Origin of the sequence: Nocardioides szechwanensis, assembly GCF_900103935.1 — a bacterium.
In the GTDB taxonomy this organism is placed as follows: Bacteria; Actinomycetota; Actinomycetes; order Propionibacteriales; family Nocardioidaceae; genus Nocardioides; species Nocardioides szechwanensis.
On the sequence record NZ_FNIC01000005.1, the window covers coordinates 113,013 to 318,272 of the forward strand.

The window sequence follows — 205,260 nt, forward strand, 5'->3', positions numbered from 1 at the left end:
GCGCCGGCATCGCGGCCATCGTCGCGACCGTGCTCGTGGTCGGTCTCTGCTTCTCGCTCCTGCTCGGGCTGGTCGGCACCTCCCCGGGCAAGGCGCTGGTCGGCCTGCGGGTCGTCGAGGTGTCCTCCGGCTCGGCCATCGGCGTCGGCCGGGCACTGCTGCGCACGCTGGTCCTGGGGGTGGCCGCGCTGCCGACCTTCGGCCTCGGCGTGGCCACGCTGGCCTGGACCGCGGTGATGGACCGCGGCAAGCAGCGCCGCGGCTGGCACGACTACGTGAGCCACGCGGTCGTGGTCGACGTACGCCCGGCGCCGGTGGTCGACGAGGTCGTCGCGGAGCGCCCGCGCCAGATCGTCAACCTCACCGCGATGCGGCTGGTGCCGGCTCCGGTGGCGGCGCCGCCGTCCACCCCACCGCGCGCCCCTCGCCCGAGCAGCCCGCCGCAGCCCCGGACCGCGCCGGCTCCGTCCGCCCCCGCGCCGGCGCCCGCCGCGCCGCTGCCCCCGCGTCCGACGACGCCGCCCCCCGCGACACCGCCTCCCGTGACGCCGCCTCCCGTGTCCGTGCCGTCCGCCCCTCCGGCGGCGCCGGAGCCCACCCGGGTGCCCAAGCTCGGCCACCCGCTGGTCGCCGCACCCCCACCCGGACCGCGCTGGCGGGTCACGTTCGACACCGGGGAGACGTTCGTGGTCAACGGCCTCGCGCTCGTCGGACGCCGCCCCGAGGCGCGCCCCGGCGAGAGCGTGAGCCACCTGGTCCCGCTGCGGTCGAGCGACATGTCGCTGTCCAAGACCCATGCGCAGTTCCAGGTCACGCCGGCCGGTGCGCTCGTGGTCATGGACCGCGGCTCCACCAACGGGTCGGTCGTGATCCGGCAGGGTGTGTCCAAGGCACTCACCGCGGGCCGTCCGGCCACGCTGCTCGCCGGCGACAAGGTGCGCTTCGGTGACCGACAGATGACAGTGGAGCAGGCATGACCTTCGACTACAGCCGTACCGTCACGACCACCGCACCGCCCGCCGCGGTGTGGGCGCTGTGGTCCGACACCACCACCTGGCCCGACTGGGACCCCGCGGTCCAGCAGGTGAGGCTGGACGGTCCGTTCGCGGAGGGCACCACCGGGACGATGGTGCTCACCGGCCCGATCGAGGTGCCGGTGAGCCTCGAGGTCGTGATCCCCGGCAGCCGCTATCTCGACCAGCTCACCATGGGCGAGCTGGTCATCCGGATCGACCACGTCGTACGCCCCACCGACGACGGCGGCTCCGAGGTCACCGTCAGTACGACGATCGAGGGCCCGGGCGCCGACGACATCGGTCCGATGGTCACCGCCGACGCGCCGGTCGCCATGGAGGCCCTGATCGTCGCCGCCGAGGCGTCCTAACGCTCAGTCCGCGTCGGGCACGTTGTCGAAGACATCGGGCGTCCCGATGAGCTCGGCGCGGCCGAGCGGCCAGACCAGCGCGAACACCTTGCCGACCACGAGGTCGATCGGCACGAACGCGTCGTTGGGGTCGCAGTTGGGGCCGGCGTTGACGCACAGCCGCGCCGAGGAGTCGGCCGACTGGTTGCGGTTGTCGCCCATGACGAAGAGCGAGTCCTCGGGCACCGACTCGACGGTCCAGTCACACGCCGGACCGGGCATCGGCCCGTCGCACTTGGGTTGGGGCTTGATGAAGTCGTCCTCGTCGAGGGCCACGCCGTTGACCGAGATCCGGCCCTCCGCGTCGCAGCACACGATCTCGTCGCCGGGCAGGCCGATCACCCGCTTCACCAGGTGGCCACCGCTCGGGTAGAGCCCGATCTTGGTGAGCACCTTCACCAGCGGGCTCGCGGGCTCGGGGGCGAGCCCGGTGAGCCAGCCGCCCGGGTCCTCGAAGACCACGACGTCACCCCGGTCGGGGGAGCCGCCGAACCAGTAGGACACCTTCTGCACGAGGATCCGGTCGTTCTCGACCAGGCCCGGCTTCATCGACGCCGACGGGATGTAGAACGCCTGCACGAAGAGGGTCTTGATCACCAACGCCAGCAGGATCGCGATGGTCAGCAGCATCACCGTCTCGAGCCACAGGGGGAGCTTGCGCTTCGTGGGCTCCTCGGGAGCGTCTGCGTCGGGCACGGGTGGACACTACGCCGCTCCACGTGGCCCGCGGGGCCAACCCCGCGGCAACGTGAGGCGTCGTACGGTGCGGGGCATGGATGCCGCCGCCACCGGAGAGCTCGAGCCTGCCCTGCTCGAGGAGACCATCGGAGCCAACTTCGCGCGTACGGCGGCCGAGCACGCCGACCGGGAGGCGCTCGTCGAGGTCGCCTCAGGGCGCCGCTGGACGTGGGCGGAGCTCGACCGCGACGTCGACGACCTGGCGCAGGCCCTCATCGCGGCCGGGCTGGAGCCGGGCGACCGGGTCGGCATCTGGGCGCCGAACTGTGCCGAGTGGACGCTGACCCAGTACGCCACCGCGAAGGCCGGCGTGGTGCTGGTCAACATCAACCCGAGCTACCGCACCCACGAGCTCGCCTACGCGGTCAACCAGTCGGGGCTGCGACTGCTGGTCGCTGCCTCCCGCTTCAAGACCAGTGACTACCGCGCCATGGTCGAGGAGACCCGGGACCAGTGCCCGACGCTGGAGACGGTGGTCTACCTCGAGACCGACGACCTGCCCGGCTTCGTCGAGGCCGGCCGGGGTCTCCCGGCCGACGCGCTGCCGCGGCGCATGGCCGGGTTGAGCCCGGACGACCCGATCAACATCCAGTACACCTCCGGCACCACCGGCTTCCCCAAGGGCGCCACCCTGAGTCACCGCAACATCCTCAACAACGGCTACCTCGTGACCGAGCTGATCAACCTCACTCCCGAGGACCGGCTGTGCATCCCGGTGCCCTTCTACCACTGCTTCGGCATGGTCATGGCCAACCTCGGCTGCACGACGCACGGCGCGACCATGGTGATCCCGGCGCCCGGCTTCGACCCCGAGATCACGCTGCGCACGATCGCGGAGGAGCGCTGCACCGGCGTCTACGGCGTCCCGACGATGTTCATCGCCATGCAGAACCACCCGACCTTCGCCGACCACGACCTCTCGTCGCTGCGCACCGGGATCATGGCCGGGTCGATCTGCCCGGTCGAGGTGATGCGGCGCTGCATCGACGACATGCACATGGCCGAGGTCGCCATCGCCTACGGCATGACCGAGACCTCGCCGGTCTCCTGCCAGACCTGCGCCGACGACGACCTGGACCGACGTACGGCGACGATCGGGCGGGTCCACCCGCACGTCGAGATCAAGATCGTGGACCCGGTCACCGGCGAGACCGTCCAGCGCGGGCAGCCGGGGGAGTTCTGTACCCGCGGCTACTCGGTGATGCTCGGCTACTGGCAGGACCCGGAGAAGACCGCCGAGGCGGTCGACGCCGACGGCTGGATGCACACCGGCGACCTCGCCGAGATGCGCGAGGACGGCTACTGCAACATCGTCGGGCGGATCAAGGACATGGTGATCCGCGGCGGCGAGAACATCTACCCGCGCGAGATCGAGGAGTTCCTCTACACCCACCCCGACATCGAGGACGTCCAGGTGATCGGCGTCCCCGACGAGAAGTACGGCGAGGAGCTCTGCGCGTGGATCAAGATGCGCGCCGGCGCCGCGCCGCTGGACGCCGACTCGGTGCGGGCGTTCGCCACCGGCAAGCTCGCGCACTACAAGGTCCCGCGCTACGTGCGGGTCGTCGACGAGTTCCCGATGACGGTGACCGGCAAGATCCGCAAGGTCCAGATGCGTGAGGAGACTGCGCGGGAGCTCGGCCTGGCCTGATCAGCGGACAATGACCGGGACCGTGGTGACGGTGCCCGTGGCGCCGCGCCAGGTCACGAAACCGTCGTCGGGTCGCCGGGAATGCCCGAGCACGCGCACCGTGTAGTTGCCGCTCTCGCCGGGCGCCAGGCGCAGTGCGGCCGGGGTCACGACGACCTGGTGGTGGGCGAACCCGCGGGCCACGGAGGAGAAGTAGAAGCCGCGGCGGCCGACGTTGGTGACCGTGCGGGTCACCTCGCGCACGCCACGGCGTACGACGACGGAGGAGATGTTGAGCTCCTCGAGCCGTCCCTCCCACCACGCGCGGTAGTCGGCGGGGTCGAGCCGGTGCAGGAGCCCCGGTCGGAGGGCCTTCTCGGTCTGCACGAGGCCGGCGCCGGCCCGGGCGACCGACGTGCCGCGCAGGCGGTCGGCGGTGGTGGCCAGGGCGGAGCGGGCGTCGGCCGCCGACCAGTCCCGGCTGCCGAGGAGCACGGCGGCGGCCCCGCTGGTGAAGGCCGTGGCCGCGGACGTCCCGGTCACGAAGTCCCAACGGACGTCGCTCGAGCGCGGCGGCACCGCGCCGAGCACGCCGACGGCCGGCGCGACCAGGTCGGGCTTGACCAGGCGGGCGCTGCCGGCGCCGGACCAGGCCGCCACCGAGCGTCCGTGGGTGGTCATGCCGCCGGGCCGCAGGGAGATCCGGCCGGCCGGGTGGCGGGCCAGCCAGCGCTTGACCGCGACGCCGCCCGCGCGGTCGACGTGGACGGTGGGGACGCGGTGGAAGTCGGCGTCGGTGGAGCCGGGACGCACGTTGGTGAGCACCATGCCGACGCCGTCGGCGAGCGCGACCGCCTCGGACTTGTCGACCCGGCCGACGCCGCCCCGGTCGCAGACCACCACGCGGCCGTCGACCGCCGCCGCGTCGAGGCTGCCGGGCGTGCAGACGCGGGCCGCACGGACGGTCGCGCCGGGCGCCTTGGCGCGCGCCGCGAGCACCATCCGGGCCGGGCCGACGCCGCGCTCGGAGACCATCGCACCCGGCACGTCCGGAGCACCCGGGAGTACGACGGCGCCACGGCGTTGGGCGCCGAGCGCACCGCCGACGGTGGTCACCCAGGGACTCGGGTGGGCCGAGGCCGCCCCGCCGTTGCCGGCCGCGGCCACCACGGCGATGTCGGCCTCGGCGGCGCCGAGCAGCGCCAGCTCGACGGTGTCGATCCGGGGCGGTCCGCCGACGGCGAGGCTGAGCACGTCGACGCCGTCGCGGGTCGCGGCGTCGACCGCGGTGACGAGGTCGGCGGTCGCGCAGCCGTCGTCGGCGGGGTCGGGGGCGCCCCAGCAGGCCTTGTAGACGGCCAGCCGCGCCTGCGGGGCGACGCCCGAGAAGCGCCCCAGCCGCTGGTCGTGCACGCGCACGTCGACCCCGGCGTTGCCCGCCGCGATCGAGGCCATCTGGGTGCCGTGACCGTCGTCGTCACGAGCCGACAGGCTGCTGGCGGCGCTCACGTCGTCGGCGCCGAACCCCTCGACGTACCAGCGGGCGGCGACCAGCTTGTCGTTGCAGACGGGGGCGTCGTCGCCCCGCTCGCAGCTCCCTGCGAAGCCGGGGGTCCGGCGTCCGAAGTCCGGCGTCCGGGCGAACAGCGGGCCCTCCGGCGAGATCCCCGAGTCGACGATCCCGATCACGACACCGGCACCGCCTCGGTGCTGCCCGGCGGCGCCCGGGCCGGGCGTCCCCGCCGCCCCCGAGGCCAGTGGGCGGACGCTGTTGCGCTCGACGAGCGCCACGGCGGGGTCGTCGGCGAGCTCGGCGGCCTGGTCGGGGGTCAGCAGCACGGCGTAGCCGTTGAGTGCCGTCGTCCAGCGGTAGACCGGTTCGGCCGCCCCGACCCGCGCGAGCGTCCGGTCCTGCGCGGCCCACAGCTGCGTCGGCCCGAGGAGGCTGGGACCGCGGTCCGAGGCGGCCAGGCCGGGACCGCGCAGGGTCACCAGGTGGAGCGCGGCACTGACCGGCGTCCCTTCCGGCGAGGCATCCGGGCCGGCACCCACGGCGCTGCCGGGGGCGGCCAGCACGGCACATGCGAGCGCGACGACACCGGCCAGGCGCGTCGCGCGCTGACCCTGCCGGCGTACTGCTGTGTGCACGGCGTCGTCGTCCTTCCCCCAGTGAGCCGTCCATTCTGTCTCACGAACCCCAGAAGTGTCAGTTGTCGACCGCGTCCTACGCTGGCGGGGTGCCCTCATCCCCGCTCGTCGTCGGCTTCGACCTCGACATGACCCTCATCGACACCGTCCCCGGCTTCGGGGCGGTGCTGGAGGTCCTGGGCGACGAGCTCGGGGTCACCTTCCCGGTGCTGGAGATGACCGCGCAGCTCGGCCCGCCGCTCGAGACGATGCTGTCCGGCCACCTGGACGAGGACGCGATCGGGCCGGCCGGCGACCGGTTCCGCGAGCTCTACCCCGCCCATGCCATCTCCTCGGTGCCGGTCCTCGAGGGGGCGCACGAGGCGATCGCCGCCGTACGACGTCACGGCGGCCGGGTCCTCGTCGTCACCGGCAAGTACCCCCGCAACGCCGAGCTCCACGTCGAGCACCTCGGCCTCGACATCGACCTGCTCGAGGGCTGGGTGTGGGGAGTCGGCAAGGCCGACGTGCTCCGCCGGGAGGGCGCCGCGATCTACGTCGGCGACCACGTCCACGACGTGGAGGGCGCGCTCGCGGCCGGCGTCCTCAGCGTCTCGGTGCTGACCGGCGGCTGCACCCGTGCGGAGCTCGAGGCGGCCGGCACCCACGTGGTGCTCGACGGCCTGGCGGATTTCCCGTCGTGGCTCGACGCCCACATGGCCTAGTGTTCAACGTCGCGCTCGGAACGGCCGGGCGGTCTAGAGAGGTCTGACCGTGCCCACAGGCAAGGTGAAGTGGTTCGACGCCGGCAAGGGGTTCGGCTTCCTGTCCCAGGAGAGCGGCCCCGACGTCTACGTGCACACCGACGCGTTGCCCGAGGGCACCACCACCCTCAAGCCCGGCACCCGAGTCGAGTTCGGCATCGCTCAGGGCCGACGCGGCGACCAGGCCCTCCAGGTGCGGATCCTCGAGGCCCCGGCCTCGGTCTCGCGCAACCAGCAGCACGCCAAGCGGCGCGCGCCCGAGGAGATGGCCCCGATCGTCGAGGACCTGATCGGGCTGCTCGACGGCGTCGGTGAGGCCTACCGTCACGGCCGCCACCCCGACGCCCGCACCGCCAAGCCCGCCGCCAAGCTCCTCCGCGCCCTGGCCGACGAGCTCGAGCTCTGACCCTCGGCTCCAGGAAAGTACGGAACGTTTTCAACCTCGGATAGCCCGTGAGAGGTCGAAAACGTTCCGTACTTTCCCCTCAGAGTGGGGTAGGGTCGGCGATCGGACGGCCACGGCGGGGACGGCTGGCCAGCACGAAGAACGTCCAGGCGGCCAGCACGGCGGCGGCCACGCCGAGTCCGAGGCGGGGGTAGAGCGGCAGGGCGATGCCCACGAAGCCGCCGATCACCCAGGCCAGCTGGAGCGTGGTGTCGCTGCGCGCGAACGCGCTGGCCTGGACCCGCGGCCGGACGCCGGCCTGGATCGTGGCGTCGAGCGACACCTTGGCCAGCGACTGCGCCAGCCCCGCGGTGAGTCCGATCATGGCGAGCGCGATCACGCCGTAGAAGACGCCGGCAAGCAGTACGACGACCGCGTCGGCGAGCAGGGCGGCGACCACCATGATCGCGGGGTTGATCTTCTTCAGCAGCGACGCGCACAGGATGCCGATGGTGTTGCCGAGCCCGGCCCCGCCGATCACGATGCCCAGCAGCAGCTCGGGCGCGTAGTCGCCGATCGGGTTGTCGCGGAACAGGAACGCCATGAACATGGTGAGGAACCCCGAGAGCCAGCGGGGCCCGCAGTTGGCGCGCAGCGCGAAGGAGACGGCCGGGGGGATGCGCGTGCCACGCCGGCCATCGCTGTCGGTGCGCAGGACCATCGACTGCTCACCCGCACTGGAGTCGACCTGCTCGGGCAGCCGGATCGCGGCGACCGTGCCGAGCACGAAGATCAGGAACGCGAACCGCAGCGACCACTCCGCCCCGAAGGTGGCGGCGAGCCCCGCGAACGGCGCCGCGACACCGGCACCCACGACGCCGGACAGCGAGACCCGCCCGTTGGCCTTCACCAGCGTGAGGTCGTCGGGCAGCAGACGGGGTACGGCGGCGGCGCGGGTCACGCCGTACGCCTTGGACGAGACGAGCACCCCGAGCGTGGCGGGGAACAGCCAGACCGAGTCGTTGGCCACGGCGTCGGCGAGCACCCAGCACAGGAAGCCGCGCAGCGCGAAGGTGCCACCCATCGCCCAGCGCCGGCCGTGGCTGAACCGGTCGAGGAACGGGCCGATCAGCGGCGCCACGATCGCGAACGGCAGCATCGTGAGCCCGAGGAACAGGGCGACCTGACCGCGCGCGTCGCTGGTCGCGCCGGCGAAGAAGAGAGTGCCGGCAAGTGAGATGACGACCGCCGCGTCGGCGGCGGCGTTGCATGCGTGCAGCTCGATGAGCCGCGACAGTCCGGACTTGTCGGCACCCTGCGCGTCGGCCGCCCGGCGCGCCTGTCGCACCGTGAAGGACCCGGCACGTCCGGTGACGCGCGCCGCGCCGCGCACCCCGCGGGCGGTCACCTTCGCGCCGGTGCCGAGGCCACGGCCCACCGCACGCGCCCGGTCGCCGGAGCCCGGGCTCGGGGGAGGCTCGGGGGGTGGCGACGTCATGGGCACATCCTGCCCGCTCGCCGGGTGTCCCGGGCCGGACACCCCGGCCCGACCTGACAGCCGCACACCCGATGAGTCATGCTTTGGCCGTGGCCATCATCGTGCGCAGCAAACCCGACCCTGTGGCCGCGGCAGCGGTCGACGAGGCACGCTCCGCGTTGCTCGAGGACGTGGACGCCGCCGACGTCGGCGAGCACCTCGGCTCCCAGGCCGAGGGCGAGCGCGTGGTCACCCATCTGTTCGCGTGCACCCGCAAGGGCTACGTCGGCTGGCGCTGGTCCGTCACCGTGGCCCGCGCGTCGCGCCAGAAGTCGGTGACCGTCGACGAGGTCGTGCTGATCCCGGGCGACGAGGCGATCGTCGCTCCCGAGTGGGTGCCCTACCGCGAGCGGCTCCAGCCGGGCGACCTGTCGCCGGGCGACCTGCTGCCCGTCGCCGACGACGACCCGCGACTGGTGCCGACGTACTCCTTCGGCGACGACCCGCTCGACGCCGACGAGAAGGCCCAGATCCGCGAGGTGGCCAAGGACCTCGGCCTCGGCCGCGTCCGCACGCTCTCGCCCGAGGGCCGCGACGTCGCTGCCGAGCGTTGGTACGACAGCGACGCCGGCCCCGGCTCACCCCTGGCCCAGGCGGCGCCCGACACCTGCTTCACCTGCGGTTTCCTGGTGCGCATCGCCGGTCCGCTGGGGGGCACGTTCGGCGTGTGCGCCAACGGCGACGCCAACGACGACGGCCGCGCGGTCTCGTTCGACCACGGCTGTGGTGCGCACTCCGAGGTCCGCCTCGCGAAGAAGCACGAGCGCGAGCCGATGCCGGAGCACGCGTTCGACACGCTCTCCAGCGACGGCTACGAGCTCATCTGAGCCCTACCGCTGACTCACTCAGCAGCGGCGGCCGCGGCCTCCTGCTCGGTGCCGGCGCCCTCGGTCGACAGGTGGCCGCCCTTGTCCTCGAGGTGCGCCCGGACGAACCAGTGGAACAGCTCGATCTGCTCGGTCTGCCCGATGAACATGTCCTCGGTGACCGGGTCGAGCTCGCCGAGCTCCTTGATCCCGTCGCGGTAGCTCGTGATCACGCCCTGGTAGACGAGGTCGAGCGCGCCGAGGTGCTCCTGGGTGGTGGCCCGGCCGATGGAGTACTCGTCCCAAGTGCGGGCCGCGACCAGCGCGCCCGGCGTACCGACGGGGGAGCCACCGAGGGTCGCGATCCGCTCGGCGAGGTCGTCGGCGAAGCCGCGGACGGCCTCGACCTGGGGGTCGAGCATCTCGTGCACGGCGATGAAGTGCGGGCCGACGACGTTCCAGTGCACGTGCTTGAGGGTGAGGTGCAGGTCGTTGCAGGCGTTGAGCCGGTCCTGGAGGAGCTCCACGACGCGCTTCGCGTCGGACTGGGTCATGCCGGGGACGGTGTAGTGCAGCTTGGTGGTCATGCCCGTGCGGTTACCCGTGCAGGGCATGCCCAAACGGCCTGTCGCCCAGATCGCCGTCATCTCGCGGGGAGGAGTCAGTCGACGGTGGAGGTGTCGGGCGTCTCGGGTGTCTCGGCCTGGAGCTCGGCGCGGAAGGCGCGTCGGCGGCGGCAGTACTCCAGGCCGAACAGGCCGAGCCCGACCCCCGCCAGGCACATCCACAGCCACCAGGTGTTGTCGTCGTCAGCGAGCCGGCCGTAGAACGGCAGCAGCGCGACGAAGCCGAGGAAGAAAACGGCGGTGCCGACCTGCACGGTGCGTACGCCGTCGACGTCGAGCGGCTCCACGTCGGCCAGGAGGTAGGTGCGGTTCCTGAACTCGTGCGCCATCGGCTGGTTGTCGCGGAGCTCCACGCCTCCAGGCTAGTCCCTCCACCGGGGCCGCGGTGCCGCGCCGATCACCCTGATGGGCAAAACCTGGAATACTTAGCATAGGTAATGACTTATGCTAACGATATGCCCACCGTGGAGAAGGTCGCCCGCACCGACGCCGGACTCGCCTCAGTGCTCCGGCTGTCCGTCATGCGCCTACGCCGGCGCCTCGCCAGCGAGCGCCACCCCGACAACGTCCTGAGCATGAACGCGATGGCGGTGCTCGGCGCGCTCTACCGCAACGGCGAGCTCACCGTCGGCGACCTCGCCAAGATCGAGATGGTGCAGCCGCCGAGCATGACCCGCTCCGTCAACTGCCTGGTCGACGGAGGGTTCGCGAGCCGCCGCCCGCACGACACCGACGGCCGCCAGGTCCTGGTGGAGCTGACCGAACGAGGACGCACCACCCTGCTGGCCGACCGCGCCCGGCGCGACGAGTGGCTGACGCAGCGGCTGCGTGACCTCACCCCCGACGAACGTGCCGTGCTCCGCCGCGCGGCCCCGATCCTCGAAAGGCTGGCGTCTGGTTGAGCCCCACCTTCCGCTCCCTGCACAACCCCAACTACCGGCTGTACGCCGTCGGGAACCTGGTGTCCAACGTGGGCACCTGGATGCAGCGCGTCGCGCAGGACTGGCTGGTGCTGCTGCTGACCGCCAACAGCGCGGCGGCGATCGGCATCACCACGGGGCTGCAGTTCCTCCCCTTCCTGCTGCTCTCGCCGGTGGCCGGGCTGGTCGCCGACCGGATCCCCAAGCGCCGGCTCCTGCAGATGACCAACATCGGCATGGCGGTCCCGGCCCTGGTGCTCGGCCTGCTCGCGGTGACCGGCACGGTCCAGATCTGGCACGTCTACGTGCTGGCGCTCGTGCTCGGCGTCGCCTCGGCCTTCGACGCCCCCGCGCGCCAGTCCTTCGTCTCGGAGATCGTCGACCCCGAGGACCTCACCAACGCGGTCGGCCTCAACTCGGCCGGCTTCAACTCCGCGCGCATCCTCGGCCCGGCCATCGCCGGCCTGTCGATCGCGGCGCTCGGCTCCGGCGTGGTCGCGACCGGCTGGGTCATCCTGATCAACAGCCTCACCTACGCCGGCCCGATCCTCGCGCTCGCCCGGCTCGACGGCGCCGCCCTCCACGTCGCCGACCTCGTCAAGCGCGAGGCCGGCCAGATCCGGGCCGGTGTCTCCTACGTCCGGATGCGCCCCGACCTGATGCTGATCCTCGGGATCGTGTTCTTCACCGGCACCTTCGGGCTCAACTTCCAGATGACCTCGGCCCTGATGGCCACACAGGTCTTCGACAAGGGCTCGGCCGAGTACGGCCTGCTCGGCACGTTCATGGCGGTCGGCTCCCTGGCGGGCTCGCTGCTCGCGGCGAGCCGCGAACGGGTGCGGCACCGGCTCGTGGTCGGCGCAGCCGTGATCTTCGGCCTGCTCGAGATCGTCTCCGGCCTCGCGCCGTCGTACCTCGTCTTCGCGCTGCTGTGCCCCCTGCTCGGCATCACGGCGCTCACCATGATCACGAGCGCCAACGCGTTCATGCAGCTCAACACCGACGCGGGGATGCGCGGGCGGGTGATGGCGCTCTACATGATGATCTTCATCGGCGGTACGCCGCTGGGCGCGCCTCTGATCGGGTGGGTCGGCGAGGCTTTCGGGGCGCGCTGGACGCTGATCGCGGGGGGTGCGCTGACGGTCCTTGGCGTGCTGTTCTCGAGCGCGGTCTACCTGTGGTCGAAGGCCCGGGCCGAGGCGGCGGTCTCCGGCGAGCTGGTCCGCGTCTGAGCGTCGCTCGGCCGGCGGTGGCCGCGTTTTGACCCTCACTCGGGCGGCCGGTAATCTCGTTCCTCGTGTCTGGTACGACCAGACCGTTGCGCGTGCCCAAATCCGGGCGCACTCACCACAGGCACACAGATCCAACGTATTTCGCCGTGCTCGGCAAGGCGCCGAGCACTGATAGTCACCAGAAAGGGAACCGCCAGGTGCCCACGATCAACCAGCTGGTCCGCAAGGGCCGCCAGGACAAGGTGTCGAAGAACAAGACGCCTGCCCTGAAGGGTTCGCCCCAGCGCCGCGGTGTCTGCACCCGCGTCTACACGACCACCCCGAAGAAGCCGAACTCCGCTCTGCGCAAGGTCGCCCGCGTGCGCCTGTCCAGTGGCGTCGAGGTCACCGCCTACATCCCGGGTGTCGGTCACAACCTCCAGGAGCACTCCATCGTGCTCGTCCGCGGCGGCCGGGTGAAGGACCTCCCCGGTGTCCGCTACAAGATCATCCGCGGCACGCTCGACACCCAGGGTGTCAAGAACCGCAAGCAGGCGCGCAGCCGTTACGGCGCCAAGAAGGAGAAGAGCTAATGCCCCGCAAGGGTCCCGCCCCCAAGCGGCCGATCGACATCGACCCCGTCTACGGGTCGCAGCTCGTCTCCCAGCTCGTCTCCAAGGTGCTGCAGGACGGCAAGAAGCAGGTTGCTCAGCGCATCGTCTACACCGCGCTCGAGGGCTGCCGCGAGAAGAACGGCACCGACCCCGTCGTCACGCTCAAGCGTGCGATGGACAACGTGAAGCCGTCCATCGAGGTCAAGTCCCGCCGCGTCGGTGGCGCCACCTACCAGGTCCCGATCGAGGTCAAGGGCACGCGTGGCACCACGTTGGCGCTGCGCTGGCTCGTCGGCTACGCCGCCGAGCGTCGTGAGAAGACCATGGCCGAGCGCCTCATGAACGAGATCCTCGACGCCTCCAACGGCCTCGGTGCCGCTGTGAAGAAGCGCGAGGACACGCACAAGATGGCCGAGTCCAACAAGGCCTTCGCTCACTACCGCTGGTGACCAATGCGTGAGGGGTACGCCGTACCCCTCACGCCACCCGCACCCCAACAACTTCCGAGGGACTGAGACTTTCAGTGGCTGTCGACATCACCACCGACCTCAACAAGGTCCGCAACATCGGCATCATGGCGCACATCGATGCCGGCAAGACCACCACCACCGAGCGCATCCTCTTCTACACCGGCATCACCTACAAGATCGGTGAGGTCCACGAGGGCGCGGCCACGATGGACTGGATGGAGCAGGAGCAGGAGCGCGGCATCACGATCACGTCGGCCGCGACGACCTGCTGGTGGAAGGACCACCAGATCAACATCATCGATACCCCGGGCCACGTGGACTTCACGGCCGAGGTCGAGCGCTCGCTGCGTGTCCTCGACGGTGCCGTGGCGGTCTTCGACGGCGTCGCCGGTGTCGAGCCCCAGACCATGACGGTGTGGCGCCAGGCCAACAAGTACTCCGTGCCGCGCATGTGCTTCGTCAACAAGCTCGACCGCACGGGCGCCGACTTCTTCCGCTGCGTCGACATGATGATCGAGCGCCTCAACTCCACGCCGCTCGTGCTGCAGCTGCCGATCGGCGCCGAGGGCGACTTCATCGGTGTCGTCGACCTCGTCGGCATGCGTGCCCTCGTGTGGCGCGGCGAGACCACGATCGGCGAGGACTACGCCGTCGAGGAGATCCCGGCCGAGCTGGCCGAGCAGGCCGCCGAATACCGCGAGAAGCTGCTCGAGACGCTGTCGGACGCCGACGACGTCATCATGGAGAAGTTCCTCGACGAGGGTGAGTTCTCCGTCGAGGAGATCGACGCCGCGATCCGTCGCGCCACCCTGGCCGACAAGATCAACCCGGTGCTGTGCGGCACGGCGTTCAAGAACAAGGGCGTCCAGCCCCTGCTCGACGCCGTCGTCAAGTACCTCCCCTCGCCCCTGGACATCGACTCGATCGTCGGTCACTCCGTCAAGGACGAGACCGTCGAGGTCATCCGGCACCCGTCCGACGACGAGCCGTTCTCCGGCCTGGCCTACAAGATCGCCACCGACCCGCACCTCGGCAAGCTGATCTACGTGCGCGTCTACTCCGGCAAGCTCGCCGCCGGCGCGACCGTGGTCAACTCGGTCAACGGTCGCAAGGAGCGGATCGGCAAGGTCTACCAGATGCACGCCAACAAGCGTGAGGAGATCGCGTCGGTCGGCGCCGGCCAGATCGTGGCCGTCATGGGCCTCAAGGACACCAAGACCGGGCACACCCTGTCCGACCCCCAGAACCAGGTGATCCTCGAGTCGATGACGTTCCCGGCCCCGGTGATCGAGGTCGCGATCGAGCCCAAGACCAAGAGCGACCAGGAGAAGCTGGGCACCGCGATCCAGCGCCTCTCCGACGAGGACCCGACCTTCACGGTCAAGGCCGACGAAGAGACCGGCCAGACCATCATCGCCGGCATGGGCGAGCTCCACCTGGAGATCCTCGTCGACCGGATGAAGCGCGAGTTCCGCGTCGAGGCGACCGTCGGCAAGCCGCAGGTGGCCTACCGCGAGACGCTCCGCAAGGAGGTCGTCAAGCACAGCTACACCCACAAGAAGCAGACCGGTGGGTCCGGCCAGTTCGCGAAGGTCGTCGTCTCGCTCGGCCCCAACATCGACCCCGAGACGGGCGTCGGTGCGGGCTACGAGTTCGTCAACAATGTCAGCGGCGGCCGCGTGCCGAAGGAGTACATCCCTTCGGTCGACGCTGGTGGCCAGGACGCCCTCGAGTTCGGCGTGCTCGCCGGCTACCCGATGGTGGACGTCAAGTTCACCCTCGAGGACGGCGCCTACCACGACGTGGACTCCTCGGAGCTCGCGTTCAAGATCGCCGGCAACCAGGCCTTCAAGGAGGCCGCTCGCATGGCGAAGCCGGTCCTGCTGGAGCCGATGTTCGCGGTCGAGGTGATCACGCCGGAGAGCTTCCTCGGCACGGTCATCGGCGACATCAACAGCCGGCGCGGGCAGATCCGTGCCCAGGAGGAGCGTCACGGCGACATCGTCGTCAACGCCCTCGTGCCGCTCTCCGAGATGTTCGGGTACGTTGGCGACCTGAGGTCCAAGACCTCCGGCCAGGCTTCGTACTCGATGGAGTTCGACTCGTACGCCGAGGTTCCCACGAACATCGCCGACGAGATCATCAAGAAGGTGCGTGGGGAGTAGTCCCACCGGGCCACCGCCACGCAGCACGCACCACAACGTCAAGTACGAGTCAGGTAACAACCACACCAGGAGGAGCCCACAGTGGCTAAGGCGAAGTTCGAGCGGACCAAGCCGCACGTCAACATCGGAACCATCGGTCACATCGACCACGGGAAGACGACGTTGACCGCAGCAATCACGAAGGTGCTGCACGACAAGTACCCGACTCTCAACGCCGCCTCGGCGTTCGACGAGATCGACAAGGCTCCCGAGGAGCGTCAGCGCGGCATCACGATCTCGATCGCGCACGTCGAGTACCAGACCGAGGCGCGCCACTACGCGCACGTCGACTGCCCTGGTCACGCTGACTACATCAAGAACATGATCACCGGCGCGGCCCAGATGGACGGCGCGATCCTCGTGGTCGCCGCCACCGACGGCCCCATGCCGCAGACGCGTGAGCACGTGCTGCTCGCCCGCCAGGTCGGCGTGCCGGCCCTGGTCGTGGCGCTCAACAAGTGCGACATGGTCGACGACGAGGAGCTCATCGAGCTCGTCGAGATGGAGGTGCGCGAGCTCCTCTCCGAGTACGAGTTCGACGGTGACGAGATCCCCGTCGTGCGCGTTGCTGCCTTCCCGGCGCTCCAGGGCGACGAGAAGTGGGGCGAGTCGATCATCGAGCTGATGAACGCTGTCGACGAGTCGATCCCGACCCCCGACCGCGAGACGGACAAGCCGTTCCTCATGCCCGTCGAGGACGTGTTCACGATCACCGGTCGCGGCACGGTCATCACCGGCCGCATCGAGCGGGGCATCGTGAAGGTCAACGAGGAGGTCGAGATCGTCGGCATCCGCGAGGGCGCGATCAAGTCCACCGTCACCGGTGTCGAGATGTTCCGCAAGCTGCTCGACGAGGGCCAGGCCGGTGAGAACGTCGGTCTGCTGCTTCGTGGCACCAAGCGCGAGGACGTCGAGCGCGGCATGGTCGTCATCAAGCCGGGCACCACGACCCCGCACACCAACTTCGAGGCGAACGTCTACATCCTCTCGAAGGAGGAGGGTGGCCGTCACACGCCGTTCTTCAACAACTACCGTCCGCAGTTCTACTTCCGCACCACGGACGTCACCGGCGTCGTCACGCTGCCCGAGGGCACCGAGATGGTCATGCCCGGCGACAACACCGAGATGTCGGTCGAGCTGATCCAGCCGATCGCCATGGACGAGGGCCTGCGCTTCGCCATCCGCGAGGGTGGCCGCACCGTTGGTGCCGGCCGCGTCACCAAGATCACCAAGTGATCTAGCTGAACCTGCTTCACCGTTGACCCGCCCGAAACTTTCGGGCGGGTCAACGTCAATTTGTGTCACTTTCGGGCGGGTCAACGGGGTCGGGGAGGATCGGGGCATGAACGACAGGGCACTGCCGGCGCGACCGCACCTGAAGCTGACCGAGGACGGCCAGCGGATGCGGGAGGTGCTGAGCTACTCGCGCCGGGGGAGCCGGTTCACGCCGAGCCAGCAGGAGGCGTGGGACGCCCACCACGAGGCGTGGGTGATCCCCGACGAGGCGGTCGACGACCCGGGCTTCACGTGGTCGGACTGGTTCGGGCGCGAGGCGCCGCTGGTGGTCGAGATCGGCCCCGGCGTCGGTGAGGCGACCGGCGTGCTCGCGGCGGCGCGACCCGACTGCAACATCGTGGCGTTCGAGGTGTGGCGACCCGGGGTGGCCGCCGGCCTGGCCGAGGTCGCGGCGGCGGGGGCCGACAACGTGCGGTTCTGCGCGGTCGACGCGGCGTGGTCGGTCGAGCACCTGTTCGCGGAGGGGTCGGTCCGCGAGCTGTGGACCTTCTTCCCCGACCCGTGGCCCAAGCAGCGCCACCACAAGCGGCGGCTGGTCACCCCCGAGTTCGCGCGCCTGGTGACGTCGCGTCTCGAGCCGGGCGGCACCTGGCGGCTGGCGACCGACTGGGCGGAGTACGCCGTGCAGATGCGCGCCGTGCTCGACGCCGAGACCGGCCTGGAGGGCGGCCCGGTGGAACGCTGGTCGGAGCGCCCGGTCACCAAGTTCGAGCGCAAGGGCCGGGCGGTCGGTCGCGACATCGTCGACCTCGCCTACCGGCGACCGGTCACTTCCTAGGGGCCTTTTCCAGCAGGGCGATCTCCTCGTCGACGTAGGGATCGACCTCACCGATCGCCACCAGCTCCGCCTTGAGCATCCGCTGGATGGCCAGCGCCTCGACCGTGTGGCCGAGGTTGCGCATCGCCCAGGCCACCATCCAGCGCGCGACCCGGGTCCGGGCCGCGTCGCCCTGCCGCTCCCGTGAGCTGAGGGCGATCTCGAACGACGCGAGGGCGTCGCGCCACTCGCCGGCGTCGGCGTGCGCCATCCCGATGTTGTTGAGCAACGAGGCGTCCCAGTCGCGGGCCCGCGGCTCCCGCGAGCTGCGTGCGATGCGCAGCGCCTCCTCGTGCAGGGCGCCCTGCTCCTCCGGCTCGGCGACCAGCGCCAGCATGTGCAGGGCGTCGATGTGCAGGGCGTCGCTGCCCACCGAGTCGCGTACGGCGGCCTCGAACTCGGGGCGCGCCTTCCCGGGCGACCCGGACGACCGGAGGATCCGGCCGCGCTCGAGGTGCACCCACGCGCCGATCTCGGGGTCGGGGGCCTGGGTGACGTCCAGCAGCGCCAGCCCGTCGTCGTACCGCCCCTGGAGCCCGACGGCACGGGCGAGCTGCGTCATCAGCAGCTGCTGGTCGCGCCGGCCGGCGCCCGGGATCGCGTTGCGGAAGCGGGACTCGGACTTCTTGGGGTCGTCGAAGTCCCACATCTCTGACACATCGAGCATGTGCCCATCTTGCCGCGCTTACCCTGGCGCGGTGACAACGCCCGTCGACAACGCGGCCGGACGACGCGTCATCCACCGTGCCTGGCTGGTCGCGGCGATCACCATGGGAGCCCTGATCGCGGCCGCCGGCTTCCGTTCCTCGACCGGCGCGCTGCTGGAGCCGATCGAGCAGGACTTCGGCTGGTCCCGCGCCACCACCAGTGGCGCGGTCAGCCTCAACCTGGTCATCTACGGCCTCACTGCGCCGTTCGCGGCCGCGCTCATGGAGCGTTTCGGCGTACGCCGAGTCGTCGCCGCGTCGCTCACCCTGGTGTCGGCGGGCAGCGGCCTGACGCTGGTGATGACCGAGTCGTGGCAGCTGTGGCTGCTCTGGGGGTTCGCCGTCGGCGTGGGGACGGGCTCGCTGGCCCTGGTCTTCGGGGCGATCGTGGCCAACCGCTGGTTCGTGCGACACCGCGGTGTGGTGATCGGGGTGTTCTCGGCCGCCAGCTCTACCGGGCAGCTGGTCTTCCTCCCGGCGATCGCCCACCTGGCCGACGGGCCGGGGTGGCGCTGGGCCGCCGGACTGGTCGCGGTGTTCGCGCTCGTGCTGGTGCCGCTGGTGCTCCTGCTGATGCGCGACCACCCCGCAGATGTCGGCACGACCGCCTACGGCGCGGTGCCGGTCGTCGAGCCCGACCCGGCCGCGCTGCCCCCGGCCGCCACCGGACGACCCGAGCCGGCGGCCCGGCTGGCCGTGCGCACCCTGAGGGAGAGCTCGCGCTCGCGGACGTTCTGGATCCTGTTCGTGACGTTCTGGATCTGCGGGTGGTCGACCAACGGGCTGATCGGCACCCACTTCATCCCGGCCGCTCACGACCACGGCATGCCGCAGACGACCAGCGCCTCGCTGCTGGCCCTGATCGGGATCTTCGACATCGTCGGGACCATCGCCAGTGGGTGGCTGACCGACCGCGTCGACAGCCGCTACCTGCTCTTCGCCTACTACCTGCTGCGCGGCCTGTCGCTGCTGACCGTCCCGTGGCTGCTCGCCGCGACGGTCCACCCCAGCCTGTTCGTGTTCATCGTCTTCTACGGCCTCGACTGGGTGGCGACGGTGCCACCCACGGTGGCCCTGTGCCGGGAGCACTTCGGCGTCGAGCGGGCGGGTGTCGTCTTCGGCTGGGTGTTCGCCGCGCACATGGTGGGCGCCGGGGTGGCTGCGAGCTTCGCGGGCTGGGTCCGGCAGGTCGAGGGCGACTACCAGGCGGCCTGGCTGACGGCGGGCGGGCTGTGCCTGGGAGCGGCCGTGCTGTGCCTGATGATCCCGCGACTGGCTCGAGCGCCGCTCAACGCCGGTTCGTCAGCCGCTGCCTGAGCTCGGACTCCCGACGCAGTCGCGCCTGGTCGCGCTCGCGACGTGAGGCGACGACCGCGGCCAGGAAGTCCTCGGCGCTCGTGCCCGGCGGTGGCGCGGGGGCGACGTAGCGGCGTACCTCGTCGGCCAGCCGGCCGCCGATGGTCGTGCGGGACTGCGGGTCGAAGGTGTGGAAGCGCCCCAGGAACTGGCGGACCGCCAGCGCGAGCCCGGTCGGCAGGCTGGTGATGTCGGCCCCACGCGCCCAGGCCGCCAGGTGGGGCGGCATCTGTGAGGGGACGGTGAGCTGGAGCTTGACCCGGTCGCGTACGACGTACGTGCCGGCGGCGTAGTCGCCGAGCCGTTTGCCGCGGCTGCTGACCAGCGCCGAGAAGAAGGCCGGGACGCCGCTGAACGCGTAGATCTCGACGACGCCGATCAGCGACCGCACGAAGGCGTGCTGGAACGTGATCGGGCCGGCGTCGTCGCGCACCGTGCGCAGGCCGAGCGCGAGCTTGCCGAGCGACCGGCCGCGGGTCAGCGTCTCCATCGTGGTCGGGAAGACGAGGAAGACCGTGATCAGCGACCCGACGAGGGCGACGTGGGCCAGGGCCGCGTCGGTCTGGAGCGCGGCGACGAGGTAGAGCATCACCACCGCCATCAGCGCCATCACGGTCACGACCAGGTCGATCAGGCCGGACGCGATGCGGGCGCCCAGGCTGGCCGGCGGCAGGTCGAGCGCGACCGCCTCGCCGGTGACCAGGTCATCGGTGGTGAGGGTCGCGAACTCGTGGGCCATCGCGTCTCATCCTAGGTGGGGGCGCAGGGTCCTCAGGATGTCCGGCCTGTGCGCCAGGAGGGTGGCCAGGTGGGTGGTGGCCGGCCGCACCGTGACGGTCGCCCCCGGGATCCGGGCGCCCAGGGCCCGGCCCTCGGCCGGAGGGGAGGCCTCGTCGAGCTCACCGAACCAGAGGTACGTCGGAGCGCCGACCTCCTCCGGGTCGTGGTCCCAGGGCCGGAAGACGAGCGCCGCGTCGCGCAGGTAGCCCTCGTGGTTGCTCAGCGCCTCCCGGGCCGACGCCGCGAGCTCGTGGTCACTCACCGCCGCCAGGAGGGCCGCGTCGGGGGCGGGCAGGCTCTCGCGCCACCTGGTGGCCAGGGCACGGTCGTCGGGGTCGTCGGGCGCCATGCCCGCGACCCAGCGCTCGAACACGGGACGCGCCGCCTCGATCGCCTCCGCGACCGTCCCCTGGCCGGTGCCGATGCGCCACTGCGTCGCCACCAGCCCCAGCACCGCGACCCGGTCGGGGGTGCCGGGCGGCGCAGGTGACGGCGTAGGAGCCGCCGACGGACATGCCGAGCAGCCCGAACCGCTCCACGCCGAGCAGGTCGGTCACGGCGACCAGGTCGTCGGCGACGCTGCTCTGGCTGGTCTCGTCGGGGTCGGAGCGGCCGTAGCCGGGGCGGTTGACGGCGAGCAGTCTCACGCCGGCCTCGACCGCCGCCTGGTGGCCGGTCATCGCGGCGTGCCGTGTGTCAGGACAGCCATGGGCGAAGACCACGAGCGGGCCCCGCGCGGCGCCGCCCAGCCACACCTGGGCGCGGCGCCCGTCGGGCAGCTCCACCAGCTCGTCCACGGCGCCGACCTCCACAGGCCCAACCTAGAGTGTGCGCGTGGACCTCGACGCCTACGTGCTCGCGCACGCCCACGAGTGGCAGCGCCTGGACCAGCTGGTCCGCAGCCGCCGGCTCAGCGGGGCGGAGAGCGACGAGCTGGTCGAGCGGTACCAGCAGGTTGCCACCCACCTGTCCGTCGTACGCACCTCGGCGCCGGACGCCTCGCTCGTCGCCCACCTCTCGTCGCTGCTCGCGCGCTCCCGCAACCGAGCGGTCGGCACCCGGGTGGGGTCGTGGCGCGGCGTGCAGTCGTTCTTCGTGGAGCGGTTCCCGGCCGCGCTCTACCGGCTTCGCTGGTGGTGGCTGGGCTGCTTCGCCGCCAACGTCGTGGTGACCGCTGTGATGATGTGGTGGCTGCTGGACAACCCGCAGGTGGAGCAGTCACTGCTCTCGCCCTCCGAGGTCGACCAGCTGGTCAACGAGGACTTCGAGGGCTACTACAGCGAGTACGCCGCCAGCCACTTCGCCGCCCAGGTGTGGGTCAACAACGCCTGGGTGGCCGCCCTCTGCATCGCGCTGGGGATCCTGGGGTTCCCGGTGGTGACCCTGCTGTTCCAGAACATCCTCAACCTGGCGGTCATCGGCTCGGTCATGATGCGGCACGACCGGGGGGAGCTGTTCTGGGGGCTGATCCTCCCGCACGGCCTGCTCGAGCTCACGGCCGTGTTCGTGGCCGGCGGCGTCGGGCTGCGGCTCTTCTGGTCGTGGATCGAGCCGCGCGGCCTCACCCGCACCCAGTCGATCGCCCGTGAGGGCCGCACCGCGGCCACGGTCTCGCTCGGCCTGGTCGTCGTGCTGGCCGTCAGCGGCGTGATCGAGGCCTTCGTGACCCCGTCGGGCCTGCCCACCGCTGCCCGCGTCGGCATCGGGATCCTGGCCGAGCTCACGTTCTTCGCCTACGTCTTCGTGCTCGGCCGCAACGCCGTCCACCGAGGATTCACCGGTGACCTCGACGCCACACTGCTGGAGGACCGGGTCGCCACCCAGGCGTGACGCCTCCCGCCCGGGCTCAGCCGGTGGCCGCCATGACGGCAGCTGCGACCGAGAGCACGGCGGCACCCGCGCGCACCCGGTCGACGACCAGCAGCCGGCGGAGAAGACGTGGGTCGGGGCGCCGGAGGCGTCCGTGGATCGGTGCGGCGCCGAGCGCCGTGACGAGCACGCAGGCCGCGGCCGGCGCCACCGCGGCCAGAGCGGCGGGGGCGCGGTCGACGGCGAGCAGCCACGTGCCGGCCCCGACGAGGCCGCCGTAGGACAGCAGGACCAGCGGGACGACCAGGCGGCTGTGCCGCGCGTGGGCGTCGTCCCACGCCGCGGTCGGTGCGCTGACCAGCACGGGGTAGACGAGGAGCGTGACCGTGAGCTGGAAGCCCGCGTGGAGCGCGGCCGCCACCACCATCGCCAACGCCGGGCCGGAGGTCACGCGCCCGAGCCTGTGAGGAGCCGCGAGCGAAGGACGGCCCGGGCGGCGCGACCGCCGCTGACCAGCGCCCCCTGGATGGACGCCGTGTCGCGGTGGTCGCCGCACAGCACGACGCCACTCTCGACCACGATGCGCCGTCTCTCCGTGAACGGCTGCAGCTGGACCGGGAGCGCGTCGGGGACCTCGTAGCGAGCGAGCGAGCGCCAGCGGTGGGGCGAGGCGCCGAAGAGCTCGCCGGCGTGGCGCGACAGCTCGCGCTCGGTGGGCACCGGGCGACCGGGTCCGAGCAGTGCCGAGACCTGGACCAGGTGCTGGCCGCCCGGCGCGTACGACGGCGCAGCGGCGGACACCACCGCGGTGTTGAGCACCGGCCCGGTGGCCCGCCTGCGCCCGTCCACGTGGAGGAGTGCCCGGCCGCTGGGAGCCTCGTCTGCGGCGAACCACTGGGTCACGACACCCTTGAGCTCTCTGCCGGGACCGCCGGTGAGTCGGGCAGCCTCCCGCGCGCCGGTCGCGACCACGAGACGGCGGCAGGTCACCCGCCGACCCGCGACCCACAGCACGTGCCGGCCGTCCTCCCCGCCGATGGTCTCGACCGGACTGAGCAGGCTCACCCGGCCGTGGAGCGACTCGGCGAGCTGCTCCGGGAGGGCCTGCATGCCGGCGGCCGGCAACCCCGGCGTGCCGGCGGCGAACGCGCGAACGAGGAGCAGCGCGTAGGCCGCCGACGTCGACTGGTCGTCCTCCAGCAGCACGCCGGCGAGGAAGCGCCGCACCACCGTCCCGATCGTGCCGTCGACACCGGCGCGGTCCAGCGCCTCGCCTAGGGTCCCGTCGACCCGGTCGGGCAGCCGTGTCGCCAGGCGTCCGCGGCCCACCGACGCCTGCGCCAGCGGCAGCAGCCAGCGGACCACGGCCGCGACCTCGCGCGGACGCGTGGCGGCCGCGCGCAGCGTCGTGGGGGCCAACCGGGGGGCGTGCAGAGGGTGAGCCATCACCTGCAGTCCGTCGTCGAGACGGGCGGCGACCCCAGCCTCGAACGGCTGCAGACCCAAGGCTTCGACGTCCACCAGGCGGCGTACGGCGGGATAGCCGGGGTTGAGCAGCTGGAAGCCGCGGTCGACGAGGAAGTCGTCGACCACGTCGGTGCGGATCCGGCCACCGACGGCGTCGGAGGCCTCGAGCACGCGTACGTCGAGGCCCGCGGCGGCGAGGGTCCGAGCACAGTGGAGCCCGGCCAGGCCGGCTCCCACGACCACCACGTCGTGGTCGGTCACGTCAACGACCGCCGAAGCGGTCGACGTAGGCAACGACGCGGTTGAACATCGACGTCACCGAGGCCAGGTCGGTGACGCCGTCGTTCGGGTCGTCGGCGAGGTCGTAGAGGACCGGGCCCGCCTCGGCAAGACCTGCGTCGGCGGCGATCTGCGCGCAGATACGCGACGCGTCGCGAACCGCGGCAGGGTCGACGGTCCACAGCGACTCGAAGAGCCGGTCCTGGTCGCGCACACCCGACTGGCCGGGGAGCTCCCACGCGGTCAGCGCGACGGGCAGGTCGTTGGCGTCGCACACGACCGCCCACTCCCGACACATCGGGGCGTCCGGTGCCAGCGGCACCAGGATCGGGCCCGGCCCGGTCGAGACGGTGTCGAAGTCCGCGAGCACGAACGCCGACCGCGCGACGCGGTCGAGCTCCGTCCAGCGGTCGCGGGCCGGGGCGTAGCGAGACTCGGTCTGGAAGCTGCCGAACAGGTGGGGCCGGTCGGCCTTGGCACAGAACTCGTCCTCGATCGCCCACGACAGGGCCAGGAGCGTCGACTTGCTCAGCCGGTAGCTGTCGAGGCCGGGGTGCCGCCGTCGCAGCTCGGCATAGACGGACGCCGGGCGCGGGCGGGTGTGCTCGGCCCGTGCGGTGGCCTCGAGGATGGCGACGTCCAGGCGCACGCCGGCGTCGCGACGGCGTACGACGTCGCGCACGGTCTCGACGTCGGCCTCGGTGTAGCGGCGGTGGCCGCTGTCGAGCCGGGTGGGGGTGGGGAAGCCGTGTCGCTGCTCCCACACCCGCAGGGTCGCCGTGCTGACCCCGGTGGCCTCGGCGAGGCCCCCGATGGTGAGGGTGGGACGAGCAGGGCTTGACAAGGTGTTCATGATGTAACTGTAAACCTCAACAAGGTGTTGAGGAAGGGATGAACACAAGGAGATTGTCATGGCACTCAGCACCGGGCAGGACGAGGTGGTCGACTGGACCGACCTCGGGCAACGCATGTGGAGCTTCCTCACGGGACGTGAGGCAGCCATCCACTACAGCTTCGAGGACATGGCGGTTGAGGTGCCGCGCGACACGGGCAGCGACTCGCCCCGGGCGACCTGGAAACTCAACGGCACGTTGACCGTGACGACCACCGAGCACGTTGCCGCGACCGCCCCCCAGGAGGGATGACGTCGTGGCCGTGGTCCACGCCGCGCTCGACCTCGACCTCGAGCGCCCGGGGAGACCGACGGTGCGCACGCGGTTGCGGGGCGCCGGCAACCGCCTGACCCTGGAAGTCGACGACCCCAGTGCGTTCGCCGGTGCCGGCGACGCGGCAGGGGTCCGACGGTTCGCGGAGGCGCTGTCGAGCCAGGGGATCGCGATCCGCGTCGAGCACGGCGGCAGGCACCTCGTCACGCTCGGCGACGTCACCGCCCCGTGGTGGCAGCGGCGCGTGACAGGCACGCGCCGGATCCGCCTCGGCAGCCTGCGCCGGGCCTGGGCGGCCCGGGCCCGGGCGGGCGGCACGACGCCGGTGCTTCCCGACGCCCGCCTGCTCCCGCCGCGGACACTGCTCCCGTTGGTGCCCACCATGCGTCGCGGCCCGCGGCGTCCCGTCACCACGACGCACGACCCCGCGCGCGGAGGCAACCCGAGGCTCGTGCTCGTGCAGGAGCGTCTGGGCCCCGACGACGAGCACCTCGTCCACCGGCTCCACGACGGCATGACCATCGGCTCTCACCCCGGGTGCTCGATCGTGCTCCCGGGCCTGGCGCCGGTGCAGGCCAGGCTGCGCCACGACGAGCGCGACGAGTGGATGGTCGACGCGGTGTCCGGTGTCACCCGCGTGCACGGTGCGGCGGTCGTGTCGCAGATGCTGCGTACCGGGGCCCGCGTCGACGTGGGCGGCCACAGCCTCGTCTTCGCTCGCGACGAACATGCCGACCACGGCCGGCCCTTCGGTGGCCGCATCGGCGGGGAAGCCGGACACCAGATCCCGCAGCCCCCGCGCGACGCCATCGCCTGAGAACGGACCCTAGAGCAGCCCGCTCGCCTTGAGCTGCAGGTAGTGGTCGGCGAGCGCTGGGGGGAGGCGGTCGGCGTCGGCGTCGATGACGTCGACCCCGAGGGTGCGCAGGAGGTCCGCCGTACGACGGCGGCGGGCGAGGACCTGCTCGGCAGCGGCGGCGTCGTAGACCTGGTCGATCGTGGCGCGCTCGGCCGCCAGCCGGTCGAGCGCGGGATCGCGCACCGAGGCCAGGACCACGCGATGGTGACGGGTGAGGGCGGGGAGGACGGTCAGCAGGCCCTCCTCGATGGCGGAGGGCTCCAGCGGCGTGAGCAGCACGACCAGCGCACGCTGGCGTCCCATGCCCTGCACGGCGCCGACCAGCGCGTCCCAGTCGGCCTCGGCGATGACCGGTTCGAGGTCGGCCATCGTGTCCTGGAGCCGGGCGGCGACGTCGCGGGAGCCGGCGGAGCGCACCCGCGCGCGGACCCGCCGGTCGCCGGCCACGAAGTCGATCCGGTCGCCGGCGCGCGCGGCGAGCGCCGCGAGCAGCAGGGCGGCGTCCATCGCCGAGTCGAGCCGGGGCACGTCCTCGACCCGGCCGGCCGACGTGCGTGAGGTGTCGAGGACCAGCACCACACGCCGGTCGCGCTCGGGCTGCCAGGTGCGGACCACGACGTTGCGGTTGCGGGCCGAGGCCCGCCAGTCGATCGACCGTACGTCGTCACCCTGGACGTACTCGCGCAGCGAGTCGAACTCCGTGCCCTGGCCGCGCACGCGCACCGCCGACCGGCCGTCGAGGTCGCGCAGCCGCGCCAGCCGGGAGGGCAGGTGCTTGCGGGACTCGAACGGCGGCAGCGAGCGGACCGACCCATCGATGACGACAGTGCGCTGGCGCGCACCCAGGCCGAGCGGGCCGGGCAGTCGCAGGGTGACTCCGGTGGCCCGGAGGTCGCCGCGGCGGACCGGGAGCAGGGGAGTGCGCAGCGCGGTGCGGTCACCGGGACCGAGGCTGACGCGGTGCCGGTTGTCACTGGCGCCCGCGGTCGGCTGCCACGCGTCGCGGACCAGCGCCCGCACCCGGCGACGCACCAGGTTGGTGGCGACGAGCACCGTCTCGGCCGGGTAGCCCAGGCGCACGGCAGGGGTCGGCCTCCGGGCCAGCCCCAGCGACTCGGGCCGCGGTGCGAGCGCCCAGTCGGCCACCGTGAGGACGGCGACCGCGAGCAGCCACAGGAAGACGGTGCCGAGGCTCGGTCGGAGCACGAGCGGCACGAAGCCCAGCAGCAGGAGCAGGGGCACCCGCCCCGAGATCGCCATCAGCCCGCCGTGACCCGGCTCATCGCGGGACCGGCACCGAGCCGAGCGCGGAGGCCAGCACCTGCCCGACCTCGACCCCCTCGAGCTCGGCCTCGGGTCGCAGCCCGAGCCGGTGCACGAGGGTGGCGTGGGCCAGCGACTTCACGTCGTCGGGGGTCACGAAGTCGCGGCCGACCAGCCAGGCCCACGCCCGCGCGGAGCGGAGGAGCGCGGTGGCACCACGCGGGCTCACGCCGAGGCTTAGCGAGGGCGACTCGCGGGTGGCGCGGGCGATGTCGACGATGTAGCCGACCACCTCGGGCGCGACCTGCACCCGCTTCACGGCGGCCTGGCCGGCCGCGATGTCGGCGGCCCCGGCCACCGCCGTGACGCCCGCACCGGCGACGTCACGGGGGTCGAAGCCGTCGGCGTGGCGGCGCAGGATCTCCAGCTCGGCCTCGCGGGGCGGGATCGGCAGCACCACCTTGATCAGGAACCGGTCCAGCTGCGCCTCCGGGAGCGGGTAGGTGCCTTCGTACTCCACCGGGTTCTGGGTTGCCGCCACCAGGAACGGCCGCGGCAGGGCGCGCGAGACGCCGTCGACCGACACCTGCCCCTCCTCCATGGCCTCGAGCAGCGCCGACTGGGTCTTGGGCGGCGTCCGGTTGATCTCGTCGGCGAGCAGCAGGTTCGTGAAGACCGGCCCCTCGCGGAAGCTCAGCTCGCCCTGGTGGCTGTCGATCACCATCGAGCCGGTGATGTCACCGGGCATCAGGTCGGGAGTGAACTGCACCCGCCGCGTGTCCACCGACAGCGCGGCCGCGAGGGTCCGCACGAGCAGCGTCTTGGCGGTCCCGGGCACACCCTCCATCAGGACGTGGCCGCCGCACAGCAGGGCGACCAGCAGGCCCGAGACCGCGGCATCCTGGCCGACGACGGCCTTCGCCACCTCGGCGCGTACGGCGGCCAGCCGCTCCCTCGCTGCCTGGTCTCCGCTGCTCGTGTCGGGACTGGTCTCGGTCATGTGCGGCGTACCTCTCGGTCGAGCTCGGCCAGGTCGGTGGCCAGAGCGATCAGGGCTGCGTCGGTCGCAGGGGGTGGGGCGTGGGGGCCGATTAGGGCGTCGACGTCGGACTCGGGCCGGCCGACGTGGCGGGCCACGTCGCGGACCAGCGCGGGGTCGTCGGCGGTGCTGCCGAGGCCCAGCCGGTCGGCGGCGCCGGCCCGGGCGGCCCGGCGGAGGGCGTCCGCGGCGTGCGCCCGGTCGCCGGCCTTGCGGTAGAGCCGGCCTCGGCTCTGGGTGGTCTCGATCGCCTTCACGACGACCGGCAGCGGCTCGGAGGAGAGCCGCCCGAGCCGGCGGCCCCGCCACAGCGCCACGCCGACGACGCTGATGCCGAGCAGCCAGACGCCGGGCTCGACGAAGTCCGGCAGCAGCGAGCCGAGGCTGACCCCGTCGTCGCCCACGAGGTCGTCGACCTGCGCGACGTACCAGACGAGGCGCTGGTCCTGCCCGAGCAGCCGCAGCACCACGGCGGCGTTGTCGCCGCGCAGCACCTGGTCGTTGGTCAGGGCGTCACCCGCGCCGAAGACGACGACGCCGTCGCGCTCGACGAGCACGGACTCCCCGAGCTCGTTGGTGAAGCAGCCGGACCCGCCGGGGTAGGACAGGGCGTCGTCCACCTCCAGCTCCAGCCCGTCGTACGTCGGGTCGTCACAGGCCGCGTCGCGCCCGCCGCCCAGCGGGTCGCTCGAGGGGAAGCCGTCGAGCCCGACCTCCGTGGTGACGGCCTGCGGCGGCTCGATGAGCACGAGGCGCGCGTCGCCGGCCTGCTCGAGCAGCCGCGCGACCGTGCTGGCGCCGAGGGACCCGGTGGAGGTCACCACGACCGTCGTACCCGCGCCGATGTCGGCCCGGTCGAGCTCGTCGGCGCCACGGGCGACGATGAGGTCGACCCCCTCGTCGTCCAGGACCCGGGCGACCGCCTGGGCGCCGTCGGCGTCGGGGTTGGCCGGGTCGAGGGGCTCGTAGGTGCGCGGTCCGCCCGCCGACCACACGACCACGGCGACGGCGGCGAGCAGGCCGAGCACGATGACGAGCGTGCTGCGGTGGCGCCGGAGCCCGCCCCCGCGGGCGGCCGCGGTCGGCTCGGCGGCCGGCCATGCCTCGCTCAGCGTGGTCATCGCAGGGCCGCCAGCTCGTCGTCGAGCGCCAGCACGGCGGCGGCCTGCTCGCGGGTGGCCGGCCGGTCGCCGTAGAGGACGGCGTCGAAGAGCCGGGCGCCGTCGTCGACGCGCGACCGCTGGTGGGGGTACTCCGCCGCGAGGACCGCGGCGACCTCGTGGGCGGTGGCCCCCGGGGTGTCGTCGAGCCGGCCGCGCTCGACCTGGCGCACGGCGAGGGCCCGGAACGCGTCGACGAGCGCGTCCTCGTGGCGCCCCTCGGCGAGCGCGGCCAGGGCACGTGCCCGCAGCTGGTCGGCGGTGATCTCCTCGGCGGTCAGGACGCTGCGCCGCTCCTGCGCCGCGCGGGCGGTGCGACGGGCGCGCGTGACCACGAAGACCAGGCCGGCGACGAGCAGCAGCACCACGAGCATCGTGGCGAACGTCTGGAGGGCCGGGGCGTCGCTGGCGCTGCTGACACCCCCGTCGATCCGGCGCTCGAGCCAGTTGCGCAGCCGCTCGAGCAGGTTCTGCTCGTGGTACTCGGGCGACAGCAGCTCGCGCCGCAGCAGCGAGCGGGCCTCGTCACCCGAGGGGTCGAGCGGCGGGTCCAGCCTCACGAGCCGATGATCCCGGCCCGCGTCATCAGCTCGACGTCGTAGGCCTCCTTGCGCATGCGCTGGTCGACGTACTGAAGAGAGGCGACCGCCGAGGTGAACGGCGCGACGAACGCCGCCGAGACGACGGTCGAGAGTGCCTGCGTGAGGACCAGCACCAGGGGCCCGTACTGCGCGTCGACGACCAGCGACAGGACCCCGCCGATGATGCCGAACGGGAAGGCGAGCATCTGCCCGGCGATGCCCGTGACCACCAACGTCAGCAGGGCGATCCCGAGGGTGCGCCAGAAGGCCCGTGACGTGAGCCGGTAGCTGCGGCGGATGGCACCGAAGACCCCCACGGACTCCAGCATCAGCGCGGGCGCGGGGAGGTAGAGCAGCCGGATCCAGACCCACAGCATCAGGGCGACGAACGCGGGGACCGAGACGACCCCGAACAGGACCGCCGCCAGGACGCTGTCGGTCACGACGACGACCAGCACCCAGGCCAGGACGTAGCCCACCGTCGCGACCACGACGACCACCAGCACGAGCACGGCCAGTCCGACCAGGCGCCACCGCCGGCCGCGGGTGGCGGCCCACGCCTCACCGAGCGTCGTACGACGCCCGACCGCGGCCTCCGAGACCACGTGGGCCACGAACGCCGTCACGAACACCAGCGAGACCTGGAGCAGCACCACGCTGGTCAGGGTGCTCCACGAGCCGACCTGGCTGCCCAGGGCGCTGTCGGTCTCGTCGAGGGTCAGGCCGACGGTGAGCGTGAGCAGCGCGGTGACGAGCACCGGGACCGCCATCGTGACCGCGGCGACGAGCACGGCGGCACCGACGGTGGCCTTGGGGTTGAAGCGGATCGTCCGGAACGCCGCGTCGTAGATGTCACCCAGGCCGAGCGGCCGCAGCGGGACGGCGCCGGGCTTGTGCGCGGCGCCGAGCATGCCGGGCGGTGGGTTCCACCCCGGAGATGCCGAGCGCGGTGCCGACGACGGGGGCGGCGGCGGGCCCCACCCGGGCGCCCACTGCGGGGGAGGCGGGGTCGCCGGACCGTCGGCCGGCGCTCCCGGCGGCGGATAGGACTCGTACCCCGACATGACTCCCCTTCGTCATGCTCATCCTGTCAGGTGGGGCGTGGTCCCAAACCTCGGCTCAGCGGCCGCCGACGTGCGACGGCAGCACGCACTCCGCGTCGAGGCCGAGTACCCGGTTGAGCCGCCCGAAGGCGATCCACGAGCCCAGGCACATGGAGAGCTCCACGATCTCGGTGTCGGAGTAGTGCACCTTCATCCGGGTCCAGAAGGAGTCGTCGAGCCCGTGGTGGTCGACGGCGTAGCGCTCGGCGTACTCCGCGGCCAGGCGGGTCCGGTCGTCGAAGTCGGCGGTGGTGCGCCAGCCGGTCACGGCGTCGGGGAAGCTGTCCTCGACCTTGATGCCGTCCTTCTCGGTGCGCCAGTCCTGGCAGAAGAGGCAGCCGTTGATCTGGGCGATGCGCAGCCGCGCCGCCTCGAACTCACGTAGCCCCAACGTCCCGTCCTCGTAGATGCTCATGGCGAACTTCGACGCGGCCGGGCCGATACCGGGCACCATCTCGCCCCACACGTAGAGGATCGGGTCCTTGCCCTCAGGGATGTCGATGATCATGCGAGTGCCTTTCCTGCGGTGCTGGTGGAGGTCCGCCCGAGGCGGCCCGTGGCGGGGGAGAGAGGTACGTCGAGGCCGTCGTAGAGGCCGGGGGAGGCGGCGCGCAGCCAGGGGATCGCGTTGACCAGCCGGTTGGCCGCGGTGGCGTTGCCGCCGGCGGCACGGTTGCCGCCCTCGTCGGTGGCCTCGAGGTTGACCTCGATCCGCGGGCGGCCCTCGATCACCACGCGGTGCGCACCGTCGCCGCCGTCGGCCGGCAGCGGCCAGTCGGGCGCCACGTCGCGGGTGATCCGGGTGACGTGCTCGACCACGATCAGCGGCTCGCCGTCCACGACGCCCTGCACCTCGAAGCGCAGCGCTCCCTGGGTGCCCGCGGCGAAGAGCCCCATCCCGTTGGTGACGTCGACGTCGAGAGGACGGCGCTCGAGGGTCTCGCGGATCTCGTCGAGCTCCACCCCGAGGGCGCGTGCGACCAGGCGCACCTGCCCGCCCCAGACCATCGTCGGGACGCCCGGGGCGACCATCGGCGGCTCGTAGTCCATGGGCTCGCCCATGCCGACCAGGAAGCGCACCGAGTCAGGCGCGTCGTACGTCGAGTAGTCGAAGATCTCCTGGCAGCGGACCTGGTCGACGGTGCCGGCCAGCGAGCTGACCAGCACCGGCAGCAGGTCGTTGCCCCAGCCCGGGTCGATGCCGCTGACGAACAGCGCCGAGCCCCCTTCCTTCGCGGCCGCGAGCAGCGGGTCGCGCAGCTCGGCGGGAGCGCTGCGCGGGTCGTAGAGGGCGTAGATCGCGGGCGTGACGACCGCCGCCCCCGCCCGCAGCGCCCGGGCGACGTCGTCCGCGGCGGCGTCCGGCCGGATGTCTCCCGAGGCCATGTAGGCCACCGCGTCCGCTCCGGCGAGGGCGGTGTCCACGTCATCGGTCGCGAGTACGCCGAGTGGTCGCCCGAGGTCGGCCAGCTCGCCGGCGTCGCGTCCCACCTTGCCGGGGTTGGCCACCACGACCCCGGCGAGCGTCAGCCGGGGGTGTGCGTCGACCGCGCGGATGCTGGCGCGGCCCATGTTGCCGGTCCCCCAGACGACTACTCGGAGCGCCGCGCCCGCCGTAAAGTAGAACGTGTTCTCGTCGCTCATGCGGCGAGGTTAGTCCGATTTGGCGTGCTGCGGGAGATCTGCCAAGATAGTCCGGTTGCTCCGGCGGGTTGCCGGGGTGCGGCATATCTTGACTACTGAATCGCGTCTCCCCGCACAGCGTGCGGTGTTTTGCCTCGGAGTCAGGCCTCTGGCCGCACCGAACCAGGAGACCCGATCAGCCTGACGAACCGTCAGGCGCCACAACAACCAGGATCCACCCGGTCTTGTGTTGCGAGGAAATCTCGCGACACGCCCGACCGCGGGGGTGGGCGGTGCGGGTGGTGAGCAGCAGGGCGGGACCGACTCAAACCCGAGGACGTTCCGGACAGGTAGTGGACCAGAAGAAGCGAGAGAGACCTATGGCGGGACAGAAGATCCGCATCAGGCTCAAGGCCTATGACCACGAGGTGATCGACACCTCGGCGCGCAAGATCGTGGACACCGTCACCCGTACGGGTGCGAAGGTCGCCGGCCCCGTGCCGCTGCCGACCGAGAAGAACGTCTACTGCGTCATCCGCTCGCCGCACAAGTACAAGGACTCGCGCGAGCACTTCGAGATGCGCACCCACAAACGACTGATCGACATCATCGACCCCACGCCGAAGACCGTCGACTCCCTGATGCGTCTCGACCTGCCGGCCGGTGTCGACATCGAGATCAAGCTCTGAGGTCGAGGAATCAAGCCATGACTGTTGAGAAGAACGTGAAGGGCCTGCTGGGCACCAAGCTCGGCATGACCCAGCTCTGGGACGAGAACAACCGCATCGTCCCCGTCACCGTGATCGCGGCGGCCACCAACGTGGTCACCCAGGTCCGCCACCCCGAGACCGATGGCTACAACGCCATCCAGGTCGGGTTCGGCGAGATCGAGGGCCGCAAGATCACCAAGCCGCAGGCGGGTCACTTCGCCAAGGCCGGCACCACCCCGCGCCGCCACGTGGTCGAGATCCGCACCTCCGACGCCGCGTCCTACGCCGTCGGCCAGGAGCTGCCGGTCGACACGTTCGAGGCCGGTGAGGTCATCGACGTGACCGGCACCAGCAAGGGCAAGGGCTTCGCCGGTGTCATGAAGCGTCACGGCTTCCACGGCGTCGGCGCCTCCCACGGTGCCCACAAGAACCACCGCAAGCCCGGGTCGATCGGCGCCTGCGCCACGCCGGGCCGCGTTTTCCAGGGCACGCGCATGGCCGGCCGGATGGGTAGCGACACCGTCACCACCCAGAACGTCACCGTGCACGCCGTCGACGCCGAGAAGGGCCTGATCCTCGTCAAGGGTGCCGTTCCCGGCCCCAAGGGCGGGCTCATCGTCCTGCGCTCGGCTGCGAAGAAGAGCCAGGAGGTCTGACCAGATGGCTACCGAGACCGACACCAAGGCTGCCAAGAAGGCTCCGGCCAAGAAGTCTGCCGCCAAGAAGGCTCCGGCCAAGAAGGCTGCCGGCTCCAAGGCGAAGACCCTCAAGGTCGACCTTCCCGCCGACATCTTCGACGTTGCGGTCAACATCCCGTTGATCCACCAGGTCGTCGTCGCGCAGCAGGCCGCTGCTCGTCAGGGCACCCACTCCACCAAGCGCCGCGGTGAAGTCCGCGGTGGTGGACGCAAGCCCTACAAGCAGAAGGGCACCGGCCGCGCCCGCCAGGGCTCGACCCGCGCACCGCAGTTCGCCGGCGGTGGCGTTGTCCACGGCCCCAAGCCGCGTGACTACGACCAGCGCACGCCCAAGAAGATGAAGGCCGCCGCCCTGCGCGGAGCCCTCAGCGACCGGGCCCGCAACGACCGCATCCACGTGGTCGACGCACTGGTCACCGGCGAGGCACCCTCGACCAGGGCCGCTCTCGCGGCACTGCTCGAGCTCTCGCCCCGCAACCACTTCCTGGTCGTGCTCGAGCGCAGTGACTCCGTCACCTGGCTCTCGCTGCGCAACGCCAAGCAGGTGCACATCGTGGCTGTCGACCAGCTCAACACCTACGACGTGCTGGCCTCCGACGACGTCGTCTTCACCAAGGGCGCCTACGACGTCCTGGTGAACGGCGCCAGCGCGAGTGCCGAGACCGCCGAGGAGGGCGACAAGTGAGCACGCTCCACAAGGACTACCGCGACGTTCTGATCGCGCCCGTGGTGTCGGAGAAGAGCTACGGCCTCCTCGACGCCAACAAGTACACGTTCCTGGTGCGCACCGACTCCAACAAGACCGAGATCAAGATCGCGGTCGAGAAGGTCTTCGGCGTCAAGGTCACGTCCGTCAACACGATCAACCGTGTCGGCAAGACGCGCCGTACCCGCAACGGTCTTGGCAAGCGCAAGGACACCAAGCGCGCCATCGTCAGCCTCGCCGAGGGCCACCGCATCGACATCTTCGGGGGACCGGTCTCCTGACCGGCTCCCTGACTAGGAACTGATATGGCTATCCGCAAGTACAAGCCGACCACGCCGGGCCGTCGCGGCTCGTCCGTCGCCGACTTCGCCGAGGTCACTCGGACCACGCCCGAGAAGTCGCTGACCCGTCCGCTTCCCAAGAAGGGCGGCCGCAACAACCAGGGCCGGATCACCACCCGGCACCAGGGTGGCGGTCACAAGCGCGCCTACCGGATCATCGACTTCCGTCGCTACGACAAGGACGGCGTGCCGGCCAAGGTCGCTCACATCGAGTACGACCCCAACCGCACCGCCCGGATCGCGCTGCTGCACTACGCCGACGGCGAGAAGCGCTACATCATCGCGCCGAAGGACCTGACGCAGGGCACCCTCGTGGAGTCCGGTGTCGCGGCCGACATCAAGCCCGGCAACAACCTGCCGCTGCGCAACATCCCCGTCGGTACGACGATCCACTGTGTGGAGCTTCGTCCCGGTGGCGGTGCCAAGATCGCCCGCTCCGCGGGCAACAGCGCCCAGCTCGTCGCCCGTGAGGGAAGCCGCGCCACGCTCCGTATGCCTTCGGGCGAGATGCGGTTCGTCGACGTGCGCTGCCGCGCCACGGTCGGTGAGGTCGGCAACGCCGAGCAGTCCAACATCAACTGGGGCAAGGCCGGCCGCATGCGCTGGAAGGGCAAGCGCCCGACCGTCCGAGGTGTCGTCATGAACCCGGTCGACCACCCGCACGGTGGTGGCGAGGGCAAGACCTCGGGTGGACGTCACCCGGTGTCCCCCTGGGGCAAGCCCGAGGGCCGTACGCGCAAGCGCAAGGCCAGCGACTCCCAGATCATTCGTCGCCGCAAGTCCGGCAAGGGTAGGAAGTAACTGACATGCCTCGTAGCCTGAAGAAGGGCCCCTTCGTCGACGACCACCTTCAGAAGAAGGTGGACGCCGAGAACGCCAAGGGCAGCCACAACGTCATCAAGACCTGGTCTCGCCGGTCGATGATCGTTCCCGACATGATCGGCCACACGATCGCCGTGCACGACGGGCGCAAGCACGTCCCGGTGTTCGTGACTGACGCGATGGTCGGCCACAAGCTGGGCGAGTTCGCGCCCACCCGCACCTACCGCGGACACGTGAAGGAAGACCGGAAGGGACGCCGCCGATGAGCACCACCGAACGCCATCGCACCAGTGCGCGTCGTGAGTCGCTGCTCGGCGACCAGCCGGGCGCCTTCGCGAGCGCCCGCTTCGTGCGAATCACCCCGATGAAGGCCCGACGGGTCGTCGACATGGTCCGCGGCATGCCCGTCGGCGACGCGCTGTCGCTGCTGCAGTTCGCACCGCAGGCTGCCTCCGAGACGGTCTACAAGGTGCTCGAGAGCGCCGTCGCCAACGCCGAGACCACCGAAGGCCTCGACACCCACGACCTGGTCGTGTCTGTCGCGCACGTCGACGAAGGTCCGACGATGAAGCGCTGGCGCCCCCGTGCCCAGGGCCGCGCGACGCGCATCCTCAAGCGCACCAGCCACATCACCTTGGCGGTCCAGCCCGCCGACGTGGTCGCGGCCGCCAAGAAGAAGCGGACCCAGAAGAACGGAAAGAGTGCCTGATGGGCCAGAAAATCAACCCGAACGGCTTCCGCCTCGGCATCTCCACGGACCACAAGTCCCGCTGGTACGCCGACAAGCTGTACAAGGCGTACGTCGGCGAGGACGTCGCGATCCGCAGGCTCCTGTCCAAGGGCATGGAGCGGGCCGGCATCTCCAAGGTCGAGATCGAGCGCACCCGTGACCGCGTCCGCGTGGACATCCACACGGCGCGCCCGGGCATCGTCATCGGTCGCCGTGGCGCCGAGGCCGACCGCATCCGTGGCGAGCTCGAGAAGCTCACCGGCAAGCAGGTCCAGCTGAACATCCTCGAGGTCAAGAACCCCGAGGTCGACGCTCAGCTGGTCGCCCAGGGTGTCGCCGAGCAGCTCTCCGGCCGCGTCCAGTTCCGCCGGGCCATGAAGAAGGCCATGCAGACCTCGATGCGCTCGGGTGCCAAGGGCATCCGGATCCAGTGCTCCGGCCGCCTCAACGGCGCCGAGATGTCGCGCACCGAGTTCTACCGCGAGGGTCGCGTCCCGCTGCACACGCTGCGTGCCGACATCGACTACGGCTTCTACGAGGCCAAGACCACCTTCGGTCGCATCGGCGTCAAGGTCTGGATCTACAAGGGCGAGGTCGCCGGCACCCGTGCCGAGCGTCAGGCCCAGGCCGCTGCCCGCGCCGGTGTCCCCGGTCGTGGCGGCAGTGGCGCCGGCGGTCGGCCCACCCGTGGCGCCGAGCGTCCCAGCCGTGGCACCCGTCCGACCCGCGCGGACCGCGACGCTCCCGCGTCGACCGAGGCTCCGGCCCCGGCCGAGGCAGCTGCTCCGGCCGCTCCCGTCGAGAGCACCACTCCCGGAACGGAGGCCTGAGCCATGTTGATGCCCCGTCGCGTCAAGCACCGCAAGCAGCACCACCCCAACCGAAGGGGTGCGGCCAAGGGCGGCACCAAGCTCGCGTTCGGCGAGTTCGGGATCCAGGCGATCGAGGGTCACTACGTGACCAACCGACAGATCGAGTCGGCCCGTATCGCCATGACCCGCCACATCAAGCGAGGCGGCAAGGTGTGGATCAACATCTACCCCGACCGCCCGCTGACCAAGAAGCCCGCCGAGACCCGCATGGGTTCCGGTAAGGGCTCCCCGGAGTGGTGGATCGCCAACGTGAAGCCCGGCCGTGTCATGTTCGAACTTTCCGGCGTCGACGAGACGACTGCCCGCGAGGCCATGCGCCGCGCGATGCACAAGCTCCCGATGAAGTGCCGGTTCATCTCGCGAGAGGCGGGTGAATTCTGATGGCTTCTGGCATCAAGGCCCACGAGCTCGACGAGCTCAACAAGGTTGACCTCGAGGCGAAGCTCCGTGAGTGCAAGGAGGAGCTGTTCAACCTCCGCTTCCAGGCGGCCACCGGCCAGCTGGAGAGCCACGGACGGCTCAACACGGTCAAGAAGGACATCGCCCGGATCTACACCGTGGTGCGTGAGCGCGAGCTCGGCATCCGGACCACCCCGGGCACCGAGAAGGAAGAGGCGAGCGCATGAGCGAGCAGCCCACCAGCGAGACGGCTGAGCGCAACGCCCGCAAGGTGCGTGAAGGCCTGGTCGTCAGCGACAAGATGGACAAGACCGTGGTCGTGTCCGTCGAGGACCGCGTCAAGCACGCGCTCTACGGCAAGGTTCTGCGCCGCACGAGCAAGCTGAAGGCGCACGACGAGGCCAACGAGTGCGGCATCGGCGACCGCGTGCTCCTCATGGAGACGCGACCGCTGTCCGCCACCAAGCGCTGGCGCGTCGTCCAGATCCTCGAGAAGGCCAAGTAACCCCCGGGCTCCGGCCCGCCCTTACAAACGTTCGGCAAGGCTCGTCGCCCCGGCGGCGGCGAGAACCAGCTCGACAAGGAGAGACTGATGATCCAGCAGGAGTCGCGACTCAAGGTCGCCGACAACACCGGTGCGAAGGAGATCCTTTGCATCCGTGTTCTCGGAGGCTCGGGTCGACGCTACGCCGGTATCGGCGACGTCATCGTCGCCACCGTGAAGGACGCGATCCCCGGTGGCAACGTGAAGAAGGGTGATGTCGTCAAGGCAGTCATCGTTCGCACCGTCAAGGAGCGTCGGCGTGCCGATGGTTCCTACATCCGCTTCGACGAGAACGCCGCCGTGATCCTCAAGAGCGACGGCGAGCCGCGAGGCACCCGCATCTTCGGCCCCGTGGGCCGCGAGCTGCGCGAGAAGAAGTTCATGAAGATCATCTCGCTGGCGCCGGAGGTGCTCTGATGACTAAGGGCAAGAACACCGTGAACATCAAGAAGGGCGACACCGTCAAGGTCATCGCCGGCAAGGACAAGGGCGCCGAGGGCAAGGTCATCAAGGTGCTCCGCGAGGAGCAGCGCGTGATCGTCGAGGGCGTCAACCGGATCAAGAAGCACACGAAGGTCGTCAACCAGGGCGGTCGTGCGGGCACCACCGGCGGCATCATCACCACCGAGGCCCCGATCCACGTCTCCAACGTCATGCTCGTCGAGGGCGACGGCGTGACCCGGATCGGTTTCCGCCGCGACGAGGTCACCAAGCGCCGTCCCGACGGCTCGACGTACCCCTCGACGCGCAGCGTCCGCATCTCGCGCAAGACCGGCAAGGAAATCTGATGAGCACCGACACCACCGAAGCCACTGAGGCCACCGAGGCCGCAGCACCCGCCGAGAAGGTCATGCCCCGGCTCAAGACCCGCTACCGCGAGGAGATCCTCCCCGCCCTGCAGTCCGAGTTCGAGATCACCAACGTCATGAAGGTGCCCGGCCTGACCAAGATCGTGGTCAACATGGGCGTCGGCGAGGCTGCTCGTGACTCCAAGCTGATCGAGGGTGCGGTCAAGGACCTCACCGCGATCACCGGCCAGAAGCCGCTGGTGACCAAGGCCCGCAAGTCCATCGCGCAGTTCAAGCTTCGCGAGGGCATGCCGATCGGCGCGCACACCACGCTGCGCGGTGACCGGATGTGGGAGTTCCTCGACCGCCTCCTGTCGCTGGCCCTGCCCCGCATCCGCGACTTCCGCGGCCTGTCGCCCAAGCAGTTCGACGGCAACGGCAACTACACCTTCGGCCTGACCGAGCAGGTCATGTTCCACGAGATCGACCAGGACAAGGTCGACCGCACGCGGGGCATGGACATCACGATCGTCACCACCGCCACCAACGACGAGGAAGGCCGCGCGCTGCTCAAGCAGCTCGGCTTCCCCTTCAAGGAGAACTGACATGGCAAAGACCGCGCTCAAGGTCAAGGCCGCTCGCAAGCCCAAGTTCGCGGTGCGCGGCTACACCCGCTGCCAGCGCTGCGGCCGCCCCAAGGCCGTCTACCGCAAGTTCGGCCTGTGCCGGATCTGCCTGCGCGAGATGGCTCACCGCGGCGAGCTGCCCGGCGTCACCAAGTCTTCCTGGTAACACCCCACCACAACCGCTGAAGGTCGCGTCCCCGTGAGGGGCGCGAAACCACAGAAAGAAAGGGCCAGCCGGCCATGACCATGACCGACCCGATCGCAGACATGCTCACTCGTCTGCGCAACGCCAACCAGGCGTACCACGACGCGGTGACCATGCCGTACAGCAAGCTCAAGCAGGGCGTCGCCGAGATCCTCAAGCAGGAGGGCTACATCACGTCGTTCGACGTGAAGGAGCCCGCCGAGGGCGAGGTGGGCCGCACGCTCACCATCACGCTCAAGTACGGCCGCAACCGCGAGCGCTCCATCGCCGGTGTGCGCCGCATCAGCAAGCCCGGTCTCCGGGTCTACGCCAAGCACACGGGTCTCCCGAAGGTGCTCGGCGGACTGGGCGTCGCGATCATCTCGACGAGCCAGGGCCTGCTGACCGACCGCCAGGCAAACCAGAAGGGCGTGGGTGGGGAAGTCCTCGCCTACGTCTGGTAACGACGAGACCGAGAAGGAGAACAACAGCATGTCGCGCATTGGCAAGCTCCCCATCCCGGTTCCGTCCGGCGTGGACGTCGCCATCAACGACTCCCTGGTGACCGTCAAGGGCCCCAAGGGCACCCTGTCGCACACCGTCGCCGCTCCGATCACGGTCGAGCGCAACGAGGGCGTCCTGGACGTCAAGCGGCCCAACGACGAGCGTGAGAGCCGGTCACTCCACGGCCTCACCCGCACCCTGATCAGCAACATGGTCCAGGGCGTCACGGAGGGCTACGAGAAGAAGCTCGAGATCGTGGGCGTGGGTTACCGCGTCCTGTCGAAGGGCCCGACGCAGCTCGAGTTCCAGCTCGGCTACTCGCATGTGATCGTGTTCGACGCCCCTGAGGGCATCACGTTCAACGTCGAGAGCCAGACCAAGCTGGGCGTCTCGGGTATCGACAAGCAGCTCGTCGGAGAGGTTGCGGCCAACATTCGCAAGCTCCGCAAGCCCGAGCCCTACAAGGGCAAGGGTGTTCGATACGCCGGCGAGCAGATCCGCCGCAAGGTCGGAAAGGCCGGTAAGTGACATGGCGATCTCGCTGAAGCAGAACAAGCACACCGCTGCACGCACCAAGTCGCGGCTGCGCCGACAGGTCCGGGGACGCAAGCGCATCTCCGGCACTGCCGACCGCCCGCGCCTGGTCGTCACGCGGTCGTCCAAGCACATCACTGTTCAGGTCGTGGACGACCTGGTCGGCAAGACGCTGGCCTATGCCTCCACGATGGAGGGCGACCTGCGCGGCTTCGACGGTGACAAGACCGCCAAGGCCAAGAAGGTAGGCGAGCTCGTTGCCGAGCGCGCCAAGGCTGCCGGTGTCGACGGCGTGGTCTTCGACCGCGCCGGCAACAAGTACCACGGTCGCATCGCGGCCCTCGCCGACGGTGCTCGCGCGGGGGGTCTGACCTTCTGATGGCCAGCTACAAGCAAGAGAAGAGGAAAGACTCATGAGCGGAGCCCAGCGCGGACAGCGCAGTGGCGAGCGCCAGTCTGGTGGCCGTGGAGGACGCGACGGAGGTCGCGGCCAGGGCGCCGACAAGACCGCCTACATCGAGCGCGTCGTCGCGATCAACCGTGTCGCCAAGGTCGTCAAGGGTGGTCGTCGCTTCAGCTTCACCGCCCTCGTGATCGTCGGTGACGGTGACGGCATGGTCGGCGTCGGCTACGGCAAGGCCAAGGAAGTTCCGGCCGCGATCGCCAAGGGTGTCGAGGAGGCGAAGAAGGCTTTCTTCCGCGTCCCCCGCATCCAGGGCACGATCCCGCACCCGGTCCAGGGCGAGAAGGCCGCTGGCGTGGTCTTCCTTCGTCCGGCCGCGCCCGGTACCGGCGTCATCGCCGGTGGTCCGGTGCGTGCGGTGCTCGAGTGCGCCGGCATCCACGACGTCCTCAGCAAGTCGCTGGGCTCGTCCAACCAGATCAACATCGTGCACGCAACGGTCGAGGCCCTGCGGATGCTCGAGGAGCCCCAGGCTGTGGCCGCGCGCCGTGGTCTGCGCGTCGAGGACGTCGCCCCGGCGGCGCTCCTCCGCGCCCAGGCCGAAGGCATCGCGGCAGTCGCTGACGCGGCGGCGGTGAGGTCCTGATGGCACAGCTCAAGGTCCAGCAGAAGAAGTCCACGATCGGCTGCCAGGCGAACCAGCGCGAGACCCTTCGCACGCTGGGTCTCAAGCGCATCGGCGACGTGGTCGTCAAGGAGGACCGCCCTGAGATCCGGGGCATGGTCCACACCGTCCGTCACCTCGTGACGGTCGAGCGAATCGACGGAGGCGAGTGAAGCCATGACGCTCAAGCTTCATCACCTGCGCCCGGCGCCCGGAGCCAAGAAGGCCAAGACCCGCGTGGGTCGCGGCGAGGCCTCCAAGGGCAAGACCGCCGGCCGCGGCACCAAGGGCACCAAGGCCCGCTACCAGGTTCCGGCTGCCTTCGAGGGCGGCCAGATGCCGATCCACATGCGGCTCCCCAAGCTGAAGGGGTTCAAGAACCCCTTCAAGGTGGAGTTCCAGGTCGTCAACCTCGACCGGATCACCGAGCTGTTCCCCGACGGTGGCGCTGTCACGGTCGACCAGCTCGTGGCCCGCGGCGCTGTCCGCAAGGGTCAGCCGGTCAAGGTCCTCGGTCAGGGCGAGATCTCGGTCAAGGTCGAGGTGAGCGCCAACGCGTTCTCCTCCTCGGCCAAGGACAAGATCGAGGCCGCCGGCGGCACCGCGACGCTGGTCTGACCTGCACCACACGCACGCGTAAGGGGCGCTGACCTCCACTCCTCCGGGAGTCGGGTGAGCGCCCCTCGTGCGCATCATGGCGGCCACGTAGCGCCTGTTAGGCTTCCACGGGTCCTCGAACAGGGCCCGTCACCTGCTTGGAGAAAGAGGATCTAGTGCTCAGCGCGTTCGTGAACGCCTTCCGGACTCCGGACCTGCGGCGCAAGCTGCTGTTCGTCCTGCTGGTCATCGTGATCTTCAGGGCCGGTTCGCAGATCCCCGCCCCCGGCGTCGACGTCGCCAACGTCCAGGACTGCCTCGGCAACGCCGAGAACAGCGAGGGCGTCTACAACCTGATCAACCTGTTCTCCGGCGGCGCGCTCCTCCAGCTGACGATCTTCGCGCTGGGGATCATGCCCTACATCACCGCCAGCATCATCCTGCAGCTGCTCGTCGTGGTCATCCCACGGCTCGAAGCGCTGAAGAAGGAAGGCCAGGCGGGGCAGACCAAGATCACCCAGTACACCCGCTACCTGACGCTCGGCCTCGCGCTGCTCCAGGCGACCGGCATCGTGGCGCTGGCCCGTTCCGGCCGACTCCTCCAGAACTGCACCGAGCCTCTGCTGCACAGCCAGAGCACCTCGACGTTCCTCGTCCTCGTGATCACGATGACCGCAGGCACCGCCGTGATCATGTGGCTCGGTGAGCTGATCACCGACCGCGGCGTCGGCAACGGCATGTCCATCCTGATCTTCTGCCAGGTCGTGGCGACCTTCCCGAGCGCCCTCTGGGCGGTCCAGAAGGGCCAGGGCTGGTGGATCTTCGCGATCGTCATCGCGGTCGGGCTCGTCGTGGTCGCGGCCGTCATCTTCATCGAGCAGGCGCAGCGGCGGATCCCCGTCCAGTACGCCCGCCGGATGGTGGGGCGCAAGATGTTCGGCGGGAGCTCGACGTACATCCCGCTCAAGGTCAACCAGGCCGGCATCATCCCCGTCATCTTCGCCTCCTCGCTGCTCTACCTGCCGGCCATGGCCGTCCAGTTCAACCAGGACAGCGGCTCGCCGTGGGTCGAGTTCATCTCCGACTACCTCGTCAGCGGTGGCCACCCGGTCTACATGGCGACGTTCTTCGCCCTCATCGTCTTCTTCACCTACTTCTACGTGTCGATCACCTTCAACCCCACCGAGGTTGCCGACAACATGAAGAAGTACGGCGGCTTCATCCCCGGAATCCGGGCGGGCAAGCCGACCGAGGACTACCTGTCCTACGTCCTGTCGAGGATCACCCTGCCGGGTGCGCTCTACCTCGGCCTGATCTCGCTGATCCCCTTGATCGCTCTGGTCCTCATCGACGCGAACCAGAACTTCCCGTTCGGCGGCACCTCGATCCTGATCATGGTGGGTGTTGCCCTGGACACGGTGAAGCAGATCGAGAGCCAGCTCCAGCAGCGCAACTACGAGGGCTTCCTCCGATAAGCGCCCGCTCGAGCATCGATGACTGAACGACACCAGAGCCGGCGGCACGCATGGCGTGTAGTGGGCCAGGACAAGGAGACACGCTCGCTATGCGGCTGATCATCATGGGCCCCCCCGGAGCCGGCAAGGGAACGCAGGCGAAGTTCGTCGCCGAGCACTTCAAGATCCCGGCCATCTCCACCGGCGACATCTTCCGCGCCAACGTCACCCGTGGCACCGAGCTCGGTCTCAAGGCGAAGCAGTACATGGACGCGGGTGACTACGTCCCCGACGAGGTCACCAACCTGATGGTGCGCAACCGCATCGACGAGCCCGACGCCGAGTCCGGGTTCCTGCTCGACGGTTACCCCCGCACGCTCTCGCAGGTCGAGGAGCTGGACGGGATGATCAAGTTCACCGGCCACGAGCTCGACGCCGTGTTGGTGCTCACGGTCGACCAGGACGAGATCGTGCAGCGCCTGCTCCAGCGTGCCGAGCTCGAGGGCCGCGCCGACGACACCGAGGACGTCATCCGGCGCCGCCAGGAGCTCTACACCGAGCAGACCGAACCGCTGATCGAGGTCTACCGCGGTCGCGGCATCCTCGTCGAGCTCGACGGCATGGGCGAGGTCGACGACGTCACCCAGCGGATCTTCGACGCGCTGGACGTCGTACCCCAGAGCTGACCGGCCGCCGATCATGGGCCTCCTCGACCGTGGGATCGAGATCAAGACCCCCGAGCAGGTCGACGCCATGCGTTGCGCCGGGCTCGTCGTAGGGCGCACGCTCGAGCTGATGCGCTCCAGCGCGCGGGCCGGGATCTCCACGGGCGAGCTCGACGCCATCGCGGAGGACCACATCCGCGCCTCGGGGGCGACCCCGTCGTTCAAGGGCTACCACGGCTTCCCCGGCTCGATCTGCGCCTCGGTCAACGACGAGGTGGTCCACGGGATCCCCGGGCCGCGGGTCCTCGCCGACGGCGACCTGGTCTCGATCGACTGTGGGGCGATCGTCGACGGCTGGCACGGCGACGCGGCGATCACGGTCGCCGTGGGGGAGGTGTCCGACGAGCTGCACCACCTGATGCGGGTCACCGAGGAGGCCATGTGGCGCGGCATCGCCGCGGCCCGGCCCGGCGGCCGGGTCTCCGACATCTCGCACGCAGTCGAGCAGCACGTCCGCTCCAGTGGGAACTTCGGGATCCTCGAGGACTACACCGGCCACGGCATCGGCACCCAGATGCACCAGCCGCCCGACGTCCCCAACTACGGCAAGGCGGGACGCGGCCCCAAGCTGGTCCGGGGCCTGGCCCTCGCCGTCGAGCCGATGATCACGCTCGGCACCAAGGAGTCCGAGGTGCTCGAGGACGACTGGACCGTCGTCACCGCCGACGGCTCCTGGGCGGCCCACTTCGAGCACACCTTCACCCTCACCCCGCAGGGCGCCTGGGTGCTCACCGCGCTCGACGGCGGCGAGGAGATGCTCGGCCGGCTCGGCGTTCCATTCGGCGGCCGTTGAGGCCTTCGGCCTCAATTGGGAGTACTCGCTTCGCTCGTACTCCCGGCAGGGCTCGTGATTGCCCACGTCCGCCGCCGTTTTCCGTGGGGCGCGGCGGGCGTGGAATGATGGGTCACGTAGGAGGGGAGTATTCCTTTCGCTGCGGTGTCGTCAGCACGACCAGCGTCTCGGCGCGGTCCGGGGCCGTGGGTCGCTTGCGAGCGGCGGAAGAGACCTCTGGAGATCAGACGTCCCCTCACCTCTGGAGTCCCCTGTGGAAGTTTCGACCCTTGAATGGGCCATCACGATCGGCGTCACGGTTGCCGTGCTGCTCTTCGACGTGGTCGTCATCGCCCGCGACCCGCACGAGCCGACCATGCGTGAGTGCGCCGTCGCCCTCACCGTCTACATCGGGGCTGCGATCGCCTTCGGTGTGTGGGTGCTGCTCTTTCACGGCCACGACTACGGGGTGGAGTTCTTCGCCGGCTGGCTGACGGAGTACAGCCTGTCGATGGACAACCTGTTCGTCTTCATCATCTTGATGGCGGCGCTCAAGGTCCCCCGCGAGCTCCAGCAGGAAGCCCTGATGGTGGGCATCATCCTGGCGCTGATCTTCCGCGCGATCTTCATCGCCCTCGGCTACCAGCTGATCGAGAACTTCTCGTTCGTCTTCTACGTCTTCGGCGCGTTCCTCGTCTACACGGCCTACAGCCTGGTCAAGAGCTACCGGACGCACGACGACGAGCACCCCGAGGACAACCCGGTGGTCAAGTTCGCGCAGAACCACATGAACGTCGGCGAGGAGTTCCGCGGCCTCAAGCTCTGGTACAAGGAGAACGGCGCTCGCGTGGTCTCCCCGATGCTGATCGTGATCATCGCGCTCGGCAGCACCGACATCCTCTTCGCACTGGACTCGATCCCGGCGATCTTCGGCATCACCCAGGAGCCCTACCTGGTCTTCGCCGCCAACGTCTTCGCGCTGATGGGCCTGCGCCAGCTCTACTTCCTGCTCGGCGGTCTGCTCAAGCGCCTGGTCTACCTGTCGCTGGGGCTGTCCTTCATCCTCGCGTTCATCGGCGTCAAGCTGGTGCTGCACGCCCTGCACGAGAACGAGCTGCCGTTCATCAACGGCGGCGAGCACGTGAAGGTCCCGGAGATCAGCTCGTTGATGAGCCTCGGCGTGATCATCGTGACTCTCGTGCTCACCGCGGTGCTGAGCCTGCGCAAGGACAAGGCGATCCAAGAGGCCGAGGCCGCGCGCTAGGCGCAGGCCCCGGGGTTCGCCTAGGGGTCGACGCCGAGCGCCGAGGAGATCTGCGCCGACTCGGCATGCGATCTGCGCCGGCTCGGCGGAATGAACAGTCGCAGGGGCAGGTTGGGAAGGGTGATGTCTTCCTCCATGCCTGCCCTGTCCGTGCTCGACCTGGTCCCGGTGCGCAGCGACCAGACGACCGGTGACGCGATCGCGGCCACCCTGGCGCTGGCCCGGGTCGCCGACGACCTCGGGTTCCGCCGCTACTGGCTCGCGGAGCACCACAACATGCCGGCGGTGGCGGCGACCAACCCGCCGGTGCTGATCTCGATGGTCGCCGGTGCGACGTCTCGGATCCGGGTCGGCTCCGGCGGCGTGATGCTGCCCAACCACGCGCCCCTCGTGGTGGCCGAGCAGTTCGCGCTGCTGGAGGCCGCCTACCCCGGCCGCGTCGACCTCGGCATCGGTCGCGCGCCGGGCACCGACCCGGTGACCAGCTGGGCGCTGCGCCACGGCGCCGGCGGTGTCACCGACGAGGCGGTCTCGCTCTTCCCGGAGTACGTCGACAACGTGCTGGCGATGATGGAGCCCGAGGGTGTCGGGCTGGCCGTCCAGGGTCGACGCCACGTCCTACGCGCCACCCCGGCCGCGACGTCGGTGCCGCAGATCTGGCTCCTCGGCTCGTCGGACTACTCCGCGCGGCTGGCCGCCGAGAAGGGCATGCCCTACGTCTTCGCCCACCACTTCTCCGGGGAGGGCACCGCGGAGGCGCTCGAGCTCTACCGGTCGCGGTTCGTGCCGTCGCCCGAGCTCGCCGAGCCGCGCACCTTCCTCACCGTCAACGCCTGCGTCGCCGACACGGCCGAGGAGGCGCAGCGGCTCGCGCTGCCCCAGCTGCTCCAGATGGTGGCGCTGCGGACCGGCCAGCCGCTGACCCCCCAGCGCACGGTCGAGGACGCCGAGCGCGAGGGCGTCCCCGACGCCCACCGCGGCCTCGTGCAGGCAATGGCGGCGCGCTGGGTGATCGGCGGTCCCGAGCAGGCCCGGGCTCGGGTGGCGGAGCTCGCCGCGACGTACGGCGTCGACGAGGTCATGGTCCACCCGGTCGCCGGCGCCCTGGCCGGCACCGACCCCGCCTCCGGCCCCGCGCGCGAGGAGACGCTGCGCCTCCTGGCGAAGTAGCCCGGCCGGATTCGTGTTTCACCCGGGTTATCTCGTAAACTGGCGTGTCGGCCCAACGTGGGTCTGCTCTGCGGTGCCTCGCGGCTGCCCGGAGCGCGTCCGTCACTCTCGCAAGAGTGGGTCGAACGTGCGCCCGGACTGAGGTGTCGGGGAGCGATCCTACGAGGTCCACCGGTCACCTGGCCGGAGGTTCCCGGGCCGTCGGTAGCAACGACGCGACATCCAGACAACAGATTGTGGAGGACATGCCGAAGAAAGAAGGCGTGATCGAGCTCGAGGGAACCATCACGGAGGCCCTCCCCAACGCCATGTTCCGCGTAGAGCTGAGCAATGGCCACAAGGTGCTCGCCCACATCAGCGGCAAGATGCGCCAGCACTACATCCGGATCCTCCCTGAGGACCGTGTGGTGGTGGAGCTCTCGCCGTATGACCTCACCCGGGGTCGCATCGTCTACCGCTACAAGTAAGCAGCCGACCCGAGTAAGAAAGGGCTGACATGAAGGTCAACCCGAGCGTCAAGAAGATCTGTGACAAGTGCAAGACGATCCGTCGTCACGGCGTTGTCATGGTGATCTGCGAGAACCCGCGTCACAAGCAGCGCCAGGGCTGAGCATCGCTCCCGGCACTGGACAACTGAACAACCCATCAACGTGAACGCTTAGCCCACAGCACCATCGTGGGCGAACCACCTCCGGAGCAGAAGGCCGGAGCTCCGTCCGACGGACGGGGGCGCGTCACGATCGAAACCTCTGTGAACCACCGAAGGACACACGTCCTTCAAGAAAGGGCCATCACATGGCACGCCTTGTTGGTGTCGACCTCCCGCGCGACAAGCGCATCGAGATCGCACTCACCTACATCTACGGCATCGGCCGTACCCGTTCCCAGCAGCTGCTCGCACTCACCGGGGTCGACCCGAACATGCGCGTGCACCAGATGGGCGACGAAGAGCTGGTCAAGCTCCGCGACGCGATCGAGGGCAACTTCAAGATCGAGGGCGACCTCCGTCGAGAGGTCCAGGCAGACATCCGTCGCAAGATCGAGATCGGCAGCTACCAGGGTCGCCGCCACCGTCAGGGCCTCCCGGTCCGCGGTCAGCGCACCAAGACCAACGCCCGCACCCGCAAGGGTCCGAAGCGCACGGTTGCCGGCAAGAAGAAGGCCAAGTGACCCCACGCGTTCGCGCGTGTCACTGCCTTCCTAACTCACAGACCAGCTAACACAGGAGAACTGCATGCCTCCCAAGGCTCGTGCGGCCGGCGCCAAGAAGGTCCGCCGCAAGGAGAAGAAGAACATCGCTCAGGGCGAAGCCCACATCAAGAGCACGTTCAACAACACCATCGTCACGATCACCGACCCCACGGGTGCGGTCATCTCGTGGGCCTCTGCCGGCACCGTCGGCTTCAAGGGCTCGCGCAAGTCCACGCCGTACGCCGCCCAGATGGCCGCCGAGGCCGCTGGCCGTCGTGCCATGGACCACGGCATGAAGAAGATCGACGTCTTCGTCAAGGGCCCGGGTTCGGGCCGCGAGACCGCGATCCGGTCGCTGGGTGCCATCGGCCTCGAGGTCGGCACCATCCAGGACGTCACGCCCACCCCCCACAACGGTTGCCGCCCGCCCAAGCGCCGGCGCGTCTGACCCGAGACTGAGAAAGAGAGACTGACATGGCCCGTTACACCGGACCCTTGACCAGGAAGTCGCGCCGTCTCGGTGTCGACCTCGTTGGTGGAGACGCAGCGTTCGAGAAGCGTCCGTACCCTCCCGGCCAGCACGGCCGCGCGCGCATCAAGGAGGGCGAGTACCGCTCTCAGCTGCACGAGAAGCAGAAGGCTCGCTTCACCTACGGCGTGATGGAGAAGCAGTTCCACAACTACTACAAGGAGGCCTCGCGTCGTACCGGCAAGACCGGTGACAACCTCCTGCAGCTGCTCGAGTGCCGCCTCGACAACGTGGTCTACCGCGGTGGGTTCGCCCGCACGCGCCGCCACGCCCGCCAGCTGGTCAACCACGGCCACTTCCTGGTCAACGGCAAGAAGGTCGACATCCCGTCGTTCCAGGTCTCGGCCTACGACATCATCGACGTGCGCGAGAAGTCGCTCGAGATGACGCCGTTCATCGTGGCGCGCGAGACCTTCGGCGAGCGGATCGTCCCGGCCTGGCTCGAGTCCCTGCCCAACCGGATGCGGATCCTGGTCCACCAGGTCCCCGTCCGGGCGCAGATCGACATGCCGATCCAGGAGCAGCTGATCGTCGAGTTCTACTCCAAGAAGTGAAAGCGTCGGTGGCCGGGCCCAGCCCGGCCACCGCTCGCACGTACGTCTCAGCAGTCACCACGCCATCATCAGCGCAGTTCGGATCCGTCAAATAGCGGGTGGGTCCGGAAAGGAAGAATAAGTGCTCATCGCACAGCGTCCCTCACTGTCGGAAGAGTCCGTCGACGAGTTCCGTTCGCGGTTCGTCATCGAGCCGCTCGAGCCTGGCTTCGGCTACACGCTCGGCAACTCCCTCCGTCGTACCCTCCTGTCGTCGATCCCCGGTGCCTCGGTCACGAGCATCAAGGTCGACACCGTCCTCCACGAGTTCTCGACCATCGAGGGCGTCAAGGAAGACGTCACCGAGATCATCTTGAACCTGAAGGGTCTGGTCGTCTCCTCGGAGCACGACGAGCCCGTCACCATGTACCTCCGCAAGTCGGGCGCCGGTGCTGTCACCGCCGCTGACATCGCGCCCCCGGCCGGTGTCGAGGTGCACAATCCCGAGCTCGTCATCGCCACGCTGTCCGACAAGGGCAAGCTGGAGATGGAGCTCGTCGTCGAGCGTGGCCGCGGCTACGTCTCCGCGGTCCAGAACAAGGGTGCGGACAACGAGATCGGCCGGATGCCGGTCGACTCGATCTACAGCCCCGTCCTCAAGGTGACCTACAAGGTCGAGGCCACCCGTGTCGAGCAGCGCACCGACTTCGACAAGCTGGTCATCGACGTCGAGACCAAGCCGTCGATCCTGCCCCGCGACGCCATCGCATCGGCCGGCAAGACGCTGGTCGAGCTGTTCGGTCTGGCCCGTGAGCTCAACGTCGAGGCCGAGGGCATCGACATCGGCCCGTCGCCCGTCGACGAGCAGCTGGCTGCCGACCTCGCCCTCCCGGTCGAGGACCTGCAGCTGACCGTCCGTTCCTACAACTGCCTCAAGCGCGAGGGCATCCACACCGTGGGTGAGCTCATCAGCCGCTCGGAGCAGGATCTGCTCGACATCCGCAACTTCGGTGCGAAGTCGATCGACGAGGTCAAGGCCAAGCTGGTCGAGATGGGCCTGTCCCTCAAGGACAGCGCGCCCGGCTTCGACCCGCACGCTGCCCTGGCGGCGTACGGCGACGACGACGACGACGCGTTCGTCGAGGACGAGCAGTACTGATCCACCGCTGACCCGTCGCAAACTTTGCGACGGGTCAGCGTTCAGCACCACCAGCCATCTATCCCGGTACCTGACACGGCCGGGGAGAAACGAGAAGAGAAATGCCCAAGCCCACCAAGGGTCCCCGCCTCGGCGGTAGCCCGGCCCACCAGCGCCTGATCCTGGCCAACCTGGCGACCCAGCTGTTCGAGCACGGTCGGATCACGACCACCGAGGCCAAGGCGCGCGCGCTGCGTCCCCACGCCGAGAAGCTGATCACCAAGGCCAAGAAGGGCGACCTGCACAACCGTCGCATGGTCCTCAAGACCATCCGTGACAAGGGCGTCGTGCACACCCTCTTCACTGAGATCGGGCCCAGCTTCTCGGAGCGTCCCGGCGGCTACACCCGGATCACCAAGATCGGTCCCCGCAAGGGCGACAACGCGCCCATGGCCGTGATCGAGCTCGTGACCGAGGCCTACGCGCCGTCGGCTCCCAAGACCAAGAAGGCGGCCCCGGCCCCCAAGGCTGCTCCGGTCGAGGAGACCCCGGTCGAGGAGACCCCGGTCGAGGAGACCGTGGTCGACGAGACCGCCGCCGAGGAGGCTCCCGCCGAGGAGACCGCCACGGACGAGGCGCCCACCGAGCTCGCCGAAGAGGCGTCGCCCGAGGAGAGCGTCGTCGCCGAGGCCGAGCCCACCGAGGACGAGGCCGACAAGGCCTGATCCCACCGCTTCATGGTTGACCCGCCCGAAACTTTCGGGCGGGTCAACGTCATTTGGGGAGCAGCGTGGCCGCGTCGAGGCTCCGAGGGGCACCGCCCGAGCGGACCAGGTCGTGGGTGGCGCGCTGGACCGCCTCGTTGACGGGGGCGGGGATGCCGTGGAGCCGAGCCAGCAACACGATCTCGCCCGCGAGGTAGTCGATCTCGACGCCACTGCCGCCCCGGGTGACGCTCTGCCAGGTGGAGCCACCCGCCTCGACGGACAGGTGCCCGCGTCGGCGCAGGTGGTCGCCCCGGCGCTCGGCGTCCTGCTCGGCGGTCACGACCGGGACGCCCGCCCGGCGCAGCACCTGCTCGCCCTCCTCCTGCGCGAGCCGGACGAGCTCGTCGGCCGCGGGCCCGGGTGCGCAGGTGGCGTCGACGCCGTTACCGAGGTTCATCAGGAGCTTGTGGTGCTTCCAGGCCATGATGTCGGGCCGCGCGAGCGACTCGAAGCCGCCACGGCGCAGGTCCGCCGCGATCGCCTCGGCCCGCTCGTCCGTGCCGGCTGGCACAGCCCCGATGTCGAGGATCCCCGGCGTGGGGTGGCACTTCTGCACGACCAGGCCGGGCTCGAGGTGGGTAGCCGGCAGCATCACGCAGACGGCGTACGTCGCGGCGAGCTGCCGCAGCACCGCGCGCTCGTTGGCCACGCCGTTCTGGGCGCACACGACCGCTACGTCGGCGGGCGCGTGCGCCACCAGGTCGTCGAGGGCGGTCTGGGTCTGGTGGCCCTTCACGCAGAGCAGGACGACCGTGTCGTCGGTCCACTCGACCCCGGCCGCGGTGTCGGTCGCGGGCGCGTCGATGCGGTGCCGCCCGTCCTCCCGGTCCAGCGTCAGCCCGTCGGCCCGGATCCGGGCGAGGTGCTCGCCGCGCGCGACCAGCGTGACCGGGACACCGGCGAGGTGCAGGTTGCCCCCGATGACACCGCCGACGGCACCCGTCCCGTAGACCACGTAGCGCACGTCGGCTAGGCCGAGGTCCAGGCGTCGCCGAGGAGCCGCTGCGTCTGGGCGAGCGTCAGCCCCGCACGGCGAGCGCTCGCGGCGAGGTCGGCCGCGACCGCCTCGACGTCCGCGGGAGCGTCCGGCGCCGCCACGAAGGTGCCCCGACGGCCCTCGGTGACCACGACGCCGTCCGCCTCGAGCTCCTTGTAGGCCCGGGCCACGGTATTGACCGCGATGCCGAGCTGGGTCGCGAGCGCGCGCACGGTCGGGAGCTTGGTGCCGGCCGGCAGGTCACCGGAGGCCGCGCGGCGCGCGACCTGGCTGCGTACCTGCTCGAACGGGGGCTCCGGGAGCGAGGGGTCGAGCACGATGTCCACCACCCGGGGAAGGTATCGCAGCCGGGGTGGTAGGGATGGTCCGTGGATCCCTACGTGCTGGTCGTCGGTGAGTCGCTGGTCGACGTCGTCCTCGAGCCCGACGGCAGCCGGACCGAGTGGCCGGGGGGGAGTGCCGCCAACGTGGCCGTCGCCCTGGCGCGGCTCGGCCGGCCCGTCCGGTTCGCCACGGCGTACGCCGACGACGCGCGGGGGCGCGCGATCGCCGAGCACCTGGGGCGCGACGACGTGGTGCTGGCCACCGATCCCTACGCCGTCGAGCGCACCTCCTCGGCCGAGGCGACGATCGCGGCGGACGGGTCGGCGTCGTACGTGTTCGACCTGGACTGGCGGCTCAACCCGCTCGGCGACGAGAGCCCGCGCTTCGTCCACGTCTGCTCGATCGGAGCGGTGCTGAAGCCGGGCGCCGACGACGTCCTGGCGATCGTGGAGCGGCTCACCGGGGCCACCGTCACCTACGACATCAACGCCCGGCCGGCGATCACCGGCACCGGCGCCGGCCTCGTCGCCCGGGTCGAGCGGGTCGTCGCGGCCTCGCACCTGGTCAAGGCCAGCGACGAGGACCTGGCGGCGCTCTACCCCGGCCGCTCCCTCATCGACGCGGCGGCGCACCTCCTCGGGCTCGGGCCCCGCGCGGTCGCCGTCACCCGGGGCGCCGGCGGCGCGACCTGGCTGGACGCGGGCGGCGTCGTCGAGGTCGAGGCACCCAGTGTCACCGTCGCCGACACGATCGGGGCCGGCGACACGTTCAGCGCGGCGATCGTCGACGCGCTGTGGGACGACCCCGGCCGCGACCCGGCCGAGGTCCTGGCCCACGCCGTACGGGCCGCGGCGGTGACCGTGTCGCGACCCGGTGCCGACCCGCCGTACCGTCACGAACTGGGATAGGGCCCGGAAAGTACGGAACGCAATCGACCCTGCAGCGGCCGCATCGGGTCGATCTCGTTCCGTACTTTCCCGGACTTGTCCACAGACGAGGGTCAGCCGGGCGCCAGGTAGGCGTGCACGAGAGGTACGACGGACGCGCCCTCGCCGGTGGCCGCCGCGACCCGCTTCATGGAGTTGGCGCGGATGTCGCCGACCGCGAAGACCCCGTTGACGGTGGTGGCGAGGTTGGCCGGAGGGAGCTCGCCGGCCCAGCGCTCGGTGGGGATGTCGCGGCCGGTGAGCACGAAGCCGCGCCGGTCGCGCGCGACCTCAGGCGGGAGCCAGTCGCAGTTGGGCTCGGCGCCGAGCAGCAGGAACAGCCCGTCGGCCCCGCGACGGGTGACCGCGCCGGTCGTCGTGTCGCGGATGTCGAGCCACTCGAGGCGGCCGTCGCCACCACCGTCGGCGATCTCGGAGCAGGGCTGCACCGTGATCCGCGCGTTGTACTCGATCTCGCCGATCAGGTACTGCGACATCGTCTCGGCGAGCGCGGGCCGGCGGACCAGGATCGTGACCGACGCGGCGAAGCGGGCCAGGTGGATCGCGGCCTGACCGGCCGAGTTGCCGCCGCCGACCACGACGACGTCGGCGCCCTCCATCTCGCGGGCGGCCGACATGGCACTGCCGTAGTAGACCCCGAAGCCGACGAGGTCCTCGATCGTGTGGATGCCGAGCTTGCGGTAGGCGACCCCGGTAGCGACGACGACGGTGCTGGCCTGCACGCTGCCGCCCCCGGTGGACAGAACGTGCGCCCCGTCGGGCCGGGTCTCCAGCGACGCGACGTCCCAGCCGGTGTAGAACTGCGTGCCGAACCGCAGCGCCTGGTTGCGCGCCCGCTGGGCCAGCCGCATCCCGGAGATGCCGCGCGGGAAGCCGAGGTAGTTGCGGATCATCGAGCTGGTGCCGGCCTGGCCGCCGATCGCCTCGGCCTCTAGCACCACGGTGGTCAGGCCCTCGGAGGCGCCGTAGACCGCGGCGGCGAGGCCCGCCGGGCCGGCCCCCACGATCGCCAGGTCGACGACCCCCTCGACCCTCACGTCGCCCGGGGCGCCGTACAGCGAGATCGCGACGTCGCGCACCGAGGTGGCGACGAACGGCGGCCGGCCGGGCGTCGTCACGATCGGGTACGTCGGTCCGCCCGGCGTCGCGCACTCGGCGACCGCCTCGCGGCCGATCTCGGTGTCGGGGGTGTGGAAGCCGGACGGCATGCCCATGCGGTCGGCGTAGTCGCGATCGCGCTCGTCAGGGCGTCCGGGGCCGGCGCCACGATCCGCACGCTCTCGACCTCGGGCTTGGCGACCGTCGAGCCCCAGTCGGACAGCAGCTCGACGACGGCGCCGTGGAACTCCTCGTCGCGCACGCCGCGCGGCATCAGCAGGTAGGCGTCGTACTTGCCCTTCGCCATGCCGGGCCGCAGCGCCGGTGCGCGGTCGAGGAAGTAGGTCCAGTGGGCGGCGATGATGCGACGCGCCGTGGGGATGACGGTGCGCCACTTGTGGAAGGCCTCGAGGACGTGGGCGTCGGGGAGCTCGGTGTCGGAGACGAAGAGCGCCACCTGCCCGCCGGCGTCGAGGACGCGCCTGGCCACCTCGTTGGCCTCGGCGCAGGAGCCAGCGGTGTAGAGGTCGTAGTCGCGGGCATAGCGCCCGAACTCGTCGAGGAGGAAGGCGGCGTGCTCTGCTGAGACCAGGATGATGGCGGGCTGCACACAGACCATTATCCCGACCTGCGAAACTGGGCGGGTGCGGCTGAGGATCGAGTGTGCCTATGACGGCACCGACTTCCACGGCTGGGCGACCCAGCCGGGGCTGCGCACGGTGCAGGACGTGCTCAACCACGCGCTGATGACGGTCCTGCGGCGCGAGTCGGTCGCGACGGTCTGCGCGGGGCGCACCGACGCAGGGGTGCACGCCCGCGGGCAGGTCGTCCACGTCGACGTGGACCGCGACCAGGTCCCGCCCCACCTGCTGCGCCGGCTCAACGGGGTGCTGCCGGCCGACGTGCGGGTGCGTGACGTCGGCGAGGCGCCGCCCGGTTTCGACGCCCGGTTCTCGGCCCTGTGGCGGCGCTACGCCTACCGGATCGCCGACGACCCCGCGTTGGTCGACCCGCTGACCCGGCACCACGTCCTGGTCTGGTCACGCCCGCTCGACATCGATGCCATGAACGAGGCGTCGGCGCTGCTGGTCGGCCACCACGACTTCGCGTCCTTCTGCCGCCGTCGCGAGGGCGCCACCACGATCCGCACGCTGCTCGACCTGTCGTGGTCGCGCTCGCCCGCGGGGCTCGCCGAGGCCACGGTGCGCGCGGACGCGTTCTGCCACAGCATGGTGCGCGCGCTGGTCGGCTGCCTGCTGGCCGTCGGCGACGGCCGCGAGTCGCCAGAGTGGGCGGGCCGGATCCTCCACGCGGGGCGGCGCGACCCGTCGGTGACGGTGGCCCACCCGCACGGGCTCACGCTCGAGGAGGTCGCCTACCCAGCCGACGCCGAGATGGCCTCGCGGGCCACGACGACGAGGGCCCGACGCGATGGATGACCACTACTTCTCGGCCGACCCGGCGGTCGCGTTCAAGCGCTCTCCCGTGGTCGCCTCGGTGTGGGGCCACGAGCTGCGCCTGACCAGCGGGTCGGGGGTCTTCGCCAACGGCCGCGTCGACATCGGTACGTCGATCCTGTTCCGCGAGACCGAGCCGCCCGCGGGTGGGCGGGTCCTCGACCTGGGCTGTGGCTTCGGCGTGATCGGGCTCGCGATCGCCGTCGCCGCTCCGACCGCGGTCGTGACGGCCGTCGACGTCAACGAGCGGGCCGTGCTGCTGGCCAACGAGAACGCCGCGTCGCTCGGCGTGGGCGACCGCTTCGTGGCCGCGACCCCCGACGGCGTCGACACGACTGCGACGTACGACGAGATCTGGTCGAACCCGCCGATCCGGATCGGCAAGCAGGCACTCCACGAGCTGCTGCTGACCTGGCTGCCGCGCCTGGCGCCGGGCGGGCGCGCGGTCATGGTCGTCGGCAAGAACCTCGGCGCCGACTCCCTCCAGCGCTGGCTGGGGGAGCAGGGCTACCCGACCGAGCGCCTGGCCAGTGCCAAGGGCTTCCGGGTGCTGGAGTCGCGCCGCGCCTAGGCCCTCGCAGCGGCTCAGTCCTAGACGCCACCGTCGACGAACATCGTCAGCCGGGTCACCGTCTGGTCCTTGTCGCCGGCGATGTGGCCGTTGACCGCGCGCACGGCCCACCCCAGCCGGGTCGCCAGCCGCACCGCCTCCGCCAGGTCGGCGTGCGAGAGGTGCGGGTAGGCGGCCGCGTAGGGCGCGAGGAACGTGTCGCGGAAGGGGGCGGTGTCGACGGAGCTCTCCTCGTCGTCGAGCCCCCAGGCGAGCTGGCCCTCGAGCGCGACCGACAGCACGAAGAACGGGTGGGACACGCACGCGTCACCCCAGTCCAGGACCCAGTGGCGGCCGTCGCGCACGTAGATCTGGCCGTCGTGGAGGTCGTCGTGCTGCACGCTGTCGCGGATGCCGTACGGCGCGAGCCGCGCGGACAGGTCGGCCACCTGGGCTGCGGCCTCGCGGAAGCGCGGCTCGGCGTCGATCTCGTCCATCAGGGCGGCGTAGCCCGCGGGGAGGGTGGCGAGCCGCAGGTCCGGTACGCCGAGGGCGAGCAGGTGGTCGACGTCGTCCTCCAGCGCCAGGCTGATCCGGGCCACGGCGTCCAGGGCGTGGTGCCACCGCTCGAGGCTCTGCTCGACCTCGATCAGCTCACGGAGTCGCTCGCCGCCGTCGCTCATCAGCATCCAGCCGCGGTCGAGGTCGACCGCCAGGAGGGCCTGGACGAGGTCCGGGACCCGCTCGGTGAGCAACGTGACGAGGGCCGCCTCGTGCTCGAGCGGACCGTGGTTGGCCTTGAACCAGACCGGCCCGGTCGTCGTCGGCACCTTGAGCACCGTCGACCACGTCTCCAGGTGCGGCTGCTCGACCTCGCCCGCGCGCACCAGCCCGAGCGAGGCGGTCTGCTCGTCGATCCACGCATGGGCGCCGGCCAGCCAGGCCGGGTCGCTCCAGAGCTCTTTCACAGGAGATGTGTAGCGCCTCGGCGCCACCCACCGCACGGGGTTTTGCTCGGGGACCTCCGACTCGGCGGTCAGCTCTCGTCGTCGGTGTCGTTCAGGGCGGGGCACACCGCGACCAGCTCGCCGTACAGGCGCACCTCGGCCGCGGGCAGCGCCTTGGCCGTGATGCTCTGGTAGGAGGTGGCGAGGGCGTTCTCCTCGGCGAAGGACCGGGTCCGGCTGTAGGCACCCATCAGCCCGAGCACCGCCTGAGTGACCTCCGCATCGATCTCACCCTCGGACGCCACCGCCTCCGCGAGCCGGCCCATGGCGGTGTCGTAGGCGGCCAGGCCTCCGGTGGTGAACTGGCCCCGGGCCACGCCGTCGCGTGGCCCGTCCAGGGCGGCGTGGGCGACCGCGGCCAGTCGGCAGGTCTGGGACGTCGCGTCGGGCGTCGCGTCCTGGTCGTCGTCGTCTCCGTCGCCGCTGCAGGCCGACAGGGAGGCGGCCAGCGCGATGACGGCGACGAATGGGGCCGTGGCCCGGGGGAGAGTCTTCATACGCGCTCCTTGCCCACTCTCCGCCCGGTTCACACGTCGAGCGGGTCCAGGGCGTCGTAGTCGGCCACCTTGGTCGACAGCACGCGTACCTGGTGGTTGCCGTCGCCGAGCAGGTGGTCGAGTGCGGTGAGGTGGGCGACGAACATGCCGACGCTGTACTCCGCGGTCATCGCGATGCCGCCGTGCAGCTGGATCGCCTCCTGCCCGACGTGGCGCCCACCGCGGCTGACCTGCAGCGAGGCCCGGGCGGCGGCCTCGGCCACCTCGTCGGGGTCGCCCGCGGCGATCACCATCGTGGCCCACGCGACCAGGCTGTGCGTGAGCTCCAGCGAGGTGTACATGTCTGCCGCGCGGAAGTTGAGCGCCTGGAAGGTGTTGAGGGTGACCCCGAACTGCTTGCGGGTCTTGAGGTAGTCGGTGGTCGCCTTGAGCAGGGTCTGCATCGCGCCGAGCGCCTGGTTGCCGGCCATGACCCGGGTGATGTCCTGCACGGTGGCGATGCTGGCCGTGACGTCGAGCCCGGCCTCGCCGAGCGGCGTGGCGGCGGCGCCGTCGAAGGCGACCTTGGCGGCCCGCCCGCCGTCGTACGTCGCATAGCCCTCGCGGGTGACCCCGTCGGCGTCGGGCTGGACGAGGAAGAGGCCGGTGCCGCCCTCGGGCAGCGCGGCGCTGACGACCAGCAGGTCGGCGCGGGCGCCGTGCGGCACGGGTTCCTTGACGCCGGTGAGGCTCCAGGAGTCGCCGTCGGCCGACGCGGTGACCTGCTCGGCCGAGGCTCCCCAGCGGCGGCCCGGCTCGTCGTGGGCGAAGGCCAGCAGGCGCTCGCCGGCCGCGAGCGCGCCGAGCACCTCGGCCCGCTGCTCGGGCGTGCCGGCGGCGGAGACCAGCCCGCCGGCCAGGACCACGGAGGCGAGGAACGGCTCCGGGGCGATGGTCCGGCCGAGCTCCTGGCACACGATGCCGATCTCGGTCGGGCCGGCACCCACGCCGCCGTCCTCCTCGGCGAAGGGCAGCCCGAGGACGCCCATCTCGGCGAGGCGGGCCCACTGCTGCTCGCTGAAGCCGGGGTCCTCCTTGACCGCCTGGCGGCGCTGCTCGTAGTCGTGGTAGGCCTTGCCGACCAGTCCGCGGACCGCGTCTCGCAGGGCCTCCTGCTCGTCGTCGTACGTGAAGTCCATGTCAGTCCCTTCGGCTCAGAGCCCGAGGATCGTGCGGCTGATGATCTGCCGCTGGATCTCGTTGGAGCCGCCGTAGATGGAGGCCTTGCGGAGGTTGAGGTAGGTCGGCGTGGAGATCCGCGCCCACTCGGCCAGGTCGGAGGCGTCGCCGGCGCCGCTGGCGACCGACGCGGGGCCGGCCAGGTCGACCATCAGCTCGCTGACCGCCTGCTGGAGCTCGGTGCCCTTGAGCTTGAGCACCGACGACGCCGGGTGCGGCTCACCGTCGGCGGAGTGTGCGACGACGCGCAGTGCGGTGAGCTCGAGGGCGAGCAGCTCGTTCTCGAGCTCGACGATCCGGGCGCGCACGAGCGGGTCGTCCAGCAGGGTGCCGCCTTCGCCGTCGGAGGTCTCCTTGGCGAGGTCCTTGGCGCGGGCCAGGATCCGCTTGGTGGAGCCGACCGGAGCGACGCCGACGCGCTCGTTGCCGAGCAGGAACTTCGCGATCGTCCAGCCGCCGTTGAGCTCACCCACGAGGTTGTCGGCCGGGACCCGTACGTCGTCGAACCACACCTCGTTGACCTCGTAGCTGCCGTCGATCAGCTGGACCGGGCGCACCTCGAGACCGGGACTGGTCATGTCGATGAGGAGCATCGAGATGCCGGCCTGCTTCTTCACGTCGGGGTCGGTGCGCACCAGCGTGAAGATCCAGTCGCCGAACTGGCCGAGCGTGGTCCAGGCCTTCTGGCCGTTGACCACCCAGTCGTCGCCGTCCTTGACGGCGGTCGTGCGCAGGCTGGCCAGGTCGGAGCCGGCGTCGGGCTCGGAGAAGCCCTGGCTCCACCAGATGTCGAGGTTGGCGGTCTTCGGCAGGAACTCCTTCTTCTGCTCCTCGGTGCCGAAGTGGGCGATGACCGGGCCGATCATCGAGGCGTTGAACGCCAGTGGGGTCGGTACGCCGGCGCGCTGCAGCTCCTCGAGCCAGATGTGGCGCTGCAGGTCGGTCCAGCCGCGGCCGCCGTACTCCTCGGGCCAGTGGGGGACCGCGAGGCCGGCGGCGTTGAGCGTCTGCTGCGCCTCGACGATCTGCTCCTTGGTCAGCTCACGCCCCTCGATCACTGTCCGGCGGATCTCCTCGGAGACCTCGGTGGTGAAGAACGTGCGCATCTCCTCGCGGAACTTCTGGTCCTCTTCGGACAGCTCCAGCTGCATCGGGTCGGCCCCTCTTCCTCGTCGGCTGCCCCGATGCTACTGACAGGTAGAAGGGACCCGTCAGAGACGTACGTCGGTCGCGGCCACCTGGCCCGGGGGGGTGGTCGTCGACGGGGCCTCCGCGTCGCTTCTCCCACCAGCGAGCCAGCACCATCACCAGCCAGGCGAGTGCGCCTCCGGCGATCAGGTCGACCACGTAGTGCTCCCCGTAGTAGACGAGGACCAGGCCCATGACGGTCGGGTAGACCAGCAGCGCCCACCGCCACGGCGAGCGCCAGCGCCAGATGGCGTAGAGCGCGATCAGGAACGCCGTACCGAAGTGCAGGGACGGCATCGCCGCCGTCGGGTTGCCGACGCCGTTGAGGATGACGTCGACGCGCTGCAGCCCGATGTCGCGCCACCCTCGGGAGGTGAGCCGCTCGACCGGCCCCATGAGGCCCTCCTCGGCGGCCAGCCACGGCGGCGCCATCGGGTAGGCCACGTAGATGACCAGCCCGCCGAAGTTGAGACCGATGAAGCGGCGCATCCAGACCTGCCACTCGTCGTGGTTGCGGATCCACAGGACCCCCGCGATGGTCAGGCCGGTGAGGAAGTGGGTGGCGTAGACGCTCGTGAACAGGACGTCGTACCAGCGGGGGTCGCTGTCGCGGGTGCACGGATCGCCGCACCACGCGTCCTGGAGCAGCTCCGTCGGCGTGGTGCCGAACCCGAGCCAGCGGTCGGCGTCGATCGGCATCGTCCAGTGGACCGGGATGCCGAGCTCGTCGGTGAGGCCGCGGCTGAAGAAGTAGAAGGTCAGCAGCGCGGCGGGGAACCACCAGTCCTTCAGGAAGTTGAGGTGGTGTCGCGGATGTGCCTCGATGTTCCACGCGATCGTGCCCACCCAGAGCGTGATCATCACGGTGAGCGAGTCGTTCGGGATGCCGAAGCGCCACCACCACAAGGCGATCGCGGCGACCCACACGGCCATCGCGGCGGCGCGGACGCCGCTGCGGCGGGGGCGGGGAGCCTCGGTGTCGCCCTCCGCGACCTCCGCCTGTGCCGTCATGACACCGAATGGTAAACAGCCCGCTCACCTCGTGTTCACGCGACGGGCGGGAACGACCGCTAAAGAAGATGCCCTTGGCCCCGCGATGCCGGAGAATCGGTCGACGTGGGACACGTAGAGGTCAGCGGAGTGCGCTTCGAACTGCCGGACGGCCGGGTACTGCTCGACGACGTCTCGTTCCGCGTCGGTGAGGGCGCGAAGGTGGCGCTGGTCGGCGCCAACGGCGCCGGCAAGACGACGCTGCTCAAGATCATCACCGGCGACCTGGTGCCGCATGCGGGAGCCGTGACCCGCAGCGGCGGGCTGGGCGTGATGCGGCAGATGGTCGACGCCGGTCTCGGGCCGGAGCCCACCGTCGCCGACCTCCTCCTCAGTGTGTCGCCGGCGCGGGTCCGCGTGGCGAGCGCCGCGGTCGAGCAGTGGGAGCTGGCGCTCATGGAGACCGACGACGAGAAGACGCAGATGGCCTACGCCGAGGCGCTGGCGGAGTACGCCGACGCCGGCGGCTACGAGGTCGAGGTCACCTGGGACGTCTGCACCATCAAGGGGCTCGGGGTCTCCTACGACAAGGCGAAGTACCGCGAGCTGCGCACGCTCTCGGGCGGCGAGCAGAAGCGTCTGGTGCTGGAGTACCTCCTCGCCGGGCCCGACGAGGTGCTGCTGCTCGACGAGCCGGACAACTTCCTCGACGTACCCGGCAAGATCTGGCTCGAGCAGCGCATCCGCGAGTCCGAGAAGACGATCCTGTTCATCAGCCACGACCGCGAGCTGCTCGACCACACCGCGACCCGGGTCGTGACGGTCGAGCTCGGCCACGCGGGCAACCTCGTGTGGACCCACCCGGGCGGCTTCGCCAGCTACCACGAGGCCCGCAAGGACCGGTTCGCCCGCTTCGAGGAGCTGCGCCGGCGCTGGGACGAGGAGCACGCCAAGATCAAGGCGCTCGTGCTGCGCCTCAAGATCAAGGCCGAGTACAACGACGGCATGTCCAGCCAGTACCGCGCCGCCCAGACCCGGCTCCGCAAGTTCGAGGAGGCCGGGCCACCGACCGAGCAGCCGCGCGAGCAGCAGGTGACGATGCGGCTCAAGGGCGGCCGCACGGGCAAGCGCGCCGTCGTGTGCGAGAACCTCGAGCTCTCGGGGCTGATGCGGCCCTTCGACCTCGAGGTCTGGTACGGCGAGCGGGTCGCTGTGCTCGGGTCCAACGGCTCCGGCAAGTCGCACTTCCTGCGGCTGCTGGCCGCCGGGGGGAGCGACCCGGACGTCGAGCACCTGCCGGTGGGCGACGTGGAGATCAAGCCGGTGCCGCACACCGGCAAGGCCAAGCTGGGGGCGCGGGTCCGTCCGGGCTGGTTCGTCCAGACGCACGACCACCCCGAGCTGACGGGGCGGGCGCTGCTCGACATCCTGCATCGCGGTGACGGCTCGCCCGGTGGCCGCGCGGGGATGGGCCGCGAGCAGGCGGCCCGGGTCCTCGACCGCTACGAGCTCGCGCATGCCGGCGAGCAGAAGTTCGAGTCGCTCTCGGGCGGGCAGCAGGCCCGGTTCCAGATCCTGCTGCTCGAGCTCTCCGGTGCCACCCTGCTGCTGCTCGACGAGCCCACCGACAACCTCGACGTGCAGTCGGCCGAGGCACTGGAGGAAGGCCTCGAGGCCTTCGAGGGCACCGTCGTGGCAGTGACGCACGACCGGTGGTTCGCGCGCGGGTTCGACCGGTTCCTGGTCTACGGTGCCGACGGCGAGGTCTACGAGTCCGACGGACCCGTCTGGGACGAGGGGCGGGTGCAGCGGGTCCGATGAGCGAGCTCGAGATCCGGCCGGTCGACCCGTTCGACGACGACACCTTCGACGCCTGGCACGACGCCTACGAGCGCGCGGAGCGCCACGGACGCGAGGACTACGCGACCCCGTGGACGTTGCCGGAGCTGCGGATCTCGATGCAGGAGCCCAGCCGCAGCCGGCGCCGCCTGGGCTGGGTCGGCGAGATCGACGGTGAGGCGGTCACGGCCGGCTTCGCGGGCATGCCCCTGCTCGACAGCCTCGACCACGCCGAGGTCGCCGTGGGCACCGTCCCCGAGCACCGGCGCCGCGGCTACGGCAGCGCGATGCTCGCCGTGGTCGAGGAGGCCGTGTGCGCCGAGGGACGCACCGTCCTCAACAGCGAGGCGGCGTGGGCCTACGAGCTCGGCTCCACAGGTGAGGGCTCACCGGGGCTGGAGTTCGCGCTCGCGCGCGGCTACCGGCTCGGGCTCGGTGACGTGCTGCGCGAGCTCACGCTGTCCGTCTCCGACCGGCTGCTCGCCGAGCTCGCGTCCGACGCGGCGCGCTACCACCCGGCGTACTCCCTGAGATCGTGGGTCGGACCGATCCCCGACGACCTCGTGCACGGGTGGGCCGAGCTCAGCTCGACGCTGATGACGGAGGCGCCCACCGGGGACCTGGAGCGCGAGCAGGAGGCCGTCGACATCGAGGCGCTGCGTGAGGGCGAGGAGCTGACGCGCAAGCAGGGCCGCACGAAGTTCAACACCGTGGCCCTCGACGCCGCCGGCACCGTGGTCGCCTACACCGACATCGCCACCACCGTGCACGAGCCCGGCCGCGCCTACCAGTGGGGCACGCTCGTACGGCGTGACCACCGCGGCTACCGGCTCGGCATGGCCGTCAAGGTCGCCAACCTCGCCCTGCTCCAGCGCGAGTCCCCGTTCACCCGCCGCGTGCTGACCTGGAACGCCGAGGTCAACGGTCACATGATCGGCGTCAACGAGCGTCTCGGCTTCGTCGCCGTCGAGCGGTCCGGGGAGTTCCAGAAGCGCCTCGCCTGACGCTGGTCCGCCGGGAAAGTACGGAACGCAATCGACTCGGACCGGCGTGGTTCAGGTCGAAAACGTTCCGTACTTTCCCGGACGGCGTTCGTGGGGGGAGGGGTCAGGAGGCGTCCTGGTCGGCGTCGGAGTCGAGGGTGAGGGTGGTGGTGGCGGACTCGCCGTCACGGACGTAGGTGACCGTGACGTCGTCGCCGGGTCGGTAGCTGCGGATGGTGGCCACGAGACCGTCGGCGCTGGAGATCATCCGGTCGTCGACCTTGGTGATCACGTCGCCGTCCTCGAGGCCGGCGGCACCGGCCGCGGAGCCGTCGCTGATCTGGTCGATCAGGGCGCCCTCCACCACCTCGGCGCCGCTGGAGTCGGCGACGTCGGTGACGGTGATGCCGAGGCGCGCGTGGGTGGGGGTCTCGCCGGCGGCGAGCTGCTCGACGATCGGCAGCACCGCGTCGATGGGGATCGCGAAGCCCAGCCCGATCGAGCCGGACTCCTCCTGCATGACCCCGTTGGACGCCGTCCGGATCGAGGAGTTGATACCGACCACGTTGCCGTCCATGTCGACCAGCGGGCCGCCGCTGTTGCCGGGGTTGATCGCGGCGTCGGTCTGGATGGCGGGGTACGTCGTGCTGTTGCCCTGGCCGTCGGAGCCGACGTCGACCGGGCGGTCGAGCGCGCTGACGATGCCGCTCGTGACGGTCGACTCGAGCCCGAACGGGGAGCCGATCGCGACGACCTGCTCGCCCACGTCGAGGTTGCCGGACTTGCCGATGGTGGCCGGCGTCAGCCCGCTCACGTCCTCGGCCTGGAGCACGGCGGTGTCGGTGAGCGGGTCGGTTCCGAGGACCCGGGCCGAGGCCTTCGTCCCGTCGTTGAAGGAGACCGTGATCTCCCCGCCCTCGCCGGCCAGCTCGGCGACGTGGGCGTTGGTGAGGATCTGGCCGTCGGAGCTGAGGATGATCCCCGAGCCCGAGCCGGCCTCGGTGGTGCCGGTGAGCTCGTCGGCGGCGCCCGAGACGTCGAGCTTCACCACCGACGGCAGGACCGCGGCGGCCACCTCCTCGACGCTCCCGGCGGGGGCGTCGGAGTCGGGGGTGCTGACCACCTCGGAGGTGGTGCGGTCGCTCGGGCTCACCGTGCTGCTCAGCGCCGGCTCGTCGTCGTACGCGTTCCAGGCCGCGGCGCCGCCGGCGCCGGCCGCCCCGCCCACGAGGAGCGAGGCGCCGACGACGGCGGCGGCGAAGCCGGCCCGACCACGACGAGGGGGCGTCGGTGGGGATGTCGGGTCCGGCGGGGAACCCGCCCCAGTCGCTGCCGAAGAGGCGGACGGCAGCGGCTGGGTGGACTCGTAGGGGTTGGAGTCCGGCGGCGGGAAGGTCGGGTACTGGCTCATGTCGACGACCCTGCCGGGCCAGCCTGTGACGTTGCTTAGAGTCCGCTGGGCACCCGCGAAGAACCTGGCGCCTCAGCCCGGTGCGGCCGACGTAGGGTGCCCGGATGACGACGGCACGTACGGTTCCCGTCACCACTGACATGGACGGTGACGAGCTCGACGCCGAGGACGCCTGGCACCTCGCGCGCCGGCACGGGCTGCGGCAGGTGGTGGTCAGCAGCTTCGTGCGGTTCCGGTACGGCGACGGGTTCACCAACAGCCGTGCGCTGGCCCTCCAGACCTGCCTGGCGGTGGTGCCGTTCCTGCTCGCGGTCACCGGTCTCGCCGCCGACATCGACGAGGACCGGTGGGCGCAGGTCGTGGCGCGCACCGTCAACGCCGTCTCGCCCGGCTCGAGCGGCGACGACGCGCTCGTGGGCGCGATCGCGGAGGGCCCGGAGGGCAAGGGCGAGCTGGCTCTCGTCTTCGGTCTGCTGTTCGCCGTGGTGTCGATGACGACCGCAATGGGCCAGGTGGAGCGGGGAAGCAACCGGATCTACGGCATCCGCCGTGACCGGCCGGCGCTCGCGAAGTACGGGCGGGCCGCGGGGCTGACCGGCGTGCTGGCGGTGCCGGTGGGGCTCGGCTTCCTGCTGCTCGTCGCGGGCGGGGCCTTCGGGGACGCGATGGTGGCGGAGTACGGCTGGTCGGACGGCGCCCACACCACCTGGCAGGTGGCGCGCTGGCCGGTCGGGCTGGTGCTGCTCGTCGTCACCGTCGCGGTGCTCTTCGACCACGCTCCGCGTCGCCGACAGCCGGCCCTGTCGTGGCTGGCGCTCGGGGCGGGCATTGCCGTCGCCCTCAGTATGCTGGCCGCCGCCGCGCTGTCGCTCTACGTCAACGTGAGCGGCTCGTTCGGCAGCACCTACGGCCCGCTCGCGGGCATCGTCGCACTGCTGCTGTGGAGCCTGCTGTCGTCGATCTCGCTGTTCTACGGCATCGCGGTGTGCGCGCAGCTCGAGGCGCTGCGCAGCCACCAGCCCGAGCCGGCGTACGACGACCCGGGTCGGCCCGAGAACGAGCAGGCCTGACGCTTCCGGGTCGTGTGCCCCGGCGTGCGCACGACGACGTCGCGGTAGGTCGCGGGCAGCAGCTCGTCGACGCTGTCGAGCAGGGCCGCGAAGTCACCGGCGAGCACCCGCGCCTCGTCGCGCCAGGCGTCGAGCCCGCGCGCCAGCACGCCGGCCATGTCGCGCTGCCGGGTCGACCAGAAGACCGAGCTGCGGTCCTGTCCCGTGGGGAGCACACCGAGGTAGTCGCGGGTGCCGCGCAGGCACTGGTAGAGACAGTCGCCCGCCAGCCCCTGGGGGTCGTCGACGATCGCCCACAGCGCGCCGTACTCGTAGACCCGGTCGCGCACCGTGACGTTCATGCTCTGCCGCACGCGGGAGCGGCTGCCGTCGCACCCCACCACCAGGTCGTACGCCGAGTGGTCGCCGCGCGTGGTCTCGAGCGCCAGGCCACCGGGGGTCGGGCGCACCCCGGTGACGGGCACCCCGAGGTGGATCGGCACACCGCGCCTCCGCACGGCGTCGTGCAGCAGGGAGAACAGCGCCCCGCGGTGCACGCCGAGGGCCGGTGTCGCGCCGGGGACGGCGTCGTACCCGAGGTCGAGCAGCGTGCGGCCACGGGAGCTGTCGATGCGCACCTGCGACACGGGGCGCGACACCGCGGCCAGCGGGGCGAGCAGGTCCAGCCGGTCGAGCACCTGCTGGCCCATCGCCTGGAGCCAGATCCCGGCGCCGACCGGTCGCGGGTCCTCGGCCTGCTCGATCACGGTGACGTCGAGGCCGCGGTCGGCGAGCAGGCAGGCGAGCGTCGCCCCGCCCATCCCCAGCCCCACGATCCCGACGCGCATGGGCCGAACCGTGCCACATGCGCCGTGACTCTCGGCGTGGACCACGGACTGACACCGACACCTGTTGTTCACCTGGGACCGACAGCGTTCCGCCGTGTCCGACGCCCCGCACGCACCTCTCCTGCGGGGTGCCCACGCTCCTGAGCCGCGGACCTTGGTCGACATCTTCCGCGCCACGGTCGCCCAGGCGGCCGACGACAGCGCGGTCGACGCCGGTGTCGGGGTGCTGACCTACGCCGAGCTCGAGGAGGCCGCGGAGGGTGTCGCGGCCGAGCTCAACGCGGCCGGCGTCGGACGCGGCGACCGGGTCGGGGTGCGGATCAGCTCGGGCACGACCGACCTCTACGTGGCGATCCTCGGGGTCCTGCTCGCCGGCGCCGCCTACGTGCCGGTCGACGCCGACGACCCCGACGAGCGCGCCCGCCTGGTCTTCGACGAGGCCGGCGTCTCCGCAGTCGTGGGCAACGACCTGGTGATCGCCGTCCGCCGGTCCGGGGCGTCGCTCGAGCCCGAGGAGCCCGGGCTGGACGACGACGCCTGGATCATCTTCACGTCGGGATCGACCGGCCGGCCCAAGGGGGTCGCGGTCGCCCATCGCAGTGCCGCGGCCTTCGTCGACGCCGAGTCGCGGATGTTCCTCCAGGCCGAGCCCCTGGGCGTGGGGGACCGGGTGATGGCCGGCCTGTCGGTGGCCTTCGACGCGTCGTGCGAGGAGATGTGGCTGGCCTGGAGGTACGGCGGCTGCCTGGTGCCGGCGCCCCGGGCGCTGGTCCGCAGCGGGATCGACGTCGGGCCGTGGCTGGTGGCCAACGGGGTCACCGTGGTGTCGACCGTGCCGACGCTGGTGGGGTTGTGGCCGGCGGAGTCGCTCGACCGGGTCCGGCTGCTGATCATGGGCGGCGAGGCCTGCCCGCCCGAGCTCGCGGCGCGCCTGGTCGCCCCCGGCCGCGAGGTCTGGAACACCTACGGCCCCACGGAGGCCACGGTCGTCGCCTGCGGCGCCGAGCTGACCGGTGTCGGGCCCGTGCGGATCGGCCTGCCGCTGGACGGCTGGGACCTCGCGGTGGTCGACGGCGAGGGACGGCACGTCGCACCGGGGGAGACCGGCGAGCTGATCATCGGCGGGGTCGGCCTGGCCCGCTACCTCGACCAGGCGATGGACGCCGAGAAGTACGCCGCGATGCCGACGCTCGGCTGGGCGCGCGCCTACCGCTCGGGCGACCTTGTCGTCTTCGACCCCGACGGCCTCCTCTTCGGTGGCCGCGCGGACGACCAGGTCAAGCTCGGCGGCCGCCGGATCGAGCTCGGTGAGATCGACAGTGCGCTGCTCGCGCTGCCCGGAGTGGTCGGTGCAGCCGCCGCGGTACGGCGTACGGCATCCGGCAACCAGCTGCTGGTCGGCTACGTCGTGACCGACCCGGCGGCGGACCCGGCCTACGACCAGGGCACCGCGCTCGAGATGCTCCGCCGCGACCTACCCGCGGCGCTGGTGCCCCGGCTGGCCGAGGTCGACGTGATCGCGACCAAGACCTCCGGGAAGGTCGACCGGGATGTGCTGCCGTGGCCCCTGCCGTCGTCGCAGCCCGGCGCCGACGCGACCGCGCGGCCGGCGACGCTCGACGGCACTGCCGGCTGGGTTGCGGGCCTCTGGGAGGAGGTCCTCGGTGCCTCGGTCTCCACGCCGGAGGCCGACTTCTTCGACCACGGTGGCGGCAGCCTCACCGCCGCGCAGATGGTGTCGCGGCTGCGCGCCCGCTTCCCCGACGTCGCCGTCGGTGACATCTACGAGCGGCCGACCGTGGGCGCGTTGGCCGGCTACCTCGACGCGATGGGCGAGGCCGGCCCGGTCTCCGATCGCACCGTGCCGCCCATCCCCGTCAAGACCCAGGCCGGCCAGGTGTTCGCGACGCTCGCCCTGCGCGCCGTCGCCGGGCCTCGGTGGCTCACGTGGGTCGCCCTGGGCTGCCACGCCCTCGTCCTGCTCGGGCTCGACTGGCTGCCCACCGTCTCCTGGCCCCTGGTGCTGGTTTCGTGGCTGGTCTTCGTGACGCCGCCGGGCCGGATGCTGCTGGCCGCTGCCGGCTGCCGGGTGCTGCTGCGGCCCGTCGAGCCCGGCGACCACCCACGCGGGGGCAAGGCCCACCTGCGGCTGTGGATCGCCAACCGGCTGGCTGACGAGCTGGGCGCCACCGGCCTCGCAGGTGCGCCGTACGTGCGCTGGTACGCGCGGCTCCTGGGTGCCCGCGTCGGTCGCGGCGTCGACCTGCACAGCCTGCCGCCGGTCACGGGCTGGCTGACCCTCGGCGAGGGTTGCTCGGTGGAGCCCGAGGTCGACCTGAGCGGCTACTGGATCGACGGCGACGTGCTCCGCCTGGGCCGGATCACCGTCGGTGCCCGGGCCCGGCTGGGCGCTCGCTCGATGCTCCTGCCCGGTGCGCAGGTGGGCGACGACGCGGAGGTCGCGCCCGGGTCCGCGGTCTTCGGCAGCGTTCCCGCGGGGGAGTACTGGTCCGGCTCGCCGGCGGTCCAGGTAGCCGGCGGCGCCCGCGGCCCGTGGTCCGGCCCGCCCGCCAGCCACCCGGCCTGGGTCCTGGCCTACGCCGTGACGGCGGTCGCCCTCTCCCTGATCCCGCTGGTCACCGTGGCCGCCGTCGCCGGACCGCTGCTCGCCCTCACCCAGCCGACGTCGTACGGCGAGCTGCTGGGGCTGGTCGTCTGGCTGCCGCTCGGCACCGTGCTCGGTCTCGTGGTCATCGGCGCCCTCGTGCTCGGCGTCGTGCGCACGGCGGCGCTCGCCATCGAGGCGGGCGTGCACCCGGTGCGCAGCCGTGCCGGGTTGGCGGTGTGGGCCACGATGCGAGTGCTCGACGAGGCCCGGACCTGGCTCTTCCCGCTGTACTCCTCCCAGCTCACGCCCTGGTGGCTGCGCCGGCTGGGGGCGCGCATCGGCACCGACGTGGAGGCCTCCACCGTGCTGATGGTGCCGTCGCTCACCGCCGTCAACGACCAGGCCTTCTTGGCCGACGACACGCTGATCGGCGGCTACGAGCTCGGTGGCGGCTGGTTGCGGGTCGAGCGGGTGAAGGTCGGCAAGCGCGCCTTCGTCGGCAACTCCGGCATGGCCGCTCCCGGCCGCAAGGTCCCGAAGGCGTCGCTGGTGGCAGTGCTCTCGGCGGCCCCGCGGCGCAAGTCCGCCAAGGCCGGCGAGTCCTGGCTGGGCAGCCCACCTGCACCCCTGCGCCGCGCCGCGGCCACCGCCGACGCGGGGCGCACCTACCACCCACCCGTCCGGCTCAAGGTGCTGCGCGCGGTGGTCGAGCTGGGCCGCCTGGTCCCGGTGATGCTGGCCACCGCCCTGACCGGTGGCGCCGCGGTCACGCTCGCCGCGCTGCTCGACGGCCCGGGCGTCGTGGCCGCGGTGCTCCTGGCCGGGCTGGTCCTCGTCGTCGGCGGGCTGATGGCCGCGGTGGTCACCGCGGCCGCCAAGTGGCTGCTCGTCGGACGCATCCGCCCGGGCGCCCACCCGCTCTGGAGCTCCTTCGTCTGGCGCAACGAGCTCGCCGACACGTTCGTCGAGGTGCTGGCCGCGCCGTGGTTCGCCCGGGCCGTCGTCGGTACCCCGCTGCTCAACGTCTGGTTCCGGGCGATGGGTGCCCGGATCGGCCGTGGCGTGTGGTGCGAGACCTACTGGCTGCCCGAGGCCGACCTGGTCGATCTCGGTGCGGGAGCGACCGTCAACCAGGGGAGCGTGGTGCAGACCCACCTGTTCCACGACCGGATGCTCGCCATGGACACGGTGACCCTGCGGCGCGGCTCGACGCTCGGCCCGAACAGCGTCATCCTCCCCGCGGCGGTGCTGGGACGGCACGCTACGGTCGGTCCCGTGTCACTGGTGATGAGGGGCGAGTCGGTGCCCGACAAGACGACCTGGATCGGCAACCCGATCGGGCCCTGGGTGGCCCGCACGTGAAGCTGCCCGGCACCAGCTCCGACCTCCCCACCGCCGATCCCTACCTGCCCGGCCACGGCGACCCCGGCTGGAGCGCGCACCACTACGCGCTCGACCTCCACTACGAGCTGGTCGCCAACAGCTTGCGCGCCGAAGCCGTCATCGACGCGGTCGCCGAGACCGACCTGACCCGCGTCGTGCTCGACCTCGCCCATCTCACCGTCGCCAAGGTGACCGTCAACGGCAAGGCGCCGGCCAGGTACCGCACCCGCGAGAACCGGCTCGTCGTCACCCTGGCCACCCCGCTCGAGGCGGGAGCGACGTTCCGTATGGTGGTGAAGTACGCCGGTCACCCGCGGCCTCTCATCGACCGCCACCACGGTGACGCCGGCTGGGAGGAGCTCGCCGACGGCGTGATCGTCGCCGGGCAGCCGCACGGCGCCCCCACGTGGTTCCCGTGCAACGACCGCCCCGACGACAAGGCGTCGTACTCCATCACCGTGACGACGCACCCCGACTACCGCGTGGTGGCCAACGGCCTGCTCGCCAGCCGCAAGCGGCACAGCAGCGCGGTCACCTGGGTCTACGAGCAGGTCGAGCCGATGTCGACGTACCTCGCGACCGTCCAGATCGGGCGCTACCAGGTGCGTGAGCAGGACGCCTCGGTCCCGATGCTGGCCGCCGTCCCCGCCGACGCCGACCCGGGCTTCGAGGAGGCGTTCGGGAGGCAGCCGGAGATGCTGGACACGTTCGCGGAGATGTTCGGCGACTACCCGTTCCCGGTCTACTCGGTCGTCGTGACCGACGACGACCTCGAGATCCCGCTGGAGTCGCAGAGCCTGTCGACCTTCGGCCGCAACTTCCTCAACGACGATTGGGAGTCCGTCCGTCTCGTGGCCCACGAGCTCTCGCACCAGTGGTTCGGCAACACCGTGACCCTCACGAAGTGGCGCGACATCTGGCTGCACGAGGGCTTCGCCTGCTACGCCGAGTGGCTCTGGTCGGAGGCCTCGGGCGGCGACGCCGCCGACATCCAGGCCCGCACCCACCACGACCGGCTGTCCGGCCTCGACCAGGACCTCGTGCTCTCCGACCCGGGCCCGGAGCTGATGTTCGACGACCGCGTCTACAAGCGGGGCGCGCTCACCCTGCACGCGCTCCGGCTCACCGTCGGTGACGACGCGTTCTTCGGTCTGTTGAAGGCCTGGGTGTCCCAGAACCGCGGCGGCACGGTGACCACCGCGGACTTCCTCGCCCTCGCGGCCGAGCACACGGGCGCCGACCTCACCGACCTGTTCGCGGCGTGGCTGGACGCGGAGGACCTGCCGGAGCTCCCGGACGCCAGCTGACCTCCGCCTCGACCGCGCAGGCCACCGCGCCGGCCCAGCCGGCCGGCAGGTCCAGCGGGGCGCTCCACAGGTCCGGGGGGTCGCCGGGGTCTCTCGACAGCCCCTCACCCGAGGTCTTGAGCAGCGCCTCGGCGCGGGTCCAGGCGGGCAGGTCGCCGTAGTCGCCCGCGTCGCGGCCAGGGAGGTCGCGCTCGACGTCGACGCCCACCGGCTGGTCGCTCCACGCGACCAGCGCCAGCCCCTCGGCGTAGGCGATGCTGACGTGGACGGCGTCGGCCGCCCCGAGCGCCTGCGGACGTCCGTGGGACGCGCTCCCGCAGCGCGGGCACAGCCGGGCCACGCCGCTCAGCCCCAGCTCCTCGACGAGCTTCGCCTCGGCCGCCCCCCGTTGGGCGGCCCGGTCACCCGCGACCCACACCGCGGCGACGTGCACGGTGACCGGTGCGGCCGCCGGCCGCTCGCTGACGTAGAGCCGGTACAGGCACCACGCCGACACCGCGCCGAGCAGGTGCCAGACCGCATGGCCCTGGTAGAGCGAGTCCGGGTCGCACCACGACGAGCCGGTCTTGGCGGTGTTCCACACGGCGAAGGCCACGGCGATCACCGCGACGGCGGCCCAGGCCCAGCGGGTGTCGAGCACCACCTCACCCGCCCGCGCCACCCGGCGCTCGAGCGCCAGCGCGGCGACCAGGAAGACGGCGAACGCCACGTTGCCGGCGTACGTCACCACCGGGACGGTGGCGTCGTACAGCCCGACCAGCTCGCAGAGCACGATCACGCCGACGAAGAGCGCCACCAGGAAGCCCGGTCCGCGTCCCCAGCGCCGCATGGCGGCGTAGGCGAACGCGAAGGCGGCGATGAGGTACATGCTCGCCATGTCGAGGTGGCCGCCCACCTCGGACTCGGTGGCGTGCATCGCCATGCTCGCGGGGCCGAGGAGCACGACCACGCAGGAGTACGCCGTCGCCAGGCCGGGGTGCCGCGCCATGGTGCCGGTGCCCAGACCGCCCGGGCTCCCGGCCCGCCAGGCGATCAGCAGGCCCGCGGCGACGAACCCGAGGTTGCTGAAGGTGTTGACCGGCTGCCGGACGAGGCCGTCCGTGGTCTCGCAGAAGTCGGCACCGCGGTCGACGTCGGGGCCCAGCCAGCCGTAGCCGACGGCCAGCGCCAGCAGCCCGAGGGACAGAAAGGCGACAGCCCCCGCCCAGAAGACGGGCGGAGGCTGTCGGACGTTCAGTGGATCAGGCCCATGAGTCAGGCCCAGCGCTCGGCGGCCGGCACGAAGTCGAGCGTGCGGTCGCCGGTGTAGATCTGCTTGGGCCGCGCGATCTTCTGCTCCTTGTCCTGGACCAGCTCGAGCCACTGGGCCAGCCAGCCCGGCGTCCGGCCGATCGCGAACAGGACCGTGAACATCTCGGGCGGGAACTGGAACGCCTCATAGATGAGCCCGGAGTAGAAGTCGACGTTGGGGTAGAGCTTGCGCTTGACGAAGTACTCGTCCTCGAGCGCGATCTTCTCGAGCTCCTGGGCGATCTCGAGCAGCGGGTTGACCCCGGTGACCTCGAAGACGTCGTCGCAGGCCTTCTTGATGATCTGGGCGCGCGGGTCGTGGTTCTTGTAGACGCGGTGACCGAAGCCCATCAGCCGCTCGTTGCCGTCCTTCACGCCCTTGATGAAGTCGGGGATGTTCTCCTTCGACCCGATCCGGCGCAGCATCCGCAGCACGGCCTCGTTGGCGCCGCCGTGCAGCGGGCCGTAGAGGGCGGCGACACCGGCCGCGACAGCGGAGTAGGGGTCGACCTGCGAGGAGCCGACCGAGCGGACCGCGTTGGTCGAGCAGTTCTGCTCGTGGTCGGCGTGGAGGATGAACAGCACGTCGAGCGCCTTGACCAGGCGCGGGTCGGCCTCGAAGCGCTGCTCGCTCATCTTGAAGAGCATCGAGAGGAAGTTGGCGGTGTAGCTGAGCTCGTTGTCGGGGTAGACGAACGGCTTGCCCTGCGCGTGGCGGTAGGACCAGGCGCCCAGCGTCGGCATCTTCGCGATCATGCGGACGATCTGCATGTGGCGGTTGTCGGCGTCGCTGATGTTGCGGGCGTCGGGGTAGAACGTCGAGAGCGCGCCGACCGAGGCCATCAACATGCCCATCGGATGGGCGTCGTAGCGGAAGCCCTCCATGAATCCCTTGACGTTCTCGTGCACGAACGTGTGGTAGGTGATCTCGTGCACCCACGACTCGTACTCCGCCTTGGTCGGCAGAGCCCCGTGGACCAGCAGGTAGGCCACCTCGAGGAAGTTGGACTTCTCGGCGAGCTGTTCGATCGGGTAGCCGCGGTACTCGAGGATCCCCTTGTCGCCATCGATGAAGGTCACGGAGCTTCGGCACGAGGCGGTGTTGACGAAGCCCGGGTCGTAGACGGCCAGACCAGGCGCGTCCTCCCCGGTCTTGATCTTCCCGACGTCGGCGGCCTTGATGGTGCCGTCGAGGATCGGTACGTCGTACTCCAGTCCGGTGCGGTTGTCGCGGACGGTGAGAGAGTCAGTCACGCAGCCCAACCTAATCTGCACTCCCAGGACCGCGCTAACGGGTGTCCACGCCTTGCCCCTCCCTGCGCCCTCCCTGGGAGCCCCTCGTGACCGCGTCGTGACCGCGTTTTGACCGGGCTGGCAGGCGGCCCGTACTCTTGTCTGTCGCGACTCCTGCCGCGTCTCGACCCTCATTCGGGTCGGGGTGCAGTCCCGGACACCATCTCCTGATGTCAGGCCGGGCCGTGTTCGTCAGAAGCCGCAGCAGCACCGCCCGGAGGGCTGACCTTCCAGGCTCCACGAACGAAGAAGAGAGAACTGTCTTGCGCACGTACAGCCCCAAGCCCGGTGACATCCAGCGCGACTGGCACGTCATCGACGCCGAGGACGTCATCCTCGGGCGCCTCGCGGTCGAGGCCGCCACCCTCCTGCGTGGCAAGCACAAGCCGATCTACGCCCCGCACATGGACGTCGGTGACTTCGTCATCGTCGTCAACGCGGAGAAGGTCGCCCTGTCCGGCAACAAGCGGACCACGAAGATGACCTACCGCCACTCTGGCTTCCCGGGTGGTCTGACCTCCACGCCGATCGGCGAAGTCCTGGACAAGGACGCCCGCAAGGCGATCGAGAAGGCCGTGTGGGGCATGCTCCCCAAGAACAAGCTCGGTCGCGCGCTGATGAAGAAGCTCAAGGTCTACTCCGGCCCGACCCACCCCCACTCGGCCCAGCAGGCCGTTCCCTTCGAGATCACCCAGATCTCCCAGTAACTCCCGACGTCGAAAGCAAGGTTGAGGAACACAGTGGCTGACACCAGCACCGAGGTCGAAGAGACCTTTGAGGCCGACGAGCAGGGCGTTGCCTACAGCTCCGAGAGCGCTCCGTCCGCGGACGCCCCCGCCCGTCCGGCGACCATCGCCCCGGCCGCAGCGACCGGCCGTCGCAAGGAGGCCGTGGCGCGCGTTCGCATCGTCCCCGGCACGGGCAACTGGGTCGTCAACGGCCGCACGCTCGACTCCTACTTCCCCAACAAGCTGCACCAGCAGGTGGTGAACGAGCCGTTCGCCGAGCTGCAGCTCGAGGGGCGCTTCGACGTGATCGCCCGCATCCACGGTGGCGGCATCACCGGTCAGGCCGGCGCGCTGCGTCTCGGCGTGGCCCGGTGCCTGAACTTCATCGACGAGGAGGCCAACCGCCCCTCGCTCAAGAAGGCCGGTCTCCTCACTCGCGACGCTCGCGTCATCGAGCGCAAGAAGGCTGGACTCAAGAAGGCCCGCAAGGCGCCGCAGTTCAGCAAGCGCTGATTCTTGGCCCGACACTTCGGTACGGACGGGGTCCGGGGTCTGGCGAACGGTGAGCTCACCGCGTCGCTGGCCCTGGACCTTTCCGTTTCCGCCGCCCGGGTCCTGGCCGAGCACGGCGAGTTCGCTGGGCACCGGCCGCTCGCGGTCGTGGGTCGCGACACCCGGATCTCGGGGGAGTTCCTCGAGGCCGCGGTCGTGGCCGGCCTCGCCTCGGCGGGCGTCGACGCCCTGCTGCTGGGGGTCCTGCCCACCCCGGGCGTCGCCCACCTCACCGCCTCGCTCGGTGCCGACCTCGGCGTGATGCTCTCCGCGTCGCACAACCCGATGCCCGACAACGGCATCAAGTTCCTCGCCCGCGGCGGCGTCAAGCTCGGCGACGCCCTCGAGCTGGAGATCGAGTCGCGGCTCGGCCAGGTCTTCGAGAAGCCGACCGGCGGCGACGTCGGGCGGGTCCTGCACTACGACAACGCCGTCGAGGAGTACGCCGCCCACCTCGCCTCCACGGTGCGCCGCCCGCTCGACGGGCTGACCGTCGTACTCGACTGCGCCGAAGGCGCTGCCTTCGAGGCCGGCCCGCTCGCGCTGCGCGAGGCCGGTGCCACCGTCATCGCGATCCACGCCAAGCCCACCGGCCTCAACATCAACGACCAGTGCGGCTCGACCCACCTGGAGCCGCTGCGGGCCGCGGTGCTCGAGCACGGCGCCGACGCCGGCTTCGCGCTCGACGGTGACGCCGACCGCTGCCTCGCGGTCGACGCCGCGGGCGAGACCGTCGACGGCGACCAGATCCTCGCGGTGCTCGCGATCTCGATGGCCGAGGCCGGCCGCCTGGTCAAGGACACCGTCGTCGCGACCGTGATGAGCAACCTCGGGTTCGTCACGGCCATGCGCGCCGCCGGGCTCGGCGTACGCCAGACCAAGGTCGGCGACCGCTACGTGCTCGAGGCGATGCGGGTGTCCGGCTACACCCTGGGCGGGGAGCAGTCCGGCCACGTGATCATGAGCGACTACGCCACCACCGGTGACGGCATCCTCACCGCCCTCCACGTCCTCGAGCGGATGGCCGAGACCGGCCAGTCGCTGGCGTCGTTGGCCTCCGTCGTGACCCGCCTCCCGCAGGTGCTCGTCAACGTGCCCGGTGTCGACAAGGCGCGCGCCGACGACGACGCCGTGCTCGCGGCCGCGGTGGCCGAGGAGGAGTACGCCCTTGGCGACACCGGCCGCATCCTGCTGCGCCCCTCCGGCACCGAGCCGCTGGTGCGGGTCATGGTCGAGGCGCCCACGCACGACCTCGCCCAGGGCGTCGCCGACCGCCTCGCCGCCGTGGTGCTCCAGCAGCTCGCGCTCTGAGGTCGCCCTCTGTCGGAATCCCCGGCTGACCGGCTCGCGCGATAAGCACGGCGTACCGCGGCCTGTGGAGAGGCGTTCGCCGACGGCGGCGGGCTCGGCTAGACACGGGGGATGCACCGGTTCGCCACCCTCCTCGGCGTCGTCGCCACCTTGGTGACGCTGGCCTGCGGCGGTGCCGTGCTCGCCGGGGCCGACAGCGGACGCGCGCCGAGCGCCGCGGAGCCACCGTGGCAGGTGGTCGTCGGTCCCGCCGGCAGCTTCGAGGTGCCGCCCGAGTCGGCGGGGTGGACGGTGCGCGAGCCCGACCAGGTCGTCTACTACGCCGACCGGCACGGCGACCCGATGGTGGGCGTCGCCGGCCCGGCGGTGCTCGACGACGGCTACTGCGCGCAGGCGTCAGGGGCGTCCAACCGTGGGTTCGCGGGGCTGACCGGCCCGCATCCCGGGACCCTCCGGCAGGTCAACCTGCGCGAGGCCCGGCGGTGGCGTACGTCGGTCGCCGGCCACCCGACCACCGACGGCCGCACCACCCGCCTCGTCCTCCTCGACGGCTCGGCCGGCCTCCGCACGAGCGCCCTGGTCCGCCCGGCGCCCGGCGGGCCGTGCCAGCCCGAGCGGGTCGCGCTCGACCTGGTCAGCGTCGCAGGCCACGCCGGTGTCGTCACGCTGGTCGTCGTACGCGACCTGGGGCCGGAGGCGGCGACGACCTCAGTGGTCGACCGGATCCTGCGGAGCCTAGAGACCAGATGAGCCCTGGTCTCGACACGCTCTCGCGACCTCCTTCGTCGGTCGCGTCGCTGCTCGACCTGGCGCCTGAGTCCCAGCCCTCGCAAGCTCGGCCTGGGGGCGCTCAGAGCTTGCGCAGCCGCACGTAGCGCACGGAGTGGTCGCGGTCCTTGCGCATCACGAGGGTGGCGCGGGAGCGGGTGGGCAGGATGTTCTGCACCAGGTTGGGGCCGTTGATGGTGTCCCAGATCCGCTCCGCCTCGGCGACCGCCTGCTCGTGCGTGAGCGCGGCGTAGCGGGAGAAGTACGACGCGGGGTCGCGGAACGACGTCTCGCGCAGCCGCAGGAACCGCTCGACGTACCACTCGCGGATCTTGTCGCGCCCCGAGTCGACGTAGACGGAGAAGTCGAAGAAGTCGCTCAGCGTCAGGCCCGCGCGGCCGTCGTCGCGCACCCGGGCGGGCTGGAGGACGTTGAGCCCCTCGATGATCACGATGTCGGGCCGCTTGATGACGACCTTCTCGTCGGGCACGACGTCGTAGACGAGGTGGGAATAGGTCGGGGCCTCGACCTCGTCCTTGCCCGACTTGATATCGACGACGAACCGCAGCAGTGCCCGGCGGTCGTAGGACTCCGGGAAGCCCTTGCGCTGGAGGATGCCGCGGCGCTCGAGCTCGTGGTTGGGGTAGAGGAAGCCGTCGGTGGTGATCAGCGCGACGTTGGGGTGCTCGGGCCAGTGCGCCAGCATCTGCTGCAGCACGCGGGCGGTGGTCGACTTGCCGACGGCGACCGACCCGGCCAGCCCGATCACGAAGGGCGTGCGGGGCGGGTTGCGCTGGTGGAGGAACGCCTCCTGCTCGCGGTGCAGCTTGCCCGCCGACTCGACGTACAGGCTGAGCAGCTTGCTGAGGGGGAGGTAGACCTCCTGGACCTCGTCGAGGTCGAGCTGCTCACCGAGGCCCTGGAGGCTGCGGATCTCCTCGACGCTGAGCGGGTTCGTGGTCTCGGCGGCGAGCGCTGCCCAGGCGGCGCGATCGAGCTCGATGTAGGGCGATGACTCGCGCTGCGACTCGTCGGAGCCACCGTTGCGGTGACCTCCGCCAGACGACATGGCTTCGATTCTTGCAGCAGCGGCGGTGTACGGCGCTCGCAGGGCCAGCTCACCGGGCCCGCGGCGTCTCCCCTCTACAGTGGGACCCATGTGCGGAATCGTCGGTTACGTGGGTCCGCAGCAGGCCCAGGGCGTCGTGGTCGAAGGGCTCCGCCGGCTCGAGTACCGCGGCTACGACTCGGCCGGGATCGCGCTCGTCGTCCACGACGCAGCCGGGGGCACGCTGGCGATGGAGAAGCGCGCCGGCAAGCTCGCCAACCTCGAGAAGGCGATCGCCGACCGGCCGCTGCCCGAGTCCACGACCGGCATCGGCCACACCCGCTGGGCCACCCACGGCGCGCCCAACGACGTCAACGCCCATCCGCACACGGGTGGCAGCCGCCGCGTGGCGCTGGTGCACAACGGGATCATCGAGAACTTCGCCGCCCTCCGCGGCCGGATCGAGGCCGACGACCACGTCATGCTCTCCGAGACCGACACCGAGGTGGCCGCCCAGCTGCTCGAGCTCCAGGTCGAGTCGGGGGTCGATCTCACCACGGCCATGCAGCGGATCTGCCGCCAGCTCGAGGGCGCGTTCACCCTGGTCGCGGTCGACAGCCAGGACCCCGACCGGGTCGTGGCGGCGCGGCGCAGCTCACCGCTGGTCGTGGGGCTCGGCGACGGTGAGAACTTCCTCGGCTCCGACGTGTCCGCGTTCATCGAGCACACCCGTGAGGCGATGGAGCTCGGCCAGGACCAGGTCGTCACGATCACCCGCGACGCCGTCGAGGTCACCGACTTCGACGGCAACCCCTCCGACGGCAAGCGCTACACCGTCACCTGGGACCTCTCGGCGGCCGAGAAGGACGGCCACGACTGGTTCATGCGCAAGGAGATCTTCGAGCAGCCGCGCGCGGTGGCAGACTCGCTGCTGGGACGCCGTACCGCGGACGGGCTGCTGCAGCTCGACGAGATGCGGCTCTCCGACGACGACATCCGCGAGGTCGACAAGATCATCATCATCGCGTGCGGCACGTCGTTCTACGCCGGCATGGTCGCGAAGTACGCCATCGAGCACTGGACCCGCACGCCCGTCGAGGTCGAGCTGGCCTCCGAGTTCCGCTACCGCGACCCGATCCTCGACTACTCCACCCTGGTGGTCGCGATCAGCCAGTCCGGCGAGACCGCCGACACCCTCCAGGCGATCCGGCATGCGCGGACCCAGCGCTCCAAGGTGCTGGCGATCTGCAACACCAACGGCTCGACGATCCCGCGCGAGTCCGACGCGGTCATCTACACCCACGCCGGCCCGGAGATCGGCGTCGCGTCCACGAAGGGCTTCCTGACCCAGCTCGTCGCCTGCTACCTGCTGGCGCTCTACGTCGCGCAGGTGAAGGGCACCCGCTACGGCGACGAGATCACCGAGATCATCCACCAGCTCGAGGAGATGCCCGACCACATCGCCACGGTGCTGGAGTCGGCCGAGACCGTCTACGAGCTCGCGCGGACCCACCTGAACACCAAGTCGGTGCTGTTCCTGGGCCGGCACGCCGGCTACCCGGTCGCGCTCGAGGGAGCGCTCAAGCTCAAGGAGCTCGCCTACATCCACGCCGAGGGGTTCGCGGCCGGCGAGCTCAAGCACGGGCCGATCGCGCTGATCGAGGAGGGCCTGCCGGTGCTGTGCGTCGTACCTCCCCAGGGCCGCGACCAGCTGCACGAGAAGATGATCAGCGGGATCCAGGAGGTGCGGGCGCGCGGTGCGCGCACGATCTGCCTGGCCGAGGAGGGCGACACCTCCATCGAGCCGTACGCCGACGTCCTGATCCGGCTGCCGCGAGTGCCCGTGCTGCTCCAGCCGCTGGTGGCGATCGTGCCGCTCCAGCTCTTCGCGTGCGAGCTGGCCACCGCGATGGGCCACGACGTCGACCAGCCGCGCAATCTGGCCAAGTCCGTCACGGTGGAGTAGCGCCCATGGTGAACACATGTCCGTGATCGGCGTCGGGATCGACGTGGTCGACATCGAGCGGTTCGGGGAGTCCCTGGAGCGCACCCGCGGCCTGGCGGCCCGGCTGTTCACCGCCGACGAGGTCGACCGCCCGCTGGCGTCGCTCGCCGCGCGGTTCGCGGCCAAGGAGGCGCTCGCCAAGGCTCTCGGCGCCCCCGTCGGCCTGGCCTGGCACGACGCCGAAGTGGTCTCCGAGGACTCCGGCCGCCCGTTGTTCGCGCTGCGCGGCTCGGTCGCGGCGCGGGCCGCCGAGCTGGGCGCGGTCCATGTGCACCTCTCGCTCTCGCACGACGCCGGGATCGCCTCCGCCGTCGTCGTCCTCGAGTCGTAGCAGCGGTGCGCGGGGCGGCCTGCGCCGGCCCACCCTGGCGTTGACGGGGTCGTGTGCCTCAGCGAGCGTCAGGCCGCACTGTCAGGCACACGACCCGGCACTCCGAGGGCAATCAGGTCCCGCGCCACCTCAGGCATCTCGTGACGCAGCTCGTAGGCCGAGCACCGCACCACGACCCGATCGCGCGTCATGATCCGGCGCGAGCGCCGCAGGTCGTCGTTCCACTGGGACACCTCCATGTGGAACGACCCGTCTACCTCGAGCACCAGCACGCGGCTGGGGGGCTCCTTCCCCGTCACGAACCAGGCGAGCAGGTTGTCCACAGGGCAGTGTCGCGGTGAGCGGGTCGTGCGCCTCAGCGTGCGGCGGAGCGCACTGTCAGGCACACGACCCCACTAGCGTGGGAGCCATGAGGTACGCCCACACGGTCGAGCAGGTGCGCGCGGCGGAGGAGACGCTGCTGGCGCAGCAGCCCGAGGGTGCGTTGATGCAGCGTGCCGCCCATGGGCTGGCGTACGCCGTGCTGGACCTGCTCGGGTCGGCGTACGGACGACGGGTGCTGCTGCTGGTCGGGCCGGGCAACAACGGCGGTGACGCGCTGTACGCCGGCGCGGTGCTCGCCGGTCGCGGGTGCGCGGTCGAGGCGTGGCTGGTCACCGACCACACCCACGTAGGCGGGCTCGAGGCCCTCCGCACGGCCGGCGGACGGGTCGTGTGCCTCAGCGAGCTCCCGGGCGCACTCTCAGGCACACAACCCCCCAGCGCGGAGGTCGTGATTGACGGGATCCTCGGCATCGGCGGCCGCCCGGGCCTCCCGGACGCCGCGATCGAGGCGCTCGAGCACGTCAGGGGCATCCCGCTGGTCGCGGTCGACACCCCGTCCGGCGTCGACGTCGACACCGGCGAGACCCCCGCATCGCACGCGCGAGCCGACCTCACGGTCACCTTCGGCACCCACAAGGTCGCCCACCTGGTCGACCCTGCGGCGAGCGCCTGCGGCGTCGTCCAGCTCGTGGACCTCGGCCTTCACCTGCCCGCGGCAGACGTCGAGTCGCTCCAGCCGGCCGACGTGGCGCGGCTGCTCCCGCGGCCCGGCAGCGACGCCCACAAGTACACCCGCGGCGTCGTCGGCGTGCGGGCCGGCTCCACGGACTACCCCGGCGCCGGGCTCCTCAGCGTCGCCGGTGCGGCGAGCGGCCTCTGCGGCATGGTCCGGTACGTCGGTAACGCCGACGTCGCCGTCCGCGTGCGCGCCGCCCACCCCGAGGTGGTCGGCGAGGGGCAGGTCCAGGCGTGGGTGGTCGGCTCCGGGAGCGGCCCCGACGCCGCGCGCGAGCTCGCGGCCGCCCTGAGCGACGGCGTACCCACCGTGATCGACGCCGACGCGCTCGCCCACGTCACCGGCCCGGTCGCACCCCCCACCGTCCTCACGCCCCACGCCGGCGAGCTCGCGCGGATGCTCGGCATCGACCGCGGCACGATCGAGGCGCGACCCCTGGCCCACGCCCGCGACGCCGCCGACCGCTACGACGCCGTGGTGCTCCTCAAGGGGCGACACACGCTGGTCGCGGCGCCCGGCGGGCGGGTGCGCGTGACCACCACCGGCACCCCCTGGCTGGCGACCGCCGGGGCCGGTGACGTGCTCGGCGGGCTCATCGGCGCGCTCCTGGCTGCCGGGCTCGACCCGTTCGACGCCGCCTCCGTGGGCTCCTGGCTGCACGGTGCCGCGGCGACCCTCGCCGGTGGTGGCGGGCCGCTCTCCGCGGGCCGGGTGGCCGAGGCGATCCCCGACGCCGTACGCCGGATGGGACAATCGACCCCATGACTGCCGCCCGCGCCGAGATCGTCGTCGATCTCGCCGCGATCCGGCACAACGTCACGACGCTGCGGCAGATCACCGGCACGCCCGTGATGGTCGTGGTCAAGGCCGACGGCTACGGCCACGGGATGGTCCCCGTCGCGCGCGCCGCCCGTCAGGCCGGCGCTGAGTGGCTCGGGGTCGCGACCCTCGACGAGGCGCTGGCCCTGCGCGCCGCCGGCGCCGACGGCCGGGTGCTCTGCTGGCTCACCGTCCCGGGGGAGCAGTACGCCGCCGCGATCGAGGCCGACCTCGACGTCACCGCCTACTCCGTGGCCGAGCTCGACGAGATCGCCGCCGCCAGCACTGCCACGGGCAGCGCCGCGCGGGTCCAGCTCAAGGTCGACACCGGGTTGTCGCGTGGCGGCGCCGCCGAGCACGACTGGCCCGACTTCCTCGCCCGGGCCCGGGCCGGAGAGGAGGCCGGCCACTGGCGCATCACCGGCCTCTGGTCCCACTTCGCGTGCAGCGACGAGCCGGAGCACCCCGCCAACGATCGGCAGGAGGCCGCCTTCCACCGCGCGCTCGCCGCCGCCGACACGGCCGGCCTGCGCCCCGAGGTGCGCCACCTCGCCAACTCCGCCGCGGCGCTGCTGCGCCCGAGCTCGCGCCTCGACCTGGTGCGCTGCGGCATCGCGTCCTACGGCCTCGACCCGGCGCCCGGGCACACGCCCGACCTCGGCCTGGTGCCGGCGATGACCGCCCGGGCCCGGCTCGCGATGGTGAAGCCGCTGGTCGCCGGCGACTCGGTCTCCTACGGCCACAGCTGGACCGCTGAGCAGCCCACCACGGTCGGCCTGGTGCCCGCCGGCTACGGCGAGGGCGTGCCGCGTCACGCCAGCAACACCGCCTCCGTCGCCGTCGACGGCTTGCAGCGCCCGATCCGCGGGCTCGTCTGCATGGACCAGTTCGTCGTCGACCTCGGCGGCGACCGGCCCGAGGCCGGTGCCGAGGTCGTGCTCTTCGGGCCCGGACGCGACGGCGAGCCGACCGCCCAGGACTGGGCCGAGGCCTGCGGCACCATCAGCTACGAGATCGTCACCCGGATCGGCGGCCGCATGTCCCGCTCCCACGTCGACTCCGAGACCACCTCTGACGAGGAAGCCCGATGAGCATCCGAGGACGTGTCTGGGGAGCCGCGGCCGGGGCCGTCGGCCTCGCCGCGGCCGGTACGGCGGTCGGTGTCGCTCGCCGCAACCGCCGGATCGAGGGCCGCACGGACCTCAGCCCCGACTTCGGGTCGCTCCGCTCGAAGCCGGTCATCGTGGTCGCCGAGGACGGCGTACCCCTGCACGTCGAGGTCGACGAGGTCACCGAGCCCGAGCCCGGCTCCAAGCGGCGCTGGACCCGGCGCCGCGCCGAGCCCCAGGTCACCGTGGTCTTCGCGCACGGCTACTGCCTCAACCTCGACTGCTGGCACTTCCAGCGCGCCGCCTACCGCGGCCTGGTCCGCACCGTGTTCTACGACCAGCGCTCGCACGGCCGTTCCGGCCGCTCGTCCCACGCCAATGCCACGATCGAGCAGCTCGGCCGCGACCTCAAGCAGGTGCTCGACCACGTGGTGCCCGACGGCCCGGTGGTCCTGGTGGGCCACTCCATGGGTGGCATGACGATCATCGCCCTCGCCGAGCTGTTCCCCGAGCTGATCGGCGACCGGGTCGTGGGCGTCGGCCTGGTCTCCACGACCGCCGGCGGGCTCGACGTCGGCAAGCTGCTGCTGCCGATGTTCCCGGCCCGACTCAGCGGCCGGGTGACCCACCGCGCCGTACGCACCCTCCACCGCGGCCACCTCGCGGTCGACAACGCCCGCCGGGTCGGGGCCGCCATCGCCCGGGTCGGCACCGACCTGTTCGCCTTCGGCGACGCGGTGCCCAGCGGCTACGTCGACTTCGTCGACGAGATGCTCTCGGCCACGCCGTTCGAGGTGGTGGCGGAGTTCTTCCCGAGCTTCAGCAGCCTCGACAAGTTCGACACCGTCGAGGTCCTGAGCCGGATCCCGACCTCGATCATCTGCGGCACCGCCGACAAGCTCACCTCGATCGGCCACAGCCGCAAGCTGCACCACCGGATCCCGGGGTCCCACCTCGTCGAGTGCGAGGGCGCCGGCCACATGGTGCTGCTCGAGCGCCACGAGCAGGTCACCGCCGAGCTCGACCAGCTCATCTCCGCGGCCACCGACCGGGTCGCCGGACGGTGAGCCTCACCGTCCGCCGCGTCGGCCACGAGTCGGCCGAGGTGGTCCACCACATCGTCATCGAGGCCTTCGGCAGCCGGCCCCCGCTCGACCCGCCCGCCGACGCCCTCAGCGAGACCGTCGAGTCGATCGGGACCCGCCTGGCTCTCAACGGCGGCCTGGTGGCCCGCGTCGGCGACGAACCGGTCGGCGCCCTGCTCTTCGACCCGGTCGGCAACTCGGTCTACCTGCGCCGCTTCGGGGTCCTGCCGGCAGCCCAGGGCCACGGTGTCGCGGCCGCGATGGTCGACGCGGCGGTCGAGGCCTGGCCCGGCCGCGCCCGGCTCTCGGTGGTGGCCCGCGAGGAGCTGCCGGCCACGGTCGCCTTCTGGGAGCGCCGCGGCTTCGCGCAGGCCGACCGGCGCTTCCCGTACGTCGAGCTGTCGCGGCCGCTGCCCACGACGTACGACGTGGCGACGGCCGACGACATGCGCGCGCTCGGCGTCCGGGTGGCCGAAGATCTTCGCGCGGGCGACCTGCTGGTGCTCTCGGGCGGCCTGGGCGCCGGCAAGACCACCTTCACCCAGGGGCTGGGTGAGGGGCTGGGCGTGCGTGGCGGCGTCACGTCGCCGACCTTCGTGATCGCGCGGGTGCACCCGTCGCTGACCGGCGGACCCGACCTCGTCCACGTCGACGCCTACCGGATCGGTGGGCTCGACGAGCTCGACGACCTCGACCTCGACACCTCGCTCGCCGAGGCTGTCACGGTCGTCGAGTGGGGCGAGGGGCTCGCCGAGAGCCTGGCCGACTCGCGTCTCGAGGTCCGCATCTCGCGGTCCTCGGAGGAGTCCGAGGGAGAGCTCGACCCCCGGCAGGTCGAGGTCCTCGGCGTCGGCACCCGCTGGGCCACGTGAGAGGCGCTCCTCGGTAGCCTCGGTTCGTGCTGCTCGCCTTCGACACCGCCTCGCCGCAGGTCACCGTCGCCCTGCACGACGGCGCCGACGTCGTGGCCGAGCTGACCTCCGAGCGCGAGATGAAGCACGGCGAGCAGCTGGCGCCGCTGATCGAGGCCGTGATGGCCCGGGCCGGGATCGTGCGCCAGGACCTCACCGCGATCGGTGTCGGCGTCGGCCCCGGTCCCTTCACCGGCCTGCGCGTCGGGCTGGTCACGGCACGCACGCTCGGCTTCGTGCTCGAGATCCCCGTCTACGGCGTCTGCTCGCTCGACGTGCTCGCCGCCGAGGCCGATCGCCCCGGTGAGCTCGTGGTGGCGACCGACGCCCGGCGCAAGGAGGTCTACCTCGCGTCGTACGTCGACGGCGTGCGCGTCGCCGGCCCGGCGGTCGCCAAGCCGGCCACGGTAGCGACCGTGCTGCCGGTGGTGGGCGAGGGCGGGGCCCTCTACCCCGCGGACTTCCCCCACTTCAGCGGCCCGATGCGTCCGAGCGCCGGCTGGCTGGCCCGCGTGGTGACCGAGGAGCTCGCCGAGCTGTGCGACCCCGAGCCGATGTACCTGCGGCGACCCGACGCCGAGGCGCCCCGCCCGCCCAAGCGGGTCTCGTGATCCGCGCCGCCACCGTCGCCGACGTGCCCGCGATCGCCGCGCTCGAGGACGAGGCGCTCGGCGTCGATGCGTGGTCGGAGGGCCTGGTGCGCGAGGGGGTCGCCGGCAACCTGCCGACCATCCACTACCTCGTGGCCGAGAGTGACGCAGCCGTGGCCGGCTACGCGGTGGCCAGCGTGGCCGGCGACATCGCCGAGCTGCAACGGATCGCCGTACGCCCCGACGCGCGTCGGACCGGCCTCGCGTCCGCGCTGCTCGACGAGGTCCTCACGCTCGCGAAGGTCGGTGGCGCCGACCGGCTGCTGCTCGAGGTGCGCGACACCAACACGGGGGCGCTGGCGTTCTACGCCGCCCGCGGCTTCGTCGAGGTCGACCGCCGGCCGCGCTACTACCGCGACGGCGCCCCGGCCGTAGTGCTCCGCCGCGCGCTCCTAACCGGCTGCGGGGGAGGATGACCCGGTGAAGCAGGAACCCCTGGTCCTCGGCATCGAGACGTCGTGCGACGAGACCGGCGTCGGGATCGTCCGCGGGCACACGCTGCTCGCCGACGCGGTCGCGAGCAGCGTCGAGGAGCACGCGCGCTTCGGCGGCGTCGTGCCCGAGGTCGCGAGCCGCGCCCACCTCGAGGCGATGGTGCCCACGATCGAGCGCGCCTGCGACACCGCCGGCATCGCGCTGCGCGACGTCGACGCGATCGCGGTCACCAACGGCCCCGGCCTGGCCGGCGCCCTCCTGGTCGGCGTGGCCGCCGCCAAGGCCCTGGCCCTCGGCCTGGGCAAGCCGATCTACGGCGTCAACCACCTCGCCGCCCACATCGCGGTCGACCAGCTCGAGCACGGCGCGCTCCCGGAGCCGTGCCTCGCGCTGCTGGTCAGCGGCGGCCACTCGAGCCTGCTCAAGGTGACCGACGTGACGGCCGGGGTCGAGCCGCTGGGCGCGACCATCGACGACGCGGCCGGCGAGGCGTTCGACAAGGTGGCCCGGCTGCTGGGGCTGCCGTTCCCCGGCGGCCCCCACATCGACCGGGTGGCCCGTGAGGGCAGCAGTGTCTATGTCGACTTCCCACGCGGTCTCACCGCCCGTCGCGACCTCGAGCGGCACCGCTTCGACTTCTCGTTCTCCGGGCTCAAGACCGCGGTCGCGCGCTGGGTCGAGGCGCGCGAGCGCGCGGGGGAGCCGGTCCCGGTCAGCGATGTCGCCGCGAGCTTCCAGGAGGCGGTGTGTGACGTCCTGGTCCGCAAGGCGCTGGACGCCGCCGCGAGCCAGGGCATCGAGGACCTGCTCATCGGGGGTGGGGTCGCGGCCAACTCCCGGCTGCGCGCGATGGCGGAGGAACGCGCCTCGCGCCTCGGCATCCGGGTGCGGGTCCCGCGCCCGGGCCTGTGCACCGACAACGGCGCGATGGTCGCCGCGCTCGGCTCGGAGATGGTCGCCCGGGGCCGTACGCCGTCGCCGCTCGACCTGCCCGCCGACTCCAGCCTGCCCGTGACCAGCGTCCTGGCCTGACGTTCCCGAAACCGGGAGGCGCCGCGACGTCGTCGCTGGCTACGGTGGCGGCATGTACCTGGAGAACCTCGTCTTCGACGCCGTCGACCCCCAGCTGCTCGGCCGGTTCTGGGAGACAGCACTCGGCTGCGAACAGCTGACCGACGAGCCCGCGGGCTACGAGACAAGGCTCACCGTCGAGGGCGGGCCGGTGCTCGACCTGTGCTTCCAGCGCGTCCCCGAGGCGCCCACGGACCCACCGCGCCTCCACCTGGACCTCGTTGGCGGTGCCGGCCAGGGCGACGTGGTCGAGCGGCTGCTCGGGTTGGGCGCGCGGCACCTCGACATCGGTCAGGGCGACGTGCCGTGGGTCGTGCTCGCCGACCCGGCGGGCAATCCCTGCTGCGTCATGGAGGAGCGGGCGACGTACGCCGACACCGGACCGATCGCCGCGCTGCCGCTCGACTCCGCCGACCCGGAGCGGGACGCGCAGTTCTGGTCGTGGCTGACCGGCTGGACGGAGTCGCCGCGGCTGGCCCCTCGGTCCCTGCGCCACCCGTCGATGAAGGGTCCGCTCCTCGAGCTCTGCTCCGAGCCGTCGCCGAAGGGACCCGCCAAGAACCGGCTCCATCTCGATGTCCGGCTCGAGGCCGGAGACGATCCCGACGGCGTCGCGGCAGGCATCGCGGAGCGGGGCGGCCACGAGCTCCACCCGGGCTGGGGCGAGCTGCCGTGGCGGTCCTACGCCGACCCGTCCGGCAACGAGTTCTGCGTGCTTCCCGCGCCGGCCTGAGGGCCTGGCCGGCTCAGTCGATCACGCCAGGGGCCGCGTCGGCGTCGTCGATCCACTCCTGGCCGTCGTCGAAGAGGTCGCGGTCGCGTCCCTGCTCGTCCTGGTCCTTCTTGCCCCCGCGTCGTCCCGCAGCGGCTCCCGCTCCGGCTGCGCCGCGCCGGCCGCCCGCTCCGCCGCCGGGGCTGGTGGCGCCACCGCGCCCGCCCGGGCCGCCGCGCCCGCCCGCGCCACGGCCGGTGGGCCGCGAGGTCGGAGAGCCGGTGCCGGCGGCGCCGCTGCCGCGCCCGAGGGCGCCGGGCGCACCGGCCCGCGAGGAGCTGCCGATCGGCCGGGTCGCGGCACCGGGCACGGAGCCGGTCGGTGCGAGCCCGCCACGGATGCCACCGATCGCGGCGCCGGCCAGGCCGCCGCCGGCCGCGACACCGAGGCCACCGGCCAGCGGAGCACTGATGCCGCCGGAGCCGGTGCCGCCGATGACACCGGTGGTGCCCGGGTCGGGCAGGGCCGTGCCGTGGTCGGGGAACGGGGTCGCTGTCGGCGGGGTGACCTCGTGGGTCGGCACCGTGGGCTGCTGCTGCTGCGGCGTGGTGTGGTCAGGGAGGTCGGTGTGGTGATCGCCGTGGTCGGGGTCGCGAACGGGCTCGCCGACGACGCTGGTCGGGTGGTGCACCCCGCCGGTGGGAGGCCGCCCGCCGCCACCGCGCGGAGGGACCGCGGAGATCGGCTGCGGGCCACCGGGTCCGTCGCCGCCGTTGTCCACGGGCGGGTCGGGCTCGCCATGGATGCTCCTCATGACCTCGGTCGAGGCCTCGAAGTCGCGGTCGAGCGCGTCGGCGAGCTTCCGGGCGCGCTCCTCCCGGTCGTTGAAGGACGTCTCGTAGGCCTCCATGTCCCCCTTGTAGGTCCCCGTCGACGTGACGTCGTCCTCCACCGGCGGGACATAGGGGCCGGGGTGCGGGGCCTGGGGGATCTTGTTGTTCATCCTGGTCACGCCGTTGTTGGTCTGCGTGATGGCCTGGCTCGCCTGGAAGAGGGCCTGGGAGCCGCGGCTCAGCTCGCGGGCCTTGCCCGCCATGCCGACGGCGGTCTGGGCGAAGGCCGCGCTCAGTGCCGGTCCCGTCTGGCCGCCGAGGTCCTGTCCGCTGGTGCTGGCCCGGTCGAGCGCTCCAGCCACCACGCTGAGCATCTGCCCGCACCGGAACCACTCGGAGCTGGCGCCGCTGATGGCCTCGGGGGAGGCGCCGTTCAGGGCTTGCTCGAGCCGCTGCTGCTGCGGTCCGGTGACCATCAGCCCTCCTCGGCCGGAGGGGCGGCGCAGACCGGGTTGTCGCGTATGTCGGGCCGGGCCACGCACGGCGCCGCGGCGTCGAGCTCGGTCTGGAGACGGGTGGCGGCGGCGGTGATGTTGCCGTCGACCTCGAACGCCTCCGCGGCGTAGCGCTGGACGCCGGTGCGGTAGTGCTCGAGCCCGGCGAGCATGTCGGTCATCGCCTTGATCACGTGCTGGTGCGCGATGTCGGTGTGGCGGCCGAGCTCTCCGCCGGTGTGCGACCCTCCGAACACGGACTGGTCGAGGGGCGGCAGCGGAGTCTCGAGGATCTCCATCCCGGTCTCGAGGACATCGACGATCGACTGGATGGTCTGCTCGTCGACGTTGATCTCCTGGAGAACTCCAGTGACGGCCCCGACGTCCAACATGCTGATCTCCCCGTGATGTCGATCTTCACCCTGCCATAGCCTGCCTACCCGGTGACGGGGGCGCCCAAACGCCGTGCCCGCCCGAAATCGGGGCCGCTATCGTGGCGATCCCGCCCCGTGGAGGAGTACGACGTGTCCCGCCATCTCGGATCCCTGGCCCTGGCCGCTGCCCTGTTGCTGACGACCGTCGGCTGCTCCGACGACACGCCGTCGGACCCGGAGCCCAGCAGCTCCCCGAGCAGCGACGACTCGTCGGGCACGCCGGAGACCTCGGCGCCGCCGACGAGCGACCCCCCCACGCCGAGCGTCTCCGCGGCCAGCGGGCTGCGGATGACCCAGGGCCACCTGTCGGTGCACGCGCCTGAGGGCTGGGAGAAGACCCCGGAGCCCGCGCTCGGCGAGTTCAGCGAGCAGGCGGACGACCCGACGCTGGGGAGCACCCTCTTCATCGCCGAGCTGCCCGACCTGGCTCCCGGGACCGAGGTGGACCTCAGGGAGCTGGCCCGCTCCGCGATCCGGACCACCCAGTACCTGCGAGACCCCGAGATCGTCGAGCCGGTCGAGCTCGACGGGGTGCGGTGGTACCACACCAGCGGCCGGATCGACTCCGTCACCTACGAGGACGGGTTCGGCACCGTCGCCGGCGGCTTCTTCCTCAGGATCGGGCTGCGGACGGGCGTGAGGGTCGTCTCCCCGGCCGAGCGCGAGGAGCTCCTCGCCTCGGTCCTGGCGACGGTCGACCTCGAGCTCGCCTGACCGCGTTCAGGAGCCGGCCAGCAGGGCGTACGCCGGGTACATGTCGCTCCCGGCCTGGCTCCCGCTGAGCGCCTGCTCCTTGGTCCCGTCGGTGTTGAGCCGCCACACGCTCCAGGCGCCCTGGTCGTAGACGGTCACGAGCAGCGAGTCGTCGTCCTCCCAGACCTGGCGTCCGGTGTAGCCACCGGCCGGGTCGACCCGGACGACCTCGTTGCCGGCGGTGTCCAGGATGGCGACCCACCCGTTGCCGATCCCGTCGAGATAGGGGTGCGTGGCCGCGGTGTGAGTGGCCGGCCGGTTGAGGTCGAGCAGGAAGAAGTTGCAGGTCTCCCAGAGGTAGGCGCCCTGACGCAGGTCGTAGATCCCGTTGCACGACCCGGTGTCCGAGTAGGACTTCTGGACGAGCGCGACGCCGACCTCGGTCACGTCCTCGACGCCGATGGCCGGGCCGTTGACGAACTGGTCGGTGATGCCGTGCGAGTCGGCGGCCTGCGGCGGGGTCTCGCCGTCACCGTGGTTGAAGTAGACCGTGCAGCCGTCGCCCTTCGGGGCCTCGTAGCAGCTCGGTCCGCCCACGACCGCCGTGGGCGTGACGTCCGAAGTCAGCCCGGTCTCGATCGCGACCCGGCCCTCGTCACCCGCGTTGGGGTCCCACAGGGTCATCAGGTCGCCGTCGGGCTCGAGGTAGGCCACGGTGGTGTGGTCGGCGTTGACCACGAGGTCGGAGACCAGCGGGATCGTCTCGGTCACGTCACCGGTCTGGTCGATGACGTCGATGGTCCGGTTGCCCTCGTCGTCGGAGCGGACGGCGAGCAGGGTGGCGCCGAGCATGGTGCCGTTGTCGTACTTCACTCCGAGCTCGACGACCGACCCGTCGGGGCGGACCCAGGTCTTCCCCTCGAGGTAGTCCAGGGCCAGGGCGGACGACGGTGGGTCGACCGCCTCGGTCGGGCTGGGGTTGCTGGTGGCCGGCGGCAGGTCGCGGTCGGTGCGGCCGTCGATCCCCTGCGCGGAGATGACGGCGACGGGCACGATCACCGCGGCGGCGGCGAGCATGCCGCCCGCGACGGCGAGTCGGCGGTTGCGCTTGATGGTCATGGCTCTGCCCTTCACATGGTCGAGGGAGAAGGGCGCTTCGTTGAGGTCGCGGACCCGATGGTCGAACTCGCGGCTCATCTCTGACTCCCAGCTCTCGTCGGGGTCTTCCCCTTGGCTGTCGCTGCTCTTGTTCATCGGTCCTCCTCCCGGTGGCCAGGGTTGAGCTCTGCGGGGACGCGCTCGCGCAGGGCGGCGAGCGCGCGGCTGCACTGGGACTTCACGGTGCCGACCGAGATGCCGAGCAGGTCAGCGGTCTCCGCCTCGGTCAGCTGCTCGTAGTAGCGCAGCACGACGACGGCACGCGCCTTCTTCGGCAGGGTCTGGACGACGTCCCACAGGGCGGCGCCCAGCCCCTCGTCGTACTCGTCGCGGAACTCGCGGTCGGGGAGCACCTCGGTGGCGAACTCGCGCTTCTTCCAGCCGCGCCGCCACAGCGAGTTGTTCTCGTTGACCATGATCCGGCGGACGTAGGCGTCCACCGAGTCGCGGTCGCGCACCTTGTCCCAGGCCAGGTAGAGCTTGGCCAGTGAGGTCTGGAGGACGTCCTCGGCCTGGTGCCGGTCTCCGGTGAGGAGGTACGCCGTACGCAGCAGCTGCGGCTGCCTGGCGTCCAGGTAGGCCGTGAACTCGGCGTCGCGGGCAGCCGTCTTGGCGCTCATGCCTCCAGTCTCGGGTCTGTCCCGGGTCGGGAGGTGCAACGTCGTGCTTGCGTGGTTCACGTGTCGAAGACGCGAACGCCTCCGAGATGGTTGCAATCTGTCGTGGCGAGGCTCAGGAGGTCGCCGCGAAGACGAACCCGGTCCCACCGATCTCGCCGCGAGGACGGGCCGGGGTGATGTTCCCGTCGAGGTCGACGCGGCCCAGGTGGGCGCAGCAGTTGAAGGCCAGGTCGCCGAGGAGGTGGCCGTCGTCCTCCCAGGTCAGCTCGAGCAGGGTCGGGAAGTGCTCCTCGCCCGACGCCTTCACCTCCGCGAGGACCTCGCCGGTCCGCGCCTCGACGATCTCGCGCCGGCCGCCCTGGCTCGCGGTGGCCACGGCGTAGCGCCCGTCGGGACTGAAGGCACTCACCGTGACGCCCTGCCGCTCCCACAGGACCTCGCCCGTGGCGGCGTCGACGACTCGACCGATCGCATCCTGGTCGACACTGCCCGCGATGAGTCCCTGGGCGTCGCTCACGTCGGTCGCGCGGTCGAGGACCTCGATCCGGCGGGGCGCGGATACCAGGTCGGTGGCCCAGACACCGCCCGCCCCGAAGCCGCCCTCGATCACGACATCGACACCCACCATCCCGACCACAGACGGCTGAATCAGGTCGAGCTCCTGCGTCACCTCGGGCCCGTCGCCGGTCGAGGAGGCGACGTGGACCAGCGTCGGCGCGGTGGTCCCCGACTCCGGTGGTGCGAAGGACGTCCAAGTGGTGACCAGGCCGTCGGCGCTGCTGACAGGCCTGCCGGCAGAGGTCCACGACGCCACCGCGCGCCCGCCGGCGTCGTAACGGGTCAGGCCCACCGAGCCCTCGAAGTAGCGGGCGTCCGCGACCAGGTAGCCACCGCGGTACGCCACGAACCCGGAGACGCCGAGGTCGCGGGGCAGCTGGAAGACGCGGCCGCCCGGCTCGTGGATCCGGTCTCCCTCGGCGTAGGCGATCTGAGGAGGGCCGCCACTAGGCGCGGGCGTGGTCGGTGTCGTGGTTGGGGTCGGGACGCTCGGGGTCGTGGTCGGCGCGGGAGCCGGCACGGTCTCGGGGTCCTGCGCGGCGACGACCGCCAGGGGCACCACCACGACGACCACGGCGGCCGCGGCGGTCAGCGCCGCTCCGACGGTGCGGCGCCGCCGCCGCAGCCGGTAGGCGCCGGACTCGACGTCGGCCAGCGGCGTCGCGTCGTACGACGTGCGCTCGGCGCGGTCCTGGAGGGCGTCACGGAGGAGCTGTTCGGGGTCGCTCATCGGGTCTCCTGGGGGAGGTGTGCGCGCAGGGAGGCGATCGCGCGATGGGCCTGGGACTTGACGGTGCCGACCGAGATCCCGAGCACCTCGGCGGTCTCGGGCTCGGTGAGCTGCTCGTAGTAGCGCAGCACGATCACCGCGCGCTGGCGCGGGGGCAGGGTGGCCACGAACGACCAGACCGCGTCGCGCAGCCCGTCGTCGTGGTGGTCGTCGACCGGCCGTTCGGGCACGTCGGCGGTGACGATCTCGCGGCGCCGGGCGGTGCGCCGCCACGACGAGCGGTGCTCGTTGACGAGGATCCGGCGGGCGTAGGCGTCGACGTCGTGACGGTCCTCGAGCCGCCCCCACGCGAGGTACAGCTTGGCCAGCGTCTTCTGGACGAGGTCGCGGGCGTCGTGGGGGTCACCGGCCAGCAGGTGGGCGAGGCGCTGGAGGGAGGGTTCGCGCGCCACGAGCCACGCCTCGAACTCCGACCGAGCGTCCACGCGCACCTCCACAACCCCTACACGACCGGGGCACCCATACGGTTGCATGGAAGCCACCACCGAAGCAGGACGAAGGGGAGACGCATGCAGCAGGTCAAGGCGGTTGTCGCACGAGCCAAGGGGGAGCCGGTCGAGCTGGTGACGATCAACGTGCCCGACCCCGGCCCGGGTGAGGCGCTGGTCAAGGTGCAGGCCTGCGGGGTCTGCCACACCGACCTGCACTACCGCGAGGGCGGCATCAACGACGACTTCCCGTTCCTGCTCGGCCACGAGGCCGCGGGCGTCGTCGAGGCGGTCGGACCCGACGTCACCGGCGTCGCTCCCGGTGACTTCGTGGTGCTCAACTGGCGCGCGGTCTGTGGTGACTGTCGCGCCTGCGACCGCGGCGAGCCGCAGTACTGCTTCGCCACCCACAACGCCACCCAGAAGATGACACTGGAGGACGGCACCGAGCTGTCGCCGGCGCTCGGGATCGGCGCGTTCGCCGAGAAGACGCTCGTGGCCGCGGGCCAGTGCACCAAGGTCGACCCCTCGGCACGCGCCGCCGCGGTCGGTCTCCTGGGCTGCGGTGTCATGGCCGGCATCGGCGCCGCGATCAACACCGGCGCGGTGACCCGCGGCAAGTCCGTCGCGGTCATCGGCTGTGGCGGGGTCGGCGTTGCCGCGATCGCCGGCTCCGCGCTGGCCGGTGCGTCCACGATCATCGCGGTCGACATCGACGCCAAGAAGCTCGAGAAGGCCAAGGCGATGGGCGCGACCCACACCGTCGACTCGTCGGTCGGCGACCCGGTGGCGGCGATCCAGGAGCTCACCGGCGGCTTCGGCGCCGACGTGGTGATCGAGGCCGTGGGCCGTCCCGAGACCTGGAAGCAGGCGTTCTACGCGCGCGACCTGGCCGGGACCGTCGTACTCGTGGGAGTGCCGACGCCGGACATGAAGCTCCCCGACATCCCGCTGATCGACGTGTTCGGCCGGGGCGGGTCGCTGAAGTCGAGCTGGTACGGCGACTGCCTGCCGAGCCGCGACTTCCCGATGCTGGTCGACCTCTACCAGCAGGGCCGGCTCGACCTGGACGCGTTCGTCACCGAGGAGATCGGCATCGGCGACGTCGAGGCGGCGTTCGAACGGATGCACGGCGGCGACGTGCTGCGCTCGGTGGTGGTCCTCTGATGACGATGGCGCGGATCGACCATGCCGTCTCGTCGGGCACGTTCAGCCTGGACGGCGAGACGTTCGACGTCGACAACAACATCTGGGTGATCGGCGACGACACCGAGTGCGTGGTCATCGACGCACCCCACTCGGTCGACGACATCATGGCCGTGGTGGGGGACCGCAAGGTCAAGGCGATCCTGCTGACGCACGCCCACGACGACCACTGTCGGGTGGCGCCGGCGCTGCGCGAGCGGGTCGTCGCGCCGATCATGCTGCACCCCGCCGACAAGCCGGTCTGGGAGCTCACCCACACCGACGAGCTGTGGGACCTCGACCTGGCCGACGGCACCGAGATCGAGGTCGCCGGTACGACGCTCCGGGTGCTGCACACGCCGGGCCACGCGCCCGGGGCGGTGTGCTTCTACGCGCCCGAGCTGGGCTGCGTGTTCACCGGAGACACCCTGTTCCACGGCGGTCCCGGCGCGACCGGGCGATCGTTCAGCGACGCGGACCTGATCGTCGAGTCGATCCGCACCCAGCTCTTCGCGCTGCCCGACGACACGGTCGTCCACACCGGGCACGGCGACGACACCACGATCGCCGCTGAGCGAGTGGAGTGACGGGAGTACGAGACGAAGCGAGTACTCCCGATGGAGGGTCGAAGTCCCTCCACGGCCTGGGCAGAGGGGGCCCATGGTCCCGTCACATGGCTGACCTTCGGCTCTGAGGACCGGCACACAACTTGCTTAATGTTCAAGTTGTTGCGAAGGGCGCCCGGTCCTCCGCCAGGTAACAGGAGGACGTTATGCGTTCCACTCTCGACAAGTTGATCTCTGGCACCGGCCTTCTGCTGGCCGTCGTACTCCTCGTGGCGGGAGGGCTGCTGACCTGGGCGAACGTCTTCATCGGAGACCAGGTCGAGGAGCAGCTCATCGCGCAGGACATCGTGATGCCCGAGGGCCCCGCCCTCGAGGGTCTGCCCAAGGCCGACGCCGACGCCCTCAAGGAGTTCGGCGGCTCGCCCATGGACTCCGGCGCCGAGGCCCGCGCCTACGCCGACCACTTCATCCAGGCCCACATGAACGCCAGCGGCGAGGAGCTCGCGGGCGAGCCCCTGAGCTACTCGCAGGCCAGCGCCAAGGCCCGTGAGCTCGGCGGCGCGCTCGCCGAGAACCCCAACGCCACCCAGGCCGAGATCGACGAGGCCGCCGCCTGGGGCGACCTGCGCCAGTCGCTCTTCATGGGCAGCACGCTTCGCGGCCTGCTCCTCTACGCCTTCGCCTTCGCCACCATGGGTGTGATCGCCGGCTACGCCGCCATCGCCTCCTTCGTGGGCGCCGCAGTCCTCCTGGCCCTCGGCTTCCTGGGCCTGCGTCACGCCAAGAAGATCGAGGACACCCCCACCGCCACCACCCGCACCCCGGTTCCCGCCGGCGTCTGACTCGGTCGGACCAAGGTCCCGAGGCCCTGCTGCCCCTTCGGGGGCGGCAGGGCTCGTGGCATGACTGCGTCACGCCATTGGGAGCGGTGGCTCAGAATGGCTGGACGAGCAACGCCGTGCCCTGGCCGGCGACCCGGGTGAGCACGATCGTGGCCTCGTCGTCACCGGTGAGGGCCAGCCGCTTGCGCAGCTGCTCGGGTACGACGTCGACGCCGCGCTTCTTGATCGTCAGCCGGCCGATGCCCCGCTCGCGCAGTGCCGCCCGTAGCGGCTTCTCGCGGTAGGGCAGCTCCTCGAGCACGCGGTAGCCCCGGGCGAACGGGGTGTGGAACGACTCGTCGGAGGTGACGTAGGCGATGTGCTCGTCGACGAGCCCGCCGTGGACGCCGGCGGCCACCGCCGTGACCAGCCCGGCCCGGATCACCGCACCGTCGGGCTCGTAGAGGAAGCCGCCGACCGCCCGCACCCCACCGCCCGGGTCGTCCTCATCGGTCAGCGTGGCCAGCCCGCCGTAGCCGATCACGGTGGCGCGGCGCCGTACCGTCGCCAGGCGTCCTGACCACAGCGCGGCCTCCTTCACCTCGCCGTGGTCGCTGACCCACTCGGCCTCGACACCGTCGGGCACCAGCGCGTGCGGGATGCCGGGGGCGACCTTCACGCAGGAGTCGCGTCGGAGCAGGCCCTCCACGAAGGGCCACGGCGGGGTCCAGTCGTCGACGTCGAACGTGCGACCGCGTGCTGAGCGGCGGGCCGGGTCGGCGAAGGCGACGTCGAACGGGGCGGTGTCGAGGGTGGTGGCGTCGGCGACCATCACGGCGCCGGCGAGGTCGAGGGCGGCGAGGTTGGCCTCGGCGACGGCCACCCGCACCGGGTCGAGGTCCACCCCTGCGCAGATGATCCCGACCCGAGCGGCGGCCAGCAGGTCCCCGCCGATGCCGCAGCCGAGGTCGACCAGGCTCTCGGTGCGGAACGCCGCCAGGCGGCCGGCGCGGTGCTGGGCGACGGGGGTCCGGGTCGCCTGCTCGAGACCGTCGGGCGTGAAGTACATCCGGGCCGCGTCGGCGCCGAACTTCGCCACCGCACGCTCGCGCAGCCGCACCTGGGTGAGGGCCGCAGCCGCGTGCTCGGCCGACGCCGTACGGCGTAGCGCGGTCTGGGCGCGCAGCGGGTCCGGCTCGTCGAGTCCGGCCGCCTCGGCGAGCAGCCGCTGGCCGGGATCGGTCAACAGCCAGCGAAACGCGTCGAGGTCCACAGCGTGATCCTGTCAGGCGCCGGTGTTTCCGGACCCCTTCTGGCACTCATTGGTCGTGAGTGCTAGTTTCGGACTTGGCACTCTCACCATGAGGGTGCCAGAGCTTGCAGTGTGGTGCGACCCCCGCGACGGCGTACCCCCCGGCAAGCCCCAACGTGGGGAGGACGCCGTCCTCCCAGGCAAGTCACCCAGAGTCAGACAAGTGGAGAAAGTGGAGGTCGACATCGTGTCGGTCAACATCAAGCCTCTCGAGGACCGCATCGTCGTCAAGCCCCTCGACGCCGAGCAGACCACGGCCTCGGGCCTGGTCATCCCGGACACCGCCAAGGAGAAGCCCCAGGAGGGCGAGGTCGTGGCCGTGGGCCCCGGCCGTTTCAACGAGGACGGTGACGAGCGCATCCCCATGGACATCTCCGTGGGCGACAAGGTCATCTACAGCAAGTACGGCGGCACCGAGGTCAAGTTCGGCGGCGATGAGTTCCTCATCCTCTCCGGCCGCGACGTCCTCGCCATCATTTCCTGATTTTTCTTCCGGGTCGTGTGCCTGAGAGTGCGTTCAGGCGCACGCTCAGGCACACGACCCGGTCTCTTTGCATAGGAGAACCATGCCCAAGATCCTGGAGTTCGACGAGAACGCCCGCCGCTCCCTCGAGCGCGGCGTCGACGCCCTCGCCAACGCCGTCAAGGTCACGCTCGGCCCCAAGGGCCGCTACGTCGTCCTCGACAAGAAGTGGGGTGCGCCGACGATCACCAACGACGGCGTGACCGTCGCCCGTGAGATCGAGCTCGACGACCCGTTCGAGAACCTCGGCGCCCAGCTCACCAAGGAGGTCGCCACCAAGACGAACGACGTCGCCGGTGACGGCACCACCACCGCCACCGTGCTCGCCCAGGCGATGGTCCACGAGGGCCTGCGCGCCGTCGCGGCCGGCGCCAACCCGATGAGCCTCAAGCGCGGTATGGACAAGGCCACCGAGGCCGTCGGCGAGGCCCTGCGCGAGGCCGCCCGTGAGGTCGAGTCGGTCGAGGACATGGCCTCCGTGGCCACGATCTCGAGCCGCGACGCGGTCATCGGCGACCTGCTCTCGCAGGCCTTCGACAAGGTCGGCAAGGACGGCGTGATCACCGTCGAGGAGTCCAACACCATGGGCACCGAGCTGGAGTTCACCGAGGGGATGCAGTTCGACAAGGGCTACATCTCGGCCTACTTCGTGACCGACACCGAGCGCATGGAGGCCGTCCTCGACGACCCCTACATCCTCCTCCACCAGGGGAAGATCTCGGCGATCTCCGACCTGCTGCCGCTGCTCGAGAAGGTCATCCAGGCCGGCAAGCCGCTCTTCATCCTCGCCGAGGACGTCGACGGCGAGGCGCTGTCGACCCTGGTCGTCAACAAGATCCGCGGCACGTTCAACGCCGTCGCGGTCAAGGCGCCGGCGTTCGGCGACCGCCGCAAGTCGATGATGCAGGACATCGCGACCCTCACCGGCGGGCAGGTCATCGCCCCCGAGGTCGGGCTCAAGCTCGACCAGGTCGGTCTCGAGGTGCTCGGCACAGCTCGTCGCGTCGTCATCACCAAGGACGACACCACGATCGTCGACGGCGCCGGTGACCCGGCCGAGGTCGAGGGCCGGGTCAACCAGATCAAGGCCGAGATCGAGAACACCGACTCCGACTGGGACCGCGAGAAGCTCCAGGAGCGCCTCGCCAAGCTCGCCGGCGGTGTCTGCGTGATCAAGGTCGGCGCTCACACCGAGGTCGAGCTCAAGGAGAAGAAGCACCGCATCGAGGACGCCGTCTCCGCGACGCGCGCCGCGATCGAGGAGGGCATCGTCGCCGGTGGCGGCTCCGCCCTCATCCACGCGGTCTCCGTGCTCGACGGTGACCTCGGGCTCACCGGTGACGAGGCCATGGGCGTGCGCATCGTGCGCAAGTCTGCCGACGAGCCGCTGCGCTGGATCGCCGAGAACGGCGGCGTCAACGGCTACGTCGTCACCACCAAGGTCCGCGAGCTCGGTGTCGGCAACGGCTACAACGCCGCTACGGAGGAGTACGGCGACCTGGTCGCCCAGGGCGTCCTGGACCCCGTCAAGGTCACCCGCTCCGCGCTGGTCAACGCCAGCTCGATCGCGGGCATGCTGCTCACGACCGAGACGCTGATCGTGGAGAAGCCCGAGGACGAGGACGACGCCCCGGCCGCAGGCCGCGGGCACGGCCACGGCCACTGATCCACCGCACTCGTTCCACCGTTGACCCGCCCGAAACTTTCGGGCGGGTCAACGTGCATTTGGGTGAGTTTCGGGCGGGTCGACGGATTTAGCACGGAGGAAACACGGGGGACGCGGCTCGGCAACGCGGAGAGGAGACAGTCTCCGTATGTTGTGGAGAGTACGAGCGACGTTGCCCGAACGACCCGGTGCGCTGGCGGCGCTGGCCGCCGAGTGTGGTGCGGCCGGAGTCAACATCCTCGGGGTGCAGGTCTTCCCGAGCATCGAGGCGGTCACCGACGAGCTGGTGCTCAGCACCCCGGGCGCGTGGGCCGCCGCCGACATCGCCGAGCTGGTCGGCCGGGCCGGTGGTGAGTCGGTGATCGCGGCGCCCTGCACCCAGGCCGCGCTCACCGACCAGCCGACGCGCTACGTGCAGGCGGCTCGGGCCATCCTGGACCGGCCGGCCTCCTTCCCCGAGGTCGTCGCGGCGCTGTTCGACGCGGACGCCGACCCGGGAGCGACCGGGTCCCACCTCGACGTGATGGACATGACGGTCGGCGACGTACAGGTGCAGATCCGCCGCAGTGCGCCCTTCACCGCCACTGAGTACGCCCGTGGGTCGGCCATGGCCGACCTGGTCACCGACGTGCTCGGCCGCGAGCAGCACCACCCGGCGCTCGCGCTCTCGGACAACCGGCGCATGGGCAGCGGCAGCTCCCCCGACTTCCACGTGGAGGGGACCAGCGTGGTCGCCACCATCGACGGTACGACGGTCGGCGTGGCCTCGGTGCGCCCCGCCGCGGGTGACGAGACCGACGTACGACCGGTGGAGCTGGAGGTCGACCCCGCCTGGCAGCGCCGCGGGATCGGGACCCGCCTGCTCAGTGACGCGGCACGGCTGGCCACGGGTCTCGGCGCCGACGCGATCGTGCTGACGACCCGGTCGGACAACCAGGCCGTGATGCCGATGATGATGGCTGCGGGCATGCGCGGCCGGATCCGGATGGCCGGCGACGTGCTGACCGTGCGGATCGGCGTACGCGACCTGAAGCCGCTCGCACTCAGCCAGTCGTAGGCGGCCCGGGACCGCTTTCGGTGAGGCCACTAGACTGCGACAGTGGAACTGCCTGAGAAGTTCGCTGCCCTCGGCCTCACCTACGACGACGTCCTGCTGCTGCCGGGTCACTCGGACCTGGCGCCCGACGAGATCGACACCACCACGCGGCTCACCCGCGAGCTGTCGATCAAGGTGCCGCTGATCAGTGCGGCCATGGACACCGTGACCGAGTCGCGGATGGCGATCGCCATGGCCCGCCAGGGCGGGCTCGGCGTGCTCCACCGCAACCTCTCGATCGAGGACCAGGCCTACCAGGTCGACCTCGTCAAGCGCACCCAGACCGGGATCATCTCCAACCCCGTGACGATCGGGCCCGACGCGACGCTGGAGCAGCTCGACCAGCTCGCGGGGGAGTACCGCATCTCCGGCTTCCCGGTCGTCGACACCGACAACCGCCTCCTCGGCGTGATCACCAACCGCGACCTGCGGTTCACGCCCGTGGCGGAGTGGGCCACCACCAAGGTCGACGAGGTGATGACCCCGATGCCCCTGGTCACCGGGCCGATCGGTATCTCGCGTGAGGACGCCACGCTGCTCCTGCGCCAGCACAAGCGCGAGCGGCTGCCGCTGATCGACGAGCAGGGCCACCTGGGCGGTCTGATCACCGTCAAGGACTTCGTGAAGTCCGAGCAGTTCCCCAAGGCGTCCAACGATGCCGACGGTCGGCTCCTGGTGGGCGCCGCGATCGGCTACTTCGGTGACGCGTGGCAGCGCGCGACGACGCTGGTCGAGGCCGGTGTCGACGTGCTGGTGGCCGACACGGCCCACGGCTACGTCCGGATGCTGCTCGAGATGGTCGAGCGGCTCAAGAAGGACCCCGCCACCCGCCACGTCCAGGTGATCGGCGGCAACGTCGCCACCCGCGCGGGCGCGCAGGCGTTCGTCGACGTGGGTGCCGACGCGATCAAGGTCGGCGTGGGCCCCGGCTCGATCTGCACCACCCGCGTGGTCACCGGCGTCGGCGCGCCCCAGATCACCGCGGTCTACGAAGCCTCGCTGGCGGCCAAGCCCGCCGGCGTACCCGTCATCGCCGACGGCGGCATGAAGCACTCCGGCGAGATCGCCAAGGCGCTGGTCGCCGGCGCCGACTCGGTGATGCTCGGCTCGCTGCTCGCCGGCTGCGACGAGAGCCCGGGCGAGCTGGTCTTCGTCAACGGCAAGCAGTACAAGTCCTACCGCGGCATGGGCTCGCTCGGCGCGATGTCAAGCCGGGGCAAGAAGTCCTACTCCAAGGACCGCTACTTCCAGGCCGAGGTCGCCAGCGACGACAAGATCGTCCCCGAGGGCATCGAGGGCCAGGTCGCCTACCGCGGCCCGCTCGCCGCCGTCGCCCACCAGCTGATCGGCGGGCTCAACCAGTCGATGTTCTACGTCGGCGCACGCACCGTTCCCGAGCTCCAGGAGAACGGCCGCTTCGTGCGGATCACCTCCGCCTCGCTCACCGAGAGCCACCCCCACGGCGTGCAGATGACGGTCGAGGCGCCCAACTACACCGGACGCTGAGCCGCGGCGGTCAGTACCACCCGACCTGGTTGATGACCACGCGTGCCCGGTGGTCGAGGCGGGCGGTGAGCTTGCGCGCGGCATTGAGCCCGATGACGACGTGGTAGGTGGCGGTGCGCCCGGCCTGCGCGCCCAAGGAGGCCCGCGGGCTGGTGCCACCGGAGAGCATGAGCCGGACGTTGCGGGTGGCCCTGGAGATCGTGACCTGGAGCAGCACCCGGTCGGCGCCGGCCGGCACGACCACCGGCGCCGTGCGTTGGCCGGACCACGTCGCCCGCAGGACCCGCCGGGCCGACGGGACCAGGCAGCCGGGGTCGCGCGCCCCGATCGCGACCAGGTGCAGCGTCGTCGCCGCCTGGCGCGGTAGCCAGCCCGGCGTCGCGGAGCACGCGAAGCGCCCCGTCAGCTGACCGGCGCTGAGGGCCAGCAGGGCCTTCCCCTCGGGGAAGCGTGTGGTGCCTGCGGTCTCGAGCCGGCCGGCCAGGTGCGCGGTGCCGGTGACGAACAGCCGGCTGGTGGCCGTGGCGTTGAGGGCGGTGGGGACCCTCGCCACAAGGGTGCCGCCGGCGTTGGCGGTGTAGTCGCCGTCGACGACGAAGACGCCCACCGGGGTGACCTTCAGGGCGCCGGCCGGGAGGTCGCCGGTGATCTGGCCGGCGCCGAGGAACGTCGCGCCGGTGGTGAACGTGGTGCCGGCGAGGTCCCACTCCGACTTACCGACGTGGGTGATCGCGCCGTTGCCGCCCAGCTCGACCCACTTGAGGACCGCGGGATCCCCGGTGCTCGCACCGATCGCCAGCTTCCCGCCCGACTGGACCGTCACCCGGCCCGGCTCGGTGCAGCAGCCGTCGGCGGTCAACGTGGCTCCGGCGCGCAGGCGCACGGTGCCGTCGTCGGGGATCACGAGCCGGGTCCCGCCGTGGACCGACAGCGTCGAGCCGGTGACCACGTCGAAGTCGCCGCGGGGTACGACGTACCCGTGCTGGCCGGGCACGTCGGGGTCCCACTTCACCAGGCGGGTCGTCGTACCGGCCACCGTCGTCATGTAGACGTCGGGGGCGACGGTCAGCTGGGCGTGGATGCGCGGCCCGGCGAGCCGCAGCACGCCGACACCGCTGATGGCGCCGACGCCGGACAGCACCGCCTGGTCGCCGAGCTCCAACGTGGTGCCGTCGGCCAGGGTGAGGTCGTCGAGCAGCTTGACCGTGCCGTCGGGCTCCTCGGCGTGGGCCTCGTCGAACGCGTCGCCCGAGGTCTCGGGCACGACCACGGTCCCGCCGCCGAGCAGGGTCGCTCCGTCGTCGACCCGGACCGGTCCGCCCGTGAGCTCGACGGTGCCATCGTCGGGGACCTGGACGGTGCCGCGCAGGTCGAGCCCGACGTTCTCGAGCTTGGTGGTGCCGGTGTCGACCTCGATGCCTCCGTCGACCACGATCGTCGACGTCGGCCCGACGCAGCACCGGTTGGCGCGGATCCAGGTGCGGTCGCCCATCGCCACCCGGCCGGTGGTGCTGACCACCAGGTTGGCGTCGAACATCAGGTCCAGCAGCGGATGGGCGCCACCGAGCGGGTCGTCCGCGAACGCGAGCGCGCCGTCGATCTTGAACGTCTGCCCGGTCTCGCTGCCGAAGTGCATGGGGTCGGAGCTGGGGGAGATCACGCCCACCCCGAGCTGGGCGAGCTCGAGGTCCACCCCGATGTCGCCGCCGCTCCACGCGAACGGGCCGGCGACGGTCACGGTGCCCGGCCCGGTGATCGAGACCGCCTCGTCAGGGTCGCCGCTGACAGTCAGCGCGCTGAGGATGATGTCGGGTACGTCGGTGATCGTGGCCCTCGGCCCGGGGGACAGCGAGACCCCGTCGCCGGCCTGCGGGACCCCCTCGGGGTTCCAGTTCAGGTTGTTTCCCCACACCGTGGACTGGGCGCCTGTCCAGGTGTAGATCGTGGGCCCCGCCGCGGCGGCCGGTGGCCCGGCCGAGACGACGGCGAGCAGGGGAAGGACGAGCAGGAGGCCAGCGGCGGGGGGAGGTCGCTTCACGAATCTCATCGTGGCCCTCGCGCGTGCCGGAGGGAAGAGGCGATCGCGACGGCTGGGTCGGCAGGTGGGGTCGGCGATAAGGTCGCCGCGTGACCGAGATCCAGATCGGGCAGGCCAAGCGCGCCCGCCGCGCCTACTCCTTCGACGACATCGCGATCGTCCCGTCGCGCCGCACCCGCGACCCCGAAGAGGTCAGCATCGACTGGCAGATCGACGCCTACCGCTTCGCGCTGCCGGTGCTCGCGGCGCCCATGGACTCGGTGATGTCGCCCGAGACCGCCATCGCCCTCGGCCGGTTCGGCGGGCTCGGCGTGCTCAACCTCGAAGGTCTCTGGACCCGCTACGACGACCCCACCTCGCTGCTCGAGGAGGTCTCCGGGCTGCACGGCCTGGACGCCACCGAGCGGATGCAGGAGATCTACACCGAGCCGGTCAAGGCCGAGCTGATCACCGAGCGTCTGCGCGAGGTCCGCGACGCCGGCGTCACCGTGGCCGGTTCGCTCTCGCCCCAGCGCACCAAGGAGTTCGCCAAGGTCGTCGTCGACGCCGGGGTCGACATGTTCGTCATCCGGGGTACGACGGTCAGTGCCGAGCACGTCTCGTCGCAGGCGGAGCCGCTCAACCTCAAGGAGTTCATCTACGAGCTCGACGTGCCCGTGATCGTGGGCGGCTGCGCCACCCACCAGGCCGCGCTCCACCTCATGCGCACCGGTGCCGCCGGCGTGCTGGTTGGCTTCGGTGGCGGCGCCGCCCACACGACCCGCACCGTGCTCGGTGTCGCCGTACCCATGGCCAGCGCCGTCGCCGACGTCGCGGCCGCGCGCCGCGACTACCTCGACGAGTCGGGCGGGCGCTACGTCCACGTCATCGCCGACGGCTCGATCGGCAAGTCCGGCGACATCGCCAAGGCGATCGCCTGCGGTGCCGACGCGGTCATGGTCGGGTCGCCGCTGGCTCGCGCCACCGACGCTCCCGGACGGGGCTTCCACTGGGGCGCCGAGGCCCACCACGCCGACCTGCCGCGCGGCGAGCGGGTGGAGTTCGACCGGGTCGGCACCCTCGAGGAGATCCTGTTCGGTCCCTCCCGCGTCGCCGACGGCACCATGAACCTGATCGGTGCCCTCAAGCGGTCCATGGCCACGACGGGCTACACCGACCTCAAGGAGTTCCAGCGCGTCGAGGTCGTCGTCGAGTAGTGAGCACCACACTCCCCGTCGTCATCCACACCGACGGCGCCTGCATCCCCAACCCCGGTCCCGGTGGCTGGGGCGCGCTGCTCCAGCAGGGCAGCCACGAGCTCGAGCTGTGCGGCGGCGAGGCCGGCGAGACGACCAACAACCGGATGGAGCTGATGGCGCCGATCCGGGCGCTCGACGCTCTCAAGCGGCGCTCGGTGGTCCACATCCACACCGACAGCACCTACGTGCGCAACGGCATCACCAAGTGGGTGCTCAGCTGGTCGGGCAACGGCTGGCGCACGTCGGCCAAGCAGCCGGTCAAGAACGTCGACCTGTGGCAGGAGCTCGTGGCCGCGTGCGAGCGCCACGACGTGGAGTGGCACTGGATCAAGGGCCACGCCGGCCACGAGGGCAACGAGCGGGCCGACCGGCTGGCCGCGCGCGGGCTCACCGAGGCCGTCGACGCCGCGCGCGGGGCCTGACTACCGCTCGAGCAGCCCCGGCGTACGCCCGAGGCCGCGCACGGCCTCGCGGATCTCGCGCCGCGCCTCGCGCAGCCGCGCCAGGTCGCCGCGGCCGGCCGCGAGGGCGGAGACGACGCGCTGGATCCGGATCGGCCGGCCCGGGCTCCAGTGGTTCCAGTACGTCGGGACGTAGGCGGCCCGGCTCACCTCGAAGCCGCCGTCGGGTTGCTCGGTGAAGGTGAAGCGCACGGTGATGCCCTCGTAGGTGCGCGGTCGTTCGACCTCCTGCTGGGCGACCATGTTGCCCATCCCGTAGACGACCCACGTGCCGTTGACCTTGGTGATCGGCTGGACGACGTGGGCGTGCTCACCGAGCACCAGGTCGACGTCGGGGGAGGCGGTGAGCTGCTCCACCAGGGCCACCTGGTCGGCGTTGGGCAGGTGGTCGTACTCGTTGCCGCCGTGCAGGTGCACCACCACGACGTCGGCGCCGGCCCGGCGCGCCCGCGCGGCCTGGCGCAGCAGGTTGTCGGCGTCCCCCATCGACACCGACCACGGGCGCCCTTCGGGCAGCGGGAAGCCGTTGAGGCCGTAGGTCCCGGCCACGATGCCGATCCGGACGCCCTGGTCGGTCGTCATGACCACGGGACGACGACGCTCCGCCGGGCTGCGGGAGGTGCCCACGTGGCGTACGCCGTTGTCCTCCAGCAGGTCCGCGGTGCGGACCAACCCGTCCCACCCCTGGTCGACGGTGTGGTTGGACGCGGTGACGCAGGCGTCGAACCCGGTGTCCGCGATCCACGGCGCGATCGCGGGCGGGGCCGCGAAGACCGGGTAGCTCTGGAACGGCTGGCCGGGCGCCGCGAACGGCACCTCCTCGTGGCAGATGGCGAGGTCCGCCTCGCGCACGAGCGGCGCCAGCGCCGCGAACATCGGGGCGAAGTCGAAGCGCTTGCCCCGGCCGGTGCGGGCGTGGTCTTCCTGGGCGCTGAGCCACACCGTGTCGTGCCAGAGCAGGTCGCCGCCCATCACGACGGTGGCGGTCCGGGCCCGCGGCGGTGTCGACGGCGGCTCAGGTGCCTGGGGTGCCTGGGGTGTGGGCGGGGGTGTCGGGGTGCTGGTCGCCGCCACCGGGCGGGCCCGGGCCTGTGGTAGCGCCAGACCCTCGGACCCGACGGGCGACCCGGCCAGCGCCACCAGGGCGCACGTGAGCACTGCTGCCCCGGCCAGGCCGCCCCCCCGTCGACGCCTCACGTGTAGGGAGACGCACAGGGGGGTCGGAAGGTTGCGTCGGGAGCCCGGTTCTCCACTGACACACGGAAGACATCATCGTCTTGCGACAATGGCCGCATGAGTCTCCCCCTCGGCACGCCGTCCGCGCTCAGCCCGGACGCGCGTCAGGAGGCGCTCACCGCCCTCAGCGGGGTCGCCGGGGAGACCGAGCTCGACGTGCTCGTCGTCGGCGGGGGAGTGGTCGGCGCGGGCACCGCCCTCGACGCGGTGACCCGGGGCCTCAACACCGGTCTGGTCGAGCAGCGCGACCTGGCCAGCGGCACCAGCAGCCGCAGCAGCAAGCTCATCCACGGCGGGCTGCGCTACCTCGAGATGCTCGACTTCGGGCTGGTCCGCGAGGCCCTGCAGGAGCGCGGGCTGCTGCTCACCCGGCTGGCTCCGCACCTCGTCCGTCCGGTGCCGTTCCTCTACCCGCTGACCGGACGCGGCTGGGAGCGCCCCTACATCGGGTCGGGCCTGATCCTGTACGACGGCATGGCGATGCTCGGCAAGACGGGTCGGACCCTCGGCATGGGTGTCCCGCGGCACCGGCACCTGTTCCGGCGCCAGGTCGCCCGGATCGCCCCGGACTTCAAGTCCGACAAGATCGCCGGCGCCATCCAGTACTACGACTGCCAGGTCGACGACGCCCGTCTGGTGCTGGCGCTGGCCCGCACCGCCGCGGGCCACGGCGCCCACGTCGCGACGCGGGTGAAGGTGACCGGCTTCCTGCGCGAGGCCGAGCGGGTGGTCGGCGTGCGTGCGGTCGACCTCGAGGACGGCAGCGAGCTCGAGATCCGGGCCCGGGTCGTGGTCAACGCCGCGGGGGTCTGGACCGACGAGATCCAGGAGATGGTCGGCGGGCGCGGCGCGCTCCACGTCAAGGTCAGCAAGGGCGTGCACATCATGGTGCCGCGTGACCGGATCCGCTCCGAGGCGGGCTTCATCGTCCGCACCAAGACCTCGGTCCTGTTCGTGATCCCGTGGGGCCGGCACTGGATCATCGGCACCACCGACACCCCGTGGGACCTCGACAAGGCGCACCCCGCGGCCAGTCGCGCCGACATCGACTACATCCTCGACCACGTCAACGAGATCCTGCGCGAGCCGCTCGACCACGACGACGTGGTGGGGGTCTGGGCCGGCCTGCGGCCGCTGCTGTCCGGCGAGTCCGAGCCGACCTCCAAGATCTCGCGCGAGCACACCGTGGTGACCCCGGTCCCGGGCCTGGTGATGATCGCCGGCGGCAAGCTCACGACTTACCGCGTGATGGCGAAGGACGCCATCGACGCCGCCGCCCACTCGCTGCGTACGACGGTCAACCTCACCGTCCGCGACTCCATCACCGAGCGGGTGCCGCTGGTCGGCGCCGACGGCTACGAGACCCGGGCCAACCAGCGGGTGCTGCTCGCGCGCCGCAGCGGTCTGCACGTGGCGCGCATCGACCACCTGCTCGGTCGCCACGGCGGCCTGGTCGACGACCTGCTCGCGCTGGTCGCCGCCGACCGGCTGCTGTCGCTGCCGCTGGAGGGGGCCGAGGACTACCTCGCCGCCGAGGTGGTCTACGCCGTGACCCACGAGGGCGCCCGCCACCTCGACGACGTCCTCACCCGCCGCACCCGGATCTCGATCGAGACCTTCGACCGCGGCGTCTCCGCCGCACCCCACGCGGCCCGGCTGATGGCCGCCGAGCTCGGCTGGGACGACGCCCGCACCGCCGACGAGGTCGACCACTACCTGCGCCGGGTCGAGGCCGAGCGCCAGAGCCAGCTGATGCTCACCGACCAGGAGGCCGACGAGGCCCGGGTCAAGGCCACCGACATCGTCTGACCCCACCGCGAGTCGGCGCTTGTGCACGCCCGACATCGCCGAGTCGGCGCAACTGCACGACGTTAGCGCCGACTCGGCGGCTCCACGCCGTGCACAAGCGCCGACTCGGCAGACCGGCTTTGCGCATTGACAACTAGAACACGTTCCACCCATGCTGACGGGTGTCAACTTGAGACCCACGTCACAGGAGAGCTCGTGACCCAGGCGCCACCGCCAGCCGATCTGAAGATGCAACGCTCCAGCCGGGACGCCACCGCGGTGCCGACCCAGCTGGCCGACTGGCTGGCAACGCTGTTGCCTCCGGGGGCCGGACCGAGCGTGGTGCTGCACTCGGGCATCGACGCCAACGGGATGTCGTCGGAGACGCTCCTGCTCGACGCGACCTGGACCGAGGACGGCCAGGAGAGACGTGGGGAGTACGTCGCGCGGGTCGCGCCGGCCCAGGCCGACTTCCCGGTGTTCGCGTCCTACGAGCTCCAGGACCAGTACGACGCCATGCGCATCGTCGCCGAGCGGTCCGACGTACCGGTGCCGGCCGTGCGGTGGATGGAGCCGACCGGTGACGTGCTCGGCACGCCGTTCTTCCTCATGGACCGCGTCGACGGGGTGATCCCGCAGGACGTGCTGCCCTACAACTTCGGCGACAACTGGCTGCACGACGCCAGCCGCGAGGACCAGCGCCGCCTCCAGGACCGCACGGTCGAGGTGCTCGCTGGGCTGCACGGCATCCCCGACGCCCAGCAGACGTTCGGCTTCCTCGACCCGGCCCACCACGGTCACGCGGGCGCCTCGCTCCTGGAGCGCAACCTCTCGCGGACTGCCGCGTGGTACGACTTCGCCAAGGCCGACATCGGGCCCAGCCCCATGGTCGAGCGCGCCCTGGCCTGGCTGCGGGCCAACCTGCCCGAGGCCGCCGACGACGACGCGGTGCTCTGCTGGGGTGACTCCCGGATCGGCAACACGATCTACCGCGACTTCACGCCGGTCGCGGTCCTTGACTGGGAGATGGCGGCGATCGGGCCGCGCCAGCTCGACCTGTCGTGGATGGTCTTCGCCCACCAGGTCTTCGAGACGATCACCGGGATGCTCGAGCTGCCCGGCATGCCGCACTTCCTCCGCGAGGAGGACGTCGTGGCGACCTACGAGCAGCTGACGGGAGAGAACGTCGGCGACCTCACCTGGTACCACGTCTACAACGGGCTCCAGTGGTGCATCGTCTTCATGCGCACTGGCGCCCGGCAGATCCACTTCGGCGAGATCGAACGACCCGACGACATCGAGTCCCTCTTCCACTGCAAGCCGCTCGTTGAGCGCATCCTGAAGGAGGCCGGCGCCTGATGGTCAGCCACCTCGATGAGTACCCCATCCACCAGCTGCCGCTCCCGGTCACCTGGGCCGGCAGCAGCGACCGCAACTTCTACGACCGCTGCTACTTCAACGCCCACGACCGCACCGGTGACATCTTCGTCATCACCGGCGCCGGCTACTACCCCAACCTCGGCACCAAGGACGCCTTCGTCCTCGTACGCCGTGGCGACGTGCAGACCGCGGTGCACCTGTCCGACGCGATCGACGACGACCGGCTCAACCAGAAGATCGGCAACTACCGGATCGAGGTCGTCGAGCCGCTGCGCAAGCTGCGTCTGGTGCTCGAGGAGACCGAGGGCATCGCGATGGACATGACCTGGGAGGGCTCCTTCGACGTCCTCCAGGAGCAGCGTCACGTCATGCGTGCGGAGAGCCGGGTCACCCTCGACGCCCAGCGCTTCGCCCAGGTCGGCACCTGGGAGGGCACGCTCAGCATCGACGGCGAGGACATCGCGGTCACTCCCGACCGCTGGCTCGGCACCCGCGACCGCTCGTGGGGCATCCGTCCCGTGGGCGAGGCGGTGCCGGCGGGAGCGCCGCTGGTCCCGGAGTTCGAGGGGCTGTGGTGGACCTACGTGCCGATGCGCTTCGACGACTTCGCGATCATCCTGATCCTCCAGGAGGACCCCGACGGCTACCGCACGCTCAACGACTGCACCCGGGTCTGGAAGGACGGGCGGGTCGAGCAGCTCGGCTGGCCGCTCGTGCAGATCCACTACACGTCCGGGACCCGGATTCCGACCGGTGCCTCGATCACCTGCACCACGCCCGAGGGCAAGACCCTGCAGCTCGAGGTGGAGTCCAAGCTCGGCGTCCCGATCCACGTCGGTGGCGGCTACGGCGGCGACTCCGACTGGACGCACGGCGTGTGGAAGGGCCCGGACTTCACCGAGCGCCTCACCTACGACCTCACCGCCCCCGAGGTGGCCGGGCGCGTGATGTTCGGCGTGATCGACCACGTCGGCCGCGCGACCTGCGACGGCGTCGAAGGGTGGGGCCTCTTCGAGCACGGCTGTCTCGGCCGGCACGACCCCAGCGGCTTCGCCGACTGGTTCACCCTCGCCCCCTGACCGCGCCCCGACCGTCCGGCACGACCGAAGGAACCCCATGACTCTCGACCGCGACACCTTCTTCATCGACGGCGGCTGGGCCGCGCCCACCGGGACCGGCAAGCTGCAGGTCGTCTCACCGCACTCCGAGCAGGTGGTCGCCACCGTCCCGGAGGGCAGCACCGGTGACATCGACGCGGCCGTGGCCGCTGCCCGCCGGGCGTTCGACGAGGGCCCGTGGCCGCGGATGACCCCGGCCGAGCGGATCGCCGCGATCGAGGCGTTCTCCGGGCTGTACGCCGGCAAGCTCACCGAGATGGCCGAGCTGATCACGATCGAGATGGGCTCCCCGACATCGTTCGCCAACCTCGCGCAGTCGCCCGCGCCGTGGATGCAGATCGAGGCGTTCCTGACCATCGCCCGGGAGTACCCCTGGGAGTCGACCCGCGTCGGCAACCTCGGCACCCCGGTCATGGTGCGCCACGAGCCGGTCGGCGTGGTCGCCGCGATCCCGCCGTGGAACGTCCCGCAGTTCACGATCATGTCCAAGGTCATCCCGGCGCTCCTGGCCGGCTGCACCGTCGTGGTCAAGCCCGCACCGGAGACCCCGCTCGACACCTACCTGATGGCCGAGCTGCTCCAGGAGGCCGGCGTACCCGCCGGTGTCGTCAACATCGTCACGGCCGGCCGCGAGGTCGGCGAGCACCTGGTCAGCCACCCCGGCATCGACAAGGTGGCCTTCACCGGCTCCACCGCGGCGGGCCGCAAGATCGCCGCGATCTGCGGTGAGCAGCTCAAGCGGGTCAGCCTCGAGCTCGGCGGCAAGTCGGCTGCGATCGTGCTCGACGACGCCGACCTGGCCAAGACCATCGAGGGCCTGAAGTTCACCGCGCTGATGAACTCCGGCCAGGCCTGCGTCGCGCAGACCCGCATCCTCGCGAGCCGCGCCAACTACACCAACGTCGTCGACGCCCTCGCCGAGGCCGTGGGCAAGATGGTGGTCGGCGACCCGGCCGACCCCGCCACCGAGATCGGGCCGATGGTCGCCCAGCGCCAGCAGGAGCGGGTCGAGAAGTACATCGCGCTCGGCCAGGAGGAGGGCGCCCGTCTGGTCGTCGGCGGCAACGGCATGCCCGACGGCCTCGACACCGGCTGGTACGTCCGGCCCACCGTCTTCGCCGACGTCGACAACGGCATGCGGATCGCGCAGGAGGAGATCTTCGGTCCGGTGCTCTCGGTCATCCCGTACGACGACGTCGACGACGCCGTCCGGATCGCCAACGACTCCGACTACGGTCTCGCCGGCACCGTCTGGACCGGCGACCAGGACGCCGGCCTCGACGTCGCCCGCAGGGTGCGCGCCGGCACCTACGGCGTCAACACCTACACGATGGACTTCGCCGCCCCCTTCGGCGGCTTCAAGGCCTCCGGCGTCGGCCGTGAGTTCGGTCCCGAGGGCCTCGGCCAGTACACCGAGCTCAAGTCGATCTACCTCGAGTCCTGAGGCCCGCCCGGAAAGTACGGAACGAAATCGACCTGAAGATGGGAGTTTCGGGTCGATAGCGTTCCGTACTTTCCCGGGTCAGAGCTCCTGGATGGCTCCGGTGGTGGTGGCGGGCAGGCCGAGCTGGTGGCGCAGGTACGACGTACCGCCGTCGCGCTCGATGCTGGTCTCGGTCCGGCCGATCGTGCGCTCGGAGGGGAACGCGTGCAGCGCGAACAGCACCAGGGAGACGACCCCGCCGCCGAGGTAGGTGACGTACGAGCCCTCGGTCACAGCATGGGCGCAACCTACCCAGGGGCGAGCCGATGACACCTCGCCGGCGTCCACTTCCTACCAACCAGTAGGCACGGGAGACGCTCCTCACATACCCTCGGTACATGAGCGCCCAGAACCCCACCTCTTCCGGCGGGGCCAACCCGCTCGCCCAGGGCCCCGCGGACCCCGAGCACGACCCGACCGCGGCCTACGCCCTCGAGCCCGAGTACGTCGAGTCGCTCACCGCCCGGCTGCTCGCGACGTCGGGCACCTCGGTGCAGGTGAGCTCCCCGCTCAATGGCGCCCCGTTGGCCCACATCCCGCAGTCCAGTGACGCCGACGTGGCCGAGGCGTTCGCCCGGGCCCGTCGCGCGCAGGCGGTCTGGGCGCGCACCTCGCTGGACGAGCGCGCGGCGATGCTGCTGCGCCTCCACGACCTCGTGCTCGACCGCCAGGACGAGATCATCGACCTGATCGTGTGGGAGTCCGGCAAGGCCCGCAAGCACGCCTTCGACGAGCCGCTGCACATCGCGCTCACGGCCCGCTACTACGGCCGCACCGCCCACCAGCACCTCGACACCCAGCGCAAGCTGGGCGTCGTACCGGGGCTGACCCGGGTCGAGGTCAACCGCGTGCCCAAGGGTGTCGTCGGGATCATCTCCCCGTGGAACTACCCGTTCACGATGGCCCTCTGCGACGGGCTCCCCGCGCTGCTGGCCGGCAACGCCGTGGTCGCCAAGCCCGACGCGCAGACCATGCTGTCGGCGCTGCTCGCCGCGCGGCTGCTCGACGAGGCCGGTTTCCCGAAGGACCTGTGGCAGGTCGTGGCCGGTCCGGGGTCCCAGCTCGGGCCGTCGATCATCGGTCGCGCCGACTACATCTGCTTCACCGGCTCGACCGCCACGGGCAAGCTCGTGGCCAAGGGCTGCGCGGAGCGGCTGATCGGGGCGTCGCTCGAGCTCGGCGGCAAGAACCCGCTGCTCGTGCTGCGTGACGCCGACCTCGAGAAGGCGGCGGAGGGCGCCGTACGCGCCTCGTTCTCCAACGCCGGGCAGCTGTGCGTCTCGATGGAGCGGCTGTTCGTCGCCGACCAGGTCTACGACCGGTTCGTCGAGCGCTTCGTCGCCCGCACCGAGGCGATGACCCTGGGCGCCACTCTCGAGTGGGGCAACGACATGGGCTCGCTGATCTCGCAGGAGCAGCTCGACACGGTGGTCGCCCACGTCGACGACGCCGTGGCCAAGGGGGCCCGCGTGCTCGCCGGAGGCAAGGCCCGCCCCGACCTCGGCCCCTACTTCTTCGAACCCACCATCCTCGAGGGCGTCACGCCCGACATGACCTGCTTCGGCCACGAGACCTTCGGCCCGGTCATCTCGCTCTACCGCTTCCACGACGAGTCCGACGCGGTGGCGCGGGCCAACGAGGGGCAGTACGGCCTCAACGCCTCGATCTACAGCCAGGACGGCGCCCGCGCGCGGGCACTCGCCCGTGAGGTCAAGTGCGGCACCGTCAACATCAACGAGGCCTTCGGCGCCACGTTCGCCAGCATCGACTCCCCGATGGGCGGCATGCGCGAGTCGGGCATGGGCCGCCGCCAGGGCAGCGAAGGCATCCACCGCTACACCGAGTCACAGTCGGTCGCCACGCAGCGACTGATCCGCTTCGCCCCGATGTTCGGGATGTCGGACGAGGCCTACGCCAAGATGATGAGCGCCAACCTGCGCCTGATGAAGAAGCTGGGACGAGCCTGATGGGCAAGCACGAGGGTTACGACTACGACGTACTGGTCATCGGCTCGGGCTTCGGCGGCTCGGTGACCGCGCTGCGACTGACCGAGAAGGGCTACAAGGTCGGCGTCATCGAGGCCGGCCCGCGCTTCGAGGACACCGACTTCTCGTCGGGCACGCTCGACGTCAAGCGCTACCTGTGGGCCCCCGCGCTCGGCTGCTACGGCATCCAGCGCATCGACGCGGTCCGCGACACCCTGATCGTGGCCGGCGCCGGTGTCGGCGGCGGGTCCCTGGTCTACGCCAACACGCTCTACGAACCCCTCGAGCAGTTCTACAACGACCCGCAGTGGTCGGGCATCACCGACTGGAAGAGCGAGCTCGCGCCCTACTACGACCAGGCCAAGCGGATGCTGGGCGTCGTCCAGAACCCCGTCCACACCCCGTCCGACGTGGTCATGCAGAAGGTCGCCGCCGACATGGGAGTGGCCGAGACCTTCCACCCCACCCCGGTGGGCGTCTTCTTCGGCGGTCCCGGCCAGCAGCCCGGCGACAGCTCGGCCGACCCGTTCTTCGGCGGCGAGGGCCCGGCGCGCAACGCCTGCCTCAACTGCGGCGAGTGCATGTCGGGCTGCCGCCACAACGCCAAGAACACCCTGGTCAAGAACTACCTCTACCTCGCGGAGAAGCGCGGCGCCAAGGTGATGCCGCTGAGCACGGTGACCCGCCTGCGCCCGCTGGACAACGGCGGCTACGAGGTGACGATCAAGTACACCAAGGCCCGGCGCGCCACCGCGAGCACGACCCGCAAGCTGACCGCCGAGCACGTCGTCATGGCCGCCGCCTCGCTGGGCACGCAGAAGCTCCTGCACCGGATGAAGGACGAGGGGTGGCTGCCGCGGCTCTCCGACCGGCTGGGCCACCTGTCGCGCACCAACTCCGAGTCGATCCTCGGCGCGATCGCGCCCAAGAGCGACACGACCGACTACTCCTACGGCGTGGCGATCACGTCGAGCTTCCACCCCGACGAGCACACCCACATCGAGCCGGTGCGCTACGGCAAGGGCTTCAACACCATGGCCCTGATGCAGACCGTCCTCACCGAGGGCGACGGCGACCGCGCCCGGTGGCAGGTGTGGCTCAAGGAGCTGTGGACGCAGCGCAGCAACGTGCGCGAGCTCTACGACTTCAAGCACTGGTCCGAGCGCACGGTGATCGCGCTGGTGATGCAGAGCCTCGACAACTCGATCACCACCTTCGGCAAGCGGGGCCGTCTCACCCGGCGCTGGCACATGACCTCCCGCCAGGGCCACGGTGCCCCCAACCCGACCTGGATCCCGGTGGCCAACGAGGCCGTACGCCGGATCGCGAGCGTTTTCGGTGGCATCGCCGGCGGCAACATCGGCGAACCGTTCAACATGCCGCTGACGGCGCACTTCATCGGGGGCTGCGCGATCGGCACCGATGCCGACAACGGCGTGGTCGACCCCTACCAGCGGGTCTTCAACTACCCCGGTCTCCACATCGCCGACGGCTCGGCCATCTCGGCCAACCTGGGCGTCAACCCGTCGCTCACGATCACCGCGCAGGCCGAGCGCGCGATGTCGATGTGGCCCAACAAGGGCGAGCCGGACCCGCGGCCCCAGCTCGGCAGCGACTACGTGCGGGTGACCCCCGTGGCGCCGCACGCACCCGTCGTACCCGAAAGTGCGCCGGGTGCCCTGCGGCTGCCCATCGTGTCGGTCTCCTGAGGCGCCTGCCCGCGGTCTAGACCTTGCCCGGATTGGTGTGGGGAAGCCCGTAACGGGCGCCCTGGCAGGTCGTTGAGGCCTATGGAACCGGCAACCCATGCTCCCTCCCAACAGCCGGTTCCGTGTCCAGGCGCTGTCCATCAGTTGCGTGGACGATCAGGGCCCGGCCACCCTCCCTCCCCGGCCGGGCCCTGACCCATCTCTGGAGATCGATAGGCTGACCGCATGACGCAGCCTGGAGAGCACGACCTGGTCCTGGTGGTGGACTTCGGGGCGCAGTACGCGCAGCTGATCGCGCGCCGGGTGCGCGAGGCGCGGGTCTACTCCGAGATCGTGCCGCACCACATGCCGGTCTCCGAGATGCTGGCGCGCAACCCCAAGGCGATCGTCCTGTCCGGTGGCCCGGCGTCGGTCTACACGCCCGACGCGCCGCAGCTCGACCCGGCGCTGGTCGACGGGCGGGTGCCGGTCTTCGGCATCTGCTACGGCTTCATGGCCATGGCGCAGGCGCTGGGTGGCGAGGTCGCCCACACCGGCCAGCGCGAGTACGGCCGCACGCAGGTCGAGGTGCTCGAGCCGGGCACGCTGCTGGCCGCCGTACCCACCACGCTCACGTCGTGGATGTCGCACGGCGACGAGGTGGTCAAGGCGCCGGAGGGCTTCACCGTCAACGCGAGCTCGCCGCGCGCGACCGTGGCCGCGTTCGAGCACGTCGAGCGCCAGCTGGCCGGCGTGCAGTGGCACCCCGAGGTCATGCACAGCGAGCACGGCCAGGCCGTGCTCGAGCACTTCCTGATCGACATCGCCGGCTGCCGGCCGACCTGGACGATGGTCAACATCGTGGAGGAGCAGATCGACAAGATCCGCACCCAGATCGGCGACCGCGGCCAGGCCATCTGCGGCCTCTCCGGCGGCGTCGACTCCGCCGTCGCCGCGGCGATCGTCCAGCGCGCGATCGGCGACCGTCTCACCTGCGTCTACGTCGACCACGGGCTGATGCGCAAGGGCGAGACCGAGCAGGTGGAGCGCGACTTCGTCGCCGCGACCGGCGTCGACCTCAAGGTCGTCAACGCCGAGAAGCAGTTCCTCGACGCACTGGTCGGGGTCAGCGACCCCGAGGAGAAGCGCAAGATCATCGGGCGCGAGTTCATCCGGGTCTTCGAGACCGCCGAGGCCGAGATCCTGGCCGACGCCGTGTCCGGCGACGACGGCGACAAGGTCGCCTTCCTGGTGCAGGGCACGCTCTACCCCGATGTCGTCGAGTCCGGCGGCGGGGCCGGCGCCTCCAACATCAAGTCCCACCACAACGTCGGGGGCCTGCCCGACGACCTCGAGTTCGAGCTCGTCGAGCCGCTGCGCACCCTCTTCAAGGACGAGGTCCGTCTCATGGGCGAGCAGCTCGGCCTGCCCGCCGAGATCGTGCACCGCCAGCCGTTCCCCGGACCCGGTCTGGGCATCCGGATCATCGGCGAGGTCACCCGCGAGCGGCTCGACATCCTGCGCGAGGCCGACGCGATCGCCCGCGAGGAGCTGACCCGGGCCGGCCTCGACCGCGACATCTGGCAGATGCCGGTCGTGCTGCTCGCCGACGTCCGCTCCGTCGGCGTCCAGGGTGACGGCCGCACCTACGGCCACCCCGTCGTGCTGCGCCCCGTCACCTCCGAGGACGCCATGACCGCCGACTGGGCGCGCCTGCCCTATGACGTCATGGAGCGCATCTCGACGCGGATCACCAACGAGGTCAGCGAGATCAACCGGGTGACCGTCGACGTCACCTCGAAGCCGCCCGGCACCATCGAGTGGGAGTAGTCCGCGTCGATCCGGTTACCGTGACTGGGTGAGTCCTCTCGGGAACCCTCGTCGTACCGCCCTTCTCGTGGCCGGCTGTGCCATGGCCCTCGTGCCGACGCTGGCCGGAGCCGCGACCATCAACGGGACGGCAGGCAACGACAAGCTCTACGGCACCAACAACGCCGACACGATCAACGCACGGCCCGGTGACGACCGCGTCTGGGGGCGGGGTGGCAACGACTCCATCTCGGGCGCGGATGGCAACGACCGCCTCGACGGAGGCTTGGGCGCAGACAAGCTCGGTGGCGCTCTCGGCAACGACGTGAGCATCGGTGGCCCGGGCAACGACTCCATCAGCTCCGGGCCCGGCAACGACGTCGCGGACGGCGGCGGTGGCGACGACACCTTCAACCTGGGGCCGGGCAACGACCTGGCCGCCGGCGGGGCCGGCAACGACCACATCAGCACCGGTCCAGACGACGACACGGTCACCGGGGGAGACGGCAACGACAAGGTCAACCTGGGCCCGGGCGTCGACACGGTCGACGGCGGGCTGGGTCGCGACTTCCTCCAGGGACTCGACGACGCCGACGTGATCCACGGCGGGCCCGGGGACGATGTCGGATCACAGCCCGCCGACCCCAAGGTCGACCCGGATGCCTTCCTCCTCGGCGGCGGCGGACCCGACCGGCTGTACGGCGATGGCGGAGACGACTCGCTGGCCGGCGGCGACGGCAACGACCTGGTCGTGGGTGGCGAGGGCAACGACCACCCGCAGGGCGGACCCGGTGACGACGAGGTCCACGGCGACGTGGGCAACGACGAGCTCGACGGCGACCTCGGCGACGACCTCCTCTACGGAGGCCCGGGCGGCGACGTCGACATCACCGGCGACGAGGGCGAGGACACGATCTACCCGGGCGACGGACCGGACCAGGTCTACGGCGAGGAGGGCTACGACCATGTCTTCGCCACCGACGACGGCGTCCGGGACCTGATCATGTGCTACGGCGTCCCCGGGACTCCGCCGCCGGGCTCGGGTGGGTTGTTGACCTACGTCGGCGGCGAGGACCCCCTGGACCAGGTGATCGGATGCGACGTCGAGGTCCAGAACGCGACGACCGCGCTCATGCGCCACTACCGCCTCTGGTGATCCCCGGTCGCGGCCGTTTGCCCGGACCGACAGTGGGGAACCGGGTCGGTACGACGCCCGCCTCACGAAGGAGCAGAACATGAAGAAGATCCCACTCCTCATCGCCGGCGCAGTCGGCTACGTACTCGGTAGCAAGGCCGGACGAGGCCGCTACGAGCAGATCAAGTCGGGGGCCCAGAAGGTCGCGGAGAACCCCCGCGTCCAGGCGGCCACCCACAAGGCGCAGGAGACCGTGGCGACCCAGGCAGCGGCGGCAGCCGACGTCGCCAAGGAGAAGGTCACGGAGGTCGCCTCGGCCGCCGCCGACAAGGTGCGGCACGAGACCTCGATCCAGCCCGCTCCCTGAGCCCAAGGGCGCGGAGCGGCACTCTTCACCCTTTGGGTGAGGCATCTCGACTTGCCCTAGACCGGCGGTCACGGACGAGATCTGGCCATGTCCGGCCCCCGTATCCGGCTCGCCATAGCCGCCGAGCAGGAGGTCATCTCCGCAGGTCTGGCCGGCGTGCTCGGGGCCCACGCCGACCAGGTGGAGATCGTGTCGTACACCCCCAACGGGACCAGGGACGCTCCCGACGTCGTCCTCTACGACGTCATCGCGCTCCACGAGGGCGAGGCCACCGACCTCGACCACCTGGTGAAGGAGACCGACGCCGCGGTCCTGGCGATCGCGCGCGACCTCCGGCCGGACCTCGCCGCCCAGGCGGTGGCGCGGGGAGCCGACGGGTGCATCTCGATGGCCGCCCCGGGGGAGCAGATCCTCGCGCTGGTGCGGGCCGCTGCTGCGGGCGAGCTCGCCGGTGACGTGACCCTCGACGAGCCCGGGATCGACCAGCCCTTCGAGCGTCTCGGGATGGACGCCGGACTGACCACCCGCGAGACCGAGGTGCTCGGCCTGATCACCCAGGGCCTGACCAACGTCGAGATCGCGGAGCGGCTCTACCTGAGCATCAACTCGGTCAAGACCTACGTGCGCTCGGCCTACCGACGCATCGGCGTCACCACCCGCAGCCAGGCGGTCGCCTGGTGCATCCAGCACGGCTTCGCCCCTCCAGCTGCTTCCTGACCGCGAGCTCAGCTGTCCGAGGCGACCACCAGGTGGGGTACGACGGCGAGCAGCGCGCACACCAGCACCGCGACCGACGTACCTGCGACCGCGGAGGCCAGGTCGCCGAGGACCACGTTGAAGACGAACACCACCATGCCGACGATCAGCAGCGCGAGGGTGAACAGCACCGCCTGCATGAGGAGGTGCGCGGAGGTGATCAGGCGGTCCTTGATGTGGTGCCCGGCCAGTCGCCGGTGGATCGCAACGGGGGTGAGCACTAGTGCCGTGGTGACCGCGGCGACGATGACCAGCCCGAGGTAGAGCGACCGCTGGAAGTCGTCGAGGTCCCCGAAGGTCTGCTGGAACGGAAGGGTCAGCAGGATGCCGGCGAGCAGCTGGACACCGGTCTGCATCACCCGGAGCTCCTGCAGCATGTCGTTCCACTTGCGGTCGAGGCGCTCCTCGTGGGTCTCGTCGCGGCCGTCGGTCGTGGCGCTCATGCAGCTCTCCTGTGATCCTCCGGGGGCTTGACCTGATGACTCTGGCACGGCTCGGAGGAGGCGGGTTCACCCCCAACGGTGGTGTCCGGGCGCGCCCGCCGTGGCAACGTCGGAGCCGTCTCGAGCGGAAGGAGCCGATCATGGCCACCAAGAAGAGCACCTCCAAGAAGGGCCCCGGGCCCAGCGTCAAGGACGACGAGCTCTACGAGAAGCTGCGCGACGAGGGCAACAGCAAGGAGAAGTCGGCGCGGATCGCCAACGCCGCCGCCAACGAGTCCCGCTCCGCGGTGGGCCGGCGCGGCGGTGAGTCCGGCTCGTACGACGACTGGACCGTCGCCGACCTGCGCAAGCGCGCCGCCGAGCTGGAGATCGAGGGCCGCTCGTCGATGGCGAAGTCCGAGCTGATCGACGCCCTGCGCCACCACTGACTCCACCTGCTGAGGGAGTGACTGGACCGCCGCGGCGCGGGTACCGGCGCAGCATGGACAACGACAAGCTGGAAGCAGTGCAGGCAGTGGTCGACCGCGTGACGTCGTGGCAGGACGGCGCGACCGAGGGGACCGTCGAGGAGGAGCTGCGCAAGGGCGCCACCGAGGTCGGCGTCGACCTCTCGGACGAGGACGTGACGAGCCTCGCCGAGGCGATCGAGTCGCGACACGGCGCCGTACAGGCCTCCGAGGTGCTGTCCTGAGCGGCCCCGACCCGGCGCACCTCCGCCCGGACGGCGTCTCCGACGCCACCGTCTCCGCCTTGGGCAAGCTCTCGGAGGCCCTGGAGGCGGTCGAGCACGCGCGCGGGCACCTCTACGCGTTCCACCGCCTCTGCGGGACCGCCGACCTGACCCTGGGCGATGCCGTCGACGAGCTCCGGGAGGCCGGCCACGCCGACCTGGCCGACCGGGTGGAGACCGAGCTCGTGGGCCGCAACGTGATCGAGGGCCGGTGGTCGTTCCAGATCGTCGAGGACTACGACGACCACTACTGGTCGGCGTTCCGCGACCTGGAGCGCGCGGCCCGCGACGAGCTGGTCGAGGGGCGACGCCACCTCTACGAGTCGGAGATGAAGGAGGACCGGCGCACCCACGGCCGGCGCCACCACGAATCCCGGCCCGAAGGCGCCTAGTTATCCCCGCCAGCACGGGAGTACGAGCGCAGCGAGTACTCCCAATGGAATGACGAAGTCATTCCATTGGGAGCGGCGCGATCACGTCGTCAGCGAAGCGCTGCATCCCGTCGAGCTTCTGCTCCAGCGTGGCGTCGAGCCCGTGGTAGTAGGCCCACGGCATCGTCCAGACCTCGGTGATCCCACCGGCCTCCGCGGTCTCGAAGTGCTCGGGCAGGAACGCGTCGGACAGGGCGGTGATCACCGAGAAGTCGCCCTCGGCACCGATCTCGGCGCGGACCTCGTGCAGCCGCCGGGCATGGCCGACGGCCTCCTCGATCGTGTAGATGTCGCCGACCCACCCGTCGTGCCGTGCGGCGCGGGCGAACGCGATCTCGGACAGGCCGCCGACGTAGATCGGGATCGGGGCGGCGGGGGAGGGGTTCATCTTCATCCGGGGGGCCGTGTAGAAGTCGCCGGCGAACTCGGTCCAGCCCGGCTCCCACAGGGCCTTCATCAGCGCCAGGCCTTCGTCGGTGCGCTTGCCGCGGGTCCGGAAGTCCGCACCCAGCAGGTCGAACTCCTCGCGGCACCAGCCGATGCCGACGCCCAGGGCGACGCGGTCGCCGGACAGGACGGCGGCGGTCCCGACGGTCTTGGCGACCTGGAACGGGTTGCGCATCGTCGCGACGTAGATGCTGGTGAAGAAGCGCACCCGCGTCGTGACCGCGGCGAGCGCGCCCACGAGCACCCACGGGTCGGGCCACTCAGCGTCGATGTCCCAGCGACGCTTCCCGTCCGGCGTGTAGGGGTACGGCGTCTCCAGCTCCTCGAGGTCGACGACGTGGTCGGGCACGGAGATGGCGTGGTAGCCCAGCTCGTCGGCCGCGCGGGCCAACGGGATGAGCTGGTCGCAGGGCTGGAACGCCGTGACGATGGAGAAGCGCATGGGCGCAGCCTAGCGAGAAAATAGAACGTGTTCTCGTTCTGGGCCCAAGTCGCCACACCCTAGGGTGGGGTCATGGCACGCGCGATCCACCACCTCGACCTCTGGGTGAGCGACCCGGTCCTCGCGGCTGACGAGTGGGGCTGGCTGCTCGGCGAGCTGGCCTGGGAGATCGACATCGAGGGGGTCTCGTGGGTGCATCCTGACGGCACCTACCTGTTCCTCGAGCGCTCGCCCGACCAGGTGGACGAGCCCTACGACCGGATGCGGCCGGGCATCAACCACCTGGCGCTGCACGTCGCGAGCCGCGCTCGGCTCGACCGGCTACGCGCGGAGTCGTCCGCGCACGGCTGGCACGAGATGTTCGCCGACCGCTACCCGCACGCGGGCGGTGACGAGCACGTGGCCCTCTACGTCGAGAACGCCGAGGGCTTCGAGGTCGAGGTCGTCGTCGTGCCCGACGACGAGGGCTGAGCGCCCCCGTCGCCGGTCCTGCTAGTGAGTCAGTCGAAGATGCTGTAGCCACCGGGCCCGACGGCGAGCCCGACGATGATCAGCACGATGCCCCAGAGCGTCTCGCCCTTGAACAGCTGGAAGATGCCGGCGATGACGAGGATCACCGCGAGGATCCAGAAGATGAAGCCCATGTCGTACTCCTGACCTAAGGGGGTGCCGAGGCGTCGTGCCCCGGCCGGTCTGCTTGACGACCACGATGTCAGTACCCGCAACCCGCGAGTGTCAGTCGGCACCGGCGGCCGGGTCTTGACTTAAGTTCGAGACTCGTACTTAATAGGAACGTGACGCTGGTCCTGGGAATCGACTCCTCGACGCAGTCGACGAAAGCGCTGCTCGTCGACGCCGCCGACGGCACCGTCGTCGATGCGCGAACGGCGCCGCACCCACCCGGCACGGAGGTCGACCCGCGCGCCTGGCTGGCGGCGTACGACGAGGCGACCGCGGGTCTGCTCGAGCGGGCCGAGGCCATCGCGGTGGGCGGCCAGCAGCACGGTCTTGTCGCGCTCGGCGACGACGGCGAGCCGGTGCGCGACGCGCTGCTGTGGAACGACACCCGTTCGGCCGAGGCCGCGCGCACCCTGGTCGACGAGATGGGCGGGCCCGACGCGTGCGCCGCCGCGGTCGGCAGCGTGCTCGTCGCCTCCTTCACCGCTAGCAAGCTGCGCTGGGTGCGCGACCACGAACCCGACAACGCCGCCCGGGTGCGCGAGGTCCTGCTGCCGCACGACTACGTCTCGCGGCACGCGTCGGCTCCCGGCACGGCCGCGTTCACCGACCGCGGCGACGCCTCGGGCACCGGCTACTTCGACGCGACCACGGCCACCTGGCGCCCCGACCTGGCGGCCGCCGCTCTCGGCCACGAGCCCGCACTTCCGCGGGTCGCGGCCGATGGCTCAGCCGCAGCCGAGACCGCCGCCGGCCAGGTGGTCGCGCCCGGCACCGGCGACAACATGGCCGCTGCCCTCGGCATGGGGCTCGGTCCCGGTGACGTCCTGATCTCGATCGGCACCTCGGGTGTCGCCTCCGCGGTCAGCGCCGTCCCGGTCGCCGACGGCACCGGAACGGTCACCGGCTTCGCGGATGCCCAGGGCGGCTACCTGCCGATGGCAACCACCCTGAACGCCGCCCGGATCCTCGCCCACCAGGCCCAGTGGCTCGGAGTCGACCTGGACATGCTCTCCGACCTCGCGCTCGCGTCGGTCCCCGGCGCCCACGGCGCCACCCTGCTGCCCTACTACGGCGGCGAGCGCACCCCCAACCGACCGACCGCGGTCGGCACCTGGACCGGCCTCACCGACACCACCACCCGCGAGGACCTTGCGCGCGCGGCGTTCGAGGCTCTGCTGTGCTCGCTGGCCGACGCCGTCGACCGCCTCGTCACCGCCACCGGTGACCAGCCGCGCCGGCTGCTGCTCGTCGGCGGCGCGATCCACAGCCCAGCACTGCGCGCGTTCGCCCCCGCCATCCTCGGCCGGACGGTCACCTTGCCTCCGTTGGGTGAGTACGTCGCCCTCGGCGCCGCCCGCCAGGCGTCCTGGGCCCTGGCCGGCACCGATCGTCCGCCGGCCTGGCCGATGGCCGACGTGGTCGAGCTCGAGGCCGAGCCCACCCCCCATGTCCGTGACACCTACGCACGACTCCGCGACCGCACCGACACGTGGTCCTGAGACACATCCCAGAGAGAGGCACCGTCATGACGCTCCAGATCCCCGCCCCCCGCCCGGAGGACAAGTTCTCCTTCGGCATGTGGACCGTCGGTTGGCAGGCGCGCGACCCGTTCGGCGACGCGACCCGCGCGCCGATGGACCCGGTCTACGCCCTCGAGCGGCTGGCGGGCATGGGCGCCTACGGCGTCAACTTCCACGACGACGACCTGATCCCCTTCGGCGCCGACGACACCACCCGCGACGGGATCATCGAGCGCTTCCGCAAGGGCCTCGCCGACACCGGGTTGGTCGTCACCACGGCCACCACCAACCTGTTCACCCACCCGGTGTTCAAGGAGGGCGCGTTCACGGCCAACGACCGCGACGTACGCCGCTTCGCGATCCGCAAGGTGATGCGAAACATCGACCTGGCCGCCGAGCTGGGCGCCAAGGTCTACGTCTGCTGGGGCGGACGCGAGGGGGCCGAGTCGGGCGCGGCCAAGGACGTCGCCGCGGCGCTCGACCGCTACAAGGAGGCCTTCGACCTGCTCGGCCAGTACGTCGCCGACCAGGGCTACGACCTGCGCTTCGCGATCGAGCCCAAGCCCAACGAGCCGCGCGGCGACATCCTGCTGCCGACGGTCGGTCACGCGCTCGCGTTCATCGAGACCCTCGAGCGTCCCGAGAGCGTGGGGGTCAACCCTGAGATCGGGCACGAGGAGATGGCCGGCCTCAACGCCGCCCACGGCTACGCCCAGGCGATGTGGCAGGGCAAGCTCTTCCACATCGACCTCAACGGCCAGCACGGGCCGAAGTTCGACCAGGACCTCCGCTTCGGCGCCGGCAACGTGCGGGGCGCCTTCTGGGTCGTCGACACGCTCCTCGCCGGTGGCTATGACGGCCCGGTCCACTTCGACTTCAAGCCCGCCCGCACCGAGAGCGACGAGGGCGTGTGGGTCTCCGCCGAGGCGTGCATGACCAACTACCTGATCCTGCGGGAGAAGTCGAAGGCGTTCCGCGCCGACCCCGAGGTGCAGGAGGCACTCGTGGCCGCCAAGGTCGCCGAGCTGTCGGTCCCGACCCTGGAGCCGGGCGAGACCTGGTCGCAGCTCAAAGAGTGGTCGCTGCCCGACGTCGACGCGCTCGCTGCCCGCGGTGCCGGCGTCGAACGGCTCGACCAGCTCGCCCTGGAGCACCTGTACGGCGTCCGCGGCTGAGCGTGGCCACCGACCAGCCCTCGAGCACCGAGGGGCTGCGCCGCCTCAACACCTCGTTGGTGCTGCGCAGCCTGCGCCAGCAGGGCCCTGCGACCCGTGCCGAGCTCGCGAAGCGCACCGGTCTCGCCAAGGCGACGGTCGGGGTCATCGTCGGCGGGCTCGCCGAGGTGGCGGCTGTCGACGAGTCGGCCTCCGTGCCCGGCGGGCCCGGAGGGCGAGGCCGGCCCGGGCGGCCGGTCACGCTCACCGGTGAGGGCCTGCTCGGGCTCGGGCTCGAGCTCAACGTCGACTACGTGTCGGCTGTCGTGCTCGACCTGGGCGGCCGGGTCCGGGTCAGCGGGACCCGCCCCGTCACCGGCACCGACCCGCTGCCGGTGCTGCTCGACCTCGCGCGGTCCGTCGTACGACGCGTGCGCGACGGGCGGCTGGTCGGCGCGATGGTCGCCGTGCCCGGTCTGGTGCGCGGTGACGACCGCACGGTGGCGTGGACGCCCAACCTGGCCGCGCCCGACGAGCGGGTGGCGGTCGGCATCGAGGACGTGCTCGAGGGTCGCTGCCCGGTCTCGGTGGGCAACGACGCCAACTGTGCGGCCTACGCCGAGTCACACCACGGGGCAGCGGTCGGCGCCGAGCACGCGCTCTACCTGACCGGCACCGTCGGGATCGGCGCCGGCATCGTCACCGACGGTCGGCTGCTGCGCGGCGCCGCCGGGTTCGCGGGCGAGGTCGGCCACATGCCCATCGGTGACTCCACCGCGGCCTGCGGCTGCGGCCGGCGCGGCTGCTGGGAGGCCTCGATCGGGCTCCACGCCATGCTCGCCGCGGTCGGCATGCCGGAGCTGGACACGCCGTACCTCTCCGCGCAGGCGGTCGCCGACCGGGCGGAGCACGACCCGGCCGTGCGTGCCGCACTCGAGAACCTCGGGCGCGACGTCGGCCTGGGGCTGGCGATCCTGACCAATGTCCTGGACCCGTCGCTGGTCGTGCTCGGTGGCTACTTCGTGGCCCTCGGTGAGCACGTGCTCGGCCCCGCCCGACGCTCGCTCGACGAGCGGCTCCCGTCGCCGGCGCAGGGGCGTCCCGAGCTGCGGCTGAGCACTCTCGGGATGGAGGCAGCGGCTCTCGGCGCCGCGGAGCTCGCCCTCGAGGGTGTCTTCTCGGGCGACGTGCCGGTCGCGTAGCCGCGGACCCGGTCGGGCAGGCTGGGCGCATGCAGGTCGACGTACGCATCGTCACGGCGGACGACTGGGAGCTCTTCCGGGACCTCCGGCTGCGGGCGCTGGCCGACGCCCCCGCCGCCTTCGGCCGGACGTTGGCCGAGGCCCGGGAGCAGACCCCGGCGCAGTGGCGCGAGCTCGTGGCCGGGCCGGGCCCGAGGCTGGTGGTGCTCGAGGACGGCGCCCCGGTCGCGATGGGCGGCGTCTTCGCGCCCGAGGGTGACTCGCGCGCGATGGTGTGGGGGATGTGGACCGCCCCTGAGACGCGCGGCCGCGGTCACGGTGCCCGGGTGCTGCGCGCGCTCGTCGCCTGGTGTCGCGAGCAGGGCCGCCCCGACGTACTGCTCCACGTCACCGAGGGCAACGACGGCGCCCGCGCCCTCTACCTCGCCCACGGCTTCGAGCCCACCGGCGTCTGGGAGTCCCTGCGCCCCGGCTCGCCCCTGCGGATCGAGGAGCTCCGGCTCGGAGCGGCCGAGCCTATGTAACTCACTGTTACTGCATCTAGCGCACCCTCGTACGGGCATGACAGAAGCAGTAACAGTGAGTTACAAGTGCGCGAGCGCGGGGGCTCAGCCGGCGAGCTTGGTGCCGACGCTGGTGATCGCGGTGCCGAGGCCGGCGACGGGGTCGACGAACAGCGGCTCGAGCGCGATCTCCGCGGCGCCGAGCAGGACGGAGTCGGCGCCGAGCCCGGGCAGGGTGAGGGTCACCGACTCCAGGGGAGCGGGCAGCGCGCGCTCGGCGAGCGCGTCGTTGACGTCGGTGCGGACTAGGCGGAAGAGCTCGCGGAAGTAGCCGCCCAGCACCACGACGCGGGGGTTGAACGCGTTGACGATGCTGGCCAGCCCGTGCCCGAGCTGGGTGCCGATGCCGCGCAGCTCGGCGGTGGGGTCGCGGAAGCCCTCGAGCACCTCGCCGAGCTGGGCGACCTGGTCGTCGGGGTAGCCGATGGCCTTGGCGATGGCGTGCGCTCCGACCTCGGTCTCCCAGCAACCGCGGTTGCCGCAGTGGCACGGGTGGCCCGACGGGTTGAAGCTCAGGTGGCCGATCTCGCCTGCATAGCCGTCCGCTCCCTCGAGCCGGAACCCGCCGGTGATCACGCCGGCTCCGACGCCGACGTTGCCGGAGACGTAGATCAGGTCGTCGATGCCGACTCCCGCGCCGCGGAAGTGCTCCGAGAGCGCACCGAGGTCGGCATCGTTGGCCACCAGGACCGGTACGTCGACGCCGAGTGCGGCCAGCACGATCGAGCCGAACGACACGTCGTGCCATTCCAGGTTGGGCGCGAGCCGGATCAGGCCGTCGCTGCGCCGCACCAGGCCGGGCACGCTGATCCCGATGCCGACCAGGGGAGCGTTTTCCGGGGCGTCGGCCACCACCTTGCGGATCAGCGCCGCGACCGTGCCGCCCACCTGCCAGGCCTCGCGACCGTCGACGATCGTGGCGATCGCGCGGTTCTGGATGTTGCCCCCGAGGCCGACCCGTGCGACCACGACCCGGTCGACGCCGAGGTCGACGGCGATGACGAACGGGCCGCTCTGCGACAGGCCCACCCCGGCTGAGGGCCGCCCGGCGCCGGTGCGCGGGTGGGCGGGCAGGGCCCGCTCGGTCACGCCCAGGGACTCCAGCTCGGCGACCAGCCCCGCGATGGTGCTGCGGTTGAGCCCCATCTGCAGGGTCAGGTCGGCGCGCGACATCGCGCCAGCGCGGTGCACGTGACGCAGGAGGGTGCCCAGGTTGTGGCGCCGGACTCCCTCCTGGTTCGTCCCGAGCCCTGAGCGCTGACGGCTCATGAGCCCGGCCTAGACGCCTGCGGCGGAGCGGCGACGGCGAGAGATGGCGTCGACGCTGGCCGCGAGCAGCAGGACGCCGCCGGTCACGACGTAGTTGATCCAGCTCGCGTTGTTGAGCAGGCCCAGGCCGTTGTTGACCGTCGCGATGACCAGTCCGCCGATCACGGCGTCGACCGCGCGACCCTTGCCGCCGAAGAGGCTGGTCCCGCCGATCACGGCGGCGCCGACGGCGTAGAGCAGCGTGTTGCCGCCACCCGAGCCGGGGGAGATACCACCCGTGTTGGCCGCGAGCAGGATGCCGCTGATCGCCGCCATGGCCGAGCAGGCGATGAAGGCGGAGGTGCGGATCCGGAACACGTTGATACCGGCGCGGCGCGCCGCTTCGGCGTTGCCGCCCACGGCGTACAGGTGCCGGCCGTAGCGGGTGCGCGTGAGGACGAAGGTCCAGAAGATCAGCAGTGCGACGACGACGAGGAGCATCCGCGGCACGCCCTCGATCGGGAAGGACGGGATCCGGCCGCGGTTCTGGTTCATGAACCCGACCAGGCCGAACAGGATGGCGGCGATCATGCCGATCCGCAGCGCGACCAGGCTTACCGGCGGGTGCTGGAGCCCCCGTGTGACCTGGACGCGGTAGGTGCGCAACGACAGCAGTGCGAAGACCGCGACGATGGCCGCGGCACCGATCCAGCCGACCATCGGGTCGATGTTCTTGATCGCCAGCCCGCGCAGCATCGGGTCGTTGAAGCGCACCGATCCGCCCTGGCCGATGAAGTACAGCAGCACGCCCTGCAGGCCCAGGAAGAAGGCCAGCGTGACCACGAACGACGGGATCCCGAGGCGCGCCACGAGCAGGCCGATGGCCAGGCCGATCACCGCCCCGACAGCGAGCGCCGCCAGAGTCGCCACGGGCCAGCTCTGGCCGTGGTCGACCATCAGGAGGCCGGCCGTCATGGCGCCGGTGCTGCCGGCGACCCCGGCGGACAGGTCGATCTCACCGAGCAGCAGCACCAGCACGAGACCCATGGCCAGGACGCAGATCGGTCCGGCCTGCGTGACCAGGTTGGCCATGTTGATCTTGCCCAAGAAGGTGTCGTTGGCGACGCTGAAGATGATCATCAGCACGATCAGCCCGGAGACCGCGGGCAGGGAGCCCATGTCTCCGCTGCGGACCCGGGTGACGTAGTCCCCGAAAGCGCCGCGCAGCGACGTGGTGTGCACGGCGTCGCCGGAGAAGGCGCCGTCCGCGGTCACGGTGCGCCCCCCTTCAGGGACCTCGTTCGTCTCGACGGTCATGTCCGTTGCCTTTCAGACGCTCGCGGTGGCGGGGTTCTCGGAGATGCCGAGCGCACCCGACCGGCCGGCGGTGATGAGCTCGACCACCTGGCTGTGCGTGACCTCCTTGACGGGGACGTCAGCAGCCACGCGCCCGAGGTAGAGGGCGGTGATGCGGTCGGCGACCTCGAAGACGTCGCCCATGTTGTGCGAGATCAGCACGACGCCGAGGCCGCGGTCGGCCAGGCGGCGGACCAGGTCGAGGACCTGCCGTGTCTGCGCCACGCCGAGGGCTGCGGTCGGCTCGTCGAGGATGACGACCTTGGAGTTCCACAGGACCGCCTTGGCGATCGCCACGGTCTGGCGCTGGCCACCGGACAGGCTCGCGACGCTCTGGCGCACCGACTTGACGGTGCGCACGGAGAGGGAGGCGAGGGTCTCGCGAGCGCGGGACTCCATGGAGACCTCGTCGAGCAGGAGCCCGCGCTTCTCCTCGCGGCCGAGGAACATGTTCTGGACGATGTCGAGGTTCTCGCACAGCGCGAGGTCTTGGTAGACGATGTCGACGCCGAGCGCGGAGACGTCACGCGGCCCGTGGACGTTGACCTCCTGGCCCTCGAACAGGTAGTCGCCGGTGTCGCGGGTGTAGATGCCGGCGATGATCTTGGTCAGCGTGGACTTGCCGGCGCCGTTGTCGCCGACGAGGGCGGTGACGGTGCCTGGGTAGACAGCGAAGTCGACGTCGTGCAGGACGTGAGCGACGCCGAAGCTCTTGTTGACCCCGCGCAGCTCGAGCAGTGGCTCGGTCATGGCGTCTCCTCCGGTGTGGTGGTGGTACGACGTTCAGTGGGCCGGTCTCCCGGGGCGCCGCCGGCACCCCGGGAGACCAGGTTCTCAGGCTCCAGACTCTGCTCCGGCCCGGACCCGGAGCGGAGGTCAGGAGATGCCGGCTTCGGCGCAGAACTGCGCGAACTCGCCGGCACAGACGTCGGCGGCGGACTGACCGCCGTCGTCGATGACGTCCTTGACGGAGTCCTTGGTGATCGAGACCGGGTCGAGCAGGATCGACGGAACGTCGCGGCCGCCGGTGGCGTCCTCGGTGGTTCCGGTCGTCTCGGCCTCTTCGCCGTTGACCAGGGCGATCGCCGCTTCGGCGAGTGCTCCGGCCTCGAGCTTGGCGGACTTGTAGACCGTCATGCACTGCGTGCCAGCAAGGACGTTCTGCAGGCCCTCGACCGTGGCGTCCTGACCGGTGACGGGCACCTCGCCCGCGCGACCGTTCTTCTCCAGGATGGAGATCACGGAACCGGCGAGACCGTCGTTGGCCGCGAGGACGCCGTCGACGTCACCGCCGGCCTGGGTGTAGAGCTGCTCGAAGATGGTCACGGCCTGCTCGTTGTCCCAGTCCGGGACAGCCTGCTCGGCGACCGCGGTGTAGGTCGGGATCGCGTCGAGGACCTCGTGGGCGCCTGCGGCGAACAGCGTCGCGTTGTTGTCCGTCGGCGAACCGTTCAGGAAGATGACGTTGGCTTCCTTGTCCCCGAGGCAGTCCGCGAGGCCCTGGCCCTGGAGGGCTCCGACCTTGCTGTTGTCGAAGGAGACGTAGTAGTCGGCCGAGCCGCCCAGCGTGAGCCGGTCGTAGTCGATCGTCTTGACGCCCTGGGCCGCGGCCTCTTCCTGGATCGCCGCACCGGACTCGGAGTCCAGGTTGACGATCGCGAGGACGGTCACGCCGTCGGCGATCATGGCGTCGGCGATGGTGCCCATGGTCTCGGCGTCGCCTTCGGCGTTCTGAATGGCGTACTCGACGCCCGCGGCTTCGAAAGCAGCCTCGAGCTCCGGACGGTCAGCGCTCTCCCAGCGCACCGAGGACTCGGTGTCGGGAAGGATGACACCGATCTTGCCCTCGACCGAGGGGGTGTCGCCGTTGCCGTCGTCGTTGGCTTTGGGCTCGTCATCACTGCCACATGCCGACAGAGCCAGGGCGACGCCCATGAGCCCCACGACTACCAAACTGTGCTTTCGCTTCACGCGAACCGCCTCCTCGCGGTGGATGGCGCTTGCCTCAGCAAGAAGCGGAGCGCCTGTTTGTTGTTTCGCACAACATAATCAGGTGATCGCAGTCACGTCCACATTCGTTACCGGATCGTTTCCTTGAGGTTTCGTGTGGCTAGACACAGGCGTGGTTAGGCGATGTTAACCGGGGTGGTGGCCGCCTCCTGACCTGACCTGGACCCGTGCGGTCACGGTGCTCCGGCGGCGGAGGTTTTGTTGTTGCGGACGCGGTACTACCCCACCGCGACTGGCAGGGCCGCCGCAGCGACCGCAGAGGTTTCAGCGCAGTGTGTAGGTGGTGGTGCGCTCGCGGACCGGTCGCCCGATGCCGGCGCCGATGCTGTGGAGCTCGGCGACGGTCTTGGCCGAGCCGTGCTCGGAGCCCGCCATCCGGGAGATGGTCTCCTCCATCAGCGTGCCGCCGACGTCGTTGCAGCCGGCGTTGAGCATCGCCTGGGTGCCCTCGACGCCGAGCTTGACCCAGCTGGTCTGGATGTTGTCGATCCGGCCGTGCAGCAGGATCCGCGCCATCGCGTGCACGGCGAGGTTGTCGCGGTGCGTCGGACCGGGACGGGCGACGCCGGCGAGGTAGATCGGCGAGGACGTGTGCACGAACGGGAGTGGCACGAACTCCGTGAAAGCCGCCCCTCCGAATTCCAGGGAGTCGTCCTGGATCCGGCTGAGCACCCGGAGGTGGTTGACCCAGTGCCGCGGGTTGTCGACGTGGCCGTACATCATCGTCGAGGTCGTGGGGATGCCCACGCGGTGAGCGGTGCTGACGACCTCGATCCAGGTGCGCGTGGGCAGCTTGCCCTTGGTCAGCACCCAGCGGACCTCGTCGTCGAGGATCTCCGCGGCGGTGCCGGGCAGCGACCCGAGCCCGGCCTCGCGGGCCTTGATCAGGAAGTCCTCGATCGACAGTCCGGTGCGGGCAGTGCCGTTGACGATCTCCATGGGGGAGAACGCGTGGACGTGCATCTCGGGCACCCGCTGCTTGACCGCGGTGACCAGGTCGAAGTAGGCGGTGGCGGGCAGCTCGGGGTCGATCCCACCCTGCATGCAGACCTCGGTCGCACCGAGGTCCCAGGCCTCGGCGGCACGGTCGGCGACCTCGTCGAGCGAGAGCGTGTAGGCGTCGGCGTCGGTACGGCGCTGGGCGAAGGCGCAGAAGCGGCAGCCGACGTAGCAGACGTTGGTGAAGTTGATGTTGCGGTTGACGACGTAGGTGACGGCGTCGCCGACAGTCTCGCGTCGCAGGTCGTCGGCGAGGCGGGTGACCTGGTCGAGGAGCGCGCCCTCGGCGGTCATCAACGTGTAGGCGTGCTCGTCGGAGAGGTTGCCCGGATCGGCCTCGGCGGCACGCAGTGCAGCCAGGCCCTCCGACGTGGCGGCTTCGGTGGTCGAGGCGCGAACGGAGCGAGCCTCGAGACCTGTCAACGCGGCGGCGTCCTTGACCGAGGCCCAGTCGCCGTAGACGTCGCCGAAGTCGGAGCGCCGGTCGTCGGTGCGGCCCCCACCAGGTCCCTCAGCGTCGACGGCAGTGTGCAGGTCGGTGCGGCCTACGGAGACGAAGCCGCCGTCGGGCTCCTGCCACGGCATCCCGACCGGTCGTACGTCGGGCACGGCCAGGCCGTCGTCGCTTGCGAGCGCGGCCACGTGTCCCGAGACGCGCGGGTCGAGCCACGGCTCGCCGGCGCGGACGTACTCGGGGTGGACGGTGAGCCTGGCCTTGAGCTCGAAGCCGCACTCGGCGGTGATCGCGCGCAGCCGCTCCAGCGAGGGCCAGGGCCGCTCGGGGTTGACGTGGTCGGGGGTCAGCGGCGAGACGCCGCCCCAGTCGTCGACGCCCGCGTCGAGCAGCGCCCGGCACTCCGCGAGGTCGACGAGGTTGGGGGGTGCCTGGACCCGGGCCTTGGGGCCTAGCACGATCCGGGTCACCGCGATCACCGCGCGGTAGTCGTCGAGCGCCAGGTCGTCGGCGTGCCGCATCGCGGTGTCGGGCTTGGCCCGGAAGTTCTGGACGATGACCTCCTGCACCGAGCCGAACTGGGTCGACACCTTGCGCAGCGCGAAGATCGTCTCGGCCCGTTCGGCCAGGGTCTCGCCGATGCCGACCAGGAGCCCGGTGGTGAACGGGATCGAGAGCCGGCCGGCGTCCTCGAGCACCCGCAGCCGGACCGTCGGGTCCTTGTCGGGGGAGCCGTAGTGGGCCTCGCCCTTGGTCTCGAACAGGCGGCGGGAGGTGGTCTCGAGCATCATGCCCATCGAGGGGGAGACCGGCTTGAGCCGGTTCATCTCCTCCCACGACATCACGCCGGGGTTGAGGTGTGGCAGCAGACCGGTCTCCTCCAGCACCCGGACCGCCATCGCGCGCACGTAGGCGAGGGTCGAGTCGTAGCCCTTGGAGTCGAGCCACTCGCGGGCCTCGGGCCACCGGTCCTCGGGTCGGTCGCCCAGGGTGAACAGCGCCTCGAGACAGCCCAGCTCGGCGCCCCGGCGGGCGATGTCGAGGATCTCGTCGGGCGAGAGGAACAGCTCGTGCCCGGCGCGGCGTAGCTGACCGGGCGACTCCACGAACGTGCAGTAGTGGCACCGGTCGCGACACAGCTTGGTGACCGGGATGAAGACCTTGGGGGAGTAGGTCACGACTCCGGGGCGGCCGGCCGCGACCAGTCCGGCGTCCCGCACCCGGGCCGCCACCGTGGCCAGCCGGTCGAGGTCGTCGCCTCGCGCGGCCAGCAGCGCGGTGGCCTCACTGACGTCGAGCGCGGCACCGCGCTCCGCCCGCGCCAGGGCGCGGCGGATCTGCTGCGGTGTGGGGGCGTCGTCCATCGGGCTCAGGATAGGTCCGGACGGGCCGGGGGAAGCCCCCGGCCCATCCGGTGGGACCGACGGTCGATAGTCAGACCGACACCTTCTCCTGCTCGCTCACGTCGCCGGGCGAGGTGACCTCGTTGCCGTCGCGGTCGAGCTTGCTCGGCCACCAGATCTTGCCGCCCAGGTCGAGGTTGATCGCGGTCACCAGGACCGAGCGGACGATCATCGTGTCGAGCAGGACGCCGAGTGCGACCGCCACGCCGAGCTGGGCCAGGAAGACCAGCGGCAGCGAGCCGAGGACGAGGAACGTCGCCGCCAGCACGAGGCCCGCGGACGTGATCACGCCACCGGTCGACGACAGCGCGATCAGCGAGCCCTTGCGGGTGCCGTGCTGAGCCGTCTCCTCGCGCACCCGGGTCATCAGGAAGATGTTGTAGTCGATCCCGAGCGCGACCAGGAACACGAAGGCGAACAGCGGGAACCCGGGGTCGGTGTGCGCGAACCCCTCGTTGACCTCGAAGAGCCCGATCCGGGTGAACACCTCGGTGAAGAGCAGGGCCGAGATGCCCAGCGCCGCCCCGAACGAGAGGATCACGGTGCCGATCAGGATCAGCGGGGCGATCAGGGCCCGCAGCAGGATCATCAGGATCAGGAGCACCACGACCAGGACGATCGGGATGATCACCCTGTTGTCACGCTCCGAGGCCATCTTGGTGTCGAGGTAGAACGCCGAACCCCCACCGACCAGTGCATCAGCCCCGTCGACCGCGTGCGCCGCGTCGCGGGCGTCCTCGACGGCGTCGAAGGACGCAGTCGAGGACATGTCACTGCCCAACGTCGCCGTGAAGAAGGACCGGCCGTCGCCGATGTCCAGCGGCTCGGTCGGGTCGCCCAGGCCGTCGACCTGGGACACGGCGTCGGACGCAGCGGCGACCACGTCGGTGTTGGCGACGACCTGCACGGTGTTGGAGGTGTCGGCCAGGCCGTGGCCGGCCAGCAGGCTCTGACCCTTGATCGAGTCGAACTCCTTGGTGTACTGCTCGTCCTGCGCCAGGCCCGACGGGTCGAGCTTGAACAGGCCGAGGCACGCGATGATCAGCAGCCCGGCGGTGACCACCCACACCCGGCGGGGACGCGGGGCGATGCTGGAGCCGACCTTGGCCCAGAACCCCGTGCCGGTGGGCTCGGGCGACCCGAACGTCGGGCGCTTGGGCCAGAAGACCCACCGGCCGCAGATCACCAGGAGCGCGGGCAGCAGGGTCACCATCACCAGGAAGGTGACGGCGACGCCGACGGCGAGCACCGGACCCAGGCCGGCGGTCGAGTTGAGGTCGGAGAACACCAGGCAGAGCAGCCCGATGACCACGGTGGCGGCGCTGGCGAGGATCGCCGGCGTGGCCCGGTGGAGGGCGAAGCCCATGGCCTCGTGACGGTCCTCGTGGCGGCGTAGCTCCTCGCGGTAGCGCGCGACCAGCAGGAGGGCGTAGTCGGTGCCGGCACCGATCACCAGGATGCCCAGGATGGACTGGCTCTGGCCGTTGACCGTGAGGTCGGCGTACTTGGCCAGGAGGTAGACCACGCCGCCGGAGATCATGTAGGCGAAGACGGCGGAGATGATGGGCAGCAGCCAGAGGATCGGGCTCCGGTAGGTGAAGAGCAGGATCACGATCACCACGAGCAGCGTGGCGAGGATGAGGTTGGTGTCGATGCCCTCGAACGCCTCGGAGGCGTCGGCAGCCTGACCGCCGTAGCCCGCGAGGTGGACGGTGACCCCGTCGATCTGGGCGATGTCGCGGACCTCCGTGGCGGCGTCGGGGATGTCGAGCCAGCCGTCGGAGCCGAAGTTGAACGTGAACGCGAGGTTGGCGACCTCGCCGTCGTCGGACACGAGCTTGACGGGGATGCCTGCCTGCTCGGCGCCGTTGGGGGACAGGACGCCCTCGTCGGTGACGCCGTCGACCTTGGCGATCTCGGCCGCGTGCTCGTCGAGCGCGGCGAGGTCCTCGGCGGTCAGTCCGCCCTCGCGGTAGTAGACGACCAGGGTGTCGATGTCGTTGGGGTCGACGGTGCCGGTGAGCTCCTCCAGCACTTTCGTCGACTCGGCCGACTCGGGGAGCCAGGAGGAGGCCTCGTTGTTCTGGACGTCGACGAGCTGCGCGTTGAGGGGTGCCGTCAGGCCCACGATCACGATCGCCCCGGCCAGGACGATCCACTTGGTGACTTTGTTGGTGAGCTTGCCTGCGATCTGACGGTGCATGGTGGTCACTCTCTCAGGGAGCAGGGACAGTCGGCATCAGGGATCTCCCCGATCTGACCTGATGACGGACGGAAAGTCATCGTTGTGACACCTTCCGTGCCCCTTCCTGCCCGCTGTCGGCCTGCTGTCGGCCCCGCTCAGCGCACGCGCAGCGCCTTGAGCAGCCGCAGCTGCTTGTTGCCCAGGCCGACGAACGTCTCCAGGGCCATCGACGGCGGCGGGCCCAGCGGCACCAGCCGCTGGCTGGCGACGGTCTGCGACTCGGTGAACTTGCGGAGGCCCTCCGCGCCGTGGCGGCGTCCGAGGCCGCTGTCGCCCATGCCGCCCATGCCCGCCTCGATCGACCCGGCGGCCGCGGCCGCGCCGTCGTTGATGTTGACCGAGCCCGCGCGGACCATCCCCGCCATCCGCTCGGCGGCGCCCTCGTCCTTGGACCAGATGCTCGCCGAGAGCCCGTAGCTGCCCTCGTTGGCCCGCCGGACCGCCTCGTGGTCGCTCGAGAAGCGGTAGAGCGAGACCACCGGGCCGAACGTCTCGTCGAGACAGACCGCCATCTCGTCGGTGACGCCCTCCAGCACGGTGGGCTCGTAGACGTAGGGGCCGAGGTCGGGACGTGCCCGGCCGCCGGTCAGGACGACGGCTCCCAGGTCCTGGGCCTCGTCGACGTGCGCCACGACCGCGTCGAGCTGTGCCTGCGACGCGAGGGAGCCCACGTCGACGGAGTAGTCGAAGGTCTGGCCCAGGCGCAGCGCCTCGGTGCCGGCGACCAGGGCGTCGCGGAACGCGTCGTACACCTCGTCGTGCACCAGGACCCGCTCGATGTGGATGCACATCTGGCCGGTGTTGCCGAAGGCCGCAGCGATGCAGCCGGCGGCGGCCTTGGTGACGTCGGCGTCGGCGCGCACGATGAGCGGGTTCTTGCCGCCGAGCTCGAGCGAGGCCGCGATCAGTCGCTCGCCCGCGCGGGCTCCGACGCTGCGGCCGGTGGGAGTGGAGCCGGTGAAGCAGATGTGGTCGACGTGGTCGATGAGCGCGTCACCCACGGTGCGACCGGGCCCGACGACCACGTGCCACAGGTCCGTCGGCAGCCCGGCCTCGGCGAGCAGCGCCCGGGTCCAGAGCAGCGTGAGCGCCGTCTGCGAGTCGGCCTTGCTGACCACGGCGTTGCCGGCGAGCAGAGCGGGGAGCACGTCGCCGACGGCGAGGTAGAGCGGGTAGTTCCAGGGCGAGATCATCCCGACGACGCCCTTGGGGACGCGCTGCTCCTTGACCTTGGTCAGGCCGGGCATGGCGCCGCGGACCTTGCGGTCCTTGAGGTACGTCGCACCGTGGCGCGCGTAGTGGCGCGCGATGTTGGCGACCTGGAGGATCTCCTGCCAGGCGCTGAACCTGGCCTTGCCCATCTCCCACTGGATCAGGTCGAGGACCTCGTCCTGGCGCTCGACGAGCAGGTCGTGGAAGCGCAGCACCACCTCGGCGCGCGAGCCGTAGGGCACGACCGCCCAGGCACGCTGGGCGGTGCGGGCGCTGGCGCAGGCCGCGGCCACGTCACCGATGGTGCTGGCCGGGACCGTGGCCACGGGGCGGCCGTCGTACGGCGCCTGGGCGGTGACGGTGTCGGTGCCGGTCGGGTCGCGGAAGACCCAGCGGAACCAGCCGTCGAGCCGGTCCTGCGTGACCCACGCCGGCCGGGCGGAGGCGGGTGCGGTCGTGGGCAGGGTGGGGGTGGCGGTCATCGGGGTCCTAGGGGTAGCGGGTGGCGGCGGGGCGGGTGCGGGGGTCGTTGCGGGTCTTGCGCATCGTCAGCTGGGCGAGCACGGCGAGGCGCACGAAGTCGGGCAGGTGGTTGCCCACCAGGCGGGAGCGGCGCATCATCGCCCGCACCCGGCGCTCCGTGCGCGCGGTCGGGGTCGGCAGCCCGAAGCGGCCGCGCAGCTCGGGACTAACGGTCACCGCGATCACCTCACGCTGGCGGCGCAGGAGGGGCCGGGCCAGCCAGTCGAGGAACGCCTGGGGGAGCGGGGTGTAGGGCGGCTTGCGCGGCGCGGTGTGGAGCAGGTCCTGCACGACGTAGTTGTTCTCGAGGGTGTCCTCGACGCGCGCCCACATGCTCCAGAACTCGTCCTGGGTCCGGGGCAGGACCGACTCCTTGACGCCGATGAGCAGGCCCATCCGCTGCCACTCCTCGAAGAGCTGCTGCTCCTGGGCCTCGGTGAGGCCGGGGCCGAAGTCCCTGAGGAAGAGGAGGTAGGTCTCGTACATCGTGGCGTGCACCCAGAGGTAGGCCTCCGGGTTGAGCGCGTGGTAGCGCCGGCCCTGGTCGTCGGTGCCCTTGATGTCGGCGTGCATCCGGATCAGGCGCTGGCCCTCCTCGGCCGAGGCGACCCCGCCGTACACCTGGCGGGTCACGGACTGGCTGGTGCGCCAGAGCCGGCCGTAGGGGTCGGTCTTGTAGACCGAGTGCTCGCCGACACCGGCCCCGACCATGGGGTACGCGACCTGGAACATCAGGGCACGGACAGCGACCAGGAAGATCCGCAGGTCCCCGGCGGCGTACCAGAGGATCGAGCCGGGGCCGAGCGGCTCGGCCGGCAGAGCGGGCGCCGAGACCTCGTCAAACGCTGCCAGTTTCACTGTCACAGTCATGGTGTATCAGATCTACTGGCTGCTTGTCGACGCCGAGTCGGCGCCAGTGCACCCCCAAATGACGCCGAGCCGGCGCGAAGAGTGACTCTTCACGCCGACTCGGTGGTCGGGACGGTCAGCTGTAGAGGCGGTCCAGGACGTCGGAGTACTTCTGGTTGACGACGCGGCGCTTGAGCTTGAGGGTCGGGGTGAGCTCCTCGGACTCGGCGGTCCACTCGACGGGGAGTAGCTCGAAGGCCTTGACCTGCTCGGGACGCGAGAGGCGCTCGTTGGCGGCGTCGACGGTGGCCTGGGCCATGCCGAGGATCGCCGGGTGCTGGGCGAGCTCGGCCAGGTCCTGGTACTCGACGCCGAGCTTCTCCGCGACGATCGGCGCGATCTCCGCGTCGAGGGTCATGATCGCGACGACGTAGGGACGCCCGTCGCCGATCGCCATGGCGTGGCCGATGATCGGCGACTCCTTGAGGTAGTTCTCGATGTTGGACGGCGCGATGTTCTTGCCCGCGGAGGTGATGATCAGCTCCTTCTTGCGGTCCACGATCGCGAAGAAGCCGTCGCCGTCGAGGGTGCCGATGTCGCCGGTGTGGACCCAGCCGTCCTGGTCGATCAGGTTGCGGGTGGCCTCCTCCTGGCGGTGGTAGCCGGGCGTGACGACCGGTCCGCGGACCAGCACCTCGCCGTCGTCGTCGAGGCGCACCTCGATGCCGGGCGTCGCGCGGCCGACCGAGCCGAGCCGGAAGTTGCCCGGACCGTTGGCGGTGATCGCGCCGCAGGTCTCGGTCATGCCGTAGACGTCGTAGACGGCGAGGCCCAGGCCGGCCATGAACTTGGCGACCTCCAGCGGCATGGGCGCGGCGGCGGAGCCGGCCCAGGTGACGCGGTCGAGGCCGAGCAGCAGCTTGAGGAAGCCCAGGATCGCCTCGTCGGCCTCGCGGTAGGCCGCCTCGATCTCCGGGGTCATCTCCTTGCCGACCTCGGTGGCCTGGACCCACGCGAGCCCGGCGGCCATCGACCGCTCGACCATCGCGACGTTGTCGGGGTTGGGGTCGGCGGCGAGCTTGGCGGAGATACCGGTCTTGATCTTCTCCCACACGCGGGGTACGCCGAAGAACGCCGTCGGGCGGACCTCGCCCAGCGCGGCGAGGAGCTCGGAGGGGTCGCCGATCGCGTGCATGTGGCTGCCCTGGATCTGCGGGCCGTAGAGCCCGAGGACCCGCTCGGCGATGTGCGCCAGCGGCAGGTAGCTGACCGCGACCTGGGGGTCGTGGAGTCCGGCGGCCTCGAGGGTGCTCAGTGCCTCGTAGAGGACGTTGTGGTGGGTGAGGACGACGCCCTTGGGGTTGCCCGTGGTGCCCGACGTGTAGAGGATCGTCGCCGGCGTCTCGGGCTTCACCTGGGCCGCGCGCGCCTCCAGCTCCGAGGCGAGCTCGTCGCGCTGGGAGGAGCCCAGGGCCACCAGGTCGTCCCAGCTGAGGAAGCGGTCGCCCTCGGGGACGTCGGAGGCGTTGATGACCACGACGGTGGCGATGCTGTCGACCTCGTCGAAGGCCTTGGCCCAGCGGGTGAGGTGGTCGGCGTTCTCGACCACCACCGCGGTGGGGCGGGACTCGCCCGCGACGTAGGCGACCTGGGTCGCCGACAGCGTGTTGTAGATCGACATCGGGGTGGCGGCCGCGTGCACCGCACCCATGTCGGCGACGTAGTGCTCGGTGCGGTTGGACGACATGATCGCCACGGTGTCGCCGACGGCCACGCCACGGGCGACGAGACCGGCGGCCACGTCGAGGGCGAGCTCGCGGGTCTCGGCCCAGGTCAGGGTGCGCCAGCTCTCGCCCTCGGCCGCGCCGTGCCGGTGGGAGTACGCCGGGTCGTCGGCCTTGTCGCGCGCGGTCGCGGCGAGCATGTCGATCAGGGTCCGTCCCCCGACCTGGTCCTCGATCCGGGCTCGCTCGGCGAGAACGTCGTTGTTCTGGGTCATCAATAGCTCCTGGGCAGGTTGAGCATCTGGGTTCCGATGTGAGCGAGGATGAGTTCCTCGGCCACGGGGATGTTCTTGCCGATCCGGCTGTCCCGGAACAGCCGCTCGATCGGGTACTCCTTCGAATACGCCATGCCGCCGAACGTCTGGAACGCCTGGTTGGCGGCCTCCCAGGCGACTTGGGCTCCGGTTAGTTTGGCCACGTTGGTCTCGTTGCCACAAGGGCGACCTTGGTCGAAGAGCCACGCTGCCTTGTAGGTCATCAGGCGCGCCAGCTCGGTCTTGGCCTTGAGCTGGGCCAGCGGGAACTGGATCGCCTGGTTGGCACCGATCGGCCGACCGAAGACCTCGCGCTGCGTGGCGTACTCCGCCGCGAGCTCCAGCGCCACCTCGGCGGCGCCGACACCGCCGGCCGCGGCGAGGATCCGCTCGGGGTTGAGCACGTCCCAGAGCACCGGGAAGCCGTTGTCGACCTCGCCGACGACCTGGGAGGCGGGCACCCGGACGTCGTCCAGGAAGACCTGGCTCGACGTGACGACGTTGCCGCCCATCTTGGGGATCGGCGTGTAGGTGAGCGTGCCGTCGGCGAGCGCCTGCTTGACGTCGACCAGCAGGATCGTGAACCCGGCCGTGCGGGGCTTGGCGTCCTCGAGCGGCGTCGTGCGGGTGACGACCAGCATCCAGTCGGCGTTCTCGACGCCGGAGATCCAGATCTTCTGTCCCTTGACCAGGAAGTCGTCCCCGTCGCGGCGCGCCGACGTGCGGATGGCGAGCGCGTTGCTGCCGGCGTCGGGCTCGGTCAGCGCGAGGCAGAACTGCACGTCGCCGGTGGCGACGCCGGGCAGGATCGTCCGCTTCTGCTCCTCGGTGCCGTGCCGCGACAGCGTCATCGCGCCGAACCCCGGGGTCAGGATGTAGAGGAAGATCCCGGCCGTGCCGCCCGACGCCGCGAGCGTCTCGCAGGCGACGGCGAGCTCGAGCATCCCGGCCCCGCCCCCGCCGTACTCCTCGGGGACGGAGAGCCCGATCCAGCCGCCGTCGGCCAGGTCCTTCCAGGCCTCGCTGGGGAACCGGTGGTCCTCCTCGCACGCCGACCAGTAGTGGTGGTCGTACTTGGCGGCGATGGCGGCGACGCCGTCGCGTACGGCGAGGGCCGAGTCGGGGAGGTCGAAGTCCACGTCAGATGCCCAGGCTCCGGCCGATGATCTCCTTCTGGATCTCCGTCGTGCCGCCGTAGATCGTCTGGATCCGGCTGTCGACGTAGGCCTTGGAGATGGGGTACTCCGACATGTAGCCGTAGCCGCCGTGGAGCTGGACGCCCTGGTCGACGATCTTCTTCTGGAGCTCGGTGGTCCACCACTTGGCCATAGACGCCAGCGTCGTGTCGACCTCGCCGGCGTTGAGCTTGGTCACGCAGTCGTTGACGAAGACCCGGGCGATGTGGACCTCGGTGGCCATCTCGGCCAGCAGGAACCGGTTGTGCTGGAACTTGCCGATCGGCCGGCCGAAGGCCTCGCGCTCCTTGGCGTAGCTCAGGCACAGCTCGAGCACGTGCTCGCAGGCGGCGACGGCGATGGCGGCGATCGAGATCCGCTCCTGCGGCAGGTTGACCATCAGCGAGATGAAGCCGGAGCCCTCCTCGCCGAGCAGGTTGGTCTTGGGCACCTCGACGTTGTCGAAGAACAGCTCGGAGGTGTCCTGGGCCTTGAGGCCCATCTTCTCGAGGTTGCGGCCGCGCTCGAAGCCCTCCATGCCGCGCTCGACCACCAGCAGGCTGATGCCCTGGTGCCCGGCGTCGGGGTTGGTGCGGGCCACGACGATCACCAGGTCGGACATGATCCCGTTGCTGATGAACGTCTTGGAGCCGTTGACGACGTAGTGGTCGCCCTTGTCGACGGCAGTCGTGCGGATGCCCTGGAGGTCGGAGCCGGCGCCCGGCTCGGTCATCGCGATCGCCGAGATCAGCTCGCCGCTCACCAGGCCGGGGAGCCAGCGCTGCTTCTGCTCCTCGGTCCCGAGCTGGCTGATGTAGGGGACGATGATGTCGGTGTGCACGGGGAAGCCGAGCCCGCTGGCCCCGACCTTGCTGATCTCCTCGGCGATGATCATGTTGTAGCGGAAGTCCTTGATGCCGGCGCCGCCGTACTCCTCGTCTACGTCGAAGCAGAGCAGGCCCTGCGCGCCCGCCCTGGTCCAGACCTCGCGGCTGACCATGCCGTCCTTCTCCCACTGCGCGTGGTGCGGGACGACCTCCTTGTCCATGAACGACCGCACGGTGGAGCGGAAGTCCTCGTGCTCCTGCTCGTAGATGGAAGGGGTCTGCATCGTGGGGCCTCCGTGGGGGTTCGTGGTTTCAGCGCAACTGTGACAGCAAGACTGTCACGATTCAAGGGATGGTTCCACACCCCGGTACGGCGGTCACGGGGTGGGCACGTTCTGGGAGCCGCGGGCCTGGATCCCGGGCGCCTCGGTGGTGCACCGTCGCTGCAGGCCGAGCGGCACGTCCTCGAGGTCCGAGGGGTCGCGCTGGTCGTCGGTGTAGATGCAGTTCTTCAGCACCTTGGGGACCAGCAGCACGTGGCCGGTGCCGTCGCGGGTGCTCCCGGCCATCGCGAGCACCTGACGGGGCACCCAGTCGAGCCAGACGTGCAGCCCGGGCAGGTGGGCCTCCGACATCTCCATGAGCGGCGACATCACGCCGAGCAGGTCGGAGAGAACGGGAGCGGTGCTGCGCCACAGGTCGCTGACGAGGGGGAGCAGGGTCGAGCCGTCGTCGATGAGGCGGCGGATGGTGGGATCGGCGCGACGCAGCTCCTCGGAGACGAGTGCGAGGTCGCGCGCGAAGCGCCTCAGCTCGCCCTCCTTGGCGACCCCCGTGCGCAGCGGGACCTGCCCGTCGACCACCAGCGAGGTGAGGTCCGGCTCGAGCTCCTGGAGCAGGGCGAAGGTCCGCTCGAGCTCGACCGTGGTCGCGCGCAGGTCGGCCGAGCCGTCGCCGAAGGCGAGCTCGGCCTCACGCGCGATCGTCCGCAGGTCTCGTACGTCGATCCGTGCGAGCAGGTCCTGGGTGTCCGCGATCACCGTGTGGATCGGCAGCGGGACGCTGGTCTCGGAGGCCGCGATCGTGGTGCCCTCCTCCAGCCACGGGCCGGAGCCGGTGCGGGGCCGGATGTCGAGGTACTGCTCGCCGACCGCGGACAGGTTGCGCACCAGGAAGTCGCTGTCGCGCGGCACCTTGACGCCCTCGTCGATGGCGATGGTGGCGACCACGCCCTCCTCGTCGAGCCCGACGTCGGTGACCGCGCCGATGCGCTGGCCGCGGTAGTTGACCGTCGACTTCTCGTGCAGGCCGGCCGCTTCCGGGAGGTGGACCCGCACCTCGTAGGGGTCGCGGAAGAGCCCGCCCCCGACCACGATGTCGGCGACGTAGACGGTGCCGCCGACCAGGATCACCAGCAGCAGCGCCTGCGCGACGCGGGCCCGCTGGCGCAGCTTGAGCTGGGTGCGGCTCATCGGGTGCTCCTCGGGGTCTCGGCCGGCGACCCGGGGATCGCGGCGTCCAGGAAGCCGAGCAGCGACGGCAGGTCGGGCAGATCCGGCAGGTCTGGCAGGTCTGGCAGGTCGGGCCCGGGCGGCTGCGTGGGGTCGGGCACCAGGTCGCGGGGCGCCAGCTCGAAGGTCAGGTCGAAGTTGGAGAAGTCGCCCGGGCTCGCGATGGCGGTCTTGCGGCCGAACTCGAGGATGCCGTCGAGGATCGGCACCAGGTGCCGACGGCTGCGGTTGAGGCTGCGCAGCACCGGGCCGAGCTCGCTGACGGCGGTCACCAGGTCGCGGCGCGAGCTGGTGACGACCCGCGCCGACGTGACGCCGAACCGGCGTACCTGCTTCAGCAGCGCCATCAGCGACGTCCGCTGGCGGGCCAGGGCGCGCACGGTCGGCGACAGCTCGGTGACCGCCTTCGACAGCACCGGGGCGTCGGCGGCGAGCGCGGTGCTGAGCCGGTCGAGGCCGGCCAGGGTCAGGTCGATGTCGTCGGTGTGGGCGTTGAGCGAGCGCATGGTCGAGTCGAGCCGTGTGACCAGGCTGCGCACCTCGCCGGTGTTGCCGGTCAGGGCGACGTTGAGCTCGTCGACGATGGTCTTGATGTCGCCGTAGCTGCCCCCCGTGACCACGACCGACAGCGAGCTGAGCAGGTCACTGACGTCGGGTGCGCGCAAGGTGCTGGCGACCGGGATGGTCCCGCCCTCGGCGAGCTCGGGTCCGGTGCCGTCGATGAGCTCGACGAACGCGGTGCCCATCGGGGAGGTGAGCCGGATCTCGGCCCGGACACCCTCGTGCAGCCGGGCGTCCTCGACGATCTCCATCCCGACGTGCGCCTCGTAGTCGTGCACCTCGATCGACCCCACCTGCCCGATCGTGGCGCCCTCGAGCTTGACCGGGGCCTCCGGTGGCAGGTTGAGGGCGCTGTCGAACACCGCCTCCATCTCGTACGTCGGTCCGCTCACCAGCGACGGCGTGGGGACGTCCTGCAGCTCGAGCCCGCAACCCGTCGTACCCACTCCCAGTGCGAGCGCGACCACGGCGAGACGAACGGATGCGCGGGTCACGGGAAGTCCCCCGGGAACTGGTCGAGGATGCCGTCGAGGAGCGGGTCCAGGAGCCCGCCGCCGTCGGGCTGGAACAGCACGTCGCACAGGGGGACGCGGAGCTGGTCACACATCTCGGCGCGGAAGACCGAGCTGAACGGGCCGACCTTCGTGGAGAACTGCACCCGCAGCCGGCCGAGCTCGAAGTCGTAGGCCTGGGCGAGGTTCTGGGCGAGCGTGGGCATGGTGTCGAACGCCTCGGCGAGCTGGTCCTGGCGTCGGTGCACGACCCGGGCGACCTGGAGCGCCGCCTCCAGGTCGCCCTGGAGCACGTCGCGGTTGCGGCGCACGAAGGTCGTGGTCAAGGTGCTCAGGTCGGCGAGCGAGGTCAGCGTCTGGCGCAGGCTGCGCCGCTGCTGGGCGACCACGTGCGTCGACAGGCTGACGCTGTTGGCGAACCGGCGGATGGTGGTGTCGCGACGGCGCAGGGCCTGGGCCAGGAGCGCGAGGTTGCCGGTCACGGCGCGGATATCCTCGCTCTTGCCGTTGACGGTGCGCAGGGCGCGCTCCCCGGCGACCAGGGCGTCGCGGATGCGCAGGCCGTTGCCGTCGAGCGTGTCGGCGCCGACGGCGAGCAGGTCGCCGACGTCCTTGCCGCCGCGCGTGCTGCCGTCGAGGGCCCGCACGAGCTCGTCGATCGACTCGGTGACCTCGTCGATGGTGGCCGGGCTGCGGGTGTGGGCGTCGTCGATGTGGGCCCCGTCGGCGAGCACCTCGCCGCCGGTGTAGGCCGGGCCGAGCTCGACGTACCGGTCGGTGACCAGGGCCGACTGCAGGACCACCGCGCCCGCGTCGGCGGGCAGCTCGGTGCCGGGGGCCAGCTCCATGTGCACACGCATCGTGGTGCCGCGCGGCTCGATCGAGGTGATCTCGCCGACGGGGACGCCGAGGAACTCCACGTCGTTGCCGACGTAGAGGCCGGTCGTGTCGGAGAAGTCGGCGGTGACGGTCAGTGGCTCGTCGTGCGAGCGCGTCGTCCACGCCACGAGGGCGGCCGCGACCAGGGTCGCGGCGACCAGGGCGGCGACCAGACGGGTGGGCAGGCGGGTCACGTGCAGTCCTCCGGCCGGGTCGTGGTGCAGATGAGGTCGTCGGGGAAGACGAAGTAGGGGGAGTTGACGCCCAGCCAGGGACCGTCGCCGGTGCCGTTGGTGAAGAAGCGCATCGCCGGCCCGGCCAGCTCGAGGGTGCGGTCGAGGTCGGCCTTGTGGGCGGTGAGGACCCGCAGCACCTTGCGGGCGTCGCGCAGCGTCGCCCCCAGGCCGGCCTGGTTGTCGCGCACCAGGGAGGTGAGCCGGACGACGAGGTCGCGGCTGTCGTGCAGGAGCAGCCGCAGCGCCTCGCGCCGTTCGTAGACCATCGTCATCACCAGGTCGGCGTCGGTCATCAGCGACACCAGCTCGTCCTGCTGGTCGACGAGCAGGTCTGTCACCGCTCGCGTCGACTCGAGCAGCCGGTCGAGCTGGCCGTCCCGGGTCGAGACGATCCCCGACACCTCGGTCATCCCGTCGAGCGCCGCCGCCAGGTCGCCGGGCCGACCGCGCAGGTCGGTGCTGAGCGTGTCGATCGCCTTCTCCATCAGAGCCAGGTCGAGAGCCTCGACCTCCGGGGTGGCGTCGAGCCAGAAGCGCTCGAGCGTGTACGTCGTGTCGGCCTGCGCCTTGTCCAGGGTGTCGCCCGACTCCAGGGGCTCGCCCTCACCCGGGTCGAGCTCGAGGTAGCGCTTGCCCAGCAGGGACACCAGCTTGACCTGCGTGCGCGTGTCCGTCGTCAGCTCGACGTCGTCGCTGGTCGTGAAGTCGACGTGGACGGTGTCGCCCTTGGCAGTCACCGATGTCACCCGGCCGACCTCGAGACCGGCGACGCGCACCGCGTCGCCGGCCCGCAGGCCGGCGGCGTGCGGCAGCTCGGCGTGGTAGCCGGTGTCGCGCGGGATCACGCGGACCGCGACCACGAGCGCGGCCAGCACCAGCACCACGATCACCGGGACGGCGAGGCGGTGCTGCCGGGGGCCGCGCTTCCTGGGCGTGGTCATCGGCACCGCTCCGTGTGCCGGTCGCCCGGCGGGAAGTCGAGCGGCGGGCTCCCGGTCGTCTTGAGGTCGAGGTTGCAGATGTAGACGTTGAGGAAGCTGCCGTAGCTGAGCGTCTTGATGTAGAGCGCCAGCTGGGTGGGGAGGCCCGAGATGCCGTCGCGCAGCGCCACGGTGTTGGCGGCCAGGAACGCGGTGAAGGTCCGCAGCCCCGCGATGTCGCGCGTGATCGCGGTGCCGGTGTCGTCGAGGAGACCGTCGGCCAGCGAGGTCAGCTCCTGGATGCTGTCCATGCTGGCGCCGATGGCGTCGCGGTCCTGCGCGAGACCGTGGGTGAGGTCGCCGAGGTCGGTGATCAGGGTGGCGATCTGCTTGCGGTGGCCGGCGGTGGTCTCGAGGACCAGGCTGACGTTGTCGACGACCTGGCTGATCACCTCGTCGCGCTCGGCGATGTTGCCGGTGAGCACGGCGGTCTGCCGCAGCAGGTCGCGCAGGGTCGGGCCCTGCCCCTGCAGGGTCTGCACGAGGTTGCCGGCGAGCTGGTTGACGTCGGCGCCGTCGAGGTTGTCGAAGAGCGGCTTGAACGCGTTGAACAGGGCGGTCAGGTCGAGCGCCGGGCTGGTGCGCTCCAACGGGATCGTCTCGCCGTCGCGGAGCGGCCGCTGGCCGGCGGCGCCGGGTGAGAGCGCGACGTACCGCTGTCCCATGAGGTTGAGGTAGTCGATCGACGCGAGGGTGCCGGCGTCGAGCTCCTGCGTGCGCTCGACGTCGATGGTCACGAGCGCGACCTCGCCGACGAGGCGGGTCTCGGAGACCCGGCCGACGCGGACGCCGGCGATGCGGACGTCGTCGCCGACCCGGAGCCCGGCCGCGTCGCTGAACTCCGCGTGCACCCGCAGTGTCTCGCCGTCGGTGCCCTGCGACAGGGTCCGGCCCACCATGCTCGTGAGCACGACCGAGACGAGTGCGAACAGCAGTACGCCGATGACGGGTCCGGGGTTGCGCACCAGTCCTCTCATCGGGCACCCCGGCAGTTCTTGCCCTCGAGGTGGCCGTAGCGCGGGCAGTCGTCGGCGTCGTAGGCGTCGGGGAACTGGCCGCCGATGGCGGCGTTCATCTGGATCGCGGTGCCCTGGATCGCGTTGGCGCCGTTGACCAGCACCGGCGGCAGCTTGCGCAGCAGCTCCTCGAACGGGGCATGGCGCTGCGCGAACGCCTCGATCGTGGCCGCGGCGCCGTGGAGCACGTTGACGAACGTGGCGGTGTTGTCCATGAGGAAGCCGTTGACGCTCGTGAGCAGCGTGGTGCCGCCCTCGAGGAGGCGGCGGGTGGCGCGCTCCTTCTCGGCGATGGTGCGGGCGACGGGCAGCGAGTCCTCCAGCGCGGAGACGAGCTCGGGCTCGATGTCGGCGAGCGTGTCGACGTTGCGCGCGATCAGCTCGAGGTCCTCGTAGAACGTCGCCTCGTGGGGGGCCCAGGCCGCGAGCAGCCGGTCGGCGTCCTGGATGAACCGGGCCAGGTCGTCGCCGCGTCCGTCCAGGGCGGAGGAGAGCTGTGAGATCGCCGCGTCGAGACGGGCCGGGTCGACGGCGACCAGCAGCCGCTGGGTCGCGCTGAACGTGTCCATCAGCCGCAGCGTCCGCGCGGAGCGGTCGGCCGCGATGACCGCCCCGTCGGCGATCGGGCTCGCGCTCGCGCTCGCGCCCGCCCCGCCGTCCGGGGTGAGGAGCTCGACGTACTCGTTGCCGAACAGGGTGCCGGGCAGCACCCGCGCGACCACGTCCCCGGGGATCTGGTCGGCGTGCTCGCGGATCAGCACGATCCGCGCCGAGGGCTCGCTCCCCGAGACGACCTCCAGGACCCGGCCGACGCGCAGCCCGCGGAACTTCACGTCGGAGCCGACCCCCAGAGAGTCGCCGGTCGTCGTCAGCCGGGCGTCGACGGAGAGGTCGCGGGTGAGCAGGCCGACGTAGGAGCCGCCGAGGTAGGCGGCGACGGCCATGAACACCGTGACGGCGAGGGCGCCGATGCCGAACTGGCGCAGCCGTACGGCGCGCGGCGAGCGCTGGGCGTGGGGATAGAGGAAGTCGCTCATCAGCCCGAGATCTGCACTTGCTGGTCGGGGCCCCAGAGGGCCAGCGTCAACAGGATGTCCAGGACGGTCAGGGCGATGATGCTGGAGCGGATCGCGCGCCCGGTGGCGCGCCCCACTCCCTCCGGACCGCCGGACGCGGTGAAGCCGTGGTAGCAGTGGATCACCGTCACCACGGTCGTCAGCACGACCACCTTGAGCCCGGAGTAGAGCACGTCGACGGGCGAGACGAAGGTCTGGAAGTAGTGGTCGTAGGTGCCGGCCGACTGGCCGTAGAACGTCGTCACCATGACGTCGGTCGCGAGGTAGGTGCCGACCAGCCCGATCAGGTAGAGCGGGAGGATCACGATCCACGACGCGATCAGGCGGGTGCTGACGAGGTAGGGGATGGGCCGGATCGCCATCGCCTCGAGCGCGTCGATCTCCTCGTTGATGCGCATCGCGCCGATCCGCGAGGTGAAGCCGCAGCCGATCCGGGCCGCGAAGCCGAGCGAGGCCACGATCGGGGCCAGCTCACGGGTGTTGGCGTAGCCGGAGATGAAGCCGGTCAGCGGCGCCAGCCCGATCACCTCGAGGCCGTTGTAGCCCTCGAGCCCGACCTCGGTCCCGGTGAGCGTCGAGAGCAGCAGGACCACGCCGACCACGCCGCCGCCGACCACGAAGATGCCGGAGCCGAGGGTGACCTCGGCCAGCACCCGGCCCACCTCGCCGCGGTAGTGCGTGATCGCGATCCGGGTGCCGAGCAGGGCCCGCCAGGCGAGCACCACCTGGGCGCCGATCCCGGCACCGGTCCCGACCACGGCGCGGTCGGCGGCCGCGCGCGCTCGTCCGGGGGTACGTCCGGGGACCACGGTGCTCATCCGAGCGGACCCCCGACGAAGGTCGTGTGGAGCTGCGAGATCGCGAAGTTGGCGGCGAAGAGCAGCACGAAGTTGACCACCACGGCGCTGGTCACCGCGTCGCCGACGCCCGTGGGCCCCTGCTTGGCGTTGACACCCTTGTAGGAGGCGACGACCGCGCAGATCACCGCGAAGATCGCGGCCTTGCCCAGCGAGAGCCAGAGGTCGGAGAGCTGCGCGAGCGTGGTCACGGACGCGAGGTAGCTGCCCGGCGGGAGGTTCATCACCGCGACGCTGACGAACAGCGTGGTCATGATCGTGAAGAACATGACCACCCCGTTGAGGAGCACGGCCACGGTCACCGTCGCGAGCATCCGGGGTACGACGAGCCGTTCGGTGACCGAGATGCCCATGACCTCCAGGGCGTCGAGCTCCTCGCGGATCTTGCGCGCCCCGAGGTCCGCGCAGATGGCCGACCCCGCCACCCCGGAGAGCATCAGGGCGGTGATCAGAGGTGAGGCCTGGCGGACGACGGCGAGGGTGTTGCCGGCGCCGGTGAACGACACCGCGCCGACCTCCTGCGCGAGCACGCCCACCTGGAGCGCCAGGATGATTCCGAACGGCACCGACACCGCGAGCGCCGGCAGGGTGCACACGCGGACGGCGTACCAGGTCTGGACGAAGTACTCCTCGAGCGGGAACCGCCGCTGGACGATGGTGCGCACCGTCCCGGAGATGACCTGCTCGCCGAAGCGCAGCAGCGCGAGCAGCTCGGCGATGGGCTTGAGGTCGCGCAGGTTGCGTCGGTAGCCGGCCCGGAGCTCGGTGGTGAACGACTCCCGCAGGGACCCGCCGGCGGCGGGTGGCAGCGCGGGGGCGCGGTTCACCATGGAAGTACCTCAGGGGTCGGAGGGAGCAGCCTCGGGTGTGACAGCAGGACTGTTACACAAGCACTGTCACATTCGTCCCTGCGCGACGTCAAGTGGTCCGGGTCACAGATTTCGCGGGCCCGTCAGCCGTGGACCTCGCTGCGGCGCGGCAGTTGGCGGCAGCTGTTTGACAGTATTACTGTGACAGTCATGAGTGCTCAGCCAGACGATCTGCCGAGTGGCCTGCTCACGATCGACGAGCTCTCCGCCGCCGTCGGGATGACCGTCCGCACCACCCGCTACTACGCCAGCCTCGGGCTCATCCCGACGCCCGTACGGCGGGGCCGGGTGGCCTACTACGACGACGTCCACAAGGCCCGGCTGGAGGTCGTGCGGGCCCTGCAGGAGCACGGGTTCACGCTTCAGGCGATCGAGGGCTTCCTGGCCAGCGTGCCACTCGACGCGACCGTCGAGGACCTCGTCCTGCAACGGGCCATGCTCACGTCCTGGACGGGCAAGCCGCCCGAGCAGCTGACCCGCCGCCAGCTCGAGAAGAAGGCCAGCCGGAGCCTCTCCGACGACGACCTGTCCCTGCTCGAGAAGCTCGGCAGCATCGAGCGCACCGACGGCGGCTGGGTCGCGATGCCCAACCTCCAGGTCGGCGTCGGCCTGCTCGACCTCGACATCCCCGAGGACAGCATGGGCAAGGCCGGCGACGCCATCCGCCGGCACATGGAGGCGCTGGTCGAGGACCTCACCGAGATCCTCCGGACCGAGGTGCTCGAGCCCTACCGCCGTGACGCCCACTCGCCGGCCGACGCCGAGCGCCTCGAGATGACCATGGCCCGGCTGCGCCAGCTCACCCTCGAGGCCGTCGTCACCGGCTTCCAGCGCGCCGCCAACGCCGTCATCACGCGCTCGCTGGCCCGCGACTGAGTCGGTCCGACCGTCAGGACACCCACTCCTTGACCTGGGCGATGGTGCCCGCGGGGTCGTCGGAGGCGGGGACGAGGGACAGGTTGGTGACCCCGGCCTCGCGGAAGGCGGCGATCCGCTCCTGGACGTACGACGCGGGGCCGACCAGGTTGCCCGCCTCGAGCCACTCGAGAGGCACCAGGGCCTCGGCGTCGCGCTTGTTGCCGTCGAGGTAGAGGTCCTGGATCTGCTTGGCCTCCTTCTCGTAGCCGTACTGGCAGGCGAGCTCGTTGTAGAAGTTCTTGCCGCGCGCGCCCATGCCGCCGACGTACAGCGCATACATCGGGCGCATGAAGTCGAGCATCCCCTTGACGTCCTCGCCGATCGCGACCATGCCGCCGGCGCTGATCTCGAGAGGCCCGAGGTCGGCCGAGCGCTTGGCTGTGCCGGCGGCGAGGGCGTCTCCCCACACGTCCTTGGCCTTCTCGGGGTGGAAGAGGAAGGGCAGCCAGCCGTCGGCCACCTCGGCGGTCATCGTCACGTTCTTGTCGCCGAGGGCGGCGACCCAGAGAGGTACGACGGGGCGCTCGGGCTTGTTGAGCAGCTTGAGCGGCTTGCCGAGCCCGAGGCCCTGGTCGGCCGGCAGTGGGAGCTTGAAGATGCCGTCACTGACCAGCGGCTCACGGCGCAGGCCCATCCGGATGATCTCGATGACCTCGCGGGTGCGGCCGAGCGGCTTGTCGTAGGGCAGGCCGTGGAAGCCCTCGATCACCTGGGGGCCGGAGGCGCCCAGGCCGATGACCGCGCGGCCACCGGAGACGTTGTCGAGGCCGGCGGCGGTCTGGAGCAGGGCGCCGGGGGTGCGGGAGTAGACGTTGAGGATGCCGGCACCGATCTCGACGGTCTCGGTCTTGGCGGCGAGGTAGCCCATCAGCGTGGGGGCGTCGAAGCCGTAGGGCTCGGCCACCCAGATGGTGTCCAGGCCTGCCTTCTCCAGGGCGACCACCTGGTCGGCGGACTCGCGCGGGTTGCCGGCGTAGACGAGCGGCATGGACAGCTTCATGGGGGATCCCTCGGGTCGGAGCGGGAAGAGCGGGCGGAGCGGGCGGAGCGGGTCAACTGTGACAAGTTCACTGTCAAGATGGCAAGGCCCGGGCGTGTGATCTGGTCGAGGAGGTCACGCCCAGCGCGTCGCCGAGCGGCCCGGCCAGCGCCGCGGCGTACTCCGTCGTGAGGTGCTCGCTGTCGCGGTAGGTCAGGGTGCCGCCGACCACGACCGGGCAGTCGCCGTCGTCGCAGAGCCACGGGGTCGGGTCGACGACCTCGGCTCCGGACGCCAGGGCCGAGTCGACCGCGACCTGCGCCAGCGTCTCGGAGCGCTCGACCGGGCTGAAGAGGCAGTCGCCCAGGTCGGGCTCGCCCCGGGACAGGCAGGTGCCCGGGTCACGCGGCGACGTCGGTACGTCGCGCAGCAGGACCACGCGGCCGGCGTCCTGCTGGAGCGTCGCGAACAGGTCGGCGTAGCCGGTGCTGAGCAGCGCGGAGACGTCCGGCACCGACTCCCGGCGCTCGGAGCCGTCGTAGACGCCGTTGGCCGGCGCCGCGGAGGAGACCACGACGAGGTCGGGGTGCAGGTCGCCGACCTGCGACACCACCCAGTCCTGGAAGTCCCGGCACTCGGTGAACGGGCGGTCCTCGTGGACCGGGGCGACCAGCACGTGGGCGGCGCCGCACTGGGGCTTGACGAGGTAGAAGGCACGCCAGCCGGCGTCGGCGATGATCCGGTCGAACGCCGGGATCCAGGCCCGGGCGTGGGAGTCGCCGATCACGACGAGCGTGCGCCCGGCGGCCCCGGACCCGCGCGGGCAGAGCGTCCGCACGTCGTCGGCGTAGGCGCACTCGCCGACGTCGGCGACGCTCTCGCGCAGCTCCAGCAGGTCGGGCGTGAGGTCGCTGGGTACGGCGACCCCGGCACGCGCGGCGTCCACCGACGCCTCCACCAGGGCGACCGCCGCGTCGTCCGGCGTGAGCGTGACCGGGCCGGCCACCGCGGCGGCGACGGTGATCGCCGGGTTGTCGCCGCGCTCGCCGCCGCGGACCTCGGTCCAGTGCCAGCCCACGAGACAGGTCGCGGCCACGAGGGTGACGCTCGCGGGGTAGAGCACCAGGCTGCGCGGGAGCCGCGCACCCGGAGCGGGACGCCCGGTGCGGAACGGCGTCTCGACGAAGCGGAAGGTCAGGCCCGAGACGACGAGCACCGCCGCCACGACGAGCGCGGTCTCCCACGCCCGCAGCTCACGCGCCAGCACCCGCTCGCCGAGCACCAGCGCCGGCCAGTGCCACAGGTAGATCGAGTAGGACCAGTCGCCGAGGACCCGCATCGGCGCGTTGTCGAGCAGGACCATCGTCGCCGCTTCGTGCCGCCCGGAGCCGGCCAGCAGCACCAGCACGGAGCCGAGCACGGGAGGCACGGCGTAGCCCGGGAGCGACGTACCCGGGTCGAGCAGCAGGCAGGACAGGCCGACCATCGCCAGGCCCGCGGCGGCCAGCAGCGTGAGGGCACGCCGGGTCAGCAGCCGGGTCACGGCGGCGGCCACCAGTGCCGTCAGGGCGCCGGCGCCGAGCTCCCAGGCGCGCATCGGCGTCGAGAAGTACGCCGAGCCCGGCTGCGTCGCACCCAGCCACAGGGACCAGGCGAACGAGCCGCCGGTGACGACGAGGAGCATCCAGAGGACCGCCCGTCGGGGCAGCCGCGGCTGCCCCGGGCGCGGCCCGACGACCAGCCGTGTCACTCCGACGCAGACCAGCAGCAGCACCGGCCACACGACGTAGAACTGTTCCTCGACGGCCAGTGACCAGTAGTGCTGGAGCGGCGAGGTGCCGGTCGAGAAGTAGGACGTGTCCTGCTCGGCGAAGTGGACGTTGGCGGCGAAGAGCGTCGACCAGACGGCGTCCTCGACCACCTGGCGCGCGTCGATCAGGCTCGTCCACAGCAGCGAGACCACGACCGTGACGACCGTGACCAGGGTCGCGGCTGGGAGGATCCGCCGGGCCCGGCGCGTCCAGAACGACGTGAGCGACACCCGCCCGGAGCCGGCGACCTCGCGGAACAGCAGCCGGGAGATCAGGAAGCCGGAGATGACGAAGAAGACGTCGACACCGACGAAGCCGCCGGCGAGGAACGGGACCCCGGCATGCGCCGCCACCACCGTGAGCACGGCGACGGCGCGCAGTCCCTGGATGTCGCCGCGCTTCCCAGTCGCCATCCGCCCTCCGCCGCGTCCCGGCCGCCTCGAGCCTCTTCGGTGCAACGTATCCAGCAGGTGGCCCTCGTCACGGGCGCCACGCGGTCGGGTGAGATAGTGCCGAACCACCTGCCAGACCGACCTGAGGAGCCCAGCGTGACGACCTACCGCATTGCCGTGATCGGTGGCACCGGACCCCAGGGCAAGGGCCTGGGCTACCGCTTCGCCCGGCACGGCCACTCGGTGGTCCTGGGCTCGCGGGCGGCCGAGAAGGCCGTCCCCGTCGCCGAGGAGGTCACCCAGCGGCTCGCCGGCGCGGAGGGCGCGGGCGAGGTCACGGGCGCGGCCAACGCCGATGCCTGCGCCGACGCCGACGTGGTCCTCCTCGCGGTGCCGTACGACGGTCACGACGACCTGGTCGCCACGTTGCCGCTGGACGGCAAGGTCGTCATCTCCTGCGTCAACCCGCTCGCCTTCGACAAGCAGGGCCCGCACGGCCGCGTCATCGACGCGGGCGAGGGCTCAGCGGCCGAGTCGGCCCAGCGGCTGGCCCCGGCCTCGACCGTCGTGGGTGCCTTCCACCACGTCTCGGCCGTCACCCTCTGGGGAGACCACGACTACCTCGACGACGAGGACGTCCTCGTCTGCGGTGACTCCGCGGAGGCCAAGGCCGTGGCGATCGAGCTGGCCCGGTGCGTGACCAGCCGCGACGGGATCGACGCCGGCGCGCTGCGCCTGGCCCGCCAGCTCGAGCCGCTGACCGCCGTACTGATCTCGATCAACAAGCGCTACAAGGCCCACTCCGGAGTCCGGATCTCAGGGCTCTGACGGTTCCTCGGGGCTCCAGATCCCGAGGGCCTCACCGAGCGGCTCGGCCAGCTCGGCGGCCCGGGTGGCGCTGATGTGCCCGCGGTCGCGGTAGGCGATCGTCGACCCCACGACCGTCGGGCAGAGCCCGTCGGCGCACAGCCACGCAGCCGGGTCGATCTCCTCGACGCCGACCTGCGTGGCGACCCCGGTCGCCAGCTCACGCATCTGGGTGCCGGTCACGTCGGGCGCGAGGGTGCAGTCGGCCAGGCCGACCCCGAAGGTCGAGAGGCACACGGCCGGGTCGACGGCGAGCCGCGGCACGTCGGAGAGCATGACCAGGCGGTCGGCCAGGGGCTGGTAGGTCTCGAGCATGTCGGCGAGCCCGACGCGGAGGGCCGCGGAGATGTCGTCGAGGCTGCGCAGCCGACGGCCGTCGCCGTCGGTCAGCCCGGTGATCGGTGCGGCCGAGGAGACGACCAGCAGGTCAGGGTCGAGGGCCTCGATCTGCTCGCGGGTCCAGTCGTGGAAGTCGTCGCACTCGGGCCAGGGCTCGCCGGTGAACACCTCTGAGGGCGAGACGAACGCGGCGGTGCACTGGGCCTTGACGAGGTAGAAGGCGCGGTAGCCCGCGCGCTCCGCGATCACGTCGAACGCCGGGACCCAGGCGCGGGCGTGGGAGTCGCCGACCACGACCAGCGTCTTGGTGCCGTCGTCGTCGCCGCGGGGGCACAGCTCCCAGTCGGCCCCGCCCTCGTAGAGACAGTCGCCGACGTCGGGCAGGTCGTCGAGCAGGTCCAGCAGGTCGGGCGTCAGGTCGCTGGGCACCGGCAGGTCGGCCTGGGCGGCCAGCACCGAGGCCCGCACCAGGTCCTCGGCCCCCTGCTCGGCGATCCCGAACTGCGCCGTCGAGATCGCCGGGTTGTCGCCGTGCTCGCTGACCCGGTAGTCCGACCACGCCCAGCCGGCTCCGGCGGTGGAGCCCACGAGCGCGAGGAAGACCGGGTAGAGCACCAGGGTCCGGCGCGGACGTGACCAGGCACGCTTGGTCCGGAACGGGGTCTCGACGAAGCGGTGGGTGAAGTAGCCGAGCTCGAAGGTCAGCGCCACCATCAGCAGCACCTCGACCGTGCGCAGGTCCCGGCCCAGGGCGGCCACCGGGATCACCAACAGCGGCCAGTGCCAGAGGTAGAGCGAGTAGGACCAGTCCCCGACCGCCCGCATCGGGGCCAGCGACAACATGCGTGCGGCCCACGTGGTGCGGGAGTTCTGGCGGGCCCCGGAGTAGAGGACCGCCGCGGTGCCGAGCACGGGCAGCAGCGCCGCGTAGCCCGGGAAGGCGAGGCCGGCGTCGAAGGCGACGCAGGCGCCGGCGATCGCGGCCAGGCCGCCCCAGGCCACGACCTCGTTGGTCACCCGACCGCGGAGCGTGCGCCCGCTGTGTACGACGATCGCGACGCCCGCGCCGACCGCGAGCTCCCAGGCGCGGGTCAGGGTCGAGAAGTAGGCCGACTGCGGCGCGGTGTCGGTGCGCAGCATCGACCACACGAGGCTGGCGGTGGCGATGGCGGCGACCAGGACCAGCAGCGCGTGCAGGGCACCGGCCCGTCGTCCGTGCCGCTCGGCGGCCCACCAGAAGCAGAGACCGACCAGCAGCGGCCACACCAGGTAGAACTGCTCCTCCACGGCGAGGGACCAGTAGTGCTGGACGGGGGAGGGTGCCGCCTCGTTGGCGAAGTAGTCGACGCCCTGGTGGGCGAAGCGGATGTTGGCGGCGAAGACCGCCGACCACAGCGCGTCCTTGGCCAGGTCGATCGCCTCGAGCACGCTCATCCAGATCAGCGAAGCGATCACCGTCAGGACGAGCACGACACTGGCGGCGGGCAGGATCCGCCGGGCCCGGCGGGCGTAGAACGTCGGCAGCGACAGGCGCCCGGTCCGGGCGGCCTCGGTGACGAGCAGCTGGGTGATCAGGAAGCCGGAGATGACGAAGAAGACGTCCACGCCGACGTAGCCACCGGGCAGGAACGGCAGTCCCGCGTGGGCCGCGATGACGGTGATCACCGCGATCGCGCGCATCCCCTGGATGTCGTCTCGGAAGCCTGGCTTCCGCGGCGCGCTGGGGGAGGTCATGGTCCTGCGAAATTACCAAGAGTTCGGCTTGGCGCCGAACCCTGGGCGACTCGGCCTGTGTCAGCCGCGGCCGTTCCAGCTGTCCCACAGCGCGGCGTAGGAGCCGCCGGCCGCGACCAGCTCGTCGTGGGAGCCCAGCTCGGAGATGACGCCGTCCTCGACGACCGCCACCCGGTCGGCGTCGTGGGCGGAGAAGAGCCGGTGCGCGATCGCGATCACGGTGCGGCCCTCGAGCACGGCCGCGAGCGACCGCTCGAGGTGGCGGGCCGCGCGCGGGTCGATCAGCGAGGTCGCCTCGTCGAGCACCAGGGTGTGCGGGTCGGCCAGCACCAGCCGGGCCAGCGCGATCTGCTGGGCCTGGGCCGCGGTGACCGCGCGCCCTCCGGACCCGATCACGGTCTCCAGGCCGTCGGGGAGCGAGTCGACCCAGTCGAGCGCGTCGACGGCGTCGAGCGACTCCCGGATGTCGTCGTCGGTCGCGCCCGGCGGTGCCGCGAGGGCGAGGTTCTCGCGCAGCGTCCCGACGAACACGTGGTGCTCCTGGGTCACCAGCGCCACGTGGCCGCGCAGGTCGTCGAGGGGCAGCTCCACCAGGCCCACGCCACCGACGGTGACCGAGCCGGTGCGCGGCGGGTGGATGCCCGCGAGCAGCCGGCCGAGCGTCGACTTGCCGGCCCCGGACGGACCGACCATGGCGATCCGCTCACCGACCCCGACCTGGAGGTCGATGCCGTGCAGCACGTCGCGCCCCTCGACGTACGAGAAGCGCACGTCGGCGGCGGCCAGCTGCTCGCCGTCGGGGGTCTCGCCCGACACCTGCCGGTCGTCGGGCACCTGCGCGACCCCGAGCAGCCGCGACAGCGAGGCCGCACCCATCTGGAGCTCGTCGAGGATCGAGACGATCCGGTCGACGGGGTCGATCAGCATCTGCACGTAGAGCGTGGCCGCCGTGACGTCGCCGAGTGACACCTGGCCCTGCGTGTAGAGGTAGCCGCCGAACAGCAGGGTCGCCACCGTCGGGATCAGGTAGCTGATCTCCATCGCGGGGAAGAACACCGTGCGCAGGAACAGCGTGTAGCGCTCGGCCGCGTAGGACTCCGCGATGTCGCCGTCGATCGTGTCGATCCGTTCGCGCCCGAGGCCGAGCGTCTCGACGGTGCGGGCGCCCTCGACGGTCTCGGTCAGCGTGGCGTTGATGGTGGAGTACGACGCGCTCTCGCGCAGGTAGCCGTCCTTGGCGCGGGCGAGGTACCAGCGCAGCCCGATCACCAGCGGCGGCACGCCCAGCACGCACGGCAGGGCCACCCACCAGCCGACGCTCACCGCGGCGGCGAACGTCAGGACAGCCGTGATGACCGCGATCGTCCACTCGGGCAGCGCCCAGCGCACCGACCAGCCGAGCTGCTCCACGTCGCGGCTGGTGCGGGTCAGCAGGTCCCCGGACCCGGCCGACTCCACCACGCCGACCGGCAGCGCCAGCGCGTTGCCGACGAAGTCCTCGCGCAGCTCGGCCAGCACCTGCTCACCGAGCACCTGGCTGACGTAGCGGGCGTAGCGGGTGAGCACCGTCTGCAGCACGAGGGCGCCGGCCAGCAGTGCGATGACCTCGTCGACGTGGCCGAGCGTGGTGCCGGTCTCGACGGCCTCGACCAGGCCGCCGAGCAGTCGCGGCGCGGCCAGGGCGGCGAGCGCGGCGCACACGTGCAGGGCGAGTGCACCCCAGACCAGCCGCGGGTGGCGGCGTACCAGGGTCCGGACGTAGGAGCGCATCGCTCCCGGGCCGGCGATCGGCAGCGTGGTGCTCATCGGGCACCGCCGGGTACGACGACCATCTCGGTCTCGCGGGTCACCACGGCGCGGTAGGCGGCGTTGGTCCGCAGCAGCTCGGCGTGGGGGCCGTTCGCGCGGACCACGCCGTCGACCAGGAACGCGACCTCGTCGACCGCGGCCAGCATCAGCGGGCTGCTCGTGGTCACCACCGTGGTGCGGCCGGCGCGGTGGTCGCGCAGCCGAGAGGCGATCCGGGCCTCGGTGTGCGCGTCGACGGCCGACGTCGGCTCCACCAGGACCAGGATCTCCGGGTCGACGGTGAGCACCCGCGCGAGCACCAGCCGCTGGCGCTGGCCGCCGGAGAAGCTGCGGCCGCGCTCTGTCACGGTCGTGTCCAGGCCCTCGGGCAGCGCCTCGAGGATGTCGTCGGACGAGGCCGTGAAGAGCGCCCGGTCGAGCAGGCCGTCGGCGCGGGCGCGTCCGGTCACGTCGAGACGGTCGGCCAGCCGGCCGGCGAACAGGGCGGTGCCGGTGTCGGAGACCAGGACCCGGCGGCGTACGACGTCACGCGGGAGCCGCGCGAGCGGGGTGCCGCCCAGGGTGACCTCGTCGTCGACCTCGGCGGCGCACAGCCCCAGCCGGTCGGCGAGCGCGGCGGAGTCGTCGGGCTGCTCGCTGACGATCGCGGTGACCAGGCCGGGGCGGACCCGCAGCCCGCTCCGCTGGTCGTGGAGCTCGGACAGGGGCGGGGGCTCCGGGGCGGGGTCGACCGGGTCGACGACGTCCGGGGTGAGCGCGAGCACCCGGCACACGCGGCGCGCGGAGACCCGGCCGCGGATCAGCTTGTTGGCGTACTCGGTCGCCGTGCGCAGCGGGATCATCAGGAACGCCGAGTAGCCGTAGAACGCCACCAGCTCACCGGGCGTGATCTTGCCGGCGACGGCGTAGCGCGCTCCCAGCCAGACGATGACGACCACGAAGACCCCGGGCAGGAAGACCTGGAGCGCCTCGAGCACCGACTGGAGCTTGGCGACCTCGACGCCGGCGCGCCGGGTGGTCTGGCTCTCGCGCCGGTAGCGCTCGTGGAAGACCTGCTCGCCGCCGATGCCGCGCAGCACGCGCAGGCCTCCGACGATGTCGGTCGCGGTGTTGGACAGCTCGCCCATGAGCTCACGCTGCCGGGCGCTGCGCCGCTGGAGCGGGGAGAGCAACGGGCCGACCAGCAGCATCAGGAACGGCACCCCGACCAGCACGACCACGCCGAGTGTGACCGAGGTCTGCAGCAGGATCACCGCTACCAGCAGGAACGACACGACCGCGCCCGCGAACCGGGCGGAGACGTCCATGACCATGCCGAGGTGCGAGATGTCGCTGGTGCCGATGGCCACCACCTCGCCGGTGGACACCTTGCGGGAGAGGGTGCCGCCGAGCTCGACGGTGTGGTGCGCGACCAGCTGCACGGTCCGGTAGGCGGTGACGAGCCAGTTGGTCACCGCGAAGCGGTGCCGGACGATCCCGCTCGACGCCTGCACCAGTCCGATCAGCAGCATCAGCCCGGCGAAGGCGAGCAGCGCCTCGCCGTCCTTGTCGGCGACCCCGCGGTCGATGGCGCGGCCGATCACGGCCGGCATCACCGCCTGCGAGCTCATCCAGACGATGCCGAAGAACATGCCCCCGAGCAGGGTCTTCCACTGCCCGCGCGCCATCCACCACAGGAAGCGACCGGGGGACCGGTGGTCCGCGGTACCGGGATGGTCGAGGGGGAGGTGGCGCACCGTTCTACGTTACGGACCCGGCCAGGGTCTCGCGAACCGTTTTCGTCCGGTCAGCGCGCGAGATCAGTCACGGTCTCGGCGCCCGGCAGCTCGCCGAGCAGGGCGCCCGGCAGCACCAGCTTGGAGCGGCGCAGTCCGGACCCGACGACCGCGAGGTCGATCCGCGTGACCCGGGCATCCACGAACAGCCGCCACGTCTCCGGCAGGCCGACCGGCGTGATCCCGCCGTACTCCATCCCGGACTCCGCGACCGCGCGCTCCATCGACAGGAACGAGCACTTGCGCACGCCCAGCAGCCGCCGGACCACGCCGTTGACGTCGGCCCGGGTGTCGGCGCGCACGACGCAGGCGGCGATCCGCTCCTCGCCGTCACGGCGGCCGGCCACGACGACGCAGTTGGCGCTGGCCTCCGCGGGTACGTCGTACGCCTCGCCGAAGGCGGCGGTGTCGGCGAGGTCGGGGTCGATGGGGGTCACGGCGACGGCCGCCGCGTGCGGCCAGGCGACCAGGGCGGCCGCCACCGGTCCCGCGACGAGGTCGGGGTGGGCGAGGGCGGGCAACGCCTCGAGGGTGCCCACGCTGGGGAGGTCCACGGGACCATCCTCGCCCAGACCCCCGGGAGTCAGCCCTCGTCGGTGCGGTCGACCCACCCGGTCTGCCGGGTGGCGTGCCGGCGCTGGCTGGTGATGGCGGTGGCGATCAGGCCGACGGCGCCGGCGAGGACCCAGGGCACCGGCATCAGCCAGCGCAGCGACTCGTTGTCGGTCACGTCGCCCTGGTGCAGCAGCCACACCAGCGCGAGACCGGTGAACGCGATGCCCATGACGAGGTGGCCGATGTTGACCGGGTGGCGTCCGGACCCGACGAACCCCGGCGTCTTGGCGGTGGTGGTGGTGGTGCTCGGCTCGCTCATCAGTTGTTCCTTCCGGTCAGGTCGACCTCGATCTCGCCGAAGGTGACCTCGGCTTCCAGCCTGAGCAGCGGCGCGTCCGGGCCACCGTCGTAGAAGTAGGAGTCGGACCCGTCGACGTCGTCCCCGAACAGGGCGGTGTGACCTGCGGCGTCGACGACGGCATCGACGTCGACGTCCAGTCCCTGCGGGACGATGACGTCGATCCGACCGAACGTCGCGTCCAGCTCGATCGTGCGACCGTCGAGCTCCTCGAGGTCCTCGACCTGGGTCAGGTCGAGCACGATCTCGCCGGCGGTGACGTGGTAGCGGTCATCGACGGCGATCGCCGTCTGCGGGGTGTGCCCGATCTGCCCGCCGTCGACCTCGCCGGCCGCCGTGGCGCCGGCGGTCGCGAGGGCGGCGACCACCCCGAGGGCGATCAGCCCACCGGCGCGGCCGAAGAACGCGCCGACCAGCAGCATCACGCCGGTGATGCCGAGCGCCAGTGCCGGGTAGGCAGAGTCCGGGATCGAGGTGCCGGCCAGGTCGACGGTCCCGAGGACACCGAGCCCCAGCGCGATCAGTGCGAGCGTGAACCAGAAGAGGATCGGGCCACGGCGGCGCGGGTTGCGCGGGCGGATCGGGGGGACGTACGGCGGCACGTAGGGGGCCTGCGGGCAGGGCGCGGTGGCGCCGTACTGCGGGGCCGGAGCACCCGGCTGGCCGTAGGGCGGCTGACCGTAGGGCGGGGGAGCGTAGGTCGGGCGGGGCCCGGCCGGGGTGCGGTCGCCGCGGCCGGCCATCACGGCCAGGACCACCAGGCCGATGATCGCCAGCGGCCACGGGAAGCCCCAGCCGCCGAACGAGTCGCCGATCAGCGCCAGCGCCGCGATCAGGCCCACGATGGAGAGGGCGACGGTGCGGCTGCGCTCGTCGAGCCGGATGGTGGCGTCCTCGGTGCGCTCGTCGGGCACGAGGATCCAGCAGGCGCCGTAGACGATCAGACCGGCACCGCCGAAGAAGCTGAGCACGACGAACGCGACCCGCAGGATGATCGGGTCGATGTCGAAGTGGCGTGCGAGACCTCCCGCGACGCCCGCGACCTTGCGGTCGTAGGCGGAGCGCCGGATCCGGCCGAGGTTGCGGACCTCGTCCTGGGAGACCCGCGGGCCCCCGTGGTACGGCGCGTCGTGCGGCCCGTCGTGGTGGCCGCCGTGCTGGCTGCCGTCGTCGGCGGGCGGTCCTGAGGGTGCTTCGGGCGGTGTCCTGGTCATGGCTCCAGCCTGCTCCGTCCGGTCGCCGTCCACCATCGGGGACCACCCTGATCCTGCCTCGGTCCAGGGACTTCGGCGTCAGGGTAGAGCCGGGGTTCGTCCTCATGGGGTGGGGACGCGCCGCGTGGGACGATTGACAGGACATGAGCACTGCTCCCGCGCCGGCCCGCCCCGCGCACCACCCCGAGGTCCGCCGCGCCTTCCGCGACACCCACGAGCCGATCATCGGCGGCGTGGCCGGTGGCCTGGCCCGGCACCTGGGCCTGCCGACCCTGTGGGTGCGGGTGGCGTTCGTCGTGAGCGCGGTCCTCGGCGGCCTGGGCATCGCGATGTACGCCGGCCTGTGGCTGTTCCTGCCCGCCGAGCCGCGCTTCACGCCGGCGGCTCCCGGTCTCGAGAGCGCCACCCGCGGCGGGCGGCGCCCGAGCCGGATCCGCCGGCTGACCGACGTCGGGCCGGTGATCGCGCTGGCCGCGCTGGCCGTCGGTGCGATCTTCCTGCTCCAGGGTGTCTTCGGCCGCAGCGCCATGATCTGGCCGCTGGCGATCGGTCTGGTCGGGGTCGCGCTGCTGTGGCGCCAGGCCGACGAGGTCCAGCGCGAGCGCTGGGTCGACACCACGGGTCGGATCGACCCCGTGCGGGTCGTCTTCGGCTCCGGTGGCTGGGCGTCGTACTCCCGCGTGGGCATCGGCGTCGCGCTGCTGCTCTCGGCGATCTTCGTCTTCGGTTTCGACAACGGGTCGCTGCAGCAGGCCCGCGGGGCGCTGATCGCCGGTGGCCTCGGAGTCGTCGGGCTGCTTCTCGTGGTGGGTCCGTGGGTCTTCCGGCTCGCCACCGAGCTGACCGACGAGCGCTCCGAGCGGATCCGCACCCAGGAGCGCGCCGACGTGGCCGCGCACCTGCACGACTCGGTGCTCCAGACGCTGGCGCTGATCCAGAAGAACCCCGGCGACGCCGCGACCGTCGCCCGCCTGGCCCGGGCCCAGGAGCGCGACCTGCGGGCCTGGCTCTACGCCGGCGAGTCCACCGACGAGCGCAGCCTGGCCAGCGCCCTGCGCGGGGCGGCAGCCGAGGTCGAGGACGCGCACGGCATCTCCGTCGACGTGGTCAACGTCGGCGACTGCGCGATGAGCGAAGGGCTCCGGCCGGTCGTGGCCGCGGCGCGCGAGGCGCTCACCAACGCGGCCAAGCACGCCGGCACCCCGCGGGTCGACGTCTACGCCGAGGTGACCCCCGTGGGCGTCGACGTGTTCGTGCGCGACCGGGGCCGCGGCTTCGACCCGAGCGACCTTCCGGACGACCGCTACGGCGTGCGCCACAGCATCATCGACCGGATGCAGCGCCACGGCGGCTCCGCCGACATCAGCTCGAGCCCCGAAGGCACCGACGTACGGCTGCACCTGCCGCACCTCACACAGGAGGAAGACACCGATGGCTGACCCCAACCCCCGACCCGTGCGAGTCGTGATCGTCGACGACCACGCGATGTTCCGCAGCGGGGTGCGGGCCGAGCTCGCATCCGTGGGCGCCGGGGTGATCGAGGTGCTCGCCGAGGCCGCCGACGTCGACGAGGCGATCGCGGCCGTCATCGCCCACCAGCCCGACGTCGTGCTCCTGGACGTGCACCTGCCCGGCGGTGGTGGCGTCGAGGTGATGCGGAAGCTGTCGTTGTCGCCGGCGTCGGCGTCGGGGTCGCCGAAGTTCCTCGCGTTGTCGGTGAGCGACGCGGCCGAGGACGTGATCGGCACGATCCGCGGCGGTGCCCGCGGCTACGTCACCAAGACCATCACCGGCCCCGAGCTGGTGTCGGCGATCGGGCGGGTCGCCGGCGGCGACGCCGTCTTCTCGCCGCGGCTGGCGGGCTTCGTGCTGGACGCGTTCGCCGGCTCCATCGACGTCGCGGCGGTCGACGAGGACCTCGACCGGCTCACCGAGCGCGAGCGCGAGGTGATGCGCCTGATCGCGCGCGGCTACGCCTACAAGGAGGTGGCCAAGGAGCTGTTCATCTCGATCAAGACCGTCGAGACCCACATGTCCTCGGTGCTGCGCAAGCTGCAGCTCTCCTCGCGCCACGAGCTCACCCGCTGGGCCAACGACCGCAGGCTCCTCTGACACGGCATTGATACCGGTTGTTTGCTGGCCGGGCGAAGGGGTATCCGGGCAACACGTCCGCCCGAGCCTGAGGAGGCCCCGTGACCGACCTCGACACGCCCGCAACCAGAGACGCCGAAGGCGACGGCGGGCTTCGCAGGTCCATCACTGGACGTCTCCTCTTCTTCTACGTCCTGGGCGATGTCCTGGGCTCCGGGATCTACGTCCTGATCGGGGCCGTTGCGCTGGCGGTGGGCGGCGCCTTCTGGGTCGCGTTCGCGGTCGGCATCACCGTCGCCACCATCACCGGCCTGGCCTACGCCGAGCTCGTCACCAAGTACCCCCAGGCCGCCGGCGCGGCGCTGTACGTCAACAAGGCGTTCGACAACCGGCCGTTGACCTTCCTGATCACGGTCTGCATGCTCTCGGCCAGCTTCGCCGCCTCGGGCTCGCTGGCCACCGGCTTCGCGTCGTACTTCAACGAGGTGTGGGACCTGCCGCCTGCACTGCTGCTGACGATCGCGTTCATCGTGCTCCTCTCGATCGTCAACTTCATCGGGATCACCGAGTCGGTCGTGATCAACATGCTGATGACGTTCGTCGAGGTCGCTGGCCTGATCATCGTGATGATCATCGGCGTCTGGTACGTCCTGCAGGGCAACGCCGACTTCGGGATCCTGGTCGAGTTCGAGACCGAGAGCAGCCCGGTTCTCGGCGTGATCTCCGGTGTGGCGCTCGCGTTCTTCGCCATGACGGGCTTCGAGAACGCCGCCAACGTGGCCGAGGAGACCGTCGACCCCGCGAAGACGTTCCCGCGTGCGCTCATCGGCGGCATGGTCGCCGCGGGCGTCATCTACGTCCTGGTGGCGATCGCCGCCGCCCTGACCGTCCCGCTGTCGGGGCTTCAGGACGCCGGCGCGAACGACAAGCCGGCACTGCTCGAGGTCGTCAAGGAAGGCATCATCCCGCCGCCGGTGGGCTTCATGGTCATCCTCTTCTCGATCATTGCGATGATCGCCATCACCAACACGACCCTGGTCTCCGTCGTGACCCAGTCCCGGATCCTCTACGGCATGGCCCGCGAGGACGTGGTTCCCGGTGTCTTCGCCAGGATCCACTCCGCCCGCCGCAGCCCCTGGGTGGCGCTGCTCTTCTCGGCCGTGGTGGTGATCGGGCTCCTGATGTCGGGCGCCGACATCGCCCGCCTGGCGACGGTCACCGTCGTCTTCACCCTGTTCATCTACGCGCTCGTGATCGTCTCTGCGCTCAAGCTCCGGGGACAGGACGAGGACGAGGACACCTTCATTGCCCCGTTGTGGCTGCTGGTGCTGGGCATCCTCGGCAACCTGATCGTGCTCACCTATGTGATCTACGACGACCCGGGCTCGCTCGTCTACTGCGCGGCGCTGCTCGCGGTGGGGCTCGTGCTCTTCCTTGCCGAGCACTTCTTCGGCTCGCGCAACAGTCCTGGCGGCAACGCCGTCGCGACCAGCACCGTCCCGAAGGAGATCTGACATGCACGTCATCGTCGCCACCGACGGGTCCCGCCAGTCCCTGGCGGCCGCCAAGCACCTCAAGTCGTTCGCCGACCCCGCCAAGATCACCACGATCTCCGTGGTCGCGGTGATCCGGCCCTACGCCGCCGTCGCGTTCGCCGACGACCTGTCGCCGGCGAAGGCCACGTCTGCGGACTTCGACTCGTTGCACTTCCGCGACGCCGCCGACAGCGCCACGAAGGCCGTGGCCGCGGTCTTCGACGGGTGGGGCCCGAAGGTGCAGGTCAGGATCCGCAGCGGCTCGCCGGCCAGCGAGATCATCAAGGCGGCCAAGCAGGCGGACGCCGGCCTGGTGGTCGTCGCCGCGGGCAGCCGTGGCCTCAGCGACACGGTGCTCCTGGGCAGTACCGCGCAGCGCGTTCAGCACTCCGCACCGTGCCCGGTGCTCGTCGTACGGCCGGCACCGCGCAAGCGCAAGAAGTAGCCGTCGCCCGGAGCCCGGCCCAGGGTCACTAGTCTGCGGTCATGGAGACCGTGCGACTCGTCCTGCTGATCATCCACCTCCTGGGCTTCGCTGCTCTCTTCGGTGGCCTCGTCGTCCAGGCCGGGCTCCCGGAGAAGACGGTCAACGGCGCCATGCGCGACGGTGTCGGCACCGCCTTCGTCGCCGGCCTGGCGCTGGTCGGCGTGCTCGAGGCCGGCGACCACGACGTCAACCACGCCAAGATCGGCGTCAAGCTCACCATCGGCCTGATCCTCCTCGTGCTGGTCATGGCCAACCTGCGCAAGGAGCGGATCCCCCAAGGTCTCTGGGTCGGCCTGATCCTCCTCTCCGTCGCCAACGTCGCCGTCGCCGTCCTCTGGAGCTCCGCGCACGCCTGAGCTGCGCGACGTACATGTGCCACCGCCACCGGGGGAGGCCGCACGTAGGGTTGGGGTCAGCATGAGTACGCCGTCACCCGCAGCCCAGTTCGCGTTCCCCGGCATGGACCGGCCGAGCGGGGACGAGCCGCGTACGACGCGGCGCGGGCCGACGGCCGACGAGCTGCTCGAGGGGCTCAACGAGCCGCAGCGGGCGGCGGTCGTCCACGCCGGCACCCCGCTGCTCGTGGTGGCGGGGGCGGGGTCGGGCAAGACGCGCGTGCTGACCCGCCGGATCGCGTGGATCATCCAGGAGCGCAAGGCCCACCCCGGCTCCATCCTGGCGATCACGTTCACCAACAAGGCCGCCGGCGAGATGAAGGAGCGGGTCGAGGAGCTGGTCGGCAAGCGGGCCCGGATCATGTGGGTGAGCACGTTCCACTCCGCGTGCGTGCGCATCCTGCGCAAGGAGATCGACAAGCTGGGCTACAAGTCCAACTTCTCCATCTACGACGCCGCCGACCAGAAGCGCCTGATGGGGCTGGTCATCAAGGACCTCGACCTCGACGCCAAGAAGTTCCAGCCCGGCCCGGTCCTCCACTGGGTCTCCAACCACAAGAACGAGCTGCGCGACCCCGACGACGTCGCCAAGGACGTCCGCAACCACGTCGAGGAGCAGTACGCCGCGGCCTACACCAGCTACCAGCGGCGGCTGCGCGAGGCCAACGCGCTCGACTTCGACGACCTGATCATGATGACGGTCCACCTGCTGCAGACCTTCCCGGAGGTGCGCGAGACCTACCGGCGGCGGTTCCGTCACGTCCTGGTCGACGAGTACCAGGACACCAACCACGCCCAGTACGCCCTGATCCACCAGCTGTGCGCCGACAACCCCGAGCTGATCGAGGGCGAGGAGCGGGTCGAGCCCGCCGAGCTGATGGTGGTCGGTGACGCCGACCAGTCGATCTACGCGTTCCGCGGCGCCAACATCCGCAACATCATGGACTTCGAGCAGGACTTCCCCAACGCCACCTCGATCCTCCTCGAGCAGAACTACCGCTCCACGCAGACCATCCTCACCGCCGCCAACTCCGTCATCGGCCACAACAAGGGCCGCAAGCCCAAGCGGCTGTGGTCCGACGCCGGCGACGGCGAGCGGATCATCGGCTACGTCGCCGACGACGAGCACGACGAGGCGCGCTTCGTCTCCGACGAGATCGACACCCTCGTCGACGGCGGCGGCCGGGCCGGCGACGTGGCGGTCTTCTACCGCACCAACGCCCAGTCGCGTGTGTTCGAGGAGGTGTTCATCCGCACCGGCCAGCCCTACAAGGTGGTCGGCGGGGTGCGCTTCTACGAACGCCGGGAGGTACGCGACGCGCTGGCCTACCTGCGGATGCTCAACAACCCCGACGACCAGGTCTCGCTGCGCCGCATCCTCAACACCCCCAAGCGCGGCATCGGCGACCGGGCCGTCGCGTGCGTGCAGGCGCTGGCCGACCGCGACCGGCTCACGTTCTGGGAGGCGCTGCGCCGCGCCGACCAGGCGCCCGGCATCGCCACCCGTTCGCTGACCCAGATCCAGGGTTTCGTGGCGATGGTCGAGGAGCTGCAGTCGATGGTCGAGGCCGACGAGCGCGCCGACGTCATCCTCGAGTCGGTGCTGGCCCGCTCCGGCTACCTCGCCGAGCTCGAGGCCTCCGACGATCCCCAGGACGCCACCCGTCTGGAGAACCTCGCCGAGCTGGTCGCGGTGGCCCGCGAGTTCTCCGACGACCCCGTCGCCGGGCCCTCGGCCGACCCCGCCGACGTCGACGCCGGCCTGGTGGCCCCGGGTCTCGGCGACTTCCTGGAGCGGGTGGCGCTGGTCGCAGACACCGACCAGATCCCCGACGACGACAGCGACCAGGGCGTGGTCACGCTGATGACGCTCCACACCGCCAAGGGCCTGGAGTTCCCGATCGTGTTCCTGACCGGGCTCGAGGACGGCGTCTTCCCGCACGCGCGGTCCCTGGGCGACCAGCCCGAGCTCGAGGAAGAACGCCGGCTCGCCTACGTCGGCGTCACCCGCGCCCGCGAGCGTCTCTACATCTCGCGCGCGGTCGTCCGTTCCGCGTGGGGCGCGCCGTCGCACAACCCGGGGTCGCGCTTCCTCGACGAGCTGCCGGTCGACCTCGTCGACTGGCGCCGCACCGAGGCCGCGCAGACGCGGTGGAACCGCCCCGACCTGGCCAGCGGCTCACCCGCCCGCATGGGCTCGCCCACGACGGCCGGCCGCCGCAACTTCTCCTCGGCCGCGGCCCGCGCCGACGCCGCCGCCAAGGCCAAGCCGGCCCGTGAGATCCCCTCGCTGGAGCCTGGCGACCGGGTGCTGCACGACTCGTTCGGGATGGGCACTGTGGTGGCGCTGGAGGGTGCCGCCGACAAGGCGGTGGCCTCGATCGACTTCGGCTCGGAGGGCGTCAAGCGGCTGCTGCTGCGCTACGCGCCGGTCGAGAAGCTCTGAGCCGGCCGCGGCCCAAGGATTAGACGGAGCCTCAGAAGGTCGCGCCGTGGACCACGAGGGCCTGGTAGGGGTCGACCGGGTCGCCGCCTCCGGGACGCACTTCCAGGTGCAGGTGCGAGCCGGTCACGTTACCGGTGGCGCCCACGGTGCCGATGACTTCACCGGCCCGGACCACGTCCCCCTCGGAGACGAGGATGCTCGTCTGGTGGGCGTACCAGATCTCTGTGCCGTCCTCGAGTGTCACCACGGTCTTGTTTCCGTAGGAGCCGTCGTAGCCGGCTGACGAGACCACTCCGTTGGCGACCGCCATGATCGGGTCGCCGGTGTTGCCGTTGAAGTCGAGGCCCGTGTGATAGCTGGCCCACAAGCCGTACTCCCCGTAACGGGCCGTGAGGACCACTGGGTCGAGGGGCATCACCCAGACGTTGAGGGCGATCTTGTCGGCCTGCGCCTGGGCCAGCTTGGCGAACTCCGCCAGGGCCGCGTTGCGCTGCTGGGCCTGCTGCTCCGCGGCGGCGACCAGCTCGGAGTCGGAGACGTCGGCCAGGGCGTCGCGGCGTGAGTCACGGCTGACGTTGACGCCGCGGTCGCGCAGGTTGACGCTGCCGGTGCCGCTGGCGCCGCTGAGCGCGCTGGCCTGGCGCACCGAGGAGCCGCCGGTGGCGGCCAGGTCGGGCTGGGCGGAGGTGATCGCGCCGGTGACCGCGATGGCGAGCGTGGCCACGCCGACGAGCACGGGTGCTGAGGGCAGGTTCTTGAACAGCGACCCGCGGGAACCGGCGTGCTTGACCGCGCGGCGCTTGCCGGCAGCGGTCGCGCAGGCGACGGCAGGAGTGGCAGGAATGAGAGTCGTCGGAGTGGGAACCGGTGCGGAGACCTCGACGACGGCGGCCTCGGCCACGACGGCGGAGGCGGGCGGGGTGGCGATCCGGCGGCCGACGTACGGCGCGACCGGGGTCTCCGAGGGTCGGCGGCGCGGGCCGCTTCGATCCGCTCGGTGGCTACCCATGAATAGTCGCTCCGGTGTGTCGGTTTGGCTGCTGTCCCTGCTCAACGCGCGGGTGTCCATCTGGTTCCGCGCGGCGAGCCAGCACTGTAACGGATCGGTCACGGGGCCGAAAATCCCGGTCCGGTCCATTGTGGACGAGCCCGCGGCGTCCCCGCAGGCGTACGCAGGAAGAGGGCGACTGGGTGTGGGCGGGGTCACGCCCGCGACTACTCTGGCCCCATGATCCGCATCGTTGTCGGCAAGCCCGGCCTGGACGGTCACGACCGTGGGGCCAAGATCGTCGCCCGGGCGCTGCGGGACGCCGGGCACGAGGTCATCTACACCGGCCTGCACCAGACCCCTGAGCAGATCGTGGAGACCGCGATCCAGGAGGACGCCGACCTGATCGGGCTCTCCGTGCTGAGTGGTGCTCACATGACCCTCTTCACCAAGCTCCTCCAGCTGCTGCGGGAGCGCGACGCGGCCGACATCGTCGTCTTCGGCGGCGGGATCATCCCCGAGGAGGACATCCCGGTCCTCGAGGACCTCGGCGTCGCCAAGGTCTTCACGCCGGGGGCCGCGACCACCGAGATCACCGGGTGGGTGGCCGAGCACTTCGGTGCCGACCACGCCTGAGCGACCCGCCCGCATGCTGTTCGGCCTGCGTGGTTACTGGCTGGTCATATGCCCTGCATCACGTCGGACCGGTCTCGTCGTACCCGGCTGACGCGACTAAGGTGCCCGGGATACCCCAAACACGGTGCGCGGCCGCTCAAGGCTGCCCGCTCAAATCTGAGGACACGGTGGATCAGTGGATCTGATGGAATTCCAGGCGAAGGAGCTCTTCGCCAAACATGACGTACCGGGGACGCCGGGCATCGTCGCGACGACGCCGGCCGAGGCCCGCGCAGCGGCCGAGAAGCTGGGCGTGTGCGTCGTCAAGGCGCAGGTGAAGGCAGGCGGTCGTGGCAAGGCAGGCGGCGTCAAGCTCGCCAAGACGCCCGACGAGGCCGAAGAGCACGCCACCGCGATCCTCGGCATGGAGATCAAGGGACTCACCGTCCACCGGGTACTGATCGCGCCGGCCGCGAGCATCGAGGAGGAGTACTACTTCTCCTTCCTGCTCGACCGCGCCAACCGCCAGTACCTCTGCATCGCCAGCGTCGAGGGTGGTGTCGAGATCGAGGAGGTCGCGAAGACCAACCCCGACGCCGTGAAGCAAATCCCGATCAACCCGGGCACCGGTGTCGACGAGGCCAAGGCCCGCGAGATCGTCGCCGAGGCCGGGTTCCCCGAGGCCCTGGTCGAGCAGGCCGTCACCACGGTGCTCAACCTGTGGAAGGTCTTCGTCGAGGAGGACGCCACCCTGGTGGAGGTCAACCCGCTCGCCCGGCTCGAGGGCGACATCCTCGAGGCGCTCGACGGCAAGGTCTCCCTCGACGAGAATGCCGAGTTCCGTCACCCGGACCACGCGCAGTTCGAGGACAAGGACGAGGCCGACCCGCTCGAGGCGATGGCCAAGGAGAAGAACCTCAACTACGTCAAGCTCGACGGCTCCGTAGGCATCATCGGCAACGGCGCGGGTCTCGTGATGAGCACCCTCGACGTCGTGGCCTACGCCGGTGAGAAGCACGGCGGCGTCAAGCCCGCCAACTTCCTCGACATCGGTGGCGGCGCGTCCGCCCAGGTGATGGCCGACGGCCTCCACGTCATCCTCAGCGACTCGCAGGTCAAGAGCGTCTTCGTCAACGTCTTCGGCGGCATCACGTCGTGCGACGCCGTGGCCAACGGCATCGTCGGCGCCCTGGAGATCCTCGGTGACGAGGAGAGCAAGCCGCTGGTCGTCCGGCTCGACGGCAACAACGTCGAGGAGGGTCGCCGGATCCTCAACGAGGCGAACCACCCGATGGTGACCCTGGTCGACACGATGGACGGAGCGGCCGACAAGGCCGCCGAGCTCGCGAACGCGTAAGGACGAAGACATGTCTATCTACCTCAACAAGGACTCCAAGGTCATCGTCCAGGGCATCACCGGCGGCGAGGGCACCAAGCACACCGCCCTGATGCTCAAGTGCGGCACCCAGGTCGTCGGTGGCGTCAACGCCCGCAAGGCCGGTACGACGGTCACGCACAAGGACGCCGACGGCAACGACGTCGAGCTCCCCGTGTTCGGCTCCGTCAAGGAGGCGATGGCCGAGACCGGCGCCGACGTGTCGGTCGCGTTCGTGCCGCCGACCTTCACCAAGGACGCCTGCATCGAGGCCATCGACGCCGGCATCGGTCTGCTCGTGGTCATCACCGAGGGCGTGCCCGTGCAGGACACCGCCGAGGTCTTCGCCTACCTGGACGGCAAGTCCACCCGGATGATCGGGCCCAACTGTCCGGGCATCATCACGCCGGGCGAGGCGCTGGCCGGCATCACGCCGGCCACGATCTCCGGCTCCGGCCCGGTCGGCCTGGTGTCCAAGTCGGGCACCCTGACCTACCAGATGATGTTCGAGCTGCGTGACTACGGCTTCTCGACCGCCATCGGCATCGGCGGCGACCCGATCGTCGGGACCACCCACATCGACGCCCTCGAGGCGTTCGAGAACGACCCCGACACCAAGGCGATCGTGATGATCGGCGAGATCGGCGGCGACGCCGAGGAGCGGGCGGCGGACTACATCAAGGACCACGTCACCAAGCCGGTCGTCGGCTACGTCGCGGGCTTCACCGCCCCCGAGGGCAAGACGATGGGCCACGCCGGCGCGATCGTGTCCGGCTCGTCCGGCACGGCGCAGGCCAAGAAGGACGCACTCGAGGCTGTCGGCGTCAAGGTCGGCAAGACGCCCTCCGAGACCGCCCAGCTGATGCGGGACATCCTCCAGAGCATGTAGCTCCAGGCACCACCCCACGTTGACCCGCCCGAAACTTTCGGGCGGGTCAACGTGCATTGAGGTGAGTTTCGGGCGGGTCAACGTGTTTCAGCAGCCGGCTTCGGTGAAGGCGCACATGGCGGCGAGGGGCGCGGAGGTCTCGGCGGTCTGCTCGGCGATCTGGGCCGTGGCCTGGGCCTCCGGGTCGGGGCCACCGCCGCCCTCGTTGGCCGCGGTGTCGACGAGCAGCGCGCGGCCGAGCCGGACCACGTGGATGACCTCCATGCCGATGGCCGGCGCGCCGAGGAACTCGAAGGTCCGCACGACCGCCCAGGACTCACCGCCCACGCGCGTCTGTCGTACGTCGTTGAGCGAGGCGTTGCTTTCGCCGTCCTCGGTCCTCGGGCACGCCCGGTAGGCGTCGACGAGCTGTCGCTGGTAGTCGATCGCACCGTCGGCGTCCTCGAAGGTGAGCAGCAGCCGGTAGCGGTAGTCCTCGACGTTGGCCCAGGCTGCGCCCAACCGGTCGAGCGACGCTGCGGCCGGGAGCGCGGCGCCACAGGCCTGGAGGGCCTCGAGCACCGGCACGTCGGGAGCCGGGCCAGTCAGCCCGTAACGATCGTCCGGCTCGTGACGGTCGGGCCAGCCGGCGGCCAGCGGGAAGTCCGCCGGGATGTCGTCGGTGTCGGCCGGTGGCTCGGTCGCCGGCGGCTCGGACGCCGGAGGCTCGGTCGTGGTGGCGCAACCCGCGTCCGTGAAGACGCACATCTGGTCCACCACTGACTTCAGCCTGCGGGCCTGGTCGGCCTCTCCGCTGGCGGTGTTGCTCGGGTCGTACTCGGCGTACGTCGAGGACGCCAGCAGGGCGTCGCCGACACGGGTGAAGCGCATGATCTCGGCGCCGAGACTGTTCGTGTAGGTGCGCACGACCAGCACCCCCGACTCGCCGGCGTCCCAGGACTCCACCCGGTGGAGGGTGTCGTTGTCCGGTCCCGACTCCTGGCGGGGGCAGTCACGGGCCGCGGCCGTCAGTCGCTCGAGCGCCTGCCCGGCGGACTGCTCGTCGGCGTAGAGGACGACCTCACGCGTGTCGGAGTACTCCGGGCCGGACGTCGCGGCGGAGACCGAGTCGGCCCGCCCGTCGTCCGCGAACGGCGTGACACCGCAGAAGTCGACCAGCGTGAGGCCGACGTCGCCGTGCCGCTGGGTGGCCGGCTCGCCGCTCTCGTTCTCGTACAGGTCGACCGTGATGTCGAGGCTGTCGGGGATGCGCGGGCCGGACGCGGTCGACTCCGAAGGGTTCGGCGGCGCCGGGTCGAGGCCCTGCGGCTCACCGCCGCCCGCGAGCACGACGCTGCCGGTGGCGATGACGGCGACGGCGGCGGCCGCGGCGAGGGCGATGCCCGCCGTACGACGGCGCCGGTGGCGGTCGCCGAGACGGCGTACCTCGGAGGGGGAGAGGGGGTTCATGGGAGCTCCCGGGTTGAAGTTCTCGAGCTCGTCGATGGGGTCAGGCATGGGTCGCTCCCTCCTGGAGTCCGCTGTGGGGGTCGTCTGAGAGAAGTGCGGCGAGCGCCGCACGGCCGCGGCTGAGCCGGGCCTTGATCGTGCCCTCGGGTACGCCGACCTCGCGGGCCACTGCCTGCACGGGGAGGTCGGCGATGTGGTGCAGGACCAGTGCCTGGCGCTGGGCCTCAGGCAGCTGCCGGAGCGCCGCCACCAGGGCGACGTGCGACTCGCTCGGTGGTGGCGCCTCGGTAGCGAGGCCGACAGCGCGGTCCGGCGAGCGGCGTGACAGCGAGACGCGGCGCCACCTGCTCACCGCGAGCCGGTAGGCCGTCGTGCGTACCCACGCCTCCGGGTGCTGGGCCCGGTCGAGCTGCCGCCGGTGGGCCCAGGCCCGCACGAAGGCCTCCTGGACGCACTCCTGTGCCTCGTCGCGGTTGCCGATCATGGCGTAGACCTGGTGCGTGACGCGTGTGAACGACGCCGTGTAGAAGTCGTCGAACTCCCGTTCGTCCATCGACTGTTCCCGTCTGTGGTGGTTTCGGGAGGGATACGCCGTCAGGACGCACACGGTTGCATGCCGGGGCCCGGAAGTCGCTCAGCAGTCGCTCAGGCCTTGGGCTTGGGGAGCCGGCCGAGCCGGTCGAGCGCCCGGAAGACGAGGTCGACGAACGCTCCGTCGGCCATCCGCGCGTCGTCGGACGGGACGAACCCGACCTGGGCGACCGACGTGCCGCTACGGAGCACCGCCATCGCGTAGCTCACCGAGTCGTTGTCGGAGATCTCGGTGGTGAGCTGCCAGACCGTGACGTCGATGTTCTTGCCGTCGCGGTGGGAGACCCGGGTGACGTCGGTGCCGAGGTCCTTCTCCGCGCAGGTGGCGAGCCGGTTGCGGATGCGCTCGACGAAGGCAACCGCGCGCTTCGTCGGCAGCGAGCCGACGGTCTCGGTCAGCCCGAACCGGTCGGGCAGGCCGGCCTTGGGGATCACGAAGGTCCGGGTGAAGTTGTTGCTGAAGGTCTTGCCCTCGAACTTCCCGGCGAAGACGGCGCCGTCGCACCGGGTCGCGGCGAGGTTGGTGGCCGCACGCTCGGGCGGGGTGCCGATCCATGGCTTGTCGATGCCGGTGACCGGCGGCAGGTCCAGCTCGGAGAGCATCGCCGGGGCCTTGCCTGTCGGCAAGGGAGGTACGGCGGTCAGCTGTGGCCGCGCGACGCAGCCGCCGGCGTCGGGGAGGGTGCACAGGCCCGCGACCGCGTCGCCGAGCAGGCGTGCGGCACCCCGGGCGTCCGGCTGCTGGGTGTTGCGCACGACCGACATCGCCGTGGTGACGAACTGCCCGGTCCGGGCGATGCCGACGGTCATCGTCTCCACCGGCTCGTTCCACGCGCGCAGGACGAGCAGCATCGCCTGGTCCCCCACCCCGTCGACGCGCCGCGTCGAGAGCAGCTGGACCCGCTCGGCCGCGCACCCGGCGTACCAGCCCATCGCGGTGCGGTAGGACTTGCGGGCCGCCCGCGGGCTCGCCGACGCCTCGGTGAGCTGGAACACGGTGGCCTTCGGCTGGTTCTTGCGCGGCGTGGCACCGAACGTCCGCACCAGCGCGGCGGTGCCGCGCGGGTCGGAGTAGCGCTCCAGCTGGCAGGAGGTGAGCAGCCCGCTGCCCTCGGAGCTGTCGCCGGTGCGCCGTACGGTCCAGGCCCGGCCGGGCAGCGTGGCCGACACCTGGTCGGCACTCAGCAGCGTGTCCTCGGTCAGCACGATCTCGGGGGCGGGGTCCATCGTGCGGTGCGGCTCGACCGCGGTGGTCTGCTCGAAGTCGAGGTTGGGGTGGACCCCGGTCGCGTCGGTGATCAGGGAGCCGGTGAGCAGGAACGCCGCGACCGCACCCACGACGCCGACGGTCGTGTGGGTACGCCGGCGAGCGGCGCCGGCCCGGCGCACGATCGGCGCGCGCGGGAACCGCACCTCGGCCACGACCTGGGCCAGCGGCTCGAACTGCAGCGGGATGTCGGCGGCGGCGATCTCGCGGGCGAGCGCGAACTGGGAGGCGCCCGTCTGGAGCTCGCGCTCGGCGTCCTCGAGCGGGAGCCCCACCTCGCGGGCCATCTCGGGCATCGACACAGCGGCGAGCTGGGTCAGCAGCAGCGCCTTGCGCTGGGTGACGCTCAGCTTGGCGAGCGCGTCGAGGATGGCCCGGACCTCCGGGGTCGTCGACTTGTCGCGGAACGCCAGCCGCGCCGTGTGGCGGCGCTGGGCGTGGCGCCACGCGTGCGGCCGCACGAAGGCCTCGGGGTCGTCGAGCCGCGCGACCTTGCGCCAGTGGTGCCAGGCCACGATGAACGAGTCGCGCACGGCCCCGCGGGCTGCTGTGAGGTCGCCGGTGAGGGCGTAGGTCTGCAGCAGCAGGCGCTCGCCGGCGTCGCGGTAGAACGCGTCGAACTCGTCGGGGTCCCTCATGGCCAACCCACGGTACGCGAGAGTCGCGACGCCTCCCAAAGCCGTCCCGGACCAAGGGCGTGCCCCAGGGCGCCCTCGGCGTGGGAGCGCCGTACGCCGGGGCCGTCGCGTGATGATGAAACGGCCATGACTTCTCTGCTTCCCCCGTCGGCCCCCGCGCGGGGCCGCTCGGCGGCCGAGGTCTCTCGTGACCTGGCGACCCGACGACCCCTGGTCCTGGTGGCCACGCTGGGTGGCGTGGCTGCGGCCGCGAGCACCCTGCTGGTCTGCCTCGCGGTCGGAGTCGTGGGCTGGTTCCTCACCGATGCCGGCGCACACGGAACCCCGCGCGATGGTCTGCGCACGGGGGCGCTGGGTTGGTTGCTGGCCCACGGCTCCGGCATCTCGGTCCAGGGTGTCGCGGTGACGCTCGTGCCGCTCGGCGTCACGGCGCTGTGCGCCTGGGCGATCTGGCGCGTGGGTCACCGGGTCGGTGACTCCGTGTCCGGTCACGGCCCCGACGCCCTGCGCATCGCCGACGGCGAGCGGGACTTCACGGTCCCCGTGGCCGCGGCCCTCTTCACGGCCGGCTACGTCGTGACCGCGGTCGTCACCGCAAGCCTCGCCGGCACCGCCGCGACCGCGCCCGACACCGGCCGGGTCGTGCTGTGGTCGCTGCTGCTGACCTTCGCGGTCGGCGCCCCGGCGATCGCGACCGGCTCGGGCCGCGCCGCCATCTGGGCCTCGTTCGTGCCGACCTGGGTCCGCGCCGCCCTCACCGCCTGCCGCCGGATCCTCGTGACCTGGCTGGCGCTGTCGTTCGCGGTGTTCGTGGTCTCCCTGGTCCTCGACTTCAGCACCGCCGTCAACGTGATGTCGCAGCTCCACACCGACGCCGGCGATGCCACCCTCTTCACCGCGCTCAGCGCCACCGTCCTGCCCAACGCCGCGATCTTCTCGGGCTCCTACCTGCTCGGGCCCGGGTTCACCGTCGGGGTCGGCACGCTCGTCAGCCCCGGTGCGGTGCTGATCGGCCCGCTGCCGATGTTCCCGCTGCTCGCGGCGCTACCCGACAGCGGCGGCCCGGCCGGCTGGACGACCTACCTCGTCGCGCTGCCGTTCCTCGTCGCCGCCTGGGGCGCCGCCCGCGCCCAGGGGCGCGCCCCCACGCTGCGCTGGGAGGAGGGCGCCGTCCGCGGCTGCTTCGGCGGCGTGCTCGCCGGTGTGCTCTTCGGCATCCTCGCGGCGATCGCCGGGGGAGCGGTCGGTCCCGGCCGGATGCGGGACGTCGGCCCGTTCGCCTTCGACGTGCTCGTCCACGCCATCACCGCGTTCGGCATCGGCGGGCTGGTCGGCGGACTGCTGATGACCTGGTGGCAGCGCCGCGGCGCCCCAGCCGATCACCCGGCCGACGACGACCCCGAACCCGCCTGACCTTACGATTGGGGCGTGCCCAGCCCTGCCCGCGTCGTCGTGCTCGTGTCCGGCTCGGGCACCAACCTCCAGGCGCTGCTCGACGCCTGTGACGACCCGGCGTACGGCGCTCGCGTGGTCGCCGTCGGCGCCGACCGGGGCGGCATCGAGGGCCTGGCCCGCGCCGACCGGGCCGGGGTGCCGACCTTCGTGAAGAAGGTGAAGGACTTCACCACCCGCGAGCACTGGGACCGGGCGATGGCCGACACCGTCGCCAACTTCGAGCCCGACCTGGTCGTGCTGGCCGGGTTCATGAAGCTGGTCGGCCAGGAGTTCCACGACCGCTTCGGCGGCCGGGTCGTCAACACCCATCCCGCGCTGTCACCGTCGTTCCCCGGCATGCACGGACCGGCCGAAGCGCTGGCGTACGGCGTGAAGGTCACCGGCTGCACGCTCTTCGTCGTCGACGACGGCATCGACACCGGCCCGATCGTCGCGCAGCGCGCCGTCGAGGTCGCGGACGACGACACCGTGGAGTCGCTGCACGAGCGGATCAAGACCGAGGAGCGCGCGATGCTCGTCGACGCCGTCGGTCGGATGGCGCGCGAAGGGTTCGCGGTGGACGGGCGCACGGTGCGGTTCGGCCCCGTTCGATAGGGGACGTCCGGCCCGATAGGCTGGGGCCACACGACTGGCGCGGGTGGGCAACCACCGGGGAGTGATCGTGGTACGGCCATCGTCCGCCTGGGTGGCCCTCCTTTTCCCGACCGAGGAGTGCATCCTGTGAGCGACCAACAGATCCCGATCAAGCGGGCCCTGGTCTCCGTCTACGACAAGTCCGGCCTCGAGGAGCTCGTCCGCGGGCTGCACGACGCCGGCGTGGCCCTGGTCTCCACCGGAGGCTCGGCCAAGCTGATCGAGGGCCTCGGCCTGCCGGTGACCGAGGTCGCCGACCTGACCGGCTTCCCCGAGTGCCTCGACGGCCGGGTCAAGACCCTTCACCCGCGCGTGCACGCCGGGATCCTCGCCGACCGGCGCCTGGAGTCGCACGTCGTCCAGCTCGCGGAGCTCGACGTCGAGCCGTTCGACCTCGTGGTCGTCAACCTCTACCCGTTCCGCGAGACCGTCGCGTCGGGCGCCTCGCCCGACGAGGTCGTCGAGCAGATCGACATCGGCGGCCCCTCGATGGTCCGAGCCGCCGCCAAGAACCACCCGTCGGTCGCCGTCGTCGTCTCGCCGTCGGCCTACGGCGACGTCCTCGACGCGGTCGCCGTGGGCGGGTTCACGCTGGCCCAGCGCAAGGGCCTGGCCGCCGAGGCGTTCGCCCACACGGCGTCGTACGACGTGGCGGTCGCCAACTGGTTCGCCGCCACCTGCGTCGGCGCCGAGGACGGCTGGCCGGCCGTCACGGGCGAGACCTGGGACAAGGCGGCGGTGCTGCGCTACGGCGAGAACCCCCACCAGAGCGCCGCCCTCTACGTCGACGGCACCGGTGGTCTCGCGGACGCCGAGCAGCTGCACGGCAAGGAGATGTCCTACAACAACTACGTCGACACCGATGCCGCCCGCCGCGCGGCCTACGGCTTCGACGAGCCCGCCGTGGCGATCATCAAGCACGCCAACCCGTGCGGCATCGCGGTCGGCGCCGACGTGGCCGAGGCGCACCGCCGGGCCCACGAGTGCGACCCGGTCTCGGCGTTCGGTGGCGTGATCGCGGTCAACCGTCCCGTCTCCGTGGCGCTGGCCGAGCAGGTCGCCGAGATCTTCACCGAGGTGATCGTGGCGCCGGCGTACGACGCGGGCGCGGTCGAGGTGCTCCAGGGCAAGAAGAACATCCGGATCCTGCGCTGCGACGACCCCACCGACGAGCGACCGGCCGAGTTCCGCCAGGTCAGCGGCGGGATCCTGGTCCAGATGCGCGACCACGTCGACGCCGAGGGCGACGACCCCTCGACCTGGACGCTGGCCGCGGGTGAGGCCGCCTCGCCCGAGGTGCTCGCTGACCTGGCGTTCGCCTGGAAGGCCTGCCGCGCGGTCAAGTCCAACGCGATCCTGCTCGCCAAGGACGGCGCCTCCGTCGGCGTCGGCATGGGCCAGGTCAACCGGGTCGACTCGTGCAAGCTCGCCGTCGAGCGGGCGGGGGAGCGCTCCGTCGGCTCGGTCGCCGCATCCGACGCCTTCTTCCCGTTCGAGGACGGCCCGCAGATCCTGCTCGACGCCGGCGTCACCGCGATCGTCCAGCCCGGTGGCTCCATGCGCGACGAGCTCACCATCGAGGCTGTCCGTGCCGCGGGCGTCACGATGTACTTCACCGGCACCCGACACTTCTTCCACTGACAGGATCTAGGGAATGACCGCACTGCGACTGGACGGCTCCGCCACCCTCAAGGTGATCAAGGCCGAGCTCACCGAGCGCGTGAAGGTGCTCAACGAGCAGGGCGTCTACCCGGGCCTCGGTACGGTGCTCGTCGGCGACGACCCGGGCTCGCACTGGTACGTCGGCGCCAAGCACAAGGACTGCGCCGAGATCGGCATCGTGTCGATGCGGCGTGACCTGCCGGCGACCAGCACCCAGGCCGAGGTGGAGGCGGTGATCGACGAGCTCAACGCCGACCCGGCGTGCACCGGCTTCCTGGTGCAGCAGCCGACCGGGCTGGACGAGTTCGCGCTGCTGTCGCGCGTCGACGCCGACAAGGACGTCGACGGGCTGCACCCGACCAACCTCGGCAAGCTGGTGCTCGGCGAGTCCGGCTCGCTGCCCTGCACGCCGATCGGCTGCATCGAGCTGCTGCGCCGCCACGGCGTCGAGCTCAACGGCGCGGAGGTCGTCGTGGTGGGGCGCGGCCTCACCGTCGGGCGCCCGCTGGGTCTGCTGCTGACCCGCCGCTCCGAGAACTCCACCGTCACGCTCTGCCACACCGGCACCCGCGACCTGGCCGCCCACGTGCGCAACGCCGACGTGGTGGTCGCCGCTGCCGGCGTACCCGGCATCATCACCGCCGACATGGTCAAGCCCGGTGCGGCCGTCCTCGACGTCGGGGTCTCGCGGGTCGACGGCAAGATCGCCGGCGACGTGGCCGACGACGTCTGGGGCGTAGCCGGCTGGGTCTCGCCGAACCCCGGCGGCGTGGGCCCGATGACCCGAGCCATGCTGCTGTCCAACATCGTCACCATGGCGGAGAAGGCCGCCGGGCTGTGACCGACGGCCCGCTGCCCGACGACCGTCCCCCGGAGCCTCCGGAGGACGTCGAGGGGGCAGCAGACGGCGCCGAGGAGGAGCCCCAGGAGCGCCGCTACCCGTCGACCATCGGCGGCGCCTTCTACCTGCTGATCCTGATCACCAGCGCGATCGGCTTCGGCATCGTGGTCAGCGGCAACTGGCGCCTCGGCGTGCGCTGGCTGGCCGCGTCCCTGATGGCGGGGTCGGCCCTGCGCCTGGTGCTGCCCGAGCGCGACGCCGGGATGCTCGCCGTACGCCATCGCTTCATCGACTGCACCCTGCTCGCCGGCGTCGGCAGCGCGCTCTTCTGGCTGGCGTCGAGCATCCCGGACCAGCCGCTCTGAGCCTCAGAGCGCGGCAGTTTCGCCGGTCGACCGGCGAAACTGGAGCCTGACCGACGGAACTCCAGCGGTCAGGGTCCAGAAACGCCGGTCGACCGGCGTTTCTGGACCACTGACGCGTGGGTCAGATGAGACCAAGCTCCGTGACCGCCGCGCGCTCGTCGGCGAGCTCCGCGGTGGAGGCGTCGATCCGCCCGCGCGAGAAGTCGTCGATCTCGAGGCCCTGGACGATCTCCCAGTTGCCGTCCTTGGTGGTGACGGGGAACGAGGAGATGAGGCCCTCGGGCACGCCGTAGGAGCCGTCGGAGACGACTGCCATCGAGACCCAGTCGTCGGCCGCGGAGCCGAGCAGCCAGTCGCGGGCGGCGTCGACGGTGGCCGAGGCGGCGGAGGCGGCCGACGAGGAGCCGCGCGCCTCGATGATCGCCGCGCCGCGCTTGGCGACGGTCGGGATGAAGTCGTTCTCGATCCAGGCCTGGTCGCCCACGGCCTCGGCGGCGTTGCGGCCACCGACCTCGGCGTGGAACAGGTCGGGGTACTGGGTCGCCGAGTGGTTGCCCCAGATCGTCATCTTCTTGATGTCGGTGACGGAGGCACCCGTCTTCGCCGCGAGCTGCGAGATCGCGCGGTTGTGGTCGAGCCGGGTGAGCGCCGAGAACCGCTCGCGCGGGATGTCGGGGGCGTTGGTCATCGCGATCAGCGCGTTGGTGTTGGCCGGGTTGCCGGTGACACCGATGCGGACGTCGTCAGCGGCGACGGCGTTGAGCGCCTTGCCCTGGGCGGTGAAGATCGCGCCGTTGGCCGACAGCAGGTCACCGCGCTCCATGCCGGGTCCACGCGGACGCGCGCCGACGAGCAGGGCGAGGTTGACGCCGTCGAAGATCTTCTCGGCGTCGTCGCCGATCTCGACGCCGGCGAGGCCGGGGAACGCACAGTCGTCGAGCTCCATCACGACGCCCTCGAGCGCCTTGAGCGCGGGCGCGATCTCGAGCAGACGCAGCTCGATCGGCCGGTCTCCGAGCAGGGATCCGCTCGCCAGCCGGAAGAGCAGGCTGTAGCCGATCTGGCCGGCGGCACCGGTGACGGCGATCTTCAACGGGGTTGAGCTCACGGGGACTCCTTGGACGTGACAGAGGTGGTCTCCAACCGACGCTAGCAGCGTTCGCGCGCCCGGGGTGACCGGGGTCGTGGGCGTGAGAGACGATGTCCGCCATGACCAGCCAGGCGTCGCGTCACGTCGTACGCCGCGTGGTCGCGGCACCAGTCGTGGCGCTCACCGTTCTGCTGGTGGCGACCGGCTGCGGCACCGCATCGGACCCCAGCCCGCCGGCCGGCGTCGACGGGCTGACGGTACCGACACCCAGCCCGGACCCGGGCGACTTCGTCGACGAGATCGACAACCCGTGGCTGCCGCTGACGCCGGGATCCGCCTGGAGCTATCGCACGGCCGAGGGGGTCGACGACGAGTGGTCGGTCGGACCCGGGCCCGAGATCTCCGGTGTGGAGACCACGGCGCTGGTCACGAGCAGCGGAGTCGCGGACTACTACGCCCAGGACGAGTCGGGCAACGTCTGGTGGCTCGGTCGTGAAGGCGAGTGGCAGGCCGGCGAGGGCGTCGCCGAGGCGGGCATCGCGATGCTCGCGACACCGCGCCTGGGTGACGGTTACGTCGGGTCGGAGCCTGGACCCCGGGCCGAGATCGTCGCTGTCGACGGCGTCAGGGAGACCGAGGCCGGGGCGTTCGAGGACCTGCTCGTCATCGAGACGACCGACCCGGACGGGCGCCTGCTCACGTCGTACTACGCCCGAGACGTCGGCCTGGTCTACCGCGAGACAGAGACCGCCGTCCCGGACGAGTTCCTCGAACTGTTCAATCGGTCCTAGACGCCGTCGGGCGGGCGGACCTGGGTCTGGCCACCGCTGGCGTCCGGCGCCGGCCACTGGGCCTGCGGTGCCGGCTGCTGGGCCGGGATCCACTGCTGGGCCTGCGGGTCCCACTGCCAGCCGTCCTGGATGATCGGTTGCTCGCCCCAACCCTGCTGGGCCGAGGCCTGCTGGGCCGGGTCCTGCTGCGCCGGCGCCTGCTGTGCGGCCGGCGCGGCGTACTGCGTGGCGGCGGGGTAGGCGGGCGACTGCTGGTTCCACTGCTGCTGGTACTGGTCGGGCATGCCGTAGCCGGGCACCGCGGCCGCGGCGGGACGGCTGAAGCTGAGGCCGGAGCCGGGCACGGGCCCGGAGGCGCGACCGAAGAGCGCCGGGTAGAGGAAGCCCCCCGCGAGCCCGCCGAGCAGCGGCGCGACGATGAAGACCCAGAGCTGGATCAACGGGTCGGTCCCGCTGAACGCCGCAGCCCCGATGGAGCGGGCGGGGTTGACCGAGGTGCCCGTCGCGTTGATCGACACGAGGTGGATGGCCGTGAGTGTCAGGCCGATCACGAGCGGCGCCATGGCGGGGTGCTCGTTGCGCTCGTCGGTGACCGCGAGGATGACGAACACGAAGATCGCGGTCAGCACCAGCTCGATCAGCAGGGCGGCCCACAGTGCGTAGCCAGTGCCGTCGTCGCCCCAGCCGTTGGCGCCGATCGACTCCTCGAACGGGTCGAACGTGTCGACACCGAGCAGCAGCACGAGCAGCATGCCGCCGCCGAGGAGACCGCCGAGAACCTGCGCGCCCATGTAGATCCCGGCCTGGCTCCACGGCAGCCGCCCGCCGATGATCGCGCCGAGGGTCACCGCGGGGTTGAAGTGGCCGCCGGAGACCCGACCCACGGCATAGGCCATGAGCAGCACGGCCAGCCCGAACGCCAGGCAGGTGGCGACCAGGTCCCCGTCGGTGAACATGAAGGTGCCACAGCCGAAGAGCACCAGCACGAAGGTGCCGAGGACCTCCGCCGCGAACTTCTGGACGGTCGTGGGGGGTGTCGGAGGCGTGGGTGTGTCAATGGTGGCCATGGCCGTGTGTTGCCCTTCAGCGGGATGGTCGAAACCTGAGGTGCCCAGCACTGTAGCCCGGTCCGACCGCCACCTGGAGCCCCGTTGCCGCGCCTTGACGGGGGATGCGAGGCTGGCCGGGGTCTGTCATCGGACCGGGCGTCAGGTATCTTGACGTCAAGGAACTTCCCGTCCACTCGCCACCGTTTCAGGAGCCGCAGGACATGGCCAAGATCATCTACACCCACACCGACGAGGCGCCGCTGCTGGCGACGTACTCCTTCCTGCCGATCATCGCCGCCTACGCGGCGAAGGCCGGCGTGGAGGTCGAGACCCGCGACATCTCCCTGGCGGGCCGGATCCTGGCGCAGTTCCCCGACCGGCTCACCGACGAGCAGCGCGTCGACGACGCCCTGGCCGAGCTCGGCGACCTGGCGACGACGCCCGAGGCCAACATCATCAAGCTGCCCAACGTGTCCGCCTCCGTGCCGCAGCTCAAGACCGCGATCAAGGAGCTCCAGGACAAGGGCTACGACATCCCCGACTTCCCCGAGAGCGCCGACACCGACGAGGACAAGGCCGCCCGTGCGGCGTACGACAAGGTGAAGGGCTCGGCGGTCAACCCGGTCCTGCGTGAGGGCAACTCCGACCGGCGTGCGCCGGCCTCGGTCAAGAACTACGCGAAGGCCCACCCCCACCGCATGGGTGCGTGGACCCCCGAGTCCAAGACCAACGTCGCGACGATGGGCAAGGACGACTTCTTCAGCAACGAGCTGTCCGTGGTGCTGGAGAAGGACGACACGCTGCGCATCGAGCACGAGGCCGCCGACGGCACCGTCACCGTGCTCAAGGAGTCGCTGCCCGTCCTGGCCGGCGAGGTCGTCGACGGCACGTTCATGAACGTCGCCGCGCTGCGCCGCTTCCTGACCGAGCAGATCGCGCGGGCCAAGGCCGACGACGTGCTGTTCTCGCTGCACCTCAAGGCCACGATGATGAAGGTCTCCGACCCGATCATCTTCGGCCACGCCGTCCAGGCGTTCCTCCCGACGCTCTTCGAGCAGTACGGCGAGCAGCTGGCCGCGGCGGGCATCTCGCCCAACGACGGCCTGGGCGCCCTCCTCGACGCGACCGCGTCGCTGCCCGAGGGTGACGCGATCAAGGCCGCCGTCCAGCAGGGGCTGGCAGACGGGCCCGCGATGGCGATGGTCGACTCCGACAAGGGGATCACCAACCTCCACGTGCCCTCCGACGTCATCGTCGACGCGTCCATGCCGGCGATGATCCGCCAGTCCGGCCACATGTGGGGCCCCGACGGCAACGAGGCCGACACCCTCGCGGTGATCCCGGACTCGTCGTACGCCGGCGTCTACCAGGTCGTCATCGACGACTGCCGCGCCCACGGCGCCTTCGACCCCTCCACCATGGGCTCGGTGCCCAACGTCGGTCTGATGGCCAAGGCGGCCGAGGAGTACGGCTCCCACGACAAGACCTTCGAGGCGCCGGCTGCCGGCACGATCCGCGTGGTCGACGGCTCCGGCACCACTCTCATCGAGCACACGGTCGAGCCCGGTGACATCTGGCGCGCCTGCCAGACCAAGGACGCCTCCATCCGCGACTGGGTCAAGCTCGCCGTGACCCGCGCCCGCGCCACGGGCGTCCCCGCCATCTTCTGGCTGGACGAGGCCCGCGCCCACGACGCCAACCTGATCGCCAAGGTGAAGGAGTACCTCCCCGAGCACGACACCGACGGGCTCACCATCGAGATCATGCCGCCGGCCGACGCCACGGCGTACTCCCTCGAGCGCATCCGCAAGGGCGAGGACACCATCTCGGTCACCGGCAACGTGCTGCGCGACTACAACACCGACCTGTTCCCGATCCTCGAGCTCGGCACCTCGGCCAAGATGCTCTCGGTCGTGCCGCTGATGAACGGCGGCGGCCTCTTCGAGACCGGTGCCGGCGGCTCCGCACCCAAGCACGTGCAGCAGCTGGTCAAGGAGAACTACCTGCGCTGGGACAGCCTGGGCGAGTTCTTCGCGCTGGCCGCGAGCCTCGACCACCTGGCCGACTTCGCGGACAACAAGGGCGCCAAGGTGCTGGCCGACACCCTCGACAAGGCGACGGAGACCTTCCTCAACGAGGACAAGTCCCCGACCCGCAAGCTCGGCGGCATCGACAACCGCGGCTCGCACTTCTACCTCGCCCTCTACTGGGCCCAGGAGATCGCCGCGCAGACCGAGGACTCCGACCTGGCCGCGGTCTTCAAGCCCTTCGCCGAGACGATGGCGGCCAACGAGGAGAAGATCGTCTCCGAGCTCAACGCGGTCCAGGGCTCCTCGGTCGACATCGGTGGCTACTACCAGCCCGACGACGCCAAGGCCGAGGCCGTGATGCGCCCCTCGACCACCTTCAACGAGGCTCTCGCCGCCCTCTGACCCCACGCCGAGTCGGCGTGAATGCACTGCTGTACGACGCCGAGTCGGCGTGAAGTCGCACACTTCGCGCCGACTCGGCGTGATTTGGGCGTGCAGAGGCGCCGACTCGGGCGTGACAGGGTGGGGCGCATGAAGAGTCTCGTGATGACCGTGACCGCCCTGTTGTCGCTGACCCTGGTGGGGTGCTCGGACGTCGAGGACGCCGCCAAGGACGTCGCGGACGACGCTGCCTGTGCCGTGGCGCAGCAGGCGATGGACGAAGCGGGGGACCAGGCCCAGCGTGCCGTCGACGAGATCGGGGCGGACCCCGCGGCCGCCGAGCGTGAGCTCAAGGCGCTGCGCGACGGCCTGAAGTCGCTCGAGGGCCAGGTCGACGGCGAGACCGGCGGCAAGGTCACCGAGGCGCGCAAGGCCCTCGACCGGCTGGTGAAGCAGGCCGACCGGGCACGGTCGGGCACGCCGGTCGACGACCAGGCCGTCGACGACGCCCAGCGCGACCTCGACGCGGCGGTCGAGGACTTCAAGGACATCTGCTGAGCAGTGCCTGAGGAATAGGCGTCGGCCGGGGGCGGGTTGGACAATGAGTGACGATGACCAGCACTCTCGACGGGAAGACCTCCGCCCCGCCCCGGGCCACGCACGCCGGCCTGGCGCTGCTGTCGCTGGCGATGGGCGGGTTCGCGATCGGGACGACGGAGTTCGTCACGATGGGGCTGCTGCCCCAGATCGCTGAGGGCGTCGACATCTCGATCCCCACCGCCGGCCACCTGATCTCGGCCTACGCGCTGGGCGTCGTGGCCGGGGTGCCGGTGCTCGCGATGTTCGGCGCGCGACTGCCGCGCCGGGCGCTGCTCGTCGGGCTGATGGCGGCGTACGCGCTGTTCAACCTGCTCACCGCGGTGGCGTCCAGCTACCACCTCGTGCTCGCCGCGCGCTTCCTCGACGGGCTGCCGCACGGTGCCTACTTCGGCGTCGCCTCGCTCGTCGCGGCGAGCCTGGCACCTCCCGGGCGCACGGGCCGGTGGGTCGCCGCCGTGATGCTCGGCCTGTCCGTGGCCAACGTCCTCGGGGTCCCGGCCGCCACCTGGCTCGGGCAGCAGGCGGGCTGGCGCGCCGCTTTCGTCGCCACGGCGGTCATCTCGGCGGTCACCGTCGCCATGATCCTGGCCTTCGTGCCGTCCTGCCCCGGAAACGCCGAGGCGACCGGGCGCCGGGAGCTGTCGTCGTTCATGCGCAACAAGCAGGCCTGGCTCACGCTGCTGGCCGGTGCCATCGGGTTCGGTGGCCTGTTCGCCACCTACTCCTACATCGCGCCCACCGTCACCGACGTCGGGCACCTCAGTGAGACCACGGTGCCGATCTTCGTGCTCGCCTTCGGCCTCGGCATGGTGGCCGGGACCTGGCTGGCCGGCGAGCTCGCCGCCTGGTCGGTCTTCGGCTCCCTGATCTGGTCCGGGATCGGCTCGGCCGTGGTCATGGTCGTGTTCTGGCTGGTGGCGCCCTACGGCTGGTGGCTGCTGCCCGTCGTCTTCTCGGTCACCGCGCTCGGCTCGATCCTCGTCGTCAACCTCCAGCTGCGGCTGATGGACGTGTCCGGCGACGCCGCCACGCTGGGCGCCTCCATGAACCACGCCTCCCTCAATGTCGCCAACGCGCTGGGCGCCTGGATCGGTGGCGTCACCATCGCCGCCGGCTACGGCTACCGCTCACCCGCGCTGGCCGGCTTCGGGCTCTCGCTGCTCGGGATCGCCGTGCTGCTCTGGTCGGCCGCCGTCCACCGCAAGACCAAGCCCGCCTGACGTCTCAGTCCCGCGCAGGTCGCTCCTCGGCGAGCAGGTCGTAGAGCGCCATGTCGGTGCGCCCGTCGCGTACCTGGATGCCGAGCCGCTCCACGCCGAACTCGCGGAAGCCGTTGGCCTCGATCACCCGTCGCGACGCGGCGTTGCCGACCGCGGCGAACGCCGTCACGCGGCGTACGCCGAGGTCGTCCAGGACGTGGTCGGTCACCAGGCCCATCGCGCGCGTCATCAGCCCGCGGCCGCGCGCGTCCGGGTGGGTCCAGTAGCCGATCTCGCACTCCACCTCCGGCGTCCAGTTGAACCAGCCGATGGTCCCGAGGAGCACGTCGTCGTCAGGCGCGGTGACCGCCCAGGTCACTCCGGAGCCCTCGGCGAGCTGCGCGGTGCGCGACTCGATGTAGGTGAGGGCGTCGTCGCGGCCGTAGGGCGACGGCAGGCTGCCGAGCCAGTGCTGGGTGCGCTCCTCGGTGCAGGCCTCGACGATCCGGTCGGCGTCGTCGACGCGCATCGGGCGCAGCCGGAGGCCGTCGCGCTCGAGGACGGGGCACTCCAGCCAGCGGCTCTGCGGCTCGCGCGGGTCGTCGCGCAGCAGGGTGCCCACCCAGGCGTCACGGACCTCTCCGCGCGCGGTGAGCCACTGCCGCAGCGACCCCTCCAGCCGGAAGCCGAGCCGCCAGGCGGTCTTGCGGGAGGCCCAGTTGCCCTGCCGGGCCCACCAGATGACGGTGGTCAGGTCGCTCTCGCCGAAGCCGTAGTCGAGCAGCAGCCGGAGCGCCCGCTCGACGTGGCCGGTGCCGCGCACCCACGGGTGGGCGCCGTACGCGATCTCGGCCCGGCGTGATCCCTCGTTGCGCAGCGAGCAGGTGCCCGCGAAGCGGCCCTCCGCCTCGATCGCGAAGGCCCACTCGGTGTCGGCGAGCCAGCCGAGCGGCGTCACCTCGTTGACATAGGTCTCGGCGTCGGCCATCGAGTAGGGGATGGGCACGGAGGTCCACTGCATCGACAGGGGGTCCTGGCACTGCTCGAGGACTCCGGGGGCGTCGTCGGGCCGGTGCCCGCGGAGGGTGACGACGCCGTCGGTCAGCGTGGGAGGGAGCGACATGCGTGAACCCTGTCAACCGGGCCGCCGCCGGGCAAACCGATAACCCGGCACCGCCAGGGGCCGCGCGCGCTGACAGAATGGCGCCCATGTCCGCTCCGACCACCGACCCGGAGGTCGCCGTCCCGGCAGCGCCCTCGGCAGGCGCACGGCCGCGGGTGCTCTCCGGCATCCAGCCCACGGCCGACTCCTTCCACTTCGGCAACTACCTCGGCGCGCTCCGGCAGTGGGTGGATCTCCAGCGCGACCACCAGCCGTTCTTCTTCATCGCCGACCTGCACGCGATCACGCTCGAGCAGGACCCCAAGGTGCTGCGCGAGCGCACGCTGCGCGCGGCCGCTCAGCTGCTGGCCATGGGCATCGACCCGGCCCGCTCGGCGATCTTCGTGCAGAGCCAGGTGCCCGAGCACGCCCAGCTCGGGTGGGTGCTCCAGTGTCTGACCGGCTTCGGCGAGGCCCGCCGGATGACCCAGTTCAAGGACAAGTCCGCCAAGGGCGGCGAGGGCGCCGCGTCGGTCGGGCTCTTCACCTACCCGATCCTCCAGGCAGCCGACATCCTTCTCTACCGGCCGCACTACGTGCCGGTCGGGGAGGACCAGCGCCAGCACCTCGAGCTCACCCGCGACCTCGCCCAGCGGTTCAACCACCGCTACAAGAAGACGTTCCGGCTGCCCGAGCCCTACATCCTCAAGGCCACCGCCAAGATCGGCGACCTCCAGAACCCCACCGCCAAGATGTCGAAGTCCGCGTCGTCGCCGGCCGGCATCATCGAGATGCTCGACGAGCCCAAGACCAGCGCCAAGAAGATCCGTTCCGCGGTCACCGACTCCGAGGCCGAGATCCGCTTCGACCCGGAGGCCAAGCCGGGGGTGAGCAACCTGCTCACGATCTACTCCGCGCTGACCGGCGAGGCCGTGACCACGCTGGAGGAGCAGTACGCCGGCAAAGGGTACGGCGACCTCAAGGGTGACCTCGCCGACGTGGTGGTCCAGTTCGTCACCCCGTTCCGCGAGCGGACCCTCGAGCTGCTGGACGACCAGGCGCACCTGACCGCCATACTCAAGCAGGGTGCGGAGCAAGCCCGCTCCGTTGCGGAGGCGACGCTGCGCGACGTCTACCAGCGGGTCGGGTTCGTGGCGGCGAGCAAGTAGCCGGCAAGTAGAGTCGAAGCGATGCCGACAATCGGAGTGGCCATAGCCATCCCGGAGCCCTGGGCCACCGAGCTGCAGGACTACCGGACGTCCGTCGGCGACCGCACCGCCACCATGATCCCGACGCACATCACGCTGGTGCCGCCCACCGAGGTGCCCGACGGCGGGCTCGGCGACGTGGAGGCCCACCTCGAGCAGGCCGCCGGTCAGGTGGGTCGCTTCCCGGTGCACCTGCGCGGCACCGGCACGTTCCGCCCGGTCTCGCCCGTGGTGTTCGTGACCCTGGTGGAGGGCATCTCGCGCTGTGAGCAGCTCGCCGCCGCGCTCCGCCTGGGCCCGCTCGCCACCGAGCTGCAGTTCCCGTTCCACCCCCACGTCACGATCGCGCACCACCTCTCCGACGACCTGCTCGACCAGGCGTTCGGCGACCTGGCCGACTTCGAGTGCGAGTTCGACGTCGGGGAGTTCCACCTCTACGTGCACGACGCCGAGCACGGCTGGCGGCCCACCCGGCAGTTCCCGCTGCGCTCCGCACACTGATCGGCAGACTGAGCTCCGCCCCGACTCTCGGCAAGGTGACCGTGCATGGCTTCGCGAAAGGTTCGACTCTCCGCCCGCCTGACCCGCCTGCGGGAGCGGCGACCCCTGGTCGACCACGCCCTACGGATGCAGCAGCACTACGGAGCCGTGAAGGCGGGCCAACAGGCCGGCGCCGTCACCTACTTCGGCTTCCTGTCGTTCTTCCCGATCCTGGCGCTGGCGTTCGCGGCGGTCGGCTGGATCTCGAAGGTCTACCACGACGCGCGTGACACCACGGTCGAGGCGATCGAGTCGGTGTTCCCCGGCATGATCGGCGGCGACACCGGCATCGCGCTCGCCGACATCGAGAGCGCCGCCGGTGCCGCGGTCGGCTTCGGGCTCCTCGGTGTCGCGTACGCCGGGCTCGGGTGGCTCTCCAGCCTCCGCGACGCGCTCCTGGTCACCTTCGAGCTGCCCAGCTTCGAGCAGCCCAACTTCGTCATGGGCAAGCTGCGCGACCTGCTCACCCTGGGTGCCGTGGGCCTCACCCTGCTGCTGAGCGTGGGCATCTCCGGCGTGGTGGCGGGGGGCTCCGAGCAGATCCTGGAGTGGCTGGACCTCGGCGTTGGCCTCGAGCCGGTGCTGTGGGTGCTCGGCGTGGTCGTCGGTCTGGCCGCCAGCACCGTGCTGTTCCTCGCGTTGTTCCGCCTGCTCGCCGACCCGCACACGCCCAAGCGCTCGCTCGCGTCCGGCGCACTGCTGGGCGCCATCGGCTTCGAGATCCTCAAGCTGCTCTCGAGCACGCTGCTCAAGGCCACGAAGGAGCAGCCGGCCTTCCAGGCGTTCGGGATCGCGCTGATCCTCGTCGTCTGGATCAACTACTTCTCGCGTGTCGTCCTGTACGCCGCCTCGTGGGCGCACACCTCACCCGCGGCGCGGGCGCTGCGGGTCGACGAGCCGGCCGTCGTGCAGGGACCCCAGGTGCCGTCACTGGTCGAGCTCCCCGCCACCGCCGTCACCGAGACGCGTGAGCCTCCTGGCGGGTCAGGCAGGTCCTGGGGCGCCCCGTTCGCGGCCGGCGCCGCCGCGATGCTCGCCCTGACCGCCGTACTGCGGAGGCGGACGCCCCGCTGAGTCACCGCGCGCGTGCAGGAACGCGACCAGTGCCAGCAGGAGGTCGCCACCGCTGTGCAGGACGCGGGTGAGCAGCGCGACCGCGGTCGCGCTCGAGACCCCGAGGACCGGGGCGAGGAGCGCGATCAGGGTGACCTCGCGGGCGCCGACCCCGGCCGGCGCGACGACCACGAGCACGCCGACGGCGTACGCGAGCGCGAACGCCGCCGCGGCCAGCGGGAAGAGCCGTGGCTCCGGTGCGGGCGCGATGGCCACGATCAGCCCGGCGTAGCAGCTCCACGTGAAGGCCATCAGGAGGACCAGCCGCCCCACGTCGCGGTAGCGCAGGCGCAGCGTCCCGCCGCGGGCGCTGAGCAGGGTGCCGACCCGGTTGACGACCGGCGGGCTCAGCCCGACCACGCCGGCCGCGGTGCCGGCGGTCACGGCCCACAGAGGCACGACCGCGTCCCAGATCCCGGCGAGCGCGGCGGCGCCGACCACGAGCGCGGCGGTGGCCAGGTTGAGGCCCAGGAACACCAGCGACGTGCTCACCGTGACCCGGCGCGGCACGTCGTGCTCCCGCGCGAGCTGGGCGTGCGCGCCCATCGACCAGACGGCCCCGGGGATGTACTTGCCGAGCTGGCCCACGAAGAACACCGCACGTCCCGGCCGGGCGGGCAGCGAGTAGCCGAAGCCGGCCAGCAGCCGCAGCCACGCCACGCTCGTGGCCAGCAGCCCGAGCACCACGAGGACGGCCCCGACCGCGATGCCCAGCGGGGAGGTCTCGGTGAGCGCGGCGAGCACCTGAGGGCCGCGGTCATGCAGGCTCCACCACGCGCCGACCAGGACGAGCGCCAGGAAGACCCAGCGCGCCACGTCGAGGCCGTGACGGCGCAGCCAGGACGGCGACCCGGTCACGCCGGCGCCGTACGTCGGGAGACCAGTGCGGTCCGCGTGGGGTAGGGGAGCGTCGGTGTCCGGCCACGGGTCCACCGGACATCCAGGTCGGCGCCGTGGCGGGCCAGCGCCGCGCGGTAGCGGGCCCGCTCGACGTTGTCGAGCACGATCAGCCCCCCGGGTGCCAGCCGTCCGATCGCACGGTCGAGGCAGGCCGATCGCGCGCGCCCGTCGATGACGACGAGGTCGAGCGGCCCGGGCACGTCGTCGATGGCCGCGACGTACGCCGCGAAGTCGAGCTCCTCGAAGCCGGGCTTGGCGGATCTCGCGCCAGGTGGGGTGCCCGGGTGGCCGGCCAGCACAGCCGGCACCAGCCGCAGGGTCGCGCTCGGGGGGAGCACGTCCGCCATCAGCTCGGCCCACGCCGCGTCGTGCTCGACGCTGTGCACCACCGCGCCGCGGCGGCTCAGCCACACGGTGGAGGCGCCCGAACCCCACTCGAAGACGCGGGCGCCACGACGACCGGCCAGGAAGTGCTCCACGGCGTCGGCCGCCTCGAAGGTCCACCACGGGGCGTCGAGTGCGACCAGGTCGTCGAGGTCGTAGATCGCGAGCCACGACCGCACCCACAGGGCGGTCCGGGAGCGGCGGGCGGCACGGTCGAGGACGGCGAGCAGCCCGGTCGTGGCGAGCGCCGACCGCAGCACCCGCAGGACCTTCACGTAGAGGCCTTTCACGAGGTCGCCTCGAGGCGGAGCGCGGTCAGGCGGATCTCGCCGGTCGGAGCGGGCTGGACGAAGGTCAGCACCAGGCGTCCGTCGCCGTAGGCCTCGGCGACGTCCGTGCCGAGGTCGGCGCGCAGAACGTCGTCCCCGTCAGCCTCCACGGGCACCTGGACGCCGTTGGCCCACAGCTGAAGGTCTCCGGCGGCGGTGTCGTCGGTGAGCGTGACCCGCAGCGCCAGCGGGGCTTCGCGGAGCCGCTCGGGCAGCGTGACGCCGAGCGATCCCGACTCGTGCACGAGCCCGATGCCGGGTTCGGCGCGGTGCGACGACCAGCCGGTCAGGAGCACGGCGCCGCCGGTCCCGGCCCCGGTGAACGTGAGTCCCTCGCTGGGGTACGGCTCCAGGACGAGGTCGCACCGGGCGACGTACGACATGGTCACGGTGCGCCAGTAGAGGCGACGAGTGACCTCGGCCAGCCGCTCGCAGTTGTCGCCGACGAACTCTGTGCCGGCGTCGACGGCCAGGAAGTCGGTGGGGTCCTGCGACCAGGTCGCCGCGCGCTGGTCGTCGTACGGCGAGAGCGGGCCGATCAGGTCGGTGGCACAGTCCTGGTGGCCCTCGTGCGAGTAGGGGACGAAGCGGTCCTCGTCGTCGTACGACGGGGAGCAGACCGCGAGGCCGCCCTGTGGGATGTCAGGAGCCAGCTCGCGGACGCTGGTGCGCCAGTAGTCGGTCGGCACCTCCCACGCCCGCCCGCGGTCGGCGGCGAGAGGGGCGAGGGCGTTGGCCGGGACGCTCGAGTAGGCGTAGTTGTAGGGGAACAGCTGGGCCTGGGCGACCAGCGGGCCGACGAACGCGAGGCCGACCAGCACCGGCGCGGCCCGCCGGACCGGGGCGCTCCGTCCTGGGGAGTCCGCCAGGAGGGCGCGGATGCCCAGGGTGACGAGCACGGCCAGTGCCGGGGCGGCGAAGAGCAGCTGGCGCAGGCCGTTGTAGAGGTTCGACTCGCGCAGCACCGCCACCACCGGCAGGGCGAACGCCTGTAGCAGCACCATCACGACGACCACCCGGGTCCGCTCGGGGAGCGCCCCGTGGCGCAGGAGCCGCAGGGCCACGACCGTGCCGAGCGCGCCGAGCAGCAGGTGCAGGGTGGGCAGCTCGATCAGCAGGAAGAGCGGGAGGTACCACCAGTTGCCGGGGGTGCCGCCGTACCGCGACGACTCGAGCGCGCTGCCGAGCAGTGCGTCCACCGGGTCGCGGAACGCGTCGGGGTAGAGGAGCAGCAGCGCGGCGCACGCCACGGCCACCGCTCCCAGCAGGGTCGCCAGGCGCCGTACGTCGCGGGCGCGGAGCGCCACCAGGACGGCGGGAGTGCCCGCGAGCACGATGCCGGGCCAGATGCCGGGGCGGGTGCCCACCGCAAGCACGATCCCGGCCACGAGGGTCGCGGCACCGGCCATCTGGAGGGTCCTGCGCGACGTCAGGTGGACCACCGCGACCCCGAGCGTGACCAGCGCGTAGCCGGTGGCGACCGGCACGTCCTTGACGTTGAACATCGCGTGCCCGGTCCACGTGGGCAGTGCCACCAGCACTCCGGCGGTCACGACCGCCCAGCTCCATTGGCGCGTCAGCAGCCGGGTGGTCGTCGCGGCCGCCGCGACGCCGGCGAGGGAGAGCCCGACGACGACGAGGTGACGGACCGCGAACGCCTCGGCGCTGGCCGAGACCTGCCCCGACCCCTCGACGCCCCACAGCATCGACCAGAGGTGGGCCAGCCCCATGGTGGCCGGGCCGTAGACGTAGCGCTGGTCCTCCCAGGACCCGGGCTCGTCGCCGAGCAGGTCGCCGTCGAGGAGGTACCAGCCGGAGTCGAGGTAGTTGCGCATCCGGACCACGTGGTAGGTCTCGTCCCAGGAGACGCCGGTGCGCCAGGCGCCGACGGCGGTCATGGTGACACCGGCGGCCACCGCGGCGGCCGCGAGCAGGACGAGCGGCCGCGGCGCCCGTCGGCCGACGGGCTGGGTCACAGACGCCGCTCGAGCCCGCGGTTGCGCGCGTTGACGACCAGCTCCGCGAGCAGGCCGAAGAGGGTCAGCTGCACCCCGACCATCACCATCAGGACGCCGCCCAGCAGCAACGGGCGCTCGCCGATCGGGTCGCCGGCCAGCTTCACCACGGTGAGGTAGACCAGCGTCGCCATGCCGAGCAGCAGGCTGGCGACGCCGATGCCGCCGAAGAGGTGCGAGGGCCGGTGCTCGTAGCTGAGCAGGAAGCGCACCGTCATCAGGTCGGCGAACCCGCGCCAGAAGCGGGCCAGGCCGTACTTGCTGGTGCCGGACATCCGCGGGTGGTGCTCGACGGGCACCTCCGCCACCCGGTAGCCCAGGCCGTGGGCGATCACAGTGAGGTAGCGGTGCATCTCGCCGTACAGCATCGGCGACACATCGGTCGCGACCCCGGCGCGCATCATCTTGAAGCCCGAGTTGAAGTCGCGCCCGGGCGCGCCGGACAGCAGGCCCGTGGTCCGGTTGTAGAGCCGCGACGTGTGCCGCTTGACCAGGCGGTCCTGCCGGTGGAGGCGAGCACCGGTCACCAGGTCGGCGCCAGCCTCGATGGCCTCCATCAGCCGCCCGAGCTCGCGGGGGTCGTCCTGGCCGTCGGCGTCCATCATCGCCACCAGCTCGGCGCCGTCCTCCAGGGCGCGGGCGAACCCGCGCTGCAGCGCGGCGGCCTTGCCCAGGTTGTGGCGCAGCGTGACCAGCTCGACCGACGGGTGCTCGGCCATCAGCCGCGCCATCACCTTGGCCGTGTCGTCGGTCGACCCGTCGTCGACCACCAGCACGCCGCCGCCCGGGGCGAAGACGTCGATCTCCGCCACGATGCGTGGCACCAGGACGGCCAGGTTGTCCGCCTCGTTCAACGCGGGTACGACGACGCGCAGCACGCAGCGCTCCTCACCTCGACACTCTGGCCAGGTGAAGGATGGCGGGCCTGGGTGAACCCGATGTGAGCGCCGGGTGGCGCCCCCGCGCCCACCTGCCGTCGACTCAGGTCAGTCGTCCACGGTCATCTGGAGTGTTGACCCGCCCGAAACTGACACCAAATGACGTCTTGGGTTCAAGGGATGGATGCAACACCTCTAGTCAGGCAGGGGTGTTGCAGCGATGGGTGGTCCAGGTCGTCCGCGGTTATCCAAAGGGCTCGA

General features: G+C 71.3%; 207 protein-coding genes, 1 pseudogene and 1 riboswitch (1 of these 209 cut by a window edge). Of the genes and pseudogenes, 123 read left to right on the forward strand and 85 right to left on the reverse strand.

Going from position 1 to position 205,260, the window contains the following annotated elements:
- Both BLR90_RS13150 and BLR90_RS13155 read left to right on the forward strand, forming a co-directional pair.
- Positions 1-977 carry the 3' portion of an RDD family protein gene (locus tag BLR90_RS13150; RefSeq protein WP_091025681.1) on the forward strand. It extends 154 nt beyond the left edge of the window, so only the last 977 of its 1,131 coding nucleotides appear in the window; the start codon falls outside the window, past its left edge; its stop codon occupies positions 975-977.
- Positions 974-1,384 (forward strand): SRPBCC family protein, encoded by a 411-nt coding sequence (locus BLR90_RS13155; protein WP_091025682.1) that lies wholly within the window; start codon positions 974-976, stop codon positions 1,382-1,384. The genes BLR90_RS13150 and BLR90_RS13155 overlap by 4 nt, the downstream gene beginning before the upstream one ends.
- A 3-nt stretch (positions 1,385-1,387) precedes the next feature.
- On the opposite strand, the gene lepB is transcribed toward BLR90_RS13155, so the two are convergent.
- On the reverse strand, positions 1,388-2,119 hold the full coding sequence (gene lepB / locus BLR90_RS13160) for a signal peptidase I (protein WP_245715306.1): 732 nt from the start codon (positions 2,117-2,119) through the stop codon (positions 1,388-1,390).
- Positions 2,120-2,195: 76 nt separating this feature from the next.
- Between lepB and BLR90_RS13165 the strand changes: the two genes are divergently transcribed.
- The gene (locus BLR90_RS13165) at positions 2,196-3,812 is read left to right on the forward strand and encodes an AMP-binding protein (protein ID WP_091025683.1); all 1,617 of its coding nucleotides are present in this window, start codon (positions 2,196-2,198) and stop codon (positions 3,810-3,812) included.
- Here BLR90_RS13165 and BLR90_RS13170 read toward each other — a convergent pair whose 3' ends face one another.
- The gene (locus BLR90_RS13170) at positions 3,813-5,939 is read right to left on the reverse strand and encodes a S8 family serine peptidase (RefSeq protein WP_170254396.1); all 2,127 of its coding nucleotides are present in this window, start codon (positions 5,937-5,939) and stop codon (positions 3,813-3,815) included. It abuts the gene before it with no gap.
- An 89-nt stretch (positions 5,940-6,028) separates the two neighbouring features.
- Here BLR90_RS13170 and BLR90_RS13175 point away from each other — a divergent pair, with 89 nt between their 5' ends.
- Both BLR90_RS13175 and BLR90_RS13180 read left to right on the forward strand, forming a co-directional pair.
- Positions 6,029-6,643, forward strand: coding sequence for an HAD family hydrolase (locus tag BLR90_RS13175; RefSeq protein ID WP_245715307.1), 615 nt, complete (start codon positions 6,029-6,031; stop codon positions 6,641-6,643).
- Between the two features lie 49 nt (positions 6,644-6,692).
- Positions 6,693-7,088 carry a cold-shock protein gene (locus tag BLR90_RS13180; RefSeq protein ID WP_091025686.1) on the forward strand — a complete coding sequence of 132 codons (396 nt, stop codon included), beginning with the start codon at positions 6,693-6,695 and terminating at the stop codon, positions 7,086-7,088.
- A 79-nt stretch (positions 7,089-7,167) separates the two neighbouring features.
- On the opposite strand, the gene BLR90_RS13185 is transcribed toward BLR90_RS13180, so the two are convergent.
- Entirely contained in the window at positions 7,168-8,565 is a 1,398-nt protein-coding gene (locus BLR90_RS13185; protein ID WP_091025687.1) for an MFS transporter, read from the reverse strand.
- A 53-nt stretch (positions 8,566-8,618) separates the two neighbouring features.
- Between BLR90_RS13185 and BLR90_RS13190 the strand changes: the two genes are divergently transcribed.
- The gene (locus BLR90_RS13190; RefSeq protein WP_371863186.1) at positions 8,619-9,431 is read left to right on the forward strand and encodes a DUF3027 domain-containing protein; all 813 of its coding nucleotides are present in this window, start codon (positions 8,619-8,621) and stop codon (positions 9,429-9,431) included.
- Between the two features lie 14 nt (positions 9,432-9,445).
- Here the strand turns inward: BLR90_RS13190 and BLR90_RS13195 are convergent, their stop codons facing one another.
- Together BLR90_RS13195 and BLR90_RS13200 are read right to left on the reverse strand one after the other, a co-directional pair.
- Positions 9,446-9,997, reverse strand: coding sequence for a Dps family protein (locus tag BLR90_RS13195; protein ID WP_091025876.1), 552 nt, complete (start codon positions 9,995-9,997; stop codon positions 9,446-9,448).
- A gap of 74 nt (positions 9,998-10,071) precedes the next feature.
- Complete coding sequence (locus tag BLR90_RS13200) at positions 10,072-10,389, reverse strand: DUF2530 domain-containing protein (protein WP_245715309.1); 318 nt, start codon at positions 10,387-10,389, stop codon at positions 10,072-10,074.
- Positions 10,390-10,491: 102 nt separating this feature from the next.
- Here BLR90_RS13200 and BLR90_RS13205 point away from each other — a divergent pair, with 102 nt between their 5' ends.
- From BLR90_RS13205 to trmB, 7 genes are all read left to right on the forward strand, one after another.
- On the forward strand, positions 10,492-10,938 hold the full coding sequence (locus tag BLR90_RS13205) for a MarR family transcriptional regulator (protein ID WP_245715310.1): 447 nt from the start codon (positions 10,492-10,494) through the stop codon (positions 10,936-10,938).
- Entirely contained in the window at positions 10,935-12,188 is a 1,254-nt protein-coding gene (locus BLR90_RS13210; protein WP_091025690.1) for an MFS transporter, read from the forward strand. Before BLR90_RS13205 ends, BLR90_RS13210 begins: the two co-directional genes overlap by 4 nt.
- Before the next feature lie 197 nt (positions 12,189-12,385).
- Entirely contained in the window at positions 12,386-12,760 is a 375-nt protein-coding gene (gene rpsL, locus BLR90_RS13215; RefSeq protein WP_028636428.1) for a 30S ribosomal protein S12, read from the forward strand.
- Positions 12,760-13,230: a 30S ribosomal protein S7 gene (gene rpsG, locus BLR90_RS13220; protein ID WP_091025691.1), complete on the forward strand. Its 471-nt coding sequence runs from the start codon at positions 12,760-12,762 to the stop codon at positions 13,228-13,230. Before rpsL ends, rpsG begins: the two co-directional genes overlap by 1 nt.
- Before the next feature lie 74 nt (positions 13,231-13,304).
- Positions 13,305-15,416 (forward strand): elongation factor G, encoded by a 2,112-nt coding sequence (gene fusA / locus BLR90_RS13225; protein WP_091025692.1) that lies wholly within the window; start codon positions 13,305-13,307, stop codon positions 15,414-15,416.
- Positions 15,417-15,497: 81 nt separating this feature from the next.
- Entirely contained in the window at positions 15,498-16,691 is a 1,194-nt protein-coding gene (gene tuf, locus BLR90_RS13230; protein ID WP_091025693.1) for an elongation factor Tu, read from the forward strand.
- 106 nt (positions 16,692-16,797) lie between these two features.
- Entirely contained in the window at positions 16,798-17,529 is a 732-nt protein-coding gene (gene trmB, locus BLR90_RS13235; RefSeq protein WP_091025694.1) for a tRNA (guanosine(46)-N7)-methyltransferase TrmB, read from the forward strand.
- Here the strand turns inward: trmB and BLR90_RS13240 are convergent.
- Positions 17,519-18,235, reverse strand: coding sequence for a tetratricopeptide repeat protein (locus tag BLR90_RS13240; RefSeq protein ID WP_143016213.1), 717 nt, complete (start codon positions 18,233-18,235; stop codon positions 17,519-17,521). The two genes, trmB and BLR90_RS13240, sit on opposite strands and share 11 nt — an antisense overlap.
- A gap of 31 nt (positions 18,236-18,266) precedes the next feature.
- Here BLR90_RS13240 and BLR90_RS13245 point away from each other — a divergent pair, with 31 nt between their 5' ends.
- Positions 18,267-19,592: an MFS transporter gene (locus BLR90_RS13245; RefSeq protein ID WP_245715311.1), complete on the forward strand. Its 1,326-nt coding sequence runs from the start codon at positions 18,267-18,269 to the stop codon at positions 19,590-19,592.
- On the opposite strand, the gene BLR90_RS13250 is transcribed toward BLR90_RS13245, so the two are convergent.
- The 3 genes and pseudogenes from BLR90_RS13250 to BLR90_RS21770 all read right to left on the reverse strand — a co-directional run.
- Positions 19,564-20,370, reverse strand: coding sequence for an RDD family protein (locus tag BLR90_RS13250; protein WP_091025697.1), 807 nt, complete (start codon positions 20,368-20,370; stop codon positions 19,564-19,566). The two genes, BLR90_RS13245 and BLR90_RS13250, sit on opposite strands and share 29 nt — an antisense overlap.
- Positions 20,371-20,376: 6 nt before the next feature.
- Positions 20,377-20,865: an alpha/beta fold hydrolase gene (locus tag BLR90_RS21495; RefSeq protein ID WP_245715312.1), complete on the reverse strand. Its 489-nt coding sequence runs from the start codon at positions 20,863-20,865 to the stop codon at positions 20,377-20,379.
- A 22-nt stretch (positions 20,866-20,887) separates the two neighbouring features.
- Positions 20,888-21,223, reverse strand: a pseudogene (locus tag BLR90_RS21770) (alpha/beta fold hydrolase); the annotation flags it as partial.
- A gap of 22 nt (positions 21,224-21,245) precedes the next feature.
- Here BLR90_RS21770 and BLR90_RS13265 point away from each other — a divergent pair.
- On the forward strand, positions 21,246-22,241 hold the full coding sequence (locus BLR90_RS13265; RefSeq protein ID WP_091025700.1) for a stage II sporulation protein M: 996 nt from the start codon (positions 21,246-21,248) through the stop codon (positions 22,239-22,241).
- 16 nt (positions 22,242-22,257) lie between these two features.
- On the opposite strand, the gene BLR90_RS13270 is transcribed toward BLR90_RS13265, so the two are convergent.
- From BLR90_RS13270 to BLR90_RS13280, 3 genes are read right to left on the reverse strand one after another with little or no spacing between them, the layout of a single operon-like run.
- Positions 22,258-22,671, reverse strand: coding sequence for a hypothetical protein (locus BLR90_RS13270; RefSeq protein ID WP_091025701.1), 414 nt, complete (start codon positions 22,669-22,671; stop codon positions 22,258-22,260).
- On the reverse strand, positions 22,668-23,948 hold the full coding sequence (locus BLR90_RS13275) for a flavin monoamine oxidase family protein (protein WP_091025702.1): 1,281 nt from the start codon (positions 23,946-23,948) through the stop codon (positions 22,668-22,670). Before BLR90_RS13275 ends, BLR90_RS13270 begins: the two co-directional genes overlap by 4 nt.
- 1 nt (position 23,949) lies before the next feature.
- A complete protein-coding gene (locus BLR90_RS13280; protein WP_170254395.1) occupies positions 23,950-24,819 on the reverse strand; it encodes a DICT sensory domain-containing protein in 870 nt (289 codons plus the stop codon).
- 58 nt (positions 24,820-24,877) lie between these two features.
- On the opposite strand from BLR90_RS13280, the gene BLR90_RS13285 reads away from it, so the two are divergent.
- Both BLR90_RS13285 and BLR90_RS13290 read left to right on the forward strand, forming a co-directional pair.
- On the forward strand, positions 24,878-25,111 hold the full coding sequence (locus tag BLR90_RS13285) for a hypothetical protein (RefSeq protein ID WP_091025878.1): 234 nt from the start codon (positions 24,878-24,880) through the stop codon (positions 25,109-25,111).
- A gap of 4 nt (positions 25,112-25,115) precedes the next feature.
- Positions 25,116-25,949: an FHA domain-containing protein gene (locus BLR90_RS13290; protein ID WP_091025704.1), complete on the forward strand. Its 834-nt coding sequence runs from the start codon at positions 25,116-25,118 to the stop codon at positions 25,947-25,949.
- A gap of 9 nt (positions 25,950-25,958) precedes the next feature.
- Here the strand turns inward: BLR90_RS13290 and BLR90_RS13295 are convergent, their stop codons facing one another.
- The 7 genes from BLR90_RS13295 to BLR90_RS13325 are packed head-to-tail and all read right to left on the reverse strand — an operon-like array spanning position 25,959 to position 32,781.
- On the reverse strand, positions 25,959-27,251 hold the full coding sequence (locus tag BLR90_RS13295; RefSeq protein WP_091025705.1) for a DUF58 domain-containing protein: 1,293 nt from the start codon (positions 27,249-27,251) through the stop codon (positions 25,959-25,961).
- A gap of 19 nt (positions 27,252-27,270) precedes the next feature.
- Entirely contained in the window at positions 27,271-28,254 is a 984-nt protein-coding gene (locus BLR90_RS13300) for an AAA family ATPase (RefSeq protein WP_091025706.1), read from the reverse strand.
- Positions 28,251-29,414, reverse strand: coding sequence for a DUF4350 domain-containing protein (locus BLR90_RS13305; protein WP_091025707.1), 1,164 nt, complete (start codon positions 29,412-29,414; stop codon positions 28,251-28,253). The genes BLR90_RS13300 and BLR90_RS13305 overlap by 4 nt, the downstream gene beginning before the upstream one ends.
- Positions 29,411-30,013 carry a DUF4129 domain-containing protein gene (locus BLR90_RS13310; RefSeq protein WP_091025708.1) on the reverse strand — a complete coding sequence of 201 codons (603 nt, stop codon included), beginning with the start codon at positions 30,011-30,013 and terminating at the stop codon, positions 29,411-29,413. The genes BLR90_RS13305 and BLR90_RS13310 overlap by 4 nt, the downstream gene beginning before the upstream one ends.
- Complete coding sequence (locus BLR90_RS13315) at positions 30,010-31,098, reverse strand: hypothetical protein (protein WP_143016214.1); 1,089 nt, start codon at positions 31,096-31,098, stop codon at positions 30,010-30,012. The genes BLR90_RS13310 and BLR90_RS13315 overlap by 4 nt, the downstream gene beginning before the upstream one ends.
- Before the next feature lie 55 nt (positions 31,099-31,153).
- Positions 31,154-31,645: a carboxymuconolactone decarboxylase family protein gene (locus BLR90_RS13320; protein WP_091025710.1), complete on the reverse strand. Its 492-nt coding sequence runs from the start codon at positions 31,643-31,645 to the stop codon at positions 31,154-31,156.
- On the reverse strand, positions 31,642-32,781 hold the full coding sequence (locus tag BLR90_RS13325) for an NAD(P)H-dependent amine dehydrogenase family protein (RefSeq protein WP_091025711.1): 1,140 nt from the start codon (positions 32,779-32,781) through the stop codon (positions 31,642-31,644). The genes BLR90_RS13320 and BLR90_RS13325 overlap by 4 nt, the downstream gene beginning before the upstream one ends.
- A 359-nt stretch (positions 32,782-33,140) precedes the next feature.
- Between BLR90_RS13325 and rpsJ the strand changes: the two genes are divergently transcribed.
- The 33 genes from rpsJ (at position 33,141) to rplQ (ending at position 52,383) form a co-directional block, all read left to right on the forward strand.
- On the forward strand, positions 33,141-33,449 hold the full coding sequence (gene rpsJ, locus BLR90_RS13330; RefSeq protein WP_008360994.1) for a 30S ribosomal protein S10: 309 nt from the start codon (positions 33,141-33,143) through the stop codon (positions 33,447-33,449).
- 17 nt (positions 33,450-33,466) lie between these two features.
- Positions 33,467-34,126: a 50S ribosomal protein L3 gene (gene rplC, locus BLR90_RS13335; protein ID WP_091025712.1), complete on the forward strand. Its 660-nt coding sequence runs from the start codon at positions 33,467-33,469 to the stop codon at positions 34,124-34,126.
- A 4-nt stretch (positions 34,127-34,130) separates the two neighbouring features.
- Positions 34,131-34,853, forward strand: coding sequence for a 50S ribosomal protein L4 (rplD, locus tag BLR90_RS13340; protein WP_091025713.1), 723 nt, complete (start codon positions 34,131-34,133; stop codon positions 34,851-34,853).
- Positions 34,850-35,155 (forward strand): 50S ribosomal protein L23, encoded by a 306-nt coding sequence (gene rplW, locus BLR90_RS13345; RefSeq protein ID WP_091025714.1) that lies wholly within the window; start codon positions 34,850-34,852, stop codon positions 35,153-35,155. The genes rplD and rplW overlap by 4 nt, the downstream gene beginning before the upstream one ends.
- A 24-nt stretch (positions 35,156-35,179) precedes the next feature.
- Positions 35,180-36,016, forward strand: a complete 837-nt coding sequence (rplB, locus tag BLR90_RS13350) for a 50S ribosomal protein L2 (RefSeq protein WP_091025715.1) — start codon at positions 35,180-35,182, stop codon at positions 36,014-36,016.
- 5 nt (positions 36,017-36,021) lie between these two features.
- Complete coding sequence (gene rpsS, locus BLR90_RS13355; RefSeq protein ID WP_091025716.1) at positions 36,022-36,303, forward strand: 30S ribosomal protein S19; 282 nt, start codon at positions 36,022-36,024, stop codon at positions 36,301-36,303.
- Positions 36,300-36,746 (forward strand): 50S ribosomal protein L22, encoded by a 447-nt coding sequence (gene rplV / locus BLR90_RS13360; RefSeq protein ID WP_091025717.1) that lies wholly within the window; start codon positions 36,300-36,302, stop codon positions 36,744-36,746. The genes rpsS and rplV overlap by 4 nt, the downstream gene beginning before the upstream one ends.
- Complete coding sequence (gene rpsC, locus BLR90_RS13365; RefSeq protein ID WP_091025718.1) at positions 36,746-37,597, forward strand: 30S ribosomal protein S3; 852 nt, start codon at positions 36,746-36,748, stop codon at positions 37,595-37,597. Before rplV ends, rpsC begins: the two co-directional genes overlap by 1 nt.
- 3 nt (positions 37,598-37,600) lie before the next feature.
- Positions 37,601-38,020, forward strand: a complete 420-nt coding sequence (gene rplP, locus BLR90_RS13370) for a 50S ribosomal protein L16 (RefSeq protein ID WP_091025719.1) — start codon at positions 37,601-37,603, stop codon at positions 38,018-38,020.
- A complete protein-coding gene (gene rpmC, locus BLR90_RS13375) occupies positions 38,020-38,265 on the forward strand; it encodes a 50S ribosomal protein L29 (RefSeq protein ID WP_091025720.1) in 246 nt (81 codons plus the stop codon). The genes rplP and rpmC overlap by 1 nt, the downstream gene beginning before the upstream one ends.
- Positions 38,262-38,543, forward strand: coding sequence for a 30S ribosomal protein S17 (rpsQ, locus tag BLR90_RS13380; RefSeq protein ID WP_091025721.1), 282 nt, complete (start codon positions 38,262-38,264; stop codon positions 38,541-38,543). Before rpmC ends, rpsQ begins: the two co-directional genes overlap by 4 nt.
- 87 nt (positions 38,544-38,630) lie before the next feature.
- Entirely contained in the window at positions 38,631-38,999 is a 369-nt protein-coding gene (gene rplN, locus BLR90_RS13385) for a 50S ribosomal protein L14 (protein ID WP_091025722.1), read from the forward strand.
- Positions 38,999-39,370: a 50S ribosomal protein L24 gene (gene rplX / locus BLR90_RS13390; RefSeq protein ID WP_091025723.1), complete on the forward strand. Its 372-nt coding sequence runs from the start codon at positions 38,999-39,001 to the stop codon at positions 39,368-39,370. The genes rplN and rplX overlap by 1 nt, the downstream gene beginning before the upstream one ends.
- Positions 39,371-39,432: 62 nt before the next feature.
- Positions 39,433-39,975, forward strand: coding sequence for a 50S ribosomal protein L5 (gene rplE / locus BLR90_RS13395; RefSeq protein ID WP_091025879.1), 543 nt, complete (start codon positions 39,433-39,435; stop codon positions 39,973-39,975).
- A 1-nt stretch (position 39,976) separates the two neighbouring features.
- Positions 39,977-40,162 (forward strand): type Z 30S ribosomal protein S14, encoded by a 186-nt coding sequence (locus BLR90_RS13400; RefSeq protein WP_011757321.1) that lies wholly within the window; start codon positions 39,977-39,979, stop codon positions 40,160-40,162.
- 74 nt (positions 40,163-40,236) lie between these two features.
- Positions 40,237-40,644 (forward strand): 30S ribosomal protein S8, encoded by a 408-nt coding sequence (rpsH, locus tag BLR90_RS13405; RefSeq protein ID WP_091025724.1) that lies wholly within the window; start codon positions 40,237-40,239, stop codon positions 40,642-40,644.
- A gap of 28 nt (positions 40,645-40,672) precedes the next feature.
- Positions 40,673-41,212 carry a 50S ribosomal protein L6 gene (gene rplF / locus BLR90_RS13410; protein ID WP_091025725.1) on the forward strand — a complete coding sequence of 180 codons (540 nt, stop codon included), beginning with the start codon at positions 40,673-40,675 and terminating at the stop codon, positions 41,210-41,212.
- 1 nt (position 41,213) lies between these two features.
- Positions 41,214-41,597, forward strand: coding sequence for a 50S ribosomal protein L18 (rplR, locus tag BLR90_RS13415; RefSeq protein WP_091025726.1), 384 nt, complete (start codon positions 41,214-41,216; stop codon positions 41,595-41,597).
- Positions 41,598-41,631: 34 nt separating this feature from the next.
- On the forward strand, positions 41,632-42,267 hold the full coding sequence (gene rpsE / locus BLR90_RS13420) for a 30S ribosomal protein S5 (protein ID WP_091025727.1): 636 nt from the start codon (positions 41,632-41,634) through the stop codon (positions 42,265-42,267).
- A complete protein-coding gene (gene rpmD, locus BLR90_RS13425) occupies positions 42,267-42,458 on the forward strand; it encodes a 50S ribosomal protein L30 (protein ID WP_091025728.1) in 192 nt (63 codons plus the stop codon). The genes rpsE and rpmD overlap by 1 nt, the downstream gene beginning before the upstream one ends.
- A 4-nt stretch (positions 42,459-42,462) precedes the next feature.
- Complete coding sequence (gene rplO, locus BLR90_RS13430; protein ID WP_091025729.1) at positions 42,463-42,903, forward strand: 50S ribosomal protein L15; 441 nt, start codon at positions 42,463-42,465, stop codon at positions 42,901-42,903.
- Positions 42,904-43,058: 155 nt separating this feature from the next.
- Positions 43,059-44,357: a preprotein translocase subunit SecY gene (secY, locus tag BLR90_RS13435; RefSeq protein WP_091025730.1), complete on the forward strand. Its 1,299-nt coding sequence runs from the start codon at positions 43,059-43,061 to the stop codon at positions 44,355-44,357.
- Positions 44,358-44,446: 89 nt separating this feature from the next.
- The gene (locus tag BLR90_RS13440; protein ID WP_091025731.1) at positions 44,447-45,022 is read left to right on the forward strand and encodes an adenylate kinase; all 576 of its coding nucleotides are present in this window, start codon (positions 44,447-44,449) and stop codon (positions 45,020-45,022) included.
- Positions 45,023-45,035: 13 nt separating this feature from the next.
- Positions 45,036-45,854 carry a type I methionyl aminopeptidase gene (gene map / locus BLR90_RS13445; RefSeq protein WP_091025732.1) on the forward strand — a complete coding sequence of 273 codons (819 nt, stop codon included), beginning with the start codon at positions 45,036-45,038 and terminating at the stop codon, positions 45,852-45,854.
- 253 nt (positions 45,855-46,107) lie between these two features.
- Entirely contained in the window at positions 46,108-47,097 is a 990-nt protein-coding gene (locus BLR90_RS13450; protein ID WP_091025733.1) for a TerC family protein, read from the forward strand.
- A 135-nt stretch (positions 47,098-47,232) separates the two neighbouring features.
- The gene (locus tag BLR90_RS13455; RefSeq protein WP_218029487.1) at positions 47,233-48,267 is read left to right on the forward strand and encodes an LLM class flavin-dependent oxidoreductase; all 1,035 of its coding nucleotides are present in this window, start codon (positions 47,233-47,235) and stop codon (positions 48,265-48,267) included.
- 245 nt (positions 48,268-48,512) lie between these two features.
- Positions 48,513-48,734: a translation initiation factor IF-1 gene (infA, locus tag BLR90_RS13460; RefSeq protein ID WP_026145687.1), complete on the forward strand. Its 222-nt coding sequence runs from the start codon at positions 48,513-48,515 to the stop codon at positions 48,732-48,734.
- Between the two features lie 29 nt (positions 48,735-48,763).
- Positions 48,764-48,877 (forward strand): 50S ribosomal protein L36, encoded by a 114-nt coding sequence (rpmJ, locus tag BLR90_RS13465; RefSeq protein ID WP_091025735.1) that lies wholly within the window; start codon positions 48,764-48,766, stop codon positions 48,875-48,877.
- A 185-nt stretch (positions 48,878-49,062) separates the two neighbouring features.
- On the forward strand, positions 49,063-49,437 hold the full coding sequence (gene rpsM, locus BLR90_RS13470) for a 30S ribosomal protein S13 (protein WP_056151969.1): 375 nt from the start codon (positions 49,063-49,065) through the stop codon (positions 49,435-49,437).
- 64 nt (positions 49,438-49,501) lie between these two features.
- On the forward strand, positions 49,502-49,906 hold the full coding sequence (rpsK, locus tag BLR90_RS13475; RefSeq protein WP_091025736.1) for a 30S ribosomal protein S11: 405 nt from the start codon (positions 49,502-49,504) through the stop codon (positions 49,904-49,906).
- Between the two features lie 26 nt (positions 49,907-49,932).
- Complete coding sequence (gene rpsD / locus BLR90_RS13480; RefSeq protein ID WP_091025737.1) at positions 49,933-50,541, forward strand: 30S ribosomal protein S4; 609 nt, start codon at positions 49,933-49,935, stop codon at positions 50,539-50,541.
- A gap of 121 nt (positions 50,542-50,662) precedes the next feature.
- Positions 50,663-51,679 carry a DNA-directed RNA polymerase subunit alpha gene (locus tag BLR90_RS13485; RefSeq protein ID WP_091025738.1) on the forward strand — a complete coding sequence of 339 codons (1,017 nt, stop codon included), beginning with the start codon at positions 50,663-50,665 and terminating at the stop codon, positions 51,677-51,679.
- A gap of 101 nt (positions 51,680-51,780) precedes the next feature.
- Positions 51,781-52,383, forward strand: a complete 603-nt coding sequence (gene rplQ / locus BLR90_RS13490) for a 50S ribosomal protein L17 (RefSeq protein ID WP_091025739.1) — start codon at positions 51,781-51,783, stop codon at positions 52,381-52,383.
- Positions 52,384-52,432: 49 nt separating this feature from the next.
- On the opposite strand, the gene BLR90_RS13495 is transcribed toward rplQ, so the two are convergent.
- Together BLR90_RS13495 and BLR90_RS13500 are read right to left on the reverse strand one after the other, a co-directional pair.
- The gene (locus BLR90_RS13495; RefSeq protein WP_091025740.1) at positions 52,433-53,389 is read right to left on the reverse strand and encodes a ketopantoate reductase family protein; all 957 of its coding nucleotides are present in this window, start codon (positions 53,387-53,389) and stop codon (positions 52,433-52,435) included.
- Between the two features lie 5 nt (positions 53,390-53,394).
- Complete coding sequence (locus BLR90_RS13500) at positions 53,395-53,751, reverse strand: GntR family transcriptional regulator (RefSeq protein ID WP_091025741.1); 357 nt, start codon at positions 53,749-53,751, stop codon at positions 53,395-53,397.
- Positions 53,752-53,790: 39 nt separating this feature from the next.
- Between BLR90_RS13500 and BLR90_RS13505 the strand changes: the two genes are divergently transcribed.
- On the forward strand, positions 53,791-54,654 hold the full coding sequence (locus BLR90_RS13505) for a PfkB family carbohydrate kinase (RefSeq protein ID WP_245715313.1): 864 nt from the start codon (positions 53,791-53,793) through the stop codon (positions 54,652-54,654).
- 92 nt (positions 54,655-54,746) lie between these two features.
- Here the strand turns inward: BLR90_RS13505 and BLR90_RS13510 are convergent, their stop codons facing one another.
- Both BLR90_RS13510 and BLR90_RS21500 read right to left on the reverse strand, forming a co-directional pair.
- Complete coding sequence (locus tag BLR90_RS13510; RefSeq protein WP_245715314.1) at positions 54,747-55,907, reverse strand: NAD(P)/FAD-dependent oxidoreductase; 1,161 nt, start codon at positions 55,905-55,907, stop codon at positions 54,747-54,749.
- Positions 55,808-56,401: a response regulator gene (locus BLR90_RS21500; protein ID WP_245715315.1), complete on the reverse strand. Its 594-nt coding sequence runs from the start codon at positions 56,399-56,401 to the stop codon at positions 55,808-55,810. The genes BLR90_RS13510 and BLR90_RS21500 overlap by 100 nt, the downstream gene beginning before the upstream one ends.
- A gap of 34 nt (positions 56,402-56,435) precedes the next feature.
- On the opposite strand from BLR90_RS21500, the gene truA reads away from it, so the two are divergent.
- Both truA and BLR90_RS13520 read left to right on the forward strand, forming a co-directional pair.
- Positions 56,436-57,230, forward strand: a complete 795-nt coding sequence (gene truA / locus BLR90_RS13515; protein WP_218029486.1) for a tRNA pseudouridine(38-40) synthase TruA — start codon at positions 56,436-56,438, stop codon at positions 57,228-57,230.
- Positions 57,223-57,819 carry a class I SAM-dependent methyltransferase gene (locus tag BLR90_RS13520; RefSeq protein ID WP_091025742.1) on the forward strand — a complete coding sequence of 199 codons (597 nt, stop codon included), beginning with the start codon at positions 57,223-57,225 and terminating at the stop codon, positions 57,817-57,819. The genes truA and BLR90_RS13520 overlap by 8 nt, the downstream gene beginning before the upstream one ends.
- 20 nt (positions 57,820-57,839) lie before the next feature.
- On the opposite strand, the gene BLR90_RS13525 is transcribed toward BLR90_RS13520, so the two are convergent.
- The 5 genes from BLR90_RS13525 to BLR90_RS13545 all read right to left on the reverse strand — a co-directional run bounded on the left by BLR90_RS13525 (position 57,840) and on the right by BLR90_RS13545 (position 62,719).
- Positions 57,840-58,766, reverse strand: a complete 927-nt coding sequence (locus BLR90_RS13525) for a phosphotransferase family protein (protein WP_091025743.1) — start codon at positions 58,764-58,766, stop codon at positions 57,840-57,842.
- 68 nt (positions 58,767-58,834) lie between these two features.
- Entirely contained in the window at positions 58,835-59,302 is a 468-nt protein-coding gene (locus tag BLR90_RS13530) for a hypothetical protein (RefSeq protein ID WP_091025744.1), read from the reverse strand.
- Positions 59,303-59,331: 29 nt separating this feature from the next.
- Entirely contained in the window at positions 59,332-60,480 is a 1,149-nt protein-coding gene (locus BLR90_RS13535) for an acyl-CoA dehydrogenase family protein (protein ID WP_091025745.1), read from the reverse strand.
- A gap of 15 nt (positions 60,481-60,495) precedes the next feature.
- On the reverse strand, positions 60,496-61,671 hold the full coding sequence (locus BLR90_RS13540) for an acyl-CoA dehydrogenase family protein (protein ID WP_091025746.1): 1,176 nt from the start codon (positions 61,669-61,671) through the stop codon (positions 60,496-60,498).
- On the reverse strand, positions 61,562-62,719 hold the full coding sequence (locus tag BLR90_RS13545) for a phosphatase PAP2 family protein (RefSeq protein ID WP_091025747.1): 1,158 nt from the start codon (positions 62,717-62,719) through the stop codon (positions 61,562-61,564). Before BLR90_RS13545 ends, BLR90_RS13540 begins: the two co-directional genes overlap by 110 nt.
- 105 nt (positions 62,720-62,824) lie before the next feature.
- Between BLR90_RS13545 and BLR90_RS13550 the strand changes: the two genes are divergently transcribed.
- Positions 62,825-64,519, forward strand: coding sequence for an ABC-F family ATP-binding cassette domain-containing protein (locus BLR90_RS13550; RefSeq protein WP_091025748.1), 1,695 nt, complete (start codon positions 62,825-62,827; stop codon positions 64,517-64,519).
- A complete protein-coding gene (locus BLR90_RS13555; protein ID WP_091025749.1) occupies positions 64,516-65,541 on the forward strand; it encodes a GNAT family N-acetyltransferase in 1,026 nt (341 codons plus the stop codon). Before BLR90_RS13550 ends, BLR90_RS13555 begins: the two co-directional genes overlap by 4 nt.
- Before the next feature lie 103 nt (positions 65,542-65,644).
- Here BLR90_RS13555 and BLR90_RS13560 read toward each other — a convergent pair whose 3' ends face one another.
- A complete protein-coding gene (locus BLR90_RS13560) occupies positions 65,645-66,931 on the reverse strand; it encodes a S1C family serine protease (protein ID WP_091025750.1) in 1,287 nt (428 codons plus the stop codon).
- 104 nt (positions 66,932-67,035) lie between these two features.
- Here BLR90_RS13560 and BLR90_RS13565 point away from each other — a divergent pair, with 104 nt between their 5' ends.
- Positions 67,036-68,001 carry a YihY/virulence factor BrkB family protein gene (locus BLR90_RS13565; RefSeq protein ID WP_091025751.1) on the forward strand — a complete coding sequence of 322 codons (966 nt, stop codon included), beginning with the start codon at positions 67,036-67,038 and terminating at the stop codon, positions 67,999-68,001.
- Here BLR90_RS13565 and BLR90_RS13570 read toward each other — a convergent pair.
- Positions 67,902-68,828: an FAD-dependent monooxygenase gene (locus BLR90_RS13570; RefSeq protein ID WP_170254405.1), complete on the reverse strand. Its 927-nt coding sequence runs from the start codon at positions 68,826-68,828 to the stop codon at positions 67,902-67,904. The two genes, BLR90_RS13565 and BLR90_RS13570, sit on opposite strands and share 100 nt — an antisense overlap.
- Before the next feature lie 94 nt (positions 68,829-68,922).
- On the opposite strand from BLR90_RS13570, the gene BLR90_RS13575 reads away from it, so the two are divergent.
- Complete coding sequence (locus BLR90_RS13575; protein WP_091025752.1) at positions 68,923-72,798, forward strand: Pls/PosA family non-ribosomal peptide synthetase; 3,876 nt, start codon at positions 68,923-68,925, stop codon at positions 72,796-72,798.
- Positions 72,795-74,126: a M1 family metallopeptidase gene (locus BLR90_RS13580; RefSeq protein WP_245715316.1), complete on the forward strand. Its 1,332-nt coding sequence runs from the start codon at positions 72,795-72,797 to the stop codon at positions 74,124-74,126. The genes BLR90_RS13575 and BLR90_RS13580 overlap by 4 nt, the downstream gene beginning before the upstream one ends.
- Here the strand turns inward: BLR90_RS13580 and BLR90_RS21290 are convergent.
- Positions 74,062-75,489, reverse strand: coding sequence for a ceramidase domain-containing protein (locus tag BLR90_RS21290; RefSeq protein WP_245715317.1), 1,428 nt, complete (start codon positions 75,487-75,489; stop codon positions 74,062-74,064). The genes BLR90_RS13580 and BLR90_RS21290 overlap by 65 nt on opposite strands.
- Complete coding sequence (locus tag BLR90_RS13590) at positions 75,381-76,670, reverse strand: citrate synthase (protein WP_091025753.1); 1,290 nt, start codon at positions 76,668-76,670, stop codon at positions 75,381-75,383. The genes BLR90_RS21290 and BLR90_RS13590 overlap by 109 nt, the downstream gene beginning before the upstream one ends.
- Positions 76,671-76,972: 302 nt before the next feature.
- Here BLR90_RS13590 and rplM point away from each other — a divergent pair, with 302 nt between their 5' ends.
- The 4 genes from rplM to BLR90_RS13610 all read left to right on the forward strand — a co-directional run bounded on the left by rplM (position 76,973) and on the right by BLR90_RS13610 (position 80,050).
- Positions 76,973-77,416 carry a 50S ribosomal protein L13 gene (rplM, locus tag BLR90_RS13595; protein ID WP_091025754.1) on the forward strand — a complete coding sequence of 148 codons (444 nt, stop codon included), beginning with the start codon at positions 76,973-76,975 and terminating at the stop codon, positions 77,414-77,416.
- Positions 77,417-77,449: 33 nt separating this feature from the next.
- Positions 77,450-77,950 carry a 30S ribosomal protein S9 gene (rpsI, locus tag BLR90_RS13600; protein WP_091025755.1) on the forward strand — a complete coding sequence of 167 codons (501 nt, stop codon included), beginning with the start codon at positions 77,450-77,452 and terminating at the stop codon, positions 77,948-77,950.
- 3 nt (positions 77,951-77,953) lie between these two features.
- Entirely contained in the window at positions 77,954-79,300 is a 1,347-nt protein-coding gene (glmM, locus tag BLR90_RS13605) for a phosphoglucosamine mutase (protein WP_091025756.1), read from the forward strand.
- A 111-nt stretch (positions 79,301-79,411) separates the two neighbouring features.
- Positions 79,412-80,050, forward strand: a complete 639-nt coding sequence (locus BLR90_RS13610; protein ID WP_091025757.1) for a DUF8017 domain-containing protein — start codon at positions 79,412-79,414, stop codon at positions 80,048-80,050.
- Between the two features lie 100 nt (positions 80,051-80,150).
- Here the strand turns inward: BLR90_RS13610 and coaA are convergent, their stop codons facing one another.
- A complete protein-coding gene (coaA, locus tag BLR90_RS13615) occupies positions 80,151-81,137 on the reverse strand; it encodes a type I pantothenate kinase (RefSeq protein WP_091025758.1) in 987 nt (328 codons plus the stop codon).
- Positions 81,138-81,225: 88 nt separating this feature from the next.
- Here coaA and glmS point away from each other — a divergent pair, with 88 nt between their 5' ends.
- Positions 81,226-83,082 carry a glutamine--fructose-6-phosphate transaminase (isomerizing) gene (gene glmS / locus BLR90_RS13620; protein WP_091025759.1) on the forward strand — a complete coding sequence of 619 codons (1,857 nt, stop codon included), beginning with the start codon at positions 81,226-81,228 and terminating at the stop codon, positions 83,080-83,082.
- Between the two features lie 16 nt (positions 83,083-83,098).
- Positions 83,099-83,452, forward strand: coding sequence for a holo-ACP synthase (locus BLR90_RS13625; protein WP_091025760.1), 354 nt, complete (start codon positions 83,099-83,101; stop codon positions 83,450-83,452).
- 68 nt (positions 83,453-83,520) lie between these two features.
- Here the strand turns inward: BLR90_RS13625 and BLR90_RS13630 are convergent, their stop codons facing one another.
- A complete protein-coding gene (locus tag BLR90_RS13630) occupies positions 83,521-83,775 on the reverse strand; it encodes a PDDEXK family nuclease (protein WP_091025761.1) in 255 nt (84 codons plus the stop codon).
- Between the two features lie 86 nt (positions 83,776-83,861).
- Here BLR90_RS13630 and BLR90_RS13635 point away from each other — a divergent pair, with 86 nt between their 5' ends.
- Genes BLR90_RS13635 through BLR90_RS13670 form a run of 8 tightly spaced genes read left to right on the forward strand, consistent with a single transcriptional unit; the run spans position 83,862 to position 91,325 of the window.
- Entirely contained in the window at positions 83,862-85,277 is a 1,416-nt protein-coding gene (locus BLR90_RS13635) for an NAD(P)H-hydrate dehydratase (RefSeq protein ID WP_091025762.1), read from the forward strand.
- Positions 85,274-86,422 carry an alanine racemase gene (gene alr / locus BLR90_RS13640; RefSeq protein WP_091025763.1) on the forward strand — a complete coding sequence of 383 codons (1,149 nt, stop codon included), beginning with the start codon at positions 85,274-85,276 and terminating at the stop codon, positions 86,420-86,422. The genes BLR90_RS13635 and alr overlap by 4 nt, the downstream gene beginning before the upstream one ends.
- The gene (locus BLR90_RS13645) at positions 86,419-87,507 is read left to right on the forward strand and encodes an alpha/beta fold hydrolase (protein WP_091025764.1); all 1,089 of its coding nucleotides are present in this window, start codon (positions 86,419-86,421) and stop codon (positions 87,505-87,507) included. Before alr ends, BLR90_RS13645 begins: the two co-directional genes overlap by 4 nt.
- The gene (tsaE, locus tag BLR90_RS13650; RefSeq protein WP_091025765.1) at positions 87,504-88,397 is read left to right on the forward strand and encodes a tRNA (adenosine(37)-N6)-threonylcarbamoyltransferase complex ATPase subunit type 1 TsaE; all 894 of its coding nucleotides are present in this window, start codon (positions 87,504-87,506) and stop codon (positions 88,395-88,397) included. The genes BLR90_RS13645 and tsaE overlap by 4 nt, the downstream gene beginning before the upstream one ends.
- 26 nt (positions 88,398-88,423) lie before the next feature.
- Positions 88,424-89,047, forward strand: coding sequence for a tRNA (adenosine(37)-N6)-threonylcarbamoyltransferase complex dimerization subunit type 1 TsaB (tsaB, locus tag BLR90_RS13655; RefSeq protein ID WP_091025766.1), 624 nt, complete (start codon positions 88,424-88,426; stop codon positions 89,045-89,047).
- On the forward strand, positions 89,044-89,502 hold the full coding sequence (rimI, locus tag BLR90_RS13660) for a ribosomal protein S18-alanine N-acetyltransferase (protein ID WP_245715318.1): 459 nt from the start codon (positions 89,044-89,046) through the stop codon (positions 89,500-89,502). The genes tsaB and rimI overlap by 4 nt, the downstream gene beginning before the upstream one ends.
- Positions 89,503-89,506: 4 nt before the next feature.
- Positions 89,507-90,553 carry a tRNA (adenosine(37)-N6)-threonylcarbamoyltransferase complex transferase subunit TsaD gene (gene tsaD / locus BLR90_RS13665; RefSeq protein WP_091025768.1) on the forward strand — a complete coding sequence of 349 codons (1,047 nt, stop codon included), beginning with the start codon at positions 89,507-89,509 and terminating at the stop codon, positions 90,551-90,553.
- A 52-nt stretch (positions 90,554-90,605) separates the two neighbouring features.
- Positions 90,606-91,325: a VOC family protein gene (locus tag BLR90_RS13670; RefSeq protein WP_091025769.1), complete on the forward strand. Its 720-nt coding sequence runs from the start codon at positions 90,606-90,608 to the stop codon at positions 91,323-91,325.
- Positions 91,326-91,338: 13 nt separating this feature from the next.
- Here BLR90_RS13670 and BLR90_RS13675 read toward each other — a convergent pair whose 3' ends face one another.
- Together BLR90_RS13675 and BLR90_RS13680 are read right to left on the reverse strand one after the other, a co-directional pair.
- On the reverse strand, positions 91,339-92,613 hold the full coding sequence (locus BLR90_RS13675; RefSeq protein WP_091025770.1) for a hypothetical protein: 1,275 nt from the start codon (positions 92,611-92,613) through the stop codon (positions 91,339-91,341).
- On the reverse strand, positions 92,613-93,023 hold the full coding sequence (locus BLR90_RS13680; RefSeq protein WP_091025771.1) for a hypothetical protein: 411 nt from the start codon (positions 93,021-93,023) through the stop codon (positions 92,613-92,615). The genes BLR90_RS13675 and BLR90_RS13680 overlap by 1 nt, the downstream gene beginning before the upstream one ends.
- 132 nt (positions 93,024-93,155) lie before the next feature.
- Between BLR90_RS13680 and BLR90_RS13685 the strand changes: the two genes are divergently transcribed.
- The gene (locus BLR90_RS13685) at positions 93,156-93,779 is read left to right on the forward strand and encodes a hypothetical protein (protein WP_143016216.1); all 624 of its coding nucleotides are present in this window, start codon (positions 93,156-93,158) and stop codon (positions 93,777-93,779) included.
- Positions 93,780-93,785: 6 nt separating this feature from the next.
- On the opposite strand, the gene BLR90_RS13690 is transcribed toward BLR90_RS13685, so the two are convergent.
- The 4 genes from BLR90_RS13690 to BLR90_RS13705 form a co-directional block, all read right to left on the reverse strand.
- Complete coding sequence (locus tag BLR90_RS13690) at positions 93,786-95,012, reverse strand: TolB-like translocation protein (protein ID WP_091025773.1); 1,227 nt, start codon at positions 95,010-95,012, stop codon at positions 93,786-93,788.
- A complete protein-coding gene (locus BLR90_RS13695) occupies positions 95,009-95,536 on the reverse strand; it encodes a SigE family RNA polymerase sigma factor (protein ID WP_091025774.1) in 528 nt (175 codons plus the stop codon). The genes BLR90_RS13690 and BLR90_RS13695 overlap by 4 nt, the downstream gene beginning before the upstream one ends.
- Positions 95,537-95,648: 112 nt before the next feature.
- The gene (locus BLR90_RS13700; RefSeq protein ID WP_091025775.1) at positions 95,649-96,824 is read right to left on the reverse strand and encodes a WD40 repeat domain-containing protein; all 1,176 of its coding nucleotides are present in this window, start codon (positions 96,822-96,824) and stop codon (positions 95,649-95,651) included.
- The gene (locus BLR90_RS13705; RefSeq protein WP_245715319.1) at positions 96,821-97,309 is read right to left on the reverse strand and encodes a SigE family RNA polymerase sigma factor; all 489 of its coding nucleotides are present in this window, start codon (positions 97,307-97,309) and stop codon (positions 96,821-96,823) included. The genes BLR90_RS13700 and BLR90_RS13705 overlap by 4 nt, the downstream gene beginning before the upstream one ends.
- Positions 97,310-97,393: 84 nt before the next feature.
- On the opposite strand from BLR90_RS13705, the gene BLR90_RS13710 reads away from it, so the two are divergent.
- From BLR90_RS13710 to BLR90_RS13720, 3 genes are all read left to right on the forward strand, one after another.
- Positions 97,394-98,479, forward strand: coding sequence for an S-(hydroxymethyl)mycothiol dehydrogenase (locus tag BLR90_RS13710; protein ID WP_091025777.1), 1,086 nt, complete (start codon positions 97,394-97,396; stop codon positions 98,477-98,479).
- Positions 98,480-98,484: 5 nt separating this feature from the next.
- Positions 98,485-99,084 (forward strand): MBL fold metallo-hydrolase, encoded by a 600-nt coding sequence (locus BLR90_RS13715; RefSeq protein WP_218029485.1) that lies wholly within the window; start codon positions 98,485-98,487, stop codon positions 99,082-99,084.
- Positions 99,085-99,269: 185 nt separating this feature from the next.
- Complete coding sequence (locus tag BLR90_RS13720; protein ID WP_091025779.1) at positions 99,270-99,905, forward strand: hypothetical protein; 636 nt, start codon at positions 99,270-99,272, stop codon at positions 99,903-99,905.
- A gap of 91 nt (positions 99,906-99,996) precedes the next feature.
- Here the strand turns inward: BLR90_RS13720 and BLR90_RS13725 are convergent, their stop codons facing one another.
- A complete protein-coding gene (locus tag BLR90_RS13725; RefSeq protein ID WP_091025780.1) occupies positions 99,997-101,157 on the reverse strand; it encodes a class I SAM-dependent methyltransferase in 1,161 nt (386 codons plus the stop codon).
- A gap of 226 nt (positions 101,158-101,383) precedes the next feature.
- On the opposite strand from BLR90_RS13725, the gene groES reads away from it, so the two are divergent.
- The 4 genes from groES to guaB all read left to right on the forward strand — a co-directional run bounded on the left by groES (position 101,384) and on the right by guaB (position 105,987).
- Positions 101,384-101,680, forward strand: coding sequence for a co-chaperone GroES (gene groES, locus BLR90_RS13730; protein WP_091025883.1), 297 nt, complete (start codon positions 101,384-101,386; stop codon positions 101,678-101,680).
- 82 nt (positions 101,681-101,762) lie between these two features.
- Complete coding sequence (gene groL / locus BLR90_RS13735) at positions 101,763-103,385, forward strand: chaperonin GroEL (RefSeq protein WP_091025781.1); 1,623 nt, start codon at positions 101,763-101,765, stop codon at positions 103,383-103,385.
- A 172-nt stretch (positions 103,386-103,557) separates the two neighbouring features.
- On the forward strand, positions 103,558-104,442 hold the full coding sequence (locus BLR90_RS13740; RefSeq protein WP_245715320.1) for a GNAT family N-acetyltransferase: 885 nt from the start codon (positions 103,558-103,560) through the stop codon (positions 104,440-104,442).
- A gap of 42 nt (positions 104,443-104,484) precedes the next feature.
- Positions 104,485-105,987 carry an IMP dehydrogenase gene (gene guaB, locus BLR90_RS13745; protein ID WP_091025783.1) on the forward strand — a complete coding sequence of 501 codons (1,503 nt, stop codon included), beginning with the start codon at positions 104,485-104,487 and terminating at the stop codon, positions 105,985-105,987.
- Between the two features lie 10 nt (positions 105,988-105,997).
- Here guaB and BLR90_RS13750 read toward each other — a convergent pair whose 3' ends face one another.
- Positions 105,998-108,025, reverse strand: coding sequence for a hypothetical protein (locus tag BLR90_RS13750; RefSeq protein ID WP_091025784.1), 2,028 nt, complete (start codon positions 108,023-108,025; stop codon positions 105,998-106,000).
- An 89-nt stretch (positions 108,026-108,114) separates the two neighbouring features.
- On the opposite strand from BLR90_RS13750, the gene BLR90_RS13755 reads away from it, so the two are divergent.
- Both BLR90_RS13755 and rnhA read left to right on the forward strand, forming a co-directional pair.
- The gene (locus BLR90_RS13755) at positions 108,115-109,221 is read left to right on the forward strand and encodes a GuaB3 family IMP dehydrogenase-related protein (protein ID WP_091025785.1); all 1,107 of its coding nucleotides are present in this window, start codon (positions 108,115-108,117) and stop codon (positions 109,219-109,221) included.
- Positions 109,221-109,685, forward strand: coding sequence for a ribonuclease HI (gene rnhA / locus BLR90_RS13760; protein ID WP_091025786.1), 465 nt, complete (start codon positions 109,221-109,223; stop codon positions 109,683-109,685). The genes BLR90_RS13755 and rnhA overlap by 1 nt, the downstream gene beginning before the upstream one ends.
- On the opposite strand, the gene BLR90_RS13765 is transcribed toward rnhA, so the two are convergent.
- Positions 109,686-110,921 (reverse strand): CapA family protein, encoded by a 1,236-nt coding sequence (locus BLR90_RS13765; RefSeq protein ID WP_143016217.1) that lies wholly within the window; start codon positions 110,919-110,921, stop codon positions 109,686-109,688.
- Between the two features lie 96 nt (positions 110,922-111,017).
- Here BLR90_RS13765 and BLR90_RS13770 point away from each other — a divergent pair, with 96 nt between their 5' ends.
- The 4 genes from BLR90_RS13770 (at position 111,018) to BLR90_RS13785 (ending at position 116,690) form a co-directional block, all read left to right on the forward strand.
- On the forward strand, positions 111,018-112,769 hold the full coding sequence (locus BLR90_RS13770) for a glycerol-3-phosphate dehydrogenase/oxidase (RefSeq protein ID WP_091025788.1): 1,752 nt from the start codon (positions 111,018-111,020) through the stop codon (positions 112,767-112,769).
- A gap of 228 nt (positions 112,770-112,997) precedes the next feature.
- Positions 112,998-114,107 (forward strand): phosphotransferase family protein, encoded by a 1,110-nt coding sequence (locus tag BLR90_RS13775; RefSeq protein ID WP_091025884.1) that lies wholly within the window; start codon positions 112,998-113,000, stop codon positions 114,105-114,107.
- The gene (locus BLR90_RS13780) at positions 114,107-115,207 is read left to right on the forward strand and encodes an Rv3169 family protein (protein WP_091025789.1); all 1,101 of its coding nucleotides are present in this window, start codon (positions 114,107-114,109) and stop codon (positions 115,205-115,207) included. The genes BLR90_RS13775 and BLR90_RS13780 overlap by 1 nt, the downstream gene beginning before the upstream one ends.
- 37 nt (positions 115,208-115,244) lie before the next feature.
- A complete protein-coding gene (locus BLR90_RS13785) occupies positions 115,245-116,690 on the forward strand; it encodes an aldehyde dehydrogenase (RefSeq protein ID WP_091025790.1) in 1,446 nt (481 codons plus the stop codon).
- 78 nt (positions 116,691-116,768) lie between these two features.
- Here BLR90_RS13785 and BLR90_RS13790 read toward each other — a convergent pair whose 3' ends face one another.
- Complete coding sequence (locus tag BLR90_RS13790) at positions 116,769-116,963, reverse strand: hypothetical protein (protein WP_091025791.1); 195 nt, start codon at positions 116,961-116,963, stop codon at positions 116,769-116,771.
- 104 nt (positions 116,964-117,067) lie between these two features.
- Between BLR90_RS13790 and BLR90_RS13795 the strand changes: the two genes are divergently transcribed.
- The 6 genes from BLR90_RS13795 (at position 117,068) to BLR90_RS13820 (ending at position 124,430) form a co-directional block, all read left to right on the forward strand.
- Positions 117,068-118,696 carry a succinic semialdehyde dehydrogenase gene (locus tag BLR90_RS13795; protein WP_091025792.1) on the forward strand — a complete coding sequence of 543 codons (1,629 nt, stop codon included), beginning with the start codon at positions 117,068-117,070 and terminating at the stop codon, positions 118,694-118,696.
- On the forward strand, positions 118,696-120,423 hold the full coding sequence (locus tag BLR90_RS13800; RefSeq protein WP_091025793.1) for a GMC oxidoreductase: 1,728 nt from the start codon (positions 118,696-118,698) through the stop codon (positions 120,421-120,423). The genes BLR90_RS13795 and BLR90_RS13800 overlap by 1 nt, the downstream gene beginning before the upstream one ends.
- Before the next feature lie 225 nt (positions 120,424-120,648).
- Positions 120,649-122,232, forward strand: a complete 1,584-nt coding sequence (gene guaA, locus BLR90_RS13805) for a glutamine-hydrolyzing GMP synthase (protein WP_091025794.1) — start codon at positions 120,649-120,651, stop codon at positions 122,230-122,232.
- A 28-nt stretch (positions 122,233-122,260) separates the two neighbouring features.
- Positions 122,261-123,367, forward strand: coding sequence for a calcium-binding protein (locus tag BLR90_RS13810; protein WP_143016218.1), 1,107 nt, complete (start codon positions 122,261-122,263; stop codon positions 123,365-123,367).
- Between the two features lie 79 nt (positions 123,368-123,446).
- Positions 123,447-123,713 (forward strand): hypothetical protein, encoded by a 267-nt coding sequence (locus BLR90_RS13815; protein ID WP_091025796.1) that lies wholly within the window; start codon positions 123,447-123,449, stop codon positions 123,711-123,713.
- A gap of 87 nt (positions 123,714-123,800) precedes the next feature.
- Positions 123,801-124,430, forward strand: coding sequence for a helix-turn-helix transcriptional regulator (locus tag BLR90_RS13820; protein ID WP_091025797.1), 630 nt, complete (start codon positions 123,801-123,803; stop codon positions 124,428-124,430).
- Between the two features lie 8 nt (positions 124,431-124,438).
- Here BLR90_RS13820 and BLR90_RS13825 read toward each other — a convergent pair whose 3' ends face one another.
- Positions 124,439-124,912, reverse strand: a complete 474-nt coding sequence (locus BLR90_RS13825; RefSeq protein ID WP_091025798.1) for a DUF6328 family protein — start codon at positions 124,910-124,912, stop codon at positions 124,439-124,441.
- Between the two features lie 140 nt (positions 124,913-125,052).
- On the opposite strand from BLR90_RS13825, the gene BLR90_RS13830 reads away from it, so the two are divergent.
- Genes BLR90_RS13830 through BLR90_RS13840 form a run of 3 tightly spaced genes read left to right on the forward strand, consistent with a single transcriptional unit; the run spans position 125,053 to position 126,034 of the window.
- On the forward strand, positions 125,053-125,340 hold the full coding sequence (locus BLR90_RS13830; protein WP_091025799.1) for a DUF7218 family protein: 288 nt from the start codon (positions 125,053-125,055) through the stop codon (positions 125,338-125,340).
- Between the two features lie 53 nt (positions 125,341-125,393).
- The gene (locus BLR90_RS13835; protein ID WP_091025800.1) at positions 125,394-125,603 is read left to right on the forward strand and encodes a hypothetical protein; all 210 of its coding nucleotides are present in this window, start codon (positions 125,394-125,396) and stop codon (positions 125,601-125,603) included.
- 59 nt (positions 125,604-125,662) lie between these two features.
- Positions 125,663-126,034 carry a hypothetical protein gene (locus BLR90_RS13840; RefSeq protein ID WP_245715321.1) on the forward strand — a complete coding sequence of 124 codons (372 nt, stop codon included), beginning with the start codon at positions 125,663-125,665 and terminating at the stop codon, positions 126,032-126,034.
- Positions 126,035-126,092: 58 nt separating this feature from the next.
- Here the strand turns inward: BLR90_RS13840 and BLR90_RS13845 are convergent, their stop codons facing one another.
- On the reverse strand, positions 126,093-126,962 hold the full coding sequence (locus BLR90_RS13845) for a TIGR03619 family F420-dependent LLM class oxidoreductase (RefSeq protein ID WP_091025801.1): 870 nt from the start codon (positions 126,960-126,962) through the stop codon (positions 126,093-126,095).
- Between the two features lie 72 nt (positions 126,963-127,034).
- Between BLR90_RS13845 and BLR90_RS13850 the strand changes: the two genes are divergently transcribed.
- The gene (locus tag BLR90_RS13850) at positions 127,035-127,433 is read left to right on the forward strand and encodes a VOC family protein (RefSeq protein WP_091025802.1); all 399 of its coding nucleotides are present in this window, start codon (positions 127,035-127,037) and stop codon (positions 127,431-127,433) included.
- 29 nt (positions 127,434-127,462) lie between these two features.
- On the opposite strand, the gene BLR90_RS21060 is transcribed toward BLR90_RS13850, so the two are convergent.
- Entirely contained in the window at positions 127,463-127,606 is a 144-nt protein-coding gene (locus tag BLR90_RS21060; protein WP_170254386.1) for a GPGG-motif small membrane protein, read from the reverse strand.
- A gap of 150 nt (positions 127,607-127,756) precedes the next feature.
- Between BLR90_RS21060 and BLR90_RS13855 the strand changes: the two genes are divergently transcribed.
- Genes BLR90_RS13855 through BLR90_RS13870 form a run of 4 tightly spaced genes read left to right on the forward strand, consistent with a single transcriptional unit; the run spans position 127,757 to position 132,043 of the window.
- Entirely contained in the window at positions 127,757-129,142 is a 1,386-nt protein-coding gene (locus BLR90_RS13855) for an FGGY family carbohydrate kinase (protein WP_091025803.1), read from the forward strand.
- Between the two features lie 26 nt (positions 129,143-129,168).
- The gene (gene xylA, locus BLR90_RS13860; protein WP_091025804.1) at positions 129,169-130,338 is read left to right on the forward strand and encodes a xylose isomerase; all 1,170 of its coding nucleotides are present in this window, start codon (positions 129,169-129,171) and stop codon (positions 130,336-130,338) included.
- 2 nt (positions 130,339-130,340) lie between these two features.
- Positions 130,341-131,519, forward strand: coding sequence for an ROK family protein (locus BLR90_RS13865; protein WP_170254387.1), 1,179 nt, complete (start codon positions 130,341-130,343; stop codon positions 131,517-131,519).
- A gap of 29 nt (positions 131,520-131,548) precedes the next feature.
- A complete protein-coding gene (locus BLR90_RS13870; RefSeq protein ID WP_091025806.1) occupies positions 131,549-132,043 on the forward strand; it encodes a GNAT family N-acetyltransferase in 495 nt (164 codons plus the stop codon).
- A gap of 84 nt (positions 132,044-132,127) precedes the next feature.
- Here the strand turns inward: BLR90_RS13870 and BLR90_RS13875 are convergent, their stop codons facing one another.
- The 19 genes from BLR90_RS13875 to BLR90_RS13965 all read right to left on the reverse strand — a co-directional run bounded on the left by BLR90_RS13875 (position 132,128) and on the right by BLR90_RS13965 (position 156,878).
- Positions 132,128-133,351, reverse strand: coding sequence for an ROK family protein (locus BLR90_RS13875; RefSeq protein ID WP_091025807.1), 1,224 nt, complete (start codon positions 133,349-133,351; stop codon positions 132,128-132,130).
- 9 nt (positions 133,352-133,360) lie between these two features.
- Positions 133,361-134,647: a sugar ABC transporter permease gene (locus tag BLR90_RS13880; protein WP_091025808.1), complete on the reverse strand. Its 1,287-nt coding sequence runs from the start codon at positions 134,645-134,647 to the stop codon at positions 133,361-133,363.
- A gap of 12 nt (positions 134,648-134,659) precedes the next feature.
- Positions 134,660-135,436, reverse strand: a complete 777-nt coding sequence (locus BLR90_RS13885; protein WP_091025809.1) for an ATP-binding cassette domain-containing protein — start codon at positions 135,434-135,436, stop codon at positions 134,660-134,662.
- Positions 135,437-135,562: 126 nt separating this feature from the next.
- Positions 135,563-136,657: a sugar ABC transporter substrate-binding protein gene (locus tag BLR90_RS13890; RefSeq protein WP_091025810.1), complete on the reverse strand. Its 1,095-nt coding sequence runs from the start codon at positions 136,655-136,657 to the stop codon at positions 135,563-135,565.
- A 303-nt stretch (positions 136,658-136,960) separates the two neighbouring features.
- On the reverse strand, positions 136,961-139,513 hold the full coding sequence (locus BLR90_RS13895; protein WP_091025811.1) for a bifunctional FO biosynthesis protein CofGH: 2,553 nt from the start codon (positions 139,511-139,513) through the stop codon (positions 136,961-136,963).
- A 70-nt stretch (positions 139,514-139,583) separates the two neighbouring features.
- Positions 139,584-141,755, reverse strand: a complete 2,172-nt coding sequence (locus BLR90_RS13900; protein WP_091025886.1) for an MMPL family transporter — start codon at positions 141,753-141,755, stop codon at positions 139,584-139,586.
- A gap of 137 nt (positions 141,756-141,892) precedes the next feature.
- Positions 141,893-143,491, reverse strand: a complete 1,599-nt coding sequence (locus BLR90_RS13905; protein WP_091025812.1) for a succinic semialdehyde dehydrogenase — start codon at positions 143,489-143,491, stop codon at positions 141,893-141,895.
- Between the two features lie 7 nt (positions 143,492-143,498).
- Positions 143,499-144,389, reverse strand: coding sequence for an oxygenase MpaB family protein (locus tag BLR90_RS13910; protein WP_176943978.1), 891 nt, complete (start codon positions 144,387-144,389; stop codon positions 143,499-143,501).
- Positions 144,390-144,516: 127 nt separating this feature from the next.
- Positions 144,517-146,379: an AMP-dependent synthetase/ligase gene (locus BLR90_RS13915; RefSeq protein ID WP_091025814.1), complete on the reverse strand. Its 1,863-nt coding sequence runs from the start codon at positions 146,377-146,379 to the stop codon at positions 144,517-144,519.
- On the reverse strand, positions 146,379-147,557 hold the full coding sequence (locus tag BLR90_RS13920) for an acyl-CoA dehydrogenase family protein (RefSeq protein WP_091025815.1): 1,179 nt from the start codon (positions 147,555-147,557) through the stop codon (positions 146,379-146,381). Before BLR90_RS13920 ends, BLR90_RS13915 begins: the two co-directional genes overlap by 1 nt.
- A gap of 1 nt (position 147,558) precedes the next feature.
- Positions 147,559-148,704, reverse strand: a complete 1,146-nt coding sequence (locus tag BLR90_RS13925) for an acyl-CoA dehydrogenase family protein (protein ID WP_091025816.1) — start codon at positions 148,702-148,704, stop codon at positions 147,559-147,561.
- Between the two features lie 93 nt (positions 148,705-148,797).
- On the reverse strand, positions 148,798-149,892 hold the full coding sequence (locus BLR90_RS13930; protein ID WP_091025817.1) for an MlaD family protein: 1,095 nt from the start codon (positions 149,890-149,892) through the stop codon (positions 148,798-148,800).
- On the reverse strand, positions 149,889-150,986 hold the full coding sequence (locus tag BLR90_RS13935; protein ID WP_170254389.1) for an MCE family protein: 1,098 nt from the start codon (positions 150,984-150,986) through the stop codon (positions 149,889-149,891). The genes BLR90_RS13930 and BLR90_RS13935 overlap by 4 nt, the downstream gene beginning before the upstream one ends.
- Positions 150,983-152,077 carry an MCE family protein gene (locus BLR90_RS13940; RefSeq protein WP_170254390.1) on the reverse strand — a complete coding sequence of 365 codons (1,095 nt, stop codon included), beginning with the start codon at positions 152,075-152,077 and terminating at the stop codon, positions 150,983-150,985. The genes BLR90_RS13935 and BLR90_RS13940 overlap by 4 nt, the downstream gene beginning before the upstream one ends.
- Positions 152,074-153,060, reverse strand: a complete 987-nt coding sequence (locus BLR90_RS13945; RefSeq protein WP_143016220.1) for an MCE family protein — start codon at positions 153,058-153,060, stop codon at positions 152,074-152,076. The genes BLR90_RS13940 and BLR90_RS13945 overlap by 4 nt, the downstream gene beginning before the upstream one ends.
- Positions 153,057-154,064, reverse strand: coding sequence for an MCE family protein (locus BLR90_RS13950; RefSeq protein WP_170254391.1), 1,008 nt, complete (start codon positions 154,062-154,064; stop codon positions 153,057-153,059). Before BLR90_RS13950 ends, BLR90_RS13945 begins: the two co-directional genes overlap by 4 nt.
- Positions 154,065-154,072: 8 nt before the next feature.
- Entirely contained in the window at positions 154,073-155,152 is a 1,080-nt protein-coding gene (locus BLR90_RS13955) for an MCE family protein (RefSeq protein WP_091025822.1), read from the reverse strand.
- Positions 155,152-156,009, reverse strand: coding sequence for an ABC transporter permease (locus BLR90_RS13960; protein WP_091025823.1), 858 nt, complete (start codon positions 156,007-156,009; stop codon positions 155,152-155,154). Before BLR90_RS13960 ends, BLR90_RS13955 begins: the two co-directional genes overlap by 1 nt.
- Complete coding sequence (locus BLR90_RS13965; RefSeq protein WP_091025824.1) at positions 156,006-156,878, reverse strand: MlaE family ABC transporter permease; 873 nt, start codon at positions 156,876-156,878, stop codon at positions 156,006-156,008. The genes BLR90_RS13960 and BLR90_RS13965 overlap by 4 nt, the downstream gene beginning before the upstream one ends.
- Before the next feature lie 189 nt (positions 156,879-157,067).
- Between BLR90_RS13965 and BLR90_RS21295 the strand changes: the two genes are divergently transcribed.
- On the forward strand, positions 157,068-157,793 hold the full coding sequence (locus BLR90_RS21295) for a MerR family transcriptional regulator (protein WP_091025825.1): 726 nt from the start codon (positions 157,068-157,070) through the stop codon (positions 157,791-157,793).
- Between the two features lie 13 nt (positions 157,794-157,806).
- On the opposite strand, the gene BLR90_RS13975 is transcribed toward BLR90_RS21295, so the two are convergent.
- Together BLR90_RS13975 and BLR90_RS13980 are read right to left on the reverse strand one after the other, a co-directional pair.
- A complete protein-coding gene (locus tag BLR90_RS13975; protein ID WP_091025826.1) occupies positions 157,807-158,835 on the reverse strand; it encodes an LLM class F420-dependent oxidoreductase in 1,029 nt (342 codons plus the stop codon).
- A 73-nt stretch (positions 158,836-158,908) separates the two neighbouring features.
- The gene (locus BLR90_RS13980) at positions 158,909-161,038 is read right to left on the reverse strand and encodes an acyltransferase family protein (protein WP_091025827.1); all 2,130 of its coding nucleotides are present in this window, start codon (positions 161,036-161,038) and stop codon (positions 158,909-158,911) included.
- Between the two features lie 135 nt (positions 161,039-161,173).
- Between BLR90_RS13980 and npdG the strand changes: the two genes are divergently transcribed.
- Positions 161,174-161,845 (forward strand): NADPH-dependent F420 reductase, encoded by a 672-nt coding sequence (npdG, locus tag BLR90_RS13985; protein ID WP_091025828.1) that lies wholly within the window; start codon positions 161,174-161,176, stop codon positions 161,843-161,845.
- On the opposite strand, the gene BLR90_RS13990 is transcribed toward npdG, so the two are convergent.
- Genes BLR90_RS13990 through BLR90_RS14015 form a run of 6 tightly spaced genes read right to left on the reverse strand, consistent with a single transcriptional unit; the run spans position 161,834 to position 169,668 of the window.
- Positions 161,834-163,957, reverse strand: a complete 2,124-nt coding sequence (locus tag BLR90_RS13990) for an acyltransferase family protein (RefSeq protein ID WP_091025829.1) — start codon at positions 163,955-163,957, stop codon at positions 161,834-161,836. The two genes, npdG and BLR90_RS13990, sit on opposite strands and share 12 nt — an antisense overlap.
- Before the next feature lie 60 nt (positions 163,958-164,017).
- Complete coding sequence (locus tag BLR90_RS13995; protein WP_091025830.1) at positions 164,018-165,763, reverse strand: ABC transporter ATP-binding protein; 1,746 nt, start codon at positions 165,761-165,763, stop codon at positions 164,018-164,020.
- Positions 165,760-167,502 (reverse strand): ABC transporter transmembrane domain-containing protein, encoded by a 1,743-nt coding sequence (locus BLR90_RS14000; protein ID WP_245715322.1) that lies wholly within the window; start codon positions 167,500-167,502, stop codon positions 165,760-165,762. The genes BLR90_RS13995 and BLR90_RS14000 overlap by 4 nt, the downstream gene beginning before the upstream one ends.
- A gap of 50 nt (positions 167,503-167,552) precedes the next feature.
- A complete protein-coding gene (locus BLR90_RS14005; protein ID WP_174812392.1) occupies positions 167,553-168,095 on the reverse strand; it encodes a YbaK/EbsC family protein in 543 nt (180 codons plus the stop codon).
- Positions 168,096-168,124: 29 nt separating this feature from the next.
- Positions 168,125-168,415 carry a hypothetical protein gene (locus BLR90_RS14010; protein ID WP_091025831.1) on the reverse strand — a complete coding sequence of 97 codons (291 nt, stop codon included), beginning with the start codon at positions 168,413-168,415 and terminating at the stop codon, positions 168,125-168,127.
- Positions 168,415-169,668, reverse strand: a complete 1,254-nt coding sequence (locus tag BLR90_RS14015; RefSeq protein WP_170254392.1) for a PspC domain-containing protein — start codon at positions 169,666-169,668, stop codon at positions 168,415-168,417. Before BLR90_RS14015 ends, BLR90_RS14010 begins: the two co-directional genes overlap by 1 nt.
- Before the next feature lie 143 nt (positions 169,669-169,811).
- Between BLR90_RS14015 and BLR90_RS14020 the strand changes: the two genes are divergently transcribed.
- The 6 genes from BLR90_RS14020 (at position 169,812) to pcrA (ending at position 176,622) form a co-directional block, all read left to right on the forward strand.
- Positions 169,812-171,107, forward strand: coding sequence for a PspC domain-containing protein (locus BLR90_RS14020; RefSeq protein ID WP_091025833.1), 1,296 nt, complete (start codon positions 169,812-169,814; stop codon positions 171,105-171,107).
- Positions 171,100-171,780 carry a LuxR C-terminal-related transcriptional regulator gene (locus BLR90_RS14025; RefSeq protein ID WP_091025834.1) on the forward strand — a complete coding sequence of 227 codons (681 nt, stop codon included), beginning with the start codon at positions 171,100-171,102 and terminating at the stop codon, positions 171,778-171,780. Before BLR90_RS14020 ends, BLR90_RS14025 begins: the two co-directional genes overlap by 8 nt.
- 80 nt (positions 171,781-171,860) lie before the next feature.
- Positions 171,861-173,273, forward strand: a complete 1,413-nt coding sequence (locus BLR90_RS14030; RefSeq protein WP_091025835.1) for an APC family permease — start codon at positions 171,861-171,863, stop codon at positions 173,271-173,273.
- 1 nt (position 173,274) lies between these two features.
- Entirely contained in the window at positions 173,275-173,739 is a 465-nt protein-coding gene (locus tag BLR90_RS14035) for a universal stress protein (RefSeq protein ID WP_091025836.1), read from the forward strand.
- A gap of 41 nt (positions 173,740-173,780) precedes the next feature.
- A complete protein-coding gene (locus BLR90_RS14040; RefSeq protein ID WP_091025837.1) occupies positions 173,781-174,137 on the forward strand; it encodes a hypothetical protein in 357 nt (118 codons plus the stop codon).
- 61 nt (positions 174,138-174,198) lie between these two features.
- The gene (gene pcrA / locus BLR90_RS14045; protein ID WP_371863184.1) at positions 174,199-176,622 is read left to right on the forward strand and encodes a DNA helicase PcrA; all 2,424 of its coding nucleotides are present in this window, start codon (positions 174,199-174,201) and stop codon (positions 176,620-176,622) included.
- Positions 176,623-176,653: 31 nt separating this feature from the next.
- Here pcrA and BLR90_RS14050 read toward each other — a convergent pair whose 3' ends face one another.
- On the reverse strand, positions 176,654-177,631 hold the full coding sequence (locus BLR90_RS14050) for a M23 family metallopeptidase (RefSeq protein ID WP_170254393.1): 978 nt from the start codon (positions 177,629-177,631) through the stop codon (positions 176,654-176,656).
- Between the two features lie 219 nt (positions 177,632-177,850).
- On the opposite strand from BLR90_RS14050, the gene BLR90_RS14055 reads away from it, so the two are divergent.
- The 3 genes from BLR90_RS14055 (at position 177,851) to sucD (ending at position 180,489) form a co-directional block, all read left to right on the forward strand.
- Positions 177,851-178,246 (forward strand): cobalamin B12-binding domain-containing protein, encoded by a 396-nt coding sequence (locus BLR90_RS14055; protein ID WP_091025840.1) that lies wholly within the window; start codon positions 177,851-177,853, stop codon positions 178,244-178,246.
- A 175-nt stretch (positions 178,247-178,421) separates the two neighbouring features.
- A complete protein-coding gene (sucC, locus tag BLR90_RS14060; RefSeq protein ID WP_091025841.1) occupies positions 178,422-179,582 on the forward strand; it encodes an ADP-forming succinate--CoA ligase subunit beta in 1,161 nt (386 codons plus the stop codon).
- Positions 179,583-179,592: 10 nt separating this feature from the next.
- Positions 179,593-180,489: a succinate--CoA ligase subunit alpha gene (sucD, locus tag BLR90_RS14065; protein WP_091025842.1), complete on the forward strand. Its 897-nt coding sequence runs from the start codon at positions 179,593-179,595 to the stop codon at positions 180,487-180,489.
- A gap of 87 nt (positions 180,490-180,576) precedes the next feature.
- Here the strand turns inward: sucD and BLR90_RS14070 are convergent, their stop codons facing one another.
- The 3 genes from BLR90_RS14070 to BLR90_RS14080 all read right to left on the reverse strand — a co-directional run bounded on the left by BLR90_RS14070 (position 180,577) and on the right by BLR90_RS14080 (position 184,434).
- Positions 180,577-181,986, reverse strand: a complete 1,410-nt coding sequence (locus BLR90_RS14070) for a hypothetical protein (protein ID WP_091025843.1) — start codon at positions 181,984-181,986, stop codon at positions 180,577-180,579.
- Complete coding sequence (locus BLR90_RS14075) at positions 181,979-182,491, reverse strand: RNA polymerase sigma factor (protein ID WP_091025844.1); 513 nt, start codon at positions 182,489-182,491, stop codon at positions 181,979-181,981. Before BLR90_RS14075 ends, BLR90_RS14070 begins: the two co-directional genes overlap by 8 nt.
- A gap of 92 nt (positions 182,492-182,583) precedes the next feature.
- The gene (locus tag BLR90_RS14080; RefSeq protein WP_091025845.1) at positions 182,584-184,434 is read right to left on the reverse strand and encodes a SigE family RNA polymerase sigma factor; all 1,851 of its coding nucleotides are present in this window, start codon (positions 184,432-184,434) and stop codon (positions 182,584-182,586) included.
- Between the two features lie 126 nt (positions 184,435-184,560).
- On the opposite strand from BLR90_RS14080, the gene BLR90_RS14085 reads away from it, so the two are divergent.
- The 5 genes from BLR90_RS14085 (at position 184,561) to BLR90_RS21505 (ending at position 189,390) form a co-directional block, all read left to right on the forward strand.
- Complete coding sequence (locus BLR90_RS14085) at positions 184,561-185,847, forward strand: cell division protein PerM (RefSeq protein WP_091025846.1); 1,287 nt, start codon at positions 184,561-184,563, stop codon at positions 185,845-185,847.
- A gap of 15 nt (positions 185,848-185,862) precedes the next feature.
- On the forward strand, positions 185,863-186,483 hold the full coding sequence (purN, locus tag BLR90_RS14090) for a phosphoribosylglycinamide formyltransferase (RefSeq protein ID WP_091025847.1): 621 nt from the start codon (positions 185,863-185,865) through the stop codon (positions 186,481-186,483).
- A gap of 24 nt (positions 186,484-186,507) precedes the next feature.
- Positions 186,508-186,583, forward strand: a riboswitch (ZMP/ZTP riboswitch).
- Between the two features lie 26 nt (positions 186,584-186,609).
- Complete coding sequence (purH, locus tag BLR90_RS14095; protein WP_091025848.1) at positions 186,610-188,163, forward strand: bifunctional phosphoribosylaminoimidazolecarboxamide formyltransferase/IMP cyclohydrolase; 1,554 nt, start codon at positions 186,610-186,612, stop codon at positions 188,161-188,163.
- Between the two features lie 13 nt (positions 188,164-188,176).
- Positions 188,177-189,025, forward strand: coding sequence for a bifunctional methylenetetrahydrofolate dehydrogenase/methenyltetrahydrofolate cyclohydrolase (locus BLR90_RS14100; RefSeq protein ID WP_091025849.1), 849 nt, complete (start codon positions 188,177-188,179; stop codon positions 189,023-189,025).
- Complete coding sequence (locus tag BLR90_RS21505; RefSeq protein WP_170254394.1) at positions 189,022-189,390, forward strand: DUF3017 domain-containing protein; 369 nt, start codon at positions 189,022-189,024, stop codon at positions 189,388-189,390. The genes BLR90_RS14100 and BLR90_RS21505 overlap by 4 nt, the downstream gene beginning before the upstream one ends.
- Before the next feature lie 121 nt (positions 189,391-189,511).
- Here BLR90_RS21505 and BLR90_RS14110 read toward each other — a convergent pair whose 3' ends face one another.
- Positions 189,512-190,498 carry a malate dehydrogenase gene (locus tag BLR90_RS14110; protein ID WP_091025850.1) on the reverse strand — a complete coding sequence of 329 codons (987 nt, stop codon included), beginning with the start codon at positions 190,496-190,498 and terminating at the stop codon, positions 189,512-189,514.
- Positions 190,499-190,599: 101 nt separating this feature from the next.
- On the opposite strand from BLR90_RS14110, the gene BLR90_RS14115 reads away from it, so the two are divergent.
- Positions 190,600-191,271 (forward strand): hypothetical protein, encoded by a 672-nt coding sequence (locus BLR90_RS14115; protein ID WP_091025851.1) that lies wholly within the window; start codon positions 190,600-190,602, stop codon positions 191,269-191,271.
- On the opposite strand, the gene BLR90_RS14120 is transcribed toward BLR90_RS14115, so the two are convergent.
- On the reverse strand, positions 191,268-192,338 hold the full coding sequence (locus BLR90_RS14120) for an MIP family channel protein (RefSeq protein WP_091025852.1): 1,071 nt from the start codon (positions 192,336-192,338) through the stop codon (positions 191,268-191,270). The genes BLR90_RS14115 and BLR90_RS14120 overlap by 4 nt on opposite strands.
- Before the next feature lie 203 nt (positions 192,339-192,541).
- Here BLR90_RS14120 and BLR90_RS14125 point away from each other — a divergent pair, with 203 nt between their 5' ends.
- The 3 genes from BLR90_RS14125 to BLR90_RS14135 all read left to right on the forward strand — a co-directional run bounded on the left by BLR90_RS14125 (position 192,542) and on the right by BLR90_RS14135 (position 196,551).
- On the forward strand, positions 192,542-194,752 hold the full coding sequence (locus tag BLR90_RS14125) for an NADP-dependent isocitrate dehydrogenase (RefSeq protein WP_091025853.1): 2,211 nt from the start codon (positions 192,542-192,544) through the stop codon (positions 194,750-194,752).
- Positions 194,753-194,881: 129 nt separating this feature from the next.
- Positions 194,882-195,289, forward strand: a complete 408-nt coding sequence (locus tag BLR90_RS14130; protein ID WP_091025854.1) for a hypothetical protein — start codon at positions 194,882-194,884, stop codon at positions 195,287-195,289.
- A 53-nt stretch (positions 195,290-195,342) separates the two neighbouring features.
- Positions 195,343-196,551 (forward strand): MFS transporter, encoded by a 1,209-nt coding sequence (locus tag BLR90_RS14135; protein ID WP_174812393.1) that lies wholly within the window; start codon positions 195,343-195,345, stop codon positions 196,549-196,551.
- A 4-nt stretch (positions 196,552-196,555) separates the two neighbouring features.
- Here BLR90_RS14135 and BLR90_RS14140 read toward each other — a convergent pair whose 3' ends face one another.
- Entirely contained in the window at positions 196,556-197,653 is a 1,098-nt protein-coding gene (locus BLR90_RS14140; RefSeq protein WP_091025856.1) for a GNAT family N-acetyltransferase, read from the reverse strand.
- 86 nt (positions 197,654-197,739) lie between these two features.
- Here BLR90_RS14140 and trpS point away from each other — a divergent pair, with 86 nt between their 5' ends.
- From trpS to BLR90_RS14155, 3 genes are read left to right on the forward strand one after another with little or no spacing between them, the layout of a single operon-like run.
- Positions 197,740-198,801: a tryptophan--tRNA ligase gene (gene trpS, locus BLR90_RS14145; RefSeq protein ID WP_091025857.1), complete on the forward strand. Its 1,062-nt coding sequence runs from the start codon at positions 197,740-197,742 to the stop codon at positions 198,799-198,801.
- Positions 198,802-198,822: 21 nt separating this feature from the next.
- On the forward strand, positions 198,823-199,341 hold the full coding sequence (locus BLR90_RS14150) for a 2'-5' RNA ligase family protein (RefSeq protein ID WP_091025858.1): 519 nt from the start codon (positions 198,823-198,825) through the stop codon (positions 199,339-199,341).
- A 45-nt stretch (positions 199,342-199,386) separates the two neighbouring features.
- Positions 199,387-200,454, forward strand: a complete 1,068-nt coding sequence (locus BLR90_RS14155) for a YihY/virulence factor BrkB family protein (protein WP_091025859.1) — start codon at positions 199,387-199,389, stop codon at positions 200,452-200,454.
- Here BLR90_RS14155 and BLR90_RS14160 read toward each other — a convergent pair.
- From BLR90_RS14160 to BLR90_RS14175, 4 genes are read right to left on the reverse strand one after another with little or no spacing between them, the layout of a single operon-like run.
- A complete protein-coding gene (locus tag BLR90_RS14160; protein ID WP_218126870.1) occupies positions 200,365-201,351 on the reverse strand; it encodes a lysylphosphatidylglycerol synthase domain-containing protein in 987 nt (328 codons plus the stop codon). The two genes, BLR90_RS14155 and BLR90_RS14160, sit on opposite strands and share 90 nt — an antisense overlap.
- Positions 201,348-202,067: an O-methyltransferase gene (locus tag BLR90_RS14165; protein ID WP_218126871.1), complete on the reverse strand. Its 720-nt coding sequence runs from the start codon at positions 202,065-202,067 to the stop codon at positions 201,348-201,350. The genes BLR90_RS14160 and BLR90_RS14165 overlap by 4 nt, the downstream gene beginning before the upstream one ends.
- Positions 202,064-204,082, reverse strand: coding sequence for a hypothetical protein (locus BLR90_RS14170; protein WP_091025861.1), 2,019 nt, complete (start codon positions 204,080-204,082; stop codon positions 202,064-202,066). Before BLR90_RS14170 ends, BLR90_RS14165 begins: the two co-directional genes overlap by 4 nt.
- Positions 204,079-204,999 (reverse strand): glycosyltransferase family 2 protein, encoded by a 921-nt coding sequence (locus tag BLR90_RS14175; RefSeq protein ID WP_091025862.1) that lies wholly within the window; start codon positions 204,997-204,999, stop codon positions 204,079-204,081. Before BLR90_RS14175 ends, BLR90_RS14170 begins: the two co-directional genes overlap by 4 nt.
- Positions 205,000-205,260 lie beyond the last annotated feature (261 nt).

Bases quoted from the DNA above. Each gene is read 5' to 3' on its own strand.
- BLR90_RS13155 (WP_091025682.1), top strand. From the start codon at position 974: ATGACCTTCGACTACAGCCGTACCGTCACGACCACCGCACCGCCCGCC.
- BLR90_RS13165 (WP_091025683.1), top strand. From the start codon at position 2,196: ATGGATGCCGCCGCCACCGGAGAGCTCGAGCCTGCCCTGCTCGAGGAG.
- BLR90_RS13185 (WP_091025687.1), bottom strand. From the start codon at position 8,565: ATGACGTCGCCACCCCCCGAGCCTCCCCCGAGCCCGGGCTCCGGCGAC.
- BLR90_RS13195 (WP_091025876.1), bottom strand. From the start codon at position 9,997: ATGACCACCAAGCTGCACTACACCGTCCCCGGCATGACCCAGTCCGAC.
- BLR90_RS13205 (WP_245715310.1), top strand. From the start codon at position 10,492: ATGCCCACCGTGGAGAAGGTCGCCCGCACCGACGCCGGACTCGCCTCA.
- rpsG (WP_091025691.1), top strand. From the start codon at position 12,760: ATGCCCCGCAAGGGTCCCGCCCCCAAGCGGCCGATCGACATCGACCCC.
- trmB (WP_091025694.1), top strand. From the start codon at position 16,798: ATGAACGACAGGGCACTGCCGGCGCGACCGCACCTGAAGCTGACCGAG.
- BLR90_RS13240 (WP_143016213.1), bottom strand. From the start codon at position 18,235: ATGCTCGATGTGTCAGAGATGTGGGACTTCGACGACCCCAAGAAGTCC.
- BLR90_RS13250 (WP_091025697.1), bottom strand. From the start codon at position 20,370: ATGGCCCACGAGTTCGCGACCCTCACCACCGATGACCTGGTCACCGGC.
- BLR90_RS13280 (WP_170254395.1), bottom strand. From the start codon at position 24,819: ATGAACACCTTGTCAAGCCCTGCTCGTCCCACCCTCACCATCGGGGGC.
- BLR90_RS13285 (WP_091025878.1), top strand. From the start codon at position 24,878: ATGGCACTCAGCACCGGGCAGGACGAGGTGGTCGACTGGACCGACCTC.
- BLR90_RS13295 (WP_091025705.1), bottom strand. From the start codon at position 27,251: ATGGCGATCTCGGGGCGGGTGCCCCTGCTCCTGCTGCTGGGCTTCGTG.
- BLR90_RS13300 (WP_091025706.1), bottom strand. From the start codon at position 28,254: ATGACCGAGACCAGTCCCGACACGAGCAGCGGAGACCAGGCAGCGAGG.
- BLR90_RS13305 (WP_091025707.1), bottom strand. From the start codon at position 29,414: ATGACCACGCTGAGCGAGGCATGGCCGGCCGCCGAGCCGACCGCGGCC.
- BLR90_RS13315 (WP_143016214.1), bottom strand. From the start codon at position 31,098: ATGTCGGGGTACGAGTCCTATCCGCCGCCGGGAGCGCCGGCCGACGGT.
- BLR90_RS13320 (WP_091025710.1), bottom strand. From the start codon at position 31,645: ATGATCATCGACATCCCTGAGGGCAAGGACCCGATCCTCTACGTGTGG.
- BLR90_RS13325 (WP_091025711.1), bottom strand. From the start codon at position 32,781: ATGAGCGACGAGAACACGTTCTACTTTACGGCGGGCGCGGCGCTCCGA.
- rpsJ (WP_008360994.1), top strand. From the start codon at position 33,141: ATGGCGGGACAGAAGATCCGCATCAGGCTCAAGGCCTATGACCACGAG.
- rplC (WP_091025712.1), top strand. From the start codon at position 33,467: ATGACTGTTGAGAAGAACGTGAAGGGCCTGCTGGGCACCAAGCTCGGC.
- rplD (WP_091025713.1), top strand. From the start codon at position 34,131: ATGGCTACCGAGACCGACACCAAGGCTGCCAAGAAGGCTCCGGCCAAG.
- rplB (WP_091025715.1), top strand. From the start codon at position 35,180: ATGGCTATCCGCAAGTACAAGCCGACCACGCCGGGCCGTCGCGGCTCG.
- rpsS (WP_091025716.1), top strand. From the start codon at position 36,022: ATGCCTCGTAGCCTGAAGAAGGGCCCCTTCGTCGACGACCACCTTCAG.
- rplV (WP_091025717.1), top strand. From the start codon at position 36,300: ATGAGCACCACCGAACGCCATCGCACCAGTGCGCGTCGTGAGTCGCTG.
- rpsC (WP_091025718.1), top strand. From the start codon at position 36,746: ATGGGCCAGAAAATCAACCCGAACGGCTTCCGCCTCGGCATCTCCACG.
- rplP (WP_091025719.1), top strand. From the start codon at position 37,601: ATGTTGATGCCCCGTCGCGTCAAGCACCGCAAGCAGCACCACCCCAAC.
- rpmC (WP_091025720.1), top strand. From the start codon at position 38,020: ATGGCTTCTGGCATCAAGGCCCACGAGCTCGACGAGCTCAACAAGGTT.
- rpsQ (WP_091025721.1), top strand. From the start codon at position 38,262: ATGAGCGAGCAGCCCACCAGCGAGACGGCTGAGCGCAACGCCCGCAAG.
- rplN (WP_091025722.1), top strand. From the start codon at position 38,631: ATGATCCAGCAGGAGTCGCGACTCAAGGTCGCCGACAACACCGGTGCG.
- rplX (WP_091025723.1), top strand. From the start codon at position 38,999: ATGACTAAGGGCAAGAACACCGTGAACATCAAGAAGGGCGACACCGTC.
- rplE (WP_091025879.1), top strand. From the start codon at position 39,433: ATGCCCCGGCTCAAGACCCGCTACCGCGAGGAGATCCTCCCCGCCCTG.
- BLR90_RS13400 (WP_011757321.1), top strand. From the start codon at position 39,977: ATGGCAAAGACCGCGCTCAAGGTCAAGGCCGCTCGCAAGCCCAAGTTC.
- rpsH (WP_091025724.1), top strand. From the start codon at position 40,237: ATGACCATGACCGACCCGATCGCAGACATGCTCACTCGTCTGCGCAAC.
- rplF (WP_091025725.1), top strand. From the start codon at position 40,673: ATGTCGCGCATTGGCAAGCTCCCCATCCCGGTTCCGTCCGGCGTGGAC.
- rplR (WP_091025726.1), top strand. From the start codon at position 41,214: ATGGCGATCTCGCTGAAGCAGAACAAGCACACCGCTGCACGCACCAAG.
- rpsE (WP_091025727.1), top strand. From the start codon at position 41,632: ATGAGCGGAGCCCAGCGCGGACAGCGCAGTGGCGAGCGCCAGTCTGGT.
- rpmD (WP_091025728.1), top strand. From the start codon at position 42,267: ATGGCACAGCTCAAGGTCCAGCAGAAGAAGTCCACGATCGGCTGCCAG.
- rplO (WP_091025729.1), top strand. From the start codon at position 42,463: ATGACGCTCAAGCTTCATCACCTGCGCCCGGCGCCCGGAGCCAAGAAG.
- BLR90_RS13440 (WP_091025731.1), top strand. From the start codon at position 44,447: ATGCGGCTGATCATCATGGGCCCCCCCGGAGCCGGCAAGGGAACGCAG.
- map (WP_091025732.1), top strand. From the start codon at position 45,036: ATGGGCCTCCTCGACCGTGGGATCGAGATCAAGACCCCCGAGCAGGTC.
- BLR90_RS13455 (WP_218029487.1), top strand. From the start codon at position 47,233: ATGCCTGCCCTGTCCGTGCTCGACCTGGTCCCGGTGCGCAGCGACCAG.
- infA (WP_026145687.1), top strand. From the start codon at position 48,513: ATGCCGAAGAAAGAAGGCGTGATCGAGCTCGAGGGAACCATCACGGAG.
- rpmJ (WP_091025735.1), top strand. From the start codon at position 48,764: ATGAAGGTCAACCCGAGCGTCAAGAAGATCTGTGACAAGTGCAAGACG.
- rpsM (WP_056151969.1), top strand. From the start codon at position 49,063: ATGGCACGCCTTGTTGGTGTCGACCTCCCGCGCGACAAGCGCATCGAG.
- rpsK (WP_091025736.1), top strand. From the start codon at position 49,502: ATGCCTCCCAAGGCTCGTGCGGCCGGCGCCAAGAAGGTCCGCCGCAAG.
- rpsD (WP_091025737.1), top strand. From the start codon at position 49,933: ATGGCCCGTTACACCGGACCCTTGACCAGGAAGTCGCGCCGTCTCGGT.
- rplQ (WP_091025739.1), top strand. From the start codon at position 51,781: ATGCCCAAGCCCACCAAGGGTCCCCGCCTCGGCGGTAGCCCGGCCCAC.
- BLR90_RS13510 (WP_245715314.1), bottom strand. From the start codon at position 55,907: ATGGGCATGCCGTCCGGCTTCCACACCCCCGACACCGAGATCGGCCGC.
- BLR90_RS13520 (WP_091025742.1), top strand. From the start codon at position 57,223: ATGGATGACCACTACTTCTCGGCCGACCCGGCGGTCGCGTTCAAGCGC.
- BLR90_RS13530 (WP_091025744.1), bottom strand. From the start codon at position 59,302: ATGAAGACTCTCCCCCGGGCCACGGCCCCATTCGTCGCCGTCATCGCG.
- BLR90_RS13535 (WP_091025745.1), bottom strand. From the start codon at position 60,480: ATGGACTTCACGTACGACGACGAGCAGGAGGCCCTGCGAGACGCGGTC.
- BLR90_RS13540 (WP_091025746.1), bottom strand. From the start codon at position 61,671: ATGCAGCTGGAGCTGTCCGAAGAGGACCAGAAGTTCCGCGAGGAGATG.
- BLR90_RS13545 (WP_091025747.1), bottom strand. From the start codon at position 62,719: ATGACGGCACAGGCGGAGGTCGCGGAGGGCGACACCGAGGCTCCCCGC.
- BLR90_RS13555 (WP_091025749.1), top strand. From the start codon at position 64,516: ATGAGCGAGCTCGAGATCCGGCCGGTCGACCCGTTCGACGACGACACC.
- BLR90_RS13560 (WP_091025750.1), bottom strand. From the start codon at position 66,931: ATGAGCCAGTACCCGACCTTCCCGCCGCCGGACTCCAACCCCTACGAG.
- BLR90_RS13565 (WP_091025751.1), top strand. From the start codon at position 67,036: ATGACGACGGCACGTACGGTTCCCGTCACCACTGACATGGACGGTGAC.
- BLR90_RS13570 (WP_170254405.1), bottom strand. From the start codon at position 68,828: ATGCGCGTCGGGATCGTGGGGCTGGGGATGGGCGGGGCGACGCTCGCC.
- BLR90_RS13610 (WP_091025757.1), top strand. From the start codon at position 79,412: ATGCACCGGTTCGCCACCCTCCTCGGCGTCGTCGCCACCTTGGTGACG.
- coaA (WP_091025758.1), bottom strand. From the start codon at position 81,137: ATGTCGTCTGGCGGAGGTCACCGCAACGGTGGCTCCGACGAGTCGCAG.
- glmS (WP_091025759.1), top strand. From the start codon at position 81,226: ATGTGCGGAATCGTCGGTTACGTGGGTCCGCAGCAGGCCCAGGGCGTC.
- BLR90_RS13625 (WP_091025760.1), top strand. From the start codon at position 83,099: ATGTCCGTGATCGGCGTCGGGATCGACGTGGTCGACATCGAGCGGTTC.
- BLR90_RS13635 (WP_091025762.1), top strand. From the start codon at position 83,862: ATGAGGTACGCCCACACGGTCGAGCAGGTGCGCGCGGCGGAGGAGACG.
- alr (WP_091025763.1), top strand. From the start codon at position 85,274: ATGACTGCCGCCCGCGCCGAGATCGTCGTCGATCTCGCCGCGATCCGG.
- BLR90_RS13645 (WP_091025764.1), top strand. From the start codon at position 86,419: ATGAGCATCCGAGGACGTGTCTGGGGAGCCGCGGCCGGGGCCGTCGGC.
- BLR90_RS13670 (WP_091025769.1), top strand. From the start codon at position 90,606: ATGTACCTGGAGAACCTCGTCTTCGACGCCGTCGACCCCCAGCTGCTC.
- BLR90_RS13675 (WP_091025770.1), bottom strand. From the start codon at position 92,613: ATGGTCACCGGACCGCAGCAGCAGCGGCTCGAGCAAGCCCTGAACGGC.
- BLR90_RS13680 (WP_091025771.1), bottom strand. From the start codon at position 93,023: ATGTTGGACGTCGGGGCCGTCACTGGAGTTCTCCAGGAGATCAACGTC.
- BLR90_RS13690 (WP_091025773.1), bottom strand. From the start codon at position 95,012: ATGAACAAGAGCAGCGACAGCCAAGGGGAAGACCCCGACGAGAGCTGG.
- BLR90_RS13695 (WP_091025774.1), bottom strand. From the start codon at position 95,536: ATGAGCGCCAAGACGGCTGCCCGCGACGCCGAGTTCACGGCCTACCTG.
- BLR90_RS13700 (WP_091025775.1), bottom strand. From the start codon at position 96,824: ATGAGCGACCCCGAACAGCTCCTCCGTGACGCCCTCCAGGACCGCGCC.
- BLR90_RS13710 (WP_091025777.1), top strand. From the start codon at position 97,394: ATGCAGCAGGTCAAGGCGGTTGTCGCACGAGCCAAGGGGGAGCCGGTC.
- BLR90_RS13715 (WP_218029485.1), top strand. From the start codon at position 98,485: ATGGCGCGGATCGACCATGCCGTCTCGTCGGGCACGTTCAGCCTGGAC.
- BLR90_RS13720 (WP_091025779.1), top strand. From the start codon at position 99,270: ATGCGTTCCACTCTCGACAAGTTGATCTCTGGCACCGGCCTTCTGCTG.
- groL (WP_091025781.1), top strand. From the start codon at position 101,763: ATGCCCAAGATCCTGGAGTTCGACGAGAACGCCCGCCGCTCCCTCGAG.
- BLR90_RS13770 (WP_091025788.1), top strand. From the start codon at position 111,018: ATGAGTCTCCCCCTCGGCACGCCGTCCGCGCTCAGCCCGGACGCGCGT.
- BLR90_RS13775 (WP_091025884.1), top strand. From the start codon at position 112,998: ATGCAACGCTCCAGCCGGGACGCCACCGCGGTGCCGACCCAGCTGGCC.
- BLR90_RS13780 (WP_091025789.1), top strand. From the start codon at position 114,107: ATGGTCAGCCACCTCGATGAGTACCCCATCCACCAGCTGCCGCTCCCG.
- BLR90_RS13785 (WP_091025790.1), top strand. From the start codon at position 115,245: ATGACTCTCGACCGCGACACCTTCTTCATCGACGGCGGCTGGGCCGCG.
- BLR90_RS13795 (WP_091025792.1), top strand. From the start codon at position 117,068: ATGAGCGCCCAGAACCCCACCTCTTCCGGCGGGGCCAACCCGCTCGCC.
- BLR90_RS13800 (WP_091025793.1), top strand. From the start codon at position 118,696: ATGGGCAAGCACGAGGGTTACGACTACGACGTACTGGTCATCGGCTCG.
- guaA (WP_091025794.1), top strand. From the start codon at position 120,649: ATGACGCAGCCTGGAGAGCACGACCTGGTCCTGGTGGTGGACTTCGGG.
- BLR90_RS13815 (WP_091025796.1), top strand. From the start codon at position 123,447: ATGAAGAAGATCCCACTCCTCATCGCCGGCGCAGTCGGCTACGTACTC.
- BLR90_RS13820 (WP_091025797.1), top strand. From the start codon at position 123,801: ATGTCCGGCCCCCGTATCCGGCTCGCCATAGCCGCCGAGCAGGAGGTC.
- BLR90_RS13825 (WP_091025798.1), bottom strand. From the start codon at position 124,912: ATGAGCGCCACGACCGACGGCCGCGACGAGACCCACGAGGAGCGCCTC.
- BLR90_RS13830 (WP_091025799.1), top strand. From the start codon at position 125,053: ATGGCCACCAAGAAGAGCACCTCCAAGAAGGGCCCCGGGCCCAGCGTC.
- BLR90_RS13835 (WP_091025800.1), top strand. From the start codon at position 125,394: ATGGACAACGACAAGCTGGAAGCAGTGCAGGCAGTGGTCGACCGCGTG.
- BLR90_RS13845 (WP_091025801.1), bottom strand. From the start codon at position 126,962: ATGCGCTTCTCCATCGTCACGGCGTTCCAGCCCTGCGACCAGCTCATC.
- BLR90_RS13850 (WP_091025802.1), top strand. From the start codon at position 127,035: ATGGCACGCGCGATCCACCACCTCGACCTCTGGGTGAGCGACCCGGTC.
- BLR90_RS21060 (WP_170254386.1), bottom strand. From the start codon at position 127,606: ATGGGCTTCATCTTCTGGATCCTCGCGGTGATCCTCGTCATCGCCGGC.
- xylA (WP_091025804.1), top strand. From the start codon at position 129,169: ATGACGCTCCAGATCCCCGCCCCCCGCCCGGAGGACAAGTTCTCCTTC.
- BLR90_RS13870 (WP_091025806.1), top strand. From the start codon at position 131,549: ATGCAGGTCGACGTACGCATCGTCACGGCGGACGACTGGGAGCTCTTC.
- BLR90_RS13875 (WP_091025807.1), bottom strand. From the start codon at position 133,351: ATGAGCCGTCAGCGCTCAGGGCTCGGGACGAACCAGGAGGGAGTCCGG.
- BLR90_RS13880 (WP_091025808.1), bottom strand. From the start codon at position 134,647: ATGACCGTCGAGACGAACGAGGTCCCTGAAGGGGGGCGCACCGTGACC.
- BLR90_RS13885 (WP_091025809.1), bottom strand. From the start codon at position 135,436: ATGACCGAGCCACTGCTCGAGCTGCGCGGGGTCAACAAGAGCTTCGGC.
- BLR90_RS13895 (WP_091025811.1), bottom strand. From the start codon at position 139,513: ATGGACGACGCCCCCACACCGCAGCAGATCCGCCGCGCCCTGGCGCGG.
- BLR90_RS13900 (WP_091025886.1), bottom strand. From the start codon at position 141,755: ATGCACCGTCAGATCGCAGGCAAGCTCACCAACAAAGTCACCAAGTGG.
- BLR90_RS13905 (WP_091025812.1), bottom strand. From the start codon at position 143,491: ATGACCGCCACCCCCACCCTGCCCACGACCGCACCCGCCTCCGCCCGG.
- BLR90_RS13915 (WP_091025814.1), bottom strand. From the start codon at position 146,379: ATGACCCAGAACAACGACGTTCTCGCCGAGCGAGCCCGGATCGAGGAC.
- BLR90_RS13925 (WP_091025816.1), bottom strand. From the start codon at position 148,704: ATGCAGACCCCTTCCATCTACGAGCAGGAGCACGAGGACTTCCGCTCC.
- BLR90_RS13930 (WP_091025817.1), bottom strand. From the start codon at position 149,892: ATGAGCCGCACCCAGCTCAAGCTGCGCCAGCGGGCCCGCGTCGCGCAG.
- BLR90_RS13945 (WP_143016220.1), bottom strand. From the start codon at position 153,060: ATGACCACGCCCAGGAAGCGCGGCCCCCGGCAGCACCGCCTCGCCGTC.
- BLR90_RS13955 (WP_091025822.1), bottom strand. From the start codon at position 155,152: ATGAGCGACTTCCTCTATCCCCACGCCCAGCGCTCGCCGCGCGCCGTA.
- BLR90_RS13960 (WP_091025823.1), bottom strand. From the start codon at position 156,009: ATGAGCACCGTGGTCCCCGGACGTACCCCCGGACGAGCGCGCGCGGCC.
- BLR90_RS13965 (WP_091025824.1), bottom strand. From the start codon at position 156,878: ATGGTGAACCGCGCCCCCGCGCTGCCACCCGCCGCCGGCGGGTCCCTG.
- BLR90_RS21295 (WP_091025825.1), top strand. From the start codon at position 157,068: ATGAGTGCTCAGCCAGACGATCTGCCGAGTGGCCTGCTCACGATCGAC.
- BLR90_RS13975 (WP_091025826.1), bottom strand. From the start codon at position 158,835: ATGAAGCTGTCCATGCCGCTCGTCTACGCCGGCAACCCGCGCGAGTCC.
- BLR90_RS13980 (WP_091025827.1), bottom strand. From the start codon at position 161,038: ATGGCGACTGGGAAGCGCGGCGACATCCAGGGACTGCGCGCCGTCGCC.
- BLR90_RS13990 (WP_091025829.1), bottom strand. From the start codon at position 163,957: ATGACCTCCCCCAGCGCGCCGCGGAAGCCAGGCTTCCGAGACGACATC.
- BLR90_RS13995 (WP_091025830.1), bottom strand. From the start codon at position 165,763: ATGAGCACCACGCTGCCGATCGCCGGCCCGGGAGCGATGCGCTCCTAC.
- BLR90_RS14010 (WP_091025831.1), bottom strand. From the start codon at position 168,415: ATGAGCGAGCCGAGCACCACCACCACCACCGCCAAGACGCCGGGGTTC.
- BLR90_RS14015 (WP_170254392.1), bottom strand. From the start codon at position 169,668: ATGACCAGGACACCGCCCGAAGCACCCTCAGGACCGCCCGCCGACGAC.
- BLR90_RS14020 (WP_091025833.1), top strand. From the start codon at position 169,812: ATGAGCACTGCTCCCGCGCCGGCCCGCCCCGCGCACCACCCCGAGGTC.
- BLR90_RS14025 (WP_091025834.1), top strand. From the start codon at position 171,100: ATGGCTGACCCCAACCCCCGACCCGTGCGAGTCGTGATCGTCGACGAC.
- BLR90_RS14035 (WP_091025836.1), top strand. From the start codon at position 173,275: ATGCACGTCATCGTCGCCACCGACGGGTCCCGCCAGTCCCTGGCGGCC.
- BLR90_RS14040 (WP_091025837.1), top strand. From the start codon at position 173,781: ATGGAGACCGTGCGACTCGTCCTGCTGATCATCCACCTCCTGGGCTTC.
- pcrA (WP_371863184.1), top strand. From the start codon at position 174,199: ATGAGTACGCCGTCACCCGCAGCCCAGTTCGCGTTCCCCGGCATGGAC.
- BLR90_RS14050 (WP_170254393.1), bottom strand. From the start codon at position 177,631: ATGGGTAGCCACCGAGCGGATCGAAGCGGCCCGCGCCGCCGACCCTCG.
- BLR90_RS14055 (WP_091025840.1), top strand. From the start codon at position 177,851: ATGATCCGCATCGTTGTCGGCAAGCCCGGCCTGGACGGTCACGACCGT.
- sucD (WP_091025842.1), top strand. From the start codon at position 179,593: ATGTCTATCTACCTCAACAAGGACTCCAAGGTCATCGTCCAGGGCATC.
- BLR90_RS14070 (WP_091025843.1), bottom strand. From the start codon at position 181,986: ATGCCTGACCCCATCGACGAGCTCGAGAACTTCAACCCGGGAGCTCCC.
- BLR90_RS14075 (WP_091025844.1), bottom strand. From the start codon at position 182,491: ATGGACGAACGGGAGTTCGACGACTTCTACACGGCGTCGTTCACACGC.
- BLR90_RS14080 (WP_091025845.1), bottom strand. From the start codon at position 184,434: ATGAGGGACCCCGACGAGTTCGACGCGTTCTACCGCGACGCCGGCGAG.
- BLR90_RS14085 (WP_091025846.1), top strand. From the start codon at position 184,561: ATGACTTCTCTGCTTCCCCCGTCGGCCCCCGCGCGGGGCCGCTCGGCG.
- BLR90_RS14100 (WP_091025849.1), top strand. From the start codon at position 188,177: ATGACCGCACTGCGACTGGACGGCTCCGCCACCCTCAAGGTGATCAAG.
- BLR90_RS14115 (WP_091025851.1), top strand. From the start codon at position 190,600: ATGACCAGCCAGGCGTCGCGTCACGTCGTACGCCGCGTGGTCGCGGCA.
- BLR90_RS14120 (WP_091025852.1), bottom strand. From the start codon at position 192,338: ATGGCCACCATTGACACACCCACGCCTCCGACACCCCCCACGACCGTC.
- BLR90_RS14125 (WP_091025853.1), top strand. From the start codon at position 192,542: ATGGCCAAGATCATCTACACCCACACCGACGAGGCGCCGCTGCTGGCG.
- BLR90_RS14130 (WP_091025854.1), top strand. From the start codon at position 194,882: ATGAAGAGTCTCGTGATGACCGTGACCGCCCTGTTGTCGCTGACCCTG.
- BLR90_RS14135 (WP_174812393.1), top strand. From the start codon at position 195,343: ATGACCAGCACTCTCGACGGGAAGACCTCCGCCCCGCCCCGGGCCACG.
- BLR90_RS14140 (WP_091025856.1), bottom strand. From the start codon at position 197,653: ATGTCGCTCCCTCCCACGCTGACCGACGGCGTCGTCACCCTCCGCGGG.
- trpS (WP_091025857.1), top strand. From the start codon at position 197,740: ATGTCCGCTCCGACCACCGACCCGGAGGTCGCCGTCCCGGCAGCGCCC.
- BLR90_RS14150 (WP_091025858.1), top strand. From the start codon at position 198,823: ATGCCGACAATCGGAGTGGCCATAGCCATCCCGGAGCCCTGGGCCACC.
- BLR90_RS14155 (WP_091025859.1), top strand. From the start codon at position 199,387: ATGGCTTCGCGAAAGGTTCGACTCTCCGCCCGCCTGACCCGCCTGCGG.